The following is a 228905-nucleotide window of genomic DNA, read 5'->3' as shown; positions in this document are numbered from 1 at the left end:
GCGGCGTGAAGGTCGGCCAGAGAAGTTCGTGCCGGTCGCCCAGCACCAGCTCGCTCGTATCGGCCACACCGATCATGCCCTCAAGCTCGATGGTCTCGTCCTCGGCCACGCCCAGCTCGCGCATCACGATGTCCTTGAGGCCCTTGGGCGCGCCGGGCGACACGGTCAGCCGGACGACTTCCCCCCGGCGGCGGCGCTTCAGCGCAACCTCGAATTCGCGCACGAGGTCTTCGGCCTCTTCCTCCACTTCAAGGTCGCTGTCGCGCAGCACGCGGAAGCCGAAATGGTCCTTGACCGTATAGCCCGGAAAGAGGCTGTCGATATGCAGAAGCAGCACGTCCTCGACGAAGCAGAAGCGTTGCGTGTCCGCCTCCGCCGGGAGGCGCACGAAGCGATTGATCTGGCTCGGGATCGGCAGGAGCGCCTTCAGGACGTTGCCGTCCTTCTTCCGTTTCAACTCCACCGCGAGGCAATAGCCCATATTGGCGATGAACGGGAAGGGATGCGCGGGATCGATTGCCAGCGGCGACAGAACCGGAAAGATTGTGTCGAGGAAGGTCTGGCGCAGCGCGCGGCGGTCGTCCTCGGTGATCTGGTGCGCGGAGAGGATCGAGATCCCCTGCGCTTCCATCATGCCGCGCAGATCCTGCAGAACCTGCTGCTGCCGGGCCATCAGGCGGCGGGCATCCTCGTTGATCTTCACGAGTTGCTGGGCGGGGGTGAGCCCGTCCGCGGCAGGCGTGGTGTTGCCCGCCTGGGCCAGTTCCCGCAGGCCCGCGACGCGCACGGTGTAGAATTCGTCGAGATTAGAGGCCGAGATCGACAGGAAGCGCACCCGTTCGAGCAAGGGCACCTTGGGGTTCTCCGCCTCTTCCAGAACGCGCCAATTGAAGCCCAGCCAGCTCAGTTCGCGATTGAAGAACCGGTCGGGCCCTTCGGGGTCGAAGCCATCGATTGTCCAGGGCGCGCTGCGCTCGGCCTTGAGGAAGTCGGCGTTGTTCATGCCGGCGTCGCTAGCGGAGGTTTGTAACGTCTCCGTGTCATCTCTGATTGGTTTCTGCATCATCCGGATTCAATGCGTTCAGAACCTCGATTGCAAGGGGCCTTGTGACGCGCCTCTGCAGGCCCAGCGACCGGGCATCTATGGCATCCACCAATTGCCGGGCCATGTCGAAGCTGCGCGGCATATGCAGGGTTAGATAGGAGATCACGTTCGGCGCAGGCGCGATCTGACGATCCATGAAGAGCTTGGCCAGCACCGCCGAGAGCAGCATGTCATCCGGGGGGCCGAGACGGGCCACGGGGCTGCCCTGCATGCGGCTTGCCAGGTCCGGCAGGCTCAGCGGCCAGCGCGAGGGCGGCAGCGACGCGGTGATCAGAAGCGGCTGGCGTTCGGCGAGGGCGAGATTGTGCAGGTGAAAGAGCGCCTCTTCCGCCGGTCGGTCGCCCGCGATCCGGTCCGCATCCTCGACGACGACGGGGCCTTCGCCAAGGGCGGGGATGTCGGCCTCCGCAAGCCGGGAGGCGGGCAGGATCCGCGCGCCGCTCTCCTTGGCCCAGACATGGGCAAGATGGGTCTTTCCGGCGCCCGCGGGCCCCACGAGCACGAGCTTGCCCGCAGGCCAGCTGCGCCAGCCGTCAATCTCCGCGAGCGCCAGCGCATTGGCCTCGGTGACGAAGAAATCGCCACGCCCCAGCGCGGTGCGCGCGGGCAGGTTGAGGGGCAGTTGCTCGGCCATGATCTATGCGCTGCGCTCGTCGGCCGTGTCCGTCTCGTCCGGCCCGCCCCGATAGAGGCGGCTCGCCTTGTAGCGGGTCACGAGGAACCGGGCGATGACGCCGATGGCGGCGGCCACGGGCACCGCGACCAGAAGGCCCACGAAGCCGAAGAGCGTGCCGAAGACCGACATGGCCAGCAGCAGCCAGACCGGGTGCAGGCCCACGCTGTCGCCCACCAGTTTCGGCGTCAGGAAATTGCCCTCGATGAACTGGCCCGACTGGAAGATTGCCCAGACCGCGAGGATCCAGATCCAGTCGCCCCAGAACTGGAACAATGCAAGACCGATGGCCAGCACACCGCCCACGATCGCGCCCACATAGGGAATGAAGGTCAGGACGCCCGCGATCACGCCCACGACGAGGCCGAATTGCAGCCCCACCAGCATCAGCGCCACGGCATAATAGACGCCCAGGATCAGGCTGACCGTGCCCATGCCCCGCACGAAGGACGACAGGACGTGGTCGATATCGCGGGCGAGACCGCGGATCGTGTCCACATGTTCGCGCGGCAGCAGCTCATCGACGCGGGCCACCATGTTGTCCCAGTCGAGCAGCAGGTAGACCGACACGACCGGCACGATCACGAACAGCAACACCACGTTGAGCAGCGATGCGGCGGAGCTGAGCGCGGTTTGCAGGAATTGCCCGCCGCGTTCGCGCACGAACTGGCCGATCTGCTGCAACGTGTCGTGGATGACACCGTCATCGGCCATCATCTCGGGAAACCGCGTGGACAGAAAGCCCTGCAGGTTGCGCGACAATTCGGGGGCGGCGTTGATGAGCTGCCCGGTCTGGCGCACCAGCGTCGGGATCACCAGAAGCGCCATCAGCACGAAGATCAGCAGCGCGCAGACGGTGATGATCGCGGTGGCCACGGCCCGGGACGTACCGGCCGCTTCGAGCCGGTCCGCGATCGGATCGAGGAAATAGGCGATGGCCGCGCCCAGGATGAAGGGCAGGAGCACGTCGCCCAGAAACCACAGCGTGACCGCGAGGATCACGAAGCCGATCCCCCAATATTTCAATTGGTCTCTGACGGGGAGATGCATGGGACAGACCTGCCTGAAATAAGGTTTGACGGCGGCACTTTCGGCCCAATCGGACCCTTGCGCAAGGGCGCGGCGTGCCATGTGCGACATCGCGCGCTCTCGCGCCGAATGGCTGCCATGTCAAGGAAAAGGGCGCCCGCGCCGGGCGGTGCCGGGAAGACGGTGCATTGGGGGGTGGCTTCGCACGGGCCCCATGCGCCTCGCATGCGCGCGCCCTCGCATCTCTGGGCATCCCGGGACGTGCGCGGCCTTCCATCCCGCGAAAGCTAGGCTCCGTTTCGCACAGGCGCCCCTTGTGCAGCCGCAACCGCTTTCATACACCCATGCGCACCACGTGACGCACGAAAAGGAGCGCGCCCCATGCGCCTGAGCCGATACTTCCTGCCGGTCCTGAAAGAGACGCCCTCCGAGGCGCAGATCGTCTCCCACCGGCTCATGCTGCGTGCGGGCATGATCAAGCAATCCTCCGCAGGGATCTATTCCTGGCTGCCGCTGGGCTACAAGGTCCTGAAGAACATCGAGAATATCGTGCATGAGGAACAGGTCCGCGCGGGCCATATCCCGATGCTGATGCCGACGCTGCAATCGGCGGATCTGTGGCGCGAGAGCGGCCGGTATGACGCCTACGGCCCCGAGATGCTGCGCATCACCGACCGGCACGAGCGCGACATGCTTTACGGTCCGACCAACGAGGAGATGATCACCGACATCTTCCGCAGCCACGTGTCGAGCTACAAGGATCTGCCGCTGACGCTTTACCACATCCAGTGGAAGTTCCGCGACGAGCGCCGCCCGCGCTTCGGCGTGATGCGGGGCCGCGAATTCCTCATGAAGGACGGCTACAATTTCGATCTGTCGAAAGAGGACGCGCTGCACGCCTATAACCGTCACTTGGTGAGCTACCTGCGCACCTATGAGCGGATGGGCCTGCAGGCGATCCCGATGCGCGCGGATTCGGGGCCCATCGGCGGCGACGACACGCATGAATTCCTCGTGCTGGCCGAAACGGGCGAGTCGGAGGTGTTCTACGACAGCGAGATCACCGATCTGAAATTCGGCGACCGCAAGATCGACTATGATGACGTGGCCCAGTGCCAGGCGGTGCTGGAGGAATTCACCTCGCGCTATGCCCGCACCGATGAGACGCATGACGAAGCGCTCTTCGACAAGGTCCCCGAAGAGCGGCGCCGCTCCGCGCGCGGGATCGAGGTGGGCCAGATCTTCTATTTCGGCACCAAGTATTCCGATGCAATGGGCGCCAAGGTCGTCGATCAGGAAGGCAATCGTGTGCCGGTGCATATGGGCAGCCACGGCATCGGCGTGTCGCGTCTGGTGGGCGCGATCATCGAGGCCAGCCATGACGACAAGGGCATCATCTGGCCCGAAGGGGTCACGCCGTTCCATGCGGGCATCGTGAACCTCAAACAGGGCGATGCGGATGCCGACGCGGCCTGTCAGGCGCTTTACGACAGCCTTGTCACGCTGGGGCTCGAGCCGCTTTACGACGATCGCGACGAGCGCGCGGGCGCGAAATTCGCGACGATGGACCTGATCGGTCTGCCCTGGCGGATCACCGTCGGCCCGCGCGGCCTGAAGAACGGCGTGGTCGAGCTGACCTCGCGCCGGACAGGCGAAAGCGAAGAGATGCCGCCGGAACAGGCGATCACGCGGATCGCGCAGATCTACGGTCGATCCATGTGAGGGTTCGTCCCGGACCCTGTCCGGGACGACCCGCGCGCGGCCTTCGGCCGCGCGGGCCCTGCGGGGCGGGCGCCTTCGGCGCGATTTTTCGGGATTTTTCTGTGGGACGCTCAAACCCGGCGGCTGCGCCGGTGGGACCGTTTTTTTTCGCGTTTTATCGGAAAGGTGAAGGGGCAGGGCAGCGGGCCTGTCCGAAGGGCGCGCCTGCTTCTTGCGGCGGACCCGCCCTGACACGAAACGAAGGCGCGCCGCCCGAAGCGGCGCGCGATCTGGGGTGAAGCGCCGTCAGGCGACGCGCTCGATCTCGTCCACCACGCCGTTGACCACCTTGGCCAGAAGCGCTTCGTCCTCGCATTCGGCCATCACCCGGATCAGCGGTTCGGTGCCGGATTTGCGGATCAGGAGCCGCCCCTTGCTGCCCAGCGTCGCCTCGGCATCGCGGATACAGGTCTTGACCTCGGCGAGCTCGAGCGGGGCCGCCCCCGGCGCGAAGCGCACGTTTTTCAGAAGCTGCGGCACCTTCTCGAAGGTCTTCACGAGGTCATGCGCCGGTTTGCCGGAGCGCACCATCTCGGCCAGGAATTGCAGCGCCGCCATCAGGCCGTCGCCGGTCGTTGCGTAATCGGTCATGACGATATGGCCCGATTGCTCCCCGCCGAGGTTCCAGCCGCCGCGGCGCATCGCCTCGACGACATAGCGGTCGCCGACGCCCGTGCGCATGAGCTTCAACCCTCGGCCCTCGAGAAACCGCTCAAGCCCGAGATTGGACATGACGGTCGCCACCAATGTGCCGTCGCGCAGACGGTCTTCCTCGGCCCAGCGGGCGGCCATCAGCGCCATGATCTGGTCGCCATCGGCGACAGCTCCGGTCTCATCTATCAGGACAACCCGGTCGGCATCGCCGTCAAGGCAGATGCCCAGATCGGCGCCTTCGGCCAGGACGCGTTCGGCCGCCGCCTGCGGTTTCGTCGAGCCGCAGCCATCGTTGATATTGTAGCCATCGGGCGCAACGCCCATCGGGATCACGTCGGCACCCAGCTCCCAAAGTATTTCCGGCGCGGCCCTGTGTGCTGCACCATTAGCGCAATCCACCACGATCTTCATCCCGTCGAGCCGCATGCCGTGCGGGAAGCTCGATTTCACCCGCTCCTGGTAGCGGAAGCGGCCATCGTCGATGCGGCGCGCCCGGCCGATATTGTCCGCCTGCGCGGGCGCCACTCCGGCCTCGACCAGGGCCTCGATCTCGAGCTCGGCCTCATCGGAGAGCTTGAACCCGTCCGGGCCGAAGAACTTGATCCCGTTATCCTGCGCCGGGTTGTGGCTGGCCGAGATCATGATGCCGAGATCGGCGCGCATCGACGGCGTCAGAAGGCCCACGGCGGGCGTGGGCACCGGCCCCAGCAGCAGCACGTTCATGCCCGTCGAGCAGAGACCCGCCGTCAGCGCGCTTTCGAACATGTAGCCCGAGCGTCGCGTATCCTTGCCGATGACAACGCGGTGCACGCCCGCTTTTTCGCGGCGGAAATAGCGCCCCGCGGCGGCGCCGATCATGAGCGCCAGTTCTGCGGTCATCGGATAGGTGTTTGCGGTGCCCCGGACACCGTCCGTGCCGAAAAGCTTCCGTGTCATTTTTCTGTCCCCTTAATCTTTTCCCAGATCGAGAGTGCCTGCGCGGTCTCGGCCACGTCATGCACGCGCAAAATTTGAACGCCTTGTGAAATACCGGCCAAGGCTGCCGCAATGGATCCCGGTGCGCGCTGCGCCGCAACCCGTTCCCCGGATATGGTCCCGATAAAACCCTTTCGGGACACGCCAAGCAAGATCGGACAGCCAAGACCGTGGAAAACAGCAAGCTGCCGCAGCAATGTGAGGTTGTGCTCGAGCGTCTTGCCGAAGCCGATGCCGGGATCGACGACAATGCGGTCGCGTGGCAGGCCCAGCTCGGTCAGCCTTGCGATGCGCGCGGCTAGATGATCGTAGATATCGAGCGTCACATCCCCGTATTGCGGCGCATTCTGCATAATCTCCGGTCCGCCCTGGCTGTGCATCACGCAGATCGGCGCACCGGTGCGGGCCGCGAGGGGCGCCATCTCTGCGTCGAAATCGAGCCCCGAGACATCATTGAGAAGGGCCGCACCGGCCTTCAGCGCGGCATCCGCCACACCCGCCTTGCGTGTATCGACCGAGATCGCCGCATCGCCGCGCTGCGCCAGGTCTCGGATCAGGGGCATGATGCGGCGGGCTTCTTCCTCGGCGGGAACCTCTGTCGCACCAGGGCGCGTCGATTCCCCACCGATATCGATGAAGGCGGCACCCGCATCGGACATCGCGGTGGCGTGGCGGCGGGCCGCCTCCGCCTGGTCGAATTGCCCGCCATCGGAGAAGCTGTCCGGCGTTGCGTTCAGAATGCCCATGATCTGCGGGCGATCCATCGCCACCCCGGCAATCGGTGCGCGAGGCGTTGTCAGTGCTGCGTGCCAATCGGCAGGCAGGTCCGCTGCGGGCAGACGCCGAGGGGCCGCATCACGGCTCAGACGCTCGACATGGGTGAACCATAGCGCGGTTCCGGCAAGCGAAAGGGCCTCCGCCGGGCGGGCAGGATCATCGGACAGGATCGGGCGGTAATAGGCATCAAGCATGAATAGCGCCTGCCATCAGGCGCGCGGCTTGGCAAGAGCGCTGATCAGGCCTTGAGCAAACGGTCGCTGGGCGGGCGCGATCGTGTCGGCACGGGGCTCTCCTCCGGCGCATCGGCTCCGACGAGCACCAATTCGCGCGCGGTCATCTGGCCTGCGAACCAGGCGGCGAGACCCGCCGCATCGCCGGGCGGGGTGGCAGGCCCCTGCGTTGCATCGAGCACGATCTTCGACGGCGCCCAGACGCAGACCTGGCCGTTTTTCATGGCCCAGTCGAGCTCCGTCCGGGCGGAGACCACCTTGGCGCGGTCGTCCCGCGCAGCCAGCATCCAGCCGTTCTGCTCGATGGCCAGAAGGTCGATCCGACGCTGGACCATGGCGTGATCCGCATGCGGCAAGGCCAGATCATGCGGCCCGACGCACAGGATCAGCGGCGCGCCGTCCGCGCGGCACTCATCGATCCAGTCTGAGAGACGCGGATCGGCGATGGCCGCGTTTGACAGGTAAAGAATGCGCGGATGCGGCTGCTCCGCGGCGCGCTCATCGAGGCGCGAGCCCAACTCCTTGCGGGAGCGGACGATCTCGACGCCAAGCGCGCCGGGGCCGCGGTCAAGCTTCTCGATCCGGATGAAGGCCCGCAAGGCCTGTGGGGCTTGCAGAATACGCTCGGCGATGCGCTCGGCCAGCGTTTCCAGAAGGTTCAGACGCTCGGCTTCAAGCTCGGCGGTGATGGCCTCGGTCACGCGGTCATAGGACAGGATGCGATCCACATCGTCGTCGATCGGACCCGAAAAGGGACGCACTTCCACGACGACGTTAAAGCAGATCCGCTGCGTCGTGCCACGTTCGGCCTGAAACGCGCCGATCTCCACCTCCCGGACATGATCGCGCAGCGAGATGCGATCGCGCGGATCGTCGCCGGATGTGGCGATGGCCCGCTCCGCGGGATGAGAAAAGGCAAGGCGGATTTCAGAGGCCATGAGCAGGGTCCGGTTCGTCGCGATCCCCGAGACTTACCGGAGATATCCGCGAGAGGCCACCGGAAGGCGGCATCCCGGCGCCGCTCTGCGACAGACCGCCGGGCGGAAATCGCGCGGGGGGGCTGGCGTGGACCTGCTTGCCGCTCAGCGTGGCTGACAATCGGACGTCACGGCGCGCACCCGGCCGAGCCGGACGCGCAAGGCCGTAGCTCCATCAGCGCTGAGACAGGCGGAGCGGCTCTTTGTAGAAACGATGCACGCCGATTTGCGCGGTCATCGGGAATTTGCGCGCCCAACGGGGGCTGACCGCGGTGGTGTGGTAATGCGTGGCGCCTTCCGTCAGGTTCCGCGGTGCGCCTTCGAGCATCAGTTTCGCCACCTTGCCCACGCGCTGGAACGCGCCGCGCTCATGGATGGTCTCGGGATTGCCGTCGCAGGCATAGCTGAACTGACAGGCATATTTGCGGCCCGACGAGGCGCCTTGATTGACCACGCCGCAGACGGAGCCAGGATAGTTCGCGCTGTCGACGCGGTTCAGGATGACTTCCGCCACGGCGAACTGACCTTTCACGGTCTCGCCACGCGCCTCGAAGTAGAGCGCTTCGGACAGGCATTGCCATTCAGACCCGCCGGTGCGGTAGGTCTGGGCGTCGAGCCAGCCGCGGTTGTATTGCATCGCCTTCACGCGGCCTTCGGGCGCGGGCGTGACGAGACGCTGCAGATGCGTTGTCGCCGCGGCGTTCAGGCTGCGGGTTTCCTGATCGAGCACCTTGCTCATGTTCGTCGCTTTGAGTTCGGCATGCACCGGCAGCGCGGCGACAATCAGCGCCAGTGCCAGATTTGTAATGCGACCCATTTCAGTGACCTCTCGAAACTATCAAATCGGCCGGACGGACCGGCCAAGGCTCGCGGGGTCGTAAGAAAAAATGGTCAATAGGTCCAGTTTCGGGCTTGCTCGGTGGGCTGAAATCCGCGCAATCGCTCCGAATCGGAGGGTGGGTTCCCGCCCAAAGGGCTATGAACGCTCGATTTTATCCTGGATGGCCGCTTGTGCGGCAGCCAGTCGCGCCACCGGAACCCGGAACGGCGAACAGCTTGCGTAATCCATTCCAAGCGTCCGGCAGAAGTGAATCGATTCGGGATTCCCGCCATGTTCCCCGCAGATCGAGATGATCACATCCGGGTTCGCGGCGCGTGCGCGTTCCAGCCCGATACGGAGCAATTCGCCCACGCCCTGCCGGTCGAGCCGGTGGAACGGGTCCTCCTCGAAGACGCGCTGCTGGACGTAATCGTTCATGAAGCGCCCGGCATCGTCGCGTGACAGCCCGTAGGTCATCTGCGTCAGGTCATTCGTGCCGAAGGACAGGAAATCCACATGCGGCGCGATCTCGCCCGCGATGAGGCAGGCGCGCGGCGTCTCGACCATCACGCCCAGACGGTAGGTGAAGTCGCGTCCGCGTTCGGTGCGCACGGCACTGGCGACCTGTTCGATGCGCGCGCGCACGATCTCCATCTCGCGACGCGCGGAGACGAGGGGGATCATGATCTCGGGTACGACCGGGTCGTCGCCTTCGCGGCTCGCATCGAGCGTGGCCTCGAAGATCGCCCGCGCCTGCATGTCGTAAATCTCGGGCACCGTAATGCCGAGGCGCACGCCGCGCAGGCCCAGCATGGGATTGTATTCGCCCATGGACTCGACCCGGCGGGTCACGTCCGAGACCGGCAGGTTCAGCGCTTCGGCCAGATCGCGCAGCCCGGCGCGATCGGTGGGCAGAAATTCGTGGAGCGGCGGGTCGAACAGGCGGATGCAGACGGGCTTGCCCGACATGATCGAGAAGAGCTCCGTGAAGTCTGCGCGCTGGATCGGCAGCAATTGCGCGAGGGCTGCGCGGCGATCCTCGGGCGTGGCGGCGAAGATCATCTCCTGCATGACCGTCAGGCGCCCCGGCTCGAAGAACATGTGCTCGGTCCGGCAGAGCCCGATGCCACCCGCCGCGAAGGCGCGGGCCGTTTCGGCATCGGCGACCGTGTCGGCATTCACGCGAATGCGCAGATCGCGTTCTTCATCGGCCCATTTCAGCAACGTCCGGAACGCATCATCGAGCCGTGCTGCCTGCATCTTGGGCGCGCCCGCGAGGACCTCTCCGGCGGTGCCGTCCACGGTCACGATATCGCCTTCGCGGAAGATGCGGCCATCCTCGGCCACGATCTGCTTGCGCTGGAGATGAAAGCGCAGCTTGCTGGCGCCCACGACGCAAGGCCGCCCCATGCCGCGACCGATCACGGCGGCGTGGCTGGTCATGCCGCCCCGCTCGGTCAGGACCGCCACCGCGGCATGCATGCCGCGCACATCTTCGGGGGCCGTTTCGCGCCGCACGAGGATGCAGGGCTCTTCCCGCGCGGCCGAGGCTTGCGCGGCCGCCGCCGAGAAGACGATGCGCCCCGTTGCGGCGCCGGGGCTCGCCGCGATGCCGGTGCCGATCAGGTCACGCGTCGCCGAGGGATCGACCTGAGGGTGCAGGAGCGCCGACAGCATGGCCGGTTTGACCCGCATCACCGCTTCCTGCGGCGTGATGATACCGTCTTCGGACAGCCGAACCGCGATCCGGATCGCCGCCGCGTTGCTGGCCGGGACCACGACACCGTCGAGGATGTAGAGCTTGCCGTTCTCGATGGTGAATTCGACCTGCATCTCGGCGCGCAGGCGTTGCCGCATCAGGGCCGCATGCTCGATCAGTTCGGCGAAGGCCTCGGGCATGCGGTCCTGTAGCGAGGGCCCGCGCGGATCGGTGGTCAGGTAGATCGCCTTTTCCCCCGCCGAGAGCGCGTCGCGCCCCTGGCTCTGACTGAGATAGCGCCCCGTGACCTGTTTCAGCCCGGTTTCGGGATCGACGAGCTGCAGCACGCCCGAGCCGCTTTCGCCGCGCCCGAGGCCAAGCGCCATTTCCTGCACGGCCAGGCCCAGCCCGGCATCGACGGGCGCGCCCTTGGCCTGACGCAGCAGCCGCGCCGAGACGCTTTCCCAACTGCGTGCCATGGAGCGCAGGACTTCGGACAATTGCGTCGCCGGATCCTGCGGGAAAGGCTCTTCGGCCTCGTCCTCATAGGCGCGCAGGGCCTGTTCCAGTGCATCCGCGGCGCTGGCATCGATCTCGTCGAAGGCATCGGGATCGAGCCGCGCGACGTGCACCGCATAGGTCTGCACCCAGCGCCGGTAGAGCGCGCGGGCCGCCTCTTCGCCCAAGGTCGCCGAGAGGCGCGCGCAAGCGGCGTCGTTCATGCCGATATTCAGCATGGTCGTGGGCCCGCCCCAATCGGGGTCTTCCGAGGAGGGGCGGACGCAGACAAGCGCATCGTCATCGAAGACGGACAGCAGCAAGGCTGTATCGGGGATGCGCCCCAGCGCGATCGCCTTCACCGTGTCGAAAGAAAGCGCCACCGTGCGCGGCACCGGCAGTTTCAGCCGCACCAGCCGCTGCAGGCACTTGGCCCGCCCGCCATGTGTTGCGGGCAGGATAGGGGCGGTGGGTGTGATCAGCGTGATGTGCCGGTCGAGCTTGAACGACACTTCGTTGAGGTATTTCTGCACTGCGGCGATCCTTCGATTGGCCGCAGGATACGCCTCAAATGTGGTGAGGCAAGGGCGCTGTCACGTCACTTGGACATTGATCGGCGTCTTATCCGTCGAGCCGGGTCAGATCGGCCACCTGCAGACAGGTCGTGCGGATCTGGCTCAGCATGTTCAGCCGGTTGCGCCGAACGATCTGGTTGTCGGTATTGACCTGCACTTCCTCGAAGAAGGCATCGAGCGCGGGGCGGATTCCGGCCATCGCGGCCATGGCTGCCGGGAAATCCTCGGCCTGCATGGCGGGGCGGATCTTGGCATCCGCGGCTTCGAGCGCATCGAACAGCGTGCGTTCTTCGTCCGTCTCGGCCAGTTTCGGGTTGGCCCCGAAACTGTACTCGACCCCATCCTTCTCCTCGGCCTGGCTGAGGATGTTGTTGGCGCGCTTGAAGCCCTGAACGAGGTTCTCACCATCCGCCGTTGCCAGCACGTCCTGCAGCGCGCGGGCGCGCTTGACCAGAAGCGTGATGTCGTCGGCGCCCTCCATGGCAAGGCAGGCGTCGATGACGTCGTGCCGGATGCCGTGATCGCGCAGGTAGACCTTCAGGCGATCATGGATGAAGGAAAGGAGATCTTCCGACTTTTCAGGCACTTCCGCGACGCTCTTTTCCACTTTCGCATGGGCGTCGGCGTGCAGGCTTTCGCGGATCGCGGCGATGGCATTGCCGAATACGCCGTGGCGGGCAATCTCGGAGACGAGGCTTTGCAGATGCGCGATGTGCTCCGCTTCCATGTCATGGCCGTTTTCGGAGATCTTCGACTGCACGATCTGCGCGCCGATAAAGCCTTCCAGTGAAAGACGGACATCGTTGACGACGAGAAGCCGGATCACACCAAGCGCCGCACGGCGCAGCGCATAGGGGTCTTTCGAGCCGGTTGGCTTTTCGTCGATGGCCCAGAACCCTGCGAGAGTATCCAACTTGTCGGCCAGCGCCACGGCAACCGAAACAGGCGCTGTCGGCACATCATCGGACGGCCCGAGGGGGGAATAGTGGTCTTCGCAGGCCGCTGCGACCTCGGGGGGCAGACCTGCGGCGTCACTGTAATACCGCCCCATAAGCCCTTGAAGTTCCGGGAATTCATAGACCATCTCCGAGGACAGATCCGCCTTGGCCACGCGCGCGGCCTGCTCGGCCAGATCCGCATCCGCACCGACCTTGGGCGCGATCTCGCGGGCGAGTGCCGCGATCCGGTCGATCCGCGCCTTCTGGCTGCCCAGCTTGTTGTGGAAGGTCACGTTCTCCAACTGGTCGAGCCAGGGCTGCATCTTGGCATTTTTCGCGATGCGCAGATCGTTCTCCCAGAAAAACTTCGCATCCGCGAGGCGCGCGGCCAGAACCTTCTGATTGCCCGCAAGGATCGTGCGCCCGTGATCGGCGGTCTCGCGGTTGGCGACGGTCACGAAACGTTCGATCCGGCCGGTCTTGGGGTTCTTCACGGAGAAGAACTTCTGGTGCTCCTTCATCGAGGTTTGCAGCACTTCGGGCGGCAATTCGAGGAAGGCGGCGTCGATCTCGCCCATCAGCACAACGGGCCATTCGACAAGGCCCGCGACCTCGGCCAGAAGCCCCTTGTCCTCCACGACCTCCATGCCCGCCGCAAAGGCCGCATTGGTGGCGTCGTTCCAGATCGTCTCGGCCCGTTCGCTCGCATCCAGCACCACCTTGGCGCGCTTGAGCTTCGCCGCGTAATCCTCGAAGGAACTTACAGAAAACGGCTCCGGCGCCATGAAGCGGTGACCCTCGGTCACATCGCCCGCGCGGATCCCATCCACCTCCAGCGGCACCACCTCGGCCTCGCCCGCATCGTCCGTGAGGATGCACAGGATGCGGTGCAGCGGCCGAACCCAGCGCAGCGATCCCGCGCCCCAGCGCATGGATTTCGGCCAGGGGAAATTGCGGATCGTGTCTTCCAGAACCTCGGCCACGATCTCAGCGGCCGGGCGGCCCGGTTTCTGGATTACCGCAAAGAAGACGCGACCTTTCTTGTCGTCACGCTCCTCGAGGTCTTCGCGCGCGACCCCCGCGCCGCGGCAGAAGCCTTCGATGGCTTTCTCCGGCGCATCGACCTTGGGGCCTTTGCGTTCCTCGCGCATGTCCGGGGAGCGGGCGAGCAGACCTTCGAGCGTCAGGGTCAGCCGCCGCGGCGTCGCGAAGGCCCCCGCATGGGCATAGGTCAGACCGGCCTCGACGAGTCCGTCCGTCACGCGCTTTTTCAAGTCTTCCGCCGCGCGCGCCTGCATGCGGGCGGGAATTTCCTCGGAGAAGAGTTCGATCAGAAGATCAGGCATCGGGCCCTCCGCTTGCGCGACATTTTGGTGTTTCGAGCGCGGGATAGCGGGGCGGGCGGCGGAGGTCCAGCGCTTAGCAGGCGCTGTGGGTCATGTCTGGGCCTTGGCCTTTTGCATCGCGCGGCTCGCCAGGGTTTCCACGTCCGGGCCGTCGCGGGCGGGAAGGACGCGGAAGCGCGCCTCGATCACGTTTTCGACCGCGAAGGCCAGAAGGCCCAGGCCCGCAAACCCCAGAAGCACGCGGCCGTAGGGCGCCGCACCGATCTCGCGCAGCGCATCGCCCATGCTGCCCGAATTATCCGCGTCATAGGTCAGCGCGGACAGGGCGAGAAGCCCGCCAATGACACCGATCAGCACGCCTTCCGAGACAATGCCGATGCGCAGCACGGGTTTCAGCCGCTCAGTCAGCGGCGTGACGCGGATGTGCTTCTTGTAGGCCTCCGTCCAGCCCTTGTAGATGTAGTAAAGGCCTGCACCGAAGACGGCGATGGCCAACGCGAGAAGCAACCAGCGCCCGAAGGGCAGGGCCAGGACATCCTGTGTCCAGCTACCACCCGCCTCGTCGCTTTCGGGAACAAGGTCCAGCGCAGAGGCGCCCAGGAATGCATGCAAGGCGCCGGTGACCAGCAGGCCGCCGCGGGCGAAGAGGCCCGAGGCATCGTCGCCCCTGCGTTCCAGATCGAGGGCTGCGGCCACGAAACGCCACACGGAATAGCAAAACAGTCCAAGCGCCACGATCCAGATCAGCACGATGCCAAAGGGCGCGCCTTGCAGCGAGCCAATGGCTCCTTCCGTGCCTTCCGCGACACCGCCCCAGATGGCGGCGCTGAGCGCCAATGCGCCGACGATGGAATAGGTGGCCGCGCGGGCGGAATAGCCAAGTCGCATGACCGGAACGACCCAGGCCGGGGCTTTGGAGGTCTGCATCGTCAGGGTCCTTTCCGCGCGCTTGTGTCACAGTAAAGCGCGCGGGCGGCCCGACTTGTTCCCGAAAGCTCAGTTTTCCGAAAGTTCAGTCGCGGGCCGGACAATCATCCCCGAGCGGCGTGCCGTCATAGGCCTTGTCGCCGCATTCGTTGATCTCCTGCCAGACATAGCCGCGCCCGTCTTCGGTGAGGGCGACGACGCGATCCACGCCGAACTCGATATTGCGGGCCATGGTGAAGACCTGCGCGGTGCCTGCCTCCATCTCGGCGGCGATGGCCTCGGCGTCGAAGCAATCGAACCAGAACGGCGCGTTGCGCGGTGCCGCGCCCGGATAGGGTTGGGCGGTCACGGTCTCGGGGCGCGCGTCGGTGTCGAAACAGGCGCGGAAGCGGATGGGGGAGCTGTCCGCGTCGATCCCCTCATAGCCGCTGACGGGCAGGGTGACGGGCGCGTCGTCGGGGCCGAGAAGGGTGATCTCGGTCTCGGGCGCGACCTCCTCGTAATAGGCGTAGACCTGCAGGTAATACATCGCGGCGCCGCCGATTAACGCCGAGACCAGGATCAGGATGACAAGGACCTTGCCGGTCATGCCGCCTGTCCCGTCGCGGCGGGGGTGGTCACGAAGGCATCGGCGCACATCTTGGCGAGCGCGCGCACCCGGCCGATATAGGCCTGCCGCTCGGTGACGGAGATGACGCCGCGCGCATCCAGAAGGTTGAAGAGGTGGCTGGCCTTGATGCACTGGTCATAGGCGGGATGGGCCATGACGATGCGGCGGTGCATCTTCGGGTCTTCCTCGGGCGCCTCCAGCAGGCGCGCGCATTCGGCCTCCGCATCCTCGAAATGGCGCAAAAGCATCTCGGTCGTGGCATGATCGAAATTGTGGCGGCTGTATTCTTCCTCCGTCTGGCGGAAGATGTCGCCATAGCTCAGCGGGATGGGCGAGGCAGGATCGTTGAAGGGCATGTCCATCACGTGATCGATGCCCAGCACGTACATGGCCAGCCGTTCGAGCCCGTAGGTCAGCTCGCCCGAGACCGGCGCGCAATCATGCCCGCCGACCTGCTGGAAATAGGTGAACTGACTGACTTCCATGCCGTCACACCAGACCTCCCAGCCAAGCCCCCAGGCGCCCAGCGTCGGACTTTCCCAATCGTCCTCGACAAAGCGCACGTCGTGCAGGGCGAGGTCGATCCCGATGGCCTCGAGCGATCCCAGATAAAGCGCCTGCAGATCGGGCGGGGAGGGTTTGATGATGACCTGGTACTGGTAGTAATGCTGAAGCCGGTTCGGGTTCTCGCCGTAGCGGCCATCGGTCGGGCGGCGCGAGGGCTGCACATAGGCCGCGGCCCAGGGCTGGCTGCCCAGCGCGCGCAGCGTCGTCGCGGGATGGAACGTGCCCGCACCCACTTCCATGTCGTAAGGCTGCAGGACCGCGCAGCCCTTCGAGGCCCAGTAGGCCTGAAGCCGCAAAATGATCTCCTGGAAGCTTTTCGGTGTGTCGACTGCGTCCATTTCGGCCCCTCCGGCTGGTTGGCGCTTGATTATGACGCCACAACCCGAGGGTCAATTGCAGCGCTGACCAATAATTGACGTGCGGGGGCCTTGCGTTTTGCTAGGAAGGTGCGACGACATTTCGCAACGATCGAGGGATTTTAGACGACATGACACGCTCCGTTCTGATGGCAGGCAGTGCGCTTTGGCTTCTCGCCGGTGCTGCCGCGGCTCAAGAGGCCCATTTCATTCAGATCGAGGCGCATCCAGCCCTCGCTGTGGCCGAGAACCGGGCGCGCGCCTTTGCCACGCAATTGCCCGATGTGAACGGCTTTTCGCTGGGGGCGGGCTGGTACGGTATCGCGCTTGGTCCTTACGACGAGGAGGAGGCGAACCGCCTGCGGCTGCAATTGCGCCGCGAAGGTCGGATCCCGTCGGACAGCTATGTCGAGGAGGCGGAGGAATACGCGCAGCGCTTCTTCCCCGTGGGCGCTGGCGCGATCCGTCAGCCCGCGCCGTCGGATCCCGCCGAGGAGGCCACGCCAGAGGCCGAGGAGGTGGTCGCCGAAGTTGCCCCTCAGCCCGAACCCGACGAGACCGTGTCCCAAGCCCGCCGGTCGGAGGCACGCCTCTCGCGCGATGAGCGCGCGCGCCTTCAGGTCGCCCTGCAATGGGCAGGCTTCTACCAGGGCCGGATCGACGCCGCCTTCGGCCGCGGCACCCGCGGCTCCATGGCGGGCTGGCAGGAGGCCAATGGCTTCGCGGTCACGGGCGTGCTGACCACCCGCCAGCGTGCGGAGCTTCTGCGCCAGTACAATGCCGTGCTCGACGGGTTGGAGATCACCCGCGTCTCCGACCGGCGCGCCGGGATCGAGATGGAGATGCCGCTCGGCGTCGTGGATTACGCCCGTGTCGAGGCGCCGTTCGTGCATTATGACGCCACCGGCGATCTGGCCGCGCGCGTGCTTCTGATCTCGCAGCCGGGCGACGCTCAGACCCTGGCCGGGCTCTACGAGATCATGCAGACGCTGGAAATCGTGCCCCTGAACGGGGATCGCGAACGCCGCCGCGACAGCTTCACCCTGACCGGAGAGAATGCCCGCATCGTCAGCCACACGGAAGCGCGCCTCGAGAACGGCGCGATCAAGGGCTTCACCCTGATCTGGCCCGCAGGCGACGAGGAGCGGCGCACGCGCCTTCTGGCGCTCATGCGCGACAGCTTCACGCCGCTTGACGGTGTCGTTCTGGACCCCGCCAGCCTTTCGGGCGACGCGCAGGCGATCGATCTGGTCTCGGGCCTGCAGGTGCGCCAGCCCAAGGTCGTGGCATCGGGCTTTTTCGTCGATCCGCGGGGGCGGGTGCTGACCTCCGCCGCGGCGGTTGAGGAATGCGGCCGCATCACCCTCGACGAGACCACCGAGGCCGAGGTCGTGGCCGTCTCCGATGGGGTTGCGCTCTTGGCGCCCTCGACGCCGCTTGCGCCGCGCGAAGTGGCGGTTTTCCGGGCCGACACCCCGCGCCTGCAATCCGAAGTGGCCGTGGCGGGCTTCTCCTATGGCGGCGTGCTGGGCGCGCCGACGCTGAATTTCGGCCGTCTTGCGGACCTTAAGGGCCTCAACGGCGAGCCGGGCATGGCGCGCCTCGAAGTGGCGGCCAATCCCGGGGATGCGGGCGGGCCGGTCTTCGATGGCGGCGGGTCGGTCGTGGGCATGTTGGTCTCCGCCGAAGCGGACGGTCAGCAATTGCCGGACGGGGTGAGTTTCGCCACCGCCTCCGAACGTCTGATCGCGATGTCCGCGGATGCCGGCGTGCAGATCGCCACCGGGCAGGGCGATGCCTTCATGGCGCCCGAAGACCTGACGGAGGTGGCGCGGGCGATGACGGTGCTGGTCAGCTGCTGGGAGTGATCCCAGCCCGGCGCGCGTTGCGCCTCATCCGCCGGAAAGTCGATTGCGCCCGGTGATACCGCGCGTTCCGCGCCCCTAGCGGGCGGCGCGGAACAGACGGGAAAGCTTGCCCCATTGGCTCACGAAGACGCCTGACAGGATCAGGACCAATGCGACCACCAGCGAGAGGCCCGCAGGCTCGTTCAGGAACACGATGCCAAGGCAGACCGACCAGACCGGCACCTGGTAATTCACGAGGCTCATGAAGACGGGGCCTGCCGTACGAATGACCAGCACACGCAGCAGATTGGCCCCCGCCGTGGGCACCAGACCCAGTAGCGCCAGCCAGAACAGCGTCTCACCCTGCGGAAGCGGCGGCGGGCCTTCGACGACCCAGGCAAAGGGAATGATCGCCGCGCAACCCGCCAGAAGCGGCACCGCCGCCAAGCCGATCGGATCCATCGGCGGCAATCGGCGCATTATCACCGAGGCTGAGGCGTAGCAGCCCGCCGCACCGAGGCAGGCAAGACGGCCCAGGGGCTCCAGCGGGTCGCCCGTTGCCGCGAAGGCGGAGGGGCCGATCAGGATGACGACGCCGACGAACCCCGTCAGGAACCCGAGCGTCCGGCGGAGCGTCATGCGTTCGCCGGGCAGGAAGATATGCGCGAGCGGCAGCACGATCAGGGCCACCGCTGCCATGGACACCCCGGCAAAACCGGAGGTCACGCGCACTTGTCCCCAGGAAAGAAGCAAGAAGGGCAGGGCGGAGTTGAACACGCCAACGATGCCGAGGATCGGCCAGGGCCGTGCTTCTGTCAGGAACAGACGGCCGCCGAGAGCCTGCCATATAGCTGCGGTCAGGAGCGACGCGAAGCCGATCCGGTAGGCCGCGAGCCAGGCGGGCGTAATCCCTTCCAGTGCGAGCTCGATCACGAGGAACGTAGCACCCCAGATCAGACCCAGCAGGGCGATCATCGCAAAGGATTTGCCCGTGATTTCGGGCACGGGCGTCGATGCCGGTTGCATAAAACCTCATCACTTATCGAAAACTGCACAGGTTTAGGGCATCGCCCCGCTTTCCCGCCACCTAGCATCGCGCTACTGTGTCGTCCATCCAACCTGAGGAGAGAGAGTCATGGACGCGTTTTTCATTCTGCCCGTTTTCATCCTTCTGGGTCTGCTTGGCTGGTGCGTCTACCAGCTGAAGGACTAACGGTCGCACCCCGGGAACGCATCACGTGTCTGCGGTGTTTGCCTGTCAATCACCGCAACGAAACCGAAGGAGTGTTCCCATGACTGCATCGTTTCTCGTGCCGCTTCTGGCGCTCTTCACCCTGCTGGCCGTGACCGTGATGGGCATCATCGGCAAGTTCGAAATCGAGCAGAAGCGCAAGGATCCGAACGATCCCAAATCCGCGCTGGCCGCCGACGGCCCGTCGCACGGCTGATCGCGCCGTATCCATCGAACACATCTGAGGCGCCTCCGGTCTTCCGGGGGCGTTTTTTTTTGAGCATGAAAAATGCGTTATTTGAAACGCGCCATCGCGATTACGCTCGAAGGATTTCAATCTTCGAGGTTCAAAGCCATGATATTTCGTACCCTCTTTTTCATCCTTGCCGGACTTGGCCTTTCAAAAACGCTCTCGGCTGCGCCAAGCGGCTTTTCCGATCATCGTTTCAACGGGCGCGACCCCGTGCATGCAGGCGGTGTGACGACATTTCACGTCAAGGCCGGCGATTGCAGCTCCATCAAATATGGCGATGGCCGGGGCGAGAGCGATTGCTTCAACGGAAACCTGAGATCCCGGATCGCCTACAAGAAAACCGCGCGGCTCGGGGACAGCGTGCAATATGCCATGGAGATCCGCATTCCCAGGAACCTTCGTTACGGCGGTGGGCCAAACCGTCGATCGCTCCTCGAACTGGCCGAATGGCAGCGGCTCGACACGATCAAGAACCATATCCACCAATTGCATCTCGACTCGGCAAAGGGGCTGACATTCGACGATGCGGTCTGCCTTCGCCCTGCCGATTTCGGGAATTGGGCGCGCGTTGTCGTGCAGGTGCGCTGGTCGATGGAGGCCGACGGAATCCTGCAGGTGAGGTGCAACGACAGGTTGGTGGTCAGTCGGGCGGGTCGAACCGCCATTCCGCCGGATTGCGGCGCGCCCGGAATCTATCAATGCGAGCCCGCGCTGCAGGAGCCGCGCAAGCCGATCCAGTTCCAGGCGGGGATCCTGTTTCGCGGCTACGGTCCCGGGTTGCAGGCTGAGGGGATCAGCGCACGGGGGCGGGTGCCTCCGCCCGAGGGCTTCACCGTGGAGATGCGCAACATCAAGGTCTCCCGGATCCGCTTCAAGTAGGCGTCAAACACGACAAAACGTGCCGAGCGGGGCCCGGTCGGCTTGTGGGCTGCGGGATGGCCAGCCGTGCCCTTGGCGGTCTGGTCGTAAGGCCCCGGTGCCGGGGCTCGATCCCAAAAAAATCAAAGGCTTGCCGATGTCGCGTCGGCAAGCCTTTTTGTTTGGGGCGCGTCGGTTCTGTGTCGGCGCTTGGCCCCGACGCTGAGGTCTGCTTCTAGATGATGCCGCAGCGCGACTGCGCGGTTCGGATCGCCGCTGACGACCCTGCAAGCGACACCCGGCCGTAGACCACATTGCCGTCCCCTGAAATCGTCGCCGTGTTGCCTGCGCGCAGGGCTGCCAGAAGCTGACCGTCCTTGCGCACGGGCGCTGCCACGCCGCGATCGCGCGTCTTGACGCGCACCGGCACGGACCGGCTGTCGACGGTCATGGTCAATTGTCCGTCCGAGACCCGGCGCTGCTCGATATTCGGGCCCGAGAAGAAAAGGAGGCTGCCGCGGCCCGGAAAGCACATGAAGGACATGCGCAACCGGCCGTCGGAAGAGACGACAAAGGCGACATGCCCGTTGCGCCCCATGGTGGTGTTGCCCCAGCTGCGCGCGACCTGTGCCGGGGTCACGGACGGTCCGCTGTCAGACTGTTGCTCTGCCGCGCAGGCCGGACCGCAGCCGGGCGCTGGGGCGTTCTGACCGGCCGCGTAGGCCGCAGCGGCGGATGTCAGGACGAACAGAAAGGATAAAAAAGAAGATCGCATCTCAAAGTCTCCTTGGAACAGGCAGGCGCAACGGCCAGCGAAAAATCAATGTGTCGATGCGAGCATGGTGGTGGCTGCGCTGTCAAGAAGCGAGCCGCGGAAGGAGACGGTGTTCCGAGACAGGCATGCGCGACCTCGTCGCCCCATGCGCAAAGAAAAACCCCCGGCGCCAAGGCCGGGGGTCCGTGATGTTCCAACGGGATGCGCTGGCGTCAGTTCTTGGCCTTGTCGACCATCTTGCCGGCCGAGATCCAAGGCATCATGCCGCGCAGGGTCTCGCCGACCTGCTCGATCTGGTGCTCGTCGTTCAAGCGGCGAGTCGCCTTGAACATCGGCTGGCCGACGCTGTTTTCCTGCATGAAGTCCCGCACGAAGCGGCCGGTCTGGATGTCGGTCAGCACGTCCTTCATGCGCTTCTTGGTCTCCTCGTAGGGCAGGATGCGCGGGCCGGAGACGTATTCGCCGTATTCGGCGGTGTTGGAGATCGAGTAGTTCATGTTGGCGATGCCGCCTTCATAGATCAGGTCGACGATCAGCTTCACCTCGTGCAGGCACTCGAAATAGGCCATTTCGGGCTCGTAACCGGCCTCGACCAGCGTCTCGAAGCCCATGCGGATGAGCTCGACGAGACCGCCGCAAAGCACGGCTTGCTCGCCGAAGAGGTCGGTTTCGCATTCCTCGCGGAAGTTGGTCTCGATGATGCCCGAACGGCCGCCGCCGATCGCCGAGCAATACGACAGGCCAAGCTCAAGCGCCTTGCCAGAGGCATCATTGTGCACCGCCACGAGGCAGGGCACGCCGCCGCCCTTGGTGTATTCGCCGCGCACGGTGTGGCCGGGGCCCTTGGGGGCCATCATGATGACGTCGACGCCGGGCTTGGGCTCGATCAGGCCGAAATGCACGTTGAGGCCGTGGGCGAAGGCGATCGCGGCCCCTTCGCGCAGGTTGTCATGGACGTACTTCTTGTAGGTCTCGGCCTGCAGCTCGTCGGGCATGGTGAACATGATCAGGTCGCACCAGGCCGCGGCTTCGGCGATGCCCATGACCTTGAGGCCTTCGCCCTCGGCCTTGGCGGCGGAGGCGGAGCCTTCGCGGAGGGCGACGACGACGTTCTTGGCACCCGAATCGCGCAGGTTCAGCGCATGGGCGTGGCCCTGGCTGCCATAGCCCAGAATGGCGACCTTCTTGTCCTTGATGAGATTGATGTCGCAGTCACGATCGTAATAGACGCGCATGTCCGGCGCTCCCTTGCTTGGTTATCCTGTCGGGCAATCTAGGGATTCTATGCTGAGAGTGTTTGCGTTTTTCCGGAATATTCGGATATCGGATGGATTATCATTCGTGCTTGCGGATTAATGTGGGGAAATCATGCTTGACGATACGGATCGGCGTATCTTGCGCCAGTACCAAGCGGCGCCGGATCTTTCGGGGCAGGACCTGGCGGAGCGGGCGGGTGTGACCGCGACCACATTGGCGCGCAGGCTGGAGCGGATGCGCGCCGAGGGCGTTTTGCGCGGTACTCGCGCGGTCATCGACTGGGCCGCACTCGGCTACGCGGTCGAAGTGTCCTTGCGGGTCACCCTGGACAAATCGCAGCCGCAGGCCTTCGAGGATTTCGCCGCGGCGGCGCGCGCCGTGCCCGAGGTGCTGGAGATCCAGACCTTTCTGGGGCAGGTCGATGTGCGGCTGTCGGTCATCGCGCGGGATCTTGCGCATTACCAATTGCTCTATCGTGAGAAGCTGCTGGCGCTGCCGCATATCACCGATCTGGAGGCGCTCATGCATATAGCCCGGGTGAAATACGACGAGAGCCTTCCGCTGTGAGATCGAGATTTTTAGATAAAAATCTCGGGCTGGAAGACGGTGTTCCGCAGATGCGTCGAGGTTGGACTGCGGGCGCGGCCGGTTGCGGATTTTTAGATAAAAATCCGGGGAAGGGGTGGAGATGACAGCGCTCGACGACATCGACCGTGCGATCCTGCGCGCCTTGAGCGACGAGGCCGATCTCTCCGCCGGTGCGCTTGGTCGGAAGCTCGGGCTGTCGCAGCCCGCCTCTTGGCGGCGCGTCAAGCGGCTGCGCGAGGCGGGTGTAATTCGGGGCGCGCGGCTGGATCTCGATGCCGAAAAACTCGGATTTGGCGTGACGGTCTTCTTGGGTGTGAAGATCGGCACGAAGGGGCAGGCGAGCCTTGGTGCGTTCGAACGCGCGGTGTCGGCGATCCCCGAGGTCCAGACTGTCGAGCATGTGCTGGGCATGTATGATTACCGCTTGCGCGTCGTGGCGCGGGACCTGCCGGATTTCGAGCGTGTTCTCAGGCGAAGGATCATGACGCTGCCGGGGGTCGCATCGCTTGATGCCAATGTTCTGCTGTCAGAGGAACGGCGGCCCGGCCCCATCGGCTGATCCGGGCCCGAGGCCCGGGCAAGGGCGCTGCCCTCGCGCTCCCGGAGGTATTTCCGGTCCGGGCGTGACAAGGGCGCGGTTCTGTCACCCGGATGTGGGACGCGCAGATGTCAGCCTTTCCGGCGGATCAGGCCACGGGCGGGGTCATAGCCCCAAAGCGCGAGGGCTGCGAAGAGGGCAAAGGCCAGCGCGGTCCAGAAGGCGGCGGGCGCGTTCCATTCGAGATACAGCGCGAAGCGGATCATCTCCACCGCATGGGTGAAGGGATTGACCGCGCAGATATCGCGCAGGAGCTCGGAGCTTTCGGCCATCTTCCACAGTGGGTAGAGCGCCGAGGAGAGAAAGAACATCGGGAAGATCACGAAGTTCATCACACCCGCGAAATTCTCCAGCTGCTTGATGAGCGAGGAAAGCGCGAGCCCCAGCGCGCCCAGCATCAGCCCCGCTAGTATCAGCGCGGGCAAGGCTGCAACATAGCCCCAAAGCGGCAGAACGATATCGAAGGCGGCGGCGATCGCGAGGAACGCATAGACCTGAACCAGCGAGATCAGCGTCGCGCCTGTGAGCTTGCAAAAGAGCAGGTACCAGCGTGGCAGGGGGGCCGTCAGCAAGAGCCGCATGGAGCCGGTTTCGCGGTCATGCACGAGGCTCAGCGCGCTTTGCATGCCGTTGAAGAGCAGGATCATGCCGCAGAGGCCCGGCACGATATAGGTCTCGTAGGTGATGTAGGTCTGGTAGGGCGGCAGGATCGAGAGGCCCAAGGCCGCGCGAAAGCCCGCGGCGAAGACCAGAAGCCAGACCAGCGGACGGACGAGGGCCGCCAGAAACCGCTCGCGCTGATGTACGAAGCGCAGCGCTTCGCGCCACGCAATGGCGCGTAGAGCGAGGATCCAGGCGCTCATCCGGGATGGCCCGCAGGCACGCCGTCGGGCGTATCGGTCATGGACAGGAAGCGCGCCTTCAGGGGCTGATCGCCGCGGATCGCGCTTGCCTCGCCATCGGCGATGACGCGTCCTTCATGCAGCACGATGAGCCGGTCGCTGTCCCGGACTTCATCGGTCAGATGCGTCGCCCACAGGACCGTCAGGCCATCCTCGGCGCAGAGCGCGTGGACGTGATCCGTGATCGCCTCACGTGCCGCGGCATCCAGTCCGACGGTGGCCTCGTCCAGCAGTAGCACGTCTGGCTTGTGCACGAGCGCGCGGGCAATCTCCGTGCGGCGGCGGTGCCCGCCATTGAGATCGCGCGCCTTCTCGCCTGCGCGCTCTGCAATCCCCAGCTTGTCGAGTGCCGCGTCGATCCGCAGGGCCGCCGCGCGCCCCGATAGCCCATGCAGAGCCGCGAAATAGCGCAGGTTCTGCCGGATCGTCAGATCGAGATCGAGGGTCGGGCTTTGGAACACCACGCCCATCTGGGCAAGGGCCGCGCGCGGATTGCGCGACATGTCCTGTCCGGCGATCCGGATCGTGCCCGATGGTGCGGAAAAAAGCCCGGTCAGCAGCGCAAACAGCGTCGACTTGCCTGCCCCGTTGGGCCCCAAAAGGGCCGCGAAGCGTCCGGGCGCCACGGAAAAGCCCACCCCGTCCAGGGCCTGGCGCGTGCTGAACCGGTAGTCGATCCCGTCGATTTGCAATCCGCCTGTCATGCCGCTCCGCCATTGATGTCAAACGAAGCCTAGCGGCGGGCCGCGTGGCGTGAAAGCATGGGCGGGTCGCCAGGGTGTCGGCAAAAGGTCCTATATCGGAGGGCTCGACCCCTGCCTAACCTGCCGCCAAGAGAGAGGACATATTCCATGAAGATGAGCGATTCCCGTGAAGTGGCCGCCCCCCGAGAGGTGGTCTGGGCCGCGATCCTGAACCCCGACGTTCTGAAGGAATGCGTGCCGGGCTGTACCGAGATGTCGGGCAATCCCGATGATGGGTTCGAGGCCACCGTGGTCCAGAAGGTCGGCCCTGTGAAAGCTACGTTCAAAGGCGCCGTCACCGTGTCCGAGCGCGATGAACCCAACAGCCTGAAGCTTTCAGGCGAGGGCAAGGGCGGGGCTGCGGGCTTTGCCAAGGGCGGCGCGACCGTCACGCTGGAGGAGAGTGGCGAGGGCACCAAGCTCAGCTACGACGTGGAGGCCAATGTGGGCGGCAAGCTCGCGCAGCTGGGCTCGCGCATCATCGATGGCTTCGCCAAGAAGATGGCGGATCAGTTCTTCACCCGGTTGCAGGAAGCCATCGAAGGTCCCGCCGATCCCGATGCGGCCCCCGAGGCCGAGGAAACGCCCGGCGAGAAGAAAAAAGGCTGGTTCAAGCGCGCCATTTCCTGAACCATCACATGAGGGATAACACCCGCCGCGCCGGGGATGCGCGATGGGCAAGACAAGACATCCAAGGGAGGATTTCATGACCAAAGTATCCATGACCGTGAACGGCAAGACCGTCTCGGGCGAGGTCGAGGGGCGCACGCTTCTCGTCAATTTCCTGCGCGACGACCTGCAGCTCACCGGCACCCATGTGGGCTGCGACACCAGCCAGTGCGGGGCCTGCGTGGTGCACGTGAACGGCGAGGCGGTGAAGGCCTGCACCATGTTTGCCGCCGAAGCGGACGGCGCGGAGGTCGCCACGATCGAGGGGCAGGCCAACAATGACGGCTCGCTCAACGTCATTCAGCAGGCGTTCCAGGACTATCACGGGCTGCAATGCGGCTTCTGCACGCCGGGCATGGTGATGTCGGCAGCAGCGCTTCTGAAGGAAAACCCCAAGCCCAGCGAGGCCGAGGTGCGCGACTACCTCGAGGGCAATATCTGCCGCTGCACGGGCTATCACAACATTGTCCGCGCGATCATGGCCGCATCCGGTCAGGACGTGCCCGCGGTCGCCGCGGAATAAAAACAACAGGGCGGCGCGCGCATAATCGTGCGCCGGAGGATTGTATGGCGGGGGTGATCCCGCCGCCTAAGGGAGGACTACCATGCCCAAGGATCATGGCATCGGCGCCAGCACGAAGCGACGCGAAGACCTGCGCTTTCTGACGGGCGTCGGCAATTACACCGACGACATCAACATCCACGGCCAGGCGCATGTCTATTTCCTGCGTTCGGACGTGGCGCATGCGACCATCAACGGCATCGACACCGGGGCCGCCGAGACGATGCCCGGTGTCGTGCGCATCTTCACCGGCAAGGATTTCGAGGGCGTGGGCGGTCTGCCCTGCGGCTGGCAGGTGACCGACAAGCATGGCCAGCCCATGAAGGAGCCGGCACATCCCGTCATCGCCCAAGGCAAGATCCGCCATGTGGGCGAGATCGTGGCCGCGGTCGTGGCCGACAGCCTGGAGATGGCGCGCGATGCCGCCGAAGCCATCGAGCTCGACCTTGCGGAGCTTCCGGCCGTCGTCGACATGAAGGACGCCGTGCAATCCGGCGCCACGAAGGTGCATGACGATCTCGACGACAACCTCTGCTACGATTGGGGCTTCGTCGAAGAAAACAAGGCTGCGACCGACAAGGCCTTCGAGGAGGCCGCGCATGTCACCACGCTGGAGCTGGTGAACAACCGCCTCGTCGCCAACCCGATGGAGCCGCGCGTCGCCGTGGGCGATTATTCCAAGGCCAACGACGAATCCACGCTCTACACCACCTCGCAGAACCCGCATGTGATCCGGCTTCTGATGGGGGCGTTCGTTCTCGGCATCCCCGAGCACAAGCTGCGCGTCGTGGCGCCCGATGTGGGCGGCGGCTTCGGCACGAAGATTTTCCACTACGCGGAAGAGGCCTTCTGCACTTTCGCGGCCCGTCAGCTGCGTCGTGCCGTGAAGTGGACCTCCTCGCGCTCCGAGGCGTTCATTTCGGACGCCCATGGCCGGGACCACGTCACCAAGATCGAACTGGCGCTCGACAAGGACAACAACTTCACTGCCGTCCGCACTGAGACGTACGCGAATATGGGCGCTTACCTGTCCACCTTCGCGCCGTCCGTGCCCACATGGCTGCACGGCACGCTGATGGCGGGCAATTACAAGACGCCGCTCGTCTATGTGAACGTGAAGGCCGTCTTCACCAACACCGTGCCGGTCGATGCTTATCGCGGGGCAGGTCGTCCCGAGGCGACGTTCCAGCTGGAGCGCGTGATCGACAAGGCCGCGCGCGAACTGGGCGTCGACCCGATCAAGCTGCGCCGTCAGAACTTCATCACGACCTTCCCCTACGCGACGCCGGTCGCCGTGGAATATGACACGGGCGATTACAACGCCACGATGGACAAGATGGAAGAGCTGATGGACCTCTCGGGCTTCGAGGCGCGCCGCAAGGCGTCAGAGGCCAAGGGCAAGCTGCGCGGTCTGGGCGTGAACTGTTTCATCGAGGCCTGCGGCATCGCGCCGTCGAACCTCGTGGGGCAGTTGGGTGCGCGCGCAGGTCTTTACGAAAGCGCGACCGTCCGGGTGAATGCCACGGGCTCGATCTCGGTCATGACCGGCTCGCACAGCCACGGGCAAGGGCACGAGACGGCCTTCCCGCAGGTGATCGCCGAGATGCTGGGCATCCCCGAAGATCAGATCGACATCGTGCACGGCGACACCGCCAACACGCCGATGGGCATGGGCACCTATGGCTCGCGCTCCATCGCGGTGGGCGGCTCGGCCATGGTGCGGGCGACCGAGAAGATCATCAACAAGGCCAAGAAGATCGCCTCGCATCTTCTCGAGGCCTCCGAAGGCGATATCGAGCTGAAGGATGGCGCCTTCACCGTCGCGGGCACCGACAAGTCGGTGGCCTGGGGGGATGTGACGCTGGCCGCTTACGTGCCGCACAACTACCCGCTCGAGGATCTGGAGCCGGGCCTCGAAGAGACCGCCTTCTACGATCCGTCGAACTTCACCTATCCCGCGGGCGCCTATGCCTGCGAGGTGGAGCTTGATCCCGAAACGGGCCATGTGCGGATCGAGAAGTTCGTCTCCGCGGATGATTTCGGCAATGTCATCAACCCGATGATCGTCGAGGGCCAGGTCCATGGCGGCATCGCGCAAGGCATCGGTCAGGCACTTCTGGAGAATTGTTCCTACGACGAGAACGGCCAGCTTCTGAGCGCCTCCTACATGGACTACGCAATGCCGCGGGCGGATGTGATCCCGAACCTCGACAGCTACATCGTCGATCACTCGTGCCAGACGCCCTGCACGCACAACCCCTTGGGTGTGAAGGGCTGCGGTGAGGCGGGCGCCATCGGCTCCCCGCCGACGGTGATCAACGCGATCGTCGATGCGCTGCAATCCGGAGGGCACAAGGTCGACCATATCGACATGCCCGCCACGCCCGGTCGCGTCTGGCAGGCGATGCAGGGCTGATGTCGCGCTTTTGACAAAGGTTGGGGGGCGCGGCCCCACCGCCATTATCCTCGGATCAATGGCGCAAGGCAGTGTCCCCCCGGAGGTATTTTTGGTCCGAACGTGAACAGACGCGGCGGACTAGGAGGAGAAGACAATGTACAATTTCGACATGGTACGCCCGAGTTCCATCGACGAGGCGGTCAAGGCCCTGGCCGAGGAAGAGGCGCAGCCCCTCAGCGGCGGGCAGACGCTGATCCCGACGCTGAAGCAGCGCCTCGCCATGCCCTCGAAACTGGTGAGCCTGACGGCGATCGCCGAGATGAAGGGCGTCTGCAAGACCGATGACGGCGCGCTGGCCATCGGCGGCGGCACCAATCACGCCACCGTGGCGAAGGAGGCGGCGTCCGATTTCCCGGGCCTTGCGGACCTCGCGGCCAATATCGGCGACCCGGCGGTGCGCAATCGCGGCACGATCGGCGGCAGCCTTGCCAATAACGACCCCTCGGCCTGCTATCCGGCCGCAGCCCTTGGCACGGGCGCCACGATCAAGACCAACAGCCGCGAGATCGCGGCGGATGACTACTTCCAGGGCATGTTCGCCACAGCCCTGGATGAGGGCGAGATCATCACCGAGGTCCGTCTGCCGATCCCCGACGCCTCGAACTACCAGAAGTTCGAACAGCCCGCATCGCGCTTCGCCCTCGTGGGTGTGTTCGTCGCAAAATACGCCGATGGCGTGCGCGTCGCGGTCACGGGCGCGTCGAATGATGGCGTCTTCCGCTGGTCGGAGGCCGAGGCGGCGTTGTCCTCGGACTTCTCTGCCTCTGCGGTGGATGGTCTGTCGGCACCGGACGGGTCGGGGATGATCGCCGACCTTCACGGCTCGGGCGATTACCGCGCGCATCTGGTGAAGGTCCTGACCAAGCGGGCAGTCGCTGCGGCGAAATAACCGCGCCGGTCCCGCTTTTCGACATGTCCCCGGTCGCGCAACGACCGGGGATTTTTCTTGTCCGGGGGGCTGCTCATGGACCTTTCACGCGTCGGCCTGTGGTGCGATAGAGCCAGGGCGCGCGCTTGCGCGGGGCAGCGGAGGGACCGATGGCCGATCCTGACAACGACCAGAGCCTGCATTTCCTCGAACTGACGCTCGCCGAGGCGCAGGCGACCGTCCGCGCCTACGACACCAAGGCGCAGATCGTGGGCATCGGCTACACCTTCACGCTGAACATCGTGGCGCGGGTCTCGGACGCGTTCCCGAAAGCCGAAAGCGAGGCGCTGTGGTCCGCGCTCGTCTTCTGGGGCATCGTCATGTTGCCGCTGGTCTTGTTCGGCCTCGTGTTGTTTCCAACCCGCAAGATCGCCCCGCAGGTGGCAGGCGCGACGGATCTCGAACTGCGCCGCACGCTTTACGTGGAGACCGCGCGCTATCCCAGCGTCGAGGCGCTTGAGAAGGCGGCGCGCGCGAGTAACTGGATGCACGAGATCGCGTTTGAATGCCTCAAGGTCTCGCGCCTGCGCGAGTTGAAGCGCACGCGGTTCATCCGGGCGCTGGTGGCGACCGGTGTGTCGCTCGCCACGCTTTGTGCGCTGCAGATCGGGATGCTGGTCTGACCGCGCGGGTCACGCGAAGAGATCACCATATTCCTCGCGCAGGGCGTTCTTCTGCACCTTGCCCATCGTGTTGCGCGGCAGCTCCTGGGCCGTGAACAGCCGCCGGATATGCTTGAACCGCGCAAGGCCCGCATTGGCCTTCTCTTGCAGCGCCGCGAGGTCCAGCTCCGCGCCCGCCTCGGGTACCACGACCGCCACCACCGTCTCGCCGAAATCCGCATGCGGCACGCCGATCACCGCGCTTTCGCGCACGCCCGGCATGTCGTCGAGCACGATCTCGATCTCCTTTGGGTAGATGTTGTAGCCGCCCGAAATGATCAGGTCCTTGGAGCGCCCGACGATCTGCACGTAGCCGTCTTCGTCGATCCGGCCCAGATCGCCGGTCAGGAAGAAGCCGTTTTCGCGCAGCTCGGCGGCGGTCTTCTCGGGCATGCGCCAATAGCCCTTGAAGACATTGGGGCCACGCACCTCGATCTGACCCGTTTCACCCTGCGGCAGTTCCTCGCCCGTCTCGGGGTTGGTGATGCGCAGCTCCACACCGGGCAGGGGGAAGCCCACCGTGCCCGCGCGGCGTTCCCCGTCATAGGGGTTCGAGGTGTTCATGTTGGTCTCGGTCATGCCGTAGCGTTCGAGGATGCGATGCCCGGTGCGGGCCTCGAAGCTTTTGTGCGTCTCGGCCAGAAGCGGCGCGCTGCCCGACACGAAAAGCCGCATGTCGCCCGTCAGATCGCCGGTGAAGCGCGCATCGTCCAGAAGGCGGGTATAGAAGGTCGGCACGCCCATCATCGTGGTGGCCTTGGGCATCAGTTCGATCATCGCGTCGAGGTCGAATTTCGGCAGGAAGATCATCGCGCTGCCCGCGGTCAGCGTCACGTTCGTGGCCACGAATAGGCCGTGCGTGTGGAAGATGGGCAGGGCATGCAGCAGCACATCCTCCTCGGTAAAGCGCCACAGCTTTGCAAGCGTTGCGGCGTTCGACAGAAGGTTGGCTTGCGTCAGCATCGCGCCCTTCGACCGGCCCGTCGTGCCAGAGGTATAGAGGAAGGCAGCGAGGTCATCTTCTGTCCGCTCCGCGGTTTCGAAGCTGTCGGGTTGCCCAGTCGCGGCCTCCATCAGGCTGCCCGAGCCGTCGGCGTTCAGCGTCATCAGATGCGCGCCCAGCCGCTCGGCGAGCGGTGCAAGCTCTGCCTCCTTGCGGCCATCGCAGACCAGCATCGCGGCACCGCTGTCTTCCACGAAATAGGCCAGATCGTCCTGCGTATAGGCAGTGTTGAGCGGCAGGAAGACGATGCCCGCCTGCGCGCAAGCGGCATAGAGCGCCAGTGCCTCCGCGGATTTCTCGATCTGGGCGGCCAGCCTGTCGCCCGGCTTTAGCCCCGACGTCTTGAGCGCCCCCGCGATCCGTGCGGACTGCGCGAGGAAATCGGCATAGCTGAGCGTGCCGCCATCGGCAAAATGCAGAAACGTGGCGTCCTTGCCTGCATGGCGCCCGAAGAGTGTGTCATAGAGTGGGTTCGGCATGTCCCGGTCCCCTTGTGATTGCTTTACGCGTTGGTTTTGGCCGCCTGCGCGGCGAGGGATCGAACGGCGCTCGATGCGGCGATATCTCCGGCCGAGGCAAAGCGTTCGTGGTTCTGGCTGAACTTCGACAGGTCGTAGAGGTAATTCACCATCGCGCCGCCCGATTGCGCCATCCCGTTTTCGGACGTGTCGGCACCGCCATGGACCTGATGCAGGATCGCGCCGTTGCCGAGATGGAAGCGCGCGACCGGATCGACCGGCATCTTGTTGGGGCGCTTGGCCTCCAGAAGGTACCGCGCGGCAAGACGGCGCATGGCCTCGGGATCGGTGGTGTCGGGCGTCAGCCCTTCTGCTGCCAGCCAGCGCATGAGCCCCGGAATGGGCGAGAGCGTGACGAAGGTCCTGAGGCCGGGCAGGTCCCGCGCGAGATCCGCGGCAACCTGCTTGATCAGCGAATTGCCGAAGGAGATGCTCGCGAGCCCCGCCTGACAATTCGAGATCGAGTAGAAGACCGCCGTATCCGCGCTGGTCGGGTCGAGCGGGTCGGCACCGCTATCGAGAAGCGCCTGCACCGATCCCGGAATGCCCTTGGTCAGCGCAATCTCGACGAAGATCAGCGGCTCATCGGGCATGGCCGGGTGGAAGAAGGCGAAACAGCGCCGGTCCTCGGGCTCCAGCCTGCGGCGCAGCTCGCTCCAGGAGCCGATGGCATGCACGGCCTCGTATTCGATGATCTTCTGCAGGATATGCGCGGGGCTTTCCCAGGAGATCGGTTTCAGCACCAGAAAGCCGCGATTGAACCAGCTCGCGAAGAGGTGCCGGAAATCGAGATCGAGCGCCATCAGCGCATCTTCGTCGCGCCCGAGCCGCAGAAGGTCCGCACGCATCCGCACCAGCGTCGTCGTGGCGCCGGGCACCATGTTCAGCCGTCGAATGAGTTCCTGCCGGGGCGGCTCGGAGGCCTCCATATAGGCGCGGTAACTGTCCCGCGCGGGCTGCGCCTCATAGGCATCGAGCGCCTTGCGCAGGCGCGCAGGCTCGATGTTCAGATCGTCCGCCAGATGCCGGAAGAAACCCAGCCGTCCCGCATCGTCGAGTGCTGCGTAGCGATCGAGGATATCGCCCGCTGTCGTCAGCACCGACACCTCGTCCGACGCCCCGATCAGGGCGCCGGTCAGCTTTTCCATCGGCGCATCCGCCCCGGGGCCGCCGCGCCGCGACCTGTTCCGCTCGAAGGCGGTGGTCAGAAGATCGGCAAGCAGGCTCATATCCCGGCGCCCATGACCGCATCGGGCAGCCATGTGGCAAGACCCGGGAAGATGCACAGCAGGATGATCGCCACGATCATGCAGGCCACGTAGGGCAGGGAGCCGCGCAGGATCGTCTTCAACGATATATCCGGCGCGATCCCGTTGATGACATACAGGTTCAGGCCCACCGGCGGCGAAATGAGGCCGATCTCCATGTTGATCGTCAGCACCACCGCGAACCAGATCGGATCGAAGCCCGCCGTGGTGATGATCGGCAAGAGGATCGGTGCGGCCATCAGGATCACGGCCACGGGCGGCAGGAAGAAGCCCGCGATCAGCAGGAAGACATTCACGGCGCCCATCAGCACCCAGCGGTTCACCTCAAGCGTACCGATCCATTGCGCGATGGATTGCGTGATGAAGAGCGAGGACAGCATGTAGGAGAACACGCCGGCCGCCGCGATGATGAACAGGATCATCACCGACTCGCGGGTCGAGTCGCGCAGCACCACCCACAAATCCTTGGGGTTCCAGAGCTTGTAGATCACCATCGCGATCAGCAGGCAGAGAAGCGCGCCCACGGCCGCCGTCTCGGACGGTGTCGCGATGCCGCCATACATGGCGTAGAGCACGCCCAGGATGATGGCGAGGAAGGGCAGCACGCGCGGCAGGATCTCGACCTTCTGGCGCCAAGTATAGCTGCCCGCGGTCAGAACCTGCGCATTGCCCGAGCGCCATGTGGAATAGAGCGACCAGGCCATGAAGAGCCCGACCAGCATCGCGCCGGGGATGACGCCCGCCAGGAAAAGTCGCCCGATCGAGGTCTCGGTCGCGATGCCGTAAACGATCATGGTGACGGAGGGCGGGATCAGGATGCCCAGCGTGCCGCCCGCCGCGATGGAGCCGGAGGCCACTTCGTCGGGATAGCCGCGGCGGCGCATTTCGGGGATGCCCATCTTGCCGATGGCCGCACAGGTGGCGGGCGATGAGCCCGACATCGCCGAGAAGAGCGCACAGGCCCCGAGGTTGGAGACGACGAGCCCGCCGGGGACGCGGGTGAGCCAACGCTCCAGCGCCTCATAGAGGTCCGCGCCCGCCCTTGTTGAGGCGATGGACGCGCCCATGATGATGAACATCGGGATCGAAAGGAGTGCGAAATTGTTGAGCTTGCCGAACAGGATCTCCGGCATCAGCTCAAGCGAGCGCACGCCGTCGAAGATGATCAGGAAGCCCGCCGAGACGATCAGCAACCCGACCGCGACAGAGACGCCCGAGAACAGAACGACGATGGTGGCAATGGCGACGATTGCGCCCAGAAGCAGCGGATCCATTATTCGTCCTCCAGTCCGAAGGGCTTGTCGACGCCGATGAGCAGGGCGTAGAGGTCAGCAATGAGTTGCAAGAGGAACAGCGCAAGCCCGATGGGCAGGGCGATATAGGGCTTCCAAAGCAGGACACCCCAGACCGTGTCCGACCGCCAGCCGCGCTCCCACGCGATGTGCCACCATTCGAACCCGTACCACAGCATCACCGCAATGATGATGATCGACACGGACAGCATCAGGATGGCCATGCCCTTGCGCGCGCCCTTGGGCAGGGCGATGGGAATCAGATCCACGTTCACATGTCCGCGCAGCCGCTGCACGTAAGGCAGGCCGATCAGGGTGGCCGCGATCATCAGGTAGATCACCGCCTCGGTCTGCCACACGGTCGAGCCGTTCAGCACGAAGCGAATGAAGATCATCTGACAGGTGATGGCGACCGCCGCGACGATCATCGCCGCCGACGTCCAGCCCGCCAATGTGGACAGCGCAGCGACGGCCCGCAGGAACGGGTTCCCGCCCGTCTGCGCCTTCGCATAGGTAACAGATCCGCCCGCCATGGTGGTGACCCCTCCCGTTTGTTTTTTGTCTTGCTTTATAGCTATGGGCCGGGGGCGCAGGGCCCCCGGCATCGGGCCGGGTCAGACCCGGCCATGATGTCGGATCACTCGACCGACAGCGCCATGTCCAGAAGCTCCTGGCCGCCCGGCGTCTCGTCGACGAAGGCCTTGTAGGAGGTTTCCTGCGCCAGCGCGCGCCAGGCGTTGAACTCTTCCTCGGTCATCGCGGCGATCTCGACGCCCGCTTCCGCGAAGATCTCGGCGCTTTCGCCGTCCTGCTTCTTGGCCTCTTCGAGGTAGAAGGCTTCGGCCTTGGCCGCGCCATCCATCAGCGCCTGCTGCTGCTCTTCGGTCAGCCCGTCGAAGGTCGACTTGTTGATGAGAAGCGGCTGATACATGAACCACAGCGCGTAATCGCCCGCGGGCGTGTAGCAGGCGACCTGCTCGTAGATGCGGTAGCTCACGAAGGACGAGGACGAGGTGTTCGCCGCATCGAGAACGCCGGTCTGCATCGCGTTGTAGATCTCGGACGACGCCATTGAGGCGATGGAGGCGCCGGCACCCGCCAGCATCTGCTCGAAGGCCTTGCCCGCCGCGCGGGTCTGCAGACCGTCGATATCCTCGGGCGCGGTGATGCAGCCATCCTTGCCCGCGAAACCGCCCGCGAGATAGCCATGGACGAGGACCATCACGTCATCCTCGGCCATCTTCTCCTCGATCGCCTCCATGAAGGGGCTTTCGTTGAGACGCGCGGCATGGTCGTGGTTCTTCACGAGGCCCGGCATCAGCGTGAGGTTGTAGGCGGGCTGCTGGCCGCCCGCATAGGACAGGGGCAGAACCGTCATGTCGAGCTGACCGCGCGACAGGGGCGTATATTGCTCGCGCGCCTTGAACAGCGACTGCGTGGGGAAAATGCGGATCTCGAGGTCGACATCGGCGGCGGCGACTTCGTCGGCCACGATCTTGGCGACCTGGTGGCGCACATCCGTTTCGGACCATTGATGCGACAGGCGCAGATCGGTTGCGTTGGCCGACAGCGAACCCGCCATCAGCGCGACCAATGCGGTTGCGATGGTTGTTTTCATAAATCCCTCCCTTGGAATGCCCTGTTGACGCTGGGGCACCATGTGTCCCGATTGCATGGCTTGTCAACATTCTTGTATGCAAGAACGTCAGTCTTGCGCACGCAATTGCCTCGCGCTAGGCTCCGCTAATGGACAGGAACCTTTCAGATGACGTGGCCGACCAGCTTGAAACGCTGATCCTGGAAGGGGCCATCGAACAGGGCGCCCGCCTCGACGAGACGCGTCTGGCGGAGCGGTTCTCGGTCTCGCGCACGCCCATCCGCGAGGCGTTGCAGCGCCTGACCAATTCGGGCCTTGTGGAGCATCGTCCGCGCCGGGGCGCCTTTGTGCGCCAGCCCGATGCGGTGGAGCTTGTGCAGATGTTCGAATTCATGGGCGAGATGGAGGGCACGGCCGGGCGCCTCGCGGCCCTGCGCATCTCCGATGCCGCCCTCGAGACGCTGGCGCGGATCAACGCCCGTTGCAACGATGCGGTCGCGGCAGGCGACAGCGATCTCTACTATTCCGAGAACGAGACGTTCCATGCCGCGATCTACAGCCAATCGGGCAATGCCTTCGTGGAGGCGGAATGCCTGCGGATGCAGCGCCGGTTGCGCCCCTACCGGCGGATGCAGCTGCGCTTTCGCGGGCGTCTCAAGCAATCAATGGATGAGCATGAGCGGATCGTGGCCGCGCTGGCCGCAGGCGACGGGGATGAGGCCGCGCGACTTCTGCGGGCGCATGTCTCCGTGCAGGGCGAGAAGTTCCACGCGCTGATGGCCAGCATGCGGCTCGCCGCCGAATAGCGCACAATCGCCAGTCTCTGCCGATCGCACTATTGGAAAGCGCCCTCAGCGCTCGCCGCGTCGGTAGGGCTGCATCAACGCCTGCGGGACCTTGGCGCGCCGCGCCATCACGATCAGTGCGAGGATCGACAAGAGGTACGGCATCATCAGGAACAGCTGATAGGGAATGTCGTCGACCGCCGTCTGCAGGCGCAGCTGAAACGCATCGAAGAACGCAAAGAGCAGCGCCCCCAGAAGCGCGCGTCCCGGCCGCCACAGCGCGAAGACCACCAGCGCGATGCAGACCCAGCCGCGCCCCTGTACCATGGTCGGAAAGAAGGAATTGAACGCCGCCAGCGTCAGGAACGCCCCGGCCAGGCCCATCAACGCGGAGCCCGCGGCGATCGTTGCGATGCGCAGGGCGATGGGATCGATGCCCTGTGCATCGACCGCGCGCGGGTTCTCACCCGTCATGCGGATCGCAAGGCCAAGCGGCGTGCGGTAGAGCATCCAGGCCAGAAACGCGACGAGGATGAGCGCGAGGTAGGTGGGCGCTGTCTGGTTGAACAGGATGGGCCCGAGCACCGGCAGGTCGGACAGGACAGGCACGGGCAGCGGGCGAAAGGGCTCGATCGTGGGCGGAGAGCTGGCGGTCGGCACGGCGAGGCGGAAGATGTAATAGGCAAAGCTCGACGCAAAGAGCGTGATGCCGAGGCCGGTCACATGCTGGCTCAGACCCAGCGACACGGTCAGAAGTCCGTGCAAGAGCCCGAAGACCGCACCGCCCAGGGCGGCCGCCGCCATCCCGGCCCAAAGGTCGCCGCCCGAATAGACGGTCAGCCAGCCGATCATCGCGCCGAAGGCCATCACCCCCTCGATGCCAAGGTTCAGAACGCCCACCCGTTCGCACAAGAGCGCGCCCAGCGTGCCGAAAATGAGCGGCGTCGCGATGCGCAGCACCGCCTCCCACATGCCGACGGACAGCAGGATATCGAGGATCACGCTCATCGCCGCACCCGGTATTGCGTCAGGAAGATCGCGACCAGCATCGTCAGCAGTGACAGCGCCACGATCACGTCGGCGATATAGGACGGCACGCCGAGCGCGCGGCTCATGGAATCTGCGCCCACGAACATCACCGCCGAGAAGAGCGCGGCGGCGATCACGCCCAGGGGATGCAGATGCGCGAGCATGGCGATAACGATGCCCGCATAGCCGTAATTGGGCGACAGGTCCGTGGTGACGTAGCCCTTCACGCCCATGACCTCGATCGCGCCTGCAAGGCCTGCAAGCCCGCCCGAAAGGCACGCCACCAGCATCAACGTGCGCGCCAGCGGCACGCCCGCAAACGCAGCGGCCCGCGCATTCAGACCCGCCGCGCGCGATTGCAGGCCGAAGACGGTGCGCGATTGCAGCCACCAGACGCCCAGGGGCAATGCGAGGGCGATCAGAAGCCCCGCATGAAGGCGCGTGCGATCCACGAGTTGCGGCAGCTCCGCGGCGGGCGGCACCGGCACCGATTGCGGCCAGCCGAAGGCGAGGGGGTCTTTCAGCGCGCCCTCGATCATCATCGACACGAACAGTACCACGACGAAGTTCAGAAGCAGCGTCGTCACCACCTCGTCGACGCCGAAGCGCAGTTTCAGGATCACCGGGCCCAAGAGCAGCACCATCCCGGCAAGCGCGCCCGCGATCAGGCAAATCAGGATGGCGATAGGGGCAGGCGCGCCTGCCACGAAGGGCAAAAGGCCGATGGCGGGCACGGCCAGCGCGCCCATGTAGAATTGTCCCTCGCCACCGATGTTCCACAGCCGCGCGCGGAAGGCGACGGCGGCGGCGAGCCCCGTCAGGATGAGCGGCGTCGCGCGGGTCAGCGTCTCGGTCAGCCCGAGCCGCGAGCCGAAAGCACCCTGCAGGATCAACCCGTATGCGGTCACCGGGTTGCGCCCGGCAAGCGCGATCAGCCCGCCCGCGATGACGAGCGCGGCCAGCACGGCGCAGATGGGCGCGAGCACCGTCAGCGCCGGGGGCACGCTGTCGCGCCGTTCAAACCGCATGGGCGACCTCCTCGGTCACGGACCAGTCGCCCGACATCATCAGGCCCAACGTACGGGCATCAACCTTTTCCGACGGGATGGGCGGGGAGAGACGTCCACCCACGATGGCGCAGATCCGGTCGGCGAGTGTGATGACCTCGTCAAGATCCTCCGAGATCAGCAGCACGGCGGCCCCGCGATCCCGCGCCTCGATCAGGCGGCGATGCACGCCCGCGATGGCCCCTTCATCGAGCCCGCGGCTCGGTTGTGCGGCCACGAGGATGTCGGGCTGCGTCTCCAGCACCCGCCCGAGAATCAGCTTCTGCATGTTTCCACCCGACAGCAGGCGCACGCGGCCGTCGACGGTCGCGCCGCGCACATCGTAATCCGCGATGATCTTTCGAGTCGCGGCCCTTGCGGCTCCGCGGCGCAGAATGCCCCTGCGGGAGAATTCGGGCGACCAGAGCCGTTCGAGAACGACGTTCTCCCAAGTGCTCATGTCACCGAGCGTGCCTTCGGCCTGCCGGTCTTCGGGCACGCGTCCGATACCCGCGGCGATGGCATGCGGCACGTCATGCGTCGCGAGCGGCTTTCCCTGGACAAGAAAGCTGCCGCGTTCCGGCGCGTGCAGGCCCGAGACCAGCCCCGCAAGCGCGCCCTGGCCATTGCCCGAAACGCCGATGATGCCGAGCGTTTCGCCCGCGCGCAGGGTGAAGTCGATGCCCTTGAGCGCCGTGCCCGAGGCGGGCGTCAGATGCACATCCCGCGCCTCGAGCCGGATCGCGCCGGGGGCGGCAGGCGGGCTTTCGGGCCGCTGGACTGCGCGGCCCACCATCAACTCGGCGAGCTCGTGTTTCGAGGTCTGCGCGGTGGCGCGTTCAGCCACGACCCGCCCGCCGCGCAGGACCACCACACGGTCCGAGGCCGACATGACCTCGTGCAGCTTGTGACTGATGAAAATGAGCGACAGGCCGCGTGCCGCCATATCCCGCAAAGTCGCGAAGAGCCGCTCGGCTTCGGGCGCGGTCAGCACCGCCGTGGGCTCGTCAAGGATGAGGATGCGCGCATCGTTGAAGAGCGCCTTCAGGATCTCGACGCGCTGGCGTTCGCCGACCGAGAGATCGGCAATCGTGGCGTCGGGATCGACCGGCAATCCGAACTTTTCCGACAGCGCCAGAAGCTTGGTCCGCGCGCCCGCCCGGTCCGAGCGCAGCCGCCAAAGCGGCTCCGTCCCGGTCATGATGTTGTCGAGCACGGTCAGGTTGGCCGCCAGCGCGAAATGCTGGTGCACCATGCCGACACCCGCCTGAATGGCCGCGCGCGACCGGCCCGGCGGCAAGGTGGCGCCCTCGACGCGCACGCTGCCCGCATCGGCGGTGTAATGGCCGAAGAGGATCGACATCAGCGTGGTCTTGCCCGCGCCGTTCTCGCCCAGAAGGGCCACGATTTCACCCCGATCGAGATGCAGCGACACGTCGTCATTGGCCAGCGTGTCGCCGAAGCGCTTGGTGATGCCACTGAGTTCGAGAACCCGGCTCACACCCGCCCTCCCTGGGGAAGGCGGGCCGTCTTCTGCCGCATCAGGCAGGCTCGTCGAAATTGCGCGGCACCTCGAATTCCCCGGCCTTGATCGCCGCGCGCACCTCTTCCATCTCGGCTGCGAATTCCGCGGGGACCATGTCGGCCTGATACGAGATGTCGTTGCCGCCATCCTTCATCAGGCTGAGCGGGGTGTAATTCTTGCCCGTGGGATTGCCTGCCACCGCATCGGCCAGTGCCGCATCGACGAGCGGACGGAAGGACCAGAGCGCATTGGCAAAGACCGTGTTGGGATAGCGCGGCGTGTAATCGATGAGCGAACCGATGGCCGGGACGCCCCGTTCTGCCGCGGCATCCGCCGTGCCGATCCGCTCACCGAAGAGGATATCCGCGCCCGCATCGATCTGCGCCAGACCGGCCTCACGGGCCTTCGGCGGGTCGAAGAAGGTGCCGATGAAGCTCACAAGATGCTGCGCGTCGGGATTGGTCCGCTTCACGCCGTCCGCAAAGCCGTTGATCAGCATGTTGACCTCGGGGATCGGGATCGCGCCGACGCTGCCCACGATGCCCGATTGCGTCATCCGGCCCGCGAGCATGCCCGCGAGATAGGCCGCTTCCCAGTTCCAGGTGCCGAAGACGCCGAAATTGTCGCCCGACGCCTCGCCCGACGAGCCCATGAGGAAGGCCGTGTCGGGATAATCCGCCGCCACTTCGCGCGCCTCACGCTCGACCGCGTAGCTTTCGCCGACGATCAGCACATTGCCCGCCTCCGCAAATTCGCGCATCGCACGCGGGTAATCCGTGCCCGAAACCCCTTCGGAGAAGGTGTACTCGATCACGCCTTCCTCGTTTGCGTTCAGCATCGCGGCATGCAGGACGGAGTTCCACGCATTCTCGACCGGAGAGGCATGGATCCCTGCGAGCTTCACCGGTGCCGATTGCGCGCGCAGAAGCGACGGTGCGGCAAGCGTGGTGGCCGTCAGCGCGGCCCCGGTGCTGAGCAGGCGGCGGCGATTAATCGTGGTGCGGATCATTTTTATCTCCCTGGTGGTCGGTCGCGTGTCGGGCAGGGGCGCCGACCGCTTTATTCTGCTCCAACCCTCCCGCGGATGCGGGTTCTGTCAAGGCTCGTCTGCACAAGACATGGGCAAATGGCGCGGATTGCTGCCAAATTAGGCGGGGCGCTGTCGGCACTTACGAGGCGCTTCGCGGCACGTATTCCGCAGGGTCCAGAGAGCCGGGCCGTCCGTCCAGCGACAGGCGCGTGATCTCGGGCGCGGTCTCCGCAATGACCTTGCCGCGCCGGATCACTGCCAGACGGTTCGGGCGCAGGCGGATGGCTTCGGCAGCGTCGCGCGCTTGCAGCAGAACCATGTCCGCATGGCAGCCGACCTCGAGCCCGTAATCCTGCAAGCCAAGGATGCGCGCGGAATTGACCGTCACCGCATCGAAAAGCGTGCGTTTGTCGGCCTGCGATCCCATCTGCGTCGCGTGCACGGCCATATGCGCCACGTCCAGAAGATCGCCCGTGCCCATCGAATACCACGGATCCATCACGCAATCCTGGCCCAGCCCGACGGAGATCCCGGCGGCGATCAGTTCGGGAATGCGCGTCAGACCGCGCCGCTTGGGATAGGTGTCGTGGCGCCCCTGGATCATGATGTTGATCAGCGGGTTCGGGATCGCGGCCATCTCCGCCTCGGCCATCAGCGGCAGCAGCTTCGAGACGTAATAATTGTCCATCGAATGCATGGAGGTCAGGTGCGAGCCCGCAACCCGGCCCTCAAGGCCGAAGCGGATCGTCTGCTCGGCCAGCGTCTCCACGTGGCGCGAAAGGGGGTCGTCGGTCTCGTCGCAATGCATGTCGACGCGCAGCCCGCGATCCGCCGCGATCCGGCACAAGGCCTCCACGGAGGCGCGGCCCGCCTCCATCGTGCGCTCGAAATGCGGGATGCCGCCCACCACGTCGACACCCATATCGAGCGCGCGGTCGAGCGCCTCAACGGCCTCGGGGCAGCGGTAATAGCCGTCCTGCGGAAAGGCCACGAGCTGAAGATCGAGATAGGGGGCCACGCTGTCGCGCACCTCCAGCAGCGCCTCGACCGTCACCAGCTCGGGATCGGAGACATCGACATGGCTGCGCACCGCCATCAACCCCTTGGAAATCGCCAGATCGCAGTAGCGCAGGGCTCGTTCGACCACGGCATCCTTCGTCAGCGTCGGACGCAACTCGCCCCAGAGGGCGATGCCCTCGAGGAGCGTGCCGGACCTGTTCATGCGGGGCAGACCCAGCGACAGGGTGGCGTCCATATGGAAATGCGGATCGACGAAGGGCGGGCTCAGAAGGTTGCCGCCCGCATCGATGACCCGACCCGCCTCGGCCTGCAAACCGGTGGCGATCTCGACGATGCGGCCCGCGCGGATGCCGACGCTCTGATCCGTGCGGCCATCGGGCAGGGTCGCATTCACGACAAGCAGATCGAACATGGGCGCATTCCTCCCGGCGGCGCGCGCGGAGGTCCGACGCGGCTCATACGCCGACACCCTATTGCCGGTCCTCCGAAACGCAAGATACCTTCGCCGCACCGCGCGCGACGACCGCCCCCGCGCCCCGCCTGCATCCAAGGAGCTTGCAGATGACCTTCGCCATCATCGGAAACGGTGCCATCGCGCAATATGTCCTCCGCCGCCTGAGCGAGCGCGGCCATCATGTCGCCGCCCAGATCCTGCGCCCGGCGCGCCTTGAGGCGATGGGGGAAGCGGATCAGGCGAGCCCGCTTCGGATCGCAACCCACGCGGACATGCCCGCCCATGTGCGCCACGTCATCGATTGCGCCGGGCATTCGGGGCTGAGCGAACACGGGCCGGGCCTTTTGCAGGCGGGATATGACCTTACCACGCTGTCGCTTGGCGCCTTGGCGGACCAGGCGCTGTTCGACGCGCTAGACATCGCGGCCAAGGCGGGCGGCGCCCGTCTGCACCTGGCCAGCGGAGCCATCGGTGCGCTCGATTGTCTGTCATCGGCCCGGATCGGCGCGCTCGAAAGCGTCACCTATATCGGGCGCAAACCGCCCATGGGCTGGGCCGGATCGCCCGCCGAGGCTGTCGTCGATCTTGCCGCCATGGGCGATGCGCCGGTCACGCATTTCGAAGGCACGGCGCGGGTCGCGGCCAGGCAGTATCCCAAGAATGCCAACGTCGCGGCAGCGGTGGCTCTTGCGGGCATCGGGTTCGACGCCACGAAGGTTGCGCTGATCGCCGATCCGACCGTGACGCAGAACATCCACGAGGTTGAGGCCACGGGCGATTTCGGGCGCTTCACCTTCCGGATCGAGGGCAATTCCCTGCCGGACAATCCGCGCAGCTCCGCGCTCGCGGCGATGAGCGCGGTCCACACGGCCGAGCGGGCGCTGGCGGCGATCGTGCTCTGACGGGGGGGATCGGGCAGGCTGCGACAATAGGGCTCGCCGCGCCGAGCATGGGTTTTGAGTGGTCTTGAGGCGTGCGGGATCGCGGCGCCGACCATCCCAATCGTGCGCCGCGCTCTGTCGCAACATGGGAAAAATCGTTTCATATCAGGGCTCTGCATGGTCCAGACAAGCGACATGTGACCTGCGTTTCTGTCGTACCACCGGCGACCCTGGCAAGGCCAAGCGCAGCACAAAGCCGCGCCTTCCCGCAGGAGTTGTCCTGCGGTCGGGTTCTCGTTAGCCTCATGTGATGCAGAATACACCGAGCGAGCGCTGCGAAATCCCTCAACCGGGGGCCGCTCTGATTGCCTGCTCCGCGTCTCGCTCGCACAGCCGGGCCACCGTGCGCCTTGCGACACGAGGCCAGATCCGCACGCGCCGCCCGCCCGAAACACTGCCGAACTGCCCCTGAAGGAGCATCTCGATGTCAGAGAAGCTTATCGCCCTCATCATCCTGTCGCCCATCGTGCTGGTCGTCATCTTCGCCGCGATCCACGAATACCGACGCTACAAGTCCGAAGGCCGCGCGACCTACGGGCTGGCCTATGACGAGACCACCGGGACGACCTACCTGACCGGGATCGCCGATGACGAAGAGGCCTTTGATCCCGACGAATTCGACCCGAGCAGCTACGATGAAATCCGGGACCGGAGCGAGGACGAAACAGGCAAGCCCTGACGGCAAGCAGCGCGACGGGCCGCCCACGATGCCGATGGCGTCGATGCCCGGCAGCGGTTAAAGCGGCGGGGAAAGCCGAGGACCGCATAGATGCAGAAGATCACTCTTCCCGAACGCCCCCATTGGCGGGACCATGCCAAGGAGGTGGGGTTCACCTTCGCCGACATGCATGGCGCGCCTTACTGGGATGAAACCTCGGCCTATGCATTCACGCTCGAACAGATCGAGACCGACCTGGAAGATCCCGCGACGGAGCTTCACGACATGTGCCGCCAGGCCGTGGCCGAGATCGTCACCAGCGAACGCCTGATGGACCGGCTTGCGATCCCCGAGGCTCATCGCGATCTGATCGCCGAAAGCTGGCGACGGGGCGATCCGGAAATATATGGCCGGTTCGATTTTGCCTATGACGGCAAGGCACCGGCCAAATTGCTGGAATACAACGCCGATACGCCGACCTCGCTATACGAAAGCGCCGCCTTTCAATGGCAATGGCTGGAGGATCAATTGCAGGCGGGCGTTCTGGCCGAGGGCTGCGATCAGTTCAACGGCATTCACGAGGCGCTGGTCGCCCGTTTCGGCGCGGTCTTCGAGGCCGGAAGCGACCTGCATTTCACTGCGATTGCCGACAACCCGGAAGACTACGGCACGGTCGAAGCCATGGGCTGGGCCGCGCGCGAGGCAGGGCTCGGGGCGCATTACTGCAATCTCGACCAGATCGCGCTGAGCGAAGACGGCCAGTTCCTCGACGATCAGGATCGCCGGATCGCGGTGCTGTTCAAACTCTATCCTTGGGAAGACCTCTTGCGGGATCCCTATGCGGACCACATCGCCGGATCAGGCTGCCTGTTTCTGGAGCCCGCATGGAAGGCGCTTCTGTCCAACAAGGGGCTCTTGCCGGTTCTGTGGCAGATGTTCGAAGGGCATCCGAACCTTTTGCCCGCCTTTTTCGAGGCCGATATCGCCGAGGCCATGACCGGGCAGGGGGCGGCCGCGCCGGACATCGCCCCGGCCTTCGGGCGCGCGGAGGCGCAACTGGCCGCGGCCCATGTGCGCAAGCCGATCCTCTCGCGGGAAGGGGCCTCCGTCTCGATCCACAAATCGGGGCAGGTGATCGAGGAGGCCAAGAACACCGAGTATGCGGAGCATCCCCGGATCGTTCAGGCCTATGCGCCCTTGCCGCAATTCGACGGGTTTCGCCCGGTCATCGGGGCCTGGATCGTGGGGCAGGCCTGTGTCGGCATCGGTATCCGGGAAGATCACTCCCGCATTACCCAAGATTTATCCCGCTTCAAGCCGCACTATATTTCTGTATGACGCAATCAGCACCTCGCCCCGCCGAAAGGAAGACAGGCTCCATGACCAAACGATCCAACCGAGTTGCCATCGCGATCGTGGGCGCTGCGGCCTTCACCCTTGCGGGCTGTCGCGAGGAACAGGTGGATGCGGCGGCGTTCCCGGATCTGCAAAGCTGCCTCGATCAGGCCTCGCCGAGCGGGATGGTCACCGCGCAGGATTGCGAGACATCCTTTGCCCAAGCCGAAGCTCTGCACGTCGAGGCGGCCCCGCGCTACGACAGCCTGGCCGTCTGCGAAGAGCAGCATGGCGAAGGCGCCTGCGGCTCCGAAGCGGCCGCGACACAGGGCGGATCGAGCGGCATCTTCATGCCGTTGCTGGCAGGCTACCTGATTGGCAATGCGATGAGCGGGCGCGCCGGGATGGCGGCGGCCCAGCCGCTCTACAAGACCTCGGACGGGCGCTACACCAATGCCGCCCGGACCAGTGTCTTTTCCAACAATCGCGGTGCGACCAAGATGAGCACGTCGCAATTCCTGCGCCCCGCGACCACGATGGGCCAGACCCCCATGACCCGCGCCACGGCGGCCTCCCGTGGTGGCTTCGGCGCGTCGGGCGCCGGACGCACGGGCTTCGGCGGGTAGGGTCTGTCGCGCGTCCGGCTGGAAGGCCGCGCGGCGTACAACCCCGTCAGACCTTGTCATTTCGCGCGATATTCCTGCGCTCGTCGAACCGCGCCGCGGCACCGATATTCGTCGGGTGACGCGCGTGACGCGCGCCCACGCCCACCCGCTTGCAGAAACCAATCGGCACCGGACGCGTTGAGCCTTGAGCCCGCAGGAGGAACTCATGGCTGCACAGAAGACGACGTCGAAGGCAAAAACCGCCCGGAGCACGGGCGCTTCCAAGACAAAGACGAAGACGGGGCAGGGCGAAGAGATCGTCCAGCCCGTCATGAAGGCCGGTGGCCGCGTCGATGCCTTCCGGGATCTCGCCCGCCGGATCGCCGATGGCGCTGAAATCGTGCCGCCGCGCATGCTGACCGGCCTTGATCGGCGGCATCATGTCCGCTCCACCTTGCGCGAGGATCACCAGACCCGAATCGAAGCCGAGTCGCCCGGCGCGCGGCACAAGTTCCGCAAGCTCTCGGAATCGCGTTTCAAGTTCTTTCGCGGCACGCAATTGCTGTTCTATCGCGACATGGTCGGCACGGATGCGCATATGCCGACCGTGCTGGCTTTGGGCGACGTGCATCCGGAGAATTTCGGCGTGATGCCGAACAAGGATGGCGTGCCGATCTTCTCGGTGAACGATTTCGACGAAGCCATCTACGCGCCCTTCACCTGGGATCTGAAACGGGCCGCGGTTGGCTTCTGGGTGGCCGCCAAGGAGGAGGGGGATCTCAGCCGCAAGCAACGGCGCAAGATCGTGAAGGCCTTCGTCAAAGGCTACCTCGAAGCGATGGAGCTCTTCGCCTCGAAAGAGACCGAAAAGTCCGATGCCTTCCGGATGGACAATTCCCCGAAAGTGATCCGGCGCCTCTTCGAGGAGGCCTGGGAAGAGCGCAAGGATTGGCTCTGGGACGATTATCTCAAGCCGTCGGGCAAGGGGTTTCGCGCCGATGATGAATTGCAGCCGATCTCCTCTGAAATCCCGAGGTTCCAGCAGGCCGTGAATGATCTCGCCAAGGCCAACAAGCTCGATGTGCCCGACCGGTCGCCCGAATTGCGCGTGAAGGATGTCTGCGTGCGCCACGGGCAGGGCACCTCATCGCTCGGTCTGCCGCGCTTCTATGTCCTGCTCGAGGGGCCGTCGAAGGATGCCACGGACGATATCATCGTCGAATTCAAGAAGGCCCGGCGCTCGGCGCTTTCCGGTCTGACCCCGCCCACGCAATTCGACGCGGGCGAGAAGGGCGACCGCGTGGCACATGGCCAGCAGGTCCAGCTTGCTCATGGCGATGTGTTCTTCGGCGCGGTGGAGATCTGGGGCGAAAGCTACATGAGCCGCGAACGGGCGCCGTTTCGCGACGATATCGACCTTGATGAGCTCTCCAAGAAGACCTGGCGCGCCTATGCGCATGTCTGCGGGCGCGCTCTGGCGCAGGCGCACGCGCTGTCGGACGATCTCGGGCAGGTCGATTACGATGTCGAGCCGTCCATCGTCGCCGCCTGCGAGCCGCGCAAACTTTTCGTTGATGACCTCATACGCTTCACGGTGGAAACTGCCGACCGCCTCAAGCACGACCACCAAGCCTTCATCGAGGATTTCAAGGAAGGGGCATTTGACAGCATCGACATGATTTATCGTTGAATATCTCCGCTGGCGGGGCGGGGAGCTTCGACGCAGGGGGCGTCGGCCGTCTGTTACCCCCGCATATGCGATCCATCTCAAGCTGCGATCACTGATCTGGCAGCCAGGCCAGTCTAGCGGTCTTCAAGCGAAGTGAGACCGCTCCGGATCGCGGACCGCATGCCCTGATCTTCCATGTGCACCCGCAGCCTTTGATTGTAGCCGCCCGGCGCATTGAGCGCGTCGATCAGCGGCCCACATTCCATGCCCGACAGGTTCGAGGCGATCAGTATGCGCAGGAAGGCCTCGCCCTGCGCTGCGTCGGACACCCGGCTGCCAAGCCAGTCTGCCGCATCGCCAACCATCCGCGCGACTGGCGACAAGACGGCCTGCGCGCACAGATATGCGGCCATCTCATCCGCGCTGTGCAGCGGGAAAAGCGTGTTCCGCGTTCCGAAGATCTGCGCCACGAGGTCGGTCTGGCCGAACATCATGATCGGCGTTCCGCCTTGCGCGATGCCCGGAAACGGCATCATGATCGCCGTGGCTCGTGCGGGCCTGACCCAGGCATCCGCCTCTTCAAGGGTCGCGCCCGCCATGAAGGTGATGACGTTCTGATCGGCTCGGAATGTCAGCGCCTGCAAAACCTCCTGCGCGGTCTCGGCCATCAAGCCCAGAAGCAGAACGTCGCTGGCATCGACGACGCCCTGATTGTCCGCAATCGAGACGTTGTCGTATGTTTGCGCAAGGAACGCCGCATGGCGCGCGCCGCGCTCCGAGACGGTGATGTCATGATCGTCCTGCGCGATTCCTTCGATGGCAGCCCGCGCGATGGTTCCGCATCCGATCACCCCGATCCGCATGTTGCTCCCCTCCACACCGTCCCGATTTGGGCGATGATCGCACAGATCGCCGTCGTCGTCATGCGCGGCCGGATCCGGCTATCCGCGCAAAGGCGAAAGGGGCGACATCAGCGCGTCAAACTTTGCTCGCGACGTCTTCGAATGAGGCGGCGCCCAACTGACCCAGAGCCCGAACGAGCTCGAGGTTGAGGATGTCCATCGCACGCTGTGCGCCGTCTGCGCCGCCGGCGCCAACGCCATAGGCCAGCGCCCGACCGGCGAAGACGAAATCCGCGCCTGATGCCTTGGCCCGCAAAACGTCCGCGCCGCGACGCACGCCGCTATCGATGGCCACGGGGATCCTTCCGGCGAGGGCCTGTGCAATGCCGGGCAAGGCTTCGATGGTGGGCGGGCCGAACGCCACCTGGCGCCCGCCATGGTTGGAAACGATAATCCCGTCGCAGCCCAAATCCGCACATTTCACCGCGTCCTTGGGGTGCAGGATACCCTTGACCAGGAGTTTGCCCTTCCAGCGCGCGCGCAGCTTTTTCAGGTCTTCCCAGGTAAAGCGCGCGGTGATGAGCGTCTTTTGGACATCGGCATAGGACGTCGCGCTCTTCAGCAGATCCGCATAATTGGCAATGTTGGGCGTGCCGTGCGACAGGCTTGTGAGTGCCCAGCGTGGGTTCATTGCACATTGCAGCACCACTTCCGGCGTGAAGCGGAAGGGCACGGCAAGCTGATTGCGGATGTCGCGGTCGCGCTTGCCCGCGGCTGGTACGTCGGCGGTGACGACCATCACCTCGTATCCCGCCGCCTCGGCGCGCGCGATCAGGCCTTCGGTCACGTCGTCGTCGCCCGAGACATAAAGCTGGAACCAGCCATTGCCGTCCGCGGCTTCGGCGAGTTTTTCGAGCGTGGTCGAGGCTGCAGAGCTGGCGACGTAAGGGATATTTTCGCGTTTGCAGAGCCGAGCGAGCGTCACATCCGCTTCAGGCCAGAAGGCATTGAGCATGCCGATCGGGGCCATGCCGAAGGGCAGGGCGTAATCTTGGCCCAGGAAACGCGTGCCTGTTTCGATCCGGCTGACATCGCGCATGTAGCGCGGGGTCAACTCGAGCTCTTCGAAGGCTTCGGAATTGCGTCGCAGATTGCGCTCGTTCTCCGCGCCTCCATCCACGAGGTCGAAGGCGAAACGGGGAATCCGCCGTTTGGCCAGGCTGCGCAGATCGTCAATCGACGCGGCACGGTCCAGTCCCATCAGGTCGACCACCCGCCATCGACGGCAAAGGCCTGCCCGGTGGTGAAGGCCGCGAGGTCACCCGCGAGATAACACACCATTTCGGCAATCTCTTCGGGCGTGCCGAGGCGGCCCATCGGCTGGCGCTCCTTGAAGGCGGCAAGGGCCTTCTCGAAATCGCCGGTCGCCTTCAGGCGCTCTTCGAGCGATGGGCTCTGTACGGTGCCCGGGCAAATCGCGTTGCAGCGGATGCCTTCTTTTACGAAATCGGCCGCGATGGACTTGGTCATGCCGATGATCGCCGCTTTCGAGGCTCCGTAGGCAAACCGGCGGGGTGCGCCCTTCTGGCTCGAGACGATGGAGGCGATGTTGACGATCGAGCCGGACCCTTTCTCGCGCATGCCCGGGAGGACCGCCTTGGTGATGCCGAAAAGCGCCTTGGCGTTGAGCGCGAAAGCGCGGTCCCAGACGCCGTCATCGCAATCGAGGATGGTGCCGTCATGCACCCAGCCCGCGCAGTTCACGAGGATGTCGATGGTCGGCAGCGACGCGATCAGTCCGGTCACCGCCTCGGTGTCGAGCACGTCGAGCCTGTGGGCGGTGATGCGGTCGTGACCGGCGGCGAGGCGCGCGACCGCATCGCCGTCGATATCGGTGGCCACGACATTTGCCCCAAGCCTGGCCAGTGCCTCGGCCGAGGCGCGTCCGATGCCTGCACCGGCTGCGGTGACCAGGGCGGTTTTTCCGTCAAGTGTCTGTGTCATCTCTCTTTCCTCAGCGTGCCAGCCAGCCGCCGTCGACCGTCACGACGCTGCCATGGCAATAGCTGGCGGCGTCGGAGGCGAGGAACACGGCAGCCCCGGCCATTTCCGAAGGATCGGCAAAGCGCCCCGCGGGGATGCGGTCCAGAAGCGCCTTGGAACGCTCGGGATCGTCCCGAAGCGCCTGCGTGTTGTCCGTGGCGGTATAGCCGGGCGCGATGGCATTGACGTTGACGCGGTGCGGCGACCATTCGTTGCAGAGCGCGCGCGTGAGGCCGATCACCGCGTGTTTGCTCGACGCATAGGCCGGCACGCGCAATCCGCCCTGCGAGCCGAGGACAGAGGACACGATCACGATCTTGCCCGAGCCCTGCGCCACCATGCGCCGCCCGGCGGCCTGGCTCAGGAGCCAGACCGAGTCGAGATTGACCGAGATCACGCGCTGCCAGTCAGCAAGAGGCATCTCCACCGAATCCTCCCGGTGGATGATGCCCGCGTTGTTCACCAGGATATCGAGCCCGCCGAGCGCGTCGGCCGCGAAATCCGTCACCTTCTCGGCGGCGGCCTCATTCATGCCTGTGAAATCGGCCTTCACGGCGGCCGCCTTGCGGCCAAGCGCCTCGATTTTCGCGATCGTGCTTTCAGGCGCGTGGCTTCGATAGGTCAGCGCCACATCCGCCCCGGCGGAGGCAAGGCCGAGGGCGATGCCCTCGCCGATGCCGGTCGCGCCGCCGGTGACAAGGGCCTTGCGGCCTGTCAGGTCGAACGGATTGCCCATGTCAGTACCGGTTCGCGATGGGCAGGTCTTCGGCCGGGAAGAGCGAGATCACCTCGCACCCGGTCTCGGTGACGACGACCTCTTCCTCGATCCGCGCGGCGGAATAGCCGTCCGCGGCCGGGCAGTAGGTCTCGAGCGCGAAGACCATGCCGGTCTGGATCTCCATCGGATGATCGAGGCTCACCGCGCGGCTGATGATGGGCCGTTCATGCAGCGCAAGCCCCAGCCCATGGCCAAATTGCAGACCGAAGGCGGCATCTTCGTTCGGGAAGCCAAACTCCTCGGCCTTGGGCCAGACCTCGGCGACCTTGTCGGTCGAGACGCCGGGTTTGATCATCTCGATCGATGCGTCGATCCATTCGCGCGCCTTCACATAGGCATCGTTCTGCGCGGGTGTGGCGCGTCCGATATTGAAGGTCCGGTAATAGCAGGTCCGGTAACCCTGGTAGGATTGCAGGATGTCGAAGAAGGCCTGATCGCCGGGACGGAAATAGCGGTCGGTGAAGTTGTGCGGATGCGGATTGCAGCGCTCGCCCGAGATCGCGTTGATCGCCTCGACGTCGTCCGAGCCCATCTCGTAGAGCATCTTGTTCGACAGCGCGACGATATCGTTCTCGCGCACGCCCGGTTTCAGCTCTTCGTAAATCATGTGGTAGACGCCATCGACCATGCTTGCCGCCTGGGTGAGAAGCTGGATCTCGTCCCAGTTCTTGATCTCGCGCGCCGCCAGCATGATCTGCTGGCCGTCGACCACGTTCAGACCCTCTTCCCGCAGCGCGTGGAACATCGCCGTTTCGGCGTAGTCCACGCCCACCGGCATGTCGGCCATGCCCGCATCCTTGATGAGCTGGGCGATCATCTTGGCATATTTGCGCATCAGCCCGAACTCGGGCGGAATGGTGCCGCGCATTCCGACCACACCCGCGAGGCAATGATCCGGTTCGAGCCAGTCAGAGTATTTCTGATGGTGGACCGCGGCCGAGCCAAAATCCCACACGTAAGGTGAATCGTCTCCGGTCAGCAGGCAGAAGCGGCACATCTTGTCCCGTTCCCATTCGCCGATCTTGGTGGCGCTGACGTAGCGGATGTTGTTCACGTCGAACAGCAGCAGCGATCCCGCGGGCGAGTTTTGCAGCGATTGCCGTGTGCGCGCCAGACGGTAGCGACGCAGCCGGTCATGGTCGATCCGGCGTTCAAAATCGACCGACATGTGCCCCGACGCAGGCAACTTGCCCTCCCAGCGCCAATTGGGTTCGAGATCTTGCGGGGTGAGCATGTTGGGCATCAATGCGCGTGACATGAGACATCTCCTTCGGGTCGCTCGGGCGGCCCGTTATTGATTGATGAATTGTATTCGGGATCAGTGCGTTACTGGATGCACCAGCCGCCATCGATGTGGACCATCTGGCCCGTCATGTAATCGCTGTCGTCGGAGGCGAGGAACGAGGCGGTGCCGGTGATGTCCTTGGGATAGGACACGCGCTTGATTTGCAGGGCATCGCGGACGATGTCCTCGTAGGCCTGGCCTTCCTTCTGCTTGAAGCCGATATCGACGAGATCCTTGTCGAGTTGCTCCCAAAGCGGCGTGACGACGACACCCGGTGCGTATCCATTCACGGTGATGTTGTGCTCGGCCAGGCCGATGGCGCCGCAATGCGTAAGTGCCAAGCAGCCGTATTTCGACGTGCAATAGACCGTGACGTCCACCAGCGGCTTCCGCGAGGCGATGGAGCCCACATTGATGAGCTTGTAGGGATGATCCTCCATCGGACCCTGCGCGATCATTTGCTTGGCTGTCTCCTGCATGCCGAGCCACATCGCCTTGGTGTTGACGTTCATGATCATGTCCCAGTTGTCTTCATCGATATCCATGAAGAACCGGGGCTTGTTCAGGCCCGCGTTGAAGAGCCCGACATTGATCGAGCCGAAAGCGTCGACCGTGGCCGCAACAGCGGCGGCATTGTCCGCGCGCTTGGTCACGTCCATCTTGGCGGCGATGGCCTTTCCATTGCCCGCGGCGTTGATCCGGTCGGCGACCGACTGCGCCTCGCCCAGATCGAGATCCCCGAGACACACATTGGCGCCCTGTGCCGCGAAGGCCTCGGCATTGGCGGCACCCATGCCGCGAGCGGCACCGGTAATCAGGATGTTCTTACCTTTCAAGCGATTGGGGTCCATGGTCTCTCCTCCTCAGATTAGGGCGCCCGGTCCGTTCGCATCAGGGCATCCGCCCGTTCCTGCGCCTGGCGCAAAGTTTCCTGCGGGGTCGTGAGCCCGCGCAGCATGTCGTGGAATTCCTCCCCGCAGATGCGGATGATGTCGTTGATCTCGGGCACGGGGGGGCGTGGCCAGAACTGCAGCTCGTCGCGCCAGGACATCGTGTCTATCGCTTCGAAGATCGGCGATATGCGGCGCACATCGGGGTCCGAGCCGACCGAATAACGCGGATTGGTTCGGCTGCCGTTCTGCACGTAAAGCTTCTGCGCGCCCGGCGACGTGAAGACCGACAGCGCCTCGACCGCAGCCGGGAGCCGCTCCGGCGCGATATTGGCGGGAATGCCCAGGACATATCCCCCCACGGGCGCGATCTGGCTTGCGCCGGGCCCTGCGGGGTGGGGCAGAAAGCCCGTCTGGCCATAGGCCGGCGACATTTCATCCAACTCGAAATACGGGGCGAGCAGCGTGTACCCGTAGGCCATTGCGACGGTGCCTGCGGCGTAGGGTCGGATGCGCTCGTACCAGGACATCGACAGGATGTCGGGCGGTGAGTATTGCAAGAGTTCGCGCAAGAATTCCGCCGCGCGCAGGCCTGCCTCGGTATCGATGGTCGGGCGATACTCACCTGCCGCGAGGTGGTCCGTCCCATATCCGCCGGCGATCCTGGGCAGGTTCAGAACCGGCTGCCCGAAATCCGCGAGTGTCATCAGGACGGTATGCCCGAGCGCCGTGCCGCGCGCCGCGTTCCACGCAATGCCGTAGCGGCGGCGGCGCGGCTCGTGCAGGTGTCGCGCGGCCTCAAGCAGGGCGTCCGTCGTCGTCGGCGGCTCGAGACCTGCTTTCGCGAACATGTCCCGGCGGTAAAAAAGAAGCTCCGGTGTCGTCTGGGCGGGCACACCATAGGCGCGCCCGCCCCAATGGGCGGCCTGCCAACCGGCGGTGTGAAAATCGGCCGGATCAACGCGGGTGAGGTCCATCGCCTCGTCAATCGGCATCAGCACGTTTTGTTCGGCGAACTCCCCGATCCAGGGCAGGTCGACGGCAATGATGTCGTACCGGCTGGCGGGGCGCTCGGCATTCCGCAGCGCCTCGTCGCGCAGCCGGTCGATGGAGAAGGCACGCTGACTGATCTCCGTGCCGATCACCTGTTCGAACTGACGTTTCAGGTTTTCCATGACCATGAAGGTCGGGTCGCCATGAACGAGGACACGGATCCCGCCCGCGGCCTTGATGGGCTCGGACAGGACGCTGAGCGGTGGGATGGATTGCGCGGCCGAGTAGCTGCCGCCGTAGTAATAATCACGCGTCTCCCGGTCTCGCGGGGTGGCGGCGAAACGGGCTTCCACGATGCGCCGGACCCGCCCCGACAATTGCAGCCATTCATCGAGGAGCTTCTGACTAGGATGAAGGGAGACGCTCTTGCCGGTCTGGGTGCGCGGGCGCTCCTCGATCAGGCCCGCCTCGACCATCTCGCCCATGCGTCGCCGTGCCGTCGCATAGGGCACCCGGCTCGCGCCGATCAGCGCTGTGGGGGTGACTGTTTTTCCCGTGAAATGGCCTTGCAGAAGAAAGAGCGCCATCCGCAGATGCGGGTTTGGCGCGATAACATCGAGCGCGCCCTCCAACTCGTTGCTGAACTCGTTGAGGAAGTCCAAAACCTCAAGCGTATCGGCATTCGCCTGTGGCGATGCGGGTGCGCTGAAGCTATGTCCTCCCATGGCATTCATCGGTTTTCCGGGTCTTTCCTGTACGCGCTTCGCGGGCGCCGACGTGGATATATCCGTTCCGGATAATTTCGATCGGCCCATGTGACGTTCCTCCAAATGCTGTCCAAATTGATCATCGCCGCGTATCTCTTATATGTTCGATTTGAACATTTACTTATCCAAAACGGACATATTACCGGCATTACCGCTCGATGAGAGTCGGCAATGTTCGGATGTCCGGCGCGTCGAGATCCGTCTCGGCAGCTGATCCGCTGTCAGGAGGGACGGCGGGGCCGAAGGGACAGGAAACTGAGATTCTGGGAGGAAGAGATATGAAACTACGCACCACGCTCGCTGCATCCACCGCATTCGTGGCTCTGGCTGGGGTCGCATCCGCGGAGACCATGAAGATCGGCATCACGCAGAACAATGTCGGCGTCGACAGTTATCAGACCACCTATGAGCAAGCGTTCATCGCCGCCGCCGAGGGTAACGAGAATGTCGAAGCCGTCGTTCTGGATGCAGGCGGTGACGTCGCGCGCCAGATAGCGCAGATGGAAGATCTTATCCAGCAGGAGGTCGACGCCATCATCATCTGGCCGACCAACGGCGAAGCGGTCATCCCCGCCGTCCGCAAGGCCAGCCAGGCTGACATTCCGGTGATCGTCACCAACTCGAACATCGCCGAGCAAGGCTTTGACTTCGTGGCATCTTTCTCCGGTCCTGACAACATCACGCAGGGCGCGCGCTCGGCCGAAATCATGTGCGACCGCTTCAAGGCGCAGGGCATCGAGAACGAGGCGCAGATCGTGCAGATCTCCGGTCAGCCCGGCTACACGACCGCCATCGAGCGCGCCAAGGGCTTCGAGGATCGTCTGCCGGAAGTCTGCCCCAACGTGACCCTGATGGAGACGCAGCCGGGCGACTGGAACCGTGAGAAGAGCCAGCAGGTCATGGAGGCCTTCCTCGTCAAGTATGACGATATCGACGGTGTCTATGCGGGCGATGACAACATGGGCGTGGGCGCCCTGAACGCCGCCAAGGCCGCGGGCCGCGCGGGCGACATCACCTTTGTCGGCGCCACGAACTTCGCGGTGGGCTACGAGGCGATGGAAGCGGGCGAGTACTGGGGCTCGATCTACCAATCCCCGGTCGATGATGCCGAGGCCGCGCTGCAGACCGCGATCGACGTTCTGAGCGGCGAGGAAGTGCCCTTCCTGAACTACTTCGACACGCCGAAGATCACCCAGGACAACATGGGCGATTTCACCAAGCCGGTGTTCTAAGGGTCCTCCCCGGTGGGGCGGCGCGCCGGGCGTGCTGCCCCACACTTTCGTTTTGTGCACAATACCTTCGGGAGGAGAGGCATGGCACGCGTTCAGGATCGCGTCTGTATCGTCACGGGCGCCGCACAGGGTATCGGCCGCGCGATCGGTGAGGCGCTGCTCGACGAAGGGGCCAAGGTCTGTTTTGCGGATATCAATGGCGACAAGGTTGCCGAAGTCGCAGAGGCGAACCGCTGCCGCTTAAACGGGAAGGGTGGCAATGTCACCTCTGCCGCGGTCGATGTGACCGACCGAGCTCAGGTCCGCGCGATGATCGCGCATACGGTCGAGACCTTCGGCCGCCTCGACGTGAAGTTCAACAATGCCGGCGTGAACAAGCCCATGAACTTCATGGACGTCACCGAGGACAACTGGAACTTCATCATGGGCGTCAACGGCCTCGGCTGCATGATCGGCATGCAGGAAGCCGCACGCCAGATGATCGCGCAAGGGGCGGGCGGCAAGATCATCAACACGGCCTCGGTCGCCAGTCGCCAGGGCTTTGACAATGTCGCGCCCTATTGCGCGTCGAAATGGGCGGTCGTGTCGCTTACGCAGTCGGGCGCACGGGGTCTCGCCAAGCACAACATCACCGTGACAGGCTTCGCCCCGGGCGTGGTCGCGACCGAGATGTGGGAACAGGTGGACAAGGACCTCATGGAGATCGGTGCCGCCGAGCGCCCCGGACAGGCGATGGAGGAATTCTCCGCCGAGATCCTGCGCGGTCGCGTGGCGCGGCCCGAGGACGTCACCGGCACGACGAGCTTTCTCGCCTCGCGCGACAGCGATTACATGACCGGACAGATCGTGATGATCGATGGCGGCATGACATTGATTTGAGGGGATATCCGGCCCTGACGGGCCACGGGTCTTCGACGCGAAGGGTCCGGGGCAGGCCGGTGCAGAGGGTCGGGACGATGTCGGGGGCAGGCGGGCCGGGCCCGTCAAGGGAGGACAAGATGAAAACACTGACCAAGCAACAGGTCGGCAGCATGCTGGCCAAGGAGGGCATCCTCATTGCCTTCGCGATCTTCATGATCGCCTTCGCTCTGGCCAGCCCGAAATTCCTGAGTGTCGACAACATCTTCAGCGTCGTGCGGTCCTCGGCCATCCTCGGGGTCATGGCGCTTGGCGTGACCTTCGTGGTGATCAGCGGCAACCTCGATCTCTCGGTGGGGTCGATGATGTCGTTCTCGACCATCGTGGTTCTCGACCTGCACGACAAGATCGGTCCGGCCCTCGCCATTCCCGCAATGTTCGCCATGACGCTCTGCATCGGGGCCTTCATCGGGTTTCTCGTAGGCTATCTCAGGCTTAATTCGTTGATCGTGACGCTTGGCATGTTGTCCGCCATTCACGGCCTGACGCTGACCTATTCCGGCGGCCAGAACATGGATATCGCCGACAAGGAGGGCACCTGGTTCAGTTTCTTCGGGCAGGGCGCGGTTCTGGGAATACCCGTACCGATCGCGATCTTTCTCCTGCTTGCCGCGGGCCTTGGTTTGACGCTTTCGAAGACGGCCTTCGGGCGCAAGGTCTATGCGGTGGGCGGCAATGGCACCGCGGCCACCTTCTCGGGCATCCGGCGCGCGCGTACTGTCTTCACCTGCTACCTCATCTCCGCAGGCTGTGTGGCTGTGGCGGGTCTTATCCAGGCCAGCCGGTCGCTCGGCTCGCAAAACACCGTGGGCCAGGGGCTTGAGCTTGAGGTCCTCGCGGCCGTCATACTTGGCGGCGCATCACTTCTCGGCGGGTCCGGCACGGTCTTCAAGACGCTGATCGGCGTGCTGATCCTGGGCTTCATCCAGAACGGTCTGCTGCTTCTGGGGCTGCCCTTCTACGTCCAGTTCGTCGTCACCTGGATCATCATCATCCTTGCGGTCTGGCTCGATATCGCGGCCAAGCGCGGCAAGCTCTGGTCGCCCATCGCCTGAGGGAGGAAACATCATGCAACCCGGCGCAGTGTCCAAAGCCCTGAAAAGCGGCGCGATCTGGGGCTTCATCGTCCTCGAGCTGATTTTCTTCTCGGTGGCGGGCGAGTTCATGGCCATCACCGACCAGGCCTTCATGGATCTCGACAACATGCTGCTTCTGCTGAAGCAGTCGGCCCCGATCGGCATCATCGCGATGGGCATGACGATCGTGATGGTGAACGGGAATATCGACCTCTCGGTCGGTGCGACCTTCGCCATCGCCGCGATTGTCCTTCTCGATTCCATGACGTGGCCGATCTTCGCAGGCCTGGGCGATTGGGTGATCCCCGTCTCCTGGCTGCTGGCGCTTCTGGTCGGCACGGCCCTTGGCGCGCTCAACGGTCTGATCGTCTGGAAGACGGGAGTCGATGCCTTCATCGTCACGCTGGGCGCGATGCTGGGCTATCGCGGCATCGTCTTCATGTTCAACGGCGAGAACCCGACGAGCCACCTGAACTGGACGTTGGTGGACTTCGCCGAGGCGGAGTTCCTCGGGCTCGCCACCGCGTCGTGGTTCCTGCTGGCGGTTACGGTGCTGATGTGGCTTCTGATGACGCGCACCGTGCATGGCCGTAACGCCTATGCGATTGGCGACAACCGCGAAGCGGCGGTCAATGCGGGCATCCGCGTCGGCCCGCACATGATGATCAACTTCGCGATCATCGGCTTCCTGGCGGCCCTGTCTGCGGTGGTCTTCTATTCGGAAAGCGGGTCGGTGAACCCCAATGACGGGCAACTCTACGAGCTGTGGGTCATCACGGCGGTCGTCCTGGGCGGCACCAAGATCACCGGGGGCGCGGGATCGGTCATCGGCACCTTCGGCGGCGTCATCGCAATTCAGCTTCTGCGCAAGGGTCTGGGCCATATTGGCGCGGATACCTCGACGGTGAACCTCGTGATCGGCCTCATCCTGATCGCGGTTCTGTTCCTCGACCGTCAACTCAACATCAAGGGCAAGGAGGCCCTGCGGGTATGAGCGAGATGAAACCGGTCCTTCAACTCGACGGAATCGTCAAAACCTTTCCCGGTGTGCGGGCGCTCGATGGTGTGTCCTTCTCGGTCATGCCGGGCGAGGTCCACGCCCTGATGGGCGAGAACGGCGCGGGCAAATCCACCCTCATGAAAGTGCTGGGCGGCATTCATCAGCCCGATGGCGGCACTATCTACATGGGCGAGGAGGCCGTGGTGATGTCCGGTCCGCTCGAGGCGAAGGCCAAGGGTATCGTCTTCATCCACCAGGAACTGAGCCTCGCCGAGGAACTGACCGTCGCCGAGAACATCTATCTCGGCGAATTGCCGCGAAAGTCTTTCGGTCGGGTCGACTGGGCGAAGCTGTCCGATCAGACCAATGCCATCTTGAAGAAGCTCAATGTCGGCTTCGATGCCCGCACCCGTGTCGGAGATCTCTCGATCGCGAACCAGCAGATGGTCGAAATCGCCCGCGCGCTGACCGTCGACGCGAAGGCCGTGATCTTCGACGAGCCGACCGCATCTCTGACGGATGCGGAAAAAGTCGTGCTCTTCGACGTGATCGCGGATCTTCAGAAAGAGGGCGTCGGGATCATCTACATCTCTCACCGGATGGAGGAGATCTTCAAGATCACCGACCGCATCACGGTGCTGCGCGACGGGCAATACCAGGGCACGGTCAACACCGCCGACACCAACGAGGAAGCGGTCACCCAACTCATGATCGGTCGCAAGCTCGATCTGACCCGAAACGAGACGCATCACGAGTTGGGCGGCATCGCGCTCGAGGTGACGGGGCTGAGCTGCGGCAAGCTCTACCAGGATGTCGGTTTCCATGTGCGCCGCGGGGAAGTCCTGGGCTTTTACGGCCTTGTCGGGGCCGGCCGCACGGAAATCGCCGAGACCCTGTTCGGCCTGCGCACGCCCTCCGAGGGGACCATCCTTCTCGACGGGCAGGAGGTCCGCATCAGCTCGCCTGCCGATGCGATCTCGAAGGGGATCAGTCTAGTGCCGGAAGACCGCAAGGGGCAGGGGCTCGTGCTTGGCATGAACTGCCGGGACAACATGACTCTGCCGCAGGTTGACGATCTGAAAGCGGGCCCCTTCGTCGCGGAAGGGGCGGAAATCGCGATCTTCGATCAGTACCGCGACCGGCTCGACATTCGCACGCCGGGTTGGAAGCAGAAGGTCGGGAACCTTTCCGGGGGCAATCAACAGAAGATCGTCATCGGCAAATGGCTCTCCATGCACCCCAATGTGCTGATCGTGGACGAACCGACCCGTGGCATCGACGTGGGCTCCAAATCCGAGATCCACAAGCTTCTGCGCGCGCTCGCGGCGCAGGGCTATGCCGTGATCGTCATCAGCTCGGAGATGCCCGAGGTGCTGCACGTGTCCGATCGCATCGTGGCGATGTATTCCGGACGCGTGATGCGGACCTTCACCTCCGAAGAAGTGACAGAGGACAGCCTGATCCAGGCGATCTCCGGGCTTGGCGGTGATCGGGCTGCCTGAGCTGATTGCCAGCCCCTGACCGGAACGCAGATGGCGGATCGGTCGGAGCGGAAGACAAACAAAGGAAAGAAAGCACTATGAAACTTGTACGTTACGGCGCGCAGGGCGCCGAGAAGCCGGGCCTGATCGACGCAACAGGCCGCGTCCGCGATCTGTCGGGCGTGGTGCCAGATATCGCGGGCGACACGCTTCGCCGCGCGGGCCTCCGCGCGCTTCATGACCTCGATATCGAAAGCCTCCCCCTGGTCGACGGCACCCCGCAGGAGGACCTGCGTCTCGGCGCCTGCGTGGGCAAAATCGGCAAGTTCATCTGCATCGGTCTGAACTACGCCGATCATGCCGAAGAGGCCGGGATGCCGATCCCGCCCGAGCCGATCATCTTCAACAAGTGGACCTCCGCGGTCTGCGGGCCGAACGACGCGATCCAGATCCCCCGCGGCTCGGTCAAGACCGACTGGGAGGTGGAGCTGGGCATCGTGATCGGCGAGCCGGGCGCCTATATCGACGAGGCCCAAGCGATGGACCACGTGGCAGGCTACTGCGTCATCAACGACGTCTCCGAACGCGAGTATCAGCTCGAGCGGGCCGGAACCTGGGACAAGGGCAAGGGCTGCGATACCTTCGGCCCGACGGGCCCATGGCTCGTGACGCCCGACGAGATCGGCAATGTCGACGATCTGGAGATGTGGCTCGACGTGGACGGTGAGCGGATGCAGAGCGGCAATACTGCGACGCTCATCTTCAAGGTGCCCGAGTTGATCGCCTATTGCAGCCGGTTCATGAGCCTGCAGCCGGGTGACGTCATTTCCACCGGAACGCCTCCGGGGGTCGGCATGGGGTTCAAACCACCGCGCTATCTGAAAGGAGGCGAGGTCGTGACGCTGGGGATCGCTGGTCTGGGCGCGCAGAGCTCACCTGTGCTGCCCGACAATTCGACGGCCTGACGAAAGGGGCCATGCGGGCAGGGCCGGTCGCAGCGCAGGTCCTCCAACTTGCGACTGGCATTCAGAGCCCGAAATCGGTTGTGTTGTTCTGCGCTGGTTTCTGAGGAGCGTGGCCGGTCATCCCGCGGGTGCAGCATCCATGTCCATTTCGGCCTGGTCATGACGGCCGCGTTTTGCTCACTGTGGCTACCGTCTTCGAGCATTCTATTTTGAACCGGACACAAGTGCTGCGCTTGCAAGCTGCCCTGGGGACATCGTCATGAAACAGTCCGGAGAACGGGGAATTTGCAAGCCGCGCGTGTGACATGAGGCAGGAAGCCGACACGAAAAATAGAGATCTCGGGGGCGATTACGCATGCAATACAGTGGTGGCTGCGCTTGCGGAGCTCTTCGATATCACGTCCAGAACTCCCCGTTTTCGTCGGTGCATTGCCATTGTGAAAGTTGCCGAAAGGCGACCGGATCGCCAATGACGAGTTATTTTGGCGTGGGTCGGGCGCAAGTCTCATGGGACGGTTCGCGCAGTTTCTACAACTCCTCGTCAGGTGTCACTCGCGGGTTTTGCGGTCATTGTGGCACGCCGATGCTTTACATGTGCACCCGCTGGCCCGGAGAAATTCATCTCTTCGCTGCAACCTTGGATGATCCGACACTCTACAAGCCAACTGCCCATGTGCATTGGGCAGAGCGTGTGCCGTGGTTAACTGTGCATGATGGACTGCCAAGATATGATGGCCGCGCAGAATGATGCTCGATTGCGTATCAGAAGGCATCAAGCCGGGCCTGAGCGGGCCCTCATACCAATCTCGGCGGACTTGCCTTTGACGTCGCGAATTGCCGCCATTGACGCATTCATCAGTTGTCGGAGCGTCGCCCGGCCCGCCAATCCATCTTCATGTAGACATCGCCCGCTTTGAGCTCTCGAAGCATTTGATCGAGGCGCTTCTGCTTCGTCTCTTCACGTTTCGCAGAATTTATCCAACCGATATAGTCATTGCGCTGATACCACGGGCGTTGGTCGTAGCGGTCTTTCAAGCCCTCCAATTCCAGGGCTCGTCGAACGAATTCGGGCATCGCGTGTGCGGGGCGTTTCAAACCGGCTCCTCTCTTCTGCATCACGATAGCATGCAATTGCTGAAACCTCGTGATCTTCCATCGGGCGCCGTTCTGAACGTCCAACCGAGATGGGGCGGGGGTCACCTTGCGGCGGTATCAAGCTTTGCTCGCAGGCGCGGGTTTCCTTATCCGGCCAACGCAATTCTGGCGCGCAAGGGTCTGTGGTCCGAACATGACCGAATGCCCGGCCCGTCGAGTACTTGCGCCTCGTGAACGCTGTCAGGAACGTCCGTCAATATTCGGTCGAGGGGCAAAACCGGGCGTCCCACCGGGAACGTCGCTCTTGCGGGCCCGGTGAGAGGTGTCCCGATCAGACGGGGCGAGAAAGCCAATCCGCCCCAGGGCCGCCATTCGTTGAGATCGCCCAGCAGGATCGTCTGCATCTTCGGCCGACGAAAGATATACTGACCGAGCGTGCGCATCTGGACGAGCCTCAGCGGCTGCCACAGGGATAGATGGGTAGATATGATGCGCAGGGCGCTACCTCCCCGGTCCACCTCGAGAGCGACGGCACCACGATGGCAATGGCCCGGTAGATCGATCATGTCCACGTGGTGGACCGACCAGTCGGCTCGCAAGAAAAGGACAGTGCCAAGAAAGCCGTGGCTGTGTTCGCTCCATCGATGCCTCGGATTTGTCTGAGCATGAACGAGGCCCGTCACATGCTGAACCGCCTCCGGATCGAGAATTCCCGCGTGAGGCGGCGTTTCCTCGTCCGCCTCCTGCAGGGCAAGAATATCGAGGTCTTTCCGCGGGCAGACTTCCTGCTCGAGCGCCCGGAGGGTTCGCACAGGATCGACTTGCCCGTCGGCTCCCCGGCCTCGGTGAATATTCCAAGACACTGCTGTGCACAGAAGTTTCATCAGGTCTTCACGTCTTTCCCGGCATTGATCGAATTCCGGGATACAGGTCCGTGCAGATGTCGGAAAGAATGGGGCAGACCAACCACTGCCGCTTCGAACAAGAGCGGACGGACCCTCATGTTTTCAGCAATTTTCATCTAAGCCTCTTGCGGTCAGCGATTGCGGTTTTCCGCGCCTATTCCGGTCCCTGATTGCCCGAATAGCGCATTGATTTGCTGCTGCAGATAGCGAACGCTCGGCTTTCGTCACATAAAATCATCGGAGCCCTGTCCGCCCCAAAACGCGCGACGGGATGTCTTCGACGACATCGATATATCTACACCCCGAAGCTCAAGCAGGCCCGGAACGGAATGCTGTCGCCCCGCGCTTGAACGGATCGGCAGCGTCGGTCTGGCGTGCGGATATCGATGGAGGGGCAGGGCTGGCTCAGCCCGTTCCGGAAGGCCCGAGAGGCTTTGCGTCTGGACAGGTTCCTCACCGCGTCTATCTCACCGGGACATGCAGCTGAAACGGCGTCTATCGGCACCGTATATGGCAGATTTCCAGATTGATATTTTGCAGCCCCCCGGGCTGCGATCGCCTGAAGAAGGATGAATGGATTTGCGTACACTTTCTCTCGCCGCCTTGACGTTTACTGTCGCTTCCTCGGCGCATGCCGCTTGTGATTTCGAAAACGATGTCGAGATACGGGCCCTGACCGCGGGCTTTCAGGCATGGAAATCTGCAACAGCGGCAATGGCGGCCTGCGGGAATTTCGAGGCTGAGCTTGATCAGGAATTCCGTGTGAAGCAACCGGCGGCGTTCGCGGCTGATCCCGCCCTGTATCAGCTCGGCGGTGTTGCAAACGGCACGCTGACCCCCTTGGTGCAAGCAGGCACGATCCGCCCTCTGGACGATCTGGTCGCGCAATACGGGCAGGATCTGACCGAGAACCAGTTGATCCGCGTGGACGGTCAGATCATGGCGATTGCCATGATGGTGAATGCGCAGCACATCATGTACCGCAGCGATATCTTCGAAGAGCTTGGCCTGTCCGCGCCTGAAACCTGGGAAGAGGTCCTCGCCGCGTCGGCGGAGATCCAAGAGAGCGGGGAGATGGAATACCCGCTCGGTATGACGTTCAATGCCGGCTGGTCACTGGGCCAGGAATTCAACAACATCTTTGCGGGCTTCGGTGGCGAGCACTTCGACGCAGATGGCGGACCGGCGGTCGATGGGGAGGCCGGGCGTCAGACCCTGTCGCTCATGCGCGATCTGACCGAATACATGGATCCGGAATTCTTCTCCGCCGATGCCACGGCCGTTCAACGCAAGATGCAGCAGGGCGAGATCGCAATCGCGCAGCTTTGGGCCAGCCGGGCAAGTGCGATGGACGATCCGGCGGAAAGCACTGTCGTCGGCAACGTGGCGCTCGCTGCCGCGCCGCGTGCCATGCCCGATGGGCCAGCCTCGGCAACCTTGTTCTGGGATGGCATCGTCATCCCGACCAATATCACCGACGAAGAGGCTGAAGCCGCCTTTCGGGTCGCCCTGGAGGGCATCGACCGGGAGACTGCCGATGCCAATCGCGATGATGCCGTGTGGCTCGCGAAAGGGCACGAATATGGACCGCTCGCCGAGGGTGTCGTGGCGACCGTCTCCAATGGGGCGGCGCCCTATCCATCGACGCCTCGTATGGGGCTGATGCATGGTGCCATCTCTCGCGCGGTCGGCGCGTTCCTGGCCGGTGATCTCGAACTCGATGCCGCATTGAGCCAGATCGAAAGCGATTATCGCGAGCGTGCCGTGGAGGCCGGGCTGCTGGACGGCTGAGCCGTTGGCTGGCTGAAGCGCCATGTCCACACGTGCTCTCTGGGCCTTCGTCGCGCCCTCGATCCTGATGATGGTGCTGTGTATCGGCGTGCCGCTCGTTCTGGTGTTCGGCCAGAGCATGCATCAGACAAGGACCGTGTTCGAGACGGTCGAGATCGAGCGCTGCACGCCCGGCTTTCCGCAGCCGCGCTGCGAGACCGCGACGGAGCAGCGTGCGGTTGCGGGACCGGATGGCGCGCCGTTGCGCGAGAGGGTTTTCGTCGGCGGCGAGAACTACGCGAGCATCGTGCGGCCGGACCGGATCGCCGAAGCAATCGAGACGGCTGACCCGACGCAACTGAGCGGTGTGGAGTTCTGGTCGGCCTTGCGCTTCACCTTGACCTTCACGCTTCTCACGCAACCCTTCGTCGTGGCACTCGGCCTCGCCGTGGCACTGGCGACAGAGGCGACGGTACCAAGGCTGCGGGGTATGGTCACCTTCGCCGCGCTGCTTCCCTTCGTCATCACCCCCATTATCGGTGCCTTGTCCGTGCGCTGGCTGTTCATCGGGGACGGCGTTCTGACCGCCGCCCTGGAACGGCTCACAGGGACCGAACTCGCCTTGTTTGCGCAAGGCTGGACGCTCGAAGCGCTCATGATGCTCTACCGGGTCTGGAGCACGACGCCGTTCGCCTTCATCGTGTTCTATGCAGGCCTGCGGACCGTGGACCAATCGCTTCTCGAGGCTGCGACGATCGATGGCGCGAACCGCTGGCAGCGGCTCAGATATGTCACGATCCCCCACCTGGCGCCGCTGATCCTGTTCGTGACGTTGATCGGCCTGATGGACGGCTACCGCGTCTATGAGGAAATCGTCGGGTTTTCCGCGGCGCCAAGGGTCGTGTCGCTGCAATGGATCACCGTGGAATATCTGACCCCGGACGAAACCGGGAACCGCGCGGTCGGCCGGGCGTCTGCAAGCGCGGCCCTGACCGTTGCTGGCGTCATGGTCCTTCTCACGCCGGCCCTCGTACGCTTCTGGCGGGAAAGGAGACGCGCATGACGGACGTGATCGATGCGCCGCCCGGCTCTCGCCGTGGCTTTGTGCTGCGGGCCGTGGTGGTGGTTTTCATGCTCGGCTGGCTGTGCTTTGCGCTCTTTCCGATCCTGTGGGTTGCGTTGATGAGCCTGCGTCTGCCCGTGGACGCCCTTTCGTCCAATCCTTGGGATGTGCTTCTCGGACCGCAGACTGCAGCAGCACGCGGAGGTCCTTCGGGCTTGGCGTTGATCGCGGCGCTGACGGCGGCCTTGGCGGGGCTGTGGTTTGCGCCACGCTCGCGCGCGGTCGCGGTCGTTTTCGTCATTCTGGCCGCCGGAGCGCTTGTCGCGGGCTTCGGCGGTGCGCCGATTTGGGGCGTCACGTTCGAACATTACCGGGCCGTATGGATCGGCGACCGGTTCTACGAGAACCTGATGAACTCGGCGCTGGTGACCGCAGGTGTCGTGGCGATTTCCCTGACGGTCGGGAGCCTTGCCGGATACGCGCTCTCGCGCATGAGCGGCCGCCTGGCACTGATGGTGCTGATCGCGGCGCTTGCGCTTCGGGCGCTGCCGCATTCGGTCATCGTGGCCGGTTATCTGCCCCTTTTCGTGGAGAGCCGGGCATTGCTTGCCCCGATATTCGGAGATGCGGCCCCGACCCTTTACGGCCAGCCCTGGGCCGTCATCGTCGTCCTCGTCGCGATCAACCAGCCGTTCACGATCTGGATGATGCAGAGCTTCTTTCGCAACGTGCCGGTGGAGTTGGACGAGGCGGCCGTGATCGACGGCTGCTCACCGCTGCAGGTCTTCCGCCATATCATGGTGCCTGTCATGTGGCCCGGCGTGTTGACGGCAGGTGTCTTCAGTTTTCTGTTGGCGTATAACGATTATCTGGTCTGCGCCCTGTTGCTGGACGCACAAAGCCAGACGATGGTGCCTGCCATCACGCAGTACTTCAATCGTGAGACCACGGCCACGGACCAGATGCGCGCCATCGCCGCCGCGGTCTCCATAACGCTGCCGCTGATCGCGCTCACGCTCGCGTTCCAGCGCCAGTTGGTCGATGGCCTGACCGCCGGCGCCGTGAAGGGGTGACATGGTCTTTGCGGGTGTCGTGATCGCGACGTTGTAGGTTGGATCTCAGTCGCGACTGAGGCGTGCGGCACCCGGGCACGAAATCGTCTCTGTCGCCGAAAGCGTTCAATCTGCGATACGCACGAGGTCCGTGGCCTCGTCAGATCGACCCACACGATAACTGCGGGAAAGCTGCATCGTGAAATCTATGGTGACATCGAAAGGGGGACTTGGCGCGGGCCAAAAGCCTAGGACTACGCGCCCGTTACGGGCCAGCCGGTGCAGATGCACATTGAACCGCACGAGCTCGGCAGCAGGCCAATCCGTTAAGATTGCCCAGTGCTGGCCGAATGCTGTCGTGTCGTCTTGTAGACGCGACCCTAAAGAGATTGTGGTTCGAACCGCAGGATCGCGACGACACCATCCTCGCCATTGCGGAGGTCGAGCTCGGTTTCGAGCTCCATGCAGACGACCTCGGCAATCTTCATACCCAAACCGACATGAGAGGTCGTAGAGACGTCCTGGAGGCCAATGCCGGTGTCCGAACAGACGAGTTCGACGAGGTGATCCTCGGTCCTGGTCAATTGAACGCGGACGACACCTTTCTCGCCATTGGGAAAGCCGTGCTTGTAGGAATTCGCGATGAACTCGTTTAGGTAGGTGCCGACAGCCGCAGCCTGCTGGGGCGACACGGTGATCGGTACGGTTTCGACCATGAGCTCAACTCCGTGGGGCGCAAAGCTGGCAAGATGGGCGCAGACCCTTTGAATGAACGCCCCAAGGTCGACCGAACTGTGCTCGTCTGTGCGATAGAGTTGCTCATGCAGATGGCTGAGCGCGTCGATACGCGTGCCCACCATCGTCAAAGCCAGCTTGGCGTCCTCCGACGCAAACGCCCTCCGTTGAAAGCGGGTGAAGGACGAAAGCGATTGAAGCGAGTTCTTGACCCTGTGATCCACTTCCCGACGGAGCACATCAGCCGTGCGCAAGGCTTTTCGGGACTCGAGTAGCGCCATGACCTGGCGGGACAGAACCCGCAATGTATCCCGCTGCAGGGCCGTGAGTTGCCGGGGTTCGTAGTCCAGGATGCAAAGCGTGCCGAGGGGCAATCCTTCATCCGTTCTCAGAAGCGCGCCCGCATAGAACCGCAGGCCGGGCTCGCCGCAGCAGAGCGGGTTATCCTGCATCCGAGGATCATTGAGCGTGTCCCGGATTTCGACGAAGTCTTCTTCGAGGATGACATGCGCGCAGAGCGACGTGGCCAGCGGGGTCTCCCGAACGCCGAGGCCAGTTTCCGCTTTGAACCATTGGCGCTCGGCGTCGATGAAGTTGATCACCGAGATCGCGGTGCCGCAGGTGGCCGCTGCCAGCTTCACGATTTCATCGAAGTCGCGTTCCGGGTCAGTGTCGAGAACTTCGAATGAATGCAGCGCCGCAAGCCGTGCCTGTTGGAGTGGATGAGGTGCAGCCTCCACCTGGGGGGATTCCTTAATGCATAAAAGGCCAACATACTCGGCCATGAGCCGAAAGCAAAATGCCGAAATCAAGCCAATTCAGGGCAACGGCGACCAACCATTTCGGGCAGGCAAAACCCGGTTTCTTTCAGATAATCAATATACGATGCCCCGCCTGCGATCGACACTTCATCATATGTGCGGGCCATCTTGACCGCTCCGGTCATTGAGTGGCCATCCCCACCAGCATGGTGCCAAGAGCGACGAAGTGGATCAGCATGATCGCCTTGTCGTTCCACAGCAGACCGACGATCAGCCAGCCCAGAACGCCGACGAGGAAGAGGTAGAGGTTCCAAGGCGTCCAGCCGAAACCGGTACCTGCGCCGCCGCTCTGCGTAATCAGCCGAATGGGACCGATCACGTTCAGAAGGTAGACATCGAGGCCCGCATGCCAGTCTTCGTCGGAGAATTCGATGATATCTCCCTTGGGGCCATGCCCGGCGGAGTTCACCAGGACATCAAAGCGCCCCCAACGGTCAACCGCGCCGTCAACGAGGCGTGCGAGATCCTCGACCGAGCGGTTCGATCCGGTGACGCCGAAGCCGCCGAGATCTTCGGCGAGCGCCTCTCCCTTGCCGGAGGATGACAGGACGCCGACCTTCGCGTCGAAGTGGCTCATTCCCCGGCTCGCGGAGTTCACCGACGCCCATCCCGGGATCGACCTGCGCATTACCGCCACCGAGCGCGTCGCGAGCTTTCATGCCGACGGGATCGACCTCGCGGTGCGGCAGGGACGGCCGTCCTTCGGGGCGAGCTTGCACGCAGATCTCCTGTTCCCGCAGGTGGTCATCGCCGTTTGCTCGCCCAACCTGATCGCCGGTCAAAATACCCCCTCGACGCGCATGTTTTGTCGCGCGTGACGCTTCTGCACGACTCGCATGATCTCTGGCCGAAGTTCTTTGATGCAGCCTTCGGCGGCGAGGTCGAGCTGTCGCGCGGACTTCGGTTCAACCAGACAACACTGACGATTGACGCGGCCCTGGCTGGACAGGGTATTGCCTTGGCAAGCCGTTTCCTCGTTCAGCGAGATCTGGAGGCCGGGCACCTTGTGCAGCCGCTCGACAACACTCTCGAAGGTGGTCTCGACTTCTATCTCCTGACGCCCCGACAAGGCGCTTCCGATGCCTCATTGCACGTGCGGGACTGGCTGCTCGGCATGTCGAACCAAGGCACCTAAACGGATCGACCGGTCTGTCGCAGGGAAGGCAGCGTTCGTGGCGCCTGACATTATTTTACTAGACGATCCTGCACGCAGCCACGCGTGAAAGGTTCGGTGTCGTTGTGCTTTCGCGGCGGTCCGCTGCATGGGCAGCAAGCAAGGCCTCTGAATGTTTGACCCAGGAGGCGTGTGAAACCGCGCCGCGCTTGCGAACGTAGATGTCTCAGACGTCCAACACAGCTTCTCAGGTTCACTGAACCTGAGATCAAGCCGCAAAACAGCCGTTTCGGCCCCGAATAGGCCCCGAATGGGCATTGTAAGCTGGTAGGCCCGGCAGGACTTGAACCCGCAACCAAAGCGTTATGAGCGCTCTGCTCTAACCAATTGAGCTACAGGCCCCCAGCACCTCTCCGAGTAGCAGACCGGTCATCCGGGTCAAGCGCGTCGTTGCAGGGCGCGCGGCGATGGGCTATCGCGAGCGCGAACGCAGACAGCCCCAGCGCGGAGAGCTCCGATGACCCAAGGCAAATCCCCGATCACCTATGCCGATGCAGGCGTGGACATCGACGCGGGCAACGCGCTTGTGGACCGGATCAAGCCCGCCGCGAAACGGACCGACCGGCCCGGCACCATGGCGGGCCTCGGCGGGTTCGGCGCGTTGTTCGACCTGAAGGCGGCGGGCTACACCGACCCGGTTCTGGTCGCCGCGACGGACGGGGTGGGCACCAAGCTGCGCATCGCCATCGACACGGGCAATTACGACAGCGTCGGCATCGATCTTGTCGCGATGTGCGTGAACGATCTCGTCTGTCAGGGCGCGGAGCCCTTGTTCTTTCTGGATTATTTCGCCACCGGCAAGCTTGAGCTCGATGCCGCTGCAACCGTGATCGAAGGCATCGCGGAGGGCTGTGAAGCGGCCAATACCGCCCTGATCGGCGGTGAGACCGCCGAGATGCCGGGCATGTATCCGCCCGGTGATTTCGACCTTGCAGGCTTTGCCGTGGGCGCGCTCGAGCGGGGCGCGGCGCTGCCCGCCGATGTGACCGAGGGCGACGTGCTTCTGGGGCTTGCCTCGAACGGGGTGCATTCCAACGGCTACAGCCTCGTGCGCAAGCTCGTCGAGCATTCGGGCCTCGGCTGGGACGCGAAATGCCCCTGGGGCGAGGGCACGCTGGGCGCGGCCCTGCTGGCGCCCACGCGGCTTTACGTGACGCCCTGCCTGTCGGCCATTCGGGCAGGCGGCGTGCATGCGCTGGCTCATATCACCGGCGGCGGGCTCACGGAGAACCTGCCGCGCGTTCTGCCTCAGAGCCTCGGGGCCGAGATCGACCTTGGCGCCTGGGATCTGCCGCCGGTCTTCGGCTGGCTGAAAGAGCAGGGCGCGCTGGACGCGGCCGAGATGCTAAAGACCTTCAATTGCGGCATCGGCATGGTGATGGTCGTCACGCCCGACCGCGCCCTCCGCATCGTCGAGGAGCTGTCCGCCGCGGGCGAGGAGGTCTGCGTGATCGGCCAGGTCGGGGGCGCGCCGGGCGTGCGCTATGCGGGCGATCTTGCATGAAGCGTGTCGCGGTGCTGATTTCCGGCGGCGGCTCGAACATGGTGGCGCTGGCTGAAAGCATGACGGGCGATCACCCCGCGCGCCCCGTTCTGGTGCTGGCCAACAGCGCCGATGCGGGCGGGCTGGAGAAGGCGCGCGCGATGGGGGTCGAGGCCGATTTCGTCGATCACCGCCCCTTCAAGGGGGATCGCGCGGCCTTTGAGCACGTGCTGCATGAGCGGCTGATGGCGGCCAATCCCGACATCCTCTGCCTTGCGGGTTTCATGCGCGTTCTGACCGAAGGATTCGTGTCGCGCTGGCAGGGCCGGATGCTGAACATTCACCCCTCGCTCCTGCCGAAATATCGCGGGCTGCACACCCATGCCCGCGCGATCGAGGCCGGGGATGCGGAACATGGCTGCACCGTGCACGAGGTCACGCCCGCGCTCGATGATGGTCCGATCCTGGGACAGGCACGCGTGCTGATCGAGCCGGGCGATACACCCGAGGCGCTGGCCGCCCGCGTGCTGGAGCAGGAGCATCGCCTCTATCCGGCCTGCCTGCGCCGCTTTGCCGCCGGAGATCGCAGCCGTCACGACATCTGACAGAGGGGACGGGCATCGCGCTCCATTGCATGCCGTGCATGTTCGGATAGTGTGCACGGATACAACACCTTTGAAAGGCCCGTATGCAGACGATCACCCGGACCGAAGAACTGGCGGCATTCTGCGCCCGCGCCCATGACGCGCCCTATGTGACGGTCGATACCGAGTTTCTGCGAGAGCGGACATATTACTCCAAGCTGTGCCTCGTGCAGCTTGCCCTGCCGCATGAGGGCGAAGGCGACGGCGATGCGGTCCTGGTCGATCCGCTTTCTGCGGATCTGTCGCTTGATCCGCTGGTGGCGCTCTTTCGCGACACCTCGGTCGTCAAGGTGTTCCACGCCGCGCGTCAGGATCTCGAGATCTTCTCGATCGAGTTCGGTGTCATCCCCGAGCCGCTTTTCGATACGCAAGTAGCGGCGATGGTCTGCGGTTTCGGCGAACAGGTGGGCTACGAGACGCTCGTGAAGCGGATCGCGCGCGCAAGCCTCGATAAATCCTCGCGGTTCACCGACTGGTCGCGCCGACCGCTGACCGACGCGCAGAAGACCTATGCGCTGGCCGATGTGACCCATCTGCGCAAGATCTACGAATTCCTTGAAAAGAAGCTGCGCGATACCGGGCGCCACCGCTGGGTGGCGGAGGAACTGGCGCTCCTGGGCGATCCCGCAACCTATGTGACCCATCCCGAGGATGCCTGGCGCCGGGTCAAGACCCGCAATACCAGCCCGCGTTTCCTCGCCATTCTGCGCGAGTTGGCCGCGTTCCGTGAAGCCTACGCGCAAGGGCGCAACGTGCCGCGCAACCGGGTCTACAAGGACGATGCGCTGGTGGAGCTTGCCGCGACGAAGCCCGCCAATTTCGAGGATCTCGGCCGCTCGCGCCTGTTGCTGCGCGAGGCGCGGAAAGGCGAAATCGCGCAAGGGATCCTCGATGCGGTGGCCCGCGGGCAGGCCATGCCCAAGGAGGAGCTGCCCAAGGTCGAGAACGGTCCCGACAAGGGACAGGTGAACCCGGCGCTGGCCGATCTCCTGCGGGTGCTTTTGAAGGCGCGCACGGAAAGCTCGGGCGTGGCGCCGAAACTGATTGCGCCCTCCTCCGATCTCGATGCGCTGGCCAGCGGCGCGCGCGATGTGGCGGCGCTAAAGGGCTGGCGGCGCGAGGTATTCGGCGAAGACGCGCTGCGGCTCTGCGAGGGGCGAATCGCACTGACCGCCGATGGCACGAAGGTCTCCGTGATCGAACTTTGAGCGGAGTGTCCCGCTTTCGAATGCCGCGCAAACGAGCGATCAAGGCCCGCCATCCCGGCGGGTCTTCTCTTTTCGGGGAGACTTGACGCGTCTGCCGCTTAGCGGCGCGTGACCAGCGCGTTGCCCGCGCCGCGAACCTCGATTTCGCGGATGCCGGAGAGTTCCTGATCCGTCAGGTAGACGGCGACTGTCACGCTGCGCGCATTGGGGCCCGTGCCCGCGGGGCCGGGGGCGAGGCGGGCATCCAGCGAATAGACCAGCCGTGCCTGATCGTTGATCTCGACAGGGGTGAGCCGCGCCTCGTAGCGCCCGGGCGTGGGGGCAAGGCCGGTTGCGGTCACGACGGCGCCGCCCGGACGACGCAGTATCGACAGCTCGGAGACCTGCGCGATGGGCCGACCCTGATAGGGCTGATCATCGGAGCTGCGGAAAATACCAGCACCCGCGCGGCGTTGCGGAATCAGCGGGTTGGTGGCCGCAGGGTTGGCGGCATCCGTGGCGACGGGCACCGATTCCGCCTGTCCGAACCAGTTGAACGGGTTCAGGCGCGTGCCGCATCCCGGCAGGCTCAGGCCCGCAGCCAGACAGATCACGAGCGGTATTCTGATCGACATCCATGCCCCTCCGGCTGCCTCGCGCAGCGTTTCCCTTCCACTAGCCGATTGATCGGCCTGTGAAAAGCCCATCTGCGGCGCCAGGGCACTGGACGCGGGCAGTCGTGTCTCTTACCTCAAGGACAAAGACAATCCGCAAACAGCCGCAAGGAGCGTGCATGGCACAGCCCGCATTCGAAGACGTGGTCGAGGATTTCGCCTTTCTCGACGATTGGGAAGACCGGTACCGCCTCGTGATCGAGATGGGCCGCGACATGGAGCCGCTCGACGAGGCGCTGAAAGTGCCTGCCACCAAGGTCGAGGGCTGCGCGAGCCAGGTCTGGCTGCATCCCCGGATCGAGGCAGGGGACTTTCATTTCCAGGGCGACAGCGACGCCATGATCGTGCGCGGGCTGATCGCGGTGCTGCACAAGTTGTATGACGGGCTGCCGGTGGACCAGGTCGCCGCCGTCGATGCCAAGGCGGAGCTCGGACGGCTCGGGCTCAACGATCATCTGTCGGCGCAGCGGTCGAACGGCTTGCGCGCGATGATCGAGCGGATCCGGGCACAGGCGGTCGAAGCGGCCTGACCGGGGCTTTCTGGGCCTTCGCGCAGGCCTTGATCCAAAGGGCTGCGCGGTGCCCGCGCAGACATGTCATGCCCGTGCTTTCCCGATGGGAAAGCACGGGCGGTTTTTTGCGTATTTTCAGAAAGGTGAAGCGCAAAGGGCAGGGCGCGGAGGCAAAGCTGCGCGCAAGTCCCGGGGTTTGGGAGCCGCAGCACCGAAACGCCGACGCGTCGATCTGAACGGCGCGTTATCTGCGCCGGATGCACGGAACACGTCCACCCGGCGAGACCTGCAAAGCACCGCAGGGCGCAGGTCAGTCCTGCAGGCTTTCCAGATAATAGGCGAGCGACAGGATCTTGCCGCGCGCCTCCAGCACGCCGCTGTAATCCATGTCGTCACCGCCGTTGCGGCTGAACACATCGCCATAGACCGGCATCGGCCCGCCATGGGCGCGCAGCCCGGTGCGGCCGTCGATGATGTGGATCACGTCCAGCATCGGAAATTCGCCGTCATTCCTTGCGGCGAGGCCAACGAGATCCGGGACCTCCTGGGTGAGCAATTCGGTCAGCGGGCCATCGCCCGCCGCACCGCTGCCGTGGCAGGTGGCGCAGAATTGCGAATAAAGCTCCGAGCCGTGGTCGTTATCCTGTGCCGCACCTTGCGTGGCGAGACAGAGCAGGACGGCGGCAAGCGCTGCGCGTTTGGGCTTCGAAATCACGATGAACCTCCCTTGTTGAGACGGCGCAGACCCGTCCCGGGATGCGCAAGGGAAGTGTGGCATGCTCGGATGGCGGCAGGCTTGAGCGAGATCAATCGCGTGCGGGGGCGCTGCGCCGGGCTGTCTTCTGTGCGGTCTTGCTGGTGGTTCTCCGGGTCTCAGCCGTTGCCGGTCCCGGTGAAGCGCGCCGCATCGGCCGCAGCCCGCCGGATCGCGTTCGATTTGTGCACCGTCTCCTGGTACTCGGCCTCGGGATCACTGTCATAGACCACGCCGCCGCCCGCCTGGATATAGAGCTTGTCGTCCTTGACCACCGCGGTGCGCAGCGCGATGCACATGTCCATGTCGCCGCCTGCGGAGAAATACCCGACGCCGCCGCCATAGATACCGCGCTTTTCGGGCTCGAGCTCGTCGATGATCTCCATCGCGCGGACCTTGGGCGCGCCCGAGACCGTGCCCGCGGGCAGGCCTGCCAGAAGCGCCGAGAGCGCGTCGTGATCCTCGCTGAGCTCGCCCACCACGTTCGAGACGATATGCATGACGTGGCTGTAGCGCTCGATCACGAATTTCTCCGTGGGATGCACGGTGCCGATCTTCGACACCCGCCCCGTATCGTTGCGCCCCAGATCCAGCAGCATCAGATGCTCGGCCAACTCCTTGGGATCGGCCAGCAGGTCCGCTTCGTTCGCGTCGTCCTCGGCAGGCGTCGCACCGCGCGGCCGCGTGCCCGCGATGGGCCGGATCGTGACCTCGCGCCCGAAGACCCGCACGAGGATCTCGGGAGAAGCGCCGATGACCTGGAAGCCGCCGAAGTTGAAATAGAACATGAAGGGCGACGGGTTCGTGCGCCGGAGCGAGCGATAAAGCGCGAAGGGCGGCAGCGGGAAATCCTGCGTCCAGCGCTGGGATGGCACGACCTGGAAGATGTCTCCCGCGCGGATGTAATCCTTGGCGCGCTCGACCGCTTGCTTGTAGCCCTCATGGGTGAAGTTCGAGCGTGGCGTACCGAGCTCGGCGGCTTCACCCAGGGTGCGGGCCTGCTGCGGCAGGGCGCGTTCGAGGTCGCGAACCGCGTCCATCACCCGCTCGGCGGCTTGCGCATAGGCCGCGCGCGCCGATTGACCCGACGAGACCCAGGCGGGCGAGACGACGATCACTTCGCCCTTCACCCCGTCAAGCACGGCCACCACGGAGGGCCGGATCAGCGTGGCATCGGGCAGGCCCAGCGGGTCGGGGTTCACATCGGGCAGATGCTCCACAAGCCGGATCATGTCGTAGCCGAGATAGCCGAAGAGCCCGGCGGAGGCCTGCGGCAGTCCGTCGGGCAGGTCGATGCGGCTTTCCTCGAGAATGGCACGCAGGGCGGTCAGCGGATCGGCGTCCATCGGCTCGAAGGCCTGCGCGTCAAAGCGCGCCTGCCGGTTCACGCGCGCAGCCTCGCCATGGCATTGCCAGACCAGATCGGGCTTCATGCCGATGATCGAATAGCGCCCGCGCACCTCGCCACCGGTGACCGATTCCAGCATGAAGGCGTCGCTGGCCGCCCCCGTCAGCTTCAGCATGAGCGACACGGGCGTGTCGAGATCAGCCGCGAGGCGGGCATAGACCACCTGGTTGCGGCCCGCGTCATACGCGGTCTCGAACTCCGCGAAGGAAGGGGTCAGATCGGCCATGATGCGCTCACTGGAGGGAGGAATTGACCGCGTTGAGCGCGTCCTGGTTCACGGTGACGCCCGCACGGGACTGGATGTCTGCAGACAGCGCGCGGAACAAATCGTCCGCCAGTGCCGCCTCGGCCTGTTCGGACAGGCGTGTCGCCAGCGCCACGGCGTCTTCGCTTTCGGGATCGGCGGGGGTGATGGCATCCACGCGGATCACCGCGACGCGATCCGGGCCTGCCACCGCGATGGCGCTGCCGCTTTCGGCATCAAACGCATCGGCAACGGCGTTCCGGGGCAGGCGCTCCGGCACTGCGGTCCGCTCCACACCGGTCAGTTCGGTGTCTGGCAGGCCGCGATCTGCAAAGCTCGCACCCTGGCTGATCGCCTCGGCATGCGCCTCTGCCTGTTCCAGCAGCGCCGCGGTGGTCCGCTCCTGCTCCCACGCGGCGGAGACCTCGGCCTCGACCTCCTCGAAGGAAGCGGGCGCGGGCGCGTCGATCCCGTCGACGCGCAGCGCAAAGAGCCCGCCATCGCCCAGTTCGACGATTTCGGGGTAATCGTCTTCGGCGGCGGCGCGGGCCGCGCTGTTGAAGGCCGGGTAGGCGGCGATGTCGTCGTTGCTGTCGCGGTTCCAGTCGATCTGGCCCAGCGTCAGATCCGTGGACTCCGCCAGTTCCTCGAGCGTGGCGCCGCCTGCAAGTTCGTTGTCGTAGCTTTCGGCCTGCGCGGCGATCACGCGGCGGGCGCGATCCAGAACCAGCGTGTCGCGCAGCATCGGCACGGCCTCCTCGAAGGAGGTCTCGACCGCGGCGAGCTCGGCATTCACGCGGAAAAGCGCAGGCCCAAGGCCCGTGGGGGCGGGACCCGCCACGCTGCCCGTCTCGGCGGCGAAGACGGCTTCTGCCGCATCGCCCAGATCGTCGCGGGACACGGCACCCAGATCGGTATCCGACAGCGCAAGCCCGCGTTCGGCCACCAGCGCCTCGAAGGTGATCTCGCCATCCGCGATGCGCGCCGCCGCGGCCTCGGCCGCCGTATCGTCGGAGAAGACGAGACGCTCGACCAACCGCCGCTCGGGCATGTTGAAGCGCGCCGATTGCTCCTCATAGGCTTCGCGCAGGGTCTCTTCGGGCACCTCGACGCTGTCGAGAATCATGTCCGGCGTGATCCAGGCATAGGTGATGCGTTTCGTCTCGGGGATCGTGTAGCGGTCGATATTCTCGTCGTAGAAGCTGCGCAGGTCGTCTTCGGTGGGGGCGTCGATGCCCACTTCCAGATCGGCACCAGTCAGGACCGCGAAGGTCACGTCGCGGCGCTCGCCTGCATATTCGATGATCGCGTCGGTATAGGGCGCGGGCATGGTCAGCCCGGAGAAGACGCCGCCCTGAAAGACGGTGCGCGAAATCTCGTTGCGGAGGTCTTCCTCGAATTCGCTCTCGCTCATGCCCGCATTGTCGAGGGCGAAGGAATAGGCGTCGCGGCTGAATTGACCGTTGGGGCCCTGGAAGGCACCGACCTGGGCAAGCTCTGCCGCGACCATTTCGTCACCGACGGAGATGCCGAGGCGGTTGGCTTCGTAATCGAGCGCGCGGGTCAGCACGAGCTGCGAAAGCACCTGCGTGTCGAGACCGGCCTGGCGTGCTTCGGCGAAGGTCACGGCTTCGCCCCGCTGCGCCTGCAGCGCGCGCAATTCCTGCTGAACCGCGCGGGCATAGGCGTCGACGCTGACCTCCTGGTCGCCCACGGCCGCCACGCTGCGCGCCGTGCCCGACAGGTTGACGGCGCCGAAGCCCGCCAGACCGACGAGCAGAAGGCCCATCAGGATCCACAGGAAGAACTTGGAAATACGGCCGGCCTTGAGTGCCATGCGGGCTCCTCGATGGATGCAAAAACAGGGTCGGGGACACGTCTAGGCGAGAGGCGTTTGCCCCGCAAGGGCAGGGCGCGCGCGCCGCCTCAGTCGTCCGCGCCGTGGAACGGTTTGACGTATTGCAGCGCCATGTCCCAGGGAAAGAAGATCCAGGTGTCCTGGCTGACTTCCGTGATGAAGGTGTCGACCATCGGGCGGCCCTTGGGCTTGGCGTAGACGGTGGCCACATGCGCCTTCGGCATGGCCCGGCGGACCACTTCCAGCGTGCGGCCCGTGTCCACCAGATCGTCCACGATCAGGATGCCGGTGCCGTCGCCCACCACCTCCATGTCCGGGCTCTTGATGATGCGCGGCTCGGACTGGGTCTGGTGGTCGTAGCTTTTCACGCTGATCGTGTCGACGGTGCGGATATCGAGCTCGCGCGCAACGATCATCGCGGGCGCCATGCCGCCGCGGGTGATGGCCACCACGGCGCGCCAGCCGCCTTCGGGCACATTCGATTGCAGCCGCCAGGACAGTGCGCGCGCGTCGCGGTGCAACTGGTCCCAGCTGACATGGAAGCCTTTTTCATGCGGCAGAAGATCGGTCATGGCGTCATTCCTCGGAGTGCGCGGGGCGGTCGCGGCAATTGGCCGCCCCGGATGTGTGCAGCGCGCGGCCCGGTCGGATAAGCGGCGCGCGCCGGGGGTCAGGCTTTCTCGATATCGGGGGCGTCCACCGCCTTCATGCCGACGACGTGGTAACCCGCATCGACGTGATGCGTCTCGCCGGTGACGCCTGCGCTGAGATCCGACAGCAGGTAAAGGGCGGAGCCGCCCACATCGGCGGTCGTCACGTTGCGGCGCAGGGGCGAGTTATACTCGTTCCACTTCATGATGTAGCGGAAATCGCCGATGCCCGAGGCGGCCAGCGTCTTGATCGGACCTGCGGAGATTGCGTTCACCCGAATGCCGTCCTTGCCCAGATCCTCGGCGAGGTAGCGCACCGAGGCTTCCAGCGCGGCCTTGGCGACACCCATGACATTATAATGCGGCATGATCCGCTCGGCCCCGTAATAGGTCAGCGTCACCGCGCTGCCGCCTTCGGTCATCATCTTCTCCGCGCGCTGCATCACGCTGGTGAACGAATAGACCGAGATATCCATGGTCATGGTGAAATTGTCGCGGGTGGTGTCCACGTAGCGGCCGCGCAGCTGGGTCTTGTCCGAATAGCCGATGGCATGGACGATGAAGTCGAGCCGGTCCCACCGTTCCTTCAGGCCGTCAAAGAGCGCGTCGATCGACGCCTCGTCGCCCACATCGCAGGGCAGCACGATATCGGAGCCCAGGCTCTCTGCCAGCGGGCCCACGCGCTTTTTCAGCGCATCGCCCTGATAGGAGAATGCCAGCTCCGCACCCGCATCGGCACAGGCCTTGGCAATGCCCCATGCGATGGACTTGTCATTGGCAAGTCCCATGATCAGTCCGCGTTTTCCGGCCATAAGAGAGTTTGACATCGCCCGTCTCCACCCAACATTGCTGAATACCGTCCATAAGTGGAACCACAGGGGCCATCAAGGGCGACAAGATCGACCGGGGACGAAACGCATCTTTGCAACACCAAGGGGAATGTCATGACTGAGCGGGACGGAATTTTTGCGGGCGAGGATCCGTTCGAGATTGCGCGCGCCTGGCTGGCGGAAGCCGAGAAGTCGGAAGTGAACGATCCGAACGCCATCGCGCTCTCGACCGTCGATGCCGACGGGCTGCCCAATGCGCGCATGGTTCTGCTCAAGGATATCGAGGCCGACGCGTTCGTCTTCTACACCAATTACGGAAGCCAGAAGGCGACCGAGATCGAGGCTGCGGGCAAGGCCGCCTTCGTGATGCACTGGAAGTCGCTGCGTCGGCAAATCCGGGTGCGCGGCGTGACCGAAAAGGAAGACGGGCCCGCGGCAGACGCCTATTTTGATTCGCGCTCTCTCAAGAGCCGTCTTGGCGCTTGGGCGTCCGATCAGTCCCAACCGCTCAAAAGTCGGGCGGAATTGATGGGCAAAGTCGCCAAAATGACCACCAAGTTCGGCACAAACCCGCCGAGACCCCCCTTTTGGGGAGGTATCCGTATCCGTCCGGTTGAGATAGAATTCTGGGCAGATGGGGCGTTCAGACTGCATGATCGCTTCGTGTGGCGCAGGCAAATGGACGCGCACGACTGGAAAATTGACCGTCTGTCCCCTTGATGGTTTGCATTTCACGTGACGTGAACGGTTGAATGCACTTTCTGATTGAATTAGGCGGACGCCTCCACCGCGGCTTGCCGCGAGCGGCGTTCATCTGCTGACGGGTAGTTTATGCAAAGCGACGAAGGCGAGACGCGTGTTCTCGGTAGCGTGAAATGGTTCGACCCGGGTAAGGGCTTTGGGTTTGTCGTGGCAGACGATGGTGGCCGGGACATTCTTCTTCACGCGAACGTTCTTCGCAATTTCGGGCAAAGTTCCGTGGCCGATGGCGCGCGCGTGGAAATTTCCGTGCAGGAGACACCCCGCGGCTTCCAGGCCACCTGCGTGCATATGATCGAGCCCCCGTCCAGCGACACGACGCCGCCCCTTGCGGATTTCGAGGCGATGGACCCCGAGACGCTCGCCTCCGCCGAATTGGAGCCTGCGCGGGTCAAGTGGTTCGACAAGTCCAAGGGCTTCGGCTTTGCAAATGTCTTCGGCAGTGCCGAGGACGTGTTTATTCATGTCGAGGTCTTGCGCCGCTCCGGACTTGCGGATTTGTTGCCGGGCGAGGCGATTGTCCTGCGCGTCGTGCAGGGCAAACGCGGGCGCATGGCGACGGAGATCAATTCATGGGAAAGCGCGGTCGAATTGCACAACGCGTGATTGCCGCTCTGGCTCTCGGCGTTCTGTCGGTCACGTCGTTTGCGGGCAGTGCGGTTGCACAGACCTGCAGCGAGGACCGGATCACCCTGCGCGGCGATTTCGGCACGGCCAGTTTCCGCATCGCGCTGGCGGATACGCCGGGCGAACGCTCGCAAGGGCTGATGAACGTCCCGCAGATGGATCGATTCGCGGGCATGTTGTTCGTCTATGAGGAACCCGGCGACGTGGCCTTCTGGATGCGCAACACGCTCATCCCGCTCGACATGATCTTCGCGGACGAAACAGGCACCGTGCGCAAGGTGCATTCCAACGCCGTGCCGCATGATGAAACCGCGATCCCCGGCGCGCCCGGCACGCAATTTGTGCTCGAGATCAATGGCGGCCTGGCGGAGACGCTGGGCATCGCGCCAGGCACCGAGATGCTGCATCCGGCCATCGAGGACGCGGCCTGGCCCTGCGCCGCGGAATAAAGCGTCTTTTCAAACCGCGACCTTGTCGCTAGACGGAGCGCGTCGGGGCGTGGCGCAGCCTGGTAGCGCGACGGTTTTGGGTACCGTAGGTCGTAGGTTCGAATCCTATCGCCCCGACCATCCTCTCTCATCAGACCACCATATATTGATGCGATGCGCCCAACCTCGCGCATGGTGCGGGCGTTTGTCGCGTTTGCGCCTCTCCGAGTGCATCACACGCCTTCTTCCTTGCCTGTGGCGGACCCGCATCAGCCGGGCATGACGGCGGGTAAGTTCAGGTATTACACAAGATATGGTGGATAACTCTCCGCATAAATTAGGAAAATGCCGCTTTGGCCCAGCCGCATCCTGTGGATGAATCGGACGTGTCCGGGCAGGGGATGTGGGTCCCTGTGAGGTCAACACAAAATATAGCGTCGATTTGCAAAAAACGGCGTTGACGGAATCGCCCCGTGGCGTGAATGTAGCGTCTACCGGATCGGGGGCCGCTAGATATAGTGGTTCCGCCGCGGGGACAAACCGACGAACACATGCAGGTTTTACTGCCATCCGGCTGCGTCAGCGGCCGGGTCGGGATGGTGTCGTCTTGCGCTCGCGGTCCGGTTGAACAGTTGAGATTTTTTGAAGACGGGGCAGCGCAAAATGAAGATCGATCGTCACTACACGAAAGCCGGACAGGACGCTTACGAAGGCATTTCGTTTGTCACCACGGCGTCCGAAATTCGCAATCCGGACGGCACGATCGTCTTCCGCCTGGACGACATCGAGGTTCCCGCCTCCTGGAGCCAGGTCGCCTCCGACGTGATCGCGCAGAAATACTTCCGCAAGGCAGGCGTGCCCGTCGAGCTGAAGCGCGTCGAAGAGGCGGGAGTCCCGGAATTCCTGTGGCGCTCCGTGCCCGCGTCGAAGGACACCGAGCGCACCGGTGAGACCTCCTCGAAGCAGGTCTTCGACCGTCTTGCAGGCGCCTGGTGTTATTGGGGCTGGAAAGGTGGCTACTTCACCACCGAAGAGGACGCGCGCGCCTATTACGACGAAATGCGCCACATGCTGGCCACGCAGACGGCCGCGCCGAACTCGCCCCAGTGGTTCAACACCGGCCTGCATTGGGCCTACGGCATCGACGGTCCCGGTCAGGGCCACTACTACGTGGATTACAAGACCGGCAAACTGACGAAGTCGAAGTCGGCCTATGAGCATCCGCAGCCCCATGCCTGCTTCATCCAGTCCGTCGCAGACGATCTGGTGGGCGATGGCGGGATCATGGATCTCTGGGTCCGCGAGGCGCGCCTGTTCAAGTACGGCTCCGGCACCGGCACCAACTTCTCCTCGCTCCGGGGCGAGGGCGAGAAGCTGTCGGGCGGCGGCAAGTCCTCGGGCCTGATGGGCTTCCTGAAGATCGGCGACCGCGCGGCGGGTGCCATCAAGTCGGGCGGCACCACGCGTCGCGCGGCCAAGATGGTGATCTGCGACGCCGATCACCCGGACATCGAGGAATTCATCAACTGGAAGGTCAAGGAAGAGCAGAAGGTCGCGTCCATCGTCGCGGGCTCCAAGATGCACGAGCAGATGCTCAACGGCATCTTCGGGGCCATCGCGTCCTTCGACGGCTCCGCCGAGGGGGCATATGACCCGAAAACGAACCCGTCCCTGAAAGAGGCGATCCGCGCCGCCAAGAAGGTCCAGATCCCCGAGACCTACGTGAAGCGCGTGCTCGATTACGCCAAGCAGGGCTACACCTCGATCGAATTCCCGACCTATGACACCGATTGGGACTCCGAGGCCTACGCCTCGGTCTCGGGCCAGAACTCCAACAACTCGATCCGTGTGACCGACGCCTTCCTCAAGGCCGTCAAGGACGACGCCGATTGGGAGCTTTACAACCGCACCGACGGTTCGGTCGCCAAGACCATCAAGGCGCGCGATCTGTGGGAGCAGGTGGGCCACGCGGCCTGGGCCTGCGCTGACCCGGGCATCCAGTTCCACGATACCGTCAATGCCTGGCACACATGCCCCGAAGACGGCGCGATCCGCGGCTCGAACCCGTGCTCGGAATACATGTTCCTCGACGACACGGCCTGCAACCTCGCCTCGATGAACCTGCTCACGTTCCTCAAGGACGGCAAGTTCGACGCAGAGACTTACATGCACGCCACGCGTCTGTGGACCCTGACGCTCGAGATCTCGGTGACCATGGCGCAATTCCCCTCGAAGGAGATCGCGCAGCTTTCCTACGATTTCCGCACGCTGGGGCTTGGCTACGCCAATATCGGCGGTCTGCTGATGAACATGGGCTATTCCTATGACAGCGACGAGGGCCGCGCGCTTTGCGGTGCGCTGACCGCCATCATGACGGGTGTGTCCTACGCGACCTCCGCCGAGATCGCGGGCGAGCTCGGCGCCTTCTCGGGCTATGAGCGCAACAAGGCGCATATGCTGCGCGTCATCCGCAACCACCGCAACGCGGCCTATGGTGCTACCACCGGCTACGAGAAGCTCGCCGTGAAGCCCGTGCCCCTCGATCATGGCAACTGCCCCGATCAGGGCCTGGTGGACCTCGCGATGTCGACCTGGGACCAGGCCCTGAAGCTGGGCGAGGCGCATGGTTACCGCAACGCGCAGACCTCCGTGATTGCGCCCACCGGCACGATCGGTCTCGTGATGGATTGTGACACGACCGGGATCGAGCCCGACTTCGCGCTGGTGAAGTTCAAGAAGCTCGCAGGCGGCGGTTACTTCAAGATCATCAACCGCTCGGTGCCCGCGGCGCTCGAGAAGCTCGGTTATTCCTCCGCGCATATCGAGGAGATCGTCTCCTACGCCGTGGGCCACGGCTCCATCGGCAACGCGCCCGGCATCAACCACACCTCGCTCGTCGGTCACGGCTTCGGCCCCGCGCAGCTGGAAAAGGTGGACGGCGCGCTGGCCTCGGCCTTCGACATCCGCTTCGTCTTCAACCAGTGGACCCTGGGCGAGGAATTCTGCCGCGAAGTGCTGGGCATCCCGGCCGCCAAGCTGAACGATCCCTCCTTCGATCTGCTGCGTCACCTGGGCTACACGAAGGCCGAGATCGAGGCTGCCAATGACCATGTCTGCGGCACCATGACCCTCGAAGGCGCACCGCACCTCAAGGAAGAGCATTACGCGATCTTCGATTGCGCCAACCCCTGCGGCAAGAAGGGCAAGCGCTTCCTCGGTGTCGACAGCCACATCAAGATGATGGCCGCGGCGCAGAGCTTCATTTCGGGCGCGATCTCCAAGACGATCAACATGCCCAACGACGCCACGATCGAGGATTGCCAGCGCGCCTATGAGCTCTCCTGGTCGCTCGGCACAAAGGCCAACGCGCTCTACCGCGACGGCTCCAAGCTGAGCCAGCCCTTGGCCTCCGCGCTTGTCGAGGATGACGACGAAGCCGCCGAGATCCTGGAATCGGGCTCGGTCCAGGAAAAGGCCGCCGTGCTGGCCGAGAAGGTGGTCGAGAAGATCGTCATCAAGGAGGTCGAGAAGGCCACCGCGCGCGAGAAGATGCCCGAGCGCCGCAAGGGCTACACCCAGAAGGCCATCGTCGGCGGGCATAAGGTCTACCTGCGCACCGGCGAATATGCCGATGGCTCGCTCGGCGAAATCTTCATCGACATGCACAAGGAAGGTGCGGGTTTCCGGGCGATGATGAACAACTTCGCCATCGCGGTCTCCGTGGGCCTTCAGTATGGCGTGCCGCTGGAGGAGTTCGTCGACGCCTTCACATTCACCAAGTTCGAGCCTGCGGGCATGGTGCAGGGCAACGACTCGATCAAGAACGCGACCTCGATCCTCGACTACATCTTCCGCGAACTGGCCGTGTCCTATCTTGACCGTACCGATCTGGCGCATGTGAAGCCCGAAGGGGCCACCTTCGACGATATCGGTCGCGGCGAGGAAGAGGGCGTGTCCAACGTCAAGGAGATCTCCGAAAGCGCCGCGTCCAAATCGCTCGAAGTGCTCAAGCAGATCAGCTCGTCGGGCTACCTGCGCAAGCGCGTCCCGCAGGAGCTGGTGGTGCTTCAGGGCGGTCAGGCCACGGCTTTCGCCGCGCCGGATAATGCCTCCGCGGCGCTGACCACGTTGATGCCCGAGACGACGACCACGACCACCACGGTCGCCATGAAGTCCGAGACCACGTCCACGTCGGGCGGCATGGACGCCTCCGCCAAGGCCCGGATGCAGGGCTTCGAGGGCGAGGCCTGCGGCGAGTGCGGCAACTACACGCTCGTGCGCAACGGCACCTGCATGAAGTGCAATACCTGCGGCGGCACGTCGGGCTGTAGCTGACACGGCATAGGTCACGAGGCGGGTGCGCTCGCCTCGGCGCCGATCTGGCCGCAGGCAGAAAACAACGGGCGGTAAACGATGAGCCGGATCGGAAAGACTGGGGGTCCCTGCGGGGGCCCCCTTTTTATTGTGCACGTCTGCGACGAATAAAGTTTTAGGCAGCCCGTTGGGCGGGGGACCGGGCGGATTCAGCAGATCTTAAAGTCCGGGCGTCAGAGAGGATGGTGTTCTTGCCGGTGCGACCGGCCCATCAACTCGGGACAAACCAATGTTCAAGATTCCCTCGCGCGCCGCGCATACCGGTCTGCTCACTGCCCTCGCGCTCGCGGCCGGCCCGACCTTCGCCGCCAATTCCGCCAGCGACGCCATGGCCGCCTATGTGGCGGAGCTTCAAAACGAATTGGCGGGACAACCCGCCGTGTGGCGCGCCCTGCGCCTGTCCAGCAGCGCGCATGCCAGCCTGTCGGAAGACGATATCCTCGTGCTCGATCAGCAATGGCGCAATCAAGTCGGGCTCTCTGACCGGCCCGTGGTCTCTGCCGTGCTTGACAACCCTGCATCTGAGGCGCTGCGCGTGATGCAGGAGGCGGCGGGCGGCCAGGTCACCGAGATCATCGTGATGGACGCCGTGGGCCTCAATGCCGCCATCAGCGCGGTTACGTCTGATTTCTGGCAAGGCGACGAGGCGAAGCATTCCGAAACCTACGGACGCCCGGCAGGCACGCTTCACGTCAGCGATGTCGAATTCGACGAATCCAGCCAGACCTACCAGGTCCAGGTTTCCGCACCTCTGTTCGATCCGATGACGGACGCACCGGTTGGCGCCGTCACCTTCGGTCTGAACGCGGAAATGTTCTGAACACACGCGAGAAGGAGCCGCACATGGCCGCCCGATCCTTTCTGAATATTCATTCGGTTTTCTTGAAGCTGGCGGCCATGATCGTCCTGTCCATCATCTCTGTAGTGGCTGTGCTCGAATACCTGACAGCCCGCGGCTTCGACCAGGTGATTGCCCAATCCGTGGAGTCCAAGGCGCGGTCCGAGACGCAGTTATTCGCAAGCGCCGTCGCCGGTGCCGTCCGGTTCGACAAGAAAGACGTGCTCGGCGCCCAGCTTGAGGAGTTCATTGCGGGCTCTGACGAAGCGATGCGCTCCGTCGATGTCTATGACGCCGATCTGGAGCTGTTCTATCAGGCTGGGGCGACCTCCTCGTCGCAAACAAGCGACCTTGCCCGCCAGGCCGTCGAACAGGGCGCTACGGTTCAGGATCCCGAAACCCTGCAGACGGCACAGCCGCTGGTGTTCGGTCAGGATCAGGCGATCGTGGGCGTGATCGTGACAAGCTGGTCAACGGCGAAACTGCAGGCGATGAAGCAGGAAATTCTCAATTCCGCGCTCTTGATTGCCGCTGCGGTATGCGCGCTCGCTGTGGGTCTCGTCACCTACGCCATTCACCGGCTCGCCAAACGGCCGCTGCTCGCGGCACAAGCCGATATCGCGCGGCTTGAGGCCAAGGATTTCGATTTCTCGCCAACGGGAATCGGGCGCCGTGACGAATTCGGCCAACTGGCTCGGGCCATCGATGCGTTGCGCGGCGAACTCGCAGCGGGGGAGGAGAATTTCCGGCAAAGCCTCTTCAAAAGCGCCGCACTCGACCAATCATCGGCAGCACTCATGCTGCTCGACGAGAATTACACGATCACGCAGATCAGCAGCAAATTGGTGGAGCTTTTCGAGGCGCATTCCGACGGTCTCAAGAAGATGCGGCCTAACTTCGATATTGATCGCATCATCGGCATGAATATCAGCGATCTTTACCCGACTGATGATGTTCGCGAGAACCTGCGCAACATTGGTCACAGCTCGCTGGAAGGCCTGGTGCGTATGGACGATACGCGCATCACGATCTCCACCAGGGCGGTTTTCGACGACCAGGGCGCAGTCACAGGCTATGTCGTCGAATGGACGGACGTGACGCCGATTTGGCGCCAGCAGGCACTGATCTCCACCATTGACGACATCCAGATCAAGGCGGAATTCGCAATGGACGGCCTCTGCCGCGAAGCGAATGACCGTTTCTCCAAGGCGATTTCGATCGGTGCGCCCGGCACACTCCGTTTGCAATCCCTTCTGGCGCCCATGGCCGCCGAAACGGGAAAGCCTGTCGACGTTTTGATGCAGGAGATGAAGACCGGCACACCCGTGGTCGGGCAATTGAAACTCTCCGGCGCTGGCGAGGAAAAGATCGTCGACGGTTCGCTGTCCTGCATCCGCGACACGGATGGGTTTGGCCTCAGCTATCTCCTTCTTGGTACCGACATTACCGAAAAAGAACGAAGCCTGATGATCGCCGCACAGGAGCGCGAAGCCTCCGAGGTCGAAAAATCCGAGGTCGTGGAAGCCCTTGGTATCGGTCTCCGGTCCTTGTCCGACGGCGACTTGACGGCAACAATCGCCCAGGCCTTCCCGGGTCGCTACGAACAATTGCGCGCGGATTTCAATCAGACGGCCGACAAACTGGCCGCCGCTCTTCGCGAGATCTCGGAAAATGCCGAGAGCATCCGGAACGAATCCGGGGACATCACGAACACCGCGGACTCCCTTTCGCGCCGAACCGAAAGCACCGCGGCAACGCTCGAGCAAACGGCGGCGGCCCTCGATGAATTGACCAATGCGCTGAAAGCCGCCGCAGAGGGCGCGTCCCAAGCCGACAAGGTGGTCAAGGGCGCGCATCGTAAGGCCGAAGCGTCCGGCGAGGTGGTGATCGAAACGGTTTCTGCCATGGACGCCATTGCACAATCCTCGGACCAGATCACATCGATCATCCGGGTCATCGACGATATTGCATTCCAGACAAACCTCTTGGCCCTGAACGCAGGCGTTGAGGCTGCACGCGCAGGTGATGCGGGCCGTGGCTTTGCGGTCGTGGCCTCCGAGGTGCGCGCTCTGGCCCAGCGATCCTCCGAAGCCGCACGTGAAATCAATGGATTGATCGCCGACTCAGGTGGGCAGGTCAAGAAAGGCGTCGAACTCGTCGGCCAGACCGGAGAGGCGCTTCAGGACATCGTATCGTCTGTGACCGAGATTGCCGGACTCGTTTCGGAAATCGCCGGATCAGCCCAGTCGCAAAGCCTCAGCCTCGAGGAAATCAATGTTTCGGTGAACAAGCTCGACCAATCCACTCAACAGAATGCGGCGCGCTTGGAGGAAACAACGGCTGCAAGTGAAGCCTTGCGCAACAATGCGGCCTCTCTGGTCCAGACATTGTCGCATTTCCGGACCGGTGCCGCGATGCACGCCAAGCGACCTGGTCATTCAGACCGCCCGCAGCCTGTCGCAGCCGTAGCTGCTGCCTCCGGTGGCGGCAATGCGCAGATGTCTCATCCGCCCCTTTCCGGAGATGCTGCAAAGTGGGTCGATTTCTGATGCGCCAAGTAGAAACCGGACATTCGACACCAAAGCGGGGCCATCGATGAGTGCCCTTGATCGCCTCGCAGTCGGAGAAATGCGCAGCGTGCTTGTCGTCCAGGGCGAGCATCGCGTCACGGGAGAGAGTGATGTGCTCCTCACAACACTTCTGGGCTCCTGCATTGCCACCTGCTTGCACGACCCCGTCGCGAAAGTCGGTGGCATGAATCACTTCCTTGTCGCCGATGGTGGCTCTTCGTCAGTCGGAGCAGAGCGCTACGGGCTCTACGCGATGGAGGTCCTCATCAATGGTCTTCTAAAGCTTGGAGGGGACAAGCGACGCCTCCAAGCCAAGGTTTTTGGCGGCGCGGCGATGACCACGACTATGGGCCAGATCGGTGCTGCCAACATCTCTTTTGCGCGCGATTTCTTGAAGACCGAAAAGATAAACATCGTTGCCGAGGATGTCGGCGGACGCATTGCCCGTCGAGTTCGATATTGTCCCAGCACGGGACGTGCCAGTCTTTTGCACGTTGAGAACAGTGCGGATCCGGATTTGACCGTGTCTAGGCGGCCCAAAATTCCGCCGACCGATGTAACCTTATTCTAGGAGATGCCATGTCAGAGGTAATAGATCTGCCCAAAAAACTCGACACCTCTATGGCAGAAGGGCTGTCACAACGACTAAAGCGCGCCAGAACGGGTGACCTTTTGATTGATGGGCGACGCGTCCAAAGTCTGGGAACGCTCTGCGCGCAAGCGCTGGTTGGAGCGTATAAATATGCCAACAGCAATAGTCAAAAAATTAAGATCTTGGCTTCAGAAGCTATGAGAGACGATTTGCGATTGCTTGGTCTCTCTATGCTTATCGAGCCAGAAACTGACCTTGAGAACGGGGAAATGGAATGACGATCAAAATCCTTGCGATCGACGACTCCCGAACCATTCGCGAAATGCTTCGCCATAGCTTGGGTCAGGTTGGGTTTGATGTAACCTTGGCTGAAGATGGAATTGCAGGTCTTGAGGAAGTGGCAAAGATCAAGCCGGATGTTGTCATCACGGATATAAATATGCCCAGATTAGATGGCTTTGGTGTGATCGACGGTATTCGTCAGGGTCACGATCACCCGCGTGTTCCAATACTTGTGCTTACAACCGAGAGTGGTGATGAACTTAAGAACCGAGCGCGTAAGTCAGGCGCTACTGGTTGGATTGTAAAGCCGTTCGATGACGGTAAGCTCATTTCAGCTATTCGCCGAATTGCATCGGTTCAGCCGCAATGAGTAGTCTTGATGAATTGCGCTGGACCTTCTTCCTTGAATGCGCAGATTTGCTCGAAGCCTTGGATGACGGATTTGATAATTTGTCGGAAGCGGCCGAAGGTAGCGAGCTTGACCTGGAAGAAGTGAACGCTGTATTCAGAGCGGTCCATTCAATCAAGGGCGGGGCTGCTTCTTTTGCGTTGGAGGACCTGGTTCGTTTTGCGCATGAATTCGAGACAGTGCTCGATGCGATGCGGGCAGGTCGGCTTACACCCACCAAGGATGATTGGCGTGTGTTACGTCAGTCCGGTGATGTGCTCGCTGAATTGGTATCGGCCGCGAGGGATGGCGGCGAAATCGATGCTGCTCGTCACGCCGACGTCGCCCATGCATTAAGTGCATTGATTGGAGGTCAGCTTGAAGAAGTAGTAGATAAAACAAATGATCCTGCGCTTTTTGGAGCAACGCCAATTGCTCTTGAAGCTATTTCGGGTGAGACAGGTTTTGAGCCTGTTATGTTAACCACAAGCGATCACCTCACGGATGCTTCTGCGATCGGTGCTTCCGAAACCGATACTGCAGTAGATGAATTCAAAATTCACTTTGCAGCAACCACAACGCTTTTCGATAATGGGCATGACCCAGTGCACCTGTTTCGGGAGTTGTCGGAGCTTGGGGTACTCAATGTCACAACGGATATTTCAGAGTTCCCCAATGACGCGGATCCGACACAATGTCATCTGAAGTGGTGTTTGACGCTGTTGGCAAAGTGTGACGAAGAAGATATTCGTGAGATATTCGAGTTCGTCGAGTCGTTGGCTGATTTGAAGGTGCGGAGAATTGGTAGTTCAATTTCTTACGTAAATGATTTCGAGAATCAATCGACGTTGAGTGACCAGACAAATACAGGTTTAGCAATTAGCGATGCTGCCCCAGATAATATTTCAATTGCTTTGGGGTTGGAGACCTCGTTAGATACTGCTAAAGATAACAATTATAAAGAAGATGGTCTGGGAAAAGAAATTCAGCCGAGCAAGTCTCAGATGTCTGCAAGCGGGCAAAGGGTTAAAGCGGAAAAAAACCGGAAATCCACTGTTCGCGTAGACTTGGGGTTGGTTGACGATCTCATCAATATCGTTGGGGAGTTAGTAATCAATCAATCTTTCCTAAGCCAAAGCATCGCAGACGCCGGGCTTTCCGGGCAACCGCACCTGACAGCTGGACTTGACGAGTTTAAGAATTTGGCTCGTCAAATTCAGGAAGGGGTTATGGCTATTCGCGCGCAATCGGTGAAACCCTTGTTTCAACGTATGGCAAGAATCGTTCGGGAGGCATCATCCGTTGCCGGAAAGCCTGTACACTTTGAGACCTCCGGAGAGGCGACGGAAGTTGATACCACCGTCATTGAACGGCTCATTGATCCTTTGACGCACATCCTTCGAAATGCTGTTGACCACGGGCTGGAGCATCCAGAGGCACGGGCGGAGGCTGGAAAACAGCCGGAAGGCGTGGTGTCGATCAGCGCTGACCACCGGTCTGGTCGGGTACTCATCGAGGTCACTGACGACGGTGGTGGGATCAACCGGCCAAAGGTCTTGGCGATCGCGAAGGAAAAGGGGCTGGTCGCTGCCGATGCTCTGCTGCCCGATGAAGAGATTGATCGACTACTTTTCCAACCTGGCTTTTCAACGGCAGAAGCCGTCACGGATCTGTCTGGCCGAGGGGTTGGGATGGATGTGGTGCGCAGCGCGATCCAGAAGCTCGGTGGTCGCATAAATATATCGTCCACGCCAGGTCGGGGCACCACGATTTCAATTTCACTTCCGCTCACGCTGGCGGTTCTCGAGGGAATGGTTGTTAAGGTCGTCGGGCAGACGATGGTCATTCCAATCAACGCCGTCGTCGAGACACTTCGTCCCCGCCCTGATGAGATTGAACCTCTGACAGAGGGCGCCGAAGTCGTGCGGGTACGCGATCGGCTTGTTCCAATCGTCGATCTGGGCCTGGTCTTCGGCTACAACCGCGCCCGAAAGGCCGAAGAAGACCGCGTTCTGCTTCTTGTCGAGACCGAGCAGGGGCGGCATTGGGCATTGTCGGTCGATGAAATCCGCGATCAACGCCAGGTCGTCATCAAGAGCCTGGAAGAGAATTATGGCCGCGTTCCGGGCGTCGCCGCTGCGACGATCCTTGGTGACGGGCGCATCGCACTCATCATCGACCCGGAAGAGGCGATCCGCACGGCGACCGAAGCCGACAGGCTTCCGACTGCGCTTCTTTCAGCCACGGCGAAAAATGTGGAGGCCCAACATGCCGGAGCTTAATCCGATTGAACAGCACGATCATGCGTCCGCCGATATGCCATTGGATCACCGTGAACTGGTAACATTCCGGATCGGGGAACAGGACTTCAGCATGGACATCATGCTCGTCCGCGAGATTCGGGGATGGTCCGAAGCAACAGTGCTTCCATACGCGCCGCGCTACGTCCTTGGCGTTATCAATTTGCGGGGCGCCGTGGTCCCGATCATCGATCTTGCTGCGCGCCTTGGGCTGCCGCCCACGGAGCCCGGACCGCGACATGTCATCATCATTGTCGTTGATGGCACGCGGTTGACCGGTTTCTTGGTGTCGGCCGTATCGGATATCCTCAGCGTCGGCGCGGGCGAGGTGCAATCCGTGCCGACCCTGAACGACATGAACGCCTCGTTCCTATCAGGCGTCATTACGTCGAAATCGCGTTTGTTGCGCATTCTAGATGTCGCTGCGGCCTTGCCCGGTCAAGACCTCGATGATGGGACGCTTGTTCCAGCGGAAGCCGAATGTCTGAATTGAGCCAAGACATCTCAACGGATCTCGATGCGGACACCTTCGCGCGCATTGCCGGTGTGCTGCACGAAATCTCCGGCATTCGCCTGGAGGAAGCCAATGGATCGCTCGTCGTGTCTCGGCTTGCCAAAAGACTTCGAAAGCTCGGGCTGCAGTCCTTCCGTGAATACAGTGCCTTGGTTTCAAACCCAACCGCCCGATCCGAGCGTTATGAGATGGTCCTTGCGCTGACCACCAATACCACGCGCTTCTTTCGGGAACCTGGACACTTCAAGATCTTTTCGAACGATCTTTTGCCGCGGCTTGCCAAGAGGGCAAGGGCCGGAGGCCGTGTTCGCATCTGGTCTGCCGGATGCGCGTCCGGTGAAGAAGCATGGTGCCTTGCTGCATTGACGCTGAAGGCCTTCCCTGACGCGGCCCAGTATGACCTGCGCATCCTGGCCACCGATATCGATCGCGGTGTGCTTGCCGCCGCGGAAAAGGGAATTTACGCTGCGCGCTCTGCTGCAGCCGTTCCGCCTGACATGACGGCGACGATGTTCGCCCCGGCCAGCGACGGGACGGACCAGGTCTCGATCCGGAACGAATTGCGCGCCCTGGTGACGTTTCGGTATCTGAACTTTGTCGAACCCTGGCCTGTCAGTGGCCCGTTCGACGCGATCTTCTGCCGTAACGTCGCGATCTACATGGATGAAAAAACCCAAGCCAATCTTTGGCAGGGTCTCGAAGCCGTTCTCGACCCGGACGGGTATCTGTTTCTTGGACATTCAGAACGTCTGGGCCCGGGCTTTGAAAGCCGACTTGAACTCTTCGACAAGACCTCCTTCCGTCGCCCCGCATCTCAGCGGAGCCCGAACCTGTCAGGGATGTGACCGATGGCATTACGTGATAAATTGAGCGTTCTCGTGGTCGACGATATGAGCACCAGTCGCGGTCTGATCCTGATGGCGCTCGATGAGATCGGCATCAAGAACGTGGATTTCTGCGCCGATGGCCGGGCCGCGCTTGCCAAGCTGAGTGCGCAGCCGCGGCACCTCGTGATCTCGGATTACAACATGCCGGACGTGAACGGCCTGCAATTGCTGCATGCGCTGCGCAGCTCGGAAAAGACCGCGCGGATCGGCTTTGTCCTGATTTCAGGGCGCCTCGATGATGAAATCGTGACCCAGGGGCGAAAGCTCGGATTGAACAATGTTCTGCAAAAGCCGTTCGACACAGCTCAGATGAAGACGTGTCTCCAATCGGTTGTCGGGCCGCTTTGATGGGCGATGGTCTGGATCCACGCTTGAGCAAGGCCGCGGAAAAAATCGATCTGGACGCAACAGGTCCAGTTGACCTGAATCTATTGTTCCAGAGATTGGCGGATGAGCTGGCAGGGCTCGAGACGCAAAGCCAGCTGGTCGAGGCGTGCATGGACAAGATGCTGAATGAGGCCCGGGGCGAGGATGGAAACGTGTCCACGGTCGAACTCCAGTATCTGGACAGGATCACGCAAACGCTGGGCGAATTGCAGGCCTTCCTGCGCCGGGTTGCGCAGGCCGCACCCGCCGGGGTGGCGCTTGATCTGCAAGACGCAACGGATGCGGTGAAGCTGGGTGCCTTGTCCGAGAAACTCCAGGGGCGCGTCCCGAAAACCTGCGTAGAGGAGGGCAGTGTCGATCTGTTTTGAAACCTTAACCATCAAGGATGGACCGAGGTCGCCGGTCCATGATCGAAACTCTGCCGCAAGAAGAAGGCTGCATAACCCGCTAGCTTGCCATGCTGAAACGGCCGACATCCTCGGCCATGCCGGGGTCGATGCGTGCGGCCATCAGACGGGCGTAGCGCATGTCGGTCAGCGACAGAATTCCGTCTGCGATCCCGCCCATTCCGGGCAGGTCCGAAAGAGCGGCTGCGGCTCGATCAATCAGATGATCGGCGGGCAGCTTATGCCGCTGCGCAAGTGCTGCAAAATCGAGGATGCCGTCGCACATCACTCGCTCAATGGCGTCGGCGGCGAGGCAATCCTCGGCCGACAGCGCGTAGCCGCGCGATGTCGGCAAACACCCGTTTTCAACCGAAACTGTCCAATCGCGTGTCGCGGATGCGTTCTGCCCATAGCCTTCCCGGAAGCGCGAAATCGCGGATGGACCAAGTGCGACCAGCGTCTCGGCCCGGTCGGTCGTGTAGCCTTGAAAATTCCGACGCAGCGCTCCGGTTCGGGCCGCCGCTGCCATTTCGTCTCCGGGCAGGGCGTAATGGTCGATACCGATGGGCAGGTAGCCAGCCGCGACAAGCTGTGCGCGGGCCAGATCAGCGAGCGCAATGCGCGCTTCAGGATCGGGCAGGGCGTCTTCCGGGATCAATCTCTGCCGCTTGGCCATCCAGGGCACATGCGCATAGCCGTAAAGTGCGATTCGGTCGGGGCGGTGGCCGATCACCGCGTCGAGTGTGGCCGCAAGGCGCGCCTTGGTCTGATGCGGCAGCCCGTAGAGGAGATCGAAATTTACGGATCTCACGCCGCGCGACCGCAGGCCCGCGACCGCGTCCGCGGTGATCTCCGCGCTTTGATGGCGGCCGATGGCGTCCTGAACCAGCGGGTCGAAATCCTGCACGCCGATGGAGGCCCGGCTGAGCCCGAGCGCGGAAAGCGCGTCCAGCCGCGCATCATCAAGCTCGCACGGATCAATCTCGACGGAGATGTCTTTGCAGCCATCCAGATCGAAACTCTGGCGCAGGATGCCGTTCAACCGCGCCATCTGCCCGGCGCTCAGGAGGGTGGGCGTGCCGCCGCCCAGATGCAGCGAGGCCACTTTTTGCCTCCGCCCGATCGTCCTCGCGACCAAGCGCGCCTCAGCCTCCAACGTGTCGAGGAAACGCGCCAGCGGTGCGGCATTGGTGGTGCCCTGCGTCCGGCAGGCGCAGAACCAGCAGAGCCTGCGACAGAACGGCACATGCGCGTATAGCGATATCGCCTCATCCGCGGGCAGGGTTGCAAGCCATCCGCCGTGGCGGGCGGGGCCGATGGCATCCGAAAACCGCGTCGCAGGCGGATAGGACGTGTAGCGGGGCACTTTCGCTTCGAGAAGCGCGGCGTGGAGATAATCCTGTGTCATGATCCGGATTTGCGCCGCGCCGCTCGCATCTTGCATTGATGCAGATCAACGCTCTTGATAGCGTTTTCGCATGGTACAGCTCAAGCCCGTCATCGCCTGTGGAAATTGCCCGATCCGCCACAACGCCGTCTGCGCCGAATGCGATGCGGACGAATTGGCGATTCTCGAACAGGCGAAATCCTACGTCACACTGGCCCCCGGCAGCCGTCTTGCCGAGGCGGGGCAATCGCTGGATTTCCTGTCCTCCATCGTGACCGGCTGCGCGACCATGTCCCGCACGCTGGAAGATGGCCGCAGGCAGACCGTGGGGCTTCTCTTGCCGTCGGATTTCATCGGCAGGCCCGGGCGCGCGACCTCGCCCTATGACGTCGAGGCGGTCAGCGAGATCACCCTGTGCCGGTTCGAGCGGCGCACGTTCGAAAAACTTGTTCGCGACACGCCGCATATAGCGACCCGGCTGATGACCATGGCGCTCGACGAGCTTGACGCGTCGCGGGAATGGGCTGTCGTGCTGGGCCGGATGACCGCACGCGAAAAGGTGCTGTCGCTGCTCGTGAACCTTGCCCGCCGTGCGGCATCGCGCGAAGGCAAGGGTACACCTGAAAAATCCCTGACACTGCATCTGCCGCTGTCGCGCGAAGGACTTGCGGATTACCTTGGCCTGACCATCGAGACGACGAGCCGCCAGTTCACCGCTCTGCGCAAGGAAGGGCTGTTCGAGATGGTGTCGAATCGCGAACTGAGAATTCCAGATTTCGAGCGTCTGGTGATGGAGGCGGGCGAAGACGATGATGGCGGCATGATCGCCTGATCCGGCAGATGCCCGCGCTCAATCCGTCTCGGGGTTGAGCGTCCGGTACGCGGCAATCATCGCCTCCACCGGAACACCGTCGATCGTGGCACCCGCCAGACGGCAATCGCACAACGTCAGATCCGTAAGATCTGCATTCTCGATGCGCACGCCCCTGAGCCGCGCATCCGATATGATCCCCATGGACAAATCGGCATTCCGAAACGTCGTTCGCGACAGGTTCACATCCTGAAAGCGCGAACCCGACAGGTCGGCATTTCGGACGACGAGCGCGTCCCTGATGTCGGTAAGGTCCATCGTGGTGCGCCCCCTCTCACGGCAGATCAGTCCCAAGCCTAGACCGGCACAGGGCCGCAGGTACAGGCTGCCCGAGCCAAAGCGTCGCATCTTCTCCGACCAAAGGGCAATGTTGATCCATGTCAAAGCGGGCGCGCGTCGTTCCGTGGCACCCCCGGACGCACAGGCCAAGCCCGCAAACCGGTTTGGCCAAAGAAACGTCAAGGGAACGAATGACATGGTTTATGCAAGGCTTGCCCTTCTGGGCCTTGTGGCACTGGTCGCGGCGATGGCCGCGAATTGGGGCCGCGACCTCGCTTATACCGTCCATGCGGCCATCATCATGGTCGTTGCGGGCGGTCTTTTTCTTTGGGAATTGCGCAATGTGGACGAACCCCGGCTGCTGCCGGACCAGGGTGCCTATATGGACGGCCCGATCCGCGCAGGGGTCATCGCCACCGCCTTCTGGGGCATTGCGGGTTTTCTCGTGGGCGTGTTCATCGCAGCCCAGCTGGCCTGGCCCGGTCTCAATTTCGACTGGTCCGAAGGCTATGCCAATTTCGGTCGTCTGCGCCCGCTGCACACCTCGGCGGTAATCTTTGCCTTCGGCGGTAACGCCTTGATCGCCACGTCGCTTTACGTGGTGCAGCGGACCTCCGCGGCGCGGCTCTGGGGCGGGAATCTCGCGTGGTTCGTCTTCTGGGGCTATCAGCTCTTCATCGTGCTGGCGGCCACCGGCTATCTTCTGGGCGCGACCCAGTCGAAGGAATATGCCGAGCCGGAATGGTATGTCGATATCTGGCTGACGATCGTCTGGGTGTCCTATCTCGCCGTCTTCCTCGGCACGATCTTCAAGCGCAAAGAGCCGCATATCTACGTGGCCAACTGGTTCTTCCTCGCCTTCATCGTGACCGTCGCGATGCTGCATGTGGTCAACAACCTGTCGATTCCGGTCTCGATCTGGGGCTCGAAATCCGTGCAGGTCTTCTCGGGCGTGCAGGATGCGATGACGCAATGGTGGTACGGCCATAACGCCGTGGGCTTCTTCCTGACCGCGGGCTTCCTCGGCATGATGTACTACTTCGTGCCGAAGCAGGCGGGCCGTCCGGTCTACAGCTACAAGCTGTCGATCATCCACTTCTGGGCGCTGATCTTCCTTTATATCTGGGCCGGTCCGCACCACCTGCACTACACCGCGCTGCCCGATTGGGCCTCGACGCTCGGCATGGTGTTCTCGATCATCCTGTGGATGCCCAGCTGGGGCGGCATGATCAACGGCCTGATGACGCTGGAAGGCGCCTGGGACAAGATCCGCACCGACCCGATCATCCGGATGTTCGTGGCGAGCCTTGCCTTCTACGGCATGTCGACTTTCGAGGGCCCGATGATGTCGATCCGCGCAGTGAACTCGCTGAGCCACTACACCGACTGGACCATCGGTCACGTGCATTCCGGCGCACTTGGCTGGAACGGGCTCATCACCTTCGGCTGCCTCTACTACCTGACGCCGAAGCTCTGGAACCGTGCGAGCCTCTATTCGCTGCGCGCCGTGAACTGGCACTTCTGGTTGGCGACGATCGGCATCGTGCTCTACGCCGCCTCGATGTGGGTGACCGGGATCATGGAAGGCCTGATGTGGCGTGAAGTCGACGCGCAAGGCTTCCTCGTGAATTCCTTCGCAGACACCGTCTCGGCCAAGTTCCCGATGTATGTGGTGCGGATGACGGGCGGGCTTCTGTTCCTCCTCGGTGCCCTGATCATGTGCTGGAACCTCTTCATGACGGTCCGTGCCGTGCCCGAAGCGGGCCGGGCGCAGACCCAAGCCATGCCTGCGGAGTAAGGATCATGAGCGAACAGACACCCAAAAAGAAGAAGACCATCCTCGACCGCCACGCGGTCCTGGAGAAGAACGCCACGCTCCTGCTGGTCGGCTCCTTCGTCGTGGTCACCATCGGCGGCATCGTCGAGATCGCGCCGCTCTTCTGGCTCGAGAACACGATTGAGGAAGTGGAGGGCATGCGCCCATACTCGCCGCTCGAGCTGACGGGCCGGGACATCTACATCCGGGAGGGTTGCTATGTCTGCCATTCCCAGATGGTCCGGCCCATGCGCGACGAAGTGGAACGCTACGGCCATTACAGCCTCGCGGCGGAATCGATGTACGACCATCCGTTCCAATGGGGCTCCAAGCGGACCGGGCCGGATCTGGCCCGCGTGGGCGGGCGCTACTCGGATGCCTGGCATGTGGATCACTTCGCCAATCCGCAATCCGTGGTGCCCGAGAGTGTCATGCCGAAATACGATTATCTCGCCCGCACGCCCATCGAGCCGGAGTACATCCGCGATCTGATGGTCACACACCGGATGGTCGGCGTGCCCTACACGGACGACATGATCGACGCGGCGGTCACCGACTTCCGCGTGCAGGTCGATCCCTTCGGCGATTATGACGGCCTGCTGGAGCGCTATCCCGGCGCGCAGGTGCGCAACTTCGACGGTCAGCCCGAGCTGACCGAGATGGATGCGATGATCGCCTATCTGCAGATGCTCGGCACGTTGGTCGATTTCTCGACCTTCACCGCCGATTCGACCCGGTAAGGGAGGGCGAGATGGAGACCTATACCTTCCTGCGCCAACTCGCAGACAGCTGGGTGCTGCTGGCGCTGTTCTCGGTGTTTCTCGGCGTGATCGGCTGGGCCTTCCGGCCCGGCTCCCGCCCGCTGCACGACGATGCGGCGCGCACCGTGTTCCGCAATGACGCGGCCCCGGACGGGCCACAGTCCGACAGCGAGATCGGAGAGACAAAATGACCGAGAAGAAACACGACGATGTCACCGGCACCGAAACCACGGGCCATAGCTGGGACGGCATCGAAGAACTGAACACGCCGCTGCCGCGCTGGTGGCTCTGGACCTTCTACGCCACCATCGTCTGGGGTGTGATCTACACGATCCTCTATCCCGCATGGCCATTGGTCTCGTCCGCGTCTGCGGGCATCCTGGGCTGGTCCACGCGGGGCGAGGTGGCCCAACAGATCTCCGAAGCCGAGGCCGCCAATGCCGGTCTGCGCGCCCAGTTGATCGAGACCGAGCTTGCCGCCGTGTCCGAGGATCCGGCCTTGCAGAACTACGCGGTCCAGCACGGGGCTGCGGTCTTCCGCACCAATTGCTCGCAATGCCACGGGCAGGGCGCGGCGGGCGGCAAGGGCTATCCCAACCTTCTGGATGACGCCTGGCTCTGGGGCGGCCAGATCGAGGAGATCGCCTATACGGTCCGCCACGGCATCCGCAACGAGGACGACCCCGATGCGCGCTACAGCCAGATGCCCGCCTATGGCGACATCTTCTCGGACGAGGAGATCGACCTGATCGTGGCTCATGTGGCGACCCTCGATGACGGGGCCGATCCCATGGCGGGCCCGGCGGGGGAACTCTGGGCCAACAATTGCGCGGCCTGTCACGGTGAGGACGGCAAGGGCAACCATGACCTGGGCGCGCCCAACCTGACAGACGCGATCTGGCTCTACGGCAGCAGCGAGGCGGACCTGACCTACACCATCGTCAATGCCCGCTTCGGGGTCATGCCCGCCTGGGGCGCATTCCTGACGGAAGACGAGGTGCGCGCGGTTTCGGCCTATGTGCACCAGCTCGGCGGCGGTGAGGCGGAGATGCCCGCCGAGTAGCGCCGACAAGGGAACACCCGGATCCGGTCGTGAAGGGCGGCCGGGTTCGGGTCTCGATGGCTCCAGCAGGGAAGGTGGAGTTGTCGGGGTGGGGGGAGGCTCTGGCCGGGGCCTCCCCTTTTTCGTGTCTGCTGGGCGGGCGGGCGCGATCTGGATCGCGCATCTTCCGCGCAATCGGCGCCTTCCTGCGGCCCGTCGCGCCTCGGAAGACCCGGACGTCTGGCCTCGGGGGATATCCCGTGCAAGTGTCGGGCAATGCTCTTTCACACGCCTCGTTGATCCATGACCGCGCCCCGCCTTCTGATGATCGCACCGGCCCCGGTGATCCGGGGCAGTCGCGGCATCACGCTTGATCGAAAATTCGTGGAAGGCATGCGCCATCACGTCGCGTCCTGGCCCGGCTCGGTCGCGGTCCTGCTGCGCGAAGGGGCGGGGAATATCCCCTTCGGCGCGATGGAGATCGACCCGGCCTCGGAACCCTACGATCTGCGGATCATCGCCGCCCATGCGCCCGTCACCGCCCGGGATGTCGATGGCGCCGATCTTCTGTTGTGCAGCGCTGACGATGACCGGAATTTCGGAGTGGAGGCGGTGGCCGCATCATGTGGTATCCCGCTCGTGGCGTCGCTTGAATACACGTTGGAAACCCGCCTGCGCATCGCGGCCCTCGATACCACGAAAAGTTCCCCGCGGCGGGCCCTCTCAGCCCTGCGCATCGCGTGGCGTGATCGCAAGCGGCGCGCGCTCCTGTCGGGGGCTGCCGCGCTGCAAGCCAATGGCTATCCGGCCCATGCGCTCTGTCGCAGGTTCGATCCGCAGGCGCTTCTCTATCTCGACAATCGCATGACTGCCGATCTCTTCGCCAGTCCCGAGGATCAATCCGCCCGTCACGCGCGCCTGATGTCGGGCGCGCCCCTGCGCCTGGTCTATTCCGGACGGTTGGAGCCGATGAAGGGCGCGCAGGACCTGGCCCCGGTTGCGACCGCGCTTCTTGCGCGCAACATTCCGTTCACGCTCGATATATTCGGAGCGGGCAGCTTGCGGGGCCGGATTGCCGATCAGATCGCGCAGGGCGGTCTGGAGGATCATGTCACCCTGCATGATCCGGTCGATTTCGCGACTGAGCTCGTGCCGTGGCTGCGCCGGAACGCGGATATCTACCTTTGTTGCCACCGGCAATCCGACCCGTCCTGCACCTATCTCGAAAACATGGGCTGCGGTCTTGCCGTGGCGGGCTATGCCAATGGCATGTGGGCGGCGCTGGCAAAGGCGTCGCGCGCGGGCCGCGCCTCTGCGCTGGGCGATGTGTCTGCGCTGGCCGCCGAAGTGGCCGCATTCGATGCTGACCGCGAGGGCCTGATCCAGGCCTCGAAGAACGCGCATGACTTTGCCCGCGGCCATGATGTCGAGACCGAGTTTCGCGCCCGCATGGAGCACCTCGCGGGTCTTGCGGGGCAGGGTGCCTCGCGCTGACAGGAAACGCCCCGGAAGGGTGCGACATTTGCGCATGCGCCCCCCGGTTTGATCTGGGTCAAGGAGCGCGCCCGGCACAAGGTGGCATAGCTGGCAAAAATCCCGGCCAAGGATTCCCAGAATATGTCCGATCAAGGTGCTGAAACCCCGCAACTTTACGCGGCGCGTGAACCGATATTTCCCCGTCGCGTCTCCGGCGCGTTCCGGCGTCTGAAATGGTGGATCATGGGCGTTACGCTCACGATCTATTATCTGACGCCCTGGATCCGCTGGGACCGGGGCCCGAACCTGCCCGATCAGGCGGTGCTCGTCGATCTGGCCAACCGGCGCTTCTACTTTTTCTGGATCGAGATCTGGCCGCATGAATTCTATTTCGTCGCGGGGCTTCTCGTGATGGCGGGGCTGGGGCTCTTTCTCTTTACCGCGGCGCTGGGCCGGGTCTGGTGCGGCTATGCCTGCCCGCAGACCGTCTGGACCGATCTGTTCCTGCTGGTCGAGCGCTGGATCGAGGGGGATCGCAATGCCCGTCTGCGCCTGCACAAGGCGCCATGGTCGGCGCGGAAATGGCGCCTGCGTCTGACCAAATGGACGATCTGGGTCGCGATCGGCCTCGCCACGGGTGGTGCCTGGGTGTTCTATTTCACCGATGCGCCGACGCTCCTGCGCGATCTGCTGACACTCTCGGCGCATCCGGCGGCCTATACCTCCATCGCGATCCTGACCTTCACCACGGTCGTCTTCGGCGGTTTCATGCGGGAACAGGTCTGCATCTACATGTGCCCCTGGCCGCGTATCCAGGGCGCGATGATGGATGAGGACACGCTCACCGTCGCTTACCGCGAATGGCGCGGGGAGCCGCGCGGCAAGGGTCTGCGCCGTCGCCATGAGGCCGAGGAGGCGGCGCACGCGGCCGAGGAGGCGGCCGTGACCCGCGCCGCAGGCCCGCAGATCGGCGGCCGCTCGCCCGCACTGAAGATGCCCGGCATCCCGGATACCGCCTCTGGCGCCGCCCACCACGAAGGCCCCGGCGATTGCATCGATTGCAATGCCTGCGTCAATGTCTGCCCGATGGGCATCGATATCCGCGATGGCCAGCAGATGGCCTGCATCACCTGTGCGCTCTGCATCGATGCCTGTGACGAGGTGATGGAGAAGGTCGGCAAGGAGCGTGGCCTCATCGACTATATCGCTCTCTCGGACGCGCCGCGCGAACGTGCAGGCCAGCCGCCCCGGTCGCTCTGGGTGCATGTGCTGCGCGCGCGGAACATCCTCTATACGGTGCTCTGGGCCGGGATCGGGCTCGGGCTCGTGTTCCTGCTCTTCATCCGCTCCGACATCGACATCACCGTGGGCGCGGTCCGCAACCCGACCTTCGTGACCCTGTCCGATGGCACGATCCGCAACGCCTATGACCTGCGTATCCTCAACAAGAACGGCGATGACCGCGTCTACCTGGTGTCGCCCGGCTTCGGCGCCGATCTCGACCTCGAGATCGAGGGCCATCCCGGCAGCACCATCCCCGTTCCCGCCAACACCACGGGCAATACGCGGATCTACTTCACCGCGCCGCCCGATACCCCTGCGGCCAATGCGGATCGCACCGATTTCCGCATCTGGGTCGAGGACATGCAGTCGGGCGAGCGCGCCTATGCCGACACCACCTTCAACGGAAAGGGCCAGTGACATGACCAAATCCGCAAAACCGCTCACCGGCCGCAAGGTCTTCGCGATCTTCGCCACCGGGTTCACCATCATCATCTCGGTCAATCTGGCGCTGGCCTTCAACGCCGTGCGCACCTTTCCGGGCCTCGAGGTCGAGAATTCCTATGTCGCAAGCCAGATTTTCGACGACCGCCGCGATGCGCAGGAGGCCCTGGGCTGGGACATCACCGCCGCCTATGAGAACGAGGCCCTGCGCATTGACGTGACCGACCGCGCCGGCAATCCCGTCGCCCCCGACGATCTGACCGTGCGCGTGGGCCGCCCGACGATGGAGGCGCAGGATCTCGATGGCCGCGCCGCCGTGGGCCATGCCATGCCGCTCGATCTGGCCCCCGGACGCTGGCGCGTCGACGTGGCCGCCACCGCGCCCGACGGCACGCCCGTCGAAAAGCGCATCCTGCTCTGGGTGCGGTCGTGACGGCGGCCTGCCCGGCCTGCGCGGCGCTGCCGGAACCGGCCAAGGCGGCCGGTGCCGCGCCGGACCTGGTGCTGCATCTGCCCGATATCCACTGCGCGGGCTGCATCGGTGAGGTCGAGGAGGCGCTGAACGCCGTTCCGGGCGTCGCGGAGGCGCGGGTGAACCTCACGCTGAAGCGCGCCTTCGTGGCGTCGGGCGGTGTATCGGCCGAGACGCTGATCGACGCGCTCGCTTCGTCTGGCCACCGCGCGCAAATCTTCGATCCGGGGCTCTTGGGCGGACAGGACCGGTCGGGCCGGGACCTCTTGATGCGCGTGGGCGTGGCGGGCTTCGCGATGATGAACGTGATGCTCCTGTCGGTTGCGGTCTGGTCCGGGGCGGATCATTCCACCGCGCTTCTGTTCCACCTGATTTCAGCGCTGATCGCGGTGCCGGCGGTGGCCTATTCCGCGCGGCCGTTCTTCGGCTCGGCCTTGGGCGCGATCACGGCGGGGCGGCTCAACATGGATGTGCCGATCTCGGTCGCGATCCTTCTCGCGCTCTTCGCCTCACTCGCGGGCGCGCTTCTGGGCCATGACCGCGCGGCGTGGTTCGATGCGGCGCTCGCGCTCACGTTCTTCCTTCTCGTGGGGCGGTATCTCGACCATATGGGCCGGTCCTCGGCCCGCTCGGCGGCGGCGGAACTGGCCGCGCTCGAGGCGCCGCAGGCGGTCCGGGTCGTGGATGGCGTCGAGAGCATCGTGCGCGCCGCCGATCTGAGGCCCGGGGACATGATCAGCGTGCGCCCGGGCGACCGGTTGCCCGTGGACGGGATCATCGTCGAGGGCGAGACGGACCTCGACCGTGCGGCGCTGACCGGCGAAAGCCAGCCTGACGCCGTCGGCGTGGGCGATGCGGTCGCGGCAGGCGAGGTGACGCTGACCGGGCCGCTTCTGGTGAGGACGCTGCGTGCGGGCTCCGACACGAGCCTGCGCAGGCTTGCCGACCTCGTCGCTTCCGCCGAGATGCAGAAAAGCCGGTACCAGGGTATCGCCGATCGCGCCGCGCGCATCTATGCGCCGCTCGTGCATATCCTCGGCGCGGCGGCCTTCGTTGCGTGGTTCCTGGCGACCGCAGATGGCTGGCGTGCGCTCGACGTGGCGATCTCGGTGCTCGTCATTACCTGCCCCTGTGCGTTGGGGCTCGCCGTCCCGGCTGTCTCGACGGTCACGACCGCGCGGCTCTTCCGCAAGGGGATGCTGGTGAAATCGCGCACGGCGCTCGAACGGCTGGCCGAGGTGGACCTCGTCGTGTTCGACAAGACCGGTACCCTGACCACGGGCCGGATGACGCTGCTGACCGAAATGGACGATGCCGATCTGGCGCTTGCAGCGGGGCTGGCGCAGGGATCCTCTCACCCCGTGTCTCGCGCCATAGCACTTGCGGCGGAGAGCCGCGGCATCGCGCCCGCGTCCATGACGGGCATCCGGGAGATCCCGGGGCACGGCGTGACAGCGGAGGGTGGGGTCCGGCTCGGGCGCGCGGATTGGGCCGGCGCCACGGACGTGGCGGGGCAGGGCACGGCGCTCCGGCGTGCGGACGGCACGACGCTGCCATTGGCCTTCTCGGAGGAATTGCGCGCCGATGCGGCAGAGACGGTGGCCGAGATCCGCCGCGCGGGCCACGAGGTCGTGCTCCTGTCGGGCGATGCGCCCGAGGCGGTGGCGCGCATGGCCGAGCGGCTCGGGATCGAGACGGCGCTGCCGCGCATGTCGCCCGAGGCCAAGGCGCAATGGTTGAACGATGCCAAGGCGCAAGGGCAGAAGCCGCTCATGGTCGGCGACGGGCTGAACGACACCGGTGGACTGGCCGTCGCGCATGCCTCGATCGCGCCGTCCTCGGCGCTCGATGCGGCGCGGAATGCCGCCGATCTGGTGCTTCTGTCCGATCACCTGGCCCCGGTGGCCGAGGCGCTGCGCGCGGCGCGGGTCGCCAAGGTGCGGATGCGGCAGAACATCACGCAGGCAGTGCTCTATAACGTCATCTCGGTGCCGGTGGCGCTTGCGGGCTTCGCCACACCGCTCCTCGCGGCGATCGCGATGTCCACGTCGTCGGTGACCGTGTCGCTCAATGCCATAAGGGGGCAGAAATGAACGTGCTCGTCTTCTTGATCCCGGTTTCCGTGGGGCTCGGGCTTCTGGGGCTCGGTGCGTTCGTCTGGACCATCGCCAAGGGGCAATATGACGACCCCGAAGGGTCGCGGCAGCGCCCGCTCGATGACAGGTTCGACGACGCGCCCAAGCCCTAGGGTTTGGCGATGTAGCGGTCGCGCCGGTGGTTGATCGTGATGATCGCGTTCAGGATCACCGCGCCCAGCAGCGACCACAGGACCTTTTCCCACGGGAAGAGAAACAGCGCGAGCGTGAAGACACCCAGATCGAAGATGAGCTGCGTGTTGCCCGCCTTGATCCCGCGCGTATCCTGCAGCCAAAGCGCCACGATCCCCACGCCGCCCAGCGACGCGCCGTGCCGGAACAGGCCCAAAAGCCCCATGCCTGCACACAGCCCGAACAGACCGGCGCCCACCGCGGGATGCAGCGGCTGGACCTGGACCACGAAGGGCATGAGCTCTGCCATGACGGACATGGTCGTCACGGCGATGAAGTTCTTCACAGTGAAGCGCCAGCCCATCTGCCGGATCGCCAGCACGTAGAACGGCATGTTCAGAACGAAGAAGACGACCCCGAAGCTCCAGCCCGTGGGATAGGCCACGACCAGAGACAGACCGGCGATCTGGCCGGTGATCAGCTCTGAGGCGCGCAGGAACTGGATCGACAGCGCCACAAGCGTGCAGCCGATGAGCATGCCCTGCACATCTTCGGCCAGCGTATGCCGGTCAGGGGGCGGATCGGAGAGAAGTAACATGGGAGGTGTCTTGACGCGCCGCCCCGGGATTTCAAGGCAAGGGCCGGATTGCGTGCGTGAAAGACGGGCGGCCTGCCGTAAAAACAGGCAAGCGCGCCCGTGCGGCGCTTATTCGGCGGCGTCGAGCGCGCCTGCCGCGATCTCGTCGATCACCTTGGCCCAAAGCTCGGGCGGCTGCGCGCCGGGCACGGCATGGCGGCCCGCAACGATGAAGGTCGGCACCGAATTGATGCCCATCTCGCGCGCGGCTTTATCGCGGTTCTGCATCTCCGCGACATCGGCATCGCTGTCCAGAAGGCGCAGCACGACGCTGGCATCCATCTCGATCCCGTCGGCGATATCGGCCAGAACGTCGCGTGCGCCAATATCGCGGCCCTCTTCGAAATAGGCCTTGAACAGGGCCGAAACGGCGGCAGTCTGGCGGCCCTCGATGCCCGCCCAATGGATCAGACGATGCGCATCGAGCGTGTTGGGCGTGCGCTGAATGCCTTCGAAATTGATCTCGAGCCCGGCCTCCTTGGCCTTTTCGACGACCGGCGCATAGGCGCGCACGGCCCCCTCCTTGCCGCCGAACTTCCCTTCGAGATAGGCCCGGCGATCCATGCCGTCCGCAGGCATGTCGGGATTGAGCTGGAAGGGATGCCAGGTGATCTCGAACGGGTGATCGGGTTGCGCCAGAAGCGCCCGGTCAAGGAAGGATTTGCCGATATAGCACCAGGGGCAGATCGGATCGGAAAAGATGTCGAGCTTGGCCATGTGGCGTCTCTCCTGTCTCAGGTTTGCGCCGTCTTAACAGGCCCGCACGGGGATTGCACGCCGCGGTGCGGTCAGGCCTGTCCCGTATCGCGCAGCGCCTTGCGGATCAGCTTGCCATTGGGGTTCTTGGGCAAAGCTTCGCGGTGATGAAAGAAGCGCGGCTGCTTGTACCGGGCAAGGCGCGCCGCGCCCCAGGCCTGAAGCTCCGCCTCCGGAATGGTCGCGGGCCCGGTCCAGGACAGCGCGATGAGGCGCACACCCTCTTTCACCTCGATATCGGTGGCGCCGCATTCCTCGATACCGGGATGGGCAAGGAACGCGGCCTCAACCTCCAGCGGGGAGACGCGATATCCGCCTGCATTCATCATGTCGTCGCCGCGCCCCAAATAGGTGATCTGGCCATCCTCGGACATGGCGCCCTGATCGCCGGTGACGAACCAGTCGCCGCGAAAGCGCGCGCGGGTCTCGGCCTCGGCGCCGAAATAGCCCAGCATCAGACCGGGATCGTCTGCGTGAACGGCAATCTCGCCGGGCGTGTCGAAGGGCACCGGGCCGTCGGGGCCGAGGATGGCCACGCGGCGCCCCGGCTGGGGGCGCCCGATGGCCGCGTCGCGCGCCGGGCGTGCGGGCGCGCCCGACACGAAGGTGGAGCATTCGGACATGCCGTAGGCTTCGAAGATCGCCGTGCCCGTCGCCGCCTCCCACGCGGCGCGGATCGGGGCTGCCAGCTTTTCGCCCGCCGCGAGCCCATGCCGCAGCTTTGGCAGGTCCAGCTTCGCGTGACGCTTGAGGATCGCGCGGTAAACCCCTGGGGCTGCTGCAAAGATCGTCGCCTCATGGCGGCGCATCAGAAGCGGGATCTGCGCGTGATCGACGCCGTCTGCCGGGATCAGCGCGGTGGCACCCAGGCTCCACGGATCGAGAAGACCCGTGCCCAACGTGAAGGTCCAGTTGAACGCGCCCGCATGCAGGACACGGTCCTCGGGCGTGAGCCCGTACCAGCCGTCGATCATCATGCGCCGGGCCCAGATCGCGCGATGGGCATGGCAGACCGCGCACGGCACACCGGACGTGCCCGAGGTGTAAACGATATAGGCCAACCGCTCCGGATCGCCGCGATCCCAGTCGCAGGGCGGCAGATCGTACCATGCGCTCATTTCGGCCAAGGGGATCACCGGAATATCCGCCTTCGGGCAGGCCAGACCGTCCGCCTTCAGGATCGCCGCCGGGGCGAGCTGGTCCAGCATGACCGCCACTTCGGGCGCGGTCAGTTGGGCAGAGGTCGGCACGGGTACGATGCCTGCCGCGATGGCCCCGAGATAGGCGATGGGAAAATCGGGCGTGTTGCCGATCCGCATGAGGACGATATCGCCGGGTTTGAGACCCTGACGCAGAAGGCCGGTGCCGACCCCGCGCACGGCGGCGCGCAGCTTTCCGTAGGACCAACGCTCGGCCCGATACGGACCCAGCACCGCCAGCGCGATCTTGGCGTCAGGCGCGGCACCCGCCGTCAAGACATGCTCGGCGAGGTTGAAGGGCGCGGGGCAGGGCGCGGGCGGGCCTTGATCGAAGACGGAAACCATCCGTCGGTTATGCCACGACGGGGCCCGTGCGCAACAGCGCAAAACCTTTCGCATGCGAAAGGATTTACGTTTATTCACAGCATCTTAACGGTGCGCGCGGGGTGGGGTCACTCCTCCCACCACCAGACATCCGGCTGCCAGCCCAGCCAATCGCCGTAGATCGGCAGTTCCTCGGGGAACCGCAACTCCTTGGCATGGGCGATGCGGCTGACATTCCATTGATAGATCGGGATGACATATCGCCCCGTCGTCAGCACCCGGTCGAGCGCGCGGGTTGCGGCGATGAAATCCTCGCGGCTTGTCGCGTTCAGCATCGTGTCGATCAGCCCGTCCACGGCGGGGCTTTTGACGCCCATCCAGTTGCGCGAACCGGGCTCGTCCGCGGCGGCGGCGCCGAAATAGAGCTTCTGCTCGTTGCCGGGAGACAGCGACAGGCCGCGCTGGTAATAGGCCATGTCGAAATCGTAATTGTTCGTCCGTTCGGTGTATTGCGCGGGATCAATCACGGTGATGGTGACGGAAATCCCCATGCGCTCAAGGGCTTGCGCGAAAAGGTCGATAATCGACTGTGCCTCTGCGGAGCCTTGAGCCAAGAGCACCTCAAAGGTGAAGGGACGGCCATCGGGGCCGACCATGGCACCGTCCTGCACGGTGAAGCCCGCCTCTTCCATGAGGCCCATGGCGCGGCGAAGATTGGCGCGGTTGCGCACCGAGCCGTCCGAGACGGGCAGCTCGTATCCCTCAAGCGCGCCGGGCAGAAGCTCCGCCTCATAGGGGGCCAGCATTTCGGCGACGCGGCCCGTGGCGGGGCCCGGCTCCATCCCGAGGAAGGAGTTCGAGAAGTAGGAGGTGATCCGCTCCTGCCGACCGCCGGTCATGGCATCGTTGATATATTCGAAGTTGAAGGCGTGCAGCATGGCCGCGCGTACGCGCCAATCCTCGAAAGCCGGTTTGCGGCTGTTCATCACGAAGCCGATCATGCCCGAGGGGCGTTCGTGCGGGATCTCCGATTTGACCAGATCGCCCGCGCGCACGGCGGGGAAATCGTACTGCGTCTCCCATTTTTCGGCGTTCGATTCGCGGTGCGAATTGATCAGCCCGCCTTTGACGGCCTCGAACATGGCCTGGCTGTCGCCGAAGAATTCAAGCCGGATCTCGTCGAGATTGGCCTGGCCCGCCATGAACGGCAGATCTGCGCCCCAGTAATCGGGGTTGCGGGTGAGCGTCACGTAGCGGCCCGCCTCGAAATCGGTAACCATGTAGGGGGCGGTGCCGACGGGGATCGTCTCAAGACCCGATTCGGTGAAGTCCCGGTCGTCCCATTGCACCTTCTTCAGAATCGGGCGCAGGCCCATGATCAGGGGCAGTTCGCGGTCTTCGACATTGAAGGTGAATTTCACCGACCGGGGCCCCGTCTGTTCCATCGACGCGATCTTGGTCCAGGCGCCGCGATAGCGCGGGTGGCCTTCGGTGCCCAGGGTCTCGTAGCTCCACATCACGTCTTCGATGGTGACGGGTGTGCCGTCGGAGAAGCGGGCCTCTTCGCGCAGGGTAAATTCCACCCAGGAGCGGTCCTCCGGCACCTCGACCGATTCGGCCAGAAGCCCGTAGAGCGAGAAGGGTTCGTCGTAATTCCGGCCCATCAGGCTTTCGTAAGCCAGAAAGCGCAACTGCCACGGGGTGGAGCCTTTGAGGATGTGCGGATTGAGGCTGTCGAAGCTTCCGACCTCGCCGGTGACGATGCGCCCGCCGGTGGGGGCGTCGGGGTTGGCATAGGGCAGGGCCACAAAATCCTGTGGAAGCTGCGGTTCGCCATACATAGCGATGCCATGCTGCGGTTCGGCCTGTGCGCCCGGCGCCCAGAATGCGGTGGCGAACGCGGCGCCTGCGACCGCGAGATGGTGGAAAAACTGCGTGCCCATATCGGGGACAATCCCTGTTGCTCGTTGTTCTATTGGGCGTGACGGTATCGGGGAGTTCGGGGCTTATCAAACTTTTAGCTTGGCAGACCGGGTAATCTCGCTTATCAAGGAAGCACTGCTCGATAGGTTTCTTGCCTGTATGAAACCTGCCTCAATAACTGAACGCCAGCCTCGTGCTGGCGTTTTTTTTTGGCCTTCGCGCTGGATTGACTGGAACAGCGGCGCAGGTTGGGTCCTTCTCTTTGCACACGCAGCGTGTCGCTGCGACATAGAGCATAACGCGGGATGTCGTGCGGCATCTCCGCAGGTTCAAGCGAAAGAGGACAAAGACATGCAATTATCCGGCAAAACCGCCATCGTCACCGGGTCCAACTCGGGAATCGGTCTGGGCGTCGCCCGGTCCCTGGCAGAGGCGGGGGCCGATGTCGTGATCAACTCCTTCACCGACAACAAGGAAGATCACGCGCTGGCCGAGGAGCTGTCGCGCAATTTCGGCGTGAAGGTCACCTATATCCAGGCGGACATGTCGAAGCCCGAGGAATGTCGCGCCCTGATCGAGAAGGCGGGCGCCTGCGACATCCTCGTGAACAATGCGGGCATCCAGCATGTCGCACCGATCGACGAGTTTCCGCAGGACAAGTGGGACGCGATCATCGCGATCAACATGTCCTCGGCCTTTCACTGCACCGCCGCCGCCCTGCCGATGATGCGCAAGGCGGGCTGGGGCCGCATCGTGAACATCGCCTCGGCGCATGGTTTGACGGCCTCGCCCTACAAATCGGCCTACGTGACCGCGAAGCATGGTGTCGTGGGCATGACGAAGACCGTGGCGCTGGAGACCGCGAAGGAAGACATCACGGCGAACGCCATCTGCCCGGGCTACGTGAAGACTCCGCTGGTCGAGGCGCAGATCCCGGACACGGCGAAGAAGTACGACATGAGCGAGGAAGAGGTGATCGAGAAGGTCATCCTCGACCGGCAGCCTTCGAAGGAATTCGCCACCGTGGAGCAGATCGGCGGCACGGCGGTGTTCCTGTGCTCGGACGCGGCGGCGCAGATCACCGGGACGACGATCTCGGTCGATGGGGGCTGGACGGCGCTGTAAGCGGCGTTGGTACGAGGTTGCGAAGAGGCCCCGGATCAGGTCCGGGGCCTTTTTCGTTGAAAATGGCGGCCGTGTGTCGACCGGCTCGCATGGTGCCCGGTTGGACTTACGAGGCGGCCCGAACAGCACCGAAGGTGCCGGGCCAGCGCCGGTCCGGCCCCACCGGACTGGCGCTTTGGTCCCGTGGGCCCGTCGCATGATCGGCGCGATGGCATGATGAGATAAAGCGCTGAGTTCGAACGTTGCAGCGCCAGCCCGCCGGACCGGCGCTGGCCCGGCACGCAGTCGGAGCGCTTGTAAAGCGACGTTGGGGGCAATAGCGCTTCATGCACCCTTTGCGCGGCTTTCCTCGGTCAAGCCCGCCCACCAGTCCGCATAAGACGTGTTCTTCGGGTGTTTCCCGCCCTCATCGGGGGCGCCATCGTCCCACCAGACGGGACCGCGTTCGCCCAGATCGCGTTTCGCCGCATCGACGGCATCGCGGGCGGCGCGTTCGTCGGCCTCCGTCCCGGCCTGACCGACGGCGCGCCGGGCCTGCATGAGGCGCTTCACGGCCGCGCGGCGGGTGCTGTCGTCGAGCGACGGGTCGGTCTTGCGCCAGAGCCGCCCCTTGGCGACGAAATAGCGCCCGTCCGGCGTTTCGGGGTAGTCCTTTCGGGCCATCAGGCGCCGTCGTCTTCCTCGGCCTGCTGACGCGCCCAAAGCTGGGCATAGCGGCCGTTCTTTTCCAGAAGCGCGGAATGCGTGCCTTCCTCGATCACCTCGCCGGCCTGCAGCACCACGATCCGGTCGGCATCGGCGATGGTCGACAGGCGGTGCGCGATGGTCAGGACGGTGCGGCCTTCGCCTGCGCGGGCAAGGGCGGTCTGAATGCCTGCTTCTGTATCGGTGTCGAGCGCGGAAGTCGCCTCGTCCAGCATCAGGATCGGCGGGTCCTTCAACAGCGTGCGTGCGATGCCCACGCGCTGCTTCTCACCGCCCGAGAGCTTCAGGCCGCGCTCGCCCACCTGCGTGTCATAGCCTTCTGGCAGGGTCAGGATGAAATCGTGGATCTGGGCGGCGCGGGCGGCGGCCTCGATCTCGGCATCGGTGGCGTTGTCGCGCCCGTAGGCGATGTTGTAGCGGATCGTGTCGTTGAAGAGCACCGTGTCCTGCGGCACGACGCCGATGGCCGCGTGCAGGCTGTCCAATGTCACGTCGCGGATATCTTGCCCGTCGATGCGGATCGCACCCGCAGAGACATCGTAGAAACGGAACATCAGCCGCCCGATGGTGGACTTGCCCGAGCCCGAGGGCCCGACCAGCGCCACGCTCTGCCCCGGAGCCACGTCGATCGAGACGCCCTTGAGGATGTCGCGGTCGGGATCGTAGCCGAAGCGGATGGCGTCGAAGGTGACGCGCCCGCCCGAGACCTTGAGCGCGGGCGCGCCAGGCTTTTCCTGCACCTCGGAGGGCTGTTCGAGAAGATCGAACATCTCGCCCATGTCGACGAGTGCCTGTCGGATTTCGCGGTAGACGGTGCCCAGGAAGTTCAGGGGAGTGATGATCTGGATCATGTAGGCGTTAACCATGACGAAATCGCCCACGGTCATCTCGCCCGAGGCCACGCCCTGCGCGGCCATGACCATGACGATGACGAGCCCGCAGGTGATGAGCGCCGATTGCCCGAAATTCAGGAAGGCGAGCGAAGTCGCGGTCTTCACGGCGGCGGATTCGTAGCCGACCATCGCGCTGTCATAGCGGCGCGCCTCGCGGTCCTCGGCGTTGAAATACTTCACCGTCTCGTAGTTCAGAAGGGAATCGATGGCCTTCTGGTTGGCATCGGTGTCCTGCGCGTTCATCTCGCGGCGCAGCTTCACACGCCATTCGGTGACCTTGAAGGTGAACCAGACATAGATGCCGATCGTGACAGCCACGACGACGAGATACCAGATATCGAAGAGCCAGAAGAGGATTATGCCGACGAGGGTCAGCTCGAGGATCAGCGGCCCGATGGAGAAGATCAGGAAGCGCAGCAGGAAATCGACGCCCTTCACGCCCCGCTCGATGATGCGGCTGAGGCCGCCGGTGCGGCGTGTGAGGTGGTAGCGCAAGCTGAGCGCGTGGATATGCTGGAAGGTCTGGAGCGCCAGGCGGCGCAGCGCACGTTGGCCCACGCGGGAAAAGACCGCATCGCGCAGCTGCTGGAAGCCCACATTCATCAGGCGCGACATGCCGTAGGCCACGGTGAGGCCGATGGCGCCGGCACCGAGTGCCCAGGCGGGATCGACCCCTTCGCCCGATAGCGCATCGACCGCGGCCTTGTAGAAGAACGGCGTGATGACGGCGACGAGCTTGGCCAGCACCAGAAGCGACAGCGCGATCACGACGCGGCGCTTCACCCAGGTCTGGCCCTCGGGCCAGAGATAGGGCGTGACCTTGCGGATCGTGCGCAGGCCGGAGGCGCGTTCCTCGCGGGCAAGCTCGGCGGCGTCAGGCGTCTCCGTCTGCGCCGTCTTTGTCTGGCCAGTCTGAGTCTGGTCTGTCTGCGGCTGGGTCGTCTTGGACTGGGCGCCATTGGCGCCGGTGGCATCGGTGGGCATCGCCCCTCCTGTCGGGTGGCTCGAAGGCGGACCTAGCGCGTCCCGCCCCGAGGTGCCAGCTTGGGCGTGTTACTCGGCGGCGCGCAGAGGCACGTTGGGTGCGTCGGGATCGGCAACCTCTGCGGGCAGGGGCGTCTCTTCCCAGATAATGGTGGGCGAGGTGACGCGGCGCGCTTCGCGGTTGAGCGCCCAGTCCCGCGCGGCTCGGCTGGACCGGCCCATGGACAGGCGTGCCAGCAGCCGCGCGATCCAGTGGGCATAGGTCGTGACCCAGACCCGGATCGCCAGCATGGAGGGCGTGAACATCAGCGTCAGCACCGTCGCGATGCCGAGGCCGAAGACGACCGCCGTGGCCAGCTGCTTCCACCAGAGGGCCGTGGGGCTGTCGATGGAATAGCCGCCCGCGAAGAAGTCGAGCGACAGGCCGAACATCATCGGCGCTAGACCCGCCATGGTGGTAATCGTGGTCAGAAGGACGGGGCGGATGCGGTCCTGCGCGGTGCGGATGATCGCCTCGATCCGGGGCATGTAGCGCTCGTATTCCTGGTAGGTGTCGATGAGCACGATATTGTTGTTCACGACGATACCGGCGAGCGCCACGATCCCGGTGCCGGTCATGATGATCGAGAAGGTCTGATCCATAACCAGCATGCCAATGAGCACGCCGGTGGTCGACAACACGACTGCCAGCAGCACGAGAACAGCGTTGTAGAAGGAATTGAACTGCGCGAGCAGGATGATGAACATCAGCCCCAGAGCAGCGGCGAAGGCCTTGCCGAGGAAATCCTGGCTTTCGGCCTGATCTTCCTGATCGCCGGTCCATTCCCAGGAAAGGCCCGCGGGCAGGGGATTGGCCTCGAGCCACCCGGTCAGGGCCGCAATGCGTTCGTTCGGGTTGATCGCAATGAGACTGAGCGTGCCCTCTGCAAGCGCGTCCTCGATGCCTGCGGCGGTTTGATCTGCGCCGAGGCTCAGCACTTCGTGGCGGCTCTCCGGTCCGGTCTCGATCACGGTGCCGCCGTCATGCGGGGCCTCGCCCGGGGCCAGCGCGCGCAGCACGGCCGCGGGTGCAGTGTCCTCGGGGCCGATCACCGCCTTGACGAGGTTCGGCGCCACATCGGCCTTCACGTCGAAGAAGCGCTTCTGGCCAACGCGATTGATCTCGGCGAGCTTGGCCACGGGCTGGCGGGTGATGAAATTCGACAGCGGCACGAGGCCATCGCCGGTGCGGACCTTCAGCGTATCGAGGGTGGAAAGAACGCGGTCTTCCTCGGGCAGGCGGACGCGGATGTCGATCTCCTCGTCGGAGGTATCGACGCGCATCGTGTCCAGGAGAAGCCCGCGCGTGACAAGCTGCACCATCGCGCCCACGGTCGCCACATCCGCGCCATAGCGGCCGGCCTTTTCCACATCGACGTCGATCTGCCAGTCGATGCCGGGCAGGGGGCGGGTATCCTCGATGAGCGTCAGGCCGGGGGTCGCGTCGAACCGTGCGCGCGCCGCCTCGGTCGCGGCCAGAAGGTCGGGCCAGTTGTCGCCCCGGATGCGCAGATGCACGGGCTTTGCGGAGGCCGGACCCATGGCGAGGTTCAGCACCTCGGTCTGGATGCCGGGGATGGATTTGAGCTGTTCGCCCAACTCCTCGATCACGCGGTCGCCATCGAGCTCGGGGTCGTTCTTGCGGTCTTCCCAGGGGATCGTCTCGAACTGGACCTGGCCGATCGTGTCCTTGGGGGCCTCGGCGCCGCCCGTGTTGCTGTCGAGCCCGCCATCGCCTGCAAATGCAAAGGCGTTGCGCGTGCCGGGATGGGCGATGACGATCTCCTCGGCACGGGCCACCAGCGCGTCCTTTTCGGCAAGGCTCAGATTGCCACGGGCGCGGACATAGAGAAGCGCCTGTTCGGGCTCGCTTTCGACGAAGAACTCGACGCCGTTATTGTTCTCACCGAAGTAGGAGAAGACAGAGATCACGAAGAAGATCACTGCCGCGACCGACACGAGCGGCCCGATGGGATTGCCGACCACCGCGGTGATGACCCAGCCGAAGGCCGACCGGCGATAGCCCGCGCGGACGCGCTTTTCCTGACGGCGGATGGCAGCAGCCCCCATGGTGATCGAGGTCAGGACCGCGAAGATCAGGAAGACCGCGATGCCGGGCATCCGGCCGGCCCAGCCGTCCGCCACGGGCGGGAACAGGTAGGCGGGGTTCAGCACCATCATCGCGCCCACGAAAAGGCCCAGAAGCGTGACGGGCACCAGCGCTGCCCGGATCACCCAAGGGGTCGCCGCGCGCAGGCCTTCGGAGGCATTGTCGAGCGCGCGGGAAAAGCGGCCCGTGACGCCGCCCATGACGGGCAGGTAGACGAGCGCCACCACGAGGCTGGCGGAGAGCACGAAGATCAGTGTGACGGGCAGCATGCCCATGAACTCACCCGGCACTCCGGGCCAGAAGAGCATCGGCAGGAAGGCGCAGAGCGTCGTCGCGGTGGACGACACGACGGGCCAGAACATGCGCTTGGCGGCCTCCACATAGGCCGACATCGGGCCCGTGCCTTCGGAGATGCGCTTGTCGGCATATTCCACCACGACGATGGCGCCGTCGACCAACATGCCTACGGCGAGGATCAGGCCGAACATCACGATATTGGAGACCGACACGCCCATCAGCGCGAGGAAGGCGAAACACAGAAGGAAGGAGGTCGGGATCGCGAAGCCCACGAGGAAAGCGGGTCGCGTGCCGAGGGCTGCGAGCACCACGATCATCACCAACGCGATGGCAGTCAGAACCGAGCCTTCGAGCTGGCTGACCATGGAGGCCACCTGCCGCGACTGATCGTTCGAGGTGCCGAGCGTGACGGCCGCGCGCAGCTCGGGCGGCCAGGCGGCTTCGGCGGCGGCCACTTCGTCCTTCACCAGCGCCACGGTGTCGATGATGTTGAAGCCCTTGCGCTTCACGACCTGCAGGGCGATCGAATCCTGCCCATCAAACCGCGCGGTGGAGCTGCGATCCTCGAAGGTCAGGTTGATCGTCGCCAGATCGCCCAGCGTCACGACCCGGTCGCCATTCACCTTCACGGGCAGGTCGTAGACATCGCGCGCATCGTCGAAGGAGGACGGGATCTTCACGGCGAAGGCGCCGGTTTCCGTCTCGACCTCGCCCGCGGCAATGAGCTGGTTGTTGTTCTGGACGACATTGATCAGCTCGCCCGCGGTGACGTTGTAGCTTTCGAGCCGCAGGGGATCGATTACCACTTCGAGCATCTCGTCGCGATTGCCCGCGATGCCGGCCTCCAGGATCGCGTCGAGCCCTTCGAGCCTATCCTGCAGGTCCTTCGCCACCTGCACCATCGTCCGCTCGGGGACGGGGCCCGTGAGGTTCACGATGACGACGGGAAATTCGGAGAAGTTGATCTCGTTGATCGAATATTGCTCGGCCCCGGCGGGGAACTTCGCCTCGGCATTGGACATGGCGTCGCGCACATCGGCCATGATCTTGGTCTTGTCCCAGCCGAACTCGAACTCCAGGACGACGCCCGCATAGCCTTCGGCGGCGGTCGAGGACATGCGGTCGAGCCCGTCGAGATCGACAAGCTCGGTCTCCATCGGTTTGACCAGCAGCGTCTCGGAATCCTCGGCCGAGATGCCGGGAAAGGGGACGGAGACGAAGAGGGCGGGGATTTCGATATCGGGCTCGCCCTCTTTGGGCAGCGTGATGTAGCAGAAGGTGCCGACCGCGAGCGACAGCGCGATGAAGGCCAGCACCATGCGGGCCCGTTCGGCCGCCCAGTCGACGATGCCGGTCATTGGATGACTTCCTCGTAGCTGGGTGCCACGGGCACGCCGTCGGTCACGTATTCCTGGCCCAGCAGGATCACGTCCGCCGTCTCCGGAAGGCCCGCGACGTAGATGCCGCGACTGGTATCGCGCAGGATCTCGACCGGCCGGAACAGCGCGGTGGTCTCGGGCGTGATGGTGCGGACGCCGATTTCACCGTCATCGTTCAGGGTCAGGGCGGATTGCGGCAGAAGATGCGCGAGCTCTCCCTCGGCCTCGATGGCGATTTCGGCGGTCTGGCCTGCGGAGATGCCCAGGCCCTCGTTCGGCACGGTGACCTCGACGCGGAAGGTGCGGGTGACGGGATCGGCGGAGCGCGACACGAAGGTCACGCGGCCCGACACCTCGCCGCCTTCGGTGAGCTGCGCGCCCGCGCGGGCGCCGACCTCGACCCGGCCCACATCCGTTTCGGGCACGTAACCCACCAGCCGGATCGGATCGAGCTGCAGGATCGTGGCGCAGGCCGAACCGCCCATGCCGCCCGCCTGCATCAGCGCGCCCAGCTCGGCGGTATCGGTTTCCAGAAGGCCCGCGAAGGGGGCGGTGATCTCGGTCTTGGACAATTCGTCCTCGGCCCGGGCCACGGCGGCTTCTGCACTTTCGATGGCGGCGCGGGAGGTCTCAAGCCCCGAGCGCGCGGCTTCGAGCCCGGCCTTCGCGGCGGATACCGATGCCTCGGCGGAGCGCACCGCAGAGGTCGTGGCCGCCACGCGCGTCTCCGAGGCAAAGCCCGATTCCGACAGCCGGTTCGCGGCATTGGCGTTGATCCGCGCCTCGTCGAGCGCGGCCTCGGCCTGGGCGACGCGCGCCTCGGCTTCGGGGATGCGGGAGCGCACCTCGGGCACGCGGGCCTGGGCATCGGCCAGTGCCGCCTCGGCTTCCGCCAGACCGACAGCGCGGGTGCCGGGATCGAGCTTGCACAGAAGCTCGCCCGCCTCCACGAAGGCGCCCTTGCGCAGGGGTTCGGAGACGATGCGGCCCGTGGTCTCGGCCATGACATCGACCGAGCGCGCGGCCTCCGTCTCGCCGCGCAGAAGGACGCGGGCGTCGACTTCCTGCGCAGTGGAGCGGCGGGCCATCACGGCGATGGCGCCGCTTTCGCCCGCTTCATCTTGCGCGGTCGTGTCTTCCTCGGGGGCGGCGGCGGGATCGCTCTGATCCGCGTTTGTCTCGGCTGCCTCCGTGGCGTCGGCACCGATGGCGGCGGGCGAGATATCGCGGGCAAATTCCAGTAATCTCTCGCGCTCGATTACCACGAAATAGAGCACAAGCGCGACCAGAAGCGCGGTCACAATGGAGAGGAGGCGCATGGCAGCGGGTCCCGTATGGCGGCGGGCCAGAGATGCGACCCGGATAAAATGATCTGATCCATCTACGCTGAACCGGTTAGTTTAGATTAAGATTTGTGGCCGCGCCTGACAAGGTCGCGCCTTTCCATCGTGGCGCTCTGCCCGCGCTTTTCTGCGTAAGATTGCGCGAATGTCGCCGCAAAAGCACAAATATGCGGCTGATCCGCACAGCTCGTGTCCGATATCCCCTCGAGCCGCGCGGGAACAGGCAAGGTGCCGTCCGGCTTGTGAGCGCGCCATGGCTCGTCTAAGGAGGGCGGTAACTGGCCGAGACGCAGAACAGGGCATCCAAGACGTGAGCAATCCCGACAGTTTCATCGACGAAGTCTCCGAAGAGGTCCGCCGCGACCGTCTTTACGGCTATTTGCGCCGCTATGGCTGGATCGCGATCCTGGCGGTTCTGCTGATCGTCGGCGGGGCGGCCTGGCGCGAATACAACGCGGCCCAGACACGGGCGGAGGCGCAGGCCTTCGGCTCCTCGGTTCTGAATGCGCTCGAAAGCGACGACGCGGCAGAGCGGCTCGCGGCGCTTGACGAGATCCAGGCCGCCGATCCGGGTGCCGCGGCCATCCTGAACATGCTGCGCGCGGCACAGAACGCCGAGACGGGCGATACGGACGCGGCGGTTTCGGCCTACGAGGCGGTCGCGACCAATGGCGATGTCGCCGAGATCTACCGCAACATCGCGAGCTTCAAGGCGCTGACCACGGGGGCCGACACGATGGCCGCGGACGAGCGGCGGCAGGGCTTCGAGGCGCTGACGCAGGCGGGTAACCCTTTGCGGTTGCTGGCAAGTGAGCAACTCGCCCTGATCGAGATTGAGACCGGCAACCGGGAGGCCGCGCTTGACCGGCTCCAGGCGATCCTGAGCGATGCGGAGGCGACGCAGGGCTTGCGCCGCCGGGCGTCTCAGTTGATTGTTGCCCTCGGCGGAGAGCTCGGCACGGGCTGAGAAAGCACCGGCTGACGCGGCGCGCCCGCGGGCCGGAAAACGGACGAAAAGACGAGGGCAGAGGCGTGCGTAACGGGACGATTTTGGCAGGGCTCACAGGCCTCGCGGTTTTGGTGGGCTGCGGTGAGAGTGAACCGATCCTGCCCGGTGAACGCCTTGGCTTGCGCGAAGTGCTCGATGGCGATGCGGTCGATCCCTACGACTATACCGGGGTCGAGAACCGGGCCGAACCCGCCAATCTTCCCGCGGCCGTTTCCAATTCCGCCTGGGCGCAAAGCGCGGTCTCGCCGGCTTTCCGGACGTCCCACGCTGCGCTGAGCCTGCCGCTGCAATCGGTCTGGTCGCGCGATATCGGCGCGGGCGACGGGCGCAAGGTGCGGCTCAATGTCGATCCGGTGACGGATGGGGCGCGGATCTACACGATGTCGTCCGATTTCACCGTGACGGCGACGGCGCTCAACGGGGCTGCACTCTGGTCGACACCGCTCGTGCCTGCGCGCGATGCCGACGGGCAGGCGCAGGGCGGCGGTCTGGCCGTGGCCAATGGGGTCCTCTACGTCTCGACGGGCTTCGGTGAGCTGACCGCGCTGGATGCGGGATCGGGGGCCGTGCGCTGGCAGGAAGATCTGGACGCCACCGCCACCGGCGCGCCGAGCGTCGCGAACGGCCTGGTCTACGTGACCGCGGGCGATACGACCGGCTGGGCGATCGAGGCCGATACGGGACGTGAGCGCTGGCAGATCGACGGTCTGGCCAATGATCTCAACAACGTGGCAGGCGCACCGGCCCCGGCCCTTGGTGGCGACCGGGTGGTCTTTGCCTTCGGCTCCGGCGCGCTGCAATCGACCTTCCAGCAGGGTGGTCTGTCGCTCTGGTCCGCGGATCTGGCGGGACGCCGCGTGGGCCGGGCGATCTCCACCGTCGACGATATCTCGGGTGATCCCTTCGTCGCGGATGGCAGGGTCTTCGCGGGCAATCATTCGGGCCGCACGGCCGCCTTCGATCTCTTCTCGGGCGCGCGCGACTGGACGGTCAATGTCGGCGCGCTGGACATGCCCTGGGTGGTCGGCGGGTCGGTCTACATGGTCTCCGACCTCAATGAGTTGGTGCGCCTCGACGCGGCCACCGGCGCGCGGATCTGGACCACGGAGCTGCCGGGCTGGGTGCCCAGCCGCAAGCCCGACCGCCGCCGCGACCGGGCCTTTGCCAATCACGGGCCGATCCTGGCTGGCGGGCATCTGATCGTGGCCTCGTCCGACGGGTTCATCCGGGCTTTTGATCCGGTCGATGGCAGCCTGAAGGCGCAGACCGAAGTGCCGGGCGGGGCCACGACGCGGCCCATCGTGGCCAATGGCGTGCTCTATGTCGTCTCCCGCCGGGGTGTTCTGCACGCTTTCCGCTGAGGCCCTTTGAGAGGCTGCGCGCGCGGCCCCTTTCCACGCGCGCGTAAATGGATTAGGGCCGCATCTCACGTCTGCCGAGGTCCGTCGTCCCATGTCCTTCACCCTTGCCATCGTTGGCCGCCCGAATGTGGGCAAATCCACGCTGTTCAACCGCCTTGTCGGAAAGCGGCTCGCGCTGGTCGATGACCAGCCGGGGGTGACGCGGGACCTGCGCGAAGGGCCTGCGCAGCTTGGCGATCTGTCCTTCACGGTGATCGATACGGCCGGGCTCGAGGATGCGACCGATGACAGCCTCGAAGGGCGGATGCGCCGCCTGACCGAGCGGGCTGTGGACGAGGCCGATGTGTGCCTGTTCCTGATCGACGCGCGCGTGGGCATCACGCCGGTGGACGAGATCTTCGCGGAGATCCTGCGCAAGCGCGGTGGTATCGTGCTGCTGGGGGCCAACAAGGCGGAAGGGCGCGCGGCCGAAGCGGGGCTTCTGGAGGCCTGGAACCTCGGGCTGGGCGAGCCGATGGCGCTGTCGGGCGAACATGGCGAGGGCATGCCGGACCTCTATTCCGCGCTTCTGCCGATCTCGGAGCGGTTCGAGGCGCAGGCGCGCGCCGCCGAAGAGGCGATGCCCGCGACTGGTCTGAGCGTCTCCGAGGATGCCGATGCCGAGGAGGAAGCCGCCTGGGCGCCGAGCGCCGACCGGCCCTTGCAGGTGGCCGTCGTGGGACGGCCCAATGCGGGAAAATCCACTCTGATCAACAAGATACTGGGTGAAGATCGTCTTCTGACGGGGCCCGAGGCGGGTATCACCCGCGATGCGATCTCGCTCAAGATCGACTGGAACGGCACGCCTGCGCGCATATTCGATACGGCCGGGATGCGCAAGAAGGCCAAGGTGCAGGAAAAGCTAGAAAAGCTGTCCGTCTCGGACGGTCTGCGCGCGGTCAAGTTCGCGGAAGTCGTCGTCGTTCTGCTGGACGCCGCGATCCCGTTCGAGCAGCAGGATCTGCGCATTGCGGACCTTGCCGAACGCGAAGGGCGTGCGGTCGTCGTGGCGGTCAACAAGTGGGATCTCGAGGACGAGAAGGCCGAGAAGCTTTCGGACCTGAAAGAGGCGTTCCAGCGGCTTCTACCGCAATTGAAGGGCGCGCCCCTGATCACCGTGTCTGCCAAGACGGGGCGCGGTCTCGACCGGTTGCACGCCGCCGTTCTGAAAGCGCATGAGGTCTGGAACCGCCGCGTGTCGACCGCGCGGCTGAACCGCTGGCTCGGTGCCATGGTCGAGGCGCATCCGCCCCCGGCACCGCAGGGCAAACGGATCAAGCTGCGTTACATGACGCAAGCCAAGACCCGTCCGCCGCATTTCGTGGTCATGTGCTCGCATCCCGACAAGATTCCGGACAGCTATTCGCGCTATCTTGTCAATGGCTTGCGGGTCGACTTTGACATGCCGGGCACGCCCATCCGGCTAGTGATGCGCGGTCAGGGCGATCGCAATCCCTACAAGGGCCGCAAGGTCAAGAATGCTGGCGCTCTGAAGAAGCATCTAGGCAAGAACAAGAAGGGCTGACCCGCGCGAAAAATATTATTAGATAATAATATTTTGGCGGCCTTTCTTGATGTGATGCGTCAGCTGTCCGGAGGGATGAGGCCCAGCCCGCGCAGATAGACGCCGATCCCCGATTCCAGAAGGTCATCGGCCGGAAAGGGCGATTTGTTGCCCGGCGAGTTCCGCGCAAAAAGCTCGACCACGCCGTGGCACATCGCCCAGATATGGGCCGAGAACATCTGCGGCGGAGGGCGACGATCCGCGGGAATATGCTGCGACAGATCGGCGGCGGCGCGTTCCAGGACCGACCATGCGCGGTTCGCCACCTGCGCCAGCGCGGGCGAGTGGTTCACGGACACGCCGGATTCGAACATCGCGATGTAATGACCGGGATATTTCCGCGCGAAGGCCAGATAGGCATGGCCGGTCGCTTCGAAGGCGGCCAGTGCAGAGGGCTGGCGGCTCTCATAGGCGTATTCCATCACATCGACGAAAATCTCGTAGCCTTGCCGGGCGGCCTCCGCGATCAGCTCTTCGCGGCCGTCGAAATGGCGGTAGACGGCCGCAGGCGTGACGCCCGCGCGTTTGGCGGCCTCTGACAGGGTGAAGCCGGTCGGGCCTTTTTCTTCGATCAGACCTAGGGCGGCCTCGACCAGGGCCTGCTTCAGATTGCCGTGGTGATAGCCGCGTTTAGGCATTCCAGATGTCGCGTCCGCCGCAGATCGCAGGATCCGGCCGGCCCACCGCCTGGGCATCCTTTCCGGTGTAGTCGAGATCGCCCAGAACGCGGGAGATGGCGGCAATGCGGGCGCGCCGCTTGTCGTCGGAACGGATGACGGTCCAGGGCGCATGCGGGCTGTCCGCACGGGTCAGCGTCTCGTCGATGGCGTCGGTATAGGCGTCCCATTTTTTGAGGCCCTCGACATCGATCCAGGAGAGTTTCCAGTGCTTTAGCGGGTCCTGTTCACGTGAGAGAAAGCGGCGCAGCTGCTCGGCCTGACCGACATTGAGCCAGAGCTTGAAGACGCGGATACCGTCATTGATGAGCATGCGTTCGAAATCGACGACCTGCTTGAAGAACAGCTCCCGCTCCTCGGGTGTGCAGAAGCCGAAGACATGCTCCACCACGCCGCGATTGTACCAGGAGCGGTCGAAAAAGCCGATTTCACCCGCTGCGGGCAGATGCTGGATATAGCGTTGGAAATACCATTGCGTCCGTTCGGTATCGGACGGCTTGGAGAGCGCCACGACACGCGCGCCGCGAGGATTAATGTTTTCCCGGAAGCGCTTGATCGTGCCGCCTTTTCCGGCGGCATCGCGACCCTCGAAGACGATGGCGATGCGTTGTCCGGTGGCCTTGACCCAGGCCTGCAGCTTCACGAGCTCGATCTGCAGCGCCTCCATCTGTTCCTCGTAATGTTTGCGCTTCATCCGATCCGCGTAAGGGTAGGACGGATCGAGCATGTCGTCCTTGTCGGCATCCTTGATCGCCTCGCGGACCGCGTCGGGCGCATCGTCTTTGTGAAAGGCGCTGATCGCGCCATCGAATGGCAGGGACATGGAACCTCGGGACCTGACAGATGGTCGCGCGACTATGGGATGTTAAGGCGATTAACGCAATTGCTCAGCGCAGGCCCGCGCGGGCCGCGGCGCGATCGATCGCCTCCGAGACGGCGTCGGGGGCCCAGTGGTGGGGCATGTGACCGATCCCGTCGAGCAGTGTGAGCCGGCCCTCGGGCAGGAGCGAGGTGAGCGGCTCCGCATGGACCTGCGGCGGGACGACCGTGTCCTCGGCCCCGTGCACGACCTCGACGGGCATGCGCACGGAGGGGTAGCGCAGCGCCATCTCGGAGACGGCGGCATGCAGGTTGTTGACCTGCCGCGCATTGGCCCGGATCGCGCCTAGCTCCAACGTCAGGTTGGTGCCCACGTAATCGAGGTAACCTTCGGGGATGGGCTGGGGCTTGAAGATCTCTTCTGCCACGTTCTCGATCCGGGTCCGGGTGGCGAAGGGGCGGGCGATGAGAGGCACTATGGCCCCGCCCACCGAGGAGCCCAACACCTCGTATTGCGCACCTAGGCCGCCCGACCAGGGGATCGTGGCGCCCGACACCACCACGAGCGCCGCCGGATCGTGTTCGAGCCCCCAGGCCATGGCAACCGCCCCGCCATAGGAATGACCAAGGACGATGGGCCGGTACACACCCAGCTTGGCCGCCGCTTCAGACAGCATCGCGGCCTGTTCGAACGGGGTCTCCGCGGCGCTGTTGAAGGCGCCGGTGACGCGGTCATTGGCGCGGTCGGTATAGCCCAGGCCCGGACGGTCGAAGACGATGACACGGTAGCGATCGCTGACCTTCTCGACGAAGCTGAAGGTGAAGTCGCGCACATTGCCGGACGCGCCGTGGATCAGCACCAGGTCGGGGCCTTCGCCGGTGACGAAAGCGTGAACCTGCCGCCCGTCCTCAAGCGTCACGAACTGACCGATCGGCGGCGTCTTCTCGGCGAGCGCCGTGTCGCGCAGGGCGCTGCGCGATCCCATCGCGGCACAGCCTGCCACGCCAAGAACGCCCAATCCCATCAATAGCTTGGACATGAGTTTCACGATTTTGACGACGTCCTCAGATCGGTGCGGGCCTGCCCGATCAGGCCAATGTCGAACGGAGTGGTGAGGTAGACTTCCGACACCCAGTTTCCATAGAGAAGATGCGCGTGACTGCGCCAGCGGTTCTGCGGCGGCTGGGTCGGATCGTCGCCCGGATAGTAATTGGCAGGCACGTTGATCGGCGTGCCCGCGGCCACGTCGCGATCATATTCTTCCTTGAGCGTGCCGCTGTCATACTCGAAATGATTGAAGACGTAGAGCGCGCGATGCGCAGTATCCTCAACGAGGCAGGGCCCGGTCTCGGCGCTGTCGATCAGGATGGTGAGGCCCGCCGCCTCGATCTCGTCGCGGCGCAGTTCGGTCCAGCGCGACACGGGGATCACCATGTCGTCGGAAAACCCGCGTAGGTAGGGCGAGGCGGGCGCGCAATTGCGGTGGCGGATACAGCCGAAGGCCTTGTGGTCCAGAAGGTGCTTCTTCACGTCGTGGAAATGGTTGATCATCGCCATGCCGCCCCAGCAGACGCCGAAGGTGGAATGCACGTGGCTCTGCGTCCAGGCGAAAACGCGCGTGAGTTCGTCCCAATAGGTCACATCGGTGAAATCCAGATGCTCGATGGGCGCGCCGGTGATGATGAGGCCGTCGAACTTCTCGCCGGTGGCTTCCACCTCCTCGAAGGGGCGGTAGAAGCTCTCCATATGGTCGGCGGCGGTGTTCTTGGTCTCGTGGCTGGTCATGCGGATGAGCGACAGCTCGATCTGCAGGGGCGTGGCGCCGATGAGCCGGGCGAACTGGTTCTCGGTCTGAATCTTCTTCGGCATCAGGTTGAGCAGCCCGATGCGCAGCGGGCGGATGTCCTGCTTGGCGGCCACGTCCTCGTCCATGACCATGACGCCCTCGCGGTCGAGAACATCATAGGCGGGCAGGTCGCGGGGCAGTTTTATGGGCATCGGATCATCCGGTCTGTCGAGCGTGAGAGCGAGAGATAGGGGACGGGGCAGGCGGTCTCAAGGTACCGTCAGTCGAGGGCCTCCGCGATCACATCGGTGAAGTCGGCCTCGGAGCGCACATCGGCCATCGCTTCGGCGGGAACGGTCACGCCCCAGTGTTCCGCCATCGCGCGGTAAAGCGGCTGGCGATGCGCCATGGCGCGGGCATAGGTCCAGCGGATGAAGGCGTCGGGATCGACCTTGTCGGGGGCGATGCCTGTCTCGGAGAGGTAGGCGTCCCATGCCGCGCTAAGGAAGGCGGGCTGATAGGCCATCGGCTTCGGCGCGCGGTCGAAGCGGCGCACAAGTTCGGCCGTATGGGCGTCGGAGCCTTCGATCCAGACCATCAGGCAGTGCTTCGACAGCTCCGACAGGATCGGATCGTCCGGATTGCCGGGATCGACCCATTCGCAGATCGACCCGCCCGTGTCGCAGATGAAATGCGGATAGCCATAGAGGTCCTGCGCACGGTCGATGAAATAGCCCGTGTCGAGAAGCGCCTGCATCTCGGCGCGGCGGAACTGCTCCTGCCGCTGGCGGTAGGTGGCGATATCCATGCCGCCCTTGGCGGGATCGCCCGGCTTGCCGAGATAGGTCGAGACGGGGGCCAGGTTATGAAAGCTGAGATTCGAACCGATATAGATCGAATCGGAGCGCAAAAGCTCGTTCAGGAAGGGGTTCTTCATCGCCTCGCGCTTGGCATTGTCGACGATGTATTCGCCCATGTAGCGGGTGCCGATGCGGTAATCGATGGAGTAGTGGAACCAGTCGCCTTCCGTGCGCAACAGGTTCGCCACATGGGTCTTCCCGAGGCCCGACATCGCAAAGAGCAGCACGCGCTTGTTGGGCGCATCCCGCCATGCCGCCGCCGATGGGTACAAACGCTGCATTCGCTCTTTCCTGCCTCGATCCTTCCGGCAGAGGCGTACTCAGGCGCGGCGCGGGCGTCAAACCCTGCGCGGCGCCCGGCGCGAGATGCGCGCCCAGAGACGCCCGTCGAGCACAGCAAGCCCCAGCGCCAGAAGCCCGAACCCCGCAATGGCGGGCGCGGTCAGTGTCTCGTCGCGCACCAGCGCGCCGAGCGAGATCGCCACGGGCGGGACCAGAAGCGTCACCAGCATCAGGTTCGACGCGCCCGCCATCGCGAGGATGCGGTAGTAAAGGATATAGGCGAAGGCGGTGGCGATCAGCGCGTAATAGAGGATCGCGGCCCATGTGACGGGGGCCAGGGACAGCGGCGGCACACCTTCGGTCACCAGCATCAGGGGCACGATCAGCACGCTCGATCCCGTGAGCATGAGGCAGGCGGCCATCTCGGGCGCCACGCCGCGCAGGAAGCGACGCCCCCAGAGGCTTGCAAACGCATAGGAGAGCGTGCCGCCGATGATCGCCATCTGGCCCAGGCTTTCGAGGTTGAGGCCGTTCAGCGCGCCGGGTCCGATCGCGAGGGCCACACCGGCAAAGCCCAAGCCGATGCCCATCGCCTTGCGCGGTGTCATCCGTTCGTCGGCGAAGACGAGGGCCGCCAGCAGCGCACCCCAGATCGCGGTGGTCGCGTTCAGGATGGAGGTCAGCCCCGTCGTGACATGAAGCTGCCCCCAGGCCATCAGCGTGAAGGGAAGGATATTGTTGAGCCCGCCCATGACGAGAGCGGCCAGCCACAGGCGCGGATCGCGCGGGACAGGGATGCCGCGCAGCCGCGTATAGGCCCAGAGCGCGGCGGTGGCGGGCAGCACCCGGAAGAAGACCGAGGTGATGGGCGCGATCTCGTCCAGTGCCGTGCGGATGGCGAGGAAGGAGCCGCCCCAGATGAGCGACAGAAACATCAGCTCGGCCCAGGCCCGGCTGGAAATGTTGGTTTGCGGGGTCATGGCCGGGTCTTATCCGCCCCGGCGGGTGGGGACGACCCGGAAGATGCAGGTTGTGACGCGCGGGCATGAAAAAACCCGGCCCTTTGCAGGCCGGGTTTGCTATCTCACGCGGTTAGGCGGTGGATCAGAAGGTCACGCCGATCTTCATGCCGACGCCGAGGGCCGTGTTGTCCTCGAATTCCGCAGCCGGGCTCTGCACGGCATTTGCGGTTTCCGCATCGCCGATCCAGACGTAGCGCGCGCCGAGCGACACTTCGACATTCTCGAAGGTGTAGGCAGCGCCGACGCCCAGCGACCACTGGCCGTCGGTGGGGCCGAGGTTGGACGCAATCTCGCCCTGCTGCTCTTCATAGCCGACCGAGACGGACCCGGCCCAAGCAGGCGAGAAGCGGCGGCCGACGCCCAGCGAGTAGGTGTAGGTGTCGTTCTCGTAGGAGACGAGCGAGTTGCCGCCGGTCACGGCTTCGTAAACATCGGGGGTGATGTCGAACTCGCTCCAGTTGACCCAGCGCACGCCACCGAAGAGCAGCGTGTCTTTCGCAACGCCCGTTTGGAAGGCCAGGTTCACCGATTGCGGCGACTTGATCTCGATGTCGCCATCGGTCTTGGGCGTGCCGCTGATCCCGTTGTCGATTTCCTTGGTATCATGCTCGGTGGTGATCGCGGAATTGTAGGTCAGTGCCACGCGCAGCGCGATATCCGGGATCTCGTAGGCGGCGCCGACCACGTAGCCGAAGCCACCTGCGCGCTCCAGATCACCTGCGTAATCAAGCGCCTGGATCGTGCCGATCGGCGTGTCGATGAAGTTGTCGACCTCTGCCTTCGCCGAGACGACCTGATAGCGCACACCGCCGTGAACGCTGAAGCGTTCGGACAGCGTGTAGCGGGCCAGCAGGGTGAAGGCTTCCGAGTTGAACTCGGCGTTGGAGCCTTCGGCGTAGTAGCCGGTGCCGGTGGGGTAGGCGACATCCGCGCCAAACGGCTGGTCGTAGATGAAGCCGACCGACAGCTTGTCATTGTAGTCGTGCTTGAACGCGAGGCCGAGGTTCAGATAGCCCTGCGCCATATCGCCCGATTTGCCATCGCCCTGCGTCGGGCCTGCCAGTTCCGCGCCCGAGATTTCGGGGGTTGCGGAGCCGAAGCTCAGCTCGGCATAGGTGCCGGGCTTGAAGATCGCGTCGATGGATTGTCCGGAGCGGTCGATGCCGCCCGCATGGCCGGATGTCGCGGCCATGGCGAGCGCAGACGCGCTGAGAACTGCGTATTTCATATTTTGCTCATCCCTTGAGAAAACTCCCTCAGGATTGCGTATATTCTGTGCAGGGCATTCAGCAATTTTGACCCAGCGTCACGCGGACGCATCGCGTCGTAGCGTCACATTCCTGTCACACGCCGGGTCTCTGCCCAGATGTTGAAATAGTTCGCGGCGAAGATGATCGCAGCGCCCAGAAGGACGAAGGGATCGAGCGGCTCGGCGTAGAGCACGACGCCCACGATGGCGATCAGCGGCAGGCGCGTGAAGTCGATGGGCATGACGACCGTCGCGGGCGCGAGGCTGAGCGCGGTGGTCAGGCAGAAATGCGCAACCAGACCCGCCAGCGCAATGAGCGCGACCCAGGGCAGGCTGTTGGCAGAGGGCAGGGCAATATCCCCATCGAAACCGGCGCAGATCAGGCCAAGGCCTGCCTGCATCACCGTCAGCCAGAAGAGAATCGACACGATGCTTTCCGTGCGCGTGAGCTTGCGGGTGAAAACGGCCGATCCGGCAAAGCCCACGGCCGCAAGGGCCGCGAAGACGAGGCCCCATTCGAATGTCTCGGGCGACGGGCGCGTGACGATCAGAACACCCAGAAAACCCGCCATGGCGGCGATACCGCGGGTACGCGTCAGCTTTTCGCCAAGGATAAGGGGCGACAGCAGCATCACCCAGATGGGTGAGGTGAATTCGAGCGCGAAGACCTGCGCCAGGGGAATCACGGTAATGGCGTAGAACCACGCATTCTGGCCCGCGAAATGAAAGACGTTACGGGCGAAATGCAGCCGGAGTTGCGCGGGCCGGATCGAGCTGCGCTGTCCTGCGAGGCTGGCGGCGACAACGACGATTCCGATGCCGATCAGGCTGCGAAAGAGCATGATCTCGAACGTGTCGAGCTCGATCGCGACGGCCCGTCCGGCAATGGCCATGGAGATGAAGGAGACAATCGCGCCGATCATCCACAGCGCGGCACGAATCGTGTCGCTCGACTTTGCGAGGGGCTGTGTGGGTGCAGCGCGGGACATGGGCGAAGGTCTGCGTCAGCGCGGTTGCGTTTGCAAGGGCCGTGATTGCGCAGGGATCGGCACCCGGCTTTACGAGAATCGGCGGGCCTTCGGGTCCCAGGTCAGGCCGGACTTCGCAGCGGTCTCGGCAAAGGCCCGGTCGAGGCGGCGGTCGTTGAGCGGCTTGATCCAGGTCTTGAGCGGGATGGCGGAGCGGTCGCCGAAGCCGTCGACCAGCACGTAGCGGCTTTGCTTTTCGTGCCAGACGATATTCTTGGGACCGGCATCATGCACGACGATCTGCAGATCGTAGATCGCGGCCACGAAGGCATCGAGCGCGGTCTGTTGGTCGGCGCTCAGTGCTCCGGCGGCACATTGATCCGCCAGGCTGGGGGCCATGGCGCCGTCCGCGTCGCGGATCATCTCGACCACCTGACCCAAGCCCTGATCCGTCTGGCGATGCCCCAAAATGGTGGGCAGGGGGGAGCGCGTTCCCTTCGCCTTCGCGACCTTGGCGGCTTGCGCAGCGGCATCCTCTTCGCGGTAGAAGAGGGCGTAGGCCTGCGCATGCTTGCGGCGGCCCGCGGCACTCTCGGGATCCACACCTTCAAGCGCGCGACGGTATTTTGGCAGCATCACCTTGATGAGCTGACCCGGATCGCCGGGCATCGCATAGATCGCCCGTTCTGACCCTTTGGCGAGCCGGGTCGCGCCTTCGAGGATCAGGATATCGCGCACGGACATGGGATCACTCCCATTCGATGGTTCCGGGGGGCTTCGAGGTCACGTCATAGGTCACGCGGTTGATGCCCTTGACCTCGTTGATGATCCGCGTCGCCGTCTCGCCCAGAAACTCGTGGCTGAACGGGTAGTAATCGGCGGTCATGCCGTCGACAGAGGTGACCGCGCGCAGGGCGCAGGCGTAATCGTATGTGCGTCCGTCGCCCATCACGCCCACGGTGCGCACGGGCAGGATCGCGACGAAGGCCTGCCAGATCTCGTCGTAAAGCCCGTGCTTGCGGATCTGGTCGATATAGACCGCATCCGCCTTGCGCAGGATCTCGAGCTTGTCGCGGGTAATCTCGCCCGGGCAGCGGATGGCGAGGCCGGGACCGGGGAAGGGATGGCGGCCGATGAAGCTCGCAGGCAAGCCCAACTCGCGGCCAAGTGCGCGGACCTCGTCCTTGAAGAGCTCGCGCAGCGGCTCCACGAGCTTGAGGCCCATCTTCTCGGGCAGTCCGCCGACATTGTGGTGCGACTTGATGGTGACAGACGGCCCGCCGGAGAAGCTGACGCTCTCGATCACGTCGGGGTAAAGCGTGCCTTGCGCGAGGAATTCCGCGCCCTCGATCCCGTCGGCGTATTTCTGGAAGACGTCGATGAAGAGCCCGCCGATGATCTTGCGCTTGGTCTCGGGGTCCGACACGCCTTCGAGGCGCCCGAGGAACAGGTCCTGCTCCTGCGCGTGGATGACCTGCAGGTTCATGTGGTCGCGGAACATGCCCACGACCTCTTCGGCCTCGTTGAGGCGCAGGAGCCCGTGATCGACGAAAACGCAGGTGAGCTGGTCGCCCACCGCCTCATGGATGAGGGCTGCGGCGACGGAGCTGTCGACCCCGCCCGAGAGCGCGCAGATGACCTTTTTGTCGCCGACCTGTTCGCGGATCTGTTGGACGGCCAGTTCGCGGTAGGCATCCATCGTCCAGTCGCCCGAGAAGCCCGCGATACGCACGAAATTCTCGTAGAGCGTCTTGCCGTTCGGTGTGTGGTGCACTTCGGGGTGGAACTGCACGGCGTAGAAGCCGCGGTCGCGGTCGGCGGTGATGGCGAAAGGCGCGCCCGGCGAGGTGCCGAGGACCTCGAAGCCGGGGGCGATCTCGCTCACGTGGTCGCCGTGGGACATCCAGACCTGTTCGCGCTCGCCCAGGAACCAGCCGGTCAGAAGGTCGGATTTCGTCTCGGCGGGGGCCACATAGGCGCGGCCGAATTCGGCCGTGGCGTGCTCGCCCGCCTCAACCTTGCCGCCCAGATCGTGCATCATCACCTGCTGGCCGTAGCAGATGCCGAGGATCGGCACGCCTAGATCGTAGATTGCCTTGGGTGGACGCGGGGAGCCTTCGCGCATCACCGAATCCGGCCCGCCCGAGAAGATCACCGCCTTGGGGCTGAGCTGTGCCAGCAGGTCCTCGGTGACGTTCTGGTAGGGATGGATTTCGCAATAGACCGACAATTCGCGCAGACGGCGCGCGATGAGCTGAGTGACCTGGCTGCCGAAATCGACGATGAGCAGGGTTTCGTGCTGGGCGATATTTTCCATGCATCGCCTCGTAGGGCGTGGCGGGAATTGGCGCAAGAGGGCAGACGCGGATCGCCCGGTCGGTGCGCCCCCGTTCGCAGCGCCCCCGTTCGCAGCGCCAGGGGACCTGGGCGCGCACGTCATGTCGCTTTCGCCTCTCAGGTGGCGGTTTCGGGACAGGGTATCGCCGTCCGACTGCGATATTGGACGCACGCAAACGCCGCCCGGACAGCGGTGAAGAGGGATGGGAAGGACGAACATATGAGCGATGTGAGTGCCCGCAGGCGCGGACGGAGCGGCGGCGGCGCGGCAAGACGGGCCGAGCGCACGGCGGTCTCCATCGAGACGGCGCGCTTCATCGAGCGCAACATCCCCAATTTCGAGGTCCTGACCGACGAGGCCTTATCGATCATCGAGGAGAATGCCGAGACGGTCCTTGAGGAAATCGGCGTTAGCTTTGTCAACAATCCCCGCGCGCTGGAGCGCTGGCGCGACGCGGGTGCGGATGTGATCGGCGAGCGGGTGCGCATTCCGCGCGGCCTTGCGCGCAAGCTATGCGCAACTGCCCCCAGCCAGTTCACCCAGCATGCGCGCAACCCCGAGAAGAATGTCGAGATCGGCGGCAAGAACCTCGTCCTGGCCCCGGTCTACGGCCCACCATTCGTGCATGACGTGGAAACCGGGCGGCGCTACGCCACGATCGAGGATTTCCGCAAATTCGTGAAGCTCGGCCACATGTCCCATTGGCTGCACCATTCCGGCGGCACGGTCTGCGAGCCCACGGATGTGTCGGTGAACAAGCGCCATCTCGACATGCTGCACGCGCATATGACGCTGACGGACAAGCCCTTCATGGGATCGGTCACCGAGCCGTCCCGCGCCGCCGATTCGGTGGAGATGTGCAAGGTGCTCTTCGGGGAGGATTTCGTCGATCAGAACACCGTGCTGACGAGCCTCATCAACATCAACTCGCCGCTGACTTTCGACGACGTGATGATGGGATCGCTCGAGGTTTATGCGGCGGCGAACCAGGCCTGCATCATCTCGCCCTTCATCGTGGGTGGTGCCATGGCGCCGGTCTCGGTCGCGGGCACGCTGACCCAGGTTCTGGCAGAGGTTCTGGCGGGTGTGGCCTATTCCCAGCTCGTCCGGAAGGGCGCGCCGGTGATCATGGGCACCTTCGTGACCTCGATCGACATGAATTCGGGCGCGCCCACGTTCGGCACACCGGAAGCCGCGCATATCACCTATGGCGCGGGGCAGCTTGCCCGGCGCTTGGGGCTGCCCTACCGGTCGTCGGGGGCGTTCAACGGCTCGAAGCTGCCCGATGCACAGGCAGGCTATGAAAGCGCCAACTCGCTGAATGTGGGTCTGCTCTCGGGGGTGAACTTCATGCTCCATGCCTGCGGCTGGCTGGAAGGCGGGCTTGTCTCGTCCTTCGAGAAGTTCGTCATCGATGCCGACCAGCTGGGCGCGCTGCACCAGATGGCGCGCGGCGTGTCCATGGATACCGAGCATCAGGCCATGGACGCGATACGCGAAGTGGGGCCGGGCGGGCATTTCCTTGGCTGCTCGCATACCCAGCGGAACTTCAAGACGGCGTTCTGGCGCTCCGAAGTGCTGGATTATCGCCCCTTCGAGACCTGGAGCGAGATGGGCGGGCATGACACGGCCTGGAACGCCGCGGAGATCGTGAAGAAGAAGCTGGCCAATTACGTGCCGCCCGCGATGGATCCGGGCACGCTTGATGCGCTGAACGAGTTCGTTGCGCAGAAGAAGGCCGGTATCAAGGATACGTTCGGCTGATCAGACGGACAGCGACGGATCCGGATTGATCCGACGCTCGGGGGGTACGGGAGGGCGCGGCAGGACCGTGCCGTCTTAGTCGTGTTGCGCGCCTCAGGCGAGCGTCGGGCAGGCGTGGCTGACCAGACGGGCCTCACCCATCATGGCCGCCAGGATTTCCACGTGCCGGGCCACGCCGTAATTGGCCGAACCCGAGGCACGCAACTCTTCCTGCTCGGCTTCCAGCGACATCAACCGATCGAGGGCTACGCCATCGCCGATCGTCGTGCCGTGTCCGAGCAGGCGGTCGAGATGGGGCGAACGGCGATACTCCTCTGCGCCGATCCGGGCTGCGCGGATCAGAAGGCGCGGGCGGCGCAGACAGGCGAGGGCCTTGAGGTTCGGTGACATGGGCAGAGCTCCTTTCCGAGTGAGGTCTGCATACCGGTCTACACAACCTTAACGGGTGTTGCTTCGCGGCGCTGTCCAGCGAACGCCACGTTTCCAATTGGTTACATATCGGAGACACTCTTTGGACACAGGTGTTAATGTTAACGATCCGGTAACAAATACAACCTCAGGTAGAAAATCTGATTGGTATCAAGACCAAGAACCGGTGTGTCTAAGGGGAAACGACCGATGCAAGGGACAAATCATGATCGCGCTACTTCTTTGCCTGGCTGGGTGCCGCAGGCTGCCATTCATTACATCGAACACACCGAGGCCGGCACATCGCTCCGGGCGCTCGCGCGGGCATCCGGCTGCCATCCGTCGACCATTCTGCGACAGGTGCGAAAGATCGAGACGCGCCGCGACGATCCGCTGGTCGATGCCGCCCTCGACCGCCTCGGGCAATTGCGGGATGGGGGCGTTCCAATGAGCCTCGAGATCAAACAGGCGACCGGCGATCCGGCCGGATTCCAACGGGAAACCCAGCGCATCCTGCAGCGGCTGTGCGAGGCGGGCGCGGTGCTGGCCGTGGCCGAGGGCATGGAAAAAGCCGTGGTCGTGCGCGATCAGGGCGAGGGCGGCAGCGTGCGCACCGCGGTGGTCGATGCGGGGATCGCGGAGGCCATGGCTTTGCGCGACTGGATCCATTGCGATGCGCCGGGGCGGGTGTCGCGCTACCGGATCACGCCAGGCGGACGGCAAAGCCTGAACCAGATGATGGCCGGGCGCGAAAGCCGTCTGCGCGGCTTTGCCGAAAGCCAGGCGGGCTATGGCAGCGGCGCCGAGATCGACGCGCAGATGGCAGCGCGGGAAAGCGCGCCTGCGCGCACGCAGCGGCGCTTTTCGGTCAGTGACAGCCCGCTTGCGGTGCTGGCGCGGCGCAAGACACCCGAGGGGTCGGCGTTCCTCAGCGCGGCTCAGGTCGTGGCGGGAGAACGTCTGCGCGAAGATTTCGAATTGTCAGGGATAGCCGCCGAAGCGGTGCCGGAGCTTCTGGCCCGCCCCTCCGCCGGTCCCCCCGAGGGCACGGGGAAAGGGACGGGCAAGGGCGCCGAGACCCGCTTCCTCGCTGCGATCAGGGCGTTGGGGCCGGGGCTTGCGGATGTGGCGGTGCAATGCTGCTGCCTGCTGGAAGGGCTGGAGACCACGGAAAAGCGCATGGGATGGTCTGCGCGGTCGGGCAAGATCGTGCTGCGCATCGCGCTCGAACGGCTGAGCTGGTTCTACCGCAGCGATGCAGGCCGCGGCTCCGGCATGATCGGGTGACGGGGCGCGCGCGGCCTGCGCCTCACATGGCTGCTATTCGTCGCATGCACTGGCAATGCGGGCGCTGAAGACTTAGTATCCGGGAAACTCACGGAATATCAGCGGGAGCCCGCGTATGCGCGACCTGAAGATTCCCGGCGAGCGCCATCCCGAGAAGGCGCACCGGCCCGACAACCCCCAGCCCAAGAAGCCCGACTGGATTCGCGTCAAGGCGCCCGGCGGCAAGGGCTATGCCGATACCCGCAAGATCATGCGGGAGAACAACCTGACCACGGTCTGCGAGGAGGCGGGGTGCCCCAATGTGGGCGAATGCTGGTCGCTCGGTCACGCCACGATGATGATCATGGGCGAGATCTGCACCCGCGGCTGCACCTTCTGCAACGTGGCCACGGGGCGCCCGGACGATCTCGATGTGTTCGAGCCGGGCCGCGTCGCAGATGCGGTGCAGAAGCTGGGGCTGAACCATGTCGTCATCACCTCCGTGGACCGTGACGATCTCGACGATGGCGGGGCGGAGCATTTCGCCCAGACCATCCGCGCCGTGCGCCACCGCGCGCCTGGCACAACGATTGAAATCCTGACGCCAGATTTCCTGCGCTGCGGACCCGATGCGCTCGAGACCGTGGTTGCGGCCAAGCCCGACGTATTCAACCACAACCTCGAGACGGTGCCGTCGCTCTACACCTCCGTGCGCCCAGGCGCGCGGTATTTCCATTCGCTGCGCCTTCTGCAGCGCGTGAAGGAGATCGACCCGTCGATCTTCACCAAGTCGGGGATCATGGCGGGCCTTGGCGAGCGGCGCGAGGAAGTGCATCAGGTGATGGACGACATGCGCTCGGCCAATGTGGATTTCCTGACCATCGGTCAGTACCTCCAGCCCACCCGGAAGCACCATGCGATCGACCGGTTCGTGACGCCCGAGGAATTCGCGAGCTACGAGAAGACGGCTTGGGGCAAGGGCTTCCTGATGGTGTCGGCCACGCCGCTGACGCGGTCCTCCTACCACGCGGGCGACGATTTCGCGCGGCTCCGTGCGGCGCGGGAAAAGCAGCTCGCGGCGGCGTCCGCTTGATCTGAATGTGCAGCCTGCGGGCTGCGCATGTCTGGCATTTCGGCCCCGAGGGGCCGGAATGCGGTCTTGCGGTTGCGTGGGGTGAATCAGCTCGCGCGCATCGCCCGACGGATCATTCCGGCAGCGCCTTGAGATAGGCCGCAACGGCCGCGCGGTCCTCGGCGGTCAGTTCGGCGAAATTCTCCACTACGGCGACCATATGCCCGCCCGCGCTGTCGAAATCCGGGGTGAAGCCCGTTTCCAGGTAATAGGCGATATCCGTGGCCGACCAGTCGAGCGAGGCGGGATCGATCGCGGGGATGCGGCCATCACCCGATGGATTGGCCGCCCCTTCGAGCCAGCGGGCAAGGTCGAGCCCTCCCAAAGCCGTGCGTGGTGTGTGACACTCCCCGCAATGAGCCAGCGCTTCGACGAGTTCGCGTCCGCGTGTGATCTCCGGCATAGCGGGGTCCTGCAGAACCCACTCATCCGTCAGGTAAAGCATCTTCCACCCGCCGAGGCTGGCCCGGATCGAGAAGGGAAAGCCCACATCATGCGCGCGGGATGGCGTGTCGCTTTCGGGCAATGTCTGAAGATGCGCCCAGAGATCGGCCACCTGCTGGGGGCCCAGCCGGATATAGGCGCTGTAGGGGAAGGCCGGGTAATAGTGATGGCCTTCGGGGGCGGTACCGAGGCGCACGGCGCTGGCAAACTCCGTCAGGCTCCAGCCGCCGATGCCCGCTTCGGGATGCGGCGAGATATTGGGCGCGTAGAACGTGCCGAACCCGGTCTCGAATGCCTGTCCGCCGGAAAGCACGCGCTTTGCCGCACCTTCGGCATCCGGCGCGTAATGGCAGGATGCGCAGCCTGCGGCAGTGAAGGTCGCGGCCCCCCGCTCCGCATCGCCGGTCACGCCCTCATATTCGGCGGCGGCAACAGTGCGGGGCTGCGTGAGCCAAAGCCCCGCACCACCGGCGACAAACGCCAGCACCGCGAGGCCTGCGAGTTTGCGCATCATCAGTTGCGCGGCGCGCGATACTCGTCATGGCAGGCCTTGCAGGTCCCGCCGAGTTGCCCGAGCGCCGGGCCAAGCGCCTCCTGGCCGGTCGCGGCAACCTCCTGCAGGCCCATGGCCTTTTCATTGACGGCGCCCCATTTCGAGGCGAAGTCGTCGAAATTGTCCCAGATCTCGACCTTGGCGCGGGTGCCGTCGAGGTCCATCTCGCTCGAACCCTCGGGCCAGAGTGGACCCTGATTGACCATCGAGACCGCGACGATCGAATCCGCGGCGCTTTGCGCAGCCTCGGCATCGTATTCCGCCTCGCCCTTCGCCATATCGCCGATAATGCCGAGATTGATCGCAAGAATGCGGAACTGGCCTTGGCGGGCTTTCAATTCACCGCTGAAATCCTGCGCCATGGCGGGCAGGGCCAGGGCGGCGCAGAGCGTCGAGAGAGCAAGGACTTTCATGGAAAAATACTCCGGTTGGGTAACTAGAGGGAAGACTAGCGCGACATTCCGCCGCGACCAAACACACCTTCGCGTGACAGCGCGTGTCAGCCGCGTCCGCGCGTCTCGAACCGGGGCAACATGGCCGAGAAGTCGCGGCCCGCGCCGTCTTCGTCTTCCACGAAACGGGCATAAAGCGCGGTGGCGGCCTGACCGAGCGGCGTGTCGGCATCGGCGCCCTCGGCGGCGGCCTGCGACAGGCGCAGATCCTTCAGCATCAGATCGGCGGCAAAGCCCGGCTTGTAGTCATTGTCCGCAGGCGATGTCGGCCCCACGCCCGGCGCCGGGCAATAGGTGTTCATCGACCAGCTTTGCCCCGAGGAGGTGGAGACCACGTCGAACATCGCCTGCCGGTCGAGGCCCAGCTTGTCGGCCAGCGCGAAGGCTTCGCAGGTGGCAATCATGGTCACGCCGAGGATCATGTTGTTGCAGATCTTCGCGGCTTGCCCATTGCCGGACGCGCCGCAATGCACGGCCTTCTGGCCCATGATGTCGAAAAGCGGCTTGGCCTTCTCGAAGCCTGCGGCGTCACCGCCCACCATGAAGGTCAGCGTGCCGCCTGCGGCTCCGCCGACACCGCCCGAAACCGGCGCATCGAGGGGCAGAAGCCCCGCGGCGGAGGCATCAGCGGCCACAGCGCGCGCGCTGTCCACATCGACGGTGGAGCAATCGAGAAAGACTGCGCCCGACTTCATCGCCGGGATCACCTCGGCGGCGACGGATTTCAGGATATCGCCATTGGGCAGCATGGTGATGACCACATCGGCGCCCGTCGCGGCCTCGGTCGCGCTGTTCGCGGTCGAAAGACCGTCAAGTGCCACGGTCTGCGTGTCGAAGCCGGTCACCTCATGGCCTGCTTTCGCGAGGTTCTGCGCCATCGGGCCGCCCATATTTCCTAAGCCGATAAATCCGATCTTCATGGTCTTGGTCTCCTGAGGCGAGAGGTCGTGGAAGGTGAGCTGCGCATCGCGGACCGGCTGCAGCATTTTGGCGGTCGCCGCCATCGGCACGCCATCGAGCGCGTGCTGCCATTTGGGCTGACGGTCCTTGTCGATGACCTGCGCGCGCACCCCTTCGAGGAAATCGCCCTCGGGCAGGGCGCGATGCGTCGCACGATATTCGAGTGCCAGCGCTTTGCGGATATCGGGATTCCCCGTGCGGTGGCGGTGCAGCATCTCCAGCGTGACGGCCATCGACAGCGGCGCGTTGCGCGATATCGCCTTCAGCGCAGATGCGGCGAGATCGCTGTCCGACGCGGTCAGCGCATTGACGATGTCGCGCAGATGCTCACCGCCGAAAAGCGCGTCGATCTCGGGCTGCTGCGCCTTGAGCGGGCTGTCCGGAGCGGTTTGCGCGGCGGCGGCGATGCTTGACGGATCACCGGTCTCGATGAGTTCGGTCTTGAGCGCGTCCCAATGCGCCTCGGGCAGGTAATGGTCCGCAAAGCCGCAATGGATCGCATCGCCCGGGCCCATCCGTGCCGCGGTCAGGCCCAGATATTCGCCAAGGCGACCGGGGGCGCGGGCCAGAAGCAGCGAGCCGCCCACATCCGGAACGAGGCCGATCCCGCATTCGGGCATGGCGATCTGCGATGTGTCGCCGACGATGCGGTCGCTGACATGCCCTGCAAGACCGACACCGCCGCCCATGGTGAAGCCCTGCGCGAAGGCCACGATGGGTTTGGGGTATTCCGCCAGAAGCGCGTTCATGCGGTATTCGTCGCGCCAGAAGCGCCGGGCGCCCTCGTATTCGCCCTTGACGCCTTCATGATACATGGCCGCGATATCGCCGCCTGCGCAGAACGCCTTTTCGCCCTCGGCATCGATGAGGATGAGTGCCACCTGCGGATCATCGAGCCAGTCCAGAAGCGCCGCCTCGATATCGAGGCACATCTGGTAGCTGAGCGCGTTCAGCGCCTTGGGGCGGGTCAGGGTGATGCGGCCCGCGCGGCCCTCGCGGCGGATCGAGACCTCGTCGCTCATCGCCGCATTCATCCTCGGGCCTCGAGCATCTTGCGGGCCACGATCAGGCGCATGATCTCGTTCGTGCCTTCGAGGATCTGGTGCACGCGCAGGTCGCGGACGATCTTTTCAATCCCGTAATCGGCAAGGTAGCCGTAGCCGCCATGAAGCTGCAGGCACTGATCGGCGATGCGGCTGCCGGCCTCGGTTACGAATTTCTTGGCCATGGCGCAGAATTGCGTGGCATCGGGCGCGCCGGTATCGAGTTTCCACGCGGCCTGACGCAGGAAGGTGCGGGCGGCCTGCAGCTCGATCTCCATGTCGGCAAGACGGAATTGCAGGGCCTGGAACTGGTCGATGCTTTTGCCGAAGGCTTTCCGTTCGCCCATGTAGGACAGCGTCAGGTTGAGCGCCTGCTGCGCGGCCCCGAGGCTGCAGGCGGCGATGTTGAGCCGTCCGCCATCGAGGCCCGCCATGGCGTATTTGAAGCCGTGGCCTTCCTCGCCCAAGAGGTTCTCGGCGGGGATCTTGCAATCGTCGAACTGGACCTGACGTGTGGGCTGCGACCGCCAGCCCATCTTGTCTTCAAGCCCGCCGAACGACAGGCCCGGCGCGCCGTCTTCCACGTAAAGCGCGGAGATGCCTTTCGGGCCGTCATCGCCGGTGCGCGCCATGACCACATAGGCATCCGAATACCCGCCGCCCGAGATGAAGGCCTTTGTGCCGGTCAGGCTGAAGCCTTCATTCGTGCGCTGAGCACGTGTCTTGAGGGCTGCGGCGTCCGAGCCGGAGCCGGGTTCTGTGAGGCAATAGGAGAGAACCTTGTTGATCGGGATCGCCTCAGGCAGGACACGCGCCTTCATGGCGTCCGAGCCGAACTTGTCGATCATTGCGGCGCACATGTTGTGGATCGACAGGAAGGAGGCGACCGACGGGCAGGCCATCGAGAGCGCCTCGAATACGAGCGTGGCATCGAGCCGCGAGAGGCCCGCGCCACCGGCCTCCTCGGAGACATAAAGCCCGCCGAAGCCCAACTCGCCCACTTCCGGCCAAAGCGCCTTCGGGATATCGCCCGCCTTCTCCCAGGCTTGTGCATGGGGGGCGATCCGGTCCTGGCCGAAGCCATGGGCCATGTCGAAGATCGCGGTCTGTTCCTCGGTGAGTGCAAAGTCCATTCGCGGCCTCCCTTCCGGTAAATGAACGTATGTTTAATTAGTGTGGCAGGGCCGGGACATCGGCGCAAGAGGGAAGCCGCGCAAGCCGGGCGTTGCCGCCATCGGGCAGGGGCGCACACCGGGCATCCTCCGGCGCTCGGTGACGTCGTCGGTAGGCCCGCGGCTAGCGCGTATCCCGCGCATCGGCCCGTTCGGGCAGGTCCGTCAAATCTGCAAAACGGCGTTCCGGGAAACCCAGCATGTCGAGGATCTGCGCCTCGGTCTCCCCGACGAGAACCCGGGCGAAGGGAATCCCCTGCCAGGCCTGAAGCGCCGCGCGGGCCATCTTCTGGCCGATCTGGGTCGGGGCGTAATAGGCGAGGACGAGATCTTCCGGCCCCTTGGGCATCGCCTCGGCCAACCGCGCCTGCAATTCGAACTGCGCGCTGCTGCCGACATCTTCGCCGTAACTCAAGGCATCGGCGGTATCGATCAGATGCGCCTGGCCTTCGCGGAAATCCGGATGGGCCAGATAGGCCCGAAACGCCTTCTGGCTTTCGGTCATGGTGACGTGCCCTTTACAGGACACGTAGACGAGACCGCGCTCGCGAATGATCTGGAAGGTCACGGGCAAGGGCGGTCTCGTCGGTTTTGCACAATCACATCTCGGTCATTTTGCCGGATGATTGCATGCTTCCGGCGGTTAATCCATTGCTTTGAAGTTGAATTCGCCGCCTTCCTTGATTCCGGAGAACCAGCGCGCCGTCACGGTCTTGGTCTTGGTGTAGAACCGGAACGCGTCGGGGCCGTACTGATTGAGGTCGCCGAAGGCCGATTTCTTCCAGCCGCCGAAGGTGTGGTACGACAGCGGCACCGGGATCGGGAAGTTGATGCCGACCATGCCCACATTGACCCGGTGCGCGAAGTCGCGCGCGGTGTCGCCATCGGCGGTGTAGATCGCGGTGCCGTTGCCATAGGGGTTGTCCATGGTCAGTTTCAGCGCTTCCTCGTAGGAGCCTGCGCGCACTTGGGACAGGACCGGGCCGAAGATCTCCTCTTTGTAGATCTCCATCTCGGGCTTCACGTTGTCGAAGAAGGACGGACCCACGAAATAGCCGTTCTCGTAGCCCTGCAGCGAAAAACCGCGCCCGTCGATCACGAGATCCGCACCCTCATCGACACCCGAGCCGATCAGGCGCTCGATGCGCTCCTTCGCGGCGGCGGTGATGACCGGGCCGTAATCGACCTCGTCCTCGGAGGTGTAGGGGCCGACGCGCAGTTTCTCGATGCGCGGCACCAGCTTGTCGCGAAGCGCATCCGCGGTCTCTTCGCCCACGGGAACCGCGACCGAGATCGCCATGCAGCGTTCGCCCGCCGCACCGTAGCCCGCGCCCACCAGCGCATCGGCGGCCTTGTCGAGATCCGCGTCGGGCATGATGATCATGTGGTTCTTCGCGCCGCCGAAGCATTGCGCGCGCTTGCCGTTATTTGCCGCGCGGCCATAGATGTACTGCGCGATGGGCGTGGAGCCCACGAAGCCCAGGGCGGCGACGGTGTCGTTGTCGAGGATCGCGTCCACCACTTCCTTGTCGCCGTTGACGACCTGCAGCACGCCATCGGGCAGGCCCGCCTCCTTCAGAAGCTCGGCGAGCCGGAGCGAGGTGGAGGGGCAGCGCTCGGACGGCTTCAGGATCATGGCGTTGCCCGACACGATCGCGGGCGCCATCTTCCACAAGGGGATCATGGCGGGGAAGTTGAACGGCGTGATGCCCGCCACGACACCCAGAGGCTGGCGCATGGAATAAAGGTCGATGCCCGGGCCGCCATTGTCTGTAAACTCGCCCTTGAGCATGTGCGGCGCGCCCATGCAGACCTCGACCACCTCGAGGCCGCGCTGCACGTCGCCCTTGGCATCGGGCAGGGTCTTGCCGTGTTCGCGGCTCACAAGCTCGGCCAGTTCGTCCATATGCTCGTTGATGAGCTGGCCGAACTTCATCATCACGCGGGCGCGGCGCTGCGGATTGGTGGCGCCCCAGGCGACCTGCGCCTTCTCGGCGCGCGCGACGGCGTCGTTCAACTCCTCGACCGAGGCCAGCGGCACGCGGCCCTGCACTTCGCCGGTCGCGGGGTTCATCACGTCGGAGAAGCGGCCCGAGCCGCCTTTGACGTGCTGGCCGTCGATATAGTGAGTCAATTCGGTCGTCATGGTGTTCCTCCTGATGCTTCCCGGCAAAGATAGCCTTGCAAAATTAAATGAAACAGAGGCAGCTTACCAAAAACGATTTGCGAATTCGCAAGGGGGCAGGGATGGCAATGAAAAGCTGGGACGACATGCGCATTTTTCTGGCGACGGCACGGGGTGAAAGCCTGTCGGCGGCCGGTCGGCAATTGAAGATGGATCCGGCCACGGTGGGCCGTCGCGTCGCCCGTCTGGAAGAGGATTTCGGCACGCCGCTTTTTGCCAAGAGCCCGCAAGGCTATGCGCTGACCGAGGCCGGAACGCGCCTGCTTGGCCATGCGGAGGAAGCCGAACAGGCCATGCAGGAGGCCGAGGAGACCGTCGCGGGCCGGACCGAAGGCATCGCGGGGCAGATCCGGATCGGGGCGCCCGACGGCTGTGCCAACTTTCTTCTGCCGCAAGTCTGTGCCCGGATTGCCGATCAGAACCCCGATCTCGACGTGCAGATCGTGGCGCTTCCGCGGGTGGTGAACCTGTCGAAGCGCGAAGCCGACATGGCTGTGGCGGTGTCGGCGCCCACGGCGGGGCGACTGACGGTGCAGAAGATCTGCGATTACAAGCTGCACCTCGCAGCCTCGCGTCGCTACGTGCGGCGCCACGGTCTGCCCGAGACGCTGGAGGAACTGCGCGGGCACAGGCTCGTCGGGTATATCCCCGACATGATTTTCGACAAGGAACTGGATTACCTCGAAAATCTGGACCTGGAGCGCATCCCGCTCGCCTCCAACTCGGCTTCGGTGCAATTGCGTTGGGTTGCCTCGGATGCAGGCATCGGCGTCCTGCACGATTTCGCATTACCCGCAGCGGGCCGCGTGATCCGGGTGCTGCCGGACCTCGTCTCGCTGACCCGCAGCTTCTACCTGATCCGCCATGCGGATGATCGCCGCCTCGAACGGCTCAACCGTTTTGCGCAGGCGCTGAGCGAGGGAATGCGCGAAGAAGTGGCGCGGCTGGAAGGTCTGACTTGACAGACGGGGCTCCGACCTCCGACGCTGGCCTTCAGCGTGTGGAAAGGGAGGAACGCCATGCAGGTCCACCAGATACTGAAACAGAAAGCCGATGACGGGGTGGTCACGGTGGCGCCTGGCACCGGGATCGACGCCGCGGCCAAGATCCTGTCGGAGCGGAGGATCGGTACACTGGTCATCTCGCGGGACGGAAGTCAGGTCGAAGGTGTTCTGTCCGAACGGGACATCGTGCGTGTCCTGGGCACTCAGGGCGCGAGTTGCATGAGCGACACCGTCGACGATCACATGACGCGCAAGATCCAGACCTGCGGGCGCAATGACAGCGCCAAGGACGTTCTGGGCCGCATGACCGAGGGGCGTTTCCGCCACATGCCTGTGGTCGAGGACGGCAAGATGGTGGGCATCATCACGCTTGGTGACGTGGTCAAGGCGCAGCTTGCGGAGCTGGAGATGGAGAAAGACGCGCTCGAGGGCATGATCAAGGGGTTCTGAGAACCGAAACTCGAGCGGCTTGCATTCCGCACCGTAATAATGTTGCGTGCCGCGCAACGAAAAAGCGCGAGACACCATCATGCCCATGCCTGTGCGGACTGCTCTCTACCCCGGAACCTTCGATCCGATCACGCTGGGGCATATCGACATCATGCGCCGGGCCGCGCGTCTCTGCGACCGGCTCGTGATCGGTGTGGCGATCAATCGCGACAAGGGGCCGCTTTTCTCGCTCGACGAGCGTGTGGCCATGATCGAGGCGCAATGCACGTCTCTGGCCGCCGACATGGGCACGGAGATCGTGGTGCACCCGTTCGAAAACCTGCTTATCGACTGCGCCCGGGATGTGGGCGCGGGGCTCATCGTGCGCGGCCTTCGGGCGGTCGCGGATTTCGAATATGAATACCAGATGGTCGGCATGAACCGCGCGCTCGATTCCAATATCGAGACGGTGTTCCTGATGGCCGAGGCGCGTCACCAGGCGATCGCGTCGAAGCTGGTGAAGGAGATCGCGCGGCTCGGGGGGGACGTCACAAAGTTCGTCACCCCCGATGTGCGCAATGCGTTGCTGGACCGGTTCGGTCCGCCGAACGATCAGCCGTAGACGGCTGCGCGCGCCACGGCCTCTTCGCGGCCATTGATGCCAAGGTCGACCTTCTGCTCGAAGGGCAGCGCGGTCAGTTCGTGGCGGGTGCGGCTGTAGCGCGCGCGCAGGGCGAGGCGGTTTTTCATCGTATCGATCAGGGTCATTTCAGACATCCTCATATGTGTTGGCGCGAGGCATCTCTGCCTCTGTTGGCGCTAACATATGCGCGCTGAACCGCCCCGCAACGGCCGGAAAAGAAGACCCGGACTGCATGCGATGCATAGCGGCGGGCTCGTCTTCAGCGGATGTTAACCGTGGCGCGTTTAGACATTCCCTGTCTCACAGGAGGTCTCGTCATGGATATTCTGCCGGTCACCGCGCCGCGTCTTTCGCCGGTGGCGCCCAACATGCCCGCGCCGGTTCCGCCGCCGCAATCCGATGGCAAGGGCGGTACCACACTTGCCGCGCCCTTGATGCCGCCGCCGCAGGTGGAAACAGCGCTTCTGCCCCGCGCGGCGCAGGGCTATGCAGCGGCAATGGCGGCGACACGCCCCGAATAGAGTCGGGTTTCGATTGCGCTGCAGGCAGGGCCGGGGGCAGAACGCAAAATGCCGGACCCTCAAGGCCCGGCATCTGCAGATGGCTTAGGCGCGCCGTCTGGCGCGCGCGATACGGTCCGCTCAGACGAACTTGCCGAGGACCGTCGCGGTATCGAGCATGCGGCTCGAGAAGCCCCATTCGTTGTCGTACCAGCTCAGGATGCGGACGAAGTTTCCGTCCATCACCTTGGTCTGGTCCGTCGCGAAGATCGACGAATGCGCGTCATGATTGAAATCCATCGAGACGAGCTTGTGGTCGGTGACGCCAAGAATGCCTTTCAGCTCGCCCTCGGCGGCGGCCTTGATGGCGCTGTTGATCTCGTCGACATTGGTGTCGCGGCCCGCCTCGAAGGTCAGATCGACGACCGACACGTTGGGCGTCGGCACGCGGATCGCCACGCCGTCGAGCTTGCCGTTCAGCTCCGGCAGGACGAGGCCCACGGCCTTCGCCGCACCGGTCGAGGTCGGGATCATGTTCAGCGCCGCGGCGCGCGCGCGGTAGAGATCCTTGTGCATCGTATCGAGCGTCGGCTGATCGCCCGTGTAGGAGTGGATGGTCGTCATGAAGCCACGGGTGATGCCCACGGTATCATTGAGGACCTTCGCCACCGGCGAGAGGCAGTTCGTCGTGCAGGAGGCATTCGAGACGACCAGATCCTCGGCGGTCAGGCTGTCATCGTTCACGCCGTAGACGATGGTCTTGTGCGCCTCGGAGCAGGGGGCCGAGACCAGAACGCGCTTCGATCCGTTCTCGAGGTGCAGGGCGGCCTTTTCGCGCGACGTGAAGATCCCGGTGCATTCCAGCGCCACATCGACATCCGACCAGGGCAGCTCCTTCGGGTCGCGGATGGCGGTCACGCGGATCTTGCCGCGCCCCACATCGATCCAGTCATCGCCGGTGGTGACCGGCGCGGGGAAACGGCCATGCACGCTGTCATATTGCAACAGGTGCGCATTGGTCTCCACGGGGCCGAGATCGTTGATCGCGACGACCTCGATATCGGTGCGACCTCCCTCGATCAGGGCCCGCAGAATGTTGCGGCCGATGCGGCCAAAGCCATTGATCGCGACTTTCGTGGTCATGGAGATCTCCTTTCGGGACATACCGAGTTGATATCGTTACCGCTAACAAGCAAAGCGATTACCACAAGTCAAGGTGAGCTGTCCGGATCGGGCGTCAAGCATCACCGCCAGAAGGCGACCCATCCGAGCAGCTGAAAGAACTTCTGGCCCAGAAAAACCATGTGATCCGTGCCGAAAATCGCCATGTCGATGATGATCGCGCCGAGGATGATCGCCGCGAGCGAAAGGGCCAGTCCGTTGCTCATGTCCGCCTCTGTCGTGTCGCGTCTGTTCTTGCCTGGCCCATGTCTAGCATTGGAGGGATGGGATTGGACAGCCGCCCTCTGCGCGCCGCGGCCCGGCGTTGCAATGCGCCGACAGCGGGGCCGGGGCCGTCCCGCGTTCGGGCGTTTCCGCGCGGCCTGGCGGTGCGGCCCGTTCAAACGCCGAACCGCCCGGGAATGCCGGGCGGTTCTTGCGATGGATTATGTGACATCGTCGTGACCCGGTCGCGCCGGACGGACCCGCCGGTCGCGCGCGGATCGTCAGTTCAGGCGGCGACCGATTTCGGCGGCGACATCGGCCATGCGCGCCGAGAAGCCCCATTCGTTGTCATACCAGGCCAGAACCCGCACGAGCCGTGCACCCGTCACCTTGGTCTGATCAGGCGCGAAGATCGAGCTGTGCGTCGTGTGGTTGAAATCGATGGAGACCTTGGGCTCGGGATCGTAGGACAGCACGCAGCCCATGCGTCCCGCAGCGGCCTCGGCCACGACCTCGTTCACATCGGCGACGGTCACGTCCTTTTTCGCAACGAATGTCAGATCCACCGCCGAGACGTTGGGCGTGGGCACCCGGATGGCCGAGCCGTCGAGCTTGCCCTTGAGGCCGGGCAGCACCTCGCCGATGGCCTTGGCCGCGCCGGTGGAGGTCGGGATCATCGCCATGGCTGCCGCCCGCGCGCGGTAGAGGTCATTGTGCCGCCGGTCGAGTGTGGGCTGATCGCCCGTATAGGAGTGGATCGTGGTCATGATGCCCGACTCGATGCCGATCGCCTCGTCGAGAACCTTGGCGAGCGGTGCGAGGCAATTCGTCGTGCAGGACCCGTTGGAGACCATCTGCTCACCGGGCATCAGATCGCGGTGATTGACGCCGTAGACCACGGTGCGGTCGACATTCTTGGCGGGGGCCGAGATCAGCACCGCGCGCGCACCGCGGTCGCGATGCATCGCCGCCTTGGCGCCGTCGTTGAACTGCCCGGTGCATTCGAGAACCACATCGCAGCCGTCCCAGTCAAGCTCTGCCGGATCGTAGGTGGAGAACATCTGCATCGGACCACGGCCCAGATCCATCGTGTCGCCCGAGATCCGAACCTCGCCGGGGAAACGGCCATGCACGCTGTCATAGCGCAGCAGATGCGCCGAGGTTTCCAGCGGACCGGTGGCGTTGATCTTAACGACCTGCACATCGTTACGCGCGCTTTCGGCGATATGTGCGAGGGTGGACCGACCGATCCGGCCGAAGCCGTTGATGCCCAGGGTGACCGTCATGCGACTTGCTCCTGCCTGTCAATTGTGAGCAACGGTATACCGGCGCGTCGAAGCAAGAGGCAACGCAGAAAGGCGTTTTTTGACAGTGTGTTAGCGTTAAACGTTCGATTGTTCGGCATGGTGGCGCTAACTGTCGGAAGGTGGTCGCGCTAACATCGGCGCGATCCGGTTTCGAGGTGACGATGAACGACGTGGTGACATGCGCCGGGCGAATCCTGATCGCCCTTCTGTTCGTGGCCGGTGCGCTGCAAAAGCTCGTCGATCCCGGTCCGGCCATGGCGCTCCTGTCGGATCGCGGCCTGCCCGAGATGCTGGTCTGGGCTGCGCTCCTTTATAACGGAGCGGCGGGGCTCGCGCTGATCCTCGGCGTCATGACGCGGCCCGTGGCAGGCAGTCTTGCGCTCTATTGCATGGTCACGAGCATCTTCCACTTGATCCCGGACGATCCGTGGCAGATGTCGATCTTCGTGAAGAACTGGGCGATTGCGGGGGGCTGCCTCGTGCTGGCGGTGCAGGGACCGGGGCGCTTTGCGCTTCAGCCCTCGCGCTGAGGTCGTCCGAATTTGGGTGTTTGAGGTATGAGCGAAAAGGATAAGGCATGAGCGGACTTCTGGCGCTTCTCGATGACGTGGCGGGTATCGCCAAGGTGGCGGCCGCTTCGGTCGACGATGTGGCCGCGCAGGCGGTGAAGGCAGGCTCGAAAGCCGCAGGGGCGGTGATCGACGACGCGGCCGTGACGCCGAAATACGTGCAGGGTTTCGAGCCTGCGCGTGAGTTGCCGATCATCTGGAAGATCGCGCGCGCGTCGATCTTCAACAAGCTCGTCTTCCTGCTGCCCGCGGGTGTGGCGTTGTCGAACCTCGCGCCCTGGACGATCCCGCCGCTTTTGATGCTGGGCGGGGCCTATCTGTGCTTCGAGGGCGCGGAGAAGCTGGTCCATGCGATCATGCCCCATGACGATCACACGCCCGGACCCGATGGCAGCCACGATATCGGCGATCCCATGCATCTCGAGGAGGAAAAGGTCGAGGGTGCGATCAAGACCGACTTCATCCTGTCGGCCGAGATCATGACCATCGCGCTTGCGGCCATCCCGACCTCGACGATCTGGATGGAGGCGGCGACGCTCGCCATGGTGGCGGTGATGATCACGGTCGCAGTCTACGGATCGGTCGCGCTGATCGTGAAGATGGACGATATCGGTCTGTGGCTGACGCAGGTCGGGCGGCTTGGGATCACGCGCGGCTTCGGGCGAGGTATCGTCAAGGCCATGCCCGTGGTGATGAAGGTGCTGTCCGTGGTGGGCACGGCGGCGATGCTCTGGGTCGGCGGGTCGATCATCGTGCATGGGCTGGCCGAGATGGGCTGGCACGCGCCCGAGGAGATTATCCACCACATCGCCGTGGCGGCAGGGGGCTTTGCCTCCGAAGGGCTGCGCGGCGCGGTCGAATGGATCGTGACCGCCTTCTGCGACGGCGTTCTGGGTGTGGCGCTGGGGCTTGTCCTGATCCCGATCGGCACGAAGTTCATCGCGCCGATCTGGGCGAAGGTCGCGCAGAAGGCGCCGTTCTTCTAAGGGGGCGAACCGCGTTTCGGCAAATCAGCGGGCGGTGGGTCTGACACCCACCGCCCGTGGCTTTTCACTGGCCGGGTGTCAGCCGCACGAGCCGTCCATTGGGATCGTCGGTGACGGCAAGAAGCGCGCCGTCGTGATCGACGCCGACATCCCGCACGCGGCCCAGATCCATGCGCAGGCGCTCTTCCTCGGCCACGCGATCCTCCGCATCGAGGGAAAGCCGCACGATCCCGCCGGGATTGAGGGACGCGATGAAGATATCGCCCTGCCAATCGTCGAACATCTCCCCGTTATAGAGCGTCATGCCCGAGGGTGCGATCACCGGGTCCCAGAAATAGACCGGCTGTTCGAGACCGTCCTGCACGGCGGCATTCTCTCCGACGGGGGAGCCGTTGTAATTCTCGCCGTAGGAGATGATGGGCCAGCCGTAATTCTTGCCCCGCTCAATGCGGTTGAGCTCATCGCCGCCCGCGGGGCCGTGCTCGATCGTCCAGAGATGGCCGTCGCGGTAGAGCGCGCCTTGCGGGTTGCGGTGCCCGCGCGACCAGATCTCGCCCAGCTTGCCATCGCCGCCCGCGAAGGGATTATCGGCGGGAATATCGCCATCGAGCGTGTAGCGCACGGTCTTGCCATAGGTGCTGTCGAGCTCCTGCGCGAGTTCCCGTTCGCCTTGGCCGAAATGCTCGCCCGTGGTGACAAAGACATGGCCCGCGCCGTCAAATTCGATCCGGGAGCCGAAATGCATCGGCGAATAGGAGCCCGGTTCCTGCACGAAGAACTCGGTCACGTCATCAAGCGCGGCGAAATCCTCGGAGAGGGTCGCGAACGAGGCCGCCGTTGCATTGCGCCCGCGCCAAAGCGGTTTGGCATAGCTGAGGTAGATCCGGCGGCTCTGCGCGAAATCGGGCGCGAGGGCCACGTCGAGAAGCCCGCCCTGGCCTTCGCTCAGCACCTCCGGCACGTTGCCTACGGGCTGAGAGACGGTGCCGTCCCGCGCGATGTGGCGCAACGTGCCCGTCCGCTCCGTCACGAGGTAGCCCGCATCGCCCGGCAGGACCGCAACGGCCCAGGGCCGCGACAGCCCGTCCGCGATGGTCGCATCGGAGAGCGTCACGGCGCTGTCGACGAGCGGCGCGCGGAATTGCTGTGCGAAGGCGGGCGGGAAATCGGTGTTCCGGGTGCCACGCTCGAAATCCTGCGCGCAGGCGGGCAGGGCGATCAGAAGTGCGGCGGCACTGGTCAAGGCAAGACGCATGGAGGGGCGGTCCTTTCGGTCGAGAACTGAATACGCCTTGCAAGGTATCGCCCGGCGCGGCGGGGGCAAATTCAAGCTGTGGTGATCGAGCCGCTCGGGCTCAAAACGCAAACGCCCCGATGCGCGAGGCACCGGGGCGTCGGACGCTTGATCCGGGTGGGCCGGATCAGAGCATGGATTTGACCTTCTCTGCCACGGCTTCGGGCGTGATGCCGAAATGCTCGTAGAGGGCATCGGAGGGCGCGGAGGCGCCGAAGTCGTGCATGCCGACAAAGCCGCCCTTTTCGCGCTTGCCGCGCTCGCCGTAGAGCCAGCGGTCCCAGCCGAAGCGGATGCCTGCCTCGATGGCGACGCGGACGGGGCCGCCCGGCAGGACGCGCTTGCGATAGGCCTCGTCCTGCTCCTCGAAGAGTTCCCAGCAGGGCATGGAGACGACGCGAGTGCCGATCCCTTCGGCGTGCAGCTGGTCGCGAGCGGCCATGGCGATGGCGACCTCGGAGCCCGTGGCCATCAGGATCGCCTGACGCTTGCCCTCGGCATCGGCCAGGACGTAGCCGCCTTGCGACACGAGGTTCTTCGTCTTCATCTCCGTGCGCACGGCGGGCAGGTTCTGACGCGACAGGGCGAGGACCGAGGGCGTGCCATCCTGCGTGAGTGCGATTTCCCAGGCCTCCGCCGTCTCCGTCGTATCGGCAGGGCGGAAGACGAGCGTGTTGGGCGTCGCGCGGCAGATCGCCAGATGCTCGATCGGCTGGTGCGTCGGGCCGTCCTCGCCCAGACCGATGGAATCGTGGGTCATCACGAAGACGGTCGGGATCTTCTGCAATGCTGCAAGCCGCATCGCGGGACGGGCATAATCGGTGAAGCAGAAGAACGTGCCGCCATAGGGACGCACGCCCCCGTGCAGCGCCATGCCGTTCATCGCAGCCGCCATGCCGTGTTCGCGGATGCCGTAATAGATGTAGCGGCCATCGCGGGTCTCCGTGTCGAAGACACCGAGATCGGCGGTCTTGGTGTTGTTGGAGCCGGTGAGGTCCGCCGAGCCGCCGATCGTGTCGGGCATGATCGGGTTGATCACTTCGAGCACCATTTCGGAGCTCTTGCGGGTCGCGACCTTGGGCTGCGTCTCCACGAGCTGCTTCTTCAGGGCCTTGATTGTGGCCGACAGCTTCTTCGGCGCCTCGCCCGCCATGGTGCGGGCGAACTCGGCCTGCTTGGCGCCGGAGAGCTTCTCGAGCCGGGCATCCCAATCGGCCGATGCCGCGGCACCGCGCGATCCGACCTCTTCCCACCAGGACTTGATCTCCGCGGGGATCTCGAACGGGGCGGCATTCCAGCCCCAGGCCGCCTTGGCCGCGGCGTTCTGGTCACCATCCGTGAGCGCGCCATGGCCCTTGGATGTGTCCTGCGCGGCGTGACCCAAGGCGATATGCGTCTTGCAGGCAATCATCGAGGGGCGCGGATCGGCCTTGGCGGCGGTGATCGCGGCATCGATGGCCTCGGGGTCGTGACCGTCGATTTCCTGCACGTGCCAGCCCGAGGCAGCAAAGCGCTGCGGCTGGTCGGTGCGGTCGGACAGGCTGACCTGGCCGTCGATGGTGATGTTGTTGTTGTCCCAGAAGACCACGAGGTGACCCAGTTCCTGGCGACCTGCAAGCGCGATGGCTTCCTGGCTGACGCCCTCCATCAGGCAGCCGTCGCCCGCGATCACATAGGTGTGGTGATCGACGATCTTGGCACCGAAGCGGGCGCGCAGGGCCTCTTCGGCGATGGCGAAGCCCACGGACATGGCGATGCCCTGGCCGAGCGGGCCGGTCGTGGTCTCGATGGCCTTGGCGAGGAAATTCTCCGGATGGCCCGCGGTGCGCGCGCCGAGCTGGCGGAAGTTCTTCACCTCGTCGAGCGTGATTTCCGCATCGCCCGTCAGGTACAAGAGCGCGTAAAGCAGCATGGAGCCGTGGCCTGCCGACAGGATGAAGCGGTCGCGGTCGGGCCAGTCGGGGCGGGCTGCGTCGAATTTGAGGTGCTTGCCGTAAAGCACGGTGGCCACGTCGGCCATGCCGATGGGCATGCCGGAATGGCCGGAATTGGCGGCGGCCACCGCATCGAGGGCCAGCGCGCGGATGGCAGTGGCGCGCATCCAGTGATCGGGGTTGGACGAGGAGAGGGCTGCGATATCCACGGGTGCGTCATCCTTCCTGGGATTGAGGGCTGCCCAGCGTCTAATGAGGCCCCTTGCCAAGATCAAGCGCGCCGCCCAAGGCCTTGACAGGAAAGGGGGCGCACATTTGCTTCGGGCTTGATAAAGTTGCTGGAACAGAGGACCAGAGCGATTCGCGGCGCCCGCTTGCATTGCGGACAGGACCCGGCAGGATCGCAAGATCGGTCCATGAGGACGGGCAGAAGGCGGACAGCATGAGTGAGATTGACGAGCTCGAACGGCGGATCGCAGCGGCGCTGGACCGGATCGCGGCCGGGGTCGAGGGCCTAGAAGGGGCGGAGGCACCTGCTGAGCCGCAGGTCGAGGCGACGGACACGGCAGCGCTGGCAGAGATGCAGGCGGCACTCGAGGACGAGCGGCTGGCCAATGCCCAGCTTGAGGAGCGCGTACGCGCCATCCGCGAGAAGCAGGAAACCGAAGTGGCCGCCCTCCGCGCAGAGGCGGAAGAGGCTCGGCGGGGGCTCGCGGCCCTCGACGAGGATCTGCAGCGCCTGCGCCACGCCAACGACATGCTGACCAGCACCAACCAAGATATGCGCGACGCATTGGAGAAGAATGTGGGCGAGCCCCATCTAATCAACAAGGCGATGCTGGCGGAGCTGGAATCGCTCCGCGCGGCCCGCGCGGTCGACCGGAGCGAGGCGCAGGCGCTTTTGAGCGCGCTGACCCCGCTTTTGGCGGAAGCCGCCGAAGCCGAAGCGCCCCAAGCTGAGGAGGCGACGTAATGCCCGAGGTCGATATTGTCATAGGGGGCCGCACCTTTGCCGTGGCCTGTCAGGACGGCGAAGAAGCCTACCTGCTGAGTGCGGCCCAAATGCTGAACGCCGAAGCCTCCGTGCTGATCGAGCAGATCGGCCGGATCCCCGAGCCGCGCATGCTGCTGATGGCGGGTCTGATGCTGGCGGACAAAACAGCGGGGCTTGAGGAGAAGCTGGCGGCGTCCGAGGCGCGCGTTTCGGAGCTTGAAGCGCAGGTGCGTGCGGCGGCCACGGCCCCCGCGCCGGAGCCCGAGCGGATCGAGGTGCCGGTCCTGCCCGCTGGCGTCACCGAGACGCTGGCGGAGCTCGCCGCGCGCGCGGAAGCGGTGGCGCAGGATATCGAGGATCGCGCCCAGCGCTGAGCCTCAAATGAAAACGGCGCGCCCGGTGACCCGCGCGCGCCGCTTCATCCGCCCTTGCGGGCCGTCTTCAGCTTATCCGTTGGCTTCGCGGATCTTGTCGGCGGCATCCTTGTCGAAGCTCACGCCATTCTCCGCGAACAGCTGATCGAGCTCGCCCGAGAGGGTCATCTCGGTGATGATGTCGCAGCCGCCCACGAACTCGCCCTTGACGTAGAGCTGCGGGATCGTCGGCCAGTCGGAATAATCCTTGATGCCCTGCCGGATATTCTCGTCGGCGAGCACGTTCACATCGGTGAAATCGACGCCCATGTAGTTGAGCACGCCCGCCACCCGGCTGGAGAAGCCGCATTGCGGCATGGATTTGGTGCCCTTCATGTAGAGCACCACGTCATTGGCTTTCACGGTTTCGTCGATTTGCGCCTTGGCGTCAGTCATCGTCTTTCTCCATCTCTTTGGTGCGGCGCTTCTCGGCCCGGATATAGGGCATCAGCGCGCCGTAGGTGATCACGCCGACCAGTGCGAGTGCGCCGAGGATCGGCCAGGTTTCGGACAGGAAGGCCATCATCGCCGGACCTGCGTCAGTCCGGGGCCTTGGTGGTCAGGGCCAGCGCGTGCAGCTCGCCCTGCGATCCGTCCATCTTGCCCTTGAGGGCCGCATAGACCGCGCGCTGCTGCTGAACCCGGTTCTTGCCCGCAAAGCTCGCATCGATCACCTCGGCGGCGTAGTGATTTCCGTCGCCGGCCAGATCGGTGATCGTGACCTTGGCATCGGGGAATTCGGCGCGGATCAACGCTTCGATTTCGTGGGCCTGCATAGCCATGGGACGTGGCGCTCCGGGTTGTTGCGTGTTGGCCCAGATGTAGGCGGGCCGACGCTATGGTGCAAGCAGGCTCAGGCGGCAAGATCCACCCAGACCGGCACGTGGTCCGAGGGTTTGTCGCGGCCGCGCACATCACGGTCGATGCCCACATCCGTCATCAGATCGGCGCAGGAGGGCGTCATCAGCACGTGATCGATGCGGATGCCGTTGTTCCGGTTCCAGGCCCCGGCCTGGTAATCCCAGAAGGAATAATGCCCCGGGCCGGGGTGCCGCGCGCGGAACGCCTCGGTGAAGCCGAGATTGAGGATCCGCCGGAACGCCGCGCGACTTGTCGGCAGAAAGAGCGCATCCTTCGCCCAGGCGTCGGGCTTGGCCGCATCCTCGGCCTGCGGGATGATATTGTAATCGCCCGCCATCAGCGCGGGCATCTCGTCGGCCATCAGCGCCTCGGCACGGGCATGAAGCCGGTCCATCCAATCGAGCTTGTAGCCGTATTTGCCATCCCGAACGGGCAGGCCGTCGCCGTCGAACTCCACCGGGTTGCCGTTGGGCAGGTAAAGCCCGCAGAGCCGCACCGCGTGGCTGTCGCCCATCACCGTCGCCTCGATCCAGCGCGCCTGTTCGTCTTCGTCGTCCCCGGGCAAGCCACGGGTGACATCCTCAAGCGGCAGCTTTGACAGGATCGCAATGCCGTTGAAGCTTTTCTGGCCATGGGTTTCGACGTTGTAGCCCATATCCTCGAAGACCTCCCGCGGGAACGCCTCGTCCACGGATTTGATCTCCTGAAGGAGGGCGACATCGGGTTCCGCCTCCGACAGCCAATCCGTGAGGGCGGCCTGACGGGCCTTGATGCCGTTGATGTTGAACGTGGCGATCTTCATGGGGCCTCCTCCGCGGGTCGCTGCCGTTCTGAGCGAGGCAGGCCGGGGATGCAAGTCTGGGAAGGCGCGCGCCAATGCGATGATTCGGCGCGCATTGAGGCCAGTCCGGCGACAATGGGCCTGTGGATTACGCATTGTTTCGGACTTATCCACAAAAATCTGGATTTGGTGGATAACGTTGAGATTTGATTAACCGGTCGCGTGTTAGCGAAGCGGTGTCCTGTGGACAATCCGGGATCCGGCTTCAAACTGCAATCATGGGGAGAAATTTGTTCTCGCATTTCACGTTTTGCGTGCAACGCTTGGTTCATCAACTTGAACTGGAGCACACAATGTCAGCACTTAAGCACTTCGAAATGCACGATAAAACCGCCGTCGCCGGAAATGACCGGACTGTGGCAACCGGGTCGGCGATGACCGGAGATGCGGTCGAGGCGTTCACCTCCTGGTCGGGCCCAGAAGACAGCATGCTGCACGGCGGCGACGCGACGGAGATGTTCACGTCTTGGTCGGGCCCCGCGGGTCGCGAGACGAAGACGGGCGACGCGACGGAGATGTTCACGTCCTGGTCGGGACCTTCGGGCCGTGAGACGAAGACGGGCGACGCAACGGAGATGTTCACCTCCTGGTCGGGTCCTGCGGGTCGCGAGACGAAGACTGGCGATGCGACGGAGATGTTCACCTCCTGGTCGGGCCCTGCGGGTCGCGAGACGAAGACCGGTGATGCGACGGAGATGTTCACGTCCTGGTCGGGTCCTGCGGGCCGCGAGACGAAGACCGGCGATGCGACGGAGATGTTCACCTCCTGGTCGGGTCCGGCGGGTCGTGAGACGAAGACGGGCGATGCGACCGAAATGTTCACCTCCTGGTCGACCCCGGCCAAGGCCTGATCGCTCGGGCGGACCTTCAGAAACAAGGAAAAGATTATGTCCAACGTTGTGAAACTGAATGTCCCGGCCCGTATGATCGACGACGAGGCGCGCTACGGCGCCCTCGTCGCCAATTTCGCCCGACACCGGCGCGCCGAGGACGATGTCTTCTGGCTGAAGGAGAATGCCGAGGTTCTCAATGTCTTCGAAAGCACCGGCATCGCGCCGGGGCAGGAGGCTTTGGAGGCTCTGTCGGGCTTTTATGACACCGTCGCATCCCGACTGGCCTTCTTTCCGCAATATTACCGATTCATCCTGTCGATTGCGCTCGATCTCGAGGATCTGGGTCTGCCCGGCCAAACCGCCGAGGCGCTCTGCGCGCAGGTGTCGGATGAAGGTTTGCCCGAGGCGGAATTGTCCGACCTGCAACGGCTCGAGGCGCGGCGCCTGTTGGCGCGGCGCGGGATTGTGGCGCTGCCCCGCGATGGCGGGCTCGAGACGCGGCTGCGGGATTTCGCGGCGCGCTCGAACACATTCGCGATTCCCAACAAGAAGGCCGCTTACGAACTGACGCATATTGTCTTCTATCTAAGCGAGTACGGTCGGCGCGATCCGCGCCTGTCCGAGGAGGCTGTCACAAGCCTGCTATTTGCGGGGACGATCGCGTTTTTGGACAAGAATTCAGACCTGTTGTCCGAAGTGGCGATCGCGCTGCATTATGCGGATGTACAAATCCCGCAACCTTGGGTAGAGTTCCTTGATGCCGCCCTGGTGGCGATGCGAGTGACGGGACACGCGGATTTGCATAGACCGGATGATTACCACGAATACCTGGTCGCCAATTGGCGCAGTGCCACCCTTGGTGGCGCGGGTTTTGCCGGTCCGATCTATTCCGGTGCCATGCGGTTCGAAGCCGCACCACGCCGCGCATCGCCCCTGAGAGAGCTTTCCGAATGCCTGTTCCTTCTGGGTGCCAACAGGGGCGGTGACTGGCTGCAGATGCGCGCCGTGGTGGCCGACCTGCTGACCCCGGAAGCCCGCGGCATGTTGGAGGCGGCGGCAACGGCCGTGCCTGAACATTTCGAAGCCTTCTTTGCGCGGTTTGCGCGTGCCGAAGGTCGGATGTCCGCCGGGCGAGGCGTGAAATGAAACTCTGCGCGACCCATCTGGGCGGGCTCTTCGTGGCCCTTTACACGCTCCAGATGGCCGCCGCGGACAGCATCACCAAGTTCATCGCCGGACAATACGCGGCACCGCAACTCTTTGCCCTCGCGGCCTTCATCGCGGTGGGGCTGTCGCTGATCGTGGCGCGGCGTCCCGCGGCAGGCGGCGTGCGGCGCGCGCTCTCGACGGGGCAGGTCGGGGCGATGACGGTCCGGTCGGTGCTGACCGTGATCGCCTCCATCGCCTTCTTCTATGCGTTCCGCTATCTGCCTTTCGCCGATGTGTTCCTCTTCATGGCGCTGGTGCCGGTGGTGGCCGCCATTCTGTCCGGCCCGTTCCTTGGAGAGCCGATCCGACCCACCGCATGGCTCGCCGTCATTCTGGGGGTCGGGGGGCTTTTGTGCCTGATGCCGGAGGGGCCATCTTCGCTGTCCGTCGGGCATTGCTGGGCCGGGCTCGCGGTGCTGTCCGGCACCGGATCGCTGGTGGCCGCGCGCTATATCGGGCAGCGCGAACGCTCCACCCTGGCGCAGGTCTTCTATCCCAACCTCGCGCTTTTCCTGACGATGGCGCTGGCCTTGCCCTTCCTGTGGCAGCCGATGTCGGCGATGGATCTCGCTTGGGTCACGATCTACGCGCTCATCCTGTTTGTCGCGCGCTGGACGGTGACCGCGGCGATGGGCTTGTTGCCTGCCTACGTGGCGACACCGCTGATGAACCTTCAATTCGTCTGGATGGTGCTGATCGGGTTCCTGGCCTTCGGCGAAATCCCGAGTGTCGGCACCTTGGCGGGCGTCAGCCTCGTCATCGGATCCGGCCTGTGGCTGGTGATCGACAATGCGCGCCCGAAATGGCGCGAAGAGCCGGTCGCAACCTGATACAGGCCACGCCCCGCTTCATGTGGGGCATGAGGTACGCTGCGCAATCAATTGAACTTGCAGAGTCATCGCCGCAGCGCGGTTACATCGAGAAGCTTGTACCGCAACCGCAGGAGCTGGCCACGTTCGGATTGTCGATCACGAAACGCGCACCGATGAGCTCGTCCGAGAAATCGATGACCGCATTCTCCAGAAAGGGCAGCGACACCTGATCGACGACCACTTTCTGGCCCTGACCCTCAAGCACGATATCGTCCGTGTCGGGCGCGTCGAGCTTGATCTCGTATTGAAATCCCGAACAGCCGCCGCCTTCGACGGCCACGCGCAGGGCCTGACCCTGATCGCCCGCGCCGATCTCGGCCAGACGGGCAAAGGCGCGCTCGGTCACTTTCGGGGGCAGATGCATGGCAACCTCGGTCTGTCTTCGGGCCACGGCCCGATTGGATGAATGGCGTGGCCGGGTGGTGGGACAGGCCCGTTTCCTTCCGGCGATACTGCGAATATATGGGGTTGCGGGACAGGCGACAAGGACTCCAGCTCGTGACAACGGCCCCCTATGCATGCACGCCCGCCGCCTCGCGCGGTCGGCGCCACCCCGAAGAGGAAAGCGCGTTTCGCTCGTGTTTCCAAAGGGATCGCGACCGGATCATACACGCCTCGGCGTTTCGGCGACTGAAACACAAGACGCAGGTCTTCGTGGAGCATGAGGGCGATTTCTATCGCACCCGGCTCACTCATTCCATCGAGGTGGCGCAGGTGGCGCGCACTATCTCGAACGCGCTTGGGCTTGATGTCGACCTGACGGAGGCGGTGGCACTCGCCCATGACCTGGGCCACACGCCTTTTGGCCATACCGGCGAGGACGCGCTCGACGCGCTGATGGCACCCTATGGTGGGTTTGATCACAATGCGCAGACCTTGCGCATCGTGACGCGGCTCGAACGGCATTACGCGGAATTCGACGGGCTGAACCTGACCTGGGACACGCTTGAGGGGATCGCCAAGCATAACGGCCCGGTCACCGGCCCGCTGCCTTACGCGCTGGCCGAATATGACGCGGAGCATGACCTCGAACTGCACACCCATGCCAGTGCGGAAGCGCAGGTCGCGGCCCTGTCGGATGACGTGGCCTACAACAACCACGATCTGCATGACGGTCTGCGCGCGGGCTTGTTCACCGAGGACGAGATCGCGGAGCTACCCATCGTGCGCGACGCCTACGGCGAGGTCGATGCGGCCTATCCCGCACTCGATCCCTATCGACGGCGGCACGAGGCGTTGCGGCGCGTCTTCGGCATCATGGTCTCGGATCTGATCGACACGTCGCGCGCGCGGCTTGCCGCCTCGGGCGCCATAGGACCGCAGGACATCCGCGATCTGGGCCGCCCGGTCATCGCCTTCTCGGACGCGCTCTGGGCCGACCTGAAGGAAATCCGCGCATTCCTGTTCGCGCGCATGTACCGCGCGCCTGCCGTCATGGCGCAGCGCGAGAAGGTCACCCGCGCGGTCAATGCGCTGTTCCCGATCTACCTCGAACAGCCAGAGGAATTGCCGGGACGCTGGCAGAAAGATGTCGCGGCGGCACCGAACCGGACCGTTCTGGCGCGGCTCGTGGCGGATTACATCGCGGGCATGACGGACCGGTTTGCCTTGCAGGATCATGCACGGCTGACAGGCGTCGACGTCTTGAACGACATGACCTGAAGCGGCGTCATCCGAGGCTGCGTCTCATTCCGCTCGCCAAGGCCGCGGGACCTGCTACCTTCCCGCAAAAGAACAAGAGGGATGCATCATGGCGACACCCGCGGAGGCTGGCCTCAGCCCGGTGATGGCGTTTGCGCTGGTGGGCGCGCTTGGCGTCGGATCGCAATGGCTGGCATGGCGGCTCAGGATGCCCGCCATCGTGCTGATGCTGGTGGCGGGGCTCATCGTTGGGCCCGGATTGGGCATCGTCGATCCCGGGCGTGATTTCGGAGCCATCTTGCAGCCCATGGTGGCCATCGCCGTCGCGATCATCCTGTTCGAAGGCGGGCTGTCGCTGCATTTCTCGGCCCTGCGGGATGCGGCCATCGGCGTGCGGCGGCTCGTGTTTCTGGGGGCGCCCCTTGGCTGGGCGGCCTCGGCTGCGGCGCTGCATTACGTGGCGGGGCTGTCCTGGCAGACCTCAGCGGTGTTCGGCGGCATCATGATCGTGACAGGGCCCACGGTCATCGCGCCCCTGCTGCGGCAGGCGCGGCTGAGGCGGCGCCCGGCGGCGTTGCTGCAATGGGAGGCCATCGTCAATGATCCGGTCGGCGCGCTAGCGGCAGTTCTGGCCTTCGAGGTGGTGATCGTTCTGCAAACCGCCACGGGGGCGGCGCAGGCCGTGGGCGATCTGACACTCGGCATCTTCGTGGCGACGGTTCTTGGCCTCGCCGCAGGTTGGGGCACGGCGCGGGCGTTCCAGCGCGGTTACGTGCCGGAATACATGAAGGTGCCGGTGCTCTTCGTGCTGGTACTGCTGGTCTTCGGGGTTTCGGACTGGGTGCTGCACGAAGCGGGTCTTCTGGCGGTCACGCTCATGGGCCTCTGGATCGCGAATGTGGCGCTGCCCTCCTACGTGGAGATTCGCCGCTTTAAGGAGCAGGCGACGGTGATGCTCGTCTCGGGCGTGTTCATCCTGCTCGCCGCCAACATGGATCGCGAAACGCTGGCCTCGCTTGATCTGCGCGCGCTGGCCTTCGTTCTGGTTGTGGTGCTTCTGGCGCGGCCCGGTGCGGTGCTTTTGTCGCTGGCCTTCTCGGGCATGCCCTGGGCGGAGCGGCTTCTGGTGGCCTTCACCGGACCGCGCGGCGTCGTTCTGGTCGCCGTGGCGGGGCTTTTCGGGGAGCGGCTGGCCGCTATCGGGATCGAGGACGGCGCGCGCATGGCGCCCCTGGCCTTTGCGTTGGTCGCCGCCACGGTGGTGCTGCACGGCTTCACCCTGTCGCCCATGGCGCGGCTTCTGGGTCTGACGGCGGCCGACCGGCCGGGCGTCATGATCGTCGGCGGTTCGCGCTGGTCGCTGGCCCTGGCGCAAGCGCTGAAAAAGCTCGACCTGCCGGTCATCATCGTCGATCCGAACCATGCGCATCTGCGCGGGGCCCGCGAGGCCGGGATCGAGACCTATTTCGGCGATCTTCTGTCCGAGGATGCCGAGCACCGCCTCGATCTGATCCGCTACGAGCATGTCATCGCCGCGACGGATAACGACGCCTACAACACGCTAGTGACCACCGATCTCGGCCCTGAATTCGGCCGCGAGAAGGTGTTCCAGCTGCGCCGCGCCCGCGAGGATTCGTCGCGTCACGCGCTGCCCGCGACGCTGGGCGGCCGGCCCATCGGCGCAAACGAGACCTTCTACGAATCCGAGGCGCGCATCCGCGACGGCTGGGAATTCCGCAGCACCAAATTGTCCGCGGAATTCACCCTGGCCGATTGGCGCAAAAAGAACCCCGACGCGTTCATCGTTGCGGATTTCGGACCGGGCGGGGCCTTGCGCTTCCTCGGGCCGGACGAGGAGCCGCGCGATGCCAACGACGTGCAGATCCTGATGTTGGCGCCGAAGCGCGAGGAGCGGAAAGAGGCGCGGTAGCGGGCAAACAACGCCCGCGCCGCCGGTCCTTTTCGGGGCGGCACTTACGCGCTCCGCCCGGACCTCGGCGCGTTTGCCCTGCCGCGCGCGACAGCGCATAGGTCCACCCTTTCGGGGCCACAGCCGCCCCCGCATTGACGCGCGCGGTCCGCATGGTAGAGGACAGCGGAACTCCGGGAGCCCAGATATGAACCTCTTTTCCGATATCGGAACCCTTGTCACCGACGCAATCGGCGCGCTTGTCGCGGATGGCACGCTGCCCGATGGGCTGAACCTCGGCCCCGTGACCGTCGAGCCGCCGCGCGATCCCGCCCATGGCGATATGGCGACGAATGCCGCGATGGTGCTCGCAAAGCCCGCCAAGATGAAGCCGCGCGACATCGCCGAGGCGCTGGTGCCGCATCTCGCCGCTGATCCGCGCGTCTCGGAGGCCAGTGTTGCAGGGCCCGGCTTCATCAACCTGCGTCTTGCGGACGGTGTCTGGCAGGCGCTGCCCACGGCGATCCTCGCCACCGGGCCGGATTTCGGACGCTCGGCCATGGGGCAGGGGCAGAAGGTCAACGTGGAATACGTCTCGGCCAATCCGACGGGGCCGTTGCATGTGGGCCATACGCGGGGGGCCGTGTTCGGCGACGCGCTGGCCTCGCTCCTGGATTACGCGGGCTATGACGTCACCCGCGAATATTACATCAACGATGGCGGGGCGCAGGTCGATGTGCTCGCGCGGTCGGTCTACCTGCGCTACCTCGAGGCGCACGGGCAGGCTGTCGCTTTTGAGGATGGCACCTATCCCGGCGATTACCTGATCGATGTCGGCAAGGCGCTGAAGGAGAAGGTGGGCGATGCCTATCTCGACCAGCCCGAAGAGGTCTGGCTCGCGGAGGTGCGCGAATTTGCCACCGACGCGATGATGGCGCTGATCCGGGAGGACCTGGCCTCTCTCGGGGTCGAGATGGATCACTTCTTCTCGGAAAAGTCGCTCTATGGCACCGGCAAGATCGAGGCGGCGATCGAGGATCTGCGCGGTAAGGGCCTGATCTACAAGGGTGTGCTGGAGCCGCCCAAGGGCAAGACGCCCGAGGATTGGGAACCGCGCGAGCAGACGCTCTTCAAATCCACCGAATACGGCGATGACGTCGACCGGCCGATCATGAAATCGGACGGCGCCTGGACCTATTTCGCGCCCGATATCGCCTATCATTACGACAAGGTCAGCCGCGGTTTCGATGCGCTGATCGACGTCTTCGGTGCCGATCACGGCGGTTACGTCAAGCGCATGAAGGCCGCCGTGGCGGCTCTGAGCCAAGAGAAGACGCCGCTCGACATCAAGCTCACGCAGCTCGTGAAGCTCTTCAAGAACGGCGAGCCGTTCAAGATGTCGAAGCGGGCAGGGACCTTCGTGACCCTGCGCGACGTGGTGGACGAGGTGGGCCCCGACGTGACCCGCTTCGTCATGCTGACGCGGAAGAACGATGCGCCTTTGGATTTCGATTTCGACAAGGTGCTGGAGCAGTCGAAGGACAACCCGGTCTTTTACGTGCAATATGCCCATGCGCGGGTCTGTTCGGTGCTGCGCAAGGCCGGTGAGGCCGGGATCGCGGTGGACGATGCCACGCTCGCGGCCGCCGATCTGTCGGGGCTGACGCATCCCTCCGAACAGGCGGTCGCGAAGAAGCTCGCCGAATGGCCGCGCCTCGTCGAGATCGCCGCGCGCACCCATGAGCCGCACCGCGTGGCCTTCTACCTCTATGAACTGGCCTCGGAACTGCACGCGCTCTGGAACAAGGGCAATGACGTGCCGGAGCTGCGTTTCCTGCAGGAGGGCGATGCGGCCACAAGTCAGTCGAAAATCGCCCTCGCGCGGGCTGTCGCGGTTGTCATCGCGGGCGGTTTGGGTATCCTTGGCGTGAACCCGGTCGAGGAAATGCGCTGATCCAACAAGCGCCCCGCCGGTCAGGCAGAGCAGAATGACCGGCGGCCCCGTGCCGCCGAGGACGAGGCAGGCATGGCAGATATCTACCGTTCGGGCCCCGTATCGGGATCCGCTGGACAGAGTACTTTCGCAACACTGACGCATCTGGCGGGCGCCGCGATGTCGCTTGCGCTGATCGTGGGGATTGGCGTCTGGGGCACGAAGCTCATCATGCGCGACGTGTCGGGCATTCCCGTCGTGCGCGCGACCGAGGGGCCGATGCGCATCCAGCCCGACAATCCCGGCGGACGGCCCGCGGACCATCAGGGTCTTGCAGTGAATGACGTGGCAGGCACGGGCGTTGCAGCCCCGCCGCCGAGCGAGATCCGCCTTGCCCCGCCCACAGCCGCGCTCGTTTCGGAAGACGTGCCCCTGGGTCAGCTTGGCGTGCGCCCGGCACCGCGACAGGCCGCCGTACCCGAAAGCCCGACCCTTGGCGAGGGCGCGCCCGAAGCGCCCGCGACCGACATGCCGGACGGTGTCATGGCCGAAGCCGGGCAGGAGGCTGAAGCGGCCGTCGAAGAGGAATTCGCATCCGCCACCGTCGGAGTCGAAAGCGATCCCGTGCGGGCCGCGATCGATGCAACCGTGGAAATGGCGCTCGAGGCCGAAGGCGGGATCGCCCGTTCGCTTCGTCCGCAGACGCGGCCTTCGGGCTTGCGCACGGCGTCACTGGCTGCGCCCGCCCCGGTCATGCAAGCGGGGGCAAAGGAAATCGATCCTGCAAGCCTGCCTGCGGGCACCCGCCTTGTGCAGCTCGGCGCCTATGACAGCGTCGAGACCGCGCGCAGTGAATGGTCCCGCTTCGAGACCCGGTTTGAGGATTACCTCACCGGCAAGGACCGCGTGATCGAGCAGGCCGCATCGGGGGGCAAGACCTTCTACCGTCTGCGCGCGCATGGCTTTGCGGATCTGTCGGATGCGCGCCGCTTCTGCGCGGCGCTCGTCGCGGAAAACGCCGATTGCATCCCGGTGGTGACGCGGTGAGCCGCTTCGGCGCGGCGATCCTGGCCCCGCTGGGCCCGCGCCTGAGCGCCGAGGAGCGTAGCTTCTTCGCACGAGAAAATCCGTTTGGTTTCATCCTCTTCGCGCGCAATGTTGAGACACAGGATCAACTTCTGGCGCTGAGTGCAGAGCTACGCGACAGCGTCGGACGCGACGCGCCGATCTTCATCGATCAGGAAGGCGGACGTGTGCAGCGGCTGCGGGCACCCTTGGCGACGGATTGGGACGCGCCGCTGGATTTCGCCGCGCATTACGGCGATGCGGCGCGCGAGGCGATGTATCTGCGCTACCGCATCACGGCGGCGGAGCTGCGCGCCTGCGGCATCGACGGAAATTGCGCACCGATGCTCGACGTGGCCCGGCCCGAGACCCACAGGTTCCTGAAAAATCGGTGTTATGGCAGTGACTTGCCGCGCGTTCTTGATCTTGGGCGTTCGGTTGCCAAGGCGCATCTCGATGGCGGCGTTCTGCCGGTGATGAAGCATATGCCCGGCCATGGGCTCGCGCAGCTCGACAGTCATCTTGACCTGCCGCGGATCGAGGCCTCGGCGACGACCTTGATGGAGACCGATTTCGCCGCGTTCCGTCCGTTCTCGGACCTGCCGCTTGGCATGACCGCGCATCTGGTCTTTACCGAATTCGACGACAAGCCCGCGACAATCTCGCCCCGGATGATCCGGATGATCCGCGAGGAGATCGGCTTCGGGGGGCTGTTGATGACCGACGACATCTCCATGGAGGCGTTGTCGGGCAGCGTGGCCGAGCGGGGTGCGGCCTCCATCGCGGCGGGCTGCGACGTGGTTTTGCACTGCAATGGCCGTATGGACGAGATGGCCCCGCTCATGGACGCAATCGGCGAGATGGATGGCGAGGCGTATGTGCGCGCCGTGGCCGCCCTGACCGCGCGGCAGACGCCGCCCGAGGTTGACATCGCAGCCCTCAAGGCCAAGCTGGACGCGCTGTCACCAGAGCGCGCAGGATGACCGAAGAAAGCCAGTTCGAATTGCAGCCCCTGTCCGTCGCGGACCGCCTGCAGGCGGAGGCGCTGATCGTGGATGTGGACGGGTTCGAGGGGCCGCTTGACCTGCTCCTGACGCTGTCGCGCACACAGAAGGTCGACCTGCGGCGCATCTCGGTGCTGGATCTGGCCCGGCAATACCTGGCCTTCGTGGAGAAGGCCAAGGAGCTCAGGATCGAGCTTGCCGCCGATTATCTGGTCATGGCGGCCTGGCTCGCCTTTCTGAAATCGCGTCTGCTTCTGCCGCCCGATCCCACCGAAGAGGGGCCGTCGGGCGAAGAGCTGGCCGCGCATCTGGCGTTTCAGCTCGAACGGCTTCAGGCCATGCGCGACGTTGCTGCACGGCTTATGGCGCGGGACCAGAAAGGGCGCGATTTCTTCGCCCGCGGTCTGCCCGAGAAGATGGAGCGGGTGCGGCAGGTGAAATACACCGCCACCATCCTGGACCTGATGCAGGCCTATGCGCGCACGCGCACGCGCGACGAGTTTCGCCCCTTCGTGATGGATCGCGACCGCGTCTTCACGATGGAGATGGCGCTCGACCGGATGCGTGGCATGATCGGCTTTGCCGGGACCTGGACCGATATCTCCTCCTACCTGCCCGACGGTTGGGACGATGATCCGGTGCGGCGGCGTTCCGCGACGGCAGCAACCTTCGCGGCCTCGTTGGAGCTGGTGAAGGAAGGCCGCGCGGAGTTGCGCCAATCGGAGCTTTTCGCCCCCATCGAGCTGCGTCGCAGGGAGGGACGGGAGCAATGAGCGACCAACCGGACACCGCGGATGAGGCCGACGACGCGGTCGAGGACAGCCTGTTCGAAGCGCCGCCCATGGGTGAGCAGGAGCGCATGGTCGAGGCAATTCTCTTTGCCACAGCCGAGCCGCAGACCGTGAAGGACTTGAACGACCGGATGCCGTTTGGCTGCGACGCGGCCGAAGCGCTGGTCTATCTTCAAAAGCGCTACGAGGGGCGGGGCGTGCGCGTGGTGCGCGTGGGCGATGCCTGGGCGATCCGCACCGCGCCCGATCTCGGCTTTCTCATGCGCAAGGAGACGGTGGAGACGCGCAAGCTCAGCCGCGCCGCGATCGAGACGCTGGCGATCATCGCCTATCATCAGCCCGTCACCCGCGCCGAGATCGAGGAGATCCGGGGCGTGTCCGTCAGCCGGGGCACGGTCGATCTGCTGATCGAGATGGAATGGATCCGCTTCGGGCGGCGCAAGATGACACCGGGCCGCCCGGTGACCTTCGTGGTGACGCAGGACTTCCTGGATCATTTCGGGTTGGAGAATGCGCGCGATCTGCCGGGCCTCAAGGAACTGCGCGCGGCGGGCCTTCTGGAGAGCCGTCCGCCGCTTGGCTCCCTTCCCGGGGCGGGCGAGGGCGATGTCGATGCCGAGGAAGCCACCGACGAAGGCCAAAGCGAGCTTTTCGAAGATTGATTGGGCGGTCCTTCGGCACATGGCCGGGGTTTGCGCCTAATCTCGGGTTGCGAATGGGATTGGCCATGAAATCGGCGCAATTCTCACCTAGATACCGATGCAACGACGCGTGGAAGCGACGAGGAGAGGCACGATGAACGCGAACCAGATCATCAACATGATCATGCGCACGGTGATGCGTCAGGTCATCAACAAGGGCGTCAATGCCGGCATGGACAAGGCCTTTGGCAAGGGTAAGGCCCGTGAGGACATGTCGCCCGAGGAACGCCAGCGGGCGGATTCGGCCAAGAAGAACATGGGCAACGCACAAAAAGCGATGCGGCACGCACGTCGCGCCGGGCGGTTCTGAACCCGCGTCTGTTCAGATACTGAAACGAAAGAAACGCGCCCGACCGACTGGCCGGAGCGCGTTTTTGTTTGTCACGTTACCGCGGGGTAGGAGCGATTACTCGGTCTTAACCGCGTCTTCCGGGACGACCTCTTCATCCACGAGGATGAGCAACGGGTTCTCCCAATCGACGTCGATCGCGGGGGGCGTCACGTCGCCCGTGTCGATCGCCGCTTGCGAAACCCAGCCGCTGAATTTCGGGCCGCTCACTGCGCACCAGGGATCGGCCTCAAGACAGCCAGAGACTTCTACCACGGCGTCCGTCGCCACGCGTGCGACGATGTCATTGTCGATGCCGGGGCCCTCATAAACCGGCCATGGCTCGGCGCTTTCCGTGACGCTTGCCGGAATAGCGGGTGCCACTTCGAGCGGGGTGTCGGCAAAGGCGGCGGATGCCATGGCGCCAACCATTGCGGGGACGGCGAGAATGCAGGTCAGGGTACGTGTCTTGCAGGTCATTCGAGACCCTCCGTTCTATGCTGTGCCCGGTTCGGGCGTCTGGCGATAGAACAGGCCAATGAGGCCCCGCGTTCCCACACCGGGGCCAATGGCGGATTATCGCTGAAATCATCGTGTCCGCGCAGGCAGGTTCCCGCCAAAGGGTAGGCGGGCACAATTTGTGGCGCGAATTTCGGGGGTTAGCCCGGATCCAAAGGATCAGGTCCGGAAATGTTTGGACAGCTTCAGGCCCTGGCCCTGGTAGTTCGACGCGATCTCGCGGCCGTAGAGTTGCTCCGGTACCTCGTCCATCCTCTCATAGACCAGGCGGCCCACGATCTGGCCATGCTCCAGCACGAAGGGCGCTTCGTGGCAGCGGACCTCGAGCACGCCGCGTGAGCCGGTCCCGCCCGCCTGCGCATGGCCGAAGCCCGGATCGAAGAAACCCGCATAATGCACGCGGAACTCGCCTACCATGGCCAGATAGGGCGCCATCTCGGCAGCATAGGCGGGGGGAATATGCACCGCTTCGCGACTGACGAGGATGTAGAAGGCGTCGGGATCGAGGATGATCCGGCCGTCGCGAGTGCGGATCTCTTCCCAGAATTCGCGCGCGTCGTAATGGCCGATCTTGTCCAGATCGATCACGCCGGTATGCGGCTTGGCCCGATAGCCGACGAGGTCCGTCTCCTCGCCGGGATCGAGATCGACCGAAAAACCCAAGCCGTCGCGAATGAGCGCAGGCCCGCCACCGACCAGCGTCTCGGCTTCGTGCAACGCGGTCAGCGCGGCGTCGTCGAGCACCGATTGGCCATTGCGGAAGCGGATCTGATTGAGGCGCATGCCCGTGCGCACGAGAACAGAGAAGGAGCGCGGGCAGATCTCGGCATAAAGCGGGCCGGTATAGCCATCGGCGATCCTGTCGAACTCCGTGCCTTCGTCCGTGATCGTGCGGGTCAGAAGATCGAGCCGCCCGGTCGAGCTTTTGGCATTGGCGATGGCGGAGATGCCCGCGGGCAGGGCGACATGTTCGAGAAGAGGGATCAGATAGACGCAGCCCTTCTCGAGGACGGCCCCGCCGCTCAGATCGACGCGATGCATCTCGAACTCGGCCAAACGGTCCTCGACCCGGCGTCCCTTGCCCGCAAGGAAGGAGGCGCGGACGCGGATCGCCTGATGCCCGAGCCTAAGATCGAGGCTCGCGGGTTGGATCTGTCCGTCGACCAGCGGCACATCTGGGCGGATCACGCCCGTCTCGATCAGCGTCTCGATCTGCTGGCTTGCCAATACGCCTGTCATCTGGCCGCATCTCCCATCCGGCTGCCTTTGGACGTGTCTAGCAAGAGCCGCGCGCCAAAGGAAACGCATCCCGCGCCGACACATTGCGAAAAAGCCGTTGTTGTGGGGTTTTGGGCGGCATTGATCGCGACTGCGATACTGCGCGCAAAGGGCGATAGCCACGAGTGGCGGCATCGCGGAAAGCGATATTTGGGTAGGTAGCTGGTCGGGCTAGCAGGACTCGAACCTGCGACCTTCCGTCCCCCAGACGGACGCGCTACCAGGCTGCGCCATAGCCCGACTAGGGCGTGTCATACCGGTTTTCGCCGCCGTCGCAACCCCCTTGCGCATGGAATTTTCCGGCATTTGGCGCGCGGGCGGGTGGCTTACGCCCCGGCGTCGAGATGCGCGCCGAGAGCGGCCACGTGCGGCGCCATCCGCTCGGCCATTTCGGGCGTGAGACGCGGGATGCGAGCCAGGTGACGGAGTGGGCCGGGGACGGGCTCATGGGCTGCCGCGTCGGGCAGGGCGGCGTCGGGTTGAGGCGCACTGTCTTCGGTGCGGTCTGCGTCATCGGCGGTGACGGCGTCCGTAGCCTCGGTCGCGTCATTGTCACTGTCCGTGGCTTCTTGGCCAGTATTTTCCGGACCAGTCTCTTCGTCGCGCGTATCATCCTCGTCCGCGATATCAGGCGCAGAGGTATCGGCCTTCTCGCTGGCGGCGGCGATTTCTGCGGGCGTCTCTTCTTCAGCGACGGTTTCGGCTGCGTCTTCGGGCTGTGGCGCCTCGGCCTGCTCGGATTCCCGATCGCTGAAGGGTTTGGCGAGGAATTCCGGCGTCGTGCCGAACAGGCTGGGTTGTTCGGGCGCCTCGTTGGTATCTTCGGCGGCGGGGGCCGCCTCGGACTTGGCCGGGGGGGCGGCGTCCTCGGCCGATCCGGCCTCCTCCGCCTGATCCATCTCGTCGTGCGCCGCCTCGCTGCCGATCGTCTCGGCGACGAGCGCGTCGATATCGCTTTCGGATGTGGCGGCTGCGGCGTCCTGCATCGCCTCGTTCGCGTCGGCGTCGCGCGCGGATTCCGCCGGATCATCGGGCGCTGCGGGCGCTATGTCATCCATGTCGGAAGCTGCGATCGCGTCTTCGGGCAAGGGGGCTTCCACGATGTCCTGCGCGTCGCCCGACGTCTCAGCGTTTTCCGAGGCGGGCAGGGGCGTGTCCTCGTCCGGAGACGTCTTGGGGGCCGAGGCTTTGGCACGGCCGGGCGTCTCCGCCAAAGCGCCGCCGGTAAAGGGGATCACGGTCGAGGTCGGGGGCTCCGCTTCGATGAAGGGCGCATCCTCGATCGCGTCGTCCGCTTCCGGCGCCGCATCCACGTCCATATCCGCCTCGGGGCTGTCCTCGATCCGGGCGGGGACGTCGTCATCCTCCACCGCCTTGCTGCGGCTGGCCTCGATCGGGGCGCTTTCGGTGTCGTCGTCAATCGGCTGCGCCATCGCGGAGACCGCCTTGACCCCTTGTTCCGACAGGACTTTCTGAACACCCTTGATGGTCAGGCCATCGTCGTGCAGCAGCTTCTTGATGCCGCCCAGAAGCGTCATGTCGGCGGGACGATAATAGCGCCTGCCGCCCGCCCGCTTGACCGGTTTGACCTGCGGAAACTTGCTTTCCCAGAAACGCAGCACATGCGCGGGCGTATCAAGCCATTCCGCCACCTCGCTGATCGTGCGGAAGGCGTCGCGAGATTTGCTCATATCGGTCTCAGCTCTTGTTGCCTGCAGCCACGCGGTCTTTCATCAAGTGCGAAGGGCGGAAGGTCAACACGCGGCGGGGCTGGATCGGAACCTCTTCGCCGGTCTTGGGGTTGCGGCCGACGCGGGCGGCCTTGTCGCGGACGGAGAAGGTCCCGAAGGAGGAGATCTTCACCTGTTCGCCGGAGACCAGCGCGTCCGACATGTGCTGAAGGATCGCTTCGACCAGATCCGCACTTTCGTTGCGCGACAGACCGACTTCGCGGAATACCGCCTCGCTCAGATCCATGCGCGTCAGTGTCTTCTCGCCCATCAGCTATCCCCTTGGTTTTGGGGAGTTTAGGCGCGGGGGATTTTCCGAGTCAATATCAATGGCTTGGCGGCAGGCGGGGATGCGCCGGAAAAAGTGCTACCAGCGCAGGACGACAGCGCCCCAGGCGAGACCACCGCCAATGGCTTCGGTGACCAGCAGATCGCCCTGCTTGATCTTGCCTTCCGCCTTGCCGACGGACAGGGCGAGCGGGATCGACGCCGCGGACGTATTGCCATGGTCCTGAACGGTGACGATGACGTTGTCCATGGACAGGCCCAGCTTCTTCGCGGTGCCCGAAATGATGCGGATATTGGCCTGGTGCGGGACGACCCAATCCACATCCGCGCCGGTGAGCCCGACCTTGCCGAGCGCATCCGTCGCTGTCGCGGCGAGCTTCTCGACCGCGTGGCGGAAGACTTCTTTGCCCTCCATGCGCAGATGGCCAGTGCTTTGGGTGGAGACACCGCCATCGACATAAAGGATATCGCGGTGGCGTCCGTCCGAATGCAGATCGGTCGAGAGGATGCCGCGGTCGGCGACCGAGCCGCTGCCGGTTTTCGCCTCGAGGATGATCGCGCCCGCACCGTCACCGAAAAGCACGCAGGTCGAGCGGTCTTCCCAATCCATGATCCGGCTGAAGGTCTCTGCCCCGATGACCATGACCCGTTCGGCCTGGCCCGAGACGATCAGCGCGTTGGCGTTGCTCATCGCGTAGATGAAGCCCGCGCAGACGGCCTGCACGTCGAAGGCAAAGCCACGGGTCATGCCGAGTTGCGCCTGCACCATCGTGGCAGCCGACGGGAAGGTCAGATCCGCGGTGGAGGTGGCGACGATCAGCGCATCGATATCGTCGGGCACCAGCCCCGCATCGGCCAAAGCGGCACGGGCGGCATGGGTGGCGAGGTCCGACGTGGTCTCGCCCTCGGCTGCAAAGTGACGCCGTTCGATGCCGGACCGGCTTCGGATCCACTCATCGGATGTGTCGAGGCGGGATTCGAATTCGGCATTCTCGACCACGCGGGTCGGAAGGTAGTGGCCGCATCCAGCGACCACGGCACGCACGGTCATGTCGTCTCCTCTCCGTCTTCGGCGGATTTGGCGATATCCTGAGCGCGCTCCGCGGCAGAGGCAACCCGGGCCTTCAGCCGGTCCGTAAAGCCCTGCTCCGCGAGGCGGTAGGCGAGGCGCGTGGCCGCAGCCACACCCGTGGCATCGGCGGCGCCGTGGGATTTCACGACCGTTCCGTTCAGACCGAGGAAGACCCCGCCATTGACGCGGCGCGGGTCGATCCGCTTCGACAGCCGCTTGAGCGAGGGATAGGCCAGAAGGGACGCGATGCGCGAGATGAAGGAATAGGCGAAGGCTTCGCGCAGAAGATCGCGAATGAGGCTCGCCGTGCCTTCGCCGGTTTTCAGCGCGACATTGCCGGTAAAGCCGTCGGTGACGATCACATCGGCCACGTTACCGGGAATATCGCCGCCCTCGACGAAGCCCACGAAATCAAACTCGGCATCTTCTGCGGTGGCGTGGATCAGCGCATGCGCCTCGTGCAGCTCGGTCCGGCCTTTGTGTTCCTCGGTGCCGACATTGAGCAGGCCGACGCGCGGGCGGGCGAGCGACAGGCCGTTGCGGGCATAGGACACGCCCATCAGCGCGTATTGCAGAAGATCGCGGGCATCGGCCCGGATATCGGCACCCACATCGAGCATGACGTTGAAGCCCTGCTCGGACCGGGACGGCCAGAGAATCGCGATGGCCGGGCGGCTGACCCCCGGCAATTTGCGCAGACGCACCATCGAGATCGCCATGAGCGCGCCGGTATTGCCGCAAGACACCGCGATGGAAGCCTCCCCGTCGCGGACCGCTTCCAGCGTGGACCACATCGAGGTGCCCTTGCCGTTGCGCATGACGTGGCTGGGCTTGTCGTCCATGGAGACGATATCGTCGGCGTTGCGCAGATCGACCCGCCCCTGAAGGGCAGGCGTCTTGGCCACGAGCTTTTCGAGTTCGGCCACGCGACCGTGCAGCAGGAACCGCACATCCGGGGTCTTTTGCGCAAACATGGCAAGACCGGCGACAACGGCCGCCGGTCCATGATCGCCGCCCATGGCGTCGATCGAAAGCACCACATCGGCGCGACCCGTCTCCTGGTGATCCTGCGAAGAGGTCATGAAGATGGGCCTCGCGGGGATGCGTTACTTAGGCTGCGTCTTCGTCCAGGTCGATCTCGTCCGCGACCGCGACGACCTCACGGTCGGCATAATGGCCGCAGGACGGGCAGACGTGATGCGGACGCTTCAGCTCGCCGCAATTGGTGCATTCGTTGGGGTTTGCAGCCTCAAGCGAATCGTGTGCGCGACGGTTGTTGCGGCGCGACTTGGATACTTTGTTCTGTTGGACGGCCATGTCTCAACCTCAATCTCGTGTTATCGGCGCGATCGGTGACCGAACGCCGCTGTCGGGAATCTGGCGGGGGGATAGTCCCTATCGCGCACCGCTGGCAACCCTGAATTCCGGTGAAGGCGCATACATAGTGACGGTGTGTCGAAACGCAAGCGATTTCTGAGGGATCAACCGTCCTCGTCTTCCCCCTTTTCGAGCTGCTGTTTCAGCCCGGCGAGACCGGCGAAGGGCTTCGTCTCCTCTTCGCGGATCGGAGCGGCGCCGGGCGGACGCGCCTCGGCCTCCATCTTGGGTGCATCGGGCGCGCGGGGGTAGTCCGGCGCGGCGAGCGCGAGCGCCTCGATCATCACCGGGGTCGGGTCGATCATCTCGCCCAGGGCTTCGGTGGTGTCGTCCTCGGGCATCTCCACCTCGGAGCCGGGCTCGGGCTCATCGAGGAGATCGGGCGGCAGGAAGGTGCGCTGCACATCGGTGTCGATCCGCGTGGTCACGGGCGCGAGCGTGGCGATGCAGGGCTGGATGACGGTGGCCCCGAGCCGCCCCTCAAGCCGCCAGCCGCGTTTGCCCAAGGGCTTGATCGCGCCTTCGAAAAGCACCTTGCGCAAACCGGACAGATCGAGCGCCTCCGCGATCCGGGCCCGCTGGGCCTCGTCCGGGGTAACGCGAAACCGGGTCGGTGCGGTCTGCGACAGGTCGGCCAAACGGAACGGGCCGGGATTTGCGGATCTGGCGGGATCGGGCGCTTCGGGCATGGGATCGGCACCTTTCGGGTCAATCGGGATTTCCAGTGACACGCCCGTGGCTTGATCGCCGGGACGTCCTTCTGTAAGCGGGATAAAAGGCGATCGAGGCCGAAGGCAAGAGGGACGGAATGACGGGCAGTCACTATTCGGCACGCGCTGTGCGCCTGGCTTTGGTTTTGGTTCTGGGTAGCAGCCTTGCGGCCTGCACCGCGGATATCCGCAATCACGGCTACGTGCCGCCCGAGGAAGATCTGCAATCCATCATCGCGGGAATCGATACGCGGGCCACGGTCGAGGAGACGGTGGGCGTGCCCACGGCCTCCGGCGTCCTGTCCGACGGCTCCTATTACTGGATCGGCAGCACCATTCGCCACTTCGCCTGGCAGAAGCCTACCGTGGTGGAGCGGGAGGTCGTGGCGATCTCCTTCACCGAAGACGATGTTGTGCAGAATATCGAACGCTACGGTCTCGAAGACGGCCGCGTCGTACCGCTGTCGCGCCGGGTGACCGATAGCGCGGGCAGCGATATCAGCTTCATTCGCAAGCTCTTCGGCAATATCGGCTCGCTCAACCCCGCCGGTCTTCTGGACCAGTAAGTGGACCTTCACGCCGCCCCGCCTGTAGAGACGCGCGCGGGGCGACATGTGGCCCAAGCCACCGACGTCGACCCGTTCCGCATCGAAACACCCGGCTTGCGGGTGCGTATGGCGTCAAGCGCCGAGGATCACGCGGCAATTCTTGCACTGCGGGCGCAGGCCTTTCGGGGCCGCGACCCCGAGATGTCCGAGCAGGACGCCTTCGATCCCATCTGCGCGCATGTCCTTGTCGAGGCGCGTGCAGACACGGCTGAGGGCCCGGCGGGGCAGGTGCTGGCGGCATTCCGCCTTCTGCACCTGCGGAGCGCCGCCGCGCTTGGGACAAGCTATGCCGCGCAATTCTATGACCTCTCGCGACTGACGCGCTTTCGGGGCGGAATGGCGGAGATCGGGCGCTTTTGCGTCGCGGAGAAATGTCGCGATGCGGATGTGCCGCGTCTGGCCTGGGCCGGGCTGACGCGCTTCGTGGATGCCGAGGACGTGCAACTTCTTTTCGGCTGCGCGTCCTTTCCGGGCACCGATCCCACGCCGCATGCGGCGGCACTGGACTGGCTCGCACTTCACCACCAGGCGCCGGAACGCTGGCGGATCGGACCGCGCGCGGCGGAAACGCATCGCTATGCCGATGCGATGCATCGCCAAGAGGCACCGGGCAGGGGGGACGGACAGGCGGGTCTGCGCGCCCTGCCGCCGCTTCTGCGCTCCTACCTGGCCCTGGGCGGTTGGGTCAGCGATCACGCGGTGATCGACCGGGATCTTGGCACGCTGCACGTCTTCACCGGCGTGGAGATCGCGCGCATTCCGCCCGGACGGGCGCGCGCCTTGCGGCGGTTGGCAGGCTGAGCGCTCCTCGCGCCCTTGCGGGCGCTCCTCGCCGCTGCCATATGGCGCGCCATGGCCCAAGCACCCCTTTTGCAACTCTCCGACATTTCGCTGACCTTCGGCGGTGAGCCTGTCTTCGCCGATCTGAGCCTCGTGGTGCAGCCGCGGGACAGGGTGGCGCTGGTGGGGCGCAACGGGTCGGGCAAATCCACCCTGATGAAGGTCATGGCGGGGCTCGTGGAGGCCGATACCGGCACGCGGGTTGTCCCGCCGGGCCAGTCCGTCGGCTACATGGAGCAGGACCCCTATCTCTCGGGCTTTGCCACGCTCGGCGATTTCGCGACGTCCGAGTTGGGGCCTGCCGATCTCTACCGCGTCGAGGCCGCCTCGGAGGGGCTGAAATTCGACCCCGCCCGCGCGGTCGAGACCGCCTCGGGCGGCGAGAAGCGACGCGCGGCCTTGGCCAAGCTCATGGCCGAGGATCCCGACCTCCTGCTTCTGGACGAGCCGACCAACCACCTCGATATCGAGGCGATCGGATGGCTCGAGGCGGAACTCAAGGCCACGCGCAAGGCCTTTGTGCTGATCAGCCACGACCGGCGTTTCCTGACGGAACTGACGCGCGCCACGCTCTGGATCGACCGGGGCGCCGTGCGCCGCCGCGAGACCGGGTTCGACGGGTTCGAGGAATGGCGCGACAAGATCTGGGAAGAAGAGGACATCGCGCGGCACAAGATGGATCGCAAGATCAAGGCCGAGGCGAAATGGGCGGTCGAGGGGATCTCGGCCCGGCGCACGCGCAACCAGGGCCGGGTGCGGGCCTTGAAGGCGCTGCGCGAGGAACGCGCGGGCATGATCCGCAGGCAGGGCACGGCGGCGATGGACCTCGCCTCGGGGCCAAGCTCGGGCAAGAAGGTCATCGAAGCCGAAGGGCTGGCCAAGGGCTTCGGCGACAAGACCATCCTGCGCGATTTCTCCATCAAGATCGAACGCGGGGACCGGGTCGCCTTCGTGGGGCCGAACGGTGTGGGCAAGACCACGCTGATCCGCATGCTGATGGGCGAGGAAGCCCCCGATCAGGGCCGCGTGAAGCTTGGGACGAACCTTGTGCCCGCAATCTTCGATCAGAGCCGCGCGAAGCTCGACGGAGATATGTCGCTTTGGGAGAACCTCACGGGCGATCCGGACATGCGGGTTTCGGGCAAGGCCGACCAGATCCTGGTGCGTGGCCAGCCCAAACATGTGGTGGGCTATCTCAAGGAGTTCCTGTTCGACGAACGGCGGGTTCGCGCACCCGTCCGCTCGCTCTCGGGCGGAGAGAAGGCGCGACTGCTGCTGGCCAAGATCATGGCGCGGGAATCGAACCTTCTGGTGCTGGACGAGCCGACCAACGATCTCGATGTGGAAACGCTCGACCTGCTTCAGGACCTTCTGGGCGAATACCAGGGCACGGTCCTGCTGGTCAGCCACGACCGCGACTTCCTCGACCGGGTGGCGACGACCACCGTGGCGATGGAGGGGGATGGCCGTGCGACCGTCTATGCCGGCGGCTGGTCGGATTACCAAAGCCAGCGGCAGGCCACGCGCGACGCGGCCAAGCCCGCAGCGGCTCCGCAGGCCAAGACTGACACGCCCAAGGCAAAGCCCAAATCCAAGGCGTCCGGCTTGAGCTTCTCGGAAAAGCACCGTCTGGAGGAATTGCCGCAGGTCATCGCGCGGCTCGAGGCGGAGATCGGAAAGCTGAACGGGCTGCTGACCGACCCCGAGCTGTTCACCCGCGAGCCGGTGAAGTTCCAGAAGGCGACGGAGGCGTTGGCCGAACGGCAGGAGAAGCTGTCGGCGGCAGAGGAAGAATGGCTGATGCTGGAGGAGAAGGCGGAGGCTGCGGGGTAGGGGCTGTGGCTTTGAACTAGACCGCCGTAATTCCCTTGCTGCGCCAGATCGTCGAACTGACGCCTTTCCAGCTCAGCTCTTCGTCCCAAGCCCGACGAGGCGCGGCGTCACCATCAGCGTGCCCACCGTCATCAGGATGCGCGCGACGTGAAAGAGGCTCACGAGGGCCGGGCTCACGGACAGCGAAAGTGCTATGAGCGACATCTCGGTCACGCCGCCCGGCGCGAAGCTCAGCAGCAATTGCACCACGTCGAGGCCGGTTACCTGCGCGAGCACAAGCGACAGGATCGCCCCGAGAGCCAGCATGAAGGCGACCGACACGAAGGCCAGCCCAAGACCGCGACGAATATGCGCCGCCGTGATGCCCAGAAAGCGCAGGCCCAGCGAGGTGCCGATCACGACCTGCGCCACCGCCAGAACCCAGAATGGCAGGTGCAAGTCGATCGCCCCAACGAGGGTCAGCGCGGCCGTGATGACCAGCGGGCCAACGAGGTGACCTGCGGGCACATGCACCGCGCGCGCGAGAAACAAGCCCAAAGCCGCGGCGCCCGCCCCGAGGACGTAATCCGACCAGACGGGGGGAATATCCCCGCCGGGCGCGATGCCTGCCGCCGAACCCAGGGGCTCCCCCGCCCAGATCGAAAGCGCGGCCGGCACCAGCGTCACCACGAAGATGATGCGCAGGAATTGCTGCAGCGTCAGGATGCGGATATCGGCCCCGGCGCCTTCGCCCAGAAGGATCGATTCCATCAGCCCGCCGGGCGTGCCCGCATAGAAGGCGGTGGCGCGATCGTACCCGCCCAGTCGCTCGAAGATCACGACATTGCCCGCATGGGCCACGAGAATGAAGAGCAACAGGGCTGCGAGGGCCAGCGGCAGGGTCGCGAGGCTGTCCAGAAGCTCGGGCGAGGCCTGGCTGCCGATCATCACGCCGACAAGCGCGATAAACGGGTTCCGGAAGCGATTGGGAAAGACGTAATCCCGCAGGAGGCTGCCCTGCAGTGTCGCCACGCTAATGGCGGAGGCTGCGAGCGCGCCGATCATCCACGGCATCGGCACCATGATCTGCGCGGCGATCCAGCCGCCTGCCGCCGCCACGAGCAGCATGAGGGCCGTGAGATACAGGATGCGGGCAGGGGGCAGTCGATGCATGGGACGGACTTACGGCGCGCGCCGCGGATGCGCAATCGCGGCGGGGCTTGGCGCGCTGCAAAGCCGGGTTAACTAGCCTCGCATGCGGGACGCCCTTTTCATCGGATCGAATATCTATCGCGGGTCGAGCTATGGCCGCCTGCACCCCCTGTCGATCCCGCGGGTGCCCACGGTGATGGACCTGTCGCGCGCGCTGGGATGGCTGCCCGCGTCGCGCTACCGCACAAGTCCGCGCGCCAAGCCCGCAGCCCTTCTGGGCTTTCATACGCCCGATTACATCCGCGCGCTCGTGGCCGCCGAAGAGGCGCAGGCTGTGGATGCGGAAACCCGCAGGCGGCATGGGCTGGGCACATTGTCGAACCCCGTTTTCGCCGAGATGTATCGCCGTCCGGCAACCGCGGCAGGGGGTGGAATGCTCGCCGCCGAATTGGTAGCCGAGGGCGGTGTGGTCTATAATCCGGGCGGCGGCACCCATCACGGCCACCCCGATTATGCCAACGGCTTTTGCTACATCAACGAGCCGGTTCTGACGATCCAGCGCCTTCTGGCACAGGGTCTGGGCCGCGTGGTCTATATCGATATCGACGCGCATCATTGCGACGGCGTGGAGCCTGCCTTCCACGGCTCGGACCAGGTGCGGATGATCTCCTGCCATGAAGAGGGCCGCTGGCCGTTCACCGGCCAGCTCGAGGATGACGCGGGCGGTGCCGCCTTCAATCTGCCGATGCCGCGCGGGTCGGATGACAGCGCCTACAGGCTGTTTCTCGACGAGGTGATCCTGCCCGCCACGGCGGCCTTCCGACCCGACGCGATCTATCTGCAATGCGGCGCAGATGCGGTGACGGAGGACCCGCTGTCGCGGCTGGCCCTGTCCAACAACGCCCATATCGAAACGGTGGAGGCGTTGCGTCCGCTGGCGCCTCGGCTGATCGTGTCAGGCGGCGGGGGGTATAATCCGTGGAGCGTCGCCCGCCTCTGGACCTGTATCTGGGCCACGTTGTCGGGGCACGACATCCCGGACCGCCTACCGGACGAGGCCCAGTCGATCCTGCGCGGGCTATCCTGGGCGCGCAAGGCCGTGCCCACCGAGGATCTTCTGACGCGCTTGCGGGATCCTCGCCGCGAAGGTCCGATCCCCGACGAGATCCGCGATCGCGTGGCACATCTGGCCGCGCGGATCTGAGCGTCTAGGGGGCGGTCTCTTGGCGTGATGCGTCGCTCGACCCGGTTTCTTTTTGGGGGAGCGCTCCCTTTGGGATACGCGCCGTTCGGATAGGCGTTTCAGGCCCGGATTCGACGCCGGGTGCACATCTTAAGCTTTGTTAACGCCTTATTAATATTTGCTTAATTTTTAGTCTGATCCAAATGTGACTATGCGTTGCACTTAAAGTTCTGTGCATCTCTTTCATAAGTGACAGATCGCGTTGAGACCAAGTCTTTCGCGATTATCGTCGGGAGAATCTGCATCGAGTTCGATCGGATCAGAGCTCCGATCCGCGCCGGTGTTTGCAAGACGCTTTGCTTGCCCTTGTGGCCACACTTGCTCCTCACGCCATCGCGGGAAGCATCTGCCAATCGGGCAGGCAGGATGCATTCTGCCCGGCCTTGAACGCTCTATCCCGCGTAAAACTCCGTTGACTCAACGCGTTGCCCGTGCAGTACTGCTTTTCGGAGTGGGGGACCGGGTCATTTTTGCCCGCTACTATCGTTGTGAAGAAACCTGCCTTTGACGTCGCTATTTCAGCGGAACGTTTTTGTTATCGGCGGGTGTGTTTTGAGTATGTCCATTTGAAGGATATTACGGTTGATTTTTACGGATCCGATATTTCTGTTTGTATTTCTACCTATCGTATTGATCTCATTCTATACGATATCGGGTTTCTTCGGGAAGAACGCGGCGCTTCTCGTCCTCTTCATATCATCGATCATCTTCTATATCCCGCATAGCATAAGCTCTGCTGTTCTTCTGATTATATCGCTGATCGTCAACTTCATTGTCGGGGTCGCGATCATCTCCATCAAGGAGGAGAGCAAGAGGCGGCGAAACATATATCTGTTTGGCCAAGGCTATAACATCGTCACCTTGTGCTATTTCAAATACAAGATCGTCATGCTTCTCTTTGGTCCGAGCGCCGGGCTGATGGTCGATATCGCAGGCGTTGCGATCCCCGCAGGCATTTCCTTCTACACGTTCCACCAAGCGGCTTTCCTCGCGGATGCCTATGCCCGGGAGGAGAACGTCACGCAATTCCTGGGCAGGATGAGTTCTAAGAAATCGGTTCTGGCTGCCTTCTTCCGGTACGGCGCTTTCGTGAGCTTCTTCCCGCAGCTGGTGATCGGCCCGATTACCTACCTGAGCGAATTCAACCCGCAAATCCAGTCCAAGCGGTTTCTGCGCCTGAATCCCATCGACCTTGCGGTCGGGCTGAGCTTCATTGCCATCGGGATGTTCAAAAAGGTCGTTGTTGCTGACAACCTTGCACCGACAGTGGAAGTTGTTTTCAGCGCGGCCCACGCCGGAGGTGAAATTCATCCGCTGCAAGCCTGGATCGGGGCGTTGGCCTATATGGCGCAGCTCTATTTCGACTTCTCTGGCTATTCCGATATGGCGCTTGGCCTCGCGCGCATGTTCGGATTGCGGTATCCGATCAACTTCTTTTCGCCGTTCAAGGCCAATGGGATCATCGATTACTATCGCCGTTGGCACATGACACTCACGCGTGTCATCGCGCGCTTCCTTTATACACCGCTTTCCGTGGCCGGCACGCGCTACAGTATGTTCAATCGGCTTTCTCCGATACCTGCGCATCTGCTCAGTCTTTGGTTGCCGATGCTGATCAATTTCCAGATCATTGGTTTGTGGCACGGCGCCCTTTGGACATTCTGCGTCTTCGGGTTGATGCACGGGTTCTGGTACGCGCTCGAGACAGAGGTGCGGGCGTCGAAATGGTATAAGTCCGTGAAGAAAACGGCGCCGCCATTGCTTCTGGGATTTGCGGAAAGGGCCGTATTCTTCCTGCCGCTTCTGCTCAGCCTTGCGATGTTCCGCTCTGAAAGCGTGCACGGGGGCTTCCACCTCTTTTCGCAGATGTTCGGCACTTCCGTGGATGCGCGCTCGCTCTTCGATATGCGCGAACCCGTCATGATGTTGGCCGGTGCCTTTTTCATCATTTATTGCTGCCCGAATAGCGTCGAGCTGATGCGGCGCTATCGTCCCGCGATCATGACCTATGACAACAAAAGTTACGGGCCCGCCTTCCTCGTGCGCCTCTGGCGTCCGGGCTGGGTGCAGGCGAGCTATCTTTCCGTGCTCGTGATTGCCTCCCTTTATTACGTTTCTCGTCAGCCCCCGTTCCTTTATCAGGGATTTTGATGCCATGAATGATTTGAAAGACTTATCGAAATTAAAACTAACATCCGGCAAGAAACACAGCTTGTCTGCCATTCGCTGGCGCGCGGTGCGTCCGATGTTGGCAGCGGCATCCCTGATATCGGTCGGGTATCTGTCGCTGGCGGCACTGGTTATCTCGGTCGATCCCCATAACGTCTACAAATGGGGGGCAGAGCCTCGGATAGAAACAGGCGATACTCCGCGGGATCTGGTCGTTGACTGGATCGATGTGGTGATGAAGGATCCGGCCTATAATACGTTTCTCGTGGGCAGCTCGGTCACCGCGATGTACACGCCCGAACTGTTGAACGAGGTTTTGGGACCGGGTGTGAACGCGGCGAATATCAGCTATGGCGGTCCGCGTCCGCGGGATCGGGATTTGATCCTCGGTCGGCTGGTCGAGCATCCCAATGTCGAGCACGTCATCATGACGTTCGATTGGATGTATATTCAGGACCCGGAGACCACCAATCGTGGCTTCCCCGCATTTCTTTATGACAACGACATCACCAACGATCTGCGTATGGTGAACCTCCCGACAATTCAGACAACGCTCGACATATTGCAGGGGGATCTGTCCTACAGCAATCCGGACGATGCGATTTACACGCGCTATGTCGATCGCATGTACGAGAACTTCCAGCGCATGTCGGAGATGGAGGATATCGGGCGAAAGGTCGACGGGTATCGCGCCGAGATCGGCTCATCCAGTGGAAAGACCTGCGACCATTTTCCTGCGATCAATGACCAACTGCTTCCCGACCTGAGGGCCTTTTCCGCGCGGGGCGTCAAGGTCGACGTCATGATCCCGGTGTCGTCCTTCGCGTTCTATTACGTCCGGCGGCACGATATCAGTCCAACGCTTCTCGATGAAATGATGGTTGCGCGGCGCTGCCTTGTGAATGCGGCGAGCGATCTTCCGAATATCCGGATCTTCGCATTCGATGCCGATCCGGCCGTTGCCGGCGATCTCGCGAATTTCCGCGAGGTCGGGCACGTCTACGCGCCGCATATCCTCGATGACTTCATCACCGCGACGACAACCGGGAACAATCGTCTGACCCGGGAGAATATCGCGGAGCATGAAAGCCAAATTCGTTCGGAAGTGGCGGAGTATCAGACAACGAACACCCGGCTGTTCCGAAAGACCGAAGCCAGCGACGGCTGATCTCCTTTGCAAAAAGCAAAACTTGATAACGTAGGGAATACAAATGGCCGACACACAGACCATTCTTGACAAGGTAACGGTGATTATCAGGGATCTTTTCGACGAATACGAAGGTCCCGTCACCATGGAGACGACCGCGGATGATGTGCCGCAATGGGACAGCCTCTCGCATGTTCGCTTGATGGTGATGATCGAGATGGAATTGGGGGTGCATTTCAGCACATCGGAAATGCAGAGTTTCCGAAACCTGGGCGACCTCGTCGAAGCGGCAGCAAAGCAAAGCGGATGACCTATCGTGATTTACCTTGGCGGCCCCCTCTGGCCCGAGACTGGGCGGAGCGGATGGCCGAAATCGAAGCGGTTCTGTCAGACGGGCGCGCACCGGATTACGCAACGCTCAAAACTCTGGCCAATCAGCAATTGGGCATGCGTGAGGAATTGCGGGTCGAACGTGCCGCGAAAAAGCTGCTGAAATTGGATGCGTCGGATCAGGCCTTCGCGCCCGTGTCCCTCGGACTTCTGGGCAATCGTACGCTCAGCTATCTGCCCGATCCGCTGGCGGCTGCCGGATTGGCGCGCGGCCTTGCAATTGCGTCTTTCGAGGCGCCCTATGACAGCGTGGCGAGTTTTGCGTTTTCGCCCGCCGATTGCTTTGGTCGATCACTCGATGCCGTGCTTGTGGTGCTGGACGAGACCGCCTTTGCGGGCAAGCGGACATTGCTGGATCGCGCGGGCGAAGACGCGGCCATTGCGGATGCCGAAAACCTCGCAGATGCCCTGGCCGAAGCCGCCCGGCAGAAAACCGGCTGCCCGGCCATCATCGCAACTCTTCCCGGGGCCGCGCAGGTTTCGTCGGCGGAGCTCGCAACTCCGGGGTCGAGCGCGCGCTTCCGGCACCGGGTGAACCTCATGTTGGCGGAGGGCGCCATGGAGGGGCGGTGGCTGCTTTGGGATCAGGCGGCGCTTGCAAGCCGCGTGGGTTTGGAGACCTGGCTCGACCCTGTGCGTTACCATGCGGCCAAGATACCGTTCAGCGTGGATGTGTGCCCCGTGGCGGCGGACAATATCGCCTCCGTGCTGGCGGCGATGAAGGGCAAGTCCGCGCGCGGCGTCATTCTCGATCTCGACAACACCCTGTGGGGCGGTGTGATCGGCGACGACGGGCTTGCGGGGATCCGGCTCGGTCAGAATTCACCGGAAGGCGAGGCGTTCGTTGCCTTCCAGAACTTCATTCTGGGGCTGCGGGAACGCGGCATCGTCCTAGCGGTGTGTTCCAAGAATACCGACGAGATCGCGCGGGAGCCGTTTCGCAGTCATTCCGAGATGGTTCTCAAGGAAGATCACATCGCGGTTTTCCAAGCCAATTGGAGTGACAAGGCGACGAACATCAAGTCGATTGCCGAGACGCTGAGCCTCGGCCTCGAATCCTTCGTGTTCATCGATGACAACGCCGCCGAGCGCGAACGCGTCCGGCAGGAATTGCCACTCGTCTCGACGATCGAGATCGGGGACGATCCCTCGTTCTACATCGAGAGGATCGCGCAATCGGGGCAGTTCGATCATTTGCCGCTGAATACGGAAGATATTTCGCGGGCCGAAAGTTATGGCGGACGGGCAGCCGCGGCGGAAATCAGGGCCAAAATCGGCAATTACGAAGATTACCTGACCTCGCTCGAGATGCGCATGACGATCTCGCCCTTCGACGATGTCGGGCGCGGGCGCATCACCCAGCTGATCAACAAGTCGAACCAGTTCAACCTGACCACCCGGCGCTACGGCGAAGAGGATGTCCGGGCGATCGAGGAAGATCCGGACCAGATGGGATGGCAGGTCCGCCTTCAGGACAAGTTCGCCCAGCACGGCATGATCGGTGTCGTGATCGTGCGGAAAGCTCCGCGCGAATGGAGCATCGATTCCTGGCTCCAATCCTGCCGCGTGTTGGAGCGCGGGGTGGAGCAATGCGTCATGGACCGATTGTTCGAGGCCGCGCGTGATGCGGGCGTCGCGCGGATCACCGCTCTCTATGTTCCGACGGATCGCAACAAGATGGTGTCGGATTTCTACGGCCGGATGGGCTTTGAGATCGCCGCGAGGAACGACGATGGGTCGGTCGCCTATGTGTATGATGTGGCCGCCTACGCGCCGCACAAGACCTTCATCGATGTGGAAATGCAGGAGAAGATGGAGGCATGAGGCGCAATCGGTGGAGTGGACGTTGCGGGGCAGGAGACGGCGCCGGAAACGCTTGACCGATCAACGCCGCTAAATTATCTGCAAGGCTCGGTCGCGGGTGTAGCTCAATGGTAGAGCAGCAGCTTCCCAAGCTGACGACGAGGGTTCGATTCCCTTCACCCGCTCCATAACCCTCCGACTTTTCAGCGAAATGCGACGGTGCCTGTGTGCAATGCCTGCGTTTTTGCGCAGAAGCGCTATCCGCTTGTCACGTCTCCGCACGTTTCCTGTGCGCCGATGTAACCGTCAGGCGCGGCTTCGTGACTTGCGTGAAACACGCATTCATCGCATGATTTGAACAGAACAGTTCAGTTACAGCCTGAATGGCAGGCCGCAGGTCCGAGGAGGTCCAAATGTCGATGATCGCAACCTATTCCGGCAAAGCCCTGCCGCGCCTTTCCAAGCGGGAATTCACCCTGTGCAAGGCCGCGCTGCTGGTCGCGCTGATCGCGGTCGGACAATGGGCGAGCCATGTTCAGGCGGGCGAAGACGGGGCAGGGCCGATCTGGAAATCGGCGTTCTGCAATTCGCTGGACACTGATCGCGCCGTCTGATCCTTCGGATCGCCTCTCGCGCAGGATGAGCGCAGCGCAAGGCCCCCGTTTTCGGGGGCTTTTTTGTTGGGCATCGCCCCGTTTCAGACGTTGACGCCGGTGCCCTGTAGCACCCCGTGCTCCATCGCGTAGCGCGTGAGCCCCGCGGTCGAGCTGATGCCGAGCTTGCGCTTGATGTTCTTGCGATGCGTCTCGACCGTGCGCACGGAGATATCGAGCGCATTGGCGACCTCCTTGTTCGACTTTCCCTGTGCCAGTTGCAGAAGGATCGTCTGTTCGCGCGTTGTCAGCGCCTCGCGGCCAGTATCGTCCGCCGGTTTGATCGCGCCCTCGGCCCCCGTGCAGAGATAGCTTTGTCCGCGATGAACGCGGTCGATGGCGGTCTTGATCTCGTCCGTGGGCACATCCTTGAGAACGTAGCCCATCGCCCCGTGGCGCAGCGCCGTACGGATATATTCCGGGCTGTCATGCATCGACAGGATCAGGATGCGGGTTTCGGGTCGGCGTTCGAGGATGATCTCGGTCGCGGATAGGCCCGAGAGGCCCGGCATGTTGAGATCCATCAGGATCACGTCCGGGGCGAGGTCGTGCAATCGGTCGATCATCTGCTGCGCCCCCGACAGCGTCGCGAGCACCGAGATGTCGTCATAGGTCTCGAGGATGGCGGTGATGCCTTCGGCGACCATCGGATGGTCGTCGACCACCACGACGCGGATCGGGTCGGTCATGCAGGGCTCCTGTTCGGGGCGGCGGCGGGGCCGCGGCGCGTGTCGGTATTGGGCGCGGAGGGGGACGACTCGGCCGTGCCATGCGGGGCGGCGCCTTGCGTCTCTTCGGGCGGCAGAAGGTGGCTGAGGGGCACTTGCGCTTCGATCTCCGTGCCCGCGCGCGTGGAATGGATGCGCAGGCTGCCGCCCAGATGCTCCATGCGTTCCTGCATGTTGCGCAGGCCGATGCCCTGCTGTGCGGCCGGTGCAAAATCGTCGCCCAGGCCGCAGCCATTGTCGGTGATCCGCAACGTGCCGCCTTTCAGATGCCCGCGCAGATCCATCGCGACGCGGGTGGCGCCGGAATGCCGCTCCACATTGGTCAGGGCCTCCTGCGCGATGCGGTAAAGCGCGATCTTGGCTTCCTGATCGAGCCGGTTTCGGAACACCACGGTTTCGAAATCGACCTGGATGCCGGTGCGCGCGGTGAAATCCTCGCAAAGCGCCTTGAGGGCGGGGCCGAGACCGAGATCGTCCAGAACGCCGGGCCGCAGATCGCGCGAGATGCGGCGCACCTCCTGGATCGCGCCCGAAAGGTGCGACACGCCCTGATGCAACGTCTCGGCGGCGCGAGGATCGCCGGCCTCGACCCGGCGGCGCGCAATGTCGAGCGCGTATTTCACCCCGACAAGGATCTGGCTGATCCCGTCATGCAATTCGCGCGCAACGCGTCCGCGTTCCTCTTCCTGGGTGTCGAGCACGCGCTGCGTGAGCTCGCGCAGGCGCATATCCGCAAGACGCCGTTCGCGCAGGTTCAAAAGCATGCCCGAGGCGAAGACCGCCAAGAGCGCCAGAAGCGTGATGCCCCCGATATAGACGAAGGTGGCCTCGACCCGGCGCTCCACCTCGGCGCGGGCGGCGGCCACGGTGTCGATCACGTCGTCGATGAAGACGCCCGTGCCGACCGCCCATTGCCAAGACGGAAAGGAGGTGACGTAGGAAATCATCCGCGCCTCTTCCCCGGTGGAGGGTTTGGGCCAGAGGTATTCGTGGTATCCCGCGCCCTGGCGCGCGATGCGGATCAGGGCGTCGGTGACAGGCGTGCCTTCGCTGTCGGTCAGCCCCGACCAGTCGCGGTTGATCATGTCGGTCTGGCGCGGAGAGACGAGGTTGGTGCCGTCGTAATCGTAGACGAAGAACGACCCCTCATCGCCGTAGATCATGGCGGACAGGATCTGCATCACCTGCTGTTTGGCTTCTTCGTCATCGGGGGCGGCCGAGCCGTAGATGAAGTAGAACCCGTTGCGGGCCTGCGTGACGTAATTCTTCAGCTCCGCCTTCTTGGCCTCGATGAGTTGCGTCTCGAGGCTGCGGATTTCCCGCTCCGCCAGCATCCGCGATTGATGCGCGACGAGAAGTGCAATGGCCGAGACCGCGAGGATCAGCGGCAGGGCGGCCAGAATAAACAGCTTCTGGGAGTAGCGCAGCTTAATCCGGTTGGTGATCCGCCTCATATCCGTGTCCTAGCGCGGAAGCCTGCGCCTTGGAAAGATGCATTGCGCCGCGCGAGCCGCCGCAGAACGCCGCGTTCTCTGGCCAGCGCGCCGGGTTTTGGGCAGGCTGGGGGGAGGACCGCATTCAAGGGGGGAAGCATGATCCTGAGCGATACGAGCTGCACGCTGGGAGAGGGCGCGCTGTGGCATCCCGAGGAGCAGGCGCTCTACTGGTTCGACATCCTGGGCAAGCGGCTTTACCGCCATGACGGGCGACGGCAACAGAGCTGGCCGTTCGACACCCATGTCTCCGCGGCGGGATGGATTGATCCGGGGCGGCTGCTGATCGCGGGCGAAGGCGGCCTTTTTGCCTTCGAGACCGAGACCGGCGCGCGCGAGGAGATCGCCGCGATCGAGCCCGACCGCCCCGAGATGCGCCCCAATGACGGGCGTGCCGATCCCTGGGGCGGGTTCTGGATTTCGACCATGCGCAAGGACAAGTCCGGCGCCGATGGGGCGATCTACCGCTTCTATCAGGGCGAGGTCACCCAGCTTTACGCGGATCTGGAGATCCCGAACGCGATCAGCTTCGCACCGGGCGGGGCCTATGCCTATTTCTGCGACACGCGCGCACGGATCATCCGGCGCGTGGCGCTTGATGGGGAGGGCTGGCCAGCGGGCAAGCCGCGGGAGTTCGTGGACCTGCGCGACGAGGGGCTCAACCCCGACGGGGCGGTCGTGGACAGCCAGGGCAACCTCTGGAACGCGCAGTTCGGGGCCGGGCGCGTGGCGTGCTACACGCCGGATGGCGCCTTCATGACCGCGATCGGCCTGCCCGCGGGACAGGTGACCTGCCCGGCCTTCGGAGGGCCGGACCTGTCGGTACTATACGTGACATCGGCTGCGGACGGCGCGGGCAAGGATGACCGTCTGAGCGGCGCGACCTTCGCGGTGCCCACGGGCTTCAAGGGCCAGCGCGCGCACCGGGTGGTCTTGTGAGGCTTGGTCGTAAGTGTTTGCACAAACCGGACCTTCCGAGAGATGGTTCGGCGCTTGTCAAGCAAGGCTTGATCGGCGCCCAGGTCATACAAGTACGAACGATGGGTTGGACGGTGTTTGTCTAGCGCTGACGTCGAACGCCTGCCTGCGGGGTGGCGCTGCAAGGGTGGAGCGAAGGAGCTTTATGGTGCCAATCCGCCGCTGACGCCGAGCGGCGCGCTTACGACGGTAAAGCGCCAGCCCGGGGGGCGGGCAGGCGCTGGCGCGGCGGCTGCAAGCAGACTTGTTCCGCGCCTTGGGATCGTCGCTCGGATGTCGGAGTTTGCGTCGTTTCTCTGTGGCACTGACGTCGAAGGCCAGCCCGGCGGGGCGGGCAGGCGCTGGCGCGGCGGCCACAAGCGGCCTTGTTCCGCGCCATGTCCGGTCACCTCCGATAGCCCGTGCCTCACCCCTTGCGCGTGAAGACCAGCGCCATGGAATCCTTCAGCTCGATGGGACCGGAGATGTAATCCGTCCCGATCCCCGGCGAGCGCAGGACGCATTCCCAACCAAAGCCCTCGGTCCCCGGAACGCCCAGGCGCAAGGGGTCGATATCGGCGGTGGGCTTGCCCTCCATGTGCAGGACCGTGAAGACCTGTTCGCCGTCGGGCCCGTGGCGCAATGCCGTGAAGACCGTGCGGCCGTCGAGAGGCTCGAGATAGCTGAAATGATCCTTCGGCCCGTAATTGTCGCGCAGCCAGGGCCGCGCCGCGCGGAATTTCCGCAAGGCCAGCGTGTAGTCGCATTGCACCGGATCGAGACCGCCCAGCGAATGGGTGATGTTGCAGTATTCGTGCATGTCGTTCATCCACGCCCGCGCGATCTCCTTCAGGCTCTCGACCGTGTAGACCGGCCCTGCAAGCTTCGGCTCGGTGGTGTTGAGCAGCCGGGCGATATCCTCGAGATCGTAATCCGTAACCTCTACCAGCGCGGGCAGGAACTTCAGGAAGCGCGAGAGATCCTCGCGCGTCTCGTAGCCCAGCTCTTTCAGGCGGGTGAAATTCCCCGGGATCGAGTAGGAATATTCGTTGATCTGCCAGTTGAGCGAGATCGCCTCCTCGGCCACGACCTTCACGCCGTATTTGTCGTCCTGGTTGCGCACGAAGCCCCAGGAGGCGCGCGCCATGGCGTTGAGGAAATCCATCGGCACGCCCGGCAGCGCCACATAGGTCAGCGTGTGCACGGCGGGGTTGTCATAGGCCTTGTCGAGGATCTCCATCTTGGTGTTCCCAAGACGGGTATTGATGTTCATCTCGGGGCTGACCTGCGTGCCCCGGCGCAGCGTGTCGTGGTTCGACGTGCCCGAAATCCAGTTCGAGCCCACCTGCAGGCATTCGCGGATGCGCCAGTACTTGCCGAGCCAGAAGGTATAAAGAAACGGCGTGTTATGCGCGAAGGTCAGCGGGCCCCATTGGAACACGTCGTCATCGGTCTGCGTCTCGATCACCGAGCGATAGGTGGAGGAGAGTTCCCAATCCTCCTCGGGCCAGGGGCGGCCATCCTCGAAGATGAACCAGGGGCGGTACTCGGTACCTGCGACCTCTTGGACGATATCGGCCATGCTTTGCAGATATTCGTCATCGTGGCGCAGAACCTGCGCTGCCGCATCCCAATATTTGAAGTCCTGCGCGCCATCGACCCGCACGCCATCGGCGCCGAAATTCACCTTGCGGCGTTGCATTTCCAGCAGGATCGCCCGAACGGAGGGGTTCTGATAATCGAGGTTCTGGCCGTACATGTTCGGCCCGGCGAAGAAATGCCCGTTCAGCACCCGAAGGCCCTGGTTGTCGGAATGGCCGTAGACCACGTCGAAGACCAGTTTCTTTGGCTTGCGCGGGAAATTGTGCAAAACGGCGGCCAAATCGACAAGCTCATCGGGCCGACCCGTCTCCAGAAGGACGGGATTCACGGCGGCCATGCCCGCGATCACGTTGTCATAGCCCCAATTGGTGGTGTCGGGCCGCAGGATCGAGACGTCGATCCTATCCGCGTCGTCGCTGGGCGTTTCGGTCCAGAAATCGGGGCCGATCTCGTAGACGGTGGTGGGCTCCACGGGCAGAAGCTGCACGCCCTCGTAGCCCGCGAAGATCTGGTCGGCAGGTTCGAGCGGCAGGTCCGCCTCTATCCGCGCGGCGAGCCGTTCGAATTGCCGGGTCAGTGCCGCGATGGTACCGCCAGCCGTCGCGGTGGGCACATGGATCTGCAGGATGTTGGACACGGGCCCGAATTTGTGCGGATCAGGGCCTCTCAGCGCCCGCCAGTAATCGGTGTCACCGCGCGCGGCCAGCATGCCCTCGACATCGTAAAGCTCGGCCGGGGCCATGGCGCCGAAGGGCAGGGACATGGCCAGCGGATCGAGGATGCGGTGCCAGTTCTCCTCCGCATCGCGCCAGCAGAGCGCGTAGAAATCGCCCAGCGTATCGCGACTGCCCGCCTTCATGCCCGAGACGACCGCGAAGCAATGCGCCTCGGTACGGATGACGGGCACATACACCCGCTCGAAGGTCAGTTCCTGATGCGCCCGCGTCAGATCGAGCGGTTCGGTCGGCGCGAGCACTTCGAGGAAGATATCCCCCGAGGGCACGCGCGCATCCTGCAATTCCGGCACCCAGAAGCCGAACTGCGCGCGGCCTTCGGCATCGACCTGTCCGCCCAGACCGCGCGCGATCTCGCGCTCGGCGTCGAACCGGGTCTCGGCGGTCATCAGGGTCTTTTCGCAAGCGTCGGCCCGGGCCTCGGATGCGGCCTCTTCGAATACGATACGGTCTTTGAGCGCCATTGCGCCTCCTGATCGGGTTTAAGTGGTCACATCCGGGCCGTCGCGGCCGGTGCGCGCCTTGATATCGGCCAATGCCTCGGCGGCAGCGATGACGGGGGCCAGCGCTTCCTGCGGGTCGAGATCGAGCTTGTCGGGATCGGTCTCGGCGCGTTCGAGATAGACGCGCAGGGTGGCGCCCGCCGTGCCGGTGCCCGAGAGCCGGAAGACCATGCGCGCGCCGCCCGAGAGCGTGATCCGCAGGCCCTGGCCTTCGGCGCGGGACTTGTCGACCGGATCGTCATAGGCAAATTCATCCGCCGCCTCGACCGTGAGGCCCGCAGCCTCGGTGCCGGGCAGGGTGGAGAGCCGCCCGCGCAGATCGGCCATCAGCCCCTCGGCGGCCTTGGCGTCCACGTCCTCGTAATCGTGCCGGGTGTAGTAGTTGCGCCCGTAGGTCGCCCAATGCTCGGCCATCAGATCCGCCACGGAGGTCTTCTTCTCGGCCAGAATATTCAGCCAGAATAGCACGGCCCAAAGGCCATCCTTTTCGCGCACGTGGTCAGAGCCGGTGCCGGCACTTTCCTCGCCGCAGATCGTGGCGCGGCCCGCGTCCAGAAGGTTGCCGAAGAATTTCCAGCCCGTCGGCGTCTCGTAGCAATCGACGCCAAGGCGCAGCGCCACGCGGTCAAGCGCGCGCGAGGTGGGCATGGAGCGTGCCACGCCCTTGAGCCCGCCCTTGTAGGCAGGGGCCAGCGTGGCATTGGCCGCGAGAACCGCCACGCTGTCAGAGGGCGTGACGTAGCATTTCTTGCCCACGATCATGTTGCGGTCGCCATCGCCGTCCGAGGCCGCGCCGAAATCCGGGCCATCCTCGGAATACATCTCGTCCATCAGGGTCTTGGCCCAGATCGGGTTCGGATCGGGATGGCCGTCGCCGAAGCTCGGGTCGGGCGTGCCGTTGATCACGGTGCCGTCCGCAGCGCCGAGCGCGCCTTCGAGGATCGCATGCGCATAAGGTCCGGTGACCGCGTGCATCGCGTCGAAGCGCATGGTGAAGCCGCTTTTGAACAGCGCGCGGATCGCGTCGAAATCGAAGATCTTCTCCATCATCGCGGCGTAATCGGCAACGGGATCGACAATCTCGATCTCCATCTCCCCGAGGCTGGCATGGCCCGGGGCGGAGAGGTCGATATCCTGCGCTTCCGCGATGAAATAACGGATGCAGGCCTGTGTCGCCATGTGGATCTTGGCGGTGATATTCTCGGGCGCGGGGCCGCCATTGGCCGTGTTGAACTTCACGCCGAAATCACCGCCCGGACCGCCGGGATTGTGCGATGCCGACAGGATGATGCCGCCATCGGCTTGCCGCGTTCGGATGAGGTTCGAGGCGGCGGGCGTCGACAGGATCGCGTTCTGCCCGACGATGACCTTCTCGGCGCCCGAGGCTGCGGCCATGCGCAGCACGACCTGGGCGGCGCGATCATTGAAATAGCGACCATCGCCGCCGAGAACGAGCGTCTTGCCCTTCAGCCCGCCGATCCCGTCGAAGATCGATTGCACGAAATTCTCGAGGTAGTGCGGCTCCATGAAGGTGCGCGTCTTCTTGCGCAGCCCCGACGTGCCGGGCTTTTGTCCATCGATCGGGCGCGTGTCGACAGTGATGATCTCCATATCGTTTCTCCTCCTCGGAGTTTGGAATGGTTCTTTCACGGCTCAGGCGCCAAGCATGCGGCTCATGGCCGGAATGACAAGGGGCAGGCCCCGTGAAATGCCCGTCAGTCGGGCTTTTCCTCCAGAACGAAGGCAAGTGTCGCAGGACCGTGCAATTCTGCCGTGCCGTCTGCGACCCATGGGTCGGCATCGGGGTGGGCGGTGTCGATGTGGCAGACCCAGATAGCGCCCTCGGGGGGCTCTGGCAGGGTGATCTCGCCTGCATCGCCTGCATTGAACACCAGATAGAGCGCCTCTTCGCGTTGTGCGTAGGGCGCGGTTCCGCTTGCCATGCGCATCTCTGCGCAGACCAGCGCGCGGTCGGGGTTTTCCCAATCGGCGTCCTGCATCTCCGTGCCGTCCGCACGCCACCAGAAGAGATCGGGAATGCCATCCACGACCCGTTCGCGCGCATGCAGGAAGCGCTTCTGCCGCAGGATCGGATGCGCCTTGCGGAAGGCGATGAGGCGGCGGGTGAAGGCGTGCAGGTCGCGGTCGCAATCGCCCCAATTGAGCCAGCCGATGGGATTGTCCTGACAATAGGCGTTGTTGTTGCCGCCCTGGCTGTTGCCGAACTCGTCGCCTGCCAGCAGCATCGGCGTGCCCTGGGACAGCATCAGCGTGGCCAGCATGTTGCGCTGGCGCAGCGCGCGTGCGGCCTGGATATCGGGATCGTCCGTGGGGCCTTCGACGCCGAAATTGTCGGAATAATTCTCGCCATGCCCGTCGCGATTGTCCTCGCCGTTGTCTTCGTTGTGACGCTCGACGAAGGAGACCGTGTCGGCCAGCGTGTAGCCGTCATGGGCGGTGATGAGGTTTACGCTCGCGGTCGCGGGGCGGCCCGAATGATCGAATTGCTGGGCCGATCCGGTGATCCGCGCAGCCAGTTCCGGGGTCATGCCCGCATCGCCGCGCCAGAAGCGCCGCACACCGTCGCGGTACTTGTCGTTCCATTCCGAAAAGGGCGGAGGGAAAGCGCCGACCTGATAGCCACCCGGGCCGATATCCCAAGGCTCGGCCACCAGCTTCACGCCTGCGAGCACCGGGTCCTGGCGTGCGGCATCGAAGAAGGCCGCGCCGGGATCGAACCCGTCCTTCGTGCGCCCGAGCGTGGCGCAGAGATCGAAGCGGAAGCCGTCGATATGGAAGGTCTCGACCCAGTAGCGCAAGCTGTCCATCACCATACGCATCACCATGGGATGCTCGATATTGATCGTGTTCCCGGTGCCGGTGTCGTTGATGTAGTAGCGCTTGTCCTCGGTCAGCCGGTAATAGGCGGCGTTGTCGAGACCGCGGAAGCACAGGGTCGGGCCGGTATTGTCGCCCTCGCCGGTGTGGTTGTAGACCACGTCGAGCCAGACCTCGATACCCGCGGCGTGCAACCGTGCCACGGCGTGCTGCATCTCCTTGATGCCACCCTCCGACAGGTAGCGCGGATCGGGGGCGAAAAAGCCGATCGACTGGTAGCCCCAGTAATTCGTCAGATCCTTGTCGATCAGGAAGCGGTCGTTGATGAAGGCGTGCACCGGCAGCAGTTCGACGGCCGTGATGCCGAGATCCGTGAGGTAGTCGATCATCGCATCGGAGGCGAGCGCGAGCGCACCGCCCTTCGGCTCCGCGCCGGGGAATTCCTGCGTCAGGCCCTTCAGATGCGCCTCGTAGACGATGGTCTCTTCCATGGGCGTGTCGGGATGGCGCGTCTCGCCCCAGGCGAAACTCGGATCCTCGACCACGCAGCGCGGCATGAAGGGCGCGCTGTCGCGGGTGTCGAAAGACAGGTCTTCGTCCTCATGCTCGCGGGTGAAGCCGTAGAGTGCATCGTCCCATTCGGGATGGCCCGTCAGCCGCTTGGCATAGGGGTCGATCAGAAGCTTGTTGACGTTGAAACGATGGCCCGCCTCGGGCGCGTAGGGCCCGTCAGCGCGCAGCCCGTAAAGCTGGCCCGGACGCACGCCCGGAAGGTAGCCATGCCAGACATCGCCGTCCCGCTCCATGAGCTTGATGCGCGTGGTCTCCGTCTCTCCGTCCTCGGAAAAGAGGCAGACATACATGGCCGTCGCGTGTTGGGAGAAGACGGCGAAATTGGTGCCGTCGCCATCGAAAGTGGCGCCGAGCGGCGCGGCTTTGCCCGGTGCGGGCGCTGGGATCGGGGTCATTTGGTCGACACGATTTCCTGGTAAAGCGTGGCATAGGCTCGGGCCGAGACCTGCCATCCCACGTCCTGCGCCATCGCGTTCTTCATCATGCGCGTCCATATCTCAGGCTTGCGCCAAAGACCATGTAGGCGCGCAAAGGCGCCCGCCAATGCCGATGCCGTCACGGGATGAAACTGTATCCCCGTGGCCACGCCCGCGCTGAGGGCGGCGGAATTGGCATCGATCACCGTGTCGTTGAGCCCGCCCGTGCGCGCGACCAGCGGCAGCGTGGCATGGCTGAGACCGTAAAGCTGGGTGAGCCCGCATGGCTCGAACCGCGACGGCACCAGGATCGCATCGCCACCGGCCATCATGCGGTGCGACAGCGCCTCGTTATAGCCGATCTTCACGGATACGCCGGGATGTTCGGCCGCGCGCCGGAAGACCGCCTCGAGCTCGGGATCGCCCGACCCCAGGAGCGCCAACTGGCCGCCATGATCGATCAGTGCGGGCAGCGCATCCAGAAGAACATCGAGCCCTTTCTGGTGGCTGAGCCGCGAGATCAGGACGCAAAGCGGGCCGTCCCAATCGGGCAGGCCGAACTCTTTCCGCAGCGCCTTCTTGTGGCGGGCCTTGCCACGTGGGGTCTTGTAGGGCGGCGCCCATGCATCGGTGTCGATGCCGTTGAGAATGCCCGACAAATCGCCCCTTCGTTCGGTCAGGATGCCTTCCATCCCCATGCCGAATTCGGGCGTCAGAAGCTCTTCGGCATAGGTGGGGCTGACCGTGGCGATGCGGTCGCAGCCCGTGAGCGCGGCCTTCAGGGCCGAGATCTGGCCCCAGAATTCGAACCCCTGTTCGGTGAACTCCGCCTGCGGCAGATCCATGGCCGACAGCATCGAGGCGGGCGCCATGCCTTGAAAGGCGATGTTGTGGATCGAGACGAGCGTGCCCACGCGGTCTGACGCCCCCATCTGGCGCAGATAGACCGGGGTGAGCCCCGCCTGCCAATCGTGCAGATGCACGAGATCCGGCATCCATCCCTCGATGCCCCGGCTCGCGAGTTGGGCCGCGGCATGGGAGAGGGCGGCAAAGCGCACGGGATTGTCGGGCCAGTCCTGGCCGTTCGCATCAAGATACGGGCTGCCGTCGCGATCAAAGAGATGCGGCGCATCGAGCGCATAGAGCATCGTTTCACCCAGTTTGCCCTCGATGAGCCGGGCCGGGCCGCCGAATAGCGGGCCCAGATCGTGACAGGTGTCGTCCCCCATGGCCGCCTTGACCGCGCGATAGGCGGGGATCAGCGTGCGCATCTCCACGCCCATGGGCGCCAATGCGCCGGGCAGGGCGCCCGCCACATCCGCAAGCCCGCCGGTCTTCACGAGCGGCACGCATTCCGAGGCGACCGAGAGGACCTTCATCCCAGCTTCGCCGCCCGGGCATCGAGCATCCGCTGGGTGATCAGCGTGACGCCGCCTTCGGAGACGCGGAACCACTTGGCGTCCTCCTCGGGGTCTTCGCCGACGACAAGGCCTTCAGGAATATGTACGCCCCGGTCGATTACCACGTTCTTGAGCTGCGCCTTGCGCGAGACATAGACCCGCGGCAGCACCACCGCGCGTTCGAGCGAGGAATAGGAATTGGTGTGCACCTGCGTGAAGAGCAGCGACTCGCGGATCTCGGAGCCCGAGATGATGCAGCCACCCGACACCATGGACGAGATCGCGGAGCCACGCCGGTCGGCCTCGTCATGGATGAACTTCGCAGGCGGCGTCGCCTCGGCATAGGTCCAGATCGGCCAGTCCTTGTCCCAGAGGTCAAGCTCGGGCGCGAAATTGGTGAGATCCAGATTGGCCTTGTGGAAGGCATCCACGGTGCCCACGTCGCGCCAATAGGCATTGGCCTCGGAGGATGCGCGCACGCAGCTATCGGTGAAGCGATGTGCCTGCGCCTTGCCGTTCTTCACGATCTCCGGGATCAGATCGTTGCCGAAATCGTGGCTCGAATTCTGATCCTCCATGTCGCGTACCAGAAGATCGCGCAGGAAGGCCCAGTTGAAGACGTAGATGCCCATGGAGGCCAGCGTCACGTTCGGGTCGTCCGGTGTGCCCGGCGGGTCCTTGGGCTTTTCGAGAAACGAGGTGATCACGTCGTTGTCGTCGACGGCCATGACGCCGAAGGCCGAGGCCTCCGCGCGGGGCACGGTCAGACAGCCGATGGTCACGTCGGCCTTCGTCTCGACGTGCTGACGCAGCATCAGCTCGTAATCCATCTTGTAGATATGATCGCCCGCGAGGATCACCACGTAATCCACATCATAGCTGTCGACGATGTCGATATTCTGGGCGACCGCATCGGCGGTGCCGCGATACCAGGTCTGCTCGTCGTAGCGCTGCGAGGCGGGCAGGATATCGAGAAATTCGTTGCGTTCGGCCCGGAAGAAGCTCCAGCCGCGCTGGCAATGGCGGATGAGGCTGTGGGCCTTGTATTGCGTGGCAATCGCCATCTTTCGGATGCCGGAATTGAGCGCGTTCGAGAGTGCGAAATCCACGATCCGGGTCTTGCCGCCGAAATAGACGGCCGGTTTGACGCGTCGGTCCGTGAGTTCCTTCAGGCGTGATCCACGACCGCCCGCGAGCACGAACGCCATCGACCGTTGCGACAACCGTGTTGCGCTATCGACCATAGTTTCCTCCCTTTCCTAAGCACGGCATCTGCTGTGCCTTGGCCTTGAGTGTGACGGTTCGAAGCGCGCTTGGCTAGGGGGCGCGGGATCCCGGCGGGAAGCGGCTTTCCGATAGGTATCAAGGGCATATTGCCCGCGCGGTCCTGCGGGCAGGCAGATCAGCGGTGGCGTGGCGTGATGGTGGCGCGCGTCTTCGGCGCACCGCGGGACGAAAGCTGGCTCAGTCCTTGACCAAGAACACCGTCGACAGGGGCGGCAGGTAGACCTCCGCCTTGGCGGGCAGGCCGTGGCTTTCGCCTTTCTCCGCGGCGACGACCCCCATATTGCCGCGATCTCCGCCGCCATAGATCCCGGCATCGGTGTTGAGCGCCTCGCGCCAGCGGCCGGGCTCGGGCAGGCCCACATGGTAATTCTGCTCGACGGGTGTGAAATTGCACAGCACGACGACTTCCTTGTCATCCGGCCCGCCCTTGCGGCGCCAGACAAGGACGGAGCGATCCGCGTCGTTCTCCTCGATCCACTGGAAGCCTTCGGGGTCGCAATCCTTCACATGCAGCGCGGGGGTTTCGGCATAAAGCTTGTTCAGATCGCGCACCAAGGCCTGAATGCCGCCATGGGCCGGATTGTCGAGCGCGCCCCAATCGAGCTCCGCATCGTGGTTCCATTCGGCGGGTTGCGCGAATTCCTGGCCCATGAAGATCAGTTTCTTGCCGGGATGGCCCCACATGAAGCCGTAATAGGCGCGCAGGTTCGCGAACCGCTCCCAATCGTTGCCCGGCATGCGCGCCAGCATGGAGCCCTTGCCATGCACCACCTCGTCATGGCTGATCGGCAGGATGAAGTTCTCCGAGAAGGCATAGACCAGACCGAAGGTCATCTGGTTGTGGTGATGCTTGCGGTAGATCGGGTCGAGCTTGATGTATTCGAGCGTGTCGTTCATCCAGCCCATGTTCCATTTGAACCCGAAGCCGAGCCCGTCCTCGTAGACGGGTCGCGACACTTTCGGGAAAGACGTGGATTCCTCCGCCACCGTCATGATGCCCTCATGCGCGCCGTAGGTCTGGATGTTCATGTTGCGCAGAACGTCGATCGCCTCGTAATTCTCGCGCCCGCCATCCTTGTTGGGGACCCATTCGCCGTCCTTGCGTGAATAGTCGCGGTAGAGCATCGAGGCCACCGCATCCACGCGCAGCCCGTCCACATGGTATTCGTCGAGCCAGTAAAGCGCGTTGGCGGTCAGGAAGTTTTTAACCTCGCGCCGCCCGTAATTATAGATCAGCGTGTTCCAGTCCTGATGGAAGCCCTCGCGCGGGTCGGCATGTTCGTAAAGCGCGGTGCCGTCGAACTGACCAAGCCCGTGCGGGTCGGTGGGGAAATGCCCCGGCACCCAATCGAGGATCACGCCGACGCCCGCCTTGTGCGCGGCATTCACCAGGTCGCGGAATTCATGCGGGGGGCCGTGGCGCACGGTGGGCGCGAAGAGGCCCACGGGTTGATAGCCCCAAGAGCCGTCGAAGGGATATTCCGAGATCGGCATCAGCTCGATATGCGTGAAGCCCATATCGGTGACATATTCGACGAGCTCTTTCGCGGCCTCCACATAGGAGATGCGGCGATTGTCGGCCTTGCGCTTCCACGATCCCAGATGCACCTCGTAGACCGAGATGGGCGCGTCGCGGCTGTTCAAGGCCGCGCGCTTGGTCATCCATTTGTCGTCCGACCAGCCATATCCCTTGATGTCGCGCACGACGGAGGCGTTCTCGGGCGGATGCTGGGAGCCGAAGCCCACAGGGTCGGCCTTGAGCGGCATCAGATTGCCCTGCGCGCCGATGATCTCGTACTTGTAAACGGTGCCTTCGCCCGCCCCGGGGATGAAGATTTCCCAGACGCCGGTGGCACCCCGACGGCGCATCAGGTGGCGACGCCCGTCCCAGCCGTTGAATTCGCCCACGACCGAGACGCGGCGCGCATTGGGGGCCCAGACCGCGAAATGGGTACCGTGGACGCCCTCATGCGTCATCACATGCGCGCCAAGCGCGTTCCAAAGCTGCGAATGCGTGCCTTCGCCCAGGAGGTATTCGTCGATCTCGCCCAGCACCGGCCCGAAGCGGTAGGTGTCTTCCATGTCCCAGCTTTTGCCCGCCGCATCGGTGCCGCGCAGGCCGTAAGGGTCGCCACCGGGCACCGCGCCGCAGAAGATGCCGGGCAGATCTGAGACCGGATCGAGCGGATGCGTCTTCTTGCCGATCACCGCGTGGATCTGGGCCGCGCCGGGATCGAAGACCGTCACATGACGCGCGCCCTCGACCTCGTGCGGCCCCAGCACGGCGAAGGGATCGTCGCTGGTCGCATCGAGAATGCGCTTCAGGGCGGGGCGGGGAAGGTGTGCATGATCAGCCATGCACACCACCTTAGCACCCGTATCCGAAGCTTCAACGCACCGTCGGAAATGAGACCCGGCTCAGCTTCCCAGATAGGAGCGGGCCGCCCAAATATCCTGCATGTAACCTTGGATCGTCCGGTCCGAGGAGAACCAGCCCGACCGTGCGGTATTGAGCGCGGCCTTGCGCGTCCAGGTCGCGGGATCGGCAAAGGCCGCGTCCGCTTCGCGGCTGGCGCGCCAGTAATCGGTGAAATCCGACGCCACGAGGAAGTAATCCGGCCCGGCAAGGTTGTCGGCGATATGCGCGTAGCGATCCGGCTCATCGGGCGAGAAGACGCCGGAGCGGATCGCATCGAGTGCACGTTCGAGACGCGGATCGGCCGCGATGGCCTGCGCCGCGTGATCCTCGATCTTGCGGCGTTCCATCACCTCGGAGGCGGTCATGCCGAAGAGGAAGAAGTTGTCGGCGCCCACATGCTCGCGGATCTCGACATTGGCCCCATCGAGCGTGCCGATGGTCAGCGCCCCGTTCAGGGCGAACTTCATGTTGCCTGTGCCCGACGCTTCCTTTCCGGCGGTGGAAATCTGCTCGGAGAGGTCCGCGGCGGGGATCAGGCGCTCGGCCAGCGTGACGTTGTAATTGGGCAGGAAAAGCACTTGCAGCAAATCACGGCTGGCCTTGTCCGAATTAAGAACGCCCGCCACGTCGTTGATAAGGCGAATGATATCCTTGGCGAAGACATAGCCGGGCGCGGCCTTGCCGGCGAAGAGCGTCACGCGCGGCGTCCAGTCGCCCTGCGGGTTGTCCTTGATCTCCTGCCAAAGGGCGATGGTCTCGAGGATGTTCAGGTGCTGGCGTTTGTATTCGTGCAGACGCTTGATCTGCACGTCGAACATCGCGTCGGGGTTCACCGATACGCCTTGCGTCTCGGACATCCAGTTCGACAGATCGGCCTTGTTTTCCCGCTTGGCGGTATCGAAGCGGTCGCGCCAGGCGGCATCCTCGATGGCAGGCTCCAGCTCGCGCAGCCGTTCCAGATCATCGACCCAGTTATCGCCGATCGTGTCGGTGATGAGACCCGAGAGGCGCGGATTGCAGGACAGCAGCCAGCGGCGCGGAGTGACGCCGTTGGTCTGGTTGATGATCCGGTCGGGATGCAGGTGGTGCAGCTCCGAAAAGACCGTCTCCTTCATAAGCTCGGTATGGAGCGCGGAGACGCCGTTGACCTTGTGCGCCATGACGAAGGACAGCTGGCCCATCTTGACCTGGTTGTCCGAGCGCATGGATTGCGTGCGCGTCGGGTTCGCCTCGTAATGGGCGTTGTCGATCATGTCGGCGATCTGCAGATGCCGGGGCAGGAGCCGACCGAACAGGCCTTCGCCCCAGCTTTCCAGGGCCTCGGGCAGCAGCGTGTGGTTGGTGTAGGAGAGACAAGCGCGGGCGATCTGCATCGCCTCCTCGAAGGGCAGGCCCCGCTCGTCATGCAGGATGCGCACAAGTTCGGGTCCGGCCACGGCGGGGTGCGTATCGTTGAGCTGGATCGCGACCTTGTCGGGCAGGGTGCGGATGTCGCTGTGTTCCTTGTCGAACCGCGCGAGGATATCGCGCAGCGCCGCGGCCACGAGGAAGAATTCCTGCTTGAGGCGCAGTTCCTTGCCCTGTTCCGTGGTGTCGTCGGGATAGAGCACGCGGGAGATCGTGCGCGCCAGCGCTTCGGGCTCGGCCGCAGCGGCGAAATCGCCGCGGTTGAAAGCAGGCAGATCGAACGGATCGGCGGCCTTTGCCGACCAAAGGCGCAGCGTATTGGCCCAGCGCCCCTTCCAGCCGATGATCGGCGTGTCATAGGCCTCCGCATCGACATATTCGCCGGGATGCCAGACCGATTTGCCCTGCGCGTCTTCGACATGGCCGCCGAACCCGATGTGGAAGCGTGCATCGGGACGTTCGAATTCCCAGGCATGGCGCTGCAGGAGCCAGGTCTCGGGCGACTCGATCTGCCGTCCGCCCTGGAAGCTCTGGCGGAAGAGGCCGTGCTCATAGCGGATACCGTAGCCATAGGCCGGGCAGCCCAGCGTCGACAGGCTTTCGAGGAAGCACGCCGCCAGCCGTCCGAGGCCGCCATTGCCGAGGGCGGCGTCAGGCTCGTCCGCGAGCACCGTGTCGTAATCCTGGCCAAGCTCCGCCAGCGCGTCGCGCGCCTGATCCACGAGGCCGAGATTGACGATGCCGTCTTCCAGAAGCCGCCCGATGAGAAACTCCATCGACAGGTAATAGACCCGCTTTGCGCCTTCGCGCCGGGCCACGCCCGCGGCCTTGAACCAGCTGTCGGCGATATGGTCGCGAATCGCGAAGGACAGCGCCATGCGCCAATCCTCGGTTCCGGCATATTCCGGCTCGCGCCCGAAGCTGTAGCACAGGTGCCGCACGATCGCGTCACGCAGCACATGGGTCGTGGTTTGGGTCGGGGGGGTCGCGATGTTCATTTCGGACACTCCTGTTATCGCAAACACCTCTGAAAGCGCGTTCCCGCACGATTGGCAAGACCCCGGGCAGGCCAAGGGCGCAATCTGTGTCCCGGCCGCGCAGCGCTGCCTATTTTGGTGCCATTATGCGCCGAGGTGGTGCAGCTCCGTGAGATGGCAAGCGCAGCCCGTCAGGGCCGCGTAATCGTCGGTCAGCACATGCACCGGGAATTGCTGCATGAATTCGGAAAACCGGCCCTTGTCGCAGAAGGCATCGGTGAAGGCGGCGCTGGCAATATGCGGCGCGAAATGCTGGGTGACACCGCCACAGAGGTAGACACCACCGAAGGGCAGGGTGATCAGCGCCAAATCGCCGACATAGGCGCCAAGGAGCCGAGTGAAGAGCTGAACCGCCCGGCGCGCCTGTTCGTCCTGGCCTTGCGCCTCCATGATCTCGGCGGCGGACATGGGCGTGCCCGTGCCTTCTTCATCGCAGAGAAAGGCGTGGATCCGTTCAAAGCCGCGGCCGGAAAGGACGTCCTCGAAGCCCGGCATGTCATGCTTGCGCGCAACCCAGTCGCGCAGGCGCAGTTCCTCGGCATTGCGCGCCTTCAGCGAGACATGGCCGGTTTCGGATGGCGGCACCAGCGTCTGGCCGCCCAGCCGGAACACCGGTGCGGCATTGAGCCCGGTGCCCACGCCCACGACGAGTTTCGCGGCTTGCGGACTGGCGGGCTGGCCCGGAAGGATCGGCGTCAGCACATCGGCCGTCAGCGCATCGAGCGCATGGCCCTGCGCCTGCAGATCGTTCAGCACCGCCACGGTCGTGGCACCGCTCGCTTGCGCCACCGAGCGTTTGTCGACCCGCCAGTCGAGATTGGTCAGTTTGCCGATCCCGTCGCGCACCGGGCCTGCCATGGCCACACAGGCCGCGTCGGGCTTGGCCTCCGCCGCGCCGAGATAATCGGCAAGCACGGTCTCCAGGCTGGCATTCTCGGCATTGCGATAGCGTCGGATCGTGTCGCGGTCGACCACCCCGTCGCGCGCCAGCGCCACGCGGGTATTGGTGCCACCGATATCGGCCACGACGGCCAGATGTTCGAAATTGTCGGCCATGGGATCCCTCAAAGCGGCTTGCACCGGGTGGTACGGGCCTTTGTTTGCGCAATCAAGGGAGCAAGGCCCTTAGCTGGCGTCTTCAGCCAGGTGCCCGCCCGGAGGACCGACCGAGGATCAGATCCGCATCCAGCATGATCTGCGGGCGCTGCTGCGCCCGTGCGGCGACCATATCCATCAATTCCTGTGCGCATCTGCGTCCCGCATCCCGGATCGAGGAGCGCGTCGCGGTAAAGAGCGGGGCAGTGCTGCCATTGGGCAGGTAGCTCAGCACGTCGTCATGGGTCACGACCGACACGTCCTTGCCCATGACAAGGCCGCGCCGGAAGATCGCGCGTTCGATGCCGAGCGCGATCACGATGGACGAGCAGAGAAACGCCGTGGGCGCGTTCGGCCGGTCGAGCATCTCGGAGGCGGTGCGCAGCCCGAGGCTTTCGGTCATCCCGCCTACCTCGATCAGCGCGCGATCAATCCCGATGCCCGCGGCGCGCAGGGCGGCTTCGTAGCCGCGGCGGCGGCGATAGGCGAAATCCATCGTCTCCACGGCGTTGATCAGGGCGATCCGCGTATGCCCGAGGGCGATCAGATGCTCCGTGGCGCGGAAGAAGGCGTCTTCATTGTCGATATCGACGAAGGCGTAATCCTCGTCGCGGCCCCAGACCCGGCCATGCACGAGGTAGGGCACGCCGATCTCGTTCAGAAGGCCGATCCTTGCATCATTCACCTGCGGGCCATGCAGGATGATGCCGTCCACGTTTCCGCGGGCGCGGATGTTGCGGTAATGCGCGGCTTCCTCGTCATCTGGCACCAGTGTCAGCACCAACTCGTAACCCGCCGCGACATAGGCTTCGGACGCGCCGGTGATGAAATCGCCGAAAAGCGGGTTGAGAATCTCGTGCTTGGCGGAGACGGGAATCACGTGGCCGATGGACATGGCCCGCCCCGTCGCCAGTCCCTTCGCGCGGGCATTGGGGCTGTAATTGAATTCGCGCGCTGCATCGAGAACGCGGCGGCGGGTCGTCTCACGCACCTCCGGATAGCCGTTCAGCGCGCGGCTGACGGTGGTCTGCGACAGTTTGAGATGTTCCGAGAGTTCTTTGAGGTTCATGCGGCCAAACTGCACCATAGACGGATATCCGGGTCACCATAGCGTCCAAAGCGCTTTGGATTTCTCGCAGACTAGACGCAACTTGGCGGCTCTGGGAAGGGCTTCGGGAAAAAAGGTTCTAGCTGCGGTGCAGCAATTTTGATCATGTTTTGTTGAGACTTGGTTGGGCAGAATCAATTGACACAGCCGGTCGGGTGGGCGAGCGTGCGCTCATTCAAAGCGCTTTGGAAAAGAAACTACTTGCGCTGTGACCACAGAGATTGCTCACATGATCCAAGGGAGGATTATGATTATGAAGACTTCGCTTTACGCAAGCGCGGCCGCGCTGGCCCTGACCGCCGGTGCCGCCCACGCGGCGGGCCATCTGCCCTTCACCCCCGGTGAGGGCGATTTTTCCTGGGACGGCTACAACAGCTTTGCCGATCAATACGATCTGAGCGGCGCCACCGTCGAGATCACCGGCCCCTGGACCGGCAACGAGAAAGAGAAGGTCGACAAGGTCTTCGATTATTTCGAGGAAGCCACCGGCGCGACCGTGAACTATTCGGGCTCGGACAGCTTCGAGCAGGATATCGTCATCTCGACCCGCGCGGGATCGGCCCCGAACCTTGCGGTCTTCCCGCAGCCGGGCCTTGCCGCCGATCTGGCCAGCCAGGGTCTGCTGACGCCGCTGCCCGATGGCACGGCCGAGTGGGTCGCTGACAATTACGCCGCCGGTCAGTCCTGGGTCGATCTGGGCACTTATGCGGGCGAGGACGGCGAAGACGCGCTTTACGGCATGTTCTACCGCGTCGATGTGAAATCGCTCGTCTGGTACAACCCCATCGCCTTCGACGAGATGGGCTACGAGATCCCCGAGACGATGGAAGAGCTGAAGGAGCTCACCGATCAGATCGTGGACGATGGCGGCACGCCCTGGTGCATCGGTCTGGGCTCCGGTGCGGCGACAGGCTGGCCCGCGACCGATTGGGTCGAGGACATGATGCTGCGCACCCAATCGCCCGAGGATTACGACGCCTGGGTCGCCAATGAGCTTGCCTTCGACGATCCGAAGGTGGTCGCCGCGATCGAGGAATTCGGCGCCTTCGCACTGAATGACGATTACGTTCAGGGCGGTGCGGAGAACGTGGCCACCACCGATTTCCGCGACAGCCCGGCAGGCCTCTTCACGATTCCGGCGGAATGCTACATGCACCGCCAGGCCTCGTTCATCCCGGCCTTCTTCCCCGAAGGCACCACGGTCGGCGAAGACGTGGATTTCTTCTACTTCCCCGCCTACGAGGAGAAGGATCTTGGCACGCCGGTTCTGGGTGCAGGCACGCTGTTCGGGATCACCAACCCGTCGGATGCCACCAATGCCATGATCGAGTTCCTCAAGCAGCCCATCGCGCATGAGCTGTGGATGGCGCAGGGCGGCTTCCTGACCGCGCATGCGGGCGTCAACCTCGACACCTATGCGGATGACAGCCTGCGCGCTCAGGGCGAGATTCTGCGCGACGCGACCACGTTCCGCTTCGACGCGTCGGACCTGATGCCGTCGGAGATCGGCGCGGGCGCCTTCTGGTCGGGCATGGTCGATTACGTCACCGGCACGCCCGCTGAAGAGGTGGCGGCCGACATCCAGTCGCGCTGGGACTCGATCCAGTAACGACCTCGAGAACACGTGCCTGTCCCGGTCGGCCGGGGCAGGCGCACATGTCGATGCCGCGATCCGGCGTCGCAACGGGCCGCCCGGCCTGATCCGGGCGCGGCCGCGCCGACAGAGCGTCCCCGAGGGCGCGGATCGGCAACCAAGGGAGGAACCACCATGTCTCCGATCCTGCAGGGTCTGATCACCATCATCGTCGGCGTCGGCGGCTGTGTAGGCTATTTCTTTGCCTCGAACTGGGTTCTGGACAAGGTCATCTTCCCCGCGCGCAACGACGACAATGGCCGCAACATCAACCGCGCCACGATGGTTCGTCCGTGGCTGTTCCTCTTTCCCGCGATGTTCGCGCTGGGGCTCTACCTCGTCTACCCGGTTGTGGGCTCGTTCTGGCGGTCGCTCTACAACCGCTCCGGCGAGGAGTTCATCGGCCTTGGCAATTACGTCACCATGTTCGGCGAAGAGGGCTTCCGCACGGCGGTCTTCAACAACATCCTCTGGGCGATCTTCGTGCCGGCCGCCGCAACCTTCCTCGGCCTTCTGGTGGCGCAGCTCACCGACAAGCTGAAATGGGGAAATATCGCCAAGTCGCTGATCTTCATGCCGATGGCGATCTCCTTCGTGGGCGCGTCGTTGATCTGGAAATTTGTCTACGCCAACGATCCCGATATCGGGATCATCAACGCGGTGCGCGACTTCTTCGGTGCGGATGCCATCGACCCGCTGCAGATCCCGTTCTGGAACAACTTCTTCCTGATGGTCATCCTGGTCTGGATTCAGACCGGTTTCGCCATGGTGATCCTGTCGGCGGCGCTCCGCGGCATCCCCGAAGAGACCATCGAAGCGGCGATCATCGACGGCGCCAACCCGTTCCAGATTTTCTTCAAGATCAAGGTGCCGCAGATCATGGGCACCATCGTCGTCGTCTGGACCACGATCACGATCCTCGTCCTGAAGGTCTTCGATATCGTCTACGCCATGACGGGCGGCAATTTCGATACCGAGATCCTGCCAAGCTACATGATGGATTACATGTTCCGCGATGACGGCCGCGCGACCGCCGTGGCCTTCGTCATCATGATCATCGTCCTGCCGGTGATGATCTGGAACATCCGCCAAGCACGCAAAGAAATGAGCTGAGGGAGGGCGAGATCATGGAGAATATGGCCGGTCAGAAGACCTCACTCTCGATTGTCACCAACATCTCGGTGGTGGCCCTCGTGCTCATCTGGCTGATCCCGACGATCGGGCTTCTGGTTTCGAGCTTTCGGGACCGCGAGCAGATCTCGGAGACCGGGTGGTGGGCGTCGATGTTCCCCGTCGAGGTGGCCTATCGCGTCTCGCCCGAACCCGAGGGCGTGACGCAGGACGGCGATCTCTACATGTTCTCTGGCAACCTTTTCTCGGCTTCGGACGAGGTGTCGGGATCGGGCGATGTGTCGGGCTTCGGCATCACCGGGCGCGCGCCGGGGGCGGGCACGCCCGGGCAGACCTATGGTCGGCTGAAGCTGATCGTGACGGAGCCCGATGGCGGCACCGACGAGGAAAATTTCGAGACGGCATGGCCCGCCGATGGCCAGCCCGAGCTGCCCGAGACCGACGAGGAGGGCCGCCCGGTTCAGGATTTCTACATCGACCGCGCCGTCACGGTGGCGGCCAATGGCGATTTCACCTGGATGCAGGACGGCGAGATCGGCCGCGCGCCGACGGTCTATATCGTCGCCGCCGCGCCGCCCGATTTCGGGCTCGACAATTACGAGCAGATCCTGACCTCGGACAACATGGACCGCGCCTTCATCAATACGCTGACGGTGACGATCCCGGCGACGATCATCCCCATTCTGATCGCGGCCTTCGCAGCCTATGCGCTGGCCTGGATGGATTTCCGGGGCAGGGGCTTTCTGATCGCGATGGTCGTGGGCCTGCTGGTCGTGCCCTTGCAACTTGCGCTGGTCCCGCTTTTGCAGCTGCACAACAAGATCGGCATCGGGCAGAGCTTCCTCGGAATTTGGCTCGCGCATACGGGCTTCGGCCTGCCGCTCGCCATCTACCTTTTGCGTAATTACATGGTGGGCTTGCCGCGCGACATCATCGAAAGCGCCAAGGTCGACGGGGCCACGGATTTCCAGGTCTTCACCAAGATCGTGCTGCCCCTGTCCTTTCCGGCGCTGGCGTCCTTCGCGATCTTCCAGTTCCTCTGGACCTGGAATGACCTGCTGGTGGCGAAGGTCTTCCTGCCGTCCAATTCGGAATCCTGGGTGATGACCGTCAAGATCGCCGACGACCTCTTGGGTTCGCGCGGCGGCGACTGGGGCATTCTGGCCGCGGCCGCCTTCATCTCCATCGCGGTGCCGCTCATCGTCTTCTTCGCAATGCAGAAATACCTGGTGCGCGGCCTGCTGGCCGGCTCGGTGAAATAAGAGGTTCCATGAACACAACGGCGGATTTCTCGAACGCGTCGAAAGCCGACACTGATTGGTGGCGCGGTGCGGTGATCTATCAGGTCTACCCGCGCAGCTTTCAGGACAGCAATGGCGACGGCATCGGCGATCTTCTGGGCATCGCGCAGCGCATGCCGCATATCGCCTCGCTGGGGGTCGATGCGGTCTGGATTTCGCCGTTCTTCACCTCGCCCATGCGGGATTTCGGCTATGACGTGTCGGATTATTGCGATGTCGATCCGATGTTCGGCACGCTGGCGGATTTCGACACGCTGATCGCGCAGGCACACCGGCTGGGCGTGAAGGTGCTGATCGATCTGGTGCTCTCGCATACCTCGATGGATCATCCGTGGTTCGTGGAAAGCCGGTCGTCCAAGGACAATCCGAAGGCCAATTGGTATGTCTGGGCGGACGCCAAACCGGACGGCACGCCGCCCAACAACTGGCTCTCGATCTTCGGTGGCTCGGCCTGGCAATGGGATCCGACCCGCTGCCAGTATTACCTGCACAACTTCCTGACCGAGCAGCCGGATCTGAACTTCCACGAGCCGGAAGTGCAAAGCGCGCTGATGGATGTGGCGACCTTCTGGCTGGATCGCGGCGTCGATGGCTTCCGCCTCGATACGATCAATTTCTACGTCCACGACAAGCAGCTCAGGGACAACCCGCCGCTGCCCGAGGCGGAGCGCAACCCGATCACAGCACCCGCCGTGAACCCATATACCTGGCAGAACCACCTCTACGACAAGACGCAGCCCGAGAACCTGGAGTTTCTGCGCAAGCTGCGGGCGTTGATGAACAAGTACAACGCCGCCGCCGTGGGCGAGGTGGGTGACGATCAGCGCGGGCTCGAGATTCTCGGCGAATATACCGGGGGCAGCGACCTCATCCACATGAGCTACGCCTTCGAGCTTCTGTCCGACAAGATGCCGACCGCGCCTTATATCGCGGAGGTCTTCGAGAAGGTCGAAGCGGTGGCTGCGAATGGCTGGGCCTGCTGGGCGTTTTCCAACCACGACGTGCCGCGCCATGCCTCGCGCTGGAAACTGACCGAGGCCGGGGAACGCTGCTTTGCCACGCTGATGCAGTGCCTGCGCGGATCGACTTGCCTCTATCAGGGCGAGGAGCTGGGCCTGCCCGAGGCGGATGTCGCTTTCGAAGACCTGCAAGACCCCTATGGCAAGCGCTTCTGGCCCGCCTTCAAGGGGCGCGATGGCTGCCGCACGCCCATGGTCTGGGAGCCGTCGAACCAGAATGGCGGCTTCTCGTCCGGACGGCCGTGGCTGCCGGTCAGCCACGATCACCTCAACCGCGCGGTGGCGGTGCAGGAACAGGACCCCTCGGCGATCCTGCATCACTACCGCCGGGTCATTGCGTTCCGCCACGCCCATGATGCGCTCCGCAAGGGCACGCAAAGCCGGGTCGAGGCGGATGGCAGCATCATCAAATTTCAACGATCCGGTGCGGAGGAGACCATCTTCTGCGCCTTCAATCTCAGCAACACGCCCAGCGTGACCGACATGCCCGAGGGTGAGTGGCTGCAGATCGGGATCGAGCTCGGGAGCGCCGGTGCGGCCCCTGACGGGCGTCTGCATCTGGGACCGTGGCAGCCCGCGCTGATGATGCGCGCGGATGCAAAGGAATAAGGGAGGGACGACATGGCGGATCTGAAACTGACCAATGTCGAGAAGACATATGGCGGCGCGGTGCAGGTGCTGCGCGACATCGATCTCGATATCAAGAAGGGCGAATTGATCGTCTTCGTCGGCCCCTCGGGCTGCGGCAAGTCCACGCTGCTGCGCATGATCGCGGGGCTTGAGAAGATCACCGGCGGCACGCTTGAGATCGACGGGCAACGCGTGAACGATGTGCCGCCCGCACAGCGCGGCATCGCCATGGTCTTCCAGTCCTACGCGCTTTATCCGCACATGACCGTGCGCGACAACATGACCTTCGCGTTGAAGATCGCCAAGAAAAGCCAGTCCGAGATCGACGCGGCGGTCAACAAGGCGGCCAAGATCCTGCAGCTCGAACCCTATCTCGACCGCCTTCCCAAAGCGCTTTCGGGGGGTCAGCGGCAGCGTGTGGCGATCGGGCGATCGATCGTGCGCGATCCCAAGGTCTATCTCTTCGATGAGCCGCTCTCGAACCTCGATGCGGCGCTGCGCGTGGCGACCCGGATCGAGATCGCGCAGCTCAAGGAGTCCATGCCTGACTCGACGATGATCTACGTCACCCACGACCAGGTCGAAGCCATGACGCTGGCCACCCGGATCGTCGTGCTGGCCAACAAGGGCATCGCGCAGGTGGGCACGCCGCTGGAATTGTACGAACGCCCGAACGGTGAGTTCGTCGCGCAATTCATCGGCTCTCCGTCGATGAACCTGCTGCCGGGCGAGGTGATCGAGACGGGGGCGACTACGGTCGTCAAGATGGCGGGCGGCGGGATCGCGCGGTCGTCGGTGCCGACCGAGGCGTCCGACAAGGGCCTGAAGGTGAATGTCGGGGTCCGGCCCGAAGATTTCCTCGAGGTCGATGACGGCGCGGAGTACATCTACGAAGGCAAGGTCAACATCACCGAAGCGCTTGGAGAGGTCACGCTTCTCTATTTCGAGGCGGACAGCAGCGATCCGGTCATCGGCAAGCTGCCGGGCATCCACGCGGATCTGCGCGGCAAGACCGTGAAGCTGGGGGCTGCGCCCGAAAAGGTGCACCTGTTCAGCGACGGGGTGTCGTTGCTCTACCGATAAGGGCCCGCGAGATCCGCCGAAGTCGTGGCGTGATCGGTCCCTCAGGCGCGATCGCGCGCCCCGATGACTGACGTAAAGGCAGCCCCGGCGCGATATTGCGGCCGTCTTCCGCATGTTCTGCCTCTGTTCTGATTTTGCCATTGGCGAAACCGCCATGGCCCCCTATGTGTGAGCCAAGTGTGAACGGGGGTTTCATGGCCGAGCTCAAACACATCGAAGTGCGCGGCGCGCGCGAGCACAATCTCAAGGGGATCGATGTCGATATCCCGCGCGATCAGCTCGTCGTCATCACGGGGCTGTCCGGGTCGGGCAAGTCGTCGCTGGCATTCGATACGATCTATGCTGAAGGGCAGCGCCGCTACGTCGAAAGCCTGTCGGCTTACGCGCGGCAATTCCTTGATATGATGGAAAAACCCGATGTGGATCACATCTCGGGGCTGTCTCCGGCGATCTCCATCGAGCAGAAGACGACGTCGAAGAATCCGCGCTCGACCGTGGGCACCGTGACGGAGATTTACGACTACCTGCGCCTTCTGTTTGCCCGCGCGGGCACACCCTACAGCCCCGCCACCGGTCTGCCCATCGAGGCGCAGCAGGTTCAGGACATGGTCGACCGCGTGATGGAGATGGAGGAGGGCACACGCGGCTATCTTCTGGCGCCGATCGTGCGCGACCGCAAAGGCGAATACCGCAAGGAATTCCTGGAACTGCGCAAGCAGGGCTTCCAGCGCGTGAAGGTCGACGGCACCTTCTACGAGCTCGATGAGCCGCCGACGCTCGACAAGAAATTCCGGCACGATATCGACGTCGTCGTAGACCGGATCGTCGTGCGCGAGGGGCTGGAGACCCGGCTTGCGGACAGTTTCCGCACGGCGCTCGATCTCGCCAATGGCATCGCGGTGCTGGAGACCGCGCCGCGCGAGGAAGAGGCTGAGCCGGAGCGGATCACCTTTTCCGAGAATTTCGCCTGTCCCGTCTCGGGTTTCACCATCCCGGAAATCGAGCCGCGGCTCTTTTCGTTCAACGCGCCCTTCGGGGCCTGCCCAGATTGCGACGGTCTGGGGGTGGAGCTGTTCTTCGACGAACGCCTGATGGTGCCGGACCAGAACCTGACCTTGTATGACGGGGCCATCGCGCCCTGGCGCAAGGGCAAGTCCCCGTACTTTCTGCAGACGATTCAAGCGATTGCGAAGCATTATGAATTCGATGCTTCAACCAAGTGGAAGGACCTTCCGGCCCATGTGAAGCAGGTCTTCCTGTTCGGCTCGGGCGAGGAGGAAATTCCGTTCCGTTACGACGAAGGCGGACGCGTCTACAACGTCACCCGCACCTTCGAGGGCGTCATTCCGAACATGGAACGGCGCTACCGCGAGACAGATTCAAGCTGGATCCGTGAGGAATTCGAGCGTTACCAGAACAACCGCTCCTGCGGGACCTGCGGCGGCTACCGCCTGCGCGAGGAAGCGCTGGCAGTGAAAATCGGCGGTCAGCATATCGGCGAAGTCGTCGAGAAGAGCATCAAGGATGCGTTCCAATGGATTGAAAACGCTCCGGAAAGTCTGTCCAAACAGAAGACGGAGATCGCCCGCGCCATCCTAAAGGAAATCCGCGAGCGGCTGGGCTTTCTGAACAATGTGGGTCTGGAATACCTGACGCTCAGCCGGGCGGCGGGCACGCTTTCGGGCGGGGAAAGCCAGCGTATTCGTCTGGCGAGCCAGATCGGCTCGGGGCTGACCGGGGTGCTTTACGTTCTCGACGAGCCGTCCATCGGTCTGCATCAGCGCGACAATGACCGGCTGCTCGGGACGCTGAAAAACCTGCGCGATCAGGGCAATACCGTGATCGTGGTCGAACACGACGAGGATGCGATCCGCGAGGCGGATTACGTCTTCGATATCGGTCCGGGGGCCGGTGTGCATGGCGGTGAGGTGGTCAGCCACGGCACGCCCAGCCAGATCGCGGCCGATGAAGGCTCGGTCACTGGGCAATATCTTGCAGGGACGCGCGAGATCCCGGTGCCCACGACCCGGCGCAAGGGGAACAAGAAAAAACTGAGCGTTGTCAAAGCCTCAGGCAACAATCTTAAAAACGTGACGGCGGATTTCCCGCTTGGTAAATTCGTCTGCGTGACCGGTGTTTCGGGCGGCGGCAAGTCGACGCTGACCATCGAGACGCTGTTCAAATCCGCCTCGATGCAGCTCAACGGTGCGCGGCAGACACCGGCACCCTGCGAGACGATCAAGGGCCTGCACCACCTCGACAAGGTCATCGACATCGATCAGCGCCCCATCGGGCGGACGCCGCGCTCGAACCCGGCCACCTATACCGGGGCCTTTACCCCGATCCGCGACTGGTTCGCGGGGCTGCCAGAAGCCAAGGCGCGCGGTTACAAGCCGGGGCGCTTCAGCTTCAACGTGAAGGGCGGCCGCTGCGAGGCCTGTCAGGGCGATGGCGTCATCAAGATCGAGATGCACTTCCTGCCGGATGTCTACGTCACCTGCGAAACCTGCAACGGTGCGCGCTACAACCGCGAGACGTTGGAGATCAAGTTCAAGGGCAAGAGCATCGCCGATGTCCTTGATATGACAGTGGAAGATGCGCAGGAGTTCTTCGCCGCCGTGCCGTCCATCCGCGAAAAGATGGATGCGTTGGTGAAGGTTGGCCTCGGCTATATCAAGGTCGGTCAGCAGGCGACGACCCTGTCGGGCGGCGAGGCGCAGCGCGTTAAGCTCTCGAAGGAACTGGCGAAACGCTCCACCGGGCGGACGCTCTATATCCTCGATGAGCCCACGACCGGCCTGCATTTCGAGGATGTGAAGAAGCTACTCGAGGTGCTGCACTCGCTGGTCGATGCGGGCAACACGGTCATCGTGATCGAGCACAATCTCGATGTCATCAAGACTGCCGATCATATCATCGATATCGGCCCGGAAGGCGGCGATGGCGGTGGTCTGATCGTGGCGACCGGCACGCCGGAAGCCGTGGCAGAGGTGGCCGAAAGCCATACCGGCCATTACCTCAAGGACATGCTGAAGCCGCGCAAACTGGCGGCGGAATAGCGTTTTGGGGGGCGCGTCCGGCGCGCCCCTGAAGCGAAAGAACGCCCGCAGCAGTGTATCGCCGTCCGGTCGGCGGTCAGTTCATGTCGGCGATCAGCCGCCCGTGGCGCCGCGCTTCGGCGAGGTAATCGCCGAACGTCTCGATCCCGCGCCCTGCAAGCATGGGCAGCATCCGGCAGAGCGCGTCTGCCGTGGCCCGCGCATCTCCCAAGGCGGTGTGGCGCAGCTCGGGGGCGATGGTGATGCCCAGACGGTCGCAGAGCGCATCAAGCGTGTGCTTTTCGGTCGTGCCGAACAAAATGGCGGAGACCAGCACTGTGTCGATGACGGGATGTGACCAGTCGAGGCCCGTCTCGGTCCGGCGCGCTTTCAGAAACGCGAGATCGAAGGGCGCGTTATGCGCGACAAGCACGGTCTCGCGGGCAAAGTCGTGAAAGCGCGGCGCGGCGTCGGTGATGGTCGGCTTGCCGCGCACCATGCTGTCGGTGATGTGATGCACGCGGCTCGATGCGGGCGGAATGGGACGTCCGGGATCGACGAGGAGATCGAAGCGCTCGCCCTCCACGATCTGCCCGCGCATCACACGCAGCGCGCCGATCTGGAGCACCGCATCGCGATGGGGCAGGAGGCCCGTCGTCTCCAGATCGAAGACGCAATAGGTCAGATCCGCGAGGGGCTGATCTTCGATCGCGCCTGCGGGACGATCCGTCAGCAGCGCGAAATCGTAGATGAGCGGGCGGTTGGCGTCGGGCGCAATGATGGCATCCGCCGCATCGATCAGGATCAGGTAACCGCCCTGATCCATGGGTTTGATCCGCGCGCTGAAGCTGAGCGCGCCGCGGATGCCGTCCAGTTTCGTCTCGATCCCGAGGCCGGTCTTGCCCAGTTTGCGCTGCGCTCGCGCAAGGCACTCTTCGGTGAAATAATCCGAAAGCGGCGCGTTCAGGCGCGGCGTGCCGATCTGGGCCAAGACCTCGGCAGCCTGACCGTCATAGAGCGCGATCGTGTGGCTGTCGCTGGCCAGGATGGTGGCCACGGGAATTTCGGTCAGGATATCGGTGAGCCGCTGGCGTTCTGTGGTCAGGGCGCGGGTCTCATGCGCGATGACCTCGGCCGTGCGGCGCCGGGCATCCGTCAAGGCGCGGGTCACGGTTTCGGCGGCATCGCCCAGATCGCCGAGATGCCCCGCAAGGCGCGGATCGAGGGCGGGCGCGTCGGAATTGTGGGCATGCACGCGCAGAGCCGCGGCCAGCCGGTCCACCGGTTGTGCCACCGCCTGATCCAGCACGAACCAGGCCGCGGTCAGGATCGCCAGCAGCAGAAACCCCATGGCGGCGAAGGCGGCAATGCTGCCTTCGCTCAGCGCAATGCGCAGAGCGAGCGCTGCGGCGGCCAGCGACGTGGCCAGCACCACCGCGAAGAGCAGGAGGATGCGACCGCGCAACGTGCCCATGGCTCAGACCCGCGCGCAGATCGATGAGACGATGGGATCGCTCGCGCCGACCTCGCGCCAGACCGGCGCGCTGCCATCGCCGAAGGTGGGATCGGCGCGCAGGCCCGCCGCGCAATCGACCATGATTTCAACCGATTGCACCGCGCGCCAGCGTCCGAAGAAATAGAGATCGGCCAGGAAGACGGAGGCCTGTTCGGTGTTCTGTTGCAGGTTGTCGATATCGACCGCGACGAAGCGCTGCGTCATCGGCACGAGGTAGGTCCAGGGGCGATACCAGCTTGGCCGGTCGATCCGGTCCGCAACCACGAGGCCCTCGGGCAGGGCCTCCGACGTGCGGCCGTACCAGCCATATTCCGAGGAAATCGCCGCGGCCAGCATCGCGCAGCCCGCCGCCACCGGCACCAGCCAGCGCGGCAATCGCCCGCGGGCGAGCTTTGTCAGCAGCAGCATGCCGCCCGCACCGGCAAGGCCCGCGACAATGACCGCGATCAGTTCCAGAAACATGGCTTTCCTCCCATCCCGTTCCCCCCGATGCTTTTTATGACAACATCCCGCGCCCGTGGCCAAGCGCCGATTGCAATCCCTTCACCACGACGAAGGCATCGCGCAGATGCGCACGGTCGAAATCGGACAGCTTCGAGGGCGGCAGGAAATTGTCGGGCGCCTTGCCTTCACGGATCAGGCGGCATTGGTGTTCGAGCCGGGTTTCCGCGATCAGGTCATAGGCATCGAGCAGATCCTGCCCGCCGCTCTTGCTCAGAAATTTCGCCTCCCGCGCGGCCACGATCCGGGCGCGTGTGTTCACGGGCCGCAGCTCTCCGCGCAGGGCATAGACGCGGGCCAGATCCGTGACCGGCACCACGCCCGAATGCTTGAGGTCGAGCCGGTCCTTGTTCTCGCCCTTTCGGATCGTGGCAAAGCCGCGGATGAGGCCCAGCGGCGGCTGATGCTTCAGCGCGTTCGAAATCATGTGCGATACGAAGATCGAGTTCTTCGCGGCCTGGGCCAGCGTCTCTTCCTGCAGCCCGTCGAAAAGTGCCGTGTCTCCGCCGATGGGGCGCAAATCGAACATCACCGAGGCCAGCATCTGCGCCTCGGGCACCGGCTTGTCGATCCAGCCCTTGAAGTAACGCCGCCAGGTTGCCAGCGGCTGCCGCCAGCGGGGATTGGTCGCCATCATGTCGCCCGGGCAATAGACGTAACCGCAGGTATTGAGCCCGTCCGAGACATAGCGCGCGAGCGCCTCGAAATAGGAATCGTGTTCGGGCCGCATCTCGTCGGAGAGGATCAGGCAATTGTCCTGATCGCTGACGCCCGTCTGCTCCTGCCGTCCCTGCGATCCGCAGGCGAGCCAGAGATAGGGCACGGGCGGCGGGCCGAGATCGCGTTCGGCGAGGCGCAGAAGGCGGCGCGTCACGGCATCGGCGATATCGGTAATGAGCCGCGTCGTGACCTCGTGGGGGTGATGCCCGGCCACGAGCTGGCTCAGAAGGCGGGGGATGCGCGCGGTGGTCTCGGCCATGTCCGCCGCACTTTTCGCATGGGCAATGCCCGCGACCAGCTCGGCCGAGGACATCGCCTGAAAGCGCGTGAGATCTGTCTGAGTGACGATGCCCACAAGGCCCTGCGCGGAGACGATGGGCACATGGCCGATCCGCTGCTCGAGCATCATGTGCAGCACGTCCGATCCGAGCGCTTCGGGCGGCAGGGTGCGGGGATCCGCGGTCATGATCGCGGAGACGGGGGTATCGGGCGCGGCGGATTCCGCCACGATCCGTGCGGAGAGATCGCGGATCGTCACGATGCCCACCAACCGGTCCGCATCGACCACGCACAGACAGGAGACGCGCGCGTCCCGCATGCGCCGCGCGGCCTCCGTCGCGGTGGTCTTTGGGGGCACGGTCAGGGGATCGCGCGCCATGAACTGCGCAACCTGGCTCGTGGCCAGATCCGACAAGGGCGCGCGGGTCGGTCGGGCGGCTGCGGAGCGGTCGAAAAAACGGGCAAGTGCGGGATGATCATCGCAGGCGAGGCGGAAGGAGGCGGCAGGCAGGACCAGAAGCTCCGTCGCGGAGCGCGCGTAAGCCGAGGTCGCCGCGCGTCCGTCGCGCTCAAGGCCCCGTTCGCCGAAGGTGTTGCGTGGACCGAGAAGCGAGACCGTCTCGCCATGTTCGTCGCGCACCTCGATATCGCCGGCGCGCACGATGTAGAGCCCGTCGAGCCGATCGCCGAAGCTGTAGACCTGATCGCCTGCCGCGTATTGGGCAACCCGCATGGTCGCGGCCAATTCGGCCCGATCCTCGGGTGTGAGGTCCGAATAGGGCTGCAGCCGGTCCAGGAAATCCACGATGGGTTCGGTCATGGGCGTTCAGTCATCGGAGGGGCATCCTCATTGTCGCCCGTGCGAGGCTAGTGGGCATGGTGGGCGGGCAAAAGCCTGCGGCTCAAAAAAACCGCGCAGAAAAATTGGGTCCAAAAATTTGGGTACAAAAAAGCCCGGGCCATCGCTGGCCCGGGCTCGTATGTGTCAGAGCGCGCGATCAGTGATCCTGCGCCGTGCCCGCACCGCGCGGGACGCGGACGCTTTCCACCAGCTCGCGGATCTCTTCCGGAACGGGCTTGGTCATCGACGAGACCACGTAGGCCACGATGAAGTTCACCATCGCACCCACAGCGCCGAACGAGGTCGACTTGATCGTGCCGAGCAGGGGATCTGCATCGGTGAAGCTGTTGGTGTCGGGGATGAAGAACCAGCCCTTGTGCAGGAAGATGTAGATGAGCGTCACGATGAGACCGGCGAGCATGCCCGCCACCGCACCGCGGTTGTTAATCTTCGTGGAGAAGATGCCCATCATCAGCGCCGGGAAGATCGAGGCTGCCGCAAGGCCGAAGGCCAGCGCCACGGTCTGCGCCGCAAAGCCCGGCGGGTTCAGACCCAGATAGGTGGCGACCACGATCGACACTGCCATCGCGATCCGGGCGCTCAGAAGCTCGCCCTTCTCCGAGATGTTCGGAGCGAAGCGACCCTTCACGAGGTCATGAGAGACCGCCGAGGAGATCGCGAGCAGAAGGCCCGCCGCCGTCGACAGGGCCGCCGCTAGGCCGCCTGCTGCCACGAGGCCGATCACCCAGCCGGGCAGATTGGCAATCTCGGGGTTCGCAAGCACGAGGATGTCGCGGTTGAAGTTGGTCAGCTCGTTGCCTTCCCATCCCTCGGCCGCTGCGCGCTCCTGCATGGCTGCATCGCCGTCATTGTAGAACTGGATGCGTCCGTCGCCGTTCTTGTCTTCCCAGCCCAGAAGGCCGGTCTGCTGCCAGGTGGCCATCCAGTCATAGGCGGGATCTTCCGCAATCTGCTCGACCGCGACCGCCTGACCGTCCGTGCCCTCGGGCCAGAACAGCTCGGTGATGTTGAGGCGTGCCATCGCACCGACCGCAGGCGCGGTGAGGTAGAGAAGCGCGATGAAGACCAGCGCCCAACCGGCCGACCAACGGGCGTCGGCCACGCGCGGCACGGTAAAGAAGCGCATGATGACGTGCGGCAGACCCGCCGTGCCGATCATCAGCGACAGCGTGAAGAGCAGCATGTTGAACGTATCGCCGTTATGCGCCGTGTACTCGGAGAAGCCGAGTTCGGTCACGATCTGGTCGAGACGCTCCAGGAGCGGCAGGCCCGAGGCCTGGTGCTCGCCGAAGAGACCCAGCGCCGGGATCGGGTTGCCGGTGAGCTGCAGCGAGATGAAGATGGCCGGGATCGTGTAGGCCATGATCAGCACGCAATACTGCGCGACCTGCGTGTAGGTCACACCCTTCATGCCGCCGAACACCGCGTAAGCGAAGACGACGACGGCGCCGATCAGAAGGCCGGTGGTGTTGCTCACCTCGAGGAAGCGACCGAAGGCCACGCCCACACCGGTCATCTGGCCGATCACGTAGGTCACCGAGGCGACGATCAGGCAGATCACCGCGACAAGACGCGCGGTCGGGCTGTAGAAGCGGTCGCCGATGAATTCCGACACCGTGTATTTGCCGAACTTGCGCAGGTAAGGCGCGAGCAGCAGGGCAAGCAGCACGTAACCGCCGGTCCAACCCATCAGGTAGGTCGAGTTGTCGTAGCCCGTGAAGGCGATGAGGCCCGCCATCGAGATGAAGGAAGCTGCAGACATCCAGTCCGCCGCCGTGGCCATGCCGTTGGTGACGGGATGCACGCCGCGACCGGCGGCGTAGAAGTCCGAGGTCGAGCCCGCGCGCGCCCAGATGGCGATGCCGATATAGAGCGCGAAGCTGAGGCCCACGAAGATGATATTGATCGTTGTCTGATCCATGACGTTACTCCTCGTCCACGCCGAATTGACGGTCGAGCTTGTTCATGCGCCAGGCGTAGAAGAAGATCAGGCCGAGAAAGACTAGGATCGAGCCTTGCTGCGCGAACCAGAAGCCCAAATCGGTGCCGCCCACGGAAATGCCCGAGAGGGCCGGGCGCAGCAGGATGCCGAAGCCGAAGCTGACGGCGGCCCATATGACCAGGCTGATGAGAATGAGACGCACGTTGGCCTTCCAGTAGGCCGCGCCGTCGGTGGGTATCTTGTCCGCCATGATGCGGGTCTCCTCCTTGTTTGGGCGCGGGCTCAGCCGCGCACGCTTTGGACCACGTCCGCGAGATCGCGGGCGATGTCGTCGATGGCGCCCATCGCCGGAATGCGATGGAGCGCGTTTTTTTCCTCGTAATAGGCGATGAGCGGCGCGGTCTGGGCGTGATACGCCTCGAGCCTGCTCGCCACCGTCTCCGCGTTGTCATCGGCGCGGCGGGTCATCTCGGTGCCGCCACACTTGTCGCAGGTCTCTGCTTTTGCGGGTTTCTTGTATTGGTCGTGATAGCCCTCGCCGCAGGACGCGCAGGTGAAGCGGCCCGACACGCGGGTCACCATTTCGGCGTCGTCGACCTCGAGGCTGATGGCCGCGTCGATCTGCTGGCCGCGCGCGGCGAGGATGTGATCGAGCGTCTCGGCCTGTGCTGTGGTCCGCGGAAAGCCGTCGAGGATGACGCCGTTCGCGGTGTCAGGCTCGGCCAGCCGGTCGGCGAGGATCTGCGTGACGGTCTCGTCCGAGACGAGCGCGCCTGCCTCCATCTTCGCCTTGGCCGCTTTCCCGGCGTCGGTGCCTGCCTTGACGGCGGCCCGCAGCATGTCGCCGGTCGAGAGTTGGACGAGGCCGTATTCGGCCTCGAGCTTGCGCGCCTGGGTGCCTTTCCCGGCCCCCGGAGGGCCGAGAAGGATCAGAACCGGGGCTTTCGCGGGATTGCGTGTACCATCCATGACCATCACCCGCGGTTCATGCGATTTTCGATGAGGTCGTCGACGACCTCTGGCTCGGCGAGGGTGGAGGTGTCGCCCAGGGCGCCGTAGTCGTTTTCGGCGATCTTGCGCAGGATGCGGCGCATGATCTTGCCGGAGCGGGTCTTGGGCAGGCCCGGCGCCCATTGGATGAGATCGGGCGAGGCGATGGGGCCG

The 228905-nt window shown here is 64.2% G+C and carries 207 protein-coding genes, 4 tRNA genes and 3 pseudogenes (2 of these 214 cut by a window edge); 101 read left to right on the top strand and 113 right to left on the bottom strand.

What is annotated here, in order from left to right:
• The 3 genes in view from FIV09_RS10590 to FIV09_RS10580 are tightly spaced (at most 37 nt apart) and all read right to left on the bottom strand, a layout consistent with a single transcriptional unit that may run on beyond the window.
• Positions 1 to 1003 carry the start of an RNA degradosome polyphosphate kinase gene (locus tag FIV09_RS10590; protein ID WP_152449913.1) on the bottom strand. Its footprint begins 1166 nt before the window's first position, so the window shows 1003 of its 2169 coding nt (coding positions 1-1003); it begins with the start codon at positions 1001 to 1003; the stop codon falls past the left edge of the window.
• Between the two features lie 37 nt (positions 1004 to 1040).
• Positions 1041 to 1739, bottom strand: coding sequence for a chromosomal replication initiator DnaA (locus FIV09_RS10585; protein WP_152449912.1), 699 nt, complete (start codon positions 1737 to 1739; stop codon positions 1041 to 1043).
• Between the two features lie 3 nt (positions 1740 to 1742).
• Positions 1743 to 2828 (bottom strand): AI-2E family transporter, encoded by a 1086-nt coding sequence (locus FIV09_RS10580; protein ID WP_152449911.1) that lies wholly within the window; start codon positions 2826 to 2828, stop codon positions 1743 to 1745.
• Between the two features lie 360 nt (positions 2829 to 3188).
• On the opposite strand from FIV09_RS10580, the gene proS reads away from it, so the two are divergent.
• On the top strand, positions 3189 to 4529 hold the full coding sequence (proS, locus tag FIV09_RS10575) for a proline--tRNA ligase (protein ID WP_152449910.1): 1341 nt from the start codon (positions 3189 to 3191) through the stop codon (positions 4527 to 4529).
• Between the two features lie 285 nt (positions 4530 to 4814).
• On the opposite strand, the gene glmM is transcribed toward proS, so the two are convergent.
• From glmM to FIV09_RS10530, 9 genes are all read right to left on the bottom strand, one after another.
• The gene (gene glmM / locus FIV09_RS10570; protein ID WP_152449909.1) at positions 4815 to 6158 is read right to left on the bottom strand and encodes a phosphoglucosamine mutase; all 1344 of its coding nucleotides are present in this window, start codon (positions 6156 to 6158) and stop codon (positions 4815 to 4817) included.
• Entirely contained in the window at positions 6155 to 7168 is a 1014-nt protein-coding gene (gene folP / locus FIV09_RS10565) for a dihydropteroate synthase (RefSeq protein ID WP_152449908.1), read from the bottom strand. Before folP ends, glmM begins: the two co-directional genes overlap by 4 nt.
• A 44-nt stretch (positions 7169 to 7212) precedes the next feature.
• Positions 7213 to 8145, bottom strand: coding sequence for a dihydroneopterin aldolase (locus tag FIV09_RS10560; protein WP_152449907.1), 933 nt, complete (start codon positions 8143 to 8145; stop codon positions 7213 to 7215).
• Positions 8146 to 8359: 214 nt separating this feature from the next.
• The gene (locus FIV09_RS10555) at positions 8360 to 9001 is read right to left on the bottom strand and encodes a cell wall hydrolase (RefSeq protein WP_152449906.1); all 642 of its coding nucleotides are present in this window, start codon (positions 8999 to 9001) and stop codon (positions 8360 to 8362) included.
• A 159-nt stretch (positions 9002 to 9160) separates the two neighbouring features.
• Positions 9161 to 11734, bottom strand: coding sequence for a pyruvate, phosphate dikinase (ppdK, locus tag FIV09_RS10550; protein ID WP_172975685.1), 2574 nt, complete (start codon positions 11732 to 11734; stop codon positions 9161 to 9163).
• 88 nt (positions 11735 to 11822) lie between these two features.
• A complete protein-coding gene (gene glyS, locus FIV09_RS10545) occupies positions 11823 to 14060 on the bottom strand; it encodes a glycine--tRNA ligase subunit beta (RefSeq protein WP_152449904.1) in 2238 nt (745 codons plus the stop codon).
• Between the two features lie 90 nt (positions 14061 to 14150).
• On the bottom strand, positions 14151 to 14987 hold the full coding sequence (locus FIV09_RS10540; protein WP_152449903.1) for a DUF1206 domain-containing protein: 837 nt from the start codon (positions 14985 to 14987) through the stop codon (positions 14151 to 14153).
• A gap of 85 nt (positions 14988 to 15072) precedes the next feature.
• A complete protein-coding gene (locus FIV09_RS10535; RefSeq protein WP_152449902.1) occupies positions 15073 to 15576 on the bottom strand; it encodes a DUF6446 family protein in 504 nt (167 codons plus the stop codon).
• Positions 15573 to 16502: a glycine--tRNA ligase subunit alpha gene (locus tag FIV09_RS10530; protein ID WP_152449901.1), complete on the bottom strand. Its 930-nt coding sequence runs from the start codon at positions 16500 to 16502 to the stop codon at positions 15573 to 15575. The genes FIV09_RS10535 and FIV09_RS10530 overlap by 4 nt, the downstream gene beginning before the upstream one ends.
• Before the next feature lie 149 nt (positions 16503 to 16651).
• On the opposite strand from FIV09_RS10530, the gene FIV09_RS10525 reads away from it, so the two are divergent.
• Positions 16652 to 18388 (top strand): serine protease, encoded by a 1737-nt coding sequence (locus FIV09_RS10525; protein ID WP_152449900.1) that lies wholly within the window; start codon positions 16652 to 16654, stop codon positions 18386 to 18388.
• 75 nt (positions 18389 to 18463) lie between these two features.
• On the opposite strand, the gene FIV09_RS10520 is transcribed toward FIV09_RS10525, so the two are convergent.
• The gene (locus FIV09_RS10520) at positions 18464 to 19393 is read right to left on the bottom strand and encodes a DMT family transporter (protein WP_254702204.1); all 930 of its coding nucleotides are present in this window, start codon (positions 19391 to 19393) and stop codon (positions 18464 to 18466) included.
• Between the two features lie 266 nt (positions 19394 to 19659).
• Here FIV09_RS10520 and FIV09_RS20395 point away from each other — a divergent pair, with 266 nt between their 5' ends.
• Both FIV09_RS20395 and FIV09_RS10515 read left to right on the top strand, forming a co-directional pair.
• Positions 19660 to 19815, top strand: a complete 156-nt coding sequence (locus FIV09_RS20395; RefSeq protein WP_172975684.1) for a hypothetical protein — start codon at positions 19660 to 19662, stop codon at positions 19813 to 19815.
• A gap of 138 nt (positions 19816 to 19953) precedes the next feature.
• Positions 19954 to 20730, top strand: coding sequence for a hypothetical protein (locus FIV09_RS10515; protein WP_152449899.1), 777 nt, complete (start codon positions 19954 to 19956; stop codon positions 20728 to 20730).
• A 214-nt stretch (positions 20731 to 20944) separates the two neighbouring features.
• Here the strand turns inward: FIV09_RS10515 and FIV09_RS10510 are convergent, their stop codons facing one another.
• On the bottom strand, positions 20945 to 21349 hold the full coding sequence (locus FIV09_RS10510) for a hypothetical protein (RefSeq protein ID WP_152455444.1): 405 nt from the start codon (positions 21347 to 21349) through the stop codon (positions 20945 to 20947).
• 347 nt (positions 21350 to 21696) lie between these two features.
• Positions 21697 to 22719, bottom strand: a complete 1023-nt coding sequence (ilvC, locus tag FIV09_RS10505; protein ID WP_152449897.1) for a ketol-acid reductoisomerase — start codon at positions 22717 to 22719, stop codon at positions 21697 to 21699.
• A gap of 133 nt (positions 22720 to 22852) precedes the next feature.
• Here ilvC and FIV09_RS10500 point away from each other — a divergent pair, with 133 nt between their 5' ends.
• Positions 22853 to 23308 carry an Lrp/AsnC family transcriptional regulator gene (locus FIV09_RS10500; protein WP_152449896.1) on the top strand — a complete coding sequence of 152 codons (456 nt, stop codon included), beginning with the start codon at positions 22853 to 22855 and terminating at the stop codon, positions 23306 to 23308.
• Between the two features lie 121 nt (positions 23309 to 23429).
• Positions 23430 to 23888 carry an Lrp/AsnC family transcriptional regulator gene (locus FIV09_RS10495; protein ID WP_152449895.1) on the top strand — a complete coding sequence of 153 codons (459 nt, stop codon included), beginning with the start codon at positions 23430 to 23432 and terminating at the stop codon, positions 23886 to 23888.
• 110 nt (positions 23889 to 23998) lie between these two features.
• Here FIV09_RS10495 and FIV09_RS10490 read toward each other — a convergent pair whose 3' ends face one another.
• Together FIV09_RS10490 and FIV09_RS10485 are read right to left on the bottom strand one after the other, a co-directional pair.
• Complete coding sequence (locus FIV09_RS10490) at positions 23999 to 24790, bottom strand: ABC transporter permease (RefSeq protein WP_152449894.1); 792 nt, start codon at positions 24788 to 24790, stop codon at positions 23999 to 24001.
• A complete protein-coding gene (locus FIV09_RS10485) occupies positions 24787 to 25533 on the bottom strand; it encodes an ABC transporter ATP-binding protein (RefSeq protein WP_152449893.1) in 747 nt (248 codons plus the stop codon). The genes FIV09_RS10490 and FIV09_RS10485 overlap by 4 nt, the downstream gene beginning before the upstream one ends.
• Before the next feature lie 147 nt (positions 25534 to 25680).
• On the opposite strand from FIV09_RS10485, the gene FIV09_RS10480 reads away from it, so the two are divergent.
• From FIV09_RS10480 to FIV09_RS10460, 5 genes are all read left to right on the top strand, one after another.
• Positions 25681 to 26202 carry a CoxG family protein gene (locus FIV09_RS10480; protein ID WP_152449892.1) on the top strand — a complete coding sequence of 174 codons (522 nt, stop codon included), beginning with the start codon at positions 25681 to 25683 and terminating at the stop codon, positions 26200 to 26202.
• Positions 26203 to 26278: 76 nt separating this feature from the next.
• Positions 26279 to 26764: a (2Fe-2S)-binding protein gene (locus FIV09_RS10475; RefSeq protein ID WP_152449891.1), complete on the top strand. Its 486-nt coding sequence runs from the start codon at positions 26279 to 26281 to the stop codon at positions 26762 to 26764.
• Between the two features lie 82 nt (positions 26765 to 26846).
• Positions 26847 to 29219, top strand: coding sequence for a xanthine dehydrogenase family protein molybdopterin-binding subunit (locus tag FIV09_RS10470; RefSeq protein WP_152449890.1), 2373 nt, complete (start codon positions 26847 to 26849; stop codon positions 29217 to 29219).
• Positions 29220 to 29355: 136 nt separating this feature from the next.
• Positions 29356 to 30150 (top strand): xanthine dehydrogenase family protein subunit M, encoded by a 795-nt coding sequence (locus FIV09_RS10465; RefSeq protein WP_152449889.1) that lies wholly within the window; start codon positions 29356 to 29358, stop codon positions 30148 to 30150.
• Positions 30151 to 30299: 149 nt separating this feature from the next.
• Positions 30300 to 30812: a hypothetical protein gene (locus tag FIV09_RS10460; RefSeq protein WP_152449888.1), complete on the top strand. Its 513-nt coding sequence runs from the start codon at positions 30300 to 30302 to the stop codon at positions 30810 to 30812.
• A gap of 9 nt (positions 30813 to 30821) precedes the next feature.
• Here FIV09_RS10460 and FIV09_RS10455 read toward each other — a convergent pair whose 3' ends face one another.
• The 5 genes from FIV09_RS10455 to dctP all read right to left on the bottom strand — a co-directional run bounded on the left by FIV09_RS10455 (position 30822) and on the right by dctP (position 36550).
• Positions 30822 to 32333 carry a malonyl-CoA synthase gene (locus FIV09_RS10455; protein WP_152449887.1) on the bottom strand — a complete coding sequence of 504 codons (1512 nt, stop codon included), beginning with the start codon at positions 32331 to 32333 and terminating at the stop codon, positions 30822 to 30824.
• A 23-nt stretch (positions 32334 to 32356) separates the two neighbouring features.
• A complete protein-coding gene (locus FIV09_RS10450; protein WP_152449886.1) occupies positions 32357 to 33601 on the bottom strand; it encodes a malonyl-CoA decarboxylase in 1245 nt (414 codons plus the stop codon).
• A complete protein-coding gene (locus FIV09_RS10445) occupies positions 33598 to 34914 on the bottom strand; it encodes a TRAP transporter large permease (protein WP_152449885.1) in 1317 nt (438 codons plus the stop codon). Before FIV09_RS10445 ends, FIV09_RS10450 begins: the two co-directional genes overlap by 4 nt.
• Complete coding sequence (locus FIV09_RS10440) at positions 34914 to 35465, bottom strand: TRAP transporter small permease (protein ID WP_152449884.1); 552 nt, start codon at positions 35463 to 35465, stop codon at positions 34914 to 34916. Before FIV09_RS10440 ends, FIV09_RS10445 begins: the two co-directional genes overlap by 1 nt.
• A 104-nt stretch (positions 35466 to 35569) precedes the next feature.
• Positions 35570 to 36550 carry a TRAP transporter substrate-binding protein DctP gene (gene dctP / locus FIV09_RS10435; protein ID WP_152449883.1) on the bottom strand — a complete coding sequence of 327 codons (981 nt, stop codon included), beginning with the start codon at positions 36548 to 36550 and terminating at the stop codon, positions 35570 to 35572.
• Positions 36551 to 36678: 128 nt separating this feature from the next.
• Here dctP and FIV09_RS10430 point away from each other — a divergent pair, with 128 nt between their 5' ends.
• Entirely contained in the window at positions 36679 to 37335 is a 657-nt protein-coding gene (locus FIV09_RS10430) for a GntR family transcriptional regulator (RefSeq protein ID WP_152449882.1), read from the top strand.
• 45 nt (positions 37336 to 37380) lie between these two features.
• Here the strand turns inward: FIV09_RS10430 and FIV09_RS10425 are convergent, their stop codons facing one another.
• From FIV09_RS10425 to FIV09_RS10405, 5 genes are all read right to left on the bottom strand, one after another.
• Positions 37381 to 38322, bottom strand: coding sequence for an ABC transporter permease (locus tag FIV09_RS10425; protein ID WP_152449881.1), 942 nt, complete (start codon positions 38320 to 38322; stop codon positions 37381 to 37383).
• On the bottom strand, positions 38319 to 39371 hold the full coding sequence (locus tag FIV09_RS10420; protein WP_152449880.1) for an ABC transporter permease: 1053 nt from the start codon (positions 39369 to 39371) through the stop codon (positions 38319 to 38321). Before FIV09_RS10420 ends, FIV09_RS10425 begins: the two co-directional genes overlap by 4 nt.
• Positions 39361 to 40890, bottom strand: coding sequence for an ABC transporter ATP-binding protein (locus tag FIV09_RS10415; protein ID WP_152449879.1), 1530 nt, complete (start codon positions 40888 to 40890; stop codon positions 39361 to 39363). Before FIV09_RS10415 ends, FIV09_RS10420 begins: the two co-directional genes overlap by 11 nt.
• A gap of 40 nt (positions 40891 to 40930) precedes the next feature.
• A complete protein-coding gene (locus tag FIV09_RS10410; RefSeq protein ID WP_152449878.1) occupies positions 40931 to 41923 on the bottom strand; it encodes a BMP family protein in 993 nt (330 codons plus the stop codon).
• 160 nt (positions 41924 to 42083) lie between these two features.
• Positions 42084 to 43376, bottom strand: coding sequence for an amidohydrolase family protein (locus FIV09_RS10405; protein ID WP_152449877.1), 1293 nt, complete (start codon positions 43374 to 43376; stop codon positions 42084 to 42086).
• Between the two features lie 149 nt (positions 43377 to 43525).
• Here FIV09_RS10405 and FIV09_RS10400 point away from each other — a divergent pair, with 149 nt between their 5' ends.
• The 5 genes from FIV09_RS10400 (at position 43526) to FIV09_RS10380 (ending at position 48647) form a co-directional block, all read left to right on the top strand.
• Positions 43526 to 44320, top strand: a complete 795-nt coding sequence (locus FIV09_RS10400) for an aspartate dehydrogenase (protein WP_152449876.1) — start codon at positions 43526 to 43528, stop codon at positions 44318 to 44320.
• Positions 44321 to 44783: 463 nt separating this feature from the next.
• The gene (locus FIV09_RS10395) at positions 44784 to 45038 is read left to right on the top strand and encodes a hypothetical protein (RefSeq protein ID WP_152449875.1); all 255 of its coding nucleotides are present in this window, start codon (positions 44784 to 44786) and stop codon (positions 45036 to 45038) included.
• 90 nt (positions 45039 to 45128) lie between these two features.
• Positions 45129 to 46355, top strand: a complete 1227-nt coding sequence (locus FIV09_RS10390; protein WP_152449874.1) for a glutathionylspermidine synthase family protein — start codon at positions 45129 to 45131, stop codon at positions 46353 to 46355.
• Positions 46356 to 46396: 41 nt separating this feature from the next.
• On the top strand, positions 46397 to 46978 hold the full coding sequence (locus FIV09_RS10385) for a DUF1190 domain-containing protein (protein ID WP_152449873.1): 582 nt from the start codon (positions 46397 to 46399) through the stop codon (positions 46976 to 46978).
• 205 nt (positions 46979 to 47183) lie between these two features.
• A complete protein-coding gene (locus tag FIV09_RS10380) occupies positions 47184 to 48647 on the top strand; it encodes a DUF2252 domain-containing protein (protein ID WP_152449872.1) in 1464 nt (487 codons plus the stop codon).
• A gap of 113 nt (positions 48648 to 48760) precedes the next feature.
• Here the strand turns inward: FIV09_RS10380 and FIV09_RS10375 are convergent, their stop codons facing one another.
• From FIV09_RS10375 to FIV09_RS10345, 7 genes are all read right to left on the bottom strand, one after another.
• Positions 48761 to 49489: an NAD(P)-binding domain-containing protein gene (locus FIV09_RS10375; RefSeq protein ID WP_152449871.1), complete on the bottom strand. Its 729-nt coding sequence runs from the start codon at positions 49487 to 49489 to the stop codon at positions 48761 to 48763.
• 115 nt (positions 49490 to 49604) lie between these two features.
• Positions 49605 to 50729, bottom strand: coding sequence for an alpha-hydroxy acid oxidase (locus FIV09_RS10370; RefSeq protein ID WP_254702428.1), 1125 nt, complete (start codon positions 50727 to 50729; stop codon positions 49605 to 49607).
• A complete protein-coding gene (locus FIV09_RS10365; RefSeq protein WP_152449869.1) occupies positions 50729 to 51472 on the bottom strand; it encodes an SDR family oxidoreductase in 744 nt (247 codons plus the stop codon). Before FIV09_RS10365 ends, FIV09_RS10370 begins: the two co-directional genes overlap by 1 nt.
• Before the next feature lie 10 nt (positions 51473 to 51482).
• Positions 51483 to 52247 (bottom strand): SDR family oxidoreductase, encoded by a 765-nt coding sequence (locus FIV09_RS10360; RefSeq protein ID WP_152449868.1) that lies wholly within the window; start codon positions 52245 to 52247, stop codon positions 51483 to 51485.
• Position 52248: 1 nt separating this feature from the next.
• Positions 52249 to 53547: a Xaa-Pro peptidase family protein gene (locus FIV09_RS10355; RefSeq protein ID WP_152449867.1), complete on the bottom strand. Its 1299-nt coding sequence runs from the start codon at positions 53545 to 53547 to the stop codon at positions 52249 to 52251.
• 68 nt (positions 53548 to 53615) lie between these two features.
• Positions 53616 to 54425 (bottom strand): SDR family NAD(P)-dependent oxidoreductase, encoded by an 810-nt coding sequence (locus tag FIV09_RS10350; protein ID WP_152449866.1) that lies wholly within the window; start codon positions 54423 to 54425, stop codon positions 53616 to 53618.
• Between the two features lie 17 nt (positions 54426 to 54442).
• Complete coding sequence (locus FIV09_RS10345; protein ID WP_152449865.1) at positions 54443 to 56191, bottom strand: ABC transporter substrate-binding protein; 1749 nt, start codon at positions 56189 to 56191, stop codon at positions 54443 to 54445.
• Between the two features lie 311 nt (positions 56192 to 56502).
• Between FIV09_RS10345 and FIV09_RS10340 the strand changes: the two genes are divergently transcribed.
• From FIV09_RS10340 to FIV09_RS20745, 7 genes are all read left to right on the top strand, one after another.
• Positions 56503 to 57456, top strand: coding sequence for a sugar ABC transporter substrate-binding protein (locus FIV09_RS10340; RefSeq protein ID WP_152449864.1), 954 nt, complete (start codon positions 56503 to 56505; stop codon positions 57454 to 57456).
• 81 nt (positions 57457 to 57537) lie between these two features.
• Positions 57538 to 58335: an SDR family NAD(P)-dependent oxidoreductase gene (locus FIV09_RS10335; protein ID WP_152449863.1), complete on the top strand. Its 798-nt coding sequence runs from the start codon at positions 57538 to 57540 to the stop codon at positions 58333 to 58335.
• A gap of 119 nt (positions 58336 to 58454) precedes the next feature.
• A complete protein-coding gene (locus tag FIV09_RS10330) occupies positions 58455 to 59429 on the top strand; it encodes an ABC transporter permease (RefSeq protein ID WP_152449862.1) in 975 nt (324 codons plus the stop codon).
• A gap of 13 nt (positions 59430 to 59442) precedes the next feature.
• On the top strand, positions 59443 to 60444 hold the full coding sequence (locus FIV09_RS10325) for an ABC transporter permease (RefSeq protein ID WP_152449861.1): 1002 nt from the start codon (positions 59443 to 59445) through the stop codon (positions 60442 to 60444).
• Entirely contained in the window at positions 60441 to 61952 is a 1512-nt protein-coding gene (locus tag FIV09_RS10320; RefSeq protein WP_152449860.1) for a sugar ABC transporter ATP-binding protein, read from the top strand. Before FIV09_RS10325 ends, FIV09_RS10320 begins: the two co-directional genes overlap by 4 nt.
• A 77-nt stretch (positions 61953 to 62029) precedes the next feature.
• Positions 62030 to 62896: a fumarylacetoacetate hydrolase family protein gene (locus FIV09_RS10315; RefSeq protein ID WP_152449859.1), complete on the top strand. Its 867-nt coding sequence runs from the start codon at positions 62030 to 62032 to the stop codon at positions 62894 to 62896.
• Positions 62897 to 63251: 355 nt separating this feature from the next.
• Entirely contained in the window at positions 63252 to 63644 is a 393-nt protein-coding gene (locus tag FIV09_RS20745; protein ID WP_152449858.1) for a GFA family protein, read from the top strand.
• 107 nt (positions 63645 to 63751) lie between these two features.
• On the opposite strand, the gene FIV09_RS10305 is transcribed toward FIV09_RS20745, so the two are convergent.
• Both FIV09_RS10305 and FIV09_RS10300 read right to left on the bottom strand, forming a co-directional pair.
• Positions 63752 to 63991: a YdeI/OmpD-associated family protein gene (locus FIV09_RS10305; RefSeq protein WP_216646422.1), complete on the bottom strand. Its 240-nt coding sequence runs from the start codon at positions 63989 to 63991 to the stop codon at positions 63752 to 63754.
• 146 nt (positions 63992 to 64137) lie between these two features.
• On the bottom strand, positions 64138 to 64875 hold the full coding sequence (locus FIV09_RS10300; protein ID WP_152449857.1) for an endonuclease/exonuclease/phosphatase family protein: 738 nt from the start codon (positions 64873 to 64875) through the stop codon (positions 64138 to 64140).
• Positions 64876 to 65469: 594 nt separating this feature from the next.
• Between FIV09_RS10300 and FIV09_RS10295 the strand changes: the two genes are divergently transcribed.
• Genes FIV09_RS10295 through FIV09_RS10285 form a run of 3 tightly spaced genes read left to right on the top strand, consistent with a single transcriptional unit; the run spans position 65470 to position 68802 of the window.
• The gene (locus tag FIV09_RS10295; RefSeq protein WP_152449856.1) at positions 65470 to 66687 is read left to right on the top strand and encodes an ABC transporter substrate-binding protein; all 1218 of its coding nucleotides are present in this window, start codon (positions 65470 to 65472) and stop codon (positions 66685 to 66687) included.
• Between the two features lie 22 nt (positions 66688 to 66709).
• A complete protein-coding gene (locus FIV09_RS10290) occupies positions 66710 to 67729 on the top strand; it encodes a carbohydrate ABC transporter permease (RefSeq protein ID WP_152449855.1) in 1020 nt (339 codons plus the stop codon).
• Positions 67726 to 68802 (top strand): carbohydrate ABC transporter permease, encoded by a 1077-nt coding sequence (locus FIV09_RS10285; protein ID WP_254702202.1) that lies wholly within the window; start codon positions 67726 to 67728, stop codon positions 68800 to 68802. The genes FIV09_RS10290 and FIV09_RS10285 overlap by 4 nt, the downstream gene beginning before the upstream one ends.
• Positions 68803 to 69161: 359 nt before the next feature.
• Here FIV09_RS10285 and FIV09_RS10280 read toward each other — a convergent pair whose 3' ends face one another.
• The 3 genes and pseudogenes from FIV09_RS10280 to FIV09_RS20625 form a co-directional block, all read right to left on the bottom strand.
• On the bottom strand, positions 69162 to 70256 hold the full coding sequence (locus FIV09_RS10280; RefSeq protein ID WP_216646953.1) for a histidine kinase dimerization/phosphoacceptor domain -containing protein: 1095 nt from the start codon (positions 70254 to 70256) through the stop codon (positions 69162 to 69164).
• Between the two features lie 202 nt (positions 70257 to 70458).
• Positions 70459 to 70623 (bottom strand): annotated as a pseudogene (locus tag FIV09_RS20630) (DUF6552 family protein); the annotation flags it as partial.
• Positions 70615 to 70914: pseudogene (locus FIV09_RS20625) on the bottom strand (SDR family oxidoreductase); the annotation flags it as partial. The pseudogenes FIV09_RS20625 and FIV09_RS20630, both read right to left, overlap by 9 nt.
• Here FIV09_RS20625 and FIV09_RS20620 point away from each other — a divergent pair.
• Positions 70868 to 71155, top strand: a complete 288-nt coding sequence (locus FIV09_RS20620; protein ID WP_254702201.1) for a LysR substrate-binding domain-containing protein — start codon at positions 70868 to 70870, stop codon at positions 71153 to 71155. The pseudogene FIV09_RS20625 and the gene FIV09_RS20620 overlap by 47 nt on opposite strands.
• The gene (locus FIV09_RS20615; RefSeq protein WP_254702200.1) at positions 71152 to 71472 is read left to right on the top strand and encodes a LysR substrate-binding domain-containing protein; all 321 of its coding nucleotides are present in this window, start codon (positions 71152 to 71154) and stop codon (positions 71470 to 71472) included. The genes FIV09_RS20620 and FIV09_RS20615 overlap by 4 nt, the downstream gene beginning before the upstream one ends.
• A 304-nt stretch (positions 71473 to 71776) precedes the next feature.
• Here FIV09_RS20615 and FIV09_RS10265 read toward each other — a convergent pair.
• Positions 71777 to 71853 (bottom strand) — tRNA-Ile (locus tag FIV09_RS10265).
• Positions 71854 to 71968: 115 nt separating this feature from the next.
• Between FIV09_RS10265 and purM the strand changes: the two genes are divergently transcribed.
• The 3 genes from purM to rnd all read left to right on the top strand — a co-directional run bounded on the left by purM (position 71969) and on the right by rnd (position 74846).
• Positions 71969 to 73015: a phosphoribosylformylglycinamidine cyclo-ligase gene (gene purM / locus FIV09_RS10260; protein ID WP_152449852.1), complete on the top strand. Its 1047-nt coding sequence runs from the start codon at positions 71969 to 71971 to the stop codon at positions 73013 to 73015.
• Positions 73012 to 73599, top strand: coding sequence for a phosphoribosylglycinamide formyltransferase (gene purN, locus FIV09_RS10255; protein WP_152449851.1), 588 nt, complete (start codon positions 73012 to 73014; stop codon positions 73597 to 73599). Before purM ends, purN begins: the two co-directional genes overlap by 4 nt.
• 83 nt (positions 73600 to 73682) lie before the next feature.
• Positions 73683 to 74846 (top strand): ribonuclease D, encoded by a 1164-nt coding sequence (rnd, locus tag FIV09_RS10250; RefSeq protein WP_152449850.1) that lies wholly within the window; start codon positions 73683 to 73685, stop codon positions 74844 to 74846.
• Positions 74847 to 74944: 98 nt separating this feature from the next.
• On the opposite strand, the gene FIV09_RS10245 is transcribed toward rnd, so the two are convergent.
• Positions 74945 to 75460 (bottom strand): hypothetical protein, encoded by a 516-nt coding sequence (locus tag FIV09_RS10245; RefSeq protein ID WP_254702199.1) that lies wholly within the window; start codon positions 75458 to 75460, stop codon positions 74945 to 74947.
• Between the two features lie 158 nt (positions 75461 to 75618).
• Here FIV09_RS10245 and FIV09_RS10240 point away from each other — a divergent pair, with 158 nt between their 5' ends.
• A complete protein-coding gene (locus FIV09_RS10240; protein WP_152449849.1) occupies positions 75619 to 76029 on the top strand; it encodes a SufE family protein in 411 nt (136 codons plus the stop codon).
• A 292-nt stretch (positions 76030 to 76321) separates the two neighbouring features.
• Here FIV09_RS10240 and FIV09_RS10235 read toward each other — a convergent pair whose 3' ends face one another.
• The 5 genes from FIV09_RS10235 to fabI all read right to left on the bottom strand — a co-directional run bounded on the left by FIV09_RS10235 (position 76322) and on the right by fabI (position 81752).
• The gene (locus tag FIV09_RS10235; protein WP_254702198.1) at positions 76322 to 76726 is read right to left on the bottom strand and encodes a cytochrome c; all 405 of its coding nucleotides are present in this window, start codon (positions 76724 to 76726) and stop codon (positions 76322 to 76324) included.
• Positions 76727 to 76884: 158 nt separating this feature from the next.
• Positions 76885 to 78399: an anthranilate synthase component I gene (gene trpE, locus FIV09_RS10230; protein WP_152449847.1), complete on the bottom strand. Its 1515-nt coding sequence runs from the start codon at positions 78397 to 78399 to the stop codon at positions 76885 to 76887.
• Between the two features lie 7 nt (positions 78400 to 78406).
• A complete protein-coding gene (locus FIV09_RS10225; protein WP_152449846.1) occupies positions 78407 to 80254 on the bottom strand; it encodes a peptidylprolyl isomerase in 1848 nt (615 codons plus the stop codon).
• A gap of 89 nt (positions 80255 to 80343) precedes the next feature.
• Complete coding sequence (gene gpt / locus FIV09_RS10220) at positions 80344 to 80847, bottom strand: xanthine phosphoribosyltransferase (protein ID WP_152449845.1); 504 nt, start codon at positions 80845 to 80847, stop codon at positions 80344 to 80346.
• A gap of 98 nt (positions 80848 to 80945) precedes the next feature.
• The gene (gene fabI / locus FIV09_RS10215; RefSeq protein WP_152449844.1) at positions 80946 to 81752 is read right to left on the bottom strand and encodes an enoyl-ACP reductase FabI; all 807 of its coding nucleotides are present in this window, start codon (positions 81750 to 81752) and stop codon (positions 80946 to 80948) included.
• A gap of 117 nt (positions 81753 to 81869) precedes the next feature.
• On the opposite strand from fabI, the gene pdxH reads away from it, so the two are divergent.
• From pdxH to FIV09_RS10140, 15 genes are all read left to right on the top strand, one after another.
• Positions 81870 to 82475 (top strand): pyridoxamine 5'-phosphate oxidase, encoded by a 606-nt coding sequence (gene pdxH, locus FIV09_RS10210; RefSeq protein ID WP_152449843.1) that lies wholly within the window; start codon positions 81870 to 81872, stop codon positions 82473 to 82475.
• Between the two features lie 111 nt (positions 82476 to 82586).
• The gene (locus FIV09_RS10205; protein WP_152449842.1) at positions 82587 to 83120 is read left to right on the top strand and encodes a cold-shock protein; all 534 of its coding nucleotides are present in this window, start codon (positions 82587 to 82589) and stop codon (positions 83118 to 83120) included.
• The gene (locus FIV09_RS10200; protein WP_152449841.1) at positions 83087 to 83590 is read left to right on the top strand and encodes a DUF192 domain-containing protein; all 504 of its coding nucleotides are present in this window, start codon (positions 83087 to 83089) and stop codon (positions 83588 to 83590) included. Before FIV09_RS10205 ends, FIV09_RS10200 begins: the two co-directional genes overlap by 34 nt.
• 43 nt (positions 83591 to 83633) lie before the next feature.
• Positions 83634 to 83710, top strand: a tRNA-Pro gene (locus tag FIV09_RS10195).
• 522 nt (positions 83711 to 84232) lie between these two features.
• Positions 84233 to 87904, top strand: coding sequence for a vitamin B12-dependent ribonucleotide reductase (locus FIV09_RS10190; protein ID WP_152449840.1), 3672 nt, complete (start codon positions 84233 to 84235; stop codon positions 87902 to 87904).
• Positions 87905 to 88172: 268 nt separating this feature from the next.
• Positions 88173 to 88763, top strand: a complete 591-nt coding sequence (locus FIV09_RS10185; protein WP_152449839.1) for a hypothetical protein — start codon at positions 88173 to 88175, stop codon at positions 88761 to 88763.
• A gap of 23 nt (positions 88764 to 88786) precedes the next feature.
• A complete protein-coding gene (locus FIV09_RS10180; RefSeq protein WP_152449838.1) occupies positions 88787 to 91330 on the top strand; it encodes a methyl-accepting chemotaxis protein in 2544 nt (847 codons plus the stop codon).
• A 46-nt stretch (positions 91331 to 91376) separates the two neighbouring features.
• Positions 91377 to 91922 (top strand): chemotaxis protein CheD, encoded by a 546-nt coding sequence (locus tag FIV09_RS10175; RefSeq protein ID WP_172975683.1) that lies wholly within the window; start codon positions 91377 to 91379, stop codon positions 91920 to 91922.
• Positions 91923 to 91930: 8 nt separating this feature from the next.
• Complete coding sequence (locus tag FIV09_RS10170; RefSeq protein ID WP_152449836.1) at positions 91931 to 92221, top strand: STAS domain-containing protein; 291 nt, start codon at positions 91931 to 91933, stop codon at positions 92219 to 92221.
• Complete coding sequence (locus FIV09_RS10165; RefSeq protein WP_152449835.1) at positions 92218 to 92595, top strand: response regulator; 378 nt, start codon at positions 92218 to 92220, stop codon at positions 92593 to 92595. The genes FIV09_RS10170 and FIV09_RS10165 overlap by 4 nt, the downstream gene beginning before the upstream one ends.
• A complete protein-coding gene (locus tag FIV09_RS10160; protein ID WP_254702196.1) occupies positions 92592 to 94895 on the top strand; it encodes a chemotaxis protein CheA in 2304 nt (767 codons plus the stop codon). Before FIV09_RS10165 ends, FIV09_RS10160 begins: the two co-directional genes overlap by 4 nt.
• Positions 94882 to 95406: a chemotaxis protein CheW gene (locus FIV09_RS10155; protein WP_371417696.1), complete on the top strand. Its 525-nt coding sequence runs from the start codon at positions 94882 to 94884 to the stop codon at positions 95404 to 95406. The genes FIV09_RS10160 and FIV09_RS10155 overlap by 14 nt, the downstream gene beginning before the upstream one ends.
• Complete coding sequence (locus FIV09_RS10150; protein ID WP_152449834.1) at positions 95394 to 96272, top strand: protein-glutamate O-methyltransferase CheR; 879 nt, start codon at positions 95394 to 95396, stop codon at positions 96270 to 96272. Before FIV09_RS10155 ends, FIV09_RS10150 begins: the two co-directional genes overlap by 13 nt.
• A 3-nt stretch (positions 96273 to 96275) precedes the next feature.
• Entirely contained in the window at positions 96276 to 96662 is a 387-nt protein-coding gene (locus FIV09_RS10145) for a response regulator (protein WP_152449833.1), read from the top strand.
• 23 nt (positions 96663 to 96685) lie between these two features.
• On the top strand, positions 96686 to 97069 hold the full coding sequence (locus FIV09_RS10140) for a hypothetical protein (protein ID WP_152449832.1): 384 nt from the start codon (positions 96686 to 96688) through the stop codon (positions 97067 to 97069).
• Positions 97070 to 97148: 79 nt separating this feature from the next.
• Here the strand turns inward: FIV09_RS10140 and hemN are convergent, their stop codons facing one another.
• Positions 97149 to 98495: an oxygen-independent coproporphyrinogen III oxidase gene (gene hemN, locus FIV09_RS10135; protein ID WP_172975682.1), complete on the bottom strand. Its 1347-nt coding sequence runs from the start codon at positions 98493 to 98495 to the stop codon at positions 97149 to 97151.
• 70 nt (positions 98496 to 98565) lie between these two features.
• On the opposite strand from hemN, the gene fnrL reads away from it, so the two are divergent.
• Positions 98566 to 99306: a transcriptional regulator FnrL gene (gene fnrL, locus FIV09_RS10130; RefSeq protein ID WP_152449830.1), complete on the top strand. Its 741-nt coding sequence runs from the start codon at positions 98566 to 98568 to the stop codon at positions 99304 to 99306.
• A gap of 18 nt (positions 99307 to 99324) precedes the next feature.
• Here fnrL and FIV09_RS10125 read toward each other — a convergent pair whose 3' ends face one another.
• Positions 99325 to 99603 (bottom strand): pentapeptide repeat-containing protein, encoded by a 279-nt coding sequence (locus tag FIV09_RS10125; protein WP_172976566.1) that lies wholly within the window; start codon positions 99601 to 99603, stop codon positions 99325 to 99327.
• A gap of 217 nt (positions 99604 to 99820) precedes the next feature.
• On the opposite strand from FIV09_RS10125, the gene ccoN reads away from it, so the two are divergent.
• The 9 genes from ccoN (at position 99821) to ccoS (ending at position 109164) form a co-directional block, all read left to right on the top strand.
• Positions 99821 to 101422 (top strand): cytochrome-c oxidase, cbb3-type subunit I, encoded by a 1602-nt coding sequence (ccoN, locus tag FIV09_RS10120; protein WP_152449828.1) that lies wholly within the window; start codon positions 99821 to 99823, stop codon positions 101420 to 101422.
• 5 nt (positions 101423 to 101427) lie between these two features.
• Positions 101428 to 102180, top strand: coding sequence for a cytochrome-c oxidase, cbb3-type subunit II (ccoO, locus tag FIV09_RS10115; protein WP_152449827.1), 753 nt, complete (start codon positions 101428 to 101430; stop codon positions 102178 to 102180).
• Positions 102181 to 102191: 11 nt separating this feature from the next.
• Positions 102192 to 102392: a cbb3-type cytochrome c oxidase subunit 3 gene (locus FIV09_RS10110; protein ID WP_152449826.1), complete on the top strand. Its 201-nt coding sequence runs from the start codon at positions 102192 to 102194 to the stop codon at positions 102390 to 102392.
• Positions 102389 to 103264, top strand: a complete 876-nt coding sequence (gene ccoP, locus FIV09_RS10105) for a cytochrome-c oxidase, cbb3-type subunit III (RefSeq protein WP_152449825.1) — start codon at positions 102389 to 102391, stop codon at positions 103262 to 103264. Before FIV09_RS10110 ends, ccoP begins: the two co-directional genes overlap by 4 nt.
• A 282-nt stretch (positions 103265 to 103546) precedes the next feature.
• On the top strand, positions 103547 to 104737 hold the full coding sequence (locus FIV09_RS10095) for a glycosyltransferase (protein ID WP_152449824.1): 1191 nt from the start codon (positions 103547 to 103549) through the stop codon (positions 104735 to 104737).
• A 123-nt stretch (positions 104738 to 104860) separates the two neighbouring features.
• Positions 104861 to 106420 carry a cytochrome c oxidase accessory protein CcoG gene (gene ccoG / locus FIV09_RS10090; RefSeq protein ID WP_152449823.1) on the top strand — a complete coding sequence of 520 codons (1560 nt, stop codon included), beginning with the start codon at positions 104861 to 104863 and terminating at the stop codon, positions 106418 to 106420.
• A gap of 1 nt (position 106421) precedes the next feature.
• Complete coding sequence (locus tag FIV09_RS10085) at positions 106422 to 106877, top strand: FixH family protein (RefSeq protein WP_152449822.1); 456 nt, start codon at positions 106422 to 106424, stop codon at positions 106875 to 106877.
• On the top strand, positions 106874 to 109009 hold the full coding sequence (locus FIV09_RS10080) for a heavy metal translocating P-type ATPase (protein ID WP_254702195.1): 2136 nt from the start codon (positions 106874 to 106876) through the stop codon (positions 109007 to 109009). Before FIV09_RS10085 ends, FIV09_RS10080 begins: the two co-directional genes overlap by 4 nt.
• Complete coding sequence (gene ccoS / locus FIV09_RS10075; protein WP_152449820.1) at positions 109006 to 109164, top strand: cbb3-type cytochrome oxidase assembly protein CcoS; 159 nt, start codon at positions 109006 to 109008, stop codon at positions 109162 to 109164. The genes FIV09_RS10080 and ccoS overlap by 4 nt, the downstream gene beginning before the upstream one ends.
• Here the strand turns inward: ccoS and FIV09_RS10070 are convergent.
• From FIV09_RS10070 to FIV09_RS10055, 4 genes are all read right to left on the bottom strand, one after another.
• Positions 109161 to 109781 carry a YitT family protein gene (locus tag FIV09_RS10070; RefSeq protein WP_152449819.1) on the bottom strand — a complete coding sequence of 207 codons (621 nt, stop codon included), beginning with the start codon at positions 109779 to 109781 and terminating at the stop codon, positions 109161 to 109163. The genes ccoS and FIV09_RS10070 overlap by 4 nt on opposite strands.
• A 108-nt stretch (positions 109782 to 109889) precedes the next feature.
• Positions 109890 to 110537, bottom strand: coding sequence for a DsbA family protein (locus FIV09_RS10065; protein WP_152449818.1), 648 nt, complete (start codon positions 110535 to 110537; stop codon positions 109890 to 109892).
• Between the two features lie 71 nt (positions 110538 to 110608).
• Positions 110609 to 112120, bottom strand: a complete 1512-nt coding sequence (locus tag FIV09_RS10060; RefSeq protein WP_152449817.1) for a class I adenylate-forming enzyme family protein — start codon at positions 112118 to 112120, stop codon at positions 110609 to 110611.
• Between the two features lie 107 nt (positions 112121 to 112227).
• Positions 112228 to 114042: an extracellular solute-binding protein gene (locus tag FIV09_RS10055; protein WP_152449816.1), complete on the bottom strand. Its 1815-nt coding sequence runs from the start codon at positions 114040 to 114042 to the stop codon at positions 112228 to 112230.
• 331 nt (positions 114043 to 114373) lie between these two features.
• On the opposite strand from FIV09_RS10055, the gene FIV09_RS10050 reads away from it, so the two are divergent.
• A complete protein-coding gene (locus FIV09_RS10050; protein ID WP_152449815.1) occupies positions 114374 to 115147 on the top strand; it encodes a 3-hydroxybutyrate dehydrogenase in 774 nt (257 codons plus the stop codon).
• Positions 115148 to 115471: 324 nt separating this feature from the next.
• Here the strand turns inward: FIV09_RS10050 and FIV09_RS10045 are convergent, their stop codons facing one another.
• The 4 genes from FIV09_RS10045 to FIV09_RS10030 all read right to left on the bottom strand — a co-directional run bounded on the left by FIV09_RS10045 (position 115472) and on the right by FIV09_RS10030 (position 122873).
• On the bottom strand, positions 115472 to 115810 hold the full coding sequence (locus FIV09_RS10045) for a hypothetical protein (RefSeq protein WP_152449814.1): 339 nt from the start codon (positions 115808 to 115810) through the stop codon (positions 115472 to 115474).
• Positions 115810 to 117729 carry an ABC transporter ATP-binding protein/permease gene (locus FIV09_RS10040; RefSeq protein ID WP_152449813.1) on the bottom strand — a complete coding sequence of 640 codons (1920 nt, stop codon included), beginning with the start codon at positions 117727 to 117729 and terminating at the stop codon, positions 115810 to 115812. Before FIV09_RS10040 ends, FIV09_RS10045 begins: the two co-directional genes overlap by 1 nt.
• A gap of 69 nt (positions 117730 to 117798) precedes the next feature.
• Complete coding sequence (locus FIV09_RS10035; RefSeq protein WP_152449812.1) at positions 117799 to 121533, bottom strand: efflux RND transporter permease subunit; 3735 nt, start codon at positions 121531 to 121533, stop codon at positions 117799 to 117801.
• Positions 121530 to 122873, bottom strand: coding sequence for an efflux RND transporter periplasmic adaptor subunit (locus FIV09_RS10030; RefSeq protein WP_152449811.1), 1344 nt, complete (start codon positions 122871 to 122873; stop codon positions 121530 to 121532). The genes FIV09_RS10035 and FIV09_RS10030 overlap by 4 nt, the downstream gene beginning before the upstream one ends.
• Positions 122874 to 123207: 334 nt before the next feature.
• On the opposite strand from FIV09_RS10030, the gene FIV09_RS10025 reads away from it, so the two are divergent.
• The 3 genes from FIV09_RS10025 to der all read left to right on the top strand — a co-directional run bounded on the left by FIV09_RS10025 (position 123208) and on the right by der (position 126831).
• The gene (locus tag FIV09_RS10025) at positions 123208 to 123864 is read left to right on the top strand and encodes a tetratricopeptide repeat protein (RefSeq protein ID WP_152449810.1); all 657 of its coding nucleotides are present in this window, start codon (positions 123208 to 123210) and stop codon (positions 123862 to 123864) included.
• An 83-nt stretch (positions 123865 to 123947) separates the two neighbouring features.
• On the top strand, positions 123948 to 125267 hold the full coding sequence (locus FIV09_RS10020; protein WP_254702194.1) for a PQQ-like beta-propeller repeat protein: 1320 nt from the start codon (positions 123948 to 123950) through the stop codon (positions 125265 to 125267).
• A gap of 91 nt (positions 125268 to 125358) precedes the next feature.
• Positions 125359 to 126831, top strand: coding sequence for a ribosome biogenesis GTPase Der (gene der / locus FIV09_RS10015; protein ID WP_152449808.1), 1473 nt, complete (start codon positions 125359 to 125361; stop codon positions 126829 to 126831).
• 59 nt (positions 126832 to 126890) lie between these two features.
• Here der and FIV09_RS10010 read toward each other — a convergent pair whose 3' ends face one another.
• The 10 genes from FIV09_RS10010 to guaA all read right to left on the bottom strand — a co-directional run bounded on the left by FIV09_RS10010 (position 126891) and on the right by guaA (position 136851).
• A complete protein-coding gene (locus FIV09_RS10010; RefSeq protein WP_152449807.1) occupies positions 126891 to 127508 on the bottom strand; it encodes a TetR/AcrR family transcriptional regulator in 618 nt (205 codons plus the stop codon).
• On the bottom strand, positions 127501 to 128370 hold the full coding sequence (gene ppk2 / locus FIV09_RS10005) for a polyphosphate kinase 2 (RefSeq protein ID WP_152449806.1): 870 nt from the start codon (positions 128368 to 128370) through the stop codon (positions 127501 to 127503). The genes FIV09_RS10010 and ppk2 overlap by 8 nt, the downstream gene beginning before the upstream one ends.
• Positions 128371 to 128434: 64 nt before the next feature.
• Complete coding sequence (locus FIV09_RS10000; RefSeq protein WP_152449805.1) at positions 128435 to 129406, bottom strand: alpha/beta fold hydrolase; 972 nt, start codon at positions 129404 to 129406, stop codon at positions 128435 to 128437.
• A gap of 5 nt (positions 129407 to 129411) precedes the next feature.
• Entirely contained in the window at positions 129412 to 130365 is a 954-nt protein-coding gene (metA, locus tag FIV09_RS09995) for a homoserine O-succinyltransferase (protein ID WP_152449804.1), read from the bottom strand.
• A 68-nt stretch (positions 130366 to 130433) separates the two neighbouring features.
• On the bottom strand, positions 130434 to 131294 hold the full coding sequence (locus FIV09_RS09990; protein WP_152449803.1) for an ATPase: 861 nt from the start codon (positions 131292 to 131294) through the stop codon (positions 130434 to 130436).
• A 57-nt stretch (positions 131295 to 131351) separates the two neighbouring features.
• Complete coding sequence (locus FIV09_RS09985; RefSeq protein WP_152449802.1) at positions 131352 to 132275, bottom strand: DMT family transporter; 924 nt, start codon at positions 132273 to 132275, stop codon at positions 131352 to 131354.
• Between the two features lie 124 nt (positions 132276 to 132399).
• A complete protein-coding gene (locus FIV09_RS09980) occupies positions 132400 to 133545 on the bottom strand; it encodes an OmpP1/FadL family transporter (RefSeq protein WP_152449801.1) in 1146 nt (381 codons plus the stop codon).
• Between the two features lie 104 nt (positions 133546 to 133649).
• A complete protein-coding gene (locus FIV09_RS09975) occupies positions 133650 to 134555 on the bottom strand; it encodes a DMT family transporter (protein WP_152449800.1) in 906 nt (301 codons plus the stop codon).
• A gap of 69 nt (positions 134556 to 134624) precedes the next feature.
• A complete protein-coding gene (locus FIV09_RS09970; protein WP_152449799.1) occupies positions 134625 to 135278 on the bottom strand; it encodes a YrbL family protein in 654 nt (217 codons plus the stop codon).
• A gap of 4 nt (positions 135279 to 135282) precedes the next feature.
• Positions 135283 to 136851 carry a glutamine-hydrolyzing GMP synthase gene (gene guaA / locus FIV09_RS09965; RefSeq protein ID WP_152449798.1) on the bottom strand — a complete coding sequence of 523 codons (1569 nt, stop codon included), beginning with the start codon at positions 136849 to 136851 and terminating at the stop codon, positions 135283 to 135285.
• Between the two features lie 240 nt (positions 136852 to 137091).
• Here guaA and FIV09_RS09960 point away from each other — a divergent pair, with 240 nt between their 5' ends.
• Positions 137092 to 138636, top strand: coding sequence for a trimethylamine methyltransferase family protein (locus FIV09_RS09960; protein ID WP_152449797.1), 1545 nt, complete (start codon positions 137092 to 137094; stop codon positions 138634 to 138636).
• A 93-nt stretch (positions 138637 to 138729) separates the two neighbouring features.
• Here FIV09_RS09960 and FIV09_RS09955 read toward each other — a convergent pair whose 3' ends face one another.
• Positions 138730 to 139026 carry a DUF6477 family protein gene (locus tag FIV09_RS09955; RefSeq protein WP_152449796.1) on the bottom strand — a complete coding sequence of 99 codons (297 nt, stop codon included), beginning with the start codon at positions 139024 to 139026 and terminating at the stop codon, positions 138730 to 138732.
• A 228-nt stretch (positions 139027 to 139254) separates the two neighbouring features.
• Here FIV09_RS09955 and FIV09_RS09950 point away from each other — a divergent pair, with 228 nt between their 5' ends.
• The gene (locus FIV09_RS09950) at positions 139255 to 140331 is read left to right on the top strand and encodes a DUF6456 domain-containing protein (RefSeq protein ID WP_152449795.1); all 1077 of its coding nucleotides are present in this window, start codon (positions 139255 to 139257) and stop codon (positions 140329 to 140331) included.
• A gap of 115 nt (positions 140332 to 140446) precedes the next feature.
• Positions 140447 to 141403, top strand: a complete 957-nt coding sequence (lipA, locus tag FIV09_RS09945) for a lipoyl synthase (RefSeq protein WP_152449794.1) — start codon at positions 140447 to 140449, stop codon at positions 141401 to 141403.
• Positions 141404 to 141515: 112 nt separating this feature from the next.
• Here lipA and FIV09_RS09940 read toward each other — a convergent pair whose 3' ends face one another.
• The 7 genes and pseudogenes from FIV09_RS09940 to FIV09_RS09915 form a co-directional block, all read right to left on the bottom strand.
• Complete coding sequence (locus FIV09_RS09940; protein WP_371417775.1) at positions 141516 to 142397, bottom strand: c-type cytochrome; 882 nt, start codon at positions 142395 to 142397, stop codon at positions 141516 to 141518.
• 2 nt (positions 142398 to 142399) lie between these two features.
• Entirely contained in the window at positions 142400 to 142852 is a 453-nt protein-coding gene (locus tag FIV09_RS09935) for a cytochrome c (RefSeq protein WP_152449792.1), read from the bottom strand.
• A gap of 86 nt (positions 142853 to 142938) precedes the next feature.
• On the bottom strand, positions 142939 to 143811 hold the full coding sequence (gene mmsB / locus FIV09_RS20610; protein ID WP_254702355.1) for a 3-hydroxyisobutyrate dehydrogenase: 873 nt from the start codon (positions 143809 to 143811) through the stop codon (positions 142939 to 142941).
• A gap of 93 nt (positions 143812 to 143904) precedes the next feature.
• A pseudogene (locus FIV09_RS20605) lies at positions 143905 to 144873 on the bottom strand (enoyl-CoA hydratase/isomerase family protein); the annotation flags it as partial.
• Positions 144874 to 144881: 8 nt separating this feature from the next.
• Positions 144882 to 146027, bottom strand: coding sequence for an acyl-CoA dehydrogenase family protein (locus tag FIV09_RS09925; protein WP_152449790.1), 1146 nt, complete (start codon positions 146025 to 146027; stop codon positions 144882 to 144884).
• Positions 146028 to 146190: 163 nt separating this feature from the next.
• Positions 146191 to 146640, bottom strand: coding sequence for a hypothetical protein (locus FIV09_RS09920; RefSeq protein WP_152455428.1), 450 nt, complete (start codon positions 146638 to 146640; stop codon positions 146191 to 146193).
• Positions 146641 to 146709: 69 nt separating this feature from the next.
• A complete protein-coding gene (locus FIV09_RS09915; protein ID WP_152449788.1) occupies positions 146710 to 148212 on the bottom strand; it encodes a CoA-acylating methylmalonate-semialdehyde dehydrogenase in 1503 nt (500 codons plus the stop codon).
• 101 nt (positions 148213 to 148313) lie between these two features.
• On the opposite strand from FIV09_RS09915, the gene FIV09_RS09910 reads away from it, so the two are divergent.
• The 3 genes from FIV09_RS09910 to coaD all read left to right on the top strand — a co-directional run bounded on the left by FIV09_RS09910 (position 148314) and on the right by coaD (position 150306).
• Positions 148314 to 149213: a LysR family transcriptional regulator gene (locus tag FIV09_RS09910; RefSeq protein ID WP_254702193.1), complete on the top strand. Its 900-nt coding sequence runs from the start codon at positions 148314 to 148316 to the stop codon at positions 149211 to 149213.
• 57 nt (positions 149214 to 149270) lie between these two features.
• The gene (locus FIV09_RS09905; RefSeq protein WP_152449787.1) at positions 149271 to 149705 is read left to right on the top strand and encodes a CBS domain-containing protein; all 435 of its coding nucleotides are present in this window, start codon (positions 149271 to 149273) and stop codon (positions 149703 to 149705) included.
• 91 nt (positions 149706 to 149796) lie between these two features.
• Positions 149797 to 150306, top strand: coding sequence for a pantetheine-phosphate adenylyltransferase (coaD, locus tag FIV09_RS09900; RefSeq protein WP_152452507.1), 510 nt, complete (start codon positions 149797 to 149799; stop codon positions 150304 to 150306).
• Here coaD and FIV09_RS20390 read toward each other — a convergent pair.
• Positions 150297 to 150452, bottom strand: coding sequence for a hypothetical protein (locus FIV09_RS20390; protein ID WP_172975680.1), 156 nt, complete (start codon positions 150450 to 150452; stop codon positions 150297 to 150299). The genes coaD and FIV09_RS20390 overlap by 10 nt on opposite strands.
• A gap of 192 nt (positions 150453 to 150644) precedes the next feature.
• Between FIV09_RS20390 and FIV09_RS09895 the strand changes: the two genes are divergently transcribed.
• On the top strand, positions 150645 to 150848 hold the full coding sequence (locus tag FIV09_RS09895) for a hypothetical protein (protein WP_152449786.1): 204 nt from the start codon (positions 150645 to 150647) through the stop codon (positions 150846 to 150848).
• A 120-nt stretch (positions 150849 to 150968) separates the two neighbouring features.
• On the opposite strand, the gene gap (FIV09_RS09890) is transcribed toward FIV09_RS09895, so the two are convergent.
• The 3 genes from gap (FIV09_RS09890) to gap (FIV09_RS09885) all read right to left on the bottom strand — a co-directional run bounded on the left by gap (FIV09_RS09890) (position 150969) and on the right by gap (FIV09_RS09885) (position 153499).
• Positions 150969 to 151970, bottom strand: coding sequence for a type I glyceraldehyde-3-phosphate dehydrogenase (gene gap / locus FIV09_RS09890; protein ID WP_152449785.1), 1002 nt, complete (start codon positions 151968 to 151970; stop codon positions 150969 to 150971).
• Positions 151971 to 152071: 101 nt separating this feature from the next.
• A complete protein-coding gene (locus tag FIV09_RS20385) occupies positions 152072 to 152215 on the bottom strand; it encodes a hypothetical protein (RefSeq protein ID WP_172975679.1) in 144 nt (47 codons plus the stop codon).
• A 279-nt stretch (positions 152216 to 152494) separates the two neighbouring features.
• Complete coding sequence (gene gap / locus FIV09_RS09885; protein WP_152449784.1) at positions 152495 to 153499, bottom strand: type I glyceraldehyde-3-phosphate dehydrogenase; 1005 nt, start codon at positions 153497 to 153499, stop codon at positions 152495 to 152497.
• A gap of 182 nt (positions 153500 to 153681) precedes the next feature.
• On the opposite strand from gap (FIV09_RS09885), the gene FIV09_RS09880 reads away from it, so the two are divergent.
• Entirely contained in the window at positions 153682 to 154050 is a 369-nt protein-coding gene (locus FIV09_RS09880) for a DoxX family protein (RefSeq protein ID WP_152452505.1), read from the top strand.
• 47 nt (positions 154051 to 154097) lie between these two features.
• The gene (locus tag FIV09_RS09875) at positions 154098 to 155075 is read left to right on the top strand and encodes a DUF808 domain-containing protein (protein WP_152449783.1); all 978 of its coding nucleotides are present in this window, start codon (positions 154098 to 154100) and stop codon (positions 155073 to 155075) included.
• A 64-nt stretch (positions 155076 to 155139) separates the two neighbouring features.
• On the opposite strand, the gene FIV09_RS09870 is transcribed toward FIV09_RS09875, so the two are convergent.
• Together FIV09_RS09870 and tkt are read right to left on the bottom strand one after the other, a co-directional pair.
• Positions 155140 to 156330, bottom strand: a complete 1191-nt coding sequence (locus FIV09_RS09870) for a PQQ-dependent sugar dehydrogenase (protein WP_152449782.1) — start codon at positions 156328 to 156330, stop codon at positions 155140 to 155142.
• 166 nt (positions 156331 to 156496) lie between these two features.
• The gene (tkt, locus tag FIV09_RS09865) at positions 156497 to 158512 is read right to left on the bottom strand and encodes a transketolase (RefSeq protein WP_152449781.1); all 2016 of its coding nucleotides are present in this window, start codon (positions 158510 to 158512) and stop codon (positions 156497 to 156499) included.
• Positions 158513 to 158745: 233 nt separating this feature from the next.
• On the opposite strand from tkt, the gene FIV09_RS09860 reads away from it, so the two are divergent.
• On the top strand, positions 158746 to 159276 hold the full coding sequence (locus FIV09_RS09860; protein WP_152449780.1) for a hypothetical protein: 531 nt from the start codon (positions 158746 to 158748) through the stop codon (positions 159274 to 159276).
• Positions 159276 to 159671, top strand: coding sequence for a cell division protein ZapA (locus FIV09_RS09855; protein ID WP_152449779.1), 396 nt, complete (start codon positions 159276 to 159278; stop codon positions 159669 to 159671). The genes FIV09_RS09860 and FIV09_RS09855 overlap by 1 nt, the downstream gene beginning before the upstream one ends.
• 72 nt (positions 159672 to 159743) lie before the next feature.
• Here the strand turns inward: FIV09_RS09855 and grxD are convergent, their stop codons facing one another.
• The 4 genes from grxD to xth form a co-directional block, all read right to left on the bottom strand.
• Positions 159744 to 160106 carry a Grx4 family monothiol glutaredoxin gene (gene grxD / locus FIV09_RS09850; RefSeq protein ID WP_152449778.1) on the bottom strand — a complete coding sequence of 121 codons (363 nt, stop codon included), beginning with the start codon at positions 160104 to 160106 and terminating at the stop codon, positions 159744 to 159746.
• Positions 160099 to 160236, bottom strand: coding sequence for a hypothetical protein (locus FIV09_RS20380; RefSeq protein ID WP_172975678.1), 138 nt, complete (start codon positions 160234 to 160236; stop codon positions 160099 to 160101). The genes grxD and FIV09_RS20380 overlap by 8 nt, the downstream gene beginning before the upstream one ends.
• Positions 160237 to 160249: 13 nt before the next feature.
• Positions 160250 to 160492: a BolA/IbaG family iron-sulfur metabolism protein gene (locus FIV09_RS09845; RefSeq protein ID WP_152449777.1), complete on the bottom strand. Its 243-nt coding sequence runs from the start codon at positions 160490 to 160492 to the stop codon at positions 160250 to 160252.
• 71 nt (positions 160493 to 160563) lie between these two features.
• Complete coding sequence (xth, locus tag FIV09_RS09840; protein WP_152449776.1) at positions 160564 to 161373, bottom strand: exodeoxyribonuclease III; 810 nt, start codon at positions 161371 to 161373, stop codon at positions 160564 to 160566.
• A gap of 356 nt (positions 161374 to 161729) precedes the next feature.
• Between xth and FIV09_RS09835 the strand changes: the two genes are divergently transcribed.
• Genes FIV09_RS09835 through FIV09_RS09825 form a run of 3 tightly spaced genes read left to right on the top strand, consistent with a single transcriptional unit; the run spans position 161730 to position 164284 of the window.
• Positions 161730 to 162263 (top strand): DUF6749 family protein, encoded by a 534-nt coding sequence (locus tag FIV09_RS09835; protein WP_152449775.1) that lies wholly within the window; start codon positions 161730 to 161732, stop codon positions 162261 to 162263.
• A gap of 36 nt (positions 162264 to 162299) precedes the next feature.
• Complete coding sequence (locus FIV09_RS09830; protein ID WP_152449774.1) at positions 162300 to 163391, top strand: hypothetical protein; 1092 nt, start codon at positions 162300 to 162302, stop codon at positions 163389 to 163391.
• Positions 163388 to 164284, top strand: a complete 897-nt coding sequence (locus tag FIV09_RS09825) for a DMT family transporter (protein ID WP_152449773.1) — start codon at positions 163388 to 163390, stop codon at positions 164282 to 164284. The genes FIV09_RS09830 and FIV09_RS09825 overlap by 4 nt, the downstream gene beginning before the upstream one ends.
• 82 nt (positions 164285 to 164366) lie before the next feature.
• Here the strand turns inward: FIV09_RS09825 and FIV09_RS09820 are convergent, their stop codons facing one another.
• The gene (locus tag FIV09_RS09820) at positions 164367 to 164690 is read right to left on the bottom strand and encodes an iron-sulfur cluster assembly accessory protein (protein WP_152452503.1); all 324 of its coding nucleotides are present in this window, start codon (positions 164688 to 164690) and stop codon (positions 164367 to 164369) included.
• A gap of 134 nt (positions 164691 to 164824) precedes the next feature.
• Here FIV09_RS09820 and FIV09_RS09815 point away from each other — a divergent pair, with 134 nt between their 5' ends.
• From FIV09_RS09815 to FIV09_RS09780, 8 genes are all read left to right on the top strand, one after another.
• On the top strand, positions 164825 to 165988 hold the full coding sequence (locus FIV09_RS09815) for a deoxyguanosinetriphosphate triphosphohydrolase (protein WP_254702192.1): 1164 nt from the start codon (positions 164825 to 164827) through the stop codon (positions 165986 to 165988).
• An 88-nt stretch (positions 165989 to 166076) separates the two neighbouring features.
• On the top strand, positions 166077 to 167897 hold the full coding sequence (locus tag FIV09_RS09810) for a sodium:proton antiporter (protein WP_152449771.1): 1821 nt from the start codon (positions 166077 to 166079) through the stop codon (positions 167895 to 167897).
• Positions 167898 to 168084: 187 nt separating this feature from the next.
• Complete coding sequence (argS, locus tag FIV09_RS09805) at positions 168085 to 169830, top strand: arginine--tRNA ligase (protein ID WP_152449770.1); 1746 nt, start codon at positions 168085 to 168087, stop codon at positions 169828 to 169830.
• 72 nt (positions 169831 to 169902) lie between these two features.
• Complete coding sequence (locus tag FIV09_RS09800) at positions 169903 to 170856, top strand: SPOR domain-containing protein (RefSeq protein WP_152449769.1); 954 nt, start codon at positions 169903 to 169905, stop codon at positions 170854 to 170856.
• Positions 170853 to 171857: a glycoside hydrolase family 3 N-terminal domain-containing protein gene (locus FIV09_RS09795; protein WP_152449768.1), complete on the top strand. Its 1005-nt coding sequence runs from the start codon at positions 170853 to 170855 to the stop codon at positions 171855 to 171857. The genes FIV09_RS09800 and FIV09_RS09795 overlap by 4 nt, the downstream gene beginning before the upstream one ends.
• A complete protein-coding gene (locus FIV09_RS09790) occupies positions 171854 to 172651 on the top strand; it encodes a ScpA family protein (RefSeq protein ID WP_152449767.1) in 798 nt (265 codons plus the stop codon). The genes FIV09_RS09795 and FIV09_RS09790 overlap by 4 nt, the downstream gene beginning before the upstream one ends.
• Complete coding sequence (gene scpB, locus FIV09_RS09785) at positions 172648 to 173331, top strand: SMC-Scp complex subunit ScpB (protein WP_152449766.1); 684 nt, start codon at positions 172648 to 172650, stop codon at positions 173329 to 173331. The genes FIV09_RS09790 and scpB overlap by 4 nt, the downstream gene beginning before the upstream one ends.
• A gap of 133 nt (positions 173332 to 173464) precedes the next feature.
• Complete coding sequence (locus tag FIV09_RS09780; protein ID WP_152449765.1) at positions 173465 to 173680, top strand: hypothetical protein; 216 nt, start codon at positions 173465 to 173467, stop codon at positions 173678 to 173680.
• Between the two features lie 96 nt (positions 173681 to 173776).
• Here FIV09_RS09780 and FIV09_RS09775 read toward each other — a convergent pair whose 3' ends face one another.
• From FIV09_RS09775 to FIV09_RS09735, 9 genes are all read right to left on the bottom strand, one after another.
• The gene (locus FIV09_RS09775; protein WP_152449764.1) at positions 173777 to 174178 is read right to left on the bottom strand and encodes an SH3 domain-containing protein; all 402 of its coding nucleotides are present in this window, start codon (positions 174176 to 174178) and stop codon (positions 173777 to 173779) included.
• Positions 174179 to 174376: 198 nt separating this feature from the next.
• On the bottom strand, positions 174377 to 175456 hold the full coding sequence (locus FIV09_RS09770; RefSeq protein WP_152449763.1) for a 2'-deoxycytidine 5'-triphosphate deaminase: 1080 nt from the start codon (positions 175454 to 175456) through the stop codon (positions 174377 to 174379).
• Positions 175457 to 175658: 202 nt separating this feature from the next.
• Positions 175659 to 175735 (bottom strand) — tRNA-Pro (locus FIV09_RS09765).
• An 86-nt stretch (positions 175736 to 175821) separates the two neighbouring features.
• Positions 175822 to 177186, bottom strand: coding sequence for a MerR family transcriptional regulator (locus FIV09_RS20550; protein ID WP_216646421.1), 1365 nt, complete (start codon positions 177184 to 177186; stop codon positions 175822 to 175824).
• A gap of 7 nt (positions 177187 to 177193) precedes the next feature.
• Positions 177194 to 177496 (bottom strand): integration host factor subunit alpha, encoded by a 303-nt coding sequence (gene ihfA, locus FIV09_RS09755; RefSeq protein WP_152449762.1) that lies wholly within the window; start codon positions 177494 to 177496, stop codon positions 177194 to 177196.
• A gap of 96 nt (positions 177497 to 177592) precedes the next feature.
• Positions 177593 to 178564, bottom strand: coding sequence for a beta-ketoacyl-ACP synthase III (locus FIV09_RS09750; protein WP_152449761.1), 972 nt, complete (start codon positions 178562 to 178564; stop codon positions 177593 to 177595).
• Entirely contained in the window at positions 178561 to 179667 is a 1107-nt protein-coding gene (gene plsX, locus FIV09_RS09745; protein WP_152449760.1) for a phosphate acyltransferase PlsX, read from the bottom strand. Before plsX ends, FIV09_RS09750 begins: the two co-directional genes overlap by 4 nt.
• A 28-nt stretch (positions 179668 to 179695) precedes the next feature.
• Positions 179696 to 179902: a 50S ribosomal protein L32 gene (gene rpmF / locus FIV09_RS09740; protein WP_152449759.1), complete on the bottom strand. Its 207-nt coding sequence runs from the start codon at positions 179900 to 179902 to the stop codon at positions 179696 to 179698.
• Positions 179903 to 180066: 164 nt separating this feature from the next.
• Positions 180067 to 180651 carry a DUF177 domain-containing protein gene (locus tag FIV09_RS09735; protein ID WP_152452501.1) on the bottom strand — a complete coding sequence of 195 codons (585 nt, stop codon included), beginning with the start codon at positions 180649 to 180651 and terminating at the stop codon, positions 180067 to 180069.
• Positions 180652 to 180770: 119 nt separating this feature from the next.
• Between FIV09_RS09735 and FIV09_RS09730 the strand changes: the two genes are divergently transcribed.
• The 3 genes from FIV09_RS09730 to FIV09_RS09720 are packed head-to-tail and all read left to right on the top strand — an operon-like array spanning position 180771 to position 183953.
• Positions 180771 to 181238, top strand: coding sequence for an outer membrane protein assembly factor BamE (locus FIV09_RS09730; protein WP_152449758.1), 468 nt, complete (start codon positions 180771 to 180773; stop codon positions 181236 to 181238).
• Between the two features lie 48 nt (positions 181239 to 181286).
• A complete protein-coding gene (locus tag FIV09_RS09725) occupies positions 181287 to 182081 on the top strand; it encodes a GNAT family N-acetyltransferase (RefSeq protein ID WP_254702191.1) in 795 nt (264 codons plus the stop codon).
• Between the two features lie 51 nt (positions 182082 to 182132).
• Positions 182133 to 183953 carry an ABC-F family ATP-binding cassette domain-containing protein gene (locus FIV09_RS09720; RefSeq protein ID WP_152449757.1) on the top strand — a complete coding sequence of 607 codons (1821 nt, stop codon included), beginning with the start codon at positions 182133 to 182135 and terminating at the stop codon, positions 183951 to 183953.
• 72 nt (positions 183954 to 184025) lie between these two features.
• Here the strand turns inward: FIV09_RS09720 and FIV09_RS09715 are convergent, their stop codons facing one another.
• A complete protein-coding gene (locus tag FIV09_RS09715; RefSeq protein WP_152449756.1) occupies positions 184026 to 185105 on the bottom strand; it encodes an AbrB family transcriptional regulator in 1080 nt (359 codons plus the stop codon).
• 82 nt (positions 185106 to 185187) lie between these two features.
• On the opposite strand from FIV09_RS09715, the gene FIV09_RS09710 reads away from it, so the two are divergent.
• The 7 genes from FIV09_RS09710 to FIV09_RS09680 all read left to right on the top strand — a co-directional run bounded on the left by FIV09_RS09710 (position 185188) and on the right by FIV09_RS09680 (position 192450).
• Positions 185188 to 186288, top strand: a complete 1101-nt coding sequence (locus tag FIV09_RS09710) for an acetoin utilization protein AcuC (RefSeq protein WP_152449755.1) — start codon at positions 185188 to 185190, stop codon at positions 186286 to 186288.
• Between the two features lie 621 nt (positions 186289 to 186909).
• A complete protein-coding gene (locus FIV09_RS09705; protein WP_152449754.1) occupies positions 186910 to 188478 on the top strand; it encodes an MBOAT family protein in 1569 nt (522 codons plus the stop codon).
• Between the two features lie 4 nt (positions 188479 to 188482).
• A complete protein-coding gene (locus FIV09_RS09700) occupies positions 188483 to 189664 on the top strand; it encodes a hypothetical protein (protein ID WP_216646952.1) in 1182 nt (393 codons plus the stop codon).
• Positions 189665 to 189707: 43 nt separating this feature from the next.
• On the top strand, positions 189708 to 189953 hold the full coding sequence (locus FIV09_RS09695) for an acyl carrier protein (protein WP_152449752.1): 246 nt from the start codon (positions 189708 to 189710) through the stop codon (positions 189951 to 189953).
• Positions 189950 to 191857 carry an HAD family hydrolase gene (locus FIV09_RS09690; RefSeq protein WP_152449751.1) on the top strand — a complete coding sequence of 636 codons (1908 nt, stop codon included), beginning with the start codon at positions 189950 to 189952 and terminating at the stop codon, positions 191855 to 191857. The genes FIV09_RS09695 and FIV09_RS09690 overlap by 4 nt, the downstream gene beginning before the upstream one ends.
• Positions 191858 to 191950: 93 nt before the next feature.
• A tRNA-Gly gene (locus FIV09_RS09685) sits at positions 191951 to 192024 on the top strand.
• 225 nt (positions 192025 to 192249) lie between these two features.
• Positions 192250 to 192450, top strand: coding sequence for a hypothetical protein (locus tag FIV09_RS09680; protein WP_152449750.1), 201 nt, complete (start codon positions 192250 to 192252; stop codon positions 192448 to 192450).
• Positions 192451 to 192533: 83 nt separating this feature from the next.
• On the opposite strand, the gene FIV09_RS09675 is transcribed toward FIV09_RS09680, so the two are convergent.
• Together FIV09_RS09675 and FIV09_RS09670 are read right to left on the bottom strand one after the other, a co-directional pair.
• Positions 192534 to 193178 carry a response regulator transcription factor gene (locus FIV09_RS09675; RefSeq protein WP_152449749.1) on the bottom strand — a complete coding sequence of 215 codons (645 nt, stop codon included), beginning with the start codon at positions 193176 to 193178 and terminating at the stop codon, positions 192534 to 192536.
• On the bottom strand, positions 193175 to 194671 hold the full coding sequence (locus FIV09_RS09670) for a cache domain-containing protein (RefSeq protein ID WP_152449748.1): 1497 nt from the start codon (positions 194669 to 194671) through the stop codon (positions 193175 to 193177). Before FIV09_RS09670 ends, FIV09_RS09675 begins: the two co-directional genes overlap by 4 nt.
• 138 nt (positions 194672 to 194809) lie before the next feature.
• Here FIV09_RS09670 and FIV09_RS09665 point away from each other — a divergent pair, with 138 nt between their 5' ends.
• On the top strand, positions 194810 to 195649 hold the full coding sequence (locus tag FIV09_RS09665) for an SMP-30/gluconolactonase/LRE family protein (protein ID WP_152449747.1): 840 nt from the start codon (positions 194810 to 194812) through the stop codon (positions 195647 to 195649).
• 445 nt (positions 195650 to 196094) lie between these two features.
• Here the strand turns inward: FIV09_RS09665 and gghA are convergent, their stop codons facing one another.
• From gghA to FIV09_RS09620, 9 genes are all read right to left on the bottom strand, one after another.
• Positions 196095 to 198467, bottom strand: coding sequence for a glucosylglycerol hydrolase (gene gghA / locus FIV09_RS09660; protein WP_152449746.1), 2373 nt, complete (start codon positions 198465 to 198467; stop codon positions 196095 to 196097).
• 18 nt (positions 198468 to 198485) lie between these two features.
• Positions 198486 to 200117, bottom strand: a complete 1632-nt coding sequence (locus tag FIV09_RS09655) for an alpha-D-glucose phosphate-specific phosphoglucomutase (RefSeq protein ID WP_152449745.1) — start codon at positions 200115 to 200117, stop codon at positions 198486 to 198488.
• A gap of 104 nt (positions 200118 to 200221) precedes the next feature.
• Positions 200222 to 202312, bottom strand: a complete 2091-nt coding sequence (gene glgX, locus FIV09_RS09650; protein WP_152449744.1) for a glycogen debranching protein GlgX — start codon at positions 202310 to 202312, stop codon at positions 200222 to 200224.
• Positions 202309 to 203712 (bottom strand): glycogen synthase GlgA, encoded by a 1404-nt coding sequence (glgA, locus tag FIV09_RS09645; RefSeq protein ID WP_152449743.1) that lies wholly within the window; start codon positions 203710 to 203712, stop codon positions 202309 to 202311. Before glgA ends, glgX begins: the two co-directional genes overlap by 4 nt.
• Entirely contained in the window at positions 203709 to 204977 is a 1269-nt protein-coding gene (glgC, locus tag FIV09_RS09640) for a glucose-1-phosphate adenylyltransferase (protein WP_152449742.1), read from the bottom strand. The genes glgA and glgC overlap by 4 nt, the downstream gene beginning before the upstream one ends.
• 220 nt (positions 204978 to 205197) lie before the next feature.
• Positions 205198 to 207378, bottom strand: coding sequence for a 1,4-alpha-glucan branching protein GlgB (glgB, locus tag FIV09_RS09635; RefSeq protein ID WP_152449741.1), 2181 nt, complete (start codon positions 207376 to 207378; stop codon positions 205198 to 205200).
• A 60-nt stretch (positions 207379 to 207438) separates the two neighbouring features.
• The gene (locus FIV09_RS09630) at positions 207439 to 209844 is read right to left on the bottom strand and encodes a glycogen/starch/alpha-glucan phosphorylase (RefSeq protein ID WP_152449740.1); all 2406 of its coding nucleotides are present in this window, start codon (positions 209842 to 209844) and stop codon (positions 207439 to 207441) included.
• Positions 209845 to 209967: 123 nt separating this feature from the next.
• The gene (locus FIV09_RS09625) at positions 209968 to 210939 is read right to left on the bottom strand and encodes a glucokinase (protein ID WP_152449739.1); all 972 of its coding nucleotides are present in this window, start codon (positions 210937 to 210939) and stop codon (positions 209968 to 209970) included.
• Positions 210940 to 211021: 82 nt separating this feature from the next.
• Positions 211022 to 212047 (bottom strand): LacI family DNA-binding transcriptional regulator, encoded by a 1026-nt coding sequence (locus FIV09_RS09620; protein WP_152449738.1) that lies wholly within the window; start codon positions 212045 to 212047, stop codon positions 211022 to 211024.
• Positions 212048 to 212339: 292 nt separating this feature from the next.
• Between FIV09_RS09620 and FIV09_RS09615 the strand changes: the two genes are divergently transcribed.
• The 6 genes from FIV09_RS09615 (at position 212340) to uvrA (ending at position 221942) form a co-directional block, all read left to right on the top strand.
• Positions 212340 to 213695 carry an ABC transporter substrate-binding protein gene (locus FIV09_RS09615; RefSeq protein ID WP_152449737.1) on the top strand — a complete coding sequence of 452 codons (1356 nt, stop codon included), beginning with the start codon at positions 212340 to 212342 and terminating at the stop codon, positions 213693 to 213695.
• A gap of 159 nt (positions 213696 to 213854) precedes the next feature.
• On the top strand, positions 213855 to 214832 hold the full coding sequence (locus FIV09_RS09610; protein ID WP_152449736.1) for a carbohydrate ABC transporter permease: 978 nt from the start codon (positions 213855 to 213857) through the stop codon (positions 214830 to 214832).
• 14 nt (positions 214833 to 214846) lie between these two features.
• Positions 214847 to 216112 (top strand): carbohydrate ABC transporter permease, encoded by a 1266-nt coding sequence (locus tag FIV09_RS09605; protein ID WP_152449735.1) that lies wholly within the window; start codon positions 214847 to 214849, stop codon positions 216110 to 216112.
• An 8-nt stretch (positions 216113 to 216120) separates the two neighbouring features.
• The gene (locus FIV09_RS09600; protein WP_152449734.1) at positions 216121 to 217779 is read left to right on the top strand and encodes an alpha-amylase family glycosyl hydrolase; all 1659 of its coding nucleotides are present in this window, start codon (positions 216121 to 216123) and stop codon (positions 217777 to 217779) included.
• A 12-nt stretch (positions 217780 to 217791) separates the two neighbouring features.
• Positions 217792 to 218883, top strand: coding sequence for an ABC transporter ATP-binding protein (locus FIV09_RS09595; protein ID WP_152449733.1), 1092 nt, complete (start codon positions 217792 to 217794; stop codon positions 218881 to 218883).
• Positions 218884 to 219077: 194 nt separating this feature from the next.
• The gene (uvrA, locus tag FIV09_RS09590; RefSeq protein ID WP_152449732.1) at positions 219078 to 221942 is read left to right on the top strand and encodes an excinuclease ABC subunit UvrA; all 2865 of its coding nucleotides are present in this window, start codon (positions 219078 to 219080) and stop codon (positions 221940 to 221942) included.
• A 76-nt stretch (positions 221943 to 222018) separates the two neighbouring features.
• Here uvrA and FIV09_RS09585 read toward each other — a convergent pair whose 3' ends face one another.
• From FIV09_RS09585 to acs, 7 genes are all read right to left on the bottom strand, one after another.
• On the bottom strand, positions 222019 to 223395 hold the full coding sequence (locus FIV09_RS09585) for an exonuclease domain-containing protein (RefSeq protein WP_152449731.1): 1377 nt from the start codon (positions 223393 to 223395) through the stop codon (positions 222019 to 222021).
• A gap of 3 nt (positions 223396 to 223398) precedes the next feature.
• Positions 223399 to 223899 (bottom strand): hypothetical protein, encoded by a 501-nt coding sequence (locus tag FIV09_RS09580; RefSeq protein ID WP_152449730.1) that lies wholly within the window; start codon positions 223897 to 223899, stop codon positions 223399 to 223401.
• A 34-nt stretch (positions 223900 to 223933) separates the two neighbouring features.
• On the bottom strand, positions 223934 to 225757 hold the full coding sequence (locus FIV09_RS09575; RefSeq protein WP_152449729.1) for a DUF294 nucleotidyltransferase-like domain-containing protein: 1824 nt from the start codon (positions 225755 to 225757) through the stop codon (positions 223934 to 223936).
• 178 nt (positions 225758 to 225935) lie between these two features.
• Positions 225936 to 227720: a sodium:solute symporter family protein gene (locus FIV09_RS09570; protein WP_152449728.1), complete on the bottom strand. Its 1785-nt coding sequence runs from the start codon at positions 227718 to 227720 to the stop codon at positions 225936 to 225938.
• 4 nt (positions 227721 to 227724) lie between these two features.
• Positions 227725 to 227991 carry a DUF4212 domain-containing protein gene (locus FIV09_RS09565; protein WP_152449727.1) on the bottom strand — a complete coding sequence of 89 codons (267 nt, stop codon included), beginning with the start codon at positions 227989 to 227991 and terminating at the stop codon, positions 227725 to 227727.
• Between the two features lie 32 nt (positions 227992 to 228023).
• Positions 228024 to 228710: an adenylate kinase gene (locus FIV09_RS09560; RefSeq protein WP_152449726.1), complete on the bottom strand. Its 687-nt coding sequence runs from the start codon at positions 228708 to 228710 to the stop codon at positions 228024 to 228026.
• Between the two features lie 5 nt (positions 228711 to 228715).
• Positions 228716 to 228905, bottom strand: partial view of an acetate--CoA ligase gene (gene acs / locus FIV09_RS09555; RefSeq protein WP_152449725.1) — the end only. It continues 1772 nt past the right edge of the window; 190 of the gene's 1962 nt are visible here — the last part of the coding sequence; the start codon falls outside the window, past its right edge; it ends in the stop codon at positions 228716 to 228718.

Source organism: Roseivivax sp. THAF197b (genome assembly GCF_009363255.1).
GTDB lineage: Bacteria > Pseudomonadota > Alphaproteobacteria > Rhodobacterales > Rhodobacteraceae > Roseivivax.
The sequence above is the reverse complement of the archived record's forward strand: the minus strand, read 5'-3'. Positions and strand labels throughout refer to the sequence as shown.

Bases quoted from the DNA above. Each gene is read 5' to 3' on its own strand.
- FIV09_RS10585 (WP_152449912.1), bottom strand. From the start codon at position 1,739: ATGGCCGAGCAACTGCCCCTCAACCTGCCCGCGCGCACCGCGCTGGGG.
- FIV09_RS10580 (WP_152449911.1), bottom strand. From the start codon at position 2,828: ATGCATCTCCCCGTCAGAGACCAATTGAAATATTGGGGGATCGGCTTC.
- proS (WP_152449910.1), top strand. From the start codon at position 3,189: ATGCGCCTGAGCCGATACTTCCTGCCGGTCCTGAAAGAGACGCCCTCC.
- glmM (WP_152449909.1), bottom strand. From the start codon at position 6,158: ATGACACGGAAGCTTTTCGGCACGGACGGTGTCCGGGGCACCGCAAAC.
- folP (WP_152449908.1), bottom strand. From the start codon at position 7,168: ATGCTTGATGCCTATTACCGCCCGATCCTGTCCGATGATCCTGCCCGC.
- FIV09_RS10560 (WP_152449907.1), bottom strand. From the start codon at position 8,145: ATGGCCTCTGAAATCCGCCTTGCCTTTTCTCATCCCGCGGAGCGGGCC.
- FIV09_RS10555 (WP_152449906.1), bottom strand. From the start codon at position 9,001: ATGGGTCGCATTACAAATCTGGCACTGGCGCTGATTGTCGCCGCGCTG.
- glyS (WP_152449904.1), bottom strand. From the start codon at position 14,060: ATGCCTGATCTTCTGATCGAACTCTTCTCCGAGGAAATTCCCGCCCGC.
- FIV09_RS10540 (WP_152449903.1), bottom strand. From the start codon at position 14,987: ATGCAGACCTCCAAAGCCCCGGCCTGGGTCGTTCCGGTCATGCGACTT.
- FIV09_RS10535 (WP_152449902.1), bottom strand. From the start codon at position 15,576: ATGACCGGCAAGGTCCTTGTCATCCTGATCCTGGTCTCGGCGTTAATC.
- FIV09_RS10530 (WP_152449901.1), bottom strand. From the start codon at position 16,502: ATGGACGCAGTCGACACACCGAAAAGCTTCCAGGAGATCATTTTGCGG.
- FIV09_RS10525 (WP_152449900.1), top strand. From the start codon at position 16,652: ATGACACGCTCCGTTCTGATGGCAGGCAGTGCGCTTTGGCTTCTCGCC.
- FIV09_RS10520 (WP_254702204.1), bottom strand. From the start codon at position 19,393: ATGCAACCGGCATCGACGCCCGTGCCCGAAATCACGGGCAAATCCTTT.
- FIV09_RS20395 (WP_172975684.1), top strand. From the start codon at position 19,660: ATGACTGCATCGTTTCTCGTGCCGCTTCTGGCGCTCTTCACCCTGCTG.
- FIV09_RS10515 (WP_152449899.1), top strand. From the start codon at position 19,954: ATGATATTTCGTACCCTCTTTTTCATCCTTGCCGGACTTGGCCTTTCA.
- ilvC (WP_152449897.1), bottom strand. From the start codon at position 22,719: ATGCGCGTCTATTACGATCGTGACTGCGACATCAATCTCATCAAGGAC.
- FIV09_RS10500 (WP_152449896.1), top strand. From the start codon at position 22,853: ATGCTTGACGATACGGATCGGCGTATCTTGCGCCAGTACCAAGCGGCG.
- FIV09_RS10495 (WP_152449895.1), top strand. From the start codon at position 23,430: ATGACAGCGCTCGACGACATCGACCGTGCGATCCTGCGCGCCTTGAGC.
- FIV09_RS10490 (WP_152449894.1), bottom strand. From the start codon at position 24,790: ATGAGCGCCTGGATCCTCGCTCTACGCGCCATTGCGTGGCGCGAAGCG.
- FIV09_RS10485 (WP_152449893.1), bottom strand. From the start codon at position 25,533: ATGACAGGCGGATTGCAAATCGACGGGATCGACTACCGGTTCAGCACG.
- FIV09_RS10480 (WP_152449892.1), top strand. From the start codon at position 25,681: ATGAAGATGAGCGATTCCCGTGAAGTGGCCGCCCCCCGAGAGGTGGTC.
- FIV09_RS10475 (WP_152449891.1), top strand. From the start codon at position 26,279: ATGACCAAAGTATCCATGACCGTGAACGGCAAGACCGTCTCGGGCGAG.
- FIV09_RS10470 (WP_152449890.1), top strand. From the start codon at position 26,847: ATGCCCAAGGATCATGGCATCGGCGCCAGCACGAAGCGACGCGAAGAC.
- FIV09_RS10465 (WP_152449889.1), top strand. From the start codon at position 29,356: ATGTACAATTTCGACATGGTACGCCCGAGTTCCATCGACGAGGCGGTC.
- FIV09_RS10460 (WP_152449888.1), top strand. From the start codon at position 30,300: ATGGCCGATCCTGACAACGACCAGAGCCTGCATTTCCTCGAACTGACG.
- FIV09_RS10455 (WP_152449887.1), bottom strand. From the start codon at position 32,333: ATGCCGAACCCACTCTATGACACACTCTTCGGGCGCCATGCAGGCAAG.
- FIV09_RS10450 (WP_152449886.1), bottom strand. From the start codon at position 33,601: ATGAGCCTGCTTGCCGATCTTCTGACCACCGCCTTCGAGCGGAACAGG.
- FIV09_RS10445 (WP_152449885.1), bottom strand. From the start codon at position 34,914: ATGGATCCGCTGCTTCTGGGCGCAATCGTCGCCATTGCCACCATCGTC.
- FIV09_RS10440 (WP_152449884.1), bottom strand. From the start codon at position 35,465: ATGGCGGGCGGATCTGTTACCTATGCGAAGGCGCAGACGGGCGGGAAC.
- dctP (WP_152449883.1), bottom strand. From the start codon at position 36,550: ATGAAAACAACCATCGCAACCGCATTGGTCGCGCTGATGGCGGGTTCG.
- FIV09_RS10430 (WP_152449882.1), top strand. From the start codon at position 36,679: ATGGACAGGAACCTTTCAGATGACGTGGCCGACCAGCTTGAAACGCTG.
- FIV09_RS10425 (WP_152449881.1), bottom strand. From the start codon at position 38,322: ATGAGCGTGATCCTCGATATCCTGCTGTCCGTCGGCATGTGGGAGGCG.
- FIV09_RS10420 (WP_152449880.1), bottom strand. From the start codon at position 39,371: ATGCGGTTTGAACGGCGCGACAGCGTGCCCCCGGCGCTGACGGTGCTC.
- FIV09_RS10410 (WP_152449878.1), bottom strand. From the start codon at position 41,923: ATGATCCGCACCACGATTAATCGCCGCCGCCTGCTCAGCACCGGGGCC.
- FIV09_RS10405 (WP_152449877.1), bottom strand. From the start codon at position 43,376: ATGTTCGATCTGCTTGTCGTGAATGCGACCCTGCCCGATGGCCGCACG.
- FIV09_RS10400 (WP_152449876.1), top strand. From the start codon at position 43,526: ATGACCTTCGCCATCATCGGAAACGGTGCCATCGCGCAATATGTCCTC.
- FIV09_RS10395 (WP_152449875.1), top strand. From the start codon at position 44,784: ATGTCAGAGAAGCTTATCGCCCTCATCATCCTGTCGCCCATCGTGCTG.
- FIV09_RS10390 (WP_152449874.1), top strand. From the start codon at position 45,129: ATGCAGAAGATCACTCTTCCCGAACGCCCCCATTGGCGGGACCATGCC.
- FIV09_RS10385 (WP_152449873.1), top strand. From the start codon at position 46,397: ATGACCAAACGATCCAACCGAGTTGCCATCGCGATCGTGGGCGCTGCG.
- FIV09_RS10380 (WP_152449872.1), top strand. From the start codon at position 47,184: ATGGCTGCACAGAAGACGACGTCGAAGGCAAAAACCGCCCGGAGCACG.
- FIV09_RS10375 (WP_152449871.1), bottom strand. From the start codon at position 49,489: ATGCGGATCGGGGTGATCGGATGCGGAACCATCGCGCGGGCTGCCATC.
- FIV09_RS10370 (WP_254702428.1), bottom strand. From the start codon at position 50,729: ATGGGACTGGACCGTGCCGCGTCGATTGACGATCTGCGCAGCCTGGCC.
- FIV09_RS10365 (WP_152449869.1), bottom strand. From the start codon at position 51,472: ATGACACAGACACTTGACGGAAAAACCGCCCTGGTCACCGCAGCCGGT.
- FIV09_RS10360 (WP_152449868.1), bottom strand. From the start codon at position 52,247: ATGGGCAATCCGTTCGACCTGACAGGCCGCAAGGCCCTTGTCACCGGC.
- FIV09_RS10355 (WP_152449867.1), bottom strand. From the start codon at position 53,547: ATGTCACGCGCATTGATGCCCAACATGCTCACCCCGCAAGATCTCGAA.
- FIV09_RS10350 (WP_152449866.1), bottom strand. From the start codon at position 54,425: ATGGACCCCAATCGCTTGAAAGGTAAGAACATCCTGATTACCGGTGCC.
- FIV09_RS10345 (WP_152449865.1), bottom strand. From the start codon at position 56,191: ATGAATGCCATGGGAGGACATAGCTTCAGCGCACCCGCATCGCCACAG.
- FIV09_RS10340 (WP_152449864.1), top strand. From the start codon at position 56,503: ATGAAACTACGCACCACGCTCGCTGCATCCACCGCATTCGTGGCTCTG.
- FIV09_RS10335 (WP_152449863.1), top strand. From the start codon at position 57,538: ATGGCACGCGTTCAGGATCGCGTCTGTATCGTCACGGGCGCCGCACAG.
- FIV09_RS10330 (WP_152449862.1), top strand. From the start codon at position 58,455: ATGAAAACACTGACCAAGCAACAGGTCGGCAGCATGCTGGCCAAGGAG.
- FIV09_RS10325 (WP_152449861.1), top strand. From the start codon at position 59,443: ATGCAACCCGGCGCAGTGTCCAAAGCCCTGAAAAGCGGCGCGATCTGG.
- FIV09_RS10320 (WP_152449860.1), top strand. From the start codon at position 60,441: ATGAGCGAGATGAAACCGGTCCTTCAACTCGACGGAATCGTCAAAACC.
- FIV09_RS10315 (WP_152449859.1), top strand. From the start codon at position 62,030: ATGAAACTTGTACGTTACGGCGCGCAGGGCGCCGAGAAGCCGGGCCTG.
- FIV09_RS20745 (WP_152449858.1), top strand. From the start codon at position 63,252: ATGCAATACAGTGGTGGCTGCGCTTGCGGAGCTCTTCGATATCACGTC.
- FIV09_RS10300 (WP_152449857.1), bottom strand. From the start codon at position 64,875: ATGAAACTTCTGTGCACAGCAGTGTCTTGGAATATTCACCGAGGCCGG.
- FIV09_RS10295 (WP_152449856.1), top strand. From the start codon at position 65,470: ATGGATTTGCGTACACTTTCTCTCGCCGCCTTGACGTTTACTGTCGCT.
- FIV09_RS10290 (WP_152449855.1), top strand. From the start codon at position 66,710: ATGTCCACACGTGCTCTCTGGGCCTTCGTCGCGCCCTCGATCCTGATG.
- FIV09_RS10285 (WP_254702202.1), top strand. From the start codon at position 67,726: ATGACGGACGTGATCGATGCGCCGCCCGGCTCTCGCCGTGGCTTTGTG.
- purM (WP_152449852.1), top strand. From the start codon at position 71,969: ATGACCCAAGGCAAATCCCCGATCACCTATGCCGATGCAGGCGTGGAC.
- purN (WP_152449851.1), top strand. From the start codon at position 73,012: ATGAAGCGTGTCGCGGTGCTGATTTCCGGCGGCGGCTCGAACATGGTG.
- rnd (WP_152449850.1), top strand. From the start codon at position 73,683: ATGCAGACGATCACCCGGACCGAAGAACTGGCGGCATTCTGCGCCCGC.
- FIV09_RS10245 (WP_254702199.1), bottom strand. From the start codon at position 75,460: ATGTCGATCAGAATACCGCTCGTGATCTGTCTGGCTGCGGGCCTGAGC.
- FIV09_RS10240 (WP_152449849.1), top strand. From the start codon at position 75,619: ATGGCACAGCCCGCATTCGAAGACGTGGTCGAGGATTTCGCCTTTCTC.
- trpE (WP_152449847.1), bottom strand. From the start codon at position 78,399: ATGGCCGATCTGACCCCTTCCTTCGCGGAGTTCGAGACCGCGTATGAC.
- FIV09_RS10225 (WP_152449846.1), bottom strand. From the start codon at position 80,254: ATGGCACTCAAGGCCGGCCGTATTTCCAAGTTCTTCCTGTGGATCCTG.
- gpt (WP_152449845.1), bottom strand. From the start codon at position 80,847: ATGACCGATCTTCTGCCGCATGAAAAAGGCTTCCATGTCAGCTGGGAC.
- fabI (WP_152449844.1), bottom strand. From the start codon at position 81,752: ATGTCAAACTCTCTTATGGCCGGAAAACGCGGACTGATCATGGGACTT.
- pdxH (WP_152449843.1), top strand. From the start codon at position 81,870: ATGACTGAGCGGGACGGAATTTTTGCGGGCGAGGATCCGTTCGAGATT.
- FIV09_RS10205 (WP_152449842.1), top strand. From the start codon at position 82,587: ATGCAAAGCGACGAAGGCGAGACGCGTGTTCTCGGTAGCGTGAAATGG.
- FIV09_RS10200 (WP_152449841.1), top strand. From the start codon at position 83,087: ATGGGAAAGCGCGGTCGAATTGCACAACGCGTGATTGCCGCTCTGGCT.
- FIV09_RS10190 (WP_152449840.1), top strand. From the start codon at position 84,233: ATGAAGATCGATCGTCACTACACGAAAGCCGGACAGGACGCTTACGAA.
- FIV09_RS10185 (WP_152449839.1), top strand. From the start codon at position 88,173: ATGTTCAAGATTCCCTCGCGCGCCGCGCATACCGGTCTGCTCACTGCC.
- FIV09_RS10180 (WP_152449838.1), top strand. From the start codon at position 88,787: ATGGCCGCCCGATCCTTTCTGAATATTCATTCGGTTTTCTTGAAGCTG.
- FIV09_RS10175 (WP_172975683.1), top strand. From the start codon at position 91,377: ATGAGTGCCCTTGATCGCCTCGCAGTCGGAGAAATGCGCAGCGTGCTT.
- FIV09_RS10170 (WP_152449836.1), top strand. From the start codon at position 91,931: ATGTCAGAGGTAATAGATCTGCCCAAAAAACTCGACACCTCTATGGCA.
- FIV09_RS10165 (WP_152449835.1), top strand. From the start codon at position 92,218: ATGACGATCAAAATCCTTGCGATCGACGACTCCCGAACCATTCGCGAA.
- FIV09_RS10160 (WP_254702196.1), top strand. From the start codon at position 92,592: ATGAGTAGTCTTGATGAATTGCGCTGGACCTTCTTCCTTGAATGCGCA.
- FIV09_RS10155 (WP_371417696.1), top strand. From the start codon at position 94,882: ATGCCGGAGCTTAATCCGATTGAACAGCACGATCATGCGTCCGCCGAT.
- FIV09_RS10150 (WP_152449834.1), top strand. From the start codon at position 95,394: ATGTCTGAATTGAGCCAAGACATCTCAACGGATCTCGATGCGGACACC.
- FIV09_RS10145 (WP_152449833.1), top strand. From the start codon at position 96,276: ATGGCATTACGTGATAAATTGAGCGTTCTCGTGGTCGACGATATGAGC.
- hemN (WP_172975682.1), bottom strand. From the start codon at position 98,495: ATGACACAGGATTATCTCCACGCCGCGCTTCTCGAAGCGAAAGTGCCC.
- fnrL (WP_152449830.1), top strand. From the start codon at position 98,566: ATGGTACAGCTCAAGCCCGTCATCGCCTGTGGAAATTGCCCGATCCGC.
- FIV09_RS10125 (WP_172976566.1), bottom strand. From the start codon at position 99,603: ATGGACCTTACCGACATCAGGGACGCGCTCGTCGTCCGAAATGCCGAC.
- ccoN (WP_152449828.1), top strand. From the start codon at position 99,821: ATGGTTTATGCAAGGCTTGCCCTTCTGGGCCTTGTGGCACTGGTCGCG.
- ccoO (WP_152449827.1), top strand. From the start codon at position 101,428: ATGAGCGAACAGACACCCAAAAAGAAGAAGACCATCCTCGACCGCCAC.
- FIV09_RS10110 (WP_152449826.1), top strand. From the start codon at position 102,192: ATGGAGACCTATACCTTCCTGCGCCAACTCGCAGACAGCTGGGTGCTG.
- ccoP (WP_152449825.1), top strand. From the start codon at position 102,389: ATGACCGAGAAGAAACACGACGATGTCACCGGCACCGAAACCACGGGC.
- FIV09_RS10095 (WP_152449824.1), top strand. From the start codon at position 103,547: ATGACCGCGCCCCGCCTTCTGATGATCGCACCGGCCCCGGTGATCCGG.
- ccoG (WP_152449823.1), top strand. From the start codon at position 104,861: ATGTCCGATCAAGGTGCTGAAACCCCGCAACTTTACGCGGCGCGTGAA.
- FIV09_RS10085 (WP_152449822.1), top strand. From the start codon at position 106,422: ATGACCAAATCCGCAAAACCGCTCACCGGCCGCAAGGTCTTCGCGATC.
- ccoS (WP_152449820.1), top strand. From the start codon at position 109,006: ATGAACGTGCTCGTCTTCTTGATCCCGGTTTCCGTGGGGCTCGGGCTT.
- FIV09_RS10070 (WP_152449819.1), bottom strand. From the start codon at position 109,781: ATGTTACTTCTCTCCGATCCGCCCCCTGACCGGCATACGCTGGCCGAA.
- FIV09_RS10065 (WP_152449818.1), bottom strand. From the start codon at position 110,537: ATGGCCAAGCTCGACATCTTTTCCGATCCGATCTGCCCCTGGTGCTAT.
- FIV09_RS10060 (WP_152449817.1), bottom strand. From the start codon at position 112,120: ATGGTTTCCGTCTTCGATCAAGGCCCGCCCGCGCCCTGCCCCGCGCCC.
- FIV09_RS10055 (WP_152449816.1), bottom strand. From the start codon at position 114,042: ATGGGCACGCAGTTTTTCCACCATCTCGCGGTCGCAGGCGCCGCGTTC.
- FIV09_RS10050 (WP_152449815.1), top strand. From the start codon at position 114,374: ATGCAATTATCCGGCAAAACCGCCATCGTCACCGGGTCCAACTCGGGA.
- FIV09_RS10045 (WP_152449814.1), bottom strand. From the start codon at position 115,810: ATGGCCCGAAAGGACTACCCCGAAACGCCGGACGGGCGCTATTTCGTC.
- FIV09_RS10040 (WP_152449813.1), bottom strand. From the start codon at position 117,729: ATGCCCACCGATGCCACCGGCGCCAATGGCGCCCAGTCCAAGACGACC.
- FIV09_RS10035 (WP_152449812.1), bottom strand. From the start codon at position 121,533: ATGACCGGCATCGTCGACTGGGCGGCCGAACGGGCCCGCATGGTGCTG.
- FIV09_RS10030 (WP_152449811.1), bottom strand. From the start codon at position 122,873: ATGCGCCTCCTCTCCATTGTGACCGCGCTTCTGGTCGCGCTTGTGCTC.
- der (WP_152449808.1), top strand. From the start codon at position 125,359: ATGTCCTTCACCCTTGCCATCGTTGGCCGCCCGAATGTGGGCAAATCC.
- FIV09_RS10010 (WP_152449807.1), bottom strand. From the start codon at position 127,508: ATGCCTAAACGCGGCTATCACCACGGCAATCTGAAGCAGGCCCTGGTC.
- ppk2 (WP_152449806.1), bottom strand. From the start codon at position 128,370: ATGTCCCTGCCATTCGATGGCGCGATCAGCGCCTTTCACAAAGACGAT.
- FIV09_RS10000 (WP_152449805.1), bottom strand. From the start codon at position 129,406: ATGTCCAAGCTATTGATGGGATTGGGCGTTCTTGGCGTGGCAGGCTGT.
- metA (WP_152449804.1), bottom strand. From the start codon at position 130,365: ATGCCCATAAAACTGCCCCGCGACCTGCCCGCCTATGATGTTCTCGAC.
- FIV09_RS09990 (WP_152449803.1), bottom strand. From the start codon at position 131,294: ATGCAGCGTTTGTACCCATCGGCGGCGGCATGGCGGGATGCGCCCAAC.
- FIV09_RS09985 (WP_152449802.1), bottom strand. From the start codon at position 132,275: ATGACCCCGCAAACCAACATTTCCAGCCGGGCCTGGGCCGAGCTGATG.
- FIV09_RS09980 (WP_152449801.1), bottom strand. From the start codon at position 133,545: ATGAAATACGCAGTTCTCAGCGCGTCTGCGCTCGCCATGGCCGCGACA.
- FIV09_RS09975 (WP_152449800.1), bottom strand. From the start codon at position 134,555: ATGTCCCGCGCTGCACCCACACAGCCCCTCGCAAAGTCGAGCGACACG.
- FIV09_RS09970 (WP_152449799.1), bottom strand. From the start codon at position 135,278: ATGTCCGTGCGCGATATCCTGATCCTCGAAGGCGCGACCCGGCTCGCC.
- guaA (WP_152449798.1), bottom strand. From the start codon at position 136,851: ATGGAAAATATCGCCCAGCACGAAACCCTGCTCATCGTCGATTTCGGC.
- FIV09_RS09960 (WP_152449797.1), top strand. From the start codon at position 137,092: ATGAGCGATGTGAGTGCCCGCAGGCGCGGACGGAGCGGCGGCGGCGCG.
- FIV09_RS09955 (WP_152449796.1), bottom strand. From the start codon at position 139,026: ATGTCACCGAACCTCAAGGCCCTCGCCTGTCTGCGCCGCCCGCGCCTT.
- FIV09_RS09950 (WP_152449795.1), top strand. From the start codon at position 139,255: ATGCAAGGGACAAATCATGATCGCGCTACTTCTTTGCCTGGCTGGGTG.
- lipA (WP_152449794.1), top strand. From the start codon at position 140,447: ATGCGCGACCTGAAGATTCCCGGCGAGCGCCATCCCGAGAAGGCGCAC.
- FIV09_RS09940 (WP_371417775.1), bottom strand. From the start codon at position 142,397: ATGCGCAAACTCGCAGGCCTCGCGGTGCTGGCGTTTGTCGCCGGTGGT.
- FIV09_RS09935 (WP_152449792.1), bottom strand. From the start codon at position 142,852: ATGAAAGTCCTTGCTCTCTCGACGCTCTGCGCCGCCCTGGCCCTGCCC.
- mmsB (WP_254702355.1), bottom strand. From the start codon at position 143,811: ATGAAGATCGGATTTATCGGCTTAGGAAATATGGGCGGCCCGATGGCG.
- FIV09_RS09925 (WP_152449790.1), bottom strand. From the start codon at position 146,027: ATGGACTTTGCACTCACCGAGGAACAGACCGCGATCTTCGACATGGCC.
- FIV09_RS09915 (WP_152449788.1), bottom strand. From the start codon at position 148,212: ATGACGACCGAATTGACTCACTATATCGACGGCCAGCACGTCAAAGGC.
- FIV09_RS09910 (WP_254702193.1), top strand. From the start codon at position 148,314: ATGGCAATGAAAAGCTGGGACGACATGCGCATTTTTCTGGCGACGGCA.
- FIV09_RS09905 (WP_152449787.1), top strand. From the start codon at position 149,271: ATGCAGGTCCACCAGATACTGAAACAGAAAGCCGATGACGGGGTGGTC.
- FIV09_RS20390 (WP_172975680.1), bottom strand. From the start codon at position 150,452: ATGACCCTGATCGATACGATGAAAAACCGCCTCGCCCTGCGCGCGCGC.
- FIV09_RS09895 (WP_152449786.1), top strand. From the start codon at position 150,645: ATGGATATTCTGCCGGTCACCGCGCCGCGTCTTTCGCCGGTGGCGCCC.
- gap (WP_152449785.1), bottom strand. From the start codon at position 151,970: ATGACCACGAAAGTCGCGATCAATGGCTTTGGCCGCATCGGCCGCAAC.
- FIV09_RS20385 (WP_172975679.1), bottom strand. From the start codon at position 152,215: ATGAGCAACGGACTGGCCCTTTCGCTCGCGGCGATCATCCTCGGCGCG.
- gap (WP_152449784.1), bottom strand. From the start codon at position 153,499: ATGACGGTCACCCTGGGCATCAACGGCTTCGGCCGGATCGGTCGGTCC.
- FIV09_RS09880 (WP_152452505.1), top strand. From the start codon at position 153,682: ATGAACGACGTGGTGACATGCGCCGGGCGAATCCTGATCGCCCTTCTG.
- FIV09_RS09875 (WP_152449783.1), top strand. From the start codon at position 154,098: ATGAGCGGACTTCTGGCGCTTCTCGATGACGTGGCGGGTATCGCCAAG.
- FIV09_RS09870 (WP_152449782.1), bottom strand. From the start codon at position 156,330: ATGCGTCTTGCCTTGACCAGTGCCGCCGCACTTCTGATCGCCCTGCCC.
- FIV09_RS09860 (WP_152449780.1), top strand. From the start codon at position 158,746: ATGAGTGAGATTGACGAGCTCGAACGGCGGATCGCAGCGGCGCTGGAC.
- FIV09_RS09855 (WP_152449779.1), top strand. From the start codon at position 159,276: ATGCCCGAGGTCGATATTGTCATAGGGGGCCGCACCTTTGCCGTGGCC.
- grxD (WP_152449778.1), bottom strand. From the start codon at position 160,106: ATGACTGACGCCAAGGCGCAAATCGACGAAACCGTGAAAGCCAATGAC.
- FIV09_RS20380 (WP_172975678.1), bottom strand. From the start codon at position 160,236: ATGATGGCCTTCCTGTCCGAAACCTGGCCGATCCTCGGCGCACTCGCA.
- FIV09_RS09845 (WP_152449777.1), bottom strand. From the start codon at position 160,492: ATGGCTATGCAGGCCCACGAAATCGAAGCGTTGATCCGCGCCGAATTC.
- xth (WP_152449776.1), bottom strand. From the start codon at position 161,373: ATGAAGATCGCCACGTTCAACATCAACGGCATCAAGGCCCGTCAGGCC.
- FIV09_RS09835 (WP_152449775.1), top strand. From the start codon at position 161,730: ATGCACGATAAAACCGCCGTCGCCGGAAATGACCGGACTGTGGCAACC.
- FIV09_RS09830 (WP_152449774.1), top strand. From the start codon at position 162,300: ATGTCCAACGTTGTGAAACTGAATGTCCCGGCCCGTATGATCGACGAC.
- FIV09_RS09825 (WP_152449773.1), top strand. From the start codon at position 163,388: ATGAAACTCTGCGCGACCCATCTGGGCGGGCTCTTCGTGGCCCTTTAC.
- FIV09_RS09820 (WP_152452503.1), bottom strand. From the start codon at position 164,690: ATGCATCTGCCCCCGAAAGTGACCGAGCGCGCCTTTGCCCGTCTGGCC.
- FIV09_RS09810 (WP_152449771.1), top strand. From the start codon at position 166,077: ATGGCGACACCCGCGGAGGCTGGCCTCAGCCCGGTGATGGCGTTTGCG.
- argS (WP_152449770.1), top strand. From the start codon at position 168,085: ATGAACCTCTTTTCCGATATCGGAACCCTTGTCACCGACGCAATCGGC.
- FIV09_RS09800 (WP_152449769.1), top strand. From the start codon at position 169,903: ATGGCAGATATCTACCGTTCGGGCCCCGTATCGGGATCCGCTGGACAG.
- FIV09_RS09790 (WP_152449767.1), top strand. From the start codon at position 171,854: ATGACCGAAGAAAGCCAGTTCGAATTGCAGCCCCTGTCCGTCGCGGAC.
- scpB (WP_152449766.1), top strand. From the start codon at position 172,648: ATGAGCGACCAACCGGACACCGCGGATGAGGCCGACGACGCGGTCGAG.
- FIV09_RS09780 (WP_152449765.1), top strand. From the start codon at position 173,465: ATGAACGCGAACCAGATCATCAACATGATCATGCGCACGGTGATGCGT.
- FIV09_RS09775 (WP_152449764.1), bottom strand. From the start codon at position 174,178: ATGACCTGCAAGACACGTACCCTGACCTGCATTCTCGCCGTCCCCGCA.
- FIV09_RS09770 (WP_152449763.1), bottom strand. From the start codon at position 175,456: ATGACAGGCGTATTGGCAAGCCAGCAGATCGAGACGCTGATCGAGACG.
- FIV09_RS20550 (WP_216646421.1), bottom strand. From the start codon at position 177,186: ATGAGCAAATCTCGCGACGCCTTCCGCACGATCAGCGAGGTGGCGGAA.
- ihfA (WP_152449762.1), bottom strand. From the start codon at position 177,496: ATGGGCGAGAAGACACTGACGCGCATGGATCTGAGCGAGGCGGTATTC.
- FIV09_RS09750 (WP_152449761.1), bottom strand. From the start codon at position 178,564: ATGACCGTGCGTGCCGTGGTCGCTGGATGCGGCCACTACCTTCCGACC.
- plsX (WP_152449760.1), bottom strand. From the start codon at position 179,667: ATGACCTCTTCGCAGGATCACCAGGAGACGGGTCGCGCCGATGTGGTG.
- rpmF (WP_152449759.1), bottom strand. From the start codon at position 179,902: ATGGCCGTCCAACAGAACAAAGTATCCAAGTCGCGCCGCAACAACCGT.
- FIV09_RS09735 (WP_152452501.1), bottom strand. From the start codon at position 180,651: ATGCCCGAAGCGCCCGATCCCGCCAGATCCGCAAATCCCGGCCCGTTC.
- FIV09_RS09730 (WP_152449758.1), top strand. From the start codon at position 180,771: ATGACGGGCAGTCACTATTCGGCACGCGCTGTGCGCCTGGCTTTGGTT.
- FIV09_RS09720 (WP_152449757.1), top strand. From the start codon at position 182,133: ATGGCCCAAGCACCCCTTTTGCAACTCTCCGACATTTCGCTGACCTTC.
- FIV09_RS09715 (WP_152449756.1), bottom strand. From the start codon at position 185,105: ATGCATCGACTGCCCCCTGCCCGCATCCTGTATCTCACGGCCCTCATG.
- FIV09_RS09710 (WP_152449755.1), top strand. From the start codon at position 185,188: ATGCGGGACGCCCTTTTCATCGGATCGAATATCTATCGCGGGTCGAGC.
- FIV09_RS09700 (WP_216646952.1), top strand. From the start codon at position 188,483: ATGAATGATTTGAAAGACTTATCGAAATTAAAACTAACATCCGGCAAG.
- FIV09_RS09695 (WP_152449752.1), top strand. From the start codon at position 189,708: ATGGCCGACACACAGACCATTCTTGACAAGGTAACGGTGATTATCAGG.
- FIV09_RS09690 (WP_152449751.1), top strand. From the start codon at position 189,950: ATGACCTATCGTGATTTACCTTGGCGGCCCCCTCTGGCCCGAGACTGG.
- FIV09_RS09680 (WP_152449750.1), top strand. From the start codon at position 192,250: ATGTCGATGATCGCAACCTATTCCGGCAAAGCCCTGCCGCGCCTTTCC.
- FIV09_RS09675 (WP_152449749.1), bottom strand. From the start codon at position 193,178: ATGACCGACCCGATCCGCGTCGTGGTGGTCGACGACCATCCGATGGTC.
- FIV09_RS09670 (WP_152449748.1), bottom strand. From the start codon at position 194,671: ATGAGGCGGATCACCAACCGGATTAAGCTGCGCTACTCCCAGAAGCTG.
- FIV09_RS09665 (WP_152449747.1), top strand. From the start codon at position 194,810: ATGATCCTGAGCGATACGAGCTGCACGCTGGGAGAGGGCGCGCTGTGG.
- gghA (WP_152449746.1), bottom strand. From the start codon at position 198,467: ATGGCGCTCAAAGACCGTATCGTATTCGAAGAGGCCGCATCCGAGGCC.
- FIV09_RS09655 (WP_152449745.1), bottom strand. From the start codon at position 200,117: ATGGAGATCATCACTGTCGACACGCGCCCGATCGATGGACAAAAGCCC.
- glgX (WP_152449744.1), bottom strand. From the start codon at position 202,312: ATGACCCCGATCCCAGCGCCCGCACCGGGCAAAGCCGCGCCGCTCGGC.
- glgA (WP_152449743.1), bottom strand. From the start codon at position 203,712: ATGAAGGTCCTCTCGGTCGCCTCGGAATGCGTGCCGCTCGTGAAGACC.
- glgC (WP_152449742.1), bottom strand. From the start codon at position 204,977: ATGGTCGATAGCGCAACACGGTTGTCGCAACGGTCGATGGCGTTCGTG.
- glgB (WP_152449741.1), bottom strand. From the start codon at position 207,378: ATGGCTGATCATGCACACCTTCCCCGCCCCGCCCTGAAGCGCATTCTC.
- FIV09_RS09630 (WP_152449740.1), bottom strand. From the start codon at position 209,844: ATGAACATCGCGACCCCCCCGACCCAAACCACGACCCATGTGCTGCGT.
- FIV09_RS09625 (WP_152449739.1), bottom strand. From the start codon at position 210,939: ATGGCCGACAATTTCGAACATCTGGCCGTCGTGGCCGATATCGGTGGC.
- FIV09_RS09620 (WP_152449738.1), bottom strand. From the start codon at position 212,047: ATGAACCTCAAAGAACTCTCGGAACATCTCAAACTGTCGCAGACCACC.
- FIV09_RS09615 (WP_152449737.1), top strand. From the start codon at position 212,340: ATGAAGACTTCGCTTTACGCAAGCGCGGCCGCGCTGGCCCTGACCGCC.
- FIV09_RS09610 (WP_152449736.1), top strand. From the start codon at position 213,855: ATGTCTCCGATCCTGCAGGGTCTGATCACCATCATCGTCGGCGTCGGC.
- FIV09_RS09605 (WP_152449735.1), top strand. From the start codon at position 214,847: ATGGAGAATATGGCCGGTCAGAAGACCTCACTCTCGATTGTCACCAAC.
- FIV09_RS09600 (WP_152449734.1), top strand. From the start codon at position 216,121: ATGAACACAACGGCGGATTTCTCGAACGCGTCGAAAGCCGACACTGAT.
- FIV09_RS09595 (WP_152449733.1), top strand. From the start codon at position 217,792: ATGGCGGATCTGAAACTGACCAATGTCGAGAAGACATATGGCGGCGCG.
- uvrA (WP_152449732.1), top strand. From the start codon at position 219,078: ATGGCCGAGCTCAAACACATCGAAGTGCGCGGCGCGCGCGAGCACAAT.
- FIV09_RS09585 (WP_152449731.1), bottom strand. From the start codon at position 223,395: ATGGGCACGTTGCGCGGTCGCATCCTCCTGCTCTTCGCGGTGGTGCTG.
- FIV09_RS09580 (WP_152449730.1), bottom strand. From the start codon at position 223,899: ATGTTTCTGGAACTGATCGCGGTCATTGTCGCGGGCCTTGCCGGTGCG.
- FIV09_RS09575 (WP_152449729.1), bottom strand. From the start codon at position 225,757: ATGACCGAACCCATCGTGGATTTCCTGGACCGGCTGCAGCCCTATTCG.
- FIV09_RS09570 (WP_152449728.1), bottom strand. From the start codon at position 227,720: ATGGATCAGACAACGATCAATATCATCTTCGTGGGCCTCAGCTTCGCG.
- FIV09_RS09565 (WP_152449727.1), bottom strand. From the start codon at position 227,991: ATGGCGGACAAGATACCCACCGACGGCGCGGCCTACTGGAAGGCCAAC.
- FIV09_RS09560 (WP_152449726.1), bottom strand. From the start codon at position 228,710: ATGGATGGTACACGCAATCCCGCGAAAGCCCCGGTTCTGATCCTTCTC.